This is a genomic window from Streptomyces composti, assembly GCF_012034205.1.
GTDB classification, from domain to species: Bacteria; Actinomycetota; Actinomycetes; order Streptomycetales; family Streptomycetaceae; genus Streptomyces; species Streptomyces composti.
On the sequence record NZ_JAATEM010000015.1, the window covers coordinates 1 to 173,921 of the forward strand.

The 173,921-nt window shown below is 71.0% G+C and carries 151 protein-coding genes, 3 tRNA genes and 3 pseudogenes; 70 read left to right on the forward strand and 87 right to left on the reverse strand.

Going from position 1 to position 173,921, the window contains the following annotated elements; all coding sequences use genetic code 11:
* Both HCJ93_RS29850 and HCJ93_RS13810 read right to left on the reverse strand, forming a co-directional pair.
* Positions 1 to 2,060: substrate-binding domain-containing protein (locus HCJ93_RS29850; RefSeq protein ID WP_206317396.1), on the reverse strand; the 2,060-nt coding region annotated here is incomplete at its 3' end.
* Positions 2,061 to 2,064: 4 nt separating this feature from the next.
* Entirely contained in the window at positions 2,065 to 2,427 is a 363-nt protein-coding gene (locus HCJ93_RS13810; RefSeq protein WP_167994847.1) for a hypothetical protein, read from the reverse strand.
* 220 nt (positions 2,428 to 2,647) lie between these two features.
* Here HCJ93_RS13810 and HCJ93_RS13815 point away from each other — a divergent pair.
* From HCJ93_RS13815 to HCJ93_RS13825, 3 genes and pseudogenes are all read left to right on the forward strand, one after another.
* Positions 2,648 to 3,082, forward strand: a pseudogene (locus HCJ93_RS13815) (hypothetical protein); the annotation flags it as partial.
* Positions 3,083 to 3,897: 815 nt separating this feature from the next.
* Positions 3,898 to 4,830 (forward strand): hypothetical protein, encoded by a 933-nt coding sequence (locus HCJ93_RS13820; protein ID WP_309141400.1) that lies wholly within the window; start codon positions 3,898 to 3,900, stop codon positions 4,828 to 4,830.
* A gap of 187 nt (positions 4,831 to 5,017) precedes the next feature.
* Positions 5,018 to 5,956 carry an endonuclease/exonuclease/phosphatase family protein gene (locus tag HCJ93_RS13825; protein WP_167994849.1) on the forward strand — a complete coding sequence of 313 codons (939 nt, stop codon included), beginning with the start codon at positions 5,018 to 5,020 and terminating at the stop codon, positions 5,954 to 5,956.
* Positions 5,957 to 6,094: 138 nt separating this feature from the next.
* On the opposite strand, the gene snpA is transcribed toward HCJ93_RS13825, so the two are convergent.
* Positions 6,095 to 6,769, reverse strand: coding sequence for a snapalysin (snpA, locus tag HCJ93_RS13830; RefSeq protein ID WP_167994851.1), 675 nt, complete (start codon positions 6,767 to 6,769; stop codon positions 6,095 to 6,097).
* A 212-nt stretch (positions 6,770 to 6,981) separates the two neighbouring features.
* On the opposite strand from snpA, the gene HCJ93_RS13835 reads away from it, so the two are divergent.
* The gene (locus HCJ93_RS13835) at positions 6,982 to 7,923 is read left to right on the forward strand and encodes a LysR family transcriptional regulator (protein ID WP_167994853.1); all 942 of its coding nucleotides are present in this window, start codon (positions 6,982 to 6,984) and stop codon (positions 7,921 to 7,923) included.
* 61 nt (positions 7,924 to 7,984) lie between these two features.
* Here HCJ93_RS13835 and HCJ93_RS13840 read toward each other — a convergent pair whose 3' ends face one another.
* The gene (locus HCJ93_RS13840; RefSeq protein WP_167994855.1) at positions 7,985 to 10,102 is read right to left on the reverse strand and encodes a PhoX family protein; all 2,118 of its coding nucleotides are present in this window, start codon (positions 10,100 to 10,102) and stop codon (positions 7,985 to 7,987) included.
* A 277-nt stretch (positions 10,103 to 10,379) separates the two neighbouring features.
* On the opposite strand from HCJ93_RS13840, the gene HCJ93_RS13845 reads away from it, so the two are divergent.
* The 4 genes from HCJ93_RS13845 (at position 10,380) to HCJ93_RS13860 (ending at position 15,217) form a co-directional block, all read left to right on the forward strand.
* Positions 10,380 to 11,945 carry a VWA domain-containing protein gene (locus HCJ93_RS13845; RefSeq protein ID WP_167994857.1) on the forward strand — a complete coding sequence of 522 codons (1,566 nt, stop codon included), beginning with the start codon at positions 10,380 to 10,382 and terminating at the stop codon, positions 11,943 to 11,945.
* A gap of 140 nt (positions 11,946 to 12,085) precedes the next feature.
* A complete protein-coding gene (metG, locus tag HCJ93_RS13850; RefSeq protein WP_167994859.1) occupies positions 12,086 to 13,798 on the forward strand; it encodes a methionine--tRNA ligase in 1,713 nt (570 codons plus the stop codon).
* A gap of 65 nt (positions 13,799 to 13,863) precedes the next feature.
* On the forward strand, positions 13,864 to 14,229 hold the full coding sequence (locus tag HCJ93_RS13855) for a PH domain-containing protein (RefSeq protein ID WP_167994861.1): 366 nt from the start codon (positions 13,864 to 13,866) through the stop codon (positions 14,227 to 14,229).
* Between the two features lie 112 nt (positions 14,230 to 14,341).
* Complete coding sequence (locus tag HCJ93_RS13860) at positions 14,342 to 15,217, forward strand: PhzF family phenazine biosynthesis protein (protein WP_167994863.1); 876 nt, start codon at positions 14,342 to 14,344, stop codon at positions 15,215 to 15,217.
* A gap of 134 nt (positions 15,218 to 15,351) precedes the next feature.
* On the opposite strand, the gene aspS is transcribed toward HCJ93_RS13860, so the two are convergent.
* Complete coding sequence (gene aspS, locus HCJ93_RS13865) at positions 15,352 to 17,115, reverse strand: aspartate--tRNA ligase (RefSeq protein ID WP_167994865.1); 1,764 nt, start codon at positions 17,113 to 17,115, stop codon at positions 15,352 to 15,354.
* A gap of 188 nt (positions 17,116 to 17,303) precedes the next feature.
* On the opposite strand from aspS, the gene HCJ93_RS13870 reads away from it, so the two are divergent.
* Positions 17,304 to 19,532 (forward strand): ATP-binding SpoIIE family protein phosphatase, encoded by a 2,229-nt coding sequence (locus HCJ93_RS13870; RefSeq protein ID WP_167994867.1) that lies wholly within the window; start codon positions 17,304 to 17,306, stop codon positions 19,530 to 19,532.
* Between the two features lie 335 nt (positions 19,533 to 19,867).
* On the opposite strand, the gene HCJ93_RS13875 is transcribed toward HCJ93_RS13870, so the two are convergent.
* Both HCJ93_RS13875 and HCJ93_RS13880 read right to left on the reverse strand, forming a co-directional pair.
* Positions 19,868 to 20,848 carry a pirin family protein gene (locus tag HCJ93_RS13875; RefSeq protein WP_167994876.1) on the reverse strand — a complete coding sequence of 327 codons (981 nt, stop codon included), beginning with the start codon at positions 20,846 to 20,848 and terminating at the stop codon, positions 19,868 to 19,870.
* 113 nt (positions 20,849 to 20,961) lie between these two features.
* Complete coding sequence (locus HCJ93_RS13880) at positions 20,962 to 21,426, reverse strand: SseB family protein (protein WP_167994878.1); 465 nt, start codon at positions 21,424 to 21,426, stop codon at positions 20,962 to 20,964.
* Between the two features lie 183 nt (positions 21,427 to 21,609).
* Between HCJ93_RS13880 and HCJ93_RS13885 the strand changes: the two genes are divergently transcribed.
* The 3 genes from HCJ93_RS13885 to HCJ93_RS13895 all read left to right on the forward strand — a co-directional run bounded on the left by HCJ93_RS13885 (position 21,610) and on the right by HCJ93_RS13895 (position 25,245).
* Positions 21,610 to 23,436 (forward strand): acyl-CoA dehydrogenase, encoded by a 1,827-nt coding sequence (locus HCJ93_RS13885; protein ID WP_167994880.1) that lies wholly within the window; start codon positions 21,610 to 21,612, stop codon positions 23,434 to 23,436.
* Between the two features lie 133 nt (positions 23,437 to 23,569).
* Entirely contained in the window at positions 23,570 to 24,865 is a 1,296-nt protein-coding gene (locus tag HCJ93_RS13890) for a M18 family aminopeptidase (protein ID WP_167994882.1), read from the forward strand.
* A 128-nt stretch (positions 24,866 to 24,993) separates the two neighbouring features.
* On the forward strand, positions 24,994 to 25,245 hold the full coding sequence (locus HCJ93_RS13895; protein WP_167994884.1) for a DUF6458 family protein: 252 nt from the start codon (positions 24,994 to 24,996) through the stop codon (positions 25,243 to 25,245).
* A 139-nt stretch (positions 25,246 to 25,384) separates the two neighbouring features.
* On the opposite strand, the gene HCJ93_RS13900 is transcribed toward HCJ93_RS13895, so the two are convergent.
* The gene (locus HCJ93_RS13900; protein WP_167994886.1) at positions 25,385 to 26,287 is read right to left on the reverse strand and encodes a D-alanyl-D-alanine carboxypeptidase family protein; all 903 of its coding nucleotides are present in this window, start codon (positions 26,285 to 26,287) and stop codon (positions 25,385 to 25,387) included.
* 253 nt (positions 26,288 to 26,540) lie between these two features.
* On the opposite strand from HCJ93_RS13900, the gene HCJ93_RS13905 reads away from it, so the two are divergent.
* On the forward strand, positions 26,541 to 27,194 hold the full coding sequence (locus HCJ93_RS13905) for a GntR family transcriptional regulator (RefSeq protein ID WP_167994888.1): 654 nt from the start codon (positions 26,541 to 26,543) through the stop codon (positions 27,192 to 27,194).
* On the forward strand, positions 27,191 to 28,495 hold the full coding sequence (locus tag HCJ93_RS13910; protein ID WP_167994890.1) for an MFS transporter: 1,305 nt from the start codon (positions 27,191 to 27,193) through the stop codon (positions 28,493 to 28,495). Before HCJ93_RS13905 ends, HCJ93_RS13910 begins: the two co-directional genes overlap by 4 nt.
* Positions 28,496 to 28,713: 218 nt before the next feature.
* Here the strand turns inward: HCJ93_RS13910 and HCJ93_RS13915 are convergent, their stop codons facing one another.
* The gene (locus HCJ93_RS13915) at positions 28,714 to 29,538 is read right to left on the reverse strand and encodes a maleylpyruvate isomerase family mycothiol-dependent enzyme (RefSeq protein ID WP_167994892.1); all 825 of its coding nucleotides are present in this window, start codon (positions 29,536 to 29,538) and stop codon (positions 28,714 to 28,716) included.
* Between the two features lie 183 nt (positions 29,539 to 29,721).
* Between HCJ93_RS13915 and HCJ93_RS13920 the strand changes: the two genes are divergently transcribed.
* Positions 29,722 to 30,519: a carbon-nitrogen family hydrolase gene (locus tag HCJ93_RS13920; protein WP_167994894.1), complete on the forward strand. Its 798-nt coding sequence runs from the start codon at positions 29,722 to 29,724 to the stop codon at positions 30,517 to 30,519.
* Positions 30,520 to 30,820: 301 nt separating this feature from the next.
* Here the strand turns inward: HCJ93_RS13920 and HCJ93_RS13925 are convergent, their stop codons facing one another.
* On the reverse strand, positions 30,821 to 31,309 hold the full coding sequence (locus tag HCJ93_RS13925; RefSeq protein WP_167994896.1) for an LURP-one-related/scramblase family protein: 489 nt from the start codon (positions 31,307 to 31,309) through the stop codon (positions 30,821 to 30,823).
* A gap of 193 nt (positions 31,310 to 31,502) precedes the next feature.
* On the opposite strand from HCJ93_RS13925, the gene HCJ93_RS13930 reads away from it, so the two are divergent.
* On the forward strand, positions 31,503 to 32,417 hold the full coding sequence (locus HCJ93_RS13930; RefSeq protein ID WP_167994897.1) for an RpnC/YadD family protein: 915 nt from the start codon (positions 31,503 to 31,505) through the stop codon (positions 32,415 to 32,417).
* Between the two features lie 81 nt (positions 32,418 to 32,498).
* Here HCJ93_RS13930 and HCJ93_RS13935 read toward each other — a convergent pair whose 3' ends face one another.
* From HCJ93_RS13935 to HCJ93_RS13950, 4 genes are all read right to left on the reverse strand, one after another.
* Positions 32,499 to 33,953: a dihydrolipoamide acetyltransferase family protein gene (locus HCJ93_RS13935; protein WP_167996115.1), complete on the reverse strand. Its 1,455-nt coding sequence runs from the start codon at positions 33,951 to 33,953 to the stop codon at positions 32,499 to 32,501.
* Positions 33,954 to 33,972: 19 nt separating this feature from the next.
* Positions 33,973 to 34,950, reverse strand: coding sequence for an alpha-ketoacid dehydrogenase subunit beta (locus HCJ93_RS13940; protein ID WP_167994899.1), 978 nt, complete (start codon positions 34,948 to 34,950; stop codon positions 33,973 to 33,975).
* A gap of 1 nt (position 34,951) precedes the next feature.
* Positions 34,952 to 36,139 (reverse strand): pyruvate dehydrogenase (acetyl-transferring) E1 component subunit alpha, encoded by a 1,188-nt coding sequence (pdhA, locus tag HCJ93_RS13945; RefSeq protein ID WP_167994901.1) that lies wholly within the window; start codon positions 36,137 to 36,139, stop codon positions 34,952 to 34,954.
* Between the two features lie 611 nt (positions 36,140 to 36,750).
* The gene (locus HCJ93_RS13950) at positions 36,751 to 38,367 is read right to left on the reverse strand and encodes a protein kinase domain-containing protein (RefSeq protein ID WP_167994903.1); all 1,617 of its coding nucleotides are present in this window, start codon (positions 38,365 to 38,367) and stop codon (positions 36,751 to 36,753) included.
* A 358-nt stretch (positions 38,368 to 38,725) separates the two neighbouring features.
* Between HCJ93_RS13950 and HCJ93_RS13955 the strand changes: the two genes are divergently transcribed.
* Entirely contained in the window at positions 38,726 to 40,372 is a 1,647-nt protein-coding gene (locus HCJ93_RS13955) for a protein kinase domain-containing protein (RefSeq protein ID WP_167994905.1), read from the forward strand.
* A gap of 155 nt (positions 40,373 to 40,527) precedes the next feature.
* On the opposite strand, the gene HCJ93_RS13960 is transcribed toward HCJ93_RS13955, so the two are convergent.
* Positions 40,528 to 41,073 carry a bacterial proteasome activator family protein gene (locus HCJ93_RS13960; RefSeq protein ID WP_167994907.1) on the reverse strand — a complete coding sequence of 182 codons (546 nt, stop codon included), beginning with the start codon at positions 41,071 to 41,073 and terminating at the stop codon, positions 40,528 to 40,530.
* A 267-nt stretch (positions 41,074 to 41,340) separates the two neighbouring features.
* Between HCJ93_RS13960 and HCJ93_RS13965 the strand changes: the two genes are divergently transcribed.
* On the forward strand, positions 41,341 to 42,165 hold the full coding sequence (locus tag HCJ93_RS13965) for a hypothetical protein (protein WP_167994845.1): 825 nt from the start codon (positions 41,341 to 41,343) through the stop codon (positions 42,163 to 42,165).
* 61 nt (positions 42,166 to 42,226) lie between these two features.
* Here the strand turns inward: HCJ93_RS13965 and HCJ93_RS13970 are convergent, their stop codons facing one another.
* Positions 42,227 to 43,207 (reverse strand): NAD(P)H-quinone oxidoreductase, encoded by a 981-nt coding sequence (locus HCJ93_RS13970; RefSeq protein ID WP_167994909.1) that lies wholly within the window; start codon positions 43,205 to 43,207, stop codon positions 42,227 to 42,229.
* Positions 43,208 to 43,527: 320 nt separating this feature from the next.
* On the opposite strand from HCJ93_RS13970, the gene HCJ93_RS13975 reads away from it, so the two are divergent.
* Both HCJ93_RS13975 and HCJ93_RS13980 read left to right on the forward strand, forming a co-directional pair.
* Positions 43,528 to 44,556 carry an ATP-binding cassette domain-containing protein gene (locus tag HCJ93_RS13975; RefSeq protein ID WP_167994918.1) on the forward strand — a complete coding sequence of 343 codons (1,029 nt, stop codon included), beginning with the start codon at positions 43,528 to 43,530 and terminating at the stop codon, positions 44,554 to 44,556.
* Positions 44,553 to 45,401, forward strand: coding sequence for an ABC transporter permease (locus HCJ93_RS13980; RefSeq protein WP_167994920.1), 849 nt, complete (start codon positions 44,553 to 44,555; stop codon positions 45,399 to 45,401). Before HCJ93_RS13975 ends, HCJ93_RS13980 begins: the two co-directional genes overlap by 4 nt.
* Positions 45,402 to 45,487: 86 nt before the next feature.
* On the opposite strand, the gene HCJ93_RS13985 is transcribed toward HCJ93_RS13980, so the two are convergent.
* The 6 genes from HCJ93_RS13985 to pdhA (HCJ93_RS14010) all read right to left on the reverse strand — a co-directional run bounded on the left by HCJ93_RS13985 (position 45,488) and on the right by pdhA (HCJ93_RS14010) (position 52,675).
* Positions 45,488 to 46,585 (reverse strand): potassium channel family protein, encoded by a 1,098-nt coding sequence (locus tag HCJ93_RS13985; protein WP_167994922.1) that lies wholly within the window; start codon positions 46,583 to 46,585, stop codon positions 45,488 to 45,490.
* On the reverse strand, positions 46,582 to 47,931 hold the full coding sequence (locus tag HCJ93_RS13990) for a molybdopterin molybdotransferase MoeA (RefSeq protein WP_167994924.1): 1,350 nt from the start codon (positions 47,929 to 47,931) through the stop codon (positions 46,582 to 46,584). The genes HCJ93_RS13985 and HCJ93_RS13990 overlap by 4 nt, the downstream gene beginning before the upstream one ends.
* Positions 47,928 to 48,887 carry an NTP transferase domain-containing protein gene (locus HCJ93_RS13995; RefSeq protein ID WP_167994926.1) on the reverse strand — a complete coding sequence of 320 codons (960 nt, stop codon included), beginning with the start codon at positions 48,885 to 48,887 and terminating at the stop codon, positions 47,928 to 47,930. The genes HCJ93_RS13990 and HCJ93_RS13995 overlap by 4 nt, the downstream gene beginning before the upstream one ends.
* A gap of 127 nt (positions 48,888 to 49,014) precedes the next feature.
* Positions 49,015 to 50,532, reverse strand: a complete 1,518-nt coding sequence (locus tag HCJ93_RS14000) for a dihydrolipoamide acetyltransferase family protein (protein ID WP_167994928.1) — start codon at positions 50,530 to 50,532, stop codon at positions 49,015 to 49,017.
* A complete protein-coding gene (locus HCJ93_RS14005; protein WP_167994930.1) occupies positions 50,532 to 51,536 on the reverse strand; it encodes an alpha-ketoacid dehydrogenase subunit beta in 1,005 nt (334 codons plus the stop codon). Before HCJ93_RS14005 ends, HCJ93_RS14000 begins: the two co-directional genes overlap by 1 nt.
* Positions 51,533 to 52,675 carry a pyruvate dehydrogenase (acetyl-transferring) E1 component subunit alpha gene (gene pdhA, locus HCJ93_RS14010; protein WP_167994932.1) on the reverse strand — a complete coding sequence of 381 codons (1,143 nt, stop codon included), beginning with the start codon at positions 52,673 to 52,675 and terminating at the stop codon, positions 51,533 to 51,535. Before pdhA (HCJ93_RS14010) ends, HCJ93_RS14005 begins: the two co-directional genes overlap by 4 nt.
* Before the next feature lie 190 nt (positions 52,676 to 52,865).
* Here pdhA (HCJ93_RS14010) and HCJ93_RS14015 point away from each other — a divergent pair, with 190 nt between their 5' ends.
* Positions 52,866 to 53,351: an Lrp/AsnC family transcriptional regulator gene (locus HCJ93_RS14015; RefSeq protein WP_167996116.1), complete on the forward strand. Its 486-nt coding sequence runs from the start codon at positions 52,866 to 52,868 to the stop codon at positions 53,349 to 53,351.
* A gap of 220 nt (positions 53,352 to 53,571) precedes the next feature.
* Here HCJ93_RS14015 and HCJ93_RS14020 read toward each other — a convergent pair whose 3' ends face one another.
* The 3 genes from HCJ93_RS14020 to HCJ93_RS14030 form a co-directional block, all read right to left on the reverse strand.
* Positions 53,572 to 54,042, reverse strand: coding sequence for a hypothetical protein (locus HCJ93_RS14020; protein ID WP_167994934.1), 471 nt, complete (start codon positions 54,040 to 54,042; stop codon positions 53,572 to 53,574).
* A 138-nt stretch (positions 54,043 to 54,180) separates the two neighbouring features.
* Entirely contained in the window at positions 54,181 to 54,825 is a 645-nt protein-coding gene (locus HCJ93_RS14025; protein WP_167994936.1) for a TetR/AcrR family transcriptional regulator, read from the reverse strand.
* A complete protein-coding gene (locus HCJ93_RS14030) occupies positions 54,822 to 56,342 on the reverse strand; it encodes a 3-hydroxyacyl-CoA dehydrogenase (RefSeq protein WP_167994938.1) in 1,521 nt (506 codons plus the stop codon). The genes HCJ93_RS14025 and HCJ93_RS14030 overlap by 4 nt, the downstream gene beginning before the upstream one ends.
* Positions 56,343 to 56,500: 158 nt before the next feature.
* Here HCJ93_RS14030 and paaN point away from each other — a divergent pair, with 158 nt between their 5' ends.
* A complete protein-coding gene (paaN, locus tag HCJ93_RS14035) occupies positions 56,501 to 58,192 on the forward strand; it encodes a phenylacetic acid degradation protein PaaN (protein WP_167994949.1) in 1,692 nt (563 codons plus the stop codon).
* 70 nt (positions 58,193 to 58,262) lie between these two features.
* Here the strand turns inward: paaN and HCJ93_RS14040 are convergent, their stop codons facing one another.
* Genes HCJ93_RS14040 through HCJ93_RS30030 form a run of 3 tightly spaced genes read right to left on the reverse strand, consistent with a single transcriptional unit; the run spans position 58,263 to position 61,343 of the window.
* Positions 58,263 to 59,081, reverse strand: coding sequence for a TrmH family RNA methyltransferase (locus HCJ93_RS14040; protein WP_167994951.1), 819 nt, complete (start codon positions 59,079 to 59,081; stop codon positions 58,263 to 58,265).
* A gap of 10 nt (positions 59,082 to 59,091) precedes the next feature.
* Positions 59,092 to 60,501 carry an HTTM domain-containing protein gene (locus tag HCJ93_RS14045; RefSeq protein WP_240967594.1) on the reverse strand — a complete coding sequence of 470 codons (1,410 nt, stop codon included), beginning with the start codon at positions 60,499 to 60,501 and terminating at the stop codon, positions 59,092 to 59,094.
* Positions 60,498 to 61,343, reverse strand: coding sequence for a DUF5819 family protein (locus tag HCJ93_RS30030; protein WP_309141404.1), 846 nt, complete (start codon positions 61,341 to 61,343; stop codon positions 60,498 to 60,500). Before HCJ93_RS30030 ends, HCJ93_RS14045 begins: the two co-directional genes overlap by 4 nt.
* Positions 61,344 to 62,327: 984 nt before the next feature.
* Here HCJ93_RS30030 and paaA point away from each other — a divergent pair.
* The 6 genes and pseudogenes from paaA (at position 62,328) to HCJ93_RS14080 (ending at position 66,832) form a co-directional block, all read left to right on the forward strand.
* The gene (gene paaA / locus HCJ93_RS14055; protein ID WP_240967595.1) at positions 62,328 to 63,425 is read left to right on the forward strand and encodes a 1,2-phenylacetyl-CoA epoxidase subunit PaaA; all 1,098 of its coding nucleotides are present in this window, start codon (positions 62,328 to 62,330) and stop codon (positions 63,423 to 63,425) included.
* A complete protein-coding gene (gene paaB, locus HCJ93_RS14060; RefSeq protein ID WP_167994953.1) occupies positions 63,422 to 63,709 on the forward strand; it encodes a 1,2-phenylacetyl-CoA epoxidase subunit PaaB in 288 nt (95 codons plus the stop codon). The genes paaA and paaB overlap by 4 nt, the downstream gene beginning before the upstream one ends.
* On the forward strand, positions 63,706 to 64,440 hold the full coding sequence (paaC, locus tag HCJ93_RS14065) for a 1,2-phenylacetyl-CoA epoxidase subunit PaaC (RefSeq protein WP_167994964.1): 735 nt from the start codon (positions 63,706 to 63,708) through the stop codon (positions 64,438 to 64,440). The genes paaB and paaC overlap by 4 nt, the downstream gene beginning before the upstream one ends.
* Positions 64,437 to 64,988 carry a 1,2-phenylacetyl-CoA epoxidase subunit PaaD gene (gene paaD / locus HCJ93_RS14070; RefSeq protein WP_167996118.1) on the forward strand — a complete coding sequence of 184 codons (552 nt, stop codon included), beginning with the start codon at positions 64,437 to 64,439 and terminating at the stop codon, positions 64,986 to 64,988. The genes paaC and paaD overlap by 4 nt, the downstream gene beginning before the upstream one ends.
* Positions 64,988 to 66,046 carry a 1,2-phenylacetyl-CoA epoxidase subunit PaaE gene (gene paaE, locus HCJ93_RS14075; protein WP_167994974.1) on the forward strand — a complete coding sequence of 353 codons (1,059 nt, stop codon included), beginning with the start codon at positions 64,988 to 64,990 and terminating at the stop codon, positions 66,044 to 66,046. The genes paaD and paaE overlap by 1 nt, the downstream gene beginning before the upstream one ends.
* A 241-nt stretch (positions 66,047 to 66,287) precedes the next feature.
* Positions 66,288 to 66,832 (forward strand): annotated as a pseudogene (locus HCJ93_RS14080) (acyl-CoA dehydrogenase family protein).
* A 45-nt stretch (positions 66,833 to 66,877) separates the two neighbouring features.
* On the opposite strand, the gene HCJ93_RS14085 reads toward HCJ93_RS14080, so the two are convergent.
* From HCJ93_RS14085 to HCJ93_RS14100, 4 genes are all read right to left on the reverse strand, one after another.
* Positions 66,878 to 67,207 carry a rhodanese-like domain-containing protein gene (locus HCJ93_RS14085; protein ID WP_167996119.1) on the reverse strand — a complete coding sequence of 110 codons (330 nt, stop codon included), beginning with the start codon at positions 67,205 to 67,207 and terminating at the stop codon, positions 66,878 to 66,880.
* A gap of 52 nt (positions 67,208 to 67,259) precedes the next feature.
* Entirely contained in the window at positions 67,260 to 68,096 is an 837-nt protein-coding gene (locus tag HCJ93_RS14090; RefSeq protein WP_206317410.1) for a hypothetical protein, read from the reverse strand.
* Positions 68,097 to 68,454: 358 nt separating this feature from the next.
* The gene (locus HCJ93_RS14095; protein WP_373563578.1) at positions 68,455 to 69,903 is read right to left on the reverse strand and encodes a DUF2252 domain-containing protein; all 1,449 of its coding nucleotides are present in this window, start codon (positions 69,901 to 69,903) and stop codon (positions 68,455 to 68,457) included.
* Between the two features lie 316 nt (positions 69,904 to 70,219).
* Positions 70,220 to 70,873, reverse strand: a complete 654-nt coding sequence (locus tag HCJ93_RS14100) for a ScbR family autoregulator-binding transcription factor (protein WP_167994976.1) — start codon at positions 70,871 to 70,873, stop codon at positions 70,220 to 70,222.
* A 320-nt stretch (positions 70,874 to 71,193) separates the two neighbouring features.
* Between HCJ93_RS14100 and HCJ93_RS29855 the strand changes: the two genes are divergently transcribed.
* Both HCJ93_RS29855 and HCJ93_RS14110 read left to right on the forward strand, forming a co-directional pair.
* The gene (locus HCJ93_RS29855; RefSeq protein ID WP_277350721.1) at positions 71,194 to 72,348 is read left to right on the forward strand and encodes a ScbA/BarX family gamma-butyrolactone biosynthesis protein; all 1,155 of its coding nucleotides are present in this window, start codon (positions 71,194 to 71,196) and stop codon (positions 72,346 to 72,348) included.
* Positions 72,345 to 73,298 (forward strand): NAD-dependent epimerase/dehydratase family protein, encoded by a 954-nt coding sequence (locus tag HCJ93_RS14110; protein ID WP_167994980.1) that lies wholly within the window; start codon positions 72,345 to 72,347, stop codon positions 73,296 to 73,298. Before HCJ93_RS29855 ends, HCJ93_RS14110 begins: the two co-directional genes overlap by 4 nt.
* Before the next feature lie 227 nt (positions 73,299 to 73,525).
* Here the strand turns inward: HCJ93_RS14110 and HCJ93_RS30165 are convergent, their stop codons facing one another.
* Entirely contained in the window at positions 73,526 to 73,876 is a 351-nt protein-coding gene (locus HCJ93_RS30165; protein WP_167994982.1) for a hypothetical protein, read from the reverse strand.
* Between the two features lie 355 nt (positions 73,877 to 74,231).
* On the opposite strand from HCJ93_RS30165, the gene HCJ93_RS14120 reads away from it, so the two are divergent.
* Together HCJ93_RS14120 and HCJ93_RS14125 are read left to right on the forward strand one after the other, a co-directional pair.
* On the forward strand, positions 74,232 to 74,441 hold the full coding sequence (locus HCJ93_RS14120; RefSeq protein WP_167994984.1) for a hypothetical protein: 210 nt from the start codon (positions 74,232 to 74,234) through the stop codon (positions 74,439 to 74,441).
* On the forward strand, positions 74,441 to 75,484 hold the full coding sequence (locus tag HCJ93_RS14125; protein ID WP_167994986.1) for a 3-oxoacyl-[acyl-carrier-protein] synthase III C-terminal domain-containing protein: 1,044 nt from the start codon (positions 74,441 to 74,443) through the stop codon (positions 75,482 to 75,484). The genes HCJ93_RS14120 and HCJ93_RS14125 overlap by 1 nt, the downstream gene beginning before the upstream one ends.
* Before the next feature lie 198 nt (positions 75,485 to 75,682).
* Here HCJ93_RS14125 and HCJ93_RS14130 read toward each other — a convergent pair whose 3' ends face one another.
* From HCJ93_RS14130 to HCJ93_RS14145, 4 genes are all read right to left on the reverse strand, one after another.
* On the reverse strand, positions 75,683 to 76,564 hold the full coding sequence (locus tag HCJ93_RS14130) for an AfsR/SARP family transcriptional regulator (protein ID WP_309141402.1): 882 nt from the start codon (positions 76,562 to 76,564) through the stop codon (positions 75,683 to 75,685).
* A gap of 310 nt (positions 76,565 to 76,874) precedes the next feature.
* Entirely contained in the window at positions 76,875 to 77,324 is a 450-nt protein-coding gene (locus HCJ93_RS14135; protein WP_167994988.1) for a MarR family winged helix-turn-helix transcriptional regulator, read from the reverse strand.
* A gap of 86 nt (positions 77,325 to 77,410) precedes the next feature.
* The gene (locus HCJ93_RS14140) at positions 77,411 to 77,842 is read right to left on the reverse strand and encodes a hotdog fold thioesterase (RefSeq protein WP_167994990.1); all 432 of its coding nucleotides are present in this window, start codon (positions 77,840 to 77,842) and stop codon (positions 77,411 to 77,413) included.
* Between the two features lie 11 nt (positions 77,843 to 77,853).
* Entirely contained in the window at positions 77,854 to 79,425 is a 1,572-nt protein-coding gene (locus HCJ93_RS14145; RefSeq protein WP_167994992.1) for an MFS transporter, read from the reverse strand.
* A 210-nt stretch (positions 79,426 to 79,635) separates the two neighbouring features.
* Between HCJ93_RS14145 and HCJ93_RS14150 the strand changes: the two genes are divergently transcribed.
* The gene (locus HCJ93_RS14150; protein WP_167994994.1) at positions 79,636 to 80,592 is read left to right on the forward strand and encodes an aldo/keto reductase; all 957 of its coding nucleotides are present in this window, start codon (positions 79,636 to 79,638) and stop codon (positions 80,590 to 80,592) included.
* 116 nt (positions 80,593 to 80,708) lie between these two features.
* Here HCJ93_RS14150 and HCJ93_RS14155 read toward each other — a convergent pair whose 3' ends face one another.
* The 10 genes from HCJ93_RS14155 to HCJ93_RS14200 form a co-directional block, all read right to left on the reverse strand.
* Positions 80,709 to 81,446, reverse strand: a complete 738-nt coding sequence (locus tag HCJ93_RS14155; RefSeq protein ID WP_167994996.1) for an HAD family hydrolase — start codon at positions 81,444 to 81,446, stop codon at positions 80,709 to 80,711.
* Positions 81,443 to 83,023, reverse strand: a complete 1,581-nt coding sequence (locus HCJ93_RS14160; protein ID WP_167994998.1) for an FAD-dependent monooxygenase — start codon at positions 83,021 to 83,023, stop codon at positions 81,443 to 81,445. Before HCJ93_RS14160 ends, HCJ93_RS14155 begins: the two co-directional genes overlap by 4 nt.
* Complete coding sequence (locus HCJ93_RS14165) at positions 83,020 to 83,778, reverse strand: SDR family NAD(P)-dependent oxidoreductase (RefSeq protein WP_167995000.1); 759 nt, start codon at positions 83,776 to 83,778, stop codon at positions 83,020 to 83,022. The genes HCJ93_RS14160 and HCJ93_RS14165 overlap by 4 nt, the downstream gene beginning before the upstream one ends.
* 50 nt (positions 83,779 to 83,828) lie before the next feature.
* Complete coding sequence (locus HCJ93_RS14170) at positions 83,829 to 84,815, reverse strand: 3-oxoacyl-ACP synthase III family protein (RefSeq protein ID WP_167995002.1); 987 nt, start codon at positions 84,813 to 84,815, stop codon at positions 83,829 to 83,831.
* Between the two features lie 53 nt (positions 84,816 to 84,868).
* Positions 84,869 to 85,627 carry a 3-oxoacyl-ACP reductase FabG gene (fabG, locus tag HCJ93_RS14175; RefSeq protein WP_167995004.1) on the reverse strand — a complete coding sequence of 253 codons (759 nt, stop codon included), beginning with the start codon at positions 85,625 to 85,627 and terminating at the stop codon, positions 84,869 to 84,871.
* A complete protein-coding gene (locus tag HCJ93_RS14180) occupies positions 85,624 to 86,877 on the reverse strand; it encodes a beta-ketoacyl-[acyl-carrier-protein] synthase family protein (RefSeq protein WP_167995006.1) in 1,254 nt (417 codons plus the stop codon). Before HCJ93_RS14180 ends, fabG begins: the two co-directional genes overlap by 4 nt.
* Positions 86,877 to 87,116, reverse strand: coding sequence for a phosphopantetheine-binding protein (locus HCJ93_RS14185; RefSeq protein ID WP_167995008.1), 240 nt, complete (start codon positions 87,114 to 87,116; stop codon positions 86,877 to 86,879). Before HCJ93_RS14185 ends, HCJ93_RS14180 begins: the two co-directional genes overlap by 1 nt.
* A gap of 126 nt (positions 87,117 to 87,242) precedes the next feature.
* On the reverse strand, positions 87,243 to 88,277 hold the full coding sequence (locus HCJ93_RS14190) for a ketoacyl-ACP synthase III family protein (RefSeq protein ID WP_206317400.1): 1,035 nt from the start codon (positions 88,275 to 88,277) through the stop codon (positions 87,243 to 87,245).
* Positions 88,278 to 88,282: 5 nt separating this feature from the next.
* Positions 88,283 to 89,293: a ScbA/BarX family gamma-butyrolactone biosynthesis protein gene (locus HCJ93_RS14195; RefSeq protein ID WP_167995010.1), complete on the reverse strand. Its 1,011-nt coding sequence runs from the start codon at positions 89,291 to 89,293 to the stop codon at positions 88,283 to 88,285.
* Positions 89,294 to 89,643: 350 nt separating this feature from the next.
* Entirely contained in the window at positions 89,644 to 90,570 is a 927-nt protein-coding gene (locus HCJ93_RS14200) for an NADP-dependent oxidoreductase (RefSeq protein ID WP_206317401.1), read from the reverse strand.
* 181 nt (positions 90,571 to 90,751) lie between these two features.
* Here HCJ93_RS14200 and HCJ93_RS14205 point away from each other — a divergent pair, with 181 nt between their 5' ends.
* Together HCJ93_RS14205 and HCJ93_RS14210 are read left to right on the forward strand one after the other, a co-directional pair.
* The gene (locus tag HCJ93_RS14205) at positions 90,752 to 91,402 is read left to right on the forward strand and encodes an MBL fold metallo-hydrolase (protein ID WP_167995012.1); all 651 of its coding nucleotides are present in this window, start codon (positions 90,752 to 90,754) and stop codon (positions 91,400 to 91,402) included.
* Positions 91,399 to 92,415: a quinone oxidoreductase family protein gene (locus HCJ93_RS14210; RefSeq protein ID WP_167995014.1), complete on the forward strand. Its 1,017-nt coding sequence runs from the start codon at positions 91,399 to 91,401 to the stop codon at positions 92,413 to 92,415. Before HCJ93_RS14205 ends, HCJ93_RS14210 begins: the two co-directional genes overlap by 4 nt.
* A gap of 122 nt (positions 92,416 to 92,537) precedes the next feature.
* Here the strand turns inward: HCJ93_RS14210 and HCJ93_RS14215 are convergent, their stop codons facing one another.
* Complete coding sequence (locus tag HCJ93_RS14215; RefSeq protein WP_167995016.1) at positions 92,538 to 93,095, reverse strand: TetR/AcrR family transcriptional regulator; 558 nt, start codon at positions 93,093 to 93,095, stop codon at positions 92,538 to 92,540.
* A gap of 84 nt (positions 93,096 to 93,179) precedes the next feature.
* On the opposite strand from HCJ93_RS14215, the gene HCJ93_RS14220 reads away from it, so the two are divergent.
* Entirely contained in the window at positions 93,180 to 94,358 is a 1,179-nt protein-coding gene (locus HCJ93_RS14220; protein ID WP_167995018.1) for an FAD-dependent monooxygenase, read from the forward strand.
* Here the strand turns inward: HCJ93_RS14220 and HCJ93_RS30170 are convergent.
* Together HCJ93_RS30170 and HCJ93_RS14230 are read right to left on the reverse strand one after the other, a co-directional pair.
* The gene (locus HCJ93_RS30170) at positions 94,346 to 94,723 is read right to left on the reverse strand and encodes a hypothetical protein (protein WP_373563579.1); all 378 of its coding nucleotides are present in this window, start codon (positions 94,721 to 94,723) and stop codon (positions 94,346 to 94,348) included. The two genes, HCJ93_RS14220 and HCJ93_RS30170, sit on opposite strands and share 13 nt — an antisense overlap.
* Positions 94,724 to 95,121: 398 nt before the next feature.
* A tRNA-Leu gene (locus tag HCJ93_RS14230) sits at positions 95,122 to 95,208 on the reverse strand.
* Between the two features lie 677 nt (positions 95,209 to 95,885).
* On the opposite strand from HCJ93_RS14230, the gene HCJ93_RS14235 reads away from it, so the two are divergent.
* The 6 genes from HCJ93_RS14235 to pknB all read left to right on the forward strand — a co-directional run bounded on the left by HCJ93_RS14235 (position 95,886) and on the right by pknB (position 104,043).
* Positions 95,886 to 96,737 (forward strand): FHA domain-containing protein, encoded by an 852-nt coding sequence (locus tag HCJ93_RS14235; RefSeq protein WP_167995020.1) that lies wholly within the window; start codon positions 95,886 to 95,888, stop codon positions 96,735 to 96,737.
* 10 nt (positions 96,738 to 96,747) lie between these two features.
* Positions 96,748 to 97,254, forward strand: a complete 507-nt coding sequence (locus HCJ93_RS14240) for an FHA domain-containing protein FhaB/FipA (RefSeq protein WP_167995022.1) — start codon at positions 96,748 to 96,750, stop codon at positions 97,252 to 97,254.
* A 132-nt stretch (positions 97,255 to 97,386) separates the two neighbouring features.
* Entirely contained in the window at positions 97,387 to 98,925 is a 1,539-nt protein-coding gene (locus tag HCJ93_RS14245; protein WP_167995024.1) for a Stp1/IreP family PP2C-type Ser/Thr phosphatase, read from the forward strand.
* Between the two features lie 27 nt (positions 98,926 to 98,952).
* Complete coding sequence (locus tag HCJ93_RS14250; RefSeq protein WP_167995026.1) at positions 98,953 to 100,389, forward strand: FtsW/RodA/SpoVE family cell cycle protein; 1,437 nt, start codon at positions 98,953 to 98,955, stop codon at positions 100,387 to 100,389.
* On the forward strand, positions 100,386 to 101,864 hold the full coding sequence (locus HCJ93_RS14255; RefSeq protein ID WP_167995028.1) for a peptidoglycan D,D-transpeptidase FtsI family protein: 1,479 nt from the start codon (positions 100,386 to 100,388) through the stop codon (positions 101,862 to 101,864). The genes HCJ93_RS14250 and HCJ93_RS14255 overlap by 4 nt, the downstream gene beginning before the upstream one ends.
* 169 nt (positions 101,865 to 102,033) lie before the next feature.
* The gene (gene pknB / locus HCJ93_RS14260; RefSeq protein WP_167995030.1) at positions 102,034 to 104,043 is read left to right on the forward strand and encodes a Stk1 family PASTA domain-containing Ser/Thr kinase; all 2,010 of its coding nucleotides are present in this window, start codon (positions 102,034 to 102,036) and stop codon (positions 104,041 to 104,043) included.
* Positions 104,044 to 104,198: 155 nt separating this feature from the next.
* Here the strand turns inward: pknB and HCJ93_RS14265 are convergent, their stop codons facing one another.
* Genes HCJ93_RS14265 through HCJ93_RS14290 form a run of 6 tightly spaced genes read right to left on the reverse strand, consistent with a single transcriptional unit; the run spans position 104,199 to position 108,567 of the window.
* Positions 104,199 to 104,954, reverse strand: coding sequence for a class E sortase (locus HCJ93_RS14265; protein ID WP_309141403.1), 756 nt, complete (start codon positions 104,952 to 104,954; stop codon positions 104,199 to 104,201).
* 13 nt (positions 104,955 to 104,967) lie between these two features.
* On the reverse strand, positions 104,968 to 106,239 hold the full coding sequence (locus HCJ93_RS14270) for a class E sortase (protein ID WP_167995033.1): 1,272 nt from the start codon (positions 106,237 to 106,239) through the stop codon (positions 104,968 to 104,970).
* Positions 106,236 to 106,874, reverse strand: coding sequence for an aminodeoxychorismate/anthranilate synthase component II (locus HCJ93_RS14275; RefSeq protein ID WP_167995035.1), 639 nt, complete (start codon positions 106,872 to 106,874; stop codon positions 106,236 to 106,238). The genes HCJ93_RS14270 and HCJ93_RS14275 overlap by 4 nt, the downstream gene beginning before the upstream one ends.
* Positions 106,871 to 107,032 (reverse strand): hypothetical protein, encoded by a 162-nt coding sequence (locus HCJ93_RS14280; protein ID WP_206317402.1) that lies wholly within the window; start codon positions 107,030 to 107,032, stop codon positions 106,871 to 106,873. The genes HCJ93_RS14275 and HCJ93_RS14280 overlap by 4 nt, the downstream gene beginning before the upstream one ends.
* A gap of 52 nt (positions 107,033 to 107,084) precedes the next feature.
* Positions 107,085 to 107,765, reverse strand: coding sequence for a class E sortase (locus HCJ93_RS14285; protein ID WP_167995039.1), 681 nt, complete (start codon positions 107,763 to 107,765; stop codon positions 107,085 to 107,087).
* A gap of 22 nt (positions 107,766 to 107,787) precedes the next feature.
* Positions 107,788 to 108,567 (reverse strand): DUF881 domain-containing protein, encoded by a 780-nt coding sequence (locus HCJ93_RS14290; protein ID WP_167995040.1) that lies wholly within the window; start codon positions 108,565 to 108,567, stop codon positions 107,788 to 107,790.
* A gap of 139 nt (positions 108,568 to 108,706) precedes the next feature.
* Here HCJ93_RS14290 and crgA point away from each other — a divergent pair, with 139 nt between their 5' ends.
* Positions 108,707 to 108,961: a cell division protein CrgA gene (gene crgA, locus HCJ93_RS14295; protein WP_167995042.1), complete on the forward strand. Its 255-nt coding sequence runs from the start codon at positions 108,707 to 108,709 to the stop codon at positions 108,959 to 108,961.
* Positions 108,962 to 109,204: 243 nt separating this feature from the next.
* On the opposite strand, the gene HCJ93_RS14300 is transcribed toward crgA, so the two are convergent.
* Both HCJ93_RS14300 and HCJ93_RS14305 read right to left on the reverse strand, forming a co-directional pair.
* A complete protein-coding gene (locus HCJ93_RS14300; RefSeq protein WP_167995049.1) occupies positions 109,205 to 110,092 on the reverse strand; it encodes a rhomboid family intramembrane serine protease in 888 nt (295 codons plus the stop codon).
* 104 nt (positions 110,093 to 110,196) lie between these two features.
* Positions 110,197 to 110,724, reverse strand: a complete 528-nt coding sequence (locus HCJ93_RS14305) for a peptidylprolyl isomerase (protein ID WP_167995051.1) — start codon at positions 110,722 to 110,724, stop codon at positions 110,197 to 110,199.
* 347 nt (positions 110,725 to 111,071) lie between these two features.
* Here HCJ93_RS14305 and HCJ93_RS14310 point away from each other — a divergent pair, with 347 nt between their 5' ends.
* The gene (locus HCJ93_RS14310) at positions 111,072 to 111,773 is read left to right on the forward strand and encodes a DUF5324 family protein (protein WP_167995053.1); all 702 of its coding nucleotides are present in this window, start codon (positions 111,072 to 111,074) and stop codon (positions 111,771 to 111,773) included.
* Positions 111,774 to 111,928: 155 nt separating this feature from the next.
* Here HCJ93_RS14310 and HCJ93_RS14315 read toward each other — a convergent pair.
* A tRNA-Ala gene (locus HCJ93_RS14315) sits at positions 111,929 to 112,001 on the reverse strand.
* Between the two features lie 181 nt (positions 112,002 to 112,182).
* Between HCJ93_RS14315 and HCJ93_RS14320 the strand changes: the two genes are divergently transcribed.
* Both HCJ93_RS14320 and HCJ93_RS30335 read left to right on the forward strand, forming a co-directional pair.
* A complete protein-coding gene (locus HCJ93_RS14320) occupies positions 112,183 to 112,731 on the forward strand; it encodes a helix-turn-helix domain-containing protein (RefSeq protein WP_167995055.1) in 549 nt (182 codons plus the stop codon).
* Between the two features lie 192 nt (positions 112,732 to 112,923).
* A pseudogene (locus tag HCJ93_RS30335) lies at positions 112,924 to 113,820 on the forward strand (serine/threonine-protein kinase); the annotation flags it as partial.
* A gap of 1,481 nt (positions 113,821 to 115,301) precedes the next feature.
* On the opposite strand, the gene HCJ93_RS14330 reads toward HCJ93_RS30335, so the two are convergent.
* The gene (locus HCJ93_RS14330; RefSeq protein ID WP_167995058.1) at positions 115,302 to 116,654 is read right to left on the reverse strand and encodes a hypothetical protein; all 1,353 of its coding nucleotides are present in this window, start codon (positions 116,652 to 116,654) and stop codon (positions 115,302 to 115,304) included.
* 251 nt (positions 116,655 to 116,905) lie between these two features.
* On the reverse strand, positions 116,906 to 117,034 hold the full coding sequence (locus HCJ93_RS29490) for a DLW-39 family protein (RefSeq protein ID WP_003999697.1): 129 nt from the start codon (positions 117,032 to 117,034) through the stop codon (positions 116,906 to 116,908).
* A 338-nt stretch (positions 117,035 to 117,372) separates the two neighbouring features.
* Here HCJ93_RS29490 and HCJ93_RS29495 point away from each other — a divergent pair, with 338 nt between their 5' ends.
* Both HCJ93_RS29495 and HCJ93_RS14345 read left to right on the forward strand, forming a co-directional pair.
* Entirely contained in the window at positions 117,373 to 117,774 is a 402-nt protein-coding gene (locus HCJ93_RS29495; protein WP_240967596.1) for a DUF6344 domain-containing protein, read from the forward strand.
* Positions 117,775 to 118,220: 446 nt separating this feature from the next.
* Positions 118,221 to 118,601 carry a DUF4352 domain-containing protein gene (locus tag HCJ93_RS14345; RefSeq protein WP_240967597.1) on the forward strand — a complete coding sequence of 127 codons (381 nt, stop codon included), beginning with the start codon at positions 118,221 to 118,223 and terminating at the stop codon, positions 118,599 to 118,601.
* A gap of 117 nt (positions 118,602 to 118,718) precedes the next feature.
* Here the strand turns inward: HCJ93_RS14345 and HCJ93_RS14350 are convergent.
* The 9 genes from HCJ93_RS14350 to dnaA form a co-directional block, all read right to left on the reverse strand.
* A tRNA-Ile gene (locus HCJ93_RS14350) sits at positions 118,719 to 118,795 on the reverse strand.
* 99 nt (positions 118,796 to 118,894) lie between these two features.
* Positions 118,895 to 119,620: a DUF3566 domain-containing protein gene (locus tag HCJ93_RS14355; protein ID WP_167995059.1), complete on the reverse strand. Its 726-nt coding sequence runs from the start codon at positions 119,618 to 119,620 to the stop codon at positions 118,895 to 118,897.
* An 18-nt stretch (positions 119,621 to 119,638) separates the two neighbouring features.
* On the reverse strand, positions 119,639 to 122,221 hold the full coding sequence (gyrA, locus tag HCJ93_RS14360; protein WP_167995060.1) for a DNA gyrase subunit A: 2,583 nt from the start codon (positions 122,219 to 122,221) through the stop codon (positions 119,639 to 119,641).
* Between the two features lie 42 nt (positions 122,222 to 122,263).
* Positions 122,264 to 124,345 (reverse strand): DNA topoisomerase (ATP-hydrolyzing) subunit B, encoded by a 2,082-nt coding sequence (gene gyrB, locus HCJ93_RS14365; protein ID WP_167995061.1) that lies wholly within the window; start codon positions 124,343 to 124,345, stop codon positions 122,264 to 122,266.
* Positions 124,346 to 124,781: 436 nt separating this feature from the next.
* Positions 124,782 to 125,354 carry a DciA family protein gene (locus tag HCJ93_RS14370; RefSeq protein WP_167995062.1) on the reverse strand — a complete coding sequence of 191 codons (573 nt, stop codon included), beginning with the start codon at positions 125,352 to 125,354 and terminating at the stop codon, positions 124,782 to 124,784.
* On the reverse strand, positions 125,351 to 126,472 hold the full coding sequence (gene recF / locus HCJ93_RS14375; RefSeq protein WP_167995063.1) for a DNA replication/repair protein RecF: 1,122 nt from the start codon (positions 126,470 to 126,472) through the stop codon (positions 125,351 to 125,353). Before recF ends, HCJ93_RS14370 begins: the two co-directional genes overlap by 4 nt.
* Positions 126,473 to 126,559: 87 nt before the next feature.
* A complete protein-coding gene (gene gnd / locus HCJ93_RS14380) occupies positions 126,560 to 127,435 on the reverse strand; it encodes a phosphogluconate dehydrogenase (NAD(+)-dependent, decarboxylating) (RefSeq protein ID WP_167995064.1) in 876 nt (291 codons plus the stop codon).
* A gap of 192 nt (positions 127,436 to 127,627) precedes the next feature.
* Positions 127,628 to 128,758 carry a DNA polymerase III subunit beta gene (gene dnaN / locus HCJ93_RS14385; RefSeq protein ID WP_167996127.1) on the reverse strand — a complete coding sequence of 377 codons (1,131 nt, stop codon included), beginning with the start codon at positions 128,756 to 128,758 and terminating at the stop codon, positions 127,628 to 127,630.
* 1,040 nt (positions 128,759 to 129,798) lie between these two features.
* Positions 129,799 to 131,775 (reverse strand): chromosomal replication initiator protein DnaA, encoded by a 1,977-nt coding sequence (dnaA, locus tag HCJ93_RS14390; protein ID WP_167995065.1) that lies wholly within the window; start codon positions 131,773 to 131,775, stop codon positions 129,799 to 129,801.
* A 398-nt stretch (positions 131,776 to 132,173) separates the two neighbouring features.
* Between dnaA and rpmH the strand changes: the two genes are divergently transcribed.
* The 9 genes from rpmH (at position 132,174) to HCJ93_RS14435 (ending at position 139,279) form a co-directional block, all read left to right on the forward strand.
* On the forward strand, positions 132,174 to 132,311 hold the full coding sequence (rpmH, locus tag HCJ93_RS14395; protein WP_003956500.1) for a 50S ribosomal protein L34: 138 nt from the start codon (positions 132,174 to 132,176) through the stop codon (positions 132,309 to 132,311).
* Positions 132,312 to 132,332: 21 nt separating this feature from the next.
* Positions 132,333 to 132,704 carry a ribonuclease P protein component gene (gene rnpA / locus HCJ93_RS14400; protein ID WP_167995066.1) on the forward strand — a complete coding sequence of 124 codons (372 nt, stop codon included), beginning with the start codon at positions 132,333 to 132,335 and terminating at the stop codon, positions 132,702 to 132,704.
* Positions 132,701 to 133,075 carry a membrane protein insertion efficiency factor YidD gene (gene yidD, locus HCJ93_RS14405; RefSeq protein ID WP_167995067.1) on the forward strand — a complete coding sequence of 125 codons (375 nt, stop codon included), beginning with the start codon at positions 132,701 to 132,703 and terminating at the stop codon, positions 133,073 to 133,075. Before rnpA ends, yidD begins: the two co-directional genes overlap by 4 nt.
* Positions 133,076 to 133,078: 3 nt before the next feature.
* Entirely contained in the window at positions 133,079 to 134,344 is a 1,266-nt protein-coding gene (gene yidC, locus HCJ93_RS14410; protein WP_167995068.1) for a membrane protein insertase YidC, read from the forward strand.
* 14 nt (positions 134,345 to 134,358) lie between these two features.
* Positions 134,359 to 134,871 carry a R3H domain-containing nucleic acid-binding protein gene (locus tag HCJ93_RS14415; protein WP_167995069.1) on the forward strand — a complete coding sequence of 171 codons (513 nt, stop codon included), beginning with the start codon at positions 134,359 to 134,361 and terminating at the stop codon, positions 134,869 to 134,871.
* A gap of 122 nt (positions 134,872 to 134,993) precedes the next feature.
* A complete protein-coding gene (gene rsmG, locus HCJ93_RS14420; protein WP_167995070.1) occupies positions 134,994 to 135,713 on the forward strand; it encodes a 16S rRNA (guanine(527)-N(7))-methyltransferase RsmG in 720 nt (239 codons plus the stop codon).
* A 472-nt stretch (positions 135,714 to 136,185) separates the two neighbouring features.
* The gene (locus HCJ93_RS14425; protein WP_167996128.1) at positions 136,186 to 137,265 is read left to right on the forward strand and encodes a ParA family protein; all 1,080 of its coding nucleotides are present in this window, start codon (positions 136,186 to 136,188) and stop codon (positions 137,263 to 137,265) included.
* Positions 137,262 to 138,350, forward strand: coding sequence for a ParB/RepB/Spo0J family partition protein (locus HCJ93_RS14430; protein ID WP_167995071.1), 1,089 nt, complete (start codon positions 137,262 to 137,264; stop codon positions 138,348 to 138,350). The genes HCJ93_RS14425 and HCJ93_RS14430 overlap by 4 nt, the downstream gene beginning before the upstream one ends.
* A gap of 311 nt (positions 138,351 to 138,661) precedes the next feature.
* A complete protein-coding gene (locus tag HCJ93_RS14435; RefSeq protein ID WP_167995072.1) occupies positions 138,662 to 139,279 on the forward strand; it encodes a GNAT family N-acetyltransferase in 618 nt (205 codons plus the stop codon).
* Positions 139,280 to 139,371: 92 nt separating this feature from the next.
* Here HCJ93_RS14435 and trxA read toward each other — a convergent pair whose 3' ends face one another.
* The 7 genes from trxA to HCJ93_RS14470 form a co-directional block, all read right to left on the reverse strand.
* Positions 139,372 to 139,704, reverse strand: a complete 333-nt coding sequence (trxA, locus tag HCJ93_RS14440) for a thioredoxin (RefSeq protein WP_167995073.1) — start codon at positions 139,702 to 139,704, stop codon at positions 139,372 to 139,374.
* A 40-nt stretch (positions 139,705 to 139,744) separates the two neighbouring features.
* The gene (gene trxB, locus HCJ93_RS14445; protein ID WP_167995074.1) at positions 139,745 to 140,713 is read right to left on the reverse strand and encodes a thioredoxin-disulfide reductase; all 969 of its coding nucleotides are present in this window, start codon (positions 140,711 to 140,713) and stop codon (positions 139,745 to 139,747) included.
* Between the two features lie 194 nt (positions 140,714 to 140,907).
* Positions 140,908 to 141,912, reverse strand: a complete 1,005-nt coding sequence (locus HCJ93_RS14450; protein ID WP_167995075.1) for an RsmA family anti-sigma factor — start codon at positions 141,910 to 141,912, stop codon at positions 140,908 to 140,910.
* Complete coding sequence (sigM, locus tag HCJ93_RS14455) at positions 141,909 to 142,634, reverse strand: RNA polymerase sigma factor SigM (protein WP_167995077.1); 726 nt, start codon at positions 142,632 to 142,634, stop codon at positions 141,909 to 141,911. Before sigM ends, HCJ93_RS14450 begins: the two co-directional genes overlap by 4 nt.
* 26 nt (positions 142,635 to 142,660) lie before the next feature.
* The gene (locus tag HCJ93_RS14460; protein ID WP_167995079.1) at positions 142,661 to 144,382 is read right to left on the reverse strand and encodes a protein kinase family protein; all 1,722 of its coding nucleotides are present in this window, start codon (positions 144,380 to 144,382) and stop codon (positions 142,661 to 142,663) included.
* Between the two features lie 140 nt (positions 144,383 to 144,522).
* Positions 144,523 to 146,811, reverse strand: a complete 2,289-nt coding sequence (gene murJ, locus HCJ93_RS14465) for a murein biosynthesis integral membrane protein MurJ (RefSeq protein WP_167995081.1) — start codon at positions 146,809 to 146,811, stop codon at positions 144,523 to 144,525.
* A 44-nt stretch (positions 146,812 to 146,855) separates the two neighbouring features.
* Entirely contained in the window at positions 146,856 to 149,243 is a 2,388-nt protein-coding gene (locus HCJ93_RS14470) for a DUF6049 family protein (protein ID WP_167995083.1), read from the reverse strand.
* A 203-nt stretch (positions 149,244 to 149,446) separates the two neighbouring features.
* Here HCJ93_RS14470 and HCJ93_RS14475 point away from each other — a divergent pair, with 203 nt between their 5' ends.
* Positions 149,447 to 150,907 (forward strand): CCA tRNA nucleotidyltransferase, encoded by a 1,461-nt coding sequence (locus tag HCJ93_RS14475; RefSeq protein WP_167995085.1) that lies wholly within the window; start codon positions 149,447 to 149,449, stop codon positions 150,905 to 150,907.
* 165 nt (positions 150,908 to 151,072) lie between these two features.
* Here the strand turns inward: HCJ93_RS14475 and HCJ93_RS14480 are convergent, their stop codons facing one another.
* From HCJ93_RS14480 to HCJ93_RS14495, 4 genes are all read right to left on the reverse strand, one after another.
* Positions 151,073 to 151,546 carry an LppU/SCO3897 family protein gene (locus tag HCJ93_RS14480; protein ID WP_167995087.1) on the reverse strand — a complete coding sequence of 158 codons (474 nt, stop codon included), beginning with the start codon at positions 151,544 to 151,546 and terminating at the stop codon, positions 151,073 to 151,075.
* Positions 151,547 to 151,668: 122 nt separating this feature from the next.
* Entirely contained in the window at positions 151,669 to 152,931 is a 1,263-nt protein-coding gene (locus tag HCJ93_RS14485) for an MFS transporter (protein WP_167995088.1), read from the reverse strand.
* A 77-nt stretch (positions 152,932 to 153,008) separates the two neighbouring features.
* Positions 153,009 to 154,091, reverse strand: coding sequence for an inositol-3-phosphate synthase (locus HCJ93_RS14490; protein ID WP_167995090.1), 1,083 nt, complete (start codon positions 154,089 to 154,091; stop codon positions 153,009 to 153,011).
* 44 nt (positions 154,092 to 154,135) lie between these two features.
* Positions 154,136 to 154,813, reverse strand: coding sequence for a PadR family transcriptional regulator (locus tag HCJ93_RS14495; protein ID WP_167995092.1), 678 nt, complete (start codon positions 154,811 to 154,813; stop codon positions 154,136 to 154,138).
* Between the two features lie 354 nt (positions 154,814 to 155,167).
* Here HCJ93_RS14495 and HCJ93_RS14500 point away from each other — a divergent pair, with 354 nt between their 5' ends.
* Positions 155,168 to 157,867 carry a transglycosylase domain-containing protein gene (locus tag HCJ93_RS14500; protein WP_167995094.1) on the forward strand — a complete coding sequence of 900 codons (2,700 nt, stop codon included), beginning with the start codon at positions 155,168 to 155,170 and terminating at the stop codon, positions 157,865 to 157,867.
* A 120-nt stretch (positions 157,868 to 157,987) separates the two neighbouring features.
* Positions 157,988 to 159,505 (forward strand): glycosyltransferase family 87 protein, encoded by a 1,518-nt coding sequence (locus HCJ93_RS14505; RefSeq protein WP_167995104.1) that lies wholly within the window; start codon positions 157,988 to 157,990, stop codon positions 159,503 to 159,505.
* 71 nt (positions 159,506 to 159,576) lie between these two features.
* On the opposite strand, the gene HCJ93_RS14510 is transcribed toward HCJ93_RS14505, so the two are convergent.
* The 3 genes from HCJ93_RS14510 to HCJ93_RS14520 all read right to left on the reverse strand — a co-directional run bounded on the left by HCJ93_RS14510 (position 159,577) and on the right by HCJ93_RS14520 (position 162,313).
* On the reverse strand, positions 159,577 to 160,608 hold the full coding sequence (locus tag HCJ93_RS14510) for an alanine racemase (protein ID WP_167995131.1): 1,032 nt from the start codon (positions 160,606 to 160,608) through the stop codon (positions 159,577 to 159,579).
* Between the two features lie 101 nt (positions 160,609 to 160,709).
* Complete coding sequence (femX, locus tag HCJ93_RS14515; RefSeq protein ID WP_167996101.1) at positions 160,710 to 161,831, reverse strand: peptidoglycan bridge formation glycyltransferase FemX; 1,122 nt, start codon at positions 161,829 to 161,831, stop codon at positions 160,710 to 160,712.
* A 164-nt stretch (positions 161,832 to 161,995) separates the two neighbouring features.
* Positions 161,996 to 162,313 carry a hypothetical protein gene (locus HCJ93_RS14520; protein WP_167996102.1) on the reverse strand — a complete coding sequence of 106 codons (318 nt, stop codon included), beginning with the start codon at positions 162,311 to 162,313 and terminating at the stop codon, positions 161,996 to 161,998.
* 342 nt (positions 162,314 to 162,655) lie between these two features.
* On the opposite strand from HCJ93_RS14520, the gene rpsF reads away from it, so the two are divergent.
* The 4 genes from rpsF (at position 162,656) to rplI (ending at position 164,337) form a co-directional block, all read left to right on the forward strand.
* A complete protein-coding gene (gene rpsF, locus HCJ93_RS14525; RefSeq protein WP_014673750.1) occupies positions 162,656 to 162,946 on the forward strand; it encodes a 30S ribosomal protein S6 in 291 nt (96 codons plus the stop codon).
* 74 nt (positions 162,947 to 163,020) lie between these two features.
* Complete coding sequence (locus HCJ93_RS14530; protein WP_167996103.1) at positions 163,021 to 163,590, forward strand: single-stranded DNA-binding protein; 570 nt, start codon at positions 163,021 to 163,023, stop codon at positions 163,588 to 163,590.
* 45 nt (positions 163,591 to 163,635) lie between these two features.
* Positions 163,636 to 163,872 carry a 30S ribosomal protein S18 gene (rpsR, locus tag HCJ93_RS14535; protein WP_003949403.1) on the forward strand — a complete coding sequence of 79 codons (237 nt, stop codon included), beginning with the start codon at positions 163,636 to 163,638 and terminating at the stop codon, positions 163,870 to 163,872.
* A gap of 18 nt (positions 163,873 to 163,890) precedes the next feature.
* Positions 163,891 to 164,337: a 50S ribosomal protein L9 gene (rplI, locus tag HCJ93_RS14540; RefSeq protein ID WP_167996104.1), complete on the forward strand. Its 447-nt coding sequence runs from the start codon at positions 163,891 to 163,893 to the stop codon at positions 164,335 to 164,337.
* 238 nt (positions 164,338 to 164,575) lie between these two features.
* Here rplI and HCJ93_RS14545 read toward each other — a convergent pair whose 3' ends face one another.
* A complete protein-coding gene (locus HCJ93_RS14545) occupies positions 164,576 to 165,913 on the reverse strand; it encodes an MATE family efflux transporter (protein WP_167996105.1) in 1,338 nt (445 codons plus the stop codon).
* 460 nt (positions 165,914 to 166,373) lie between these two features.
* Here HCJ93_RS14545 and dnaB point away from each other — a divergent pair, with 460 nt between their 5' ends.
* The 5 genes from dnaB to HCJ93_RS14570 all read left to right on the forward strand — a co-directional run bounded on the left by dnaB (position 166,374) and on the right by HCJ93_RS14570 (position 171,500).
* The gene (gene dnaB, locus HCJ93_RS14550; RefSeq protein ID WP_167996106.1) at positions 166,374 to 167,849 is read left to right on the forward strand and encodes a replicative DNA helicase; all 1,476 of its coding nucleotides are present in this window, start codon (positions 166,374 to 166,376) and stop codon (positions 167,847 to 167,849) included.
* Positions 167,850 to 167,966: 117 nt separating this feature from the next.
* Entirely contained in the window at positions 167,967 to 168,266 is a 300-nt protein-coding gene (locus HCJ93_RS14555; protein ID WP_240967599.1) for a LysR family transcriptional regulator, read from the forward strand.
* Between the two features lie 134 nt (positions 168,267 to 168,400).
* Complete coding sequence (locus tag HCJ93_RS14560; protein ID WP_167996129.1) at positions 168,401 to 168,979, forward strand: TetR/AcrR family transcriptional regulator; 579 nt, start codon at positions 168,401 to 168,403, stop codon at positions 168,977 to 168,979.
* A gap of 77 nt (positions 168,980 to 169,056) precedes the next feature.
* A complete protein-coding gene (locus HCJ93_RS14565; RefSeq protein ID WP_167996108.1) occupies positions 169,057 to 169,839 on the forward strand; it encodes an oxidoreductase in 783 nt (260 codons plus the stop codon).
* Positions 169,840 to 170,114: 275 nt separating this feature from the next.
* Entirely contained in the window at positions 170,115 to 171,500 is a 1,386-nt protein-coding gene (locus tag HCJ93_RS14570) for a serine hydrolase domain-containing protein (RefSeq protein ID WP_167996109.1), read from the forward strand.
* Between the two features lie 91 nt (positions 171,501 to 171,591).
* On the opposite strand, the gene HCJ93_RS14575 is transcribed toward HCJ93_RS14570, so the two are convergent.
* Positions 171,592 to 172,053: a GNAT family N-acetyltransferase gene (locus HCJ93_RS14575; RefSeq protein WP_167996110.1), complete on the reverse strand. Its 462-nt coding sequence runs from the start codon at positions 172,051 to 172,053 to the stop codon at positions 171,592 to 171,594.
* Positions 172,054 to 172,082: 29 nt separating this feature from the next.
* Entirely contained in the window at positions 172,083 to 172,547 is a 465-nt protein-coding gene (locus tag HCJ93_RS14580) for a MarR family winged helix-turn-helix transcriptional regulator (protein ID WP_167996111.1), read from the reverse strand.
* Positions 172,548 to 172,687: 140 nt separating this feature from the next.
* Here HCJ93_RS14580 and HCJ93_RS14585 point away from each other — a divergent pair, with 140 nt between their 5' ends.
* Complete coding sequence (locus tag HCJ93_RS14585) at positions 172,688 to 173,896, forward strand: MFS transporter (RefSeq protein ID WP_167996112.1); 1,209 nt, start codon at positions 172,688 to 172,690, stop codon at positions 173,894 to 173,896.
* The last annotated feature ends 25 nt before the right edge of the window (positions 173,897 to 173,921 follow it).

Here is a 173,921-nt window from a genome sequence, read left to right on the forward strand (position 1 = left end):
CCGCCCACCGTCCGGTAGGCGGTCAGCGCCTGCTCCATCGCCCGGCGCCCGGCCGACTCGTCCAGCGGGGCGGGCACCCGGAGCACCCCGTCGATGTCCGCGGTCTCGTCCAGCAGCTGCCCGCTCTGCGCCGAACGGAAGCCGTACCGGGCGAACACCGCGCGTCCCCCGTCGCCCGTCAGCCACTCGTGGAAGGCGGCGACCGCCCCGTCGCGGGCACCGCGGTCCTCGTCGCCGCCGTGCCAGCGCACCCGTACGAACAGCGGCTCCACACCCGGGACGTCCTCCGGGTACTGGGCCATCCGCGGGTTCCGGGTGGTGTGCTCGCAGTCGACGCCGCTGCGCATCAGGAACTCGGGGACCAGCGCCGCGGTGCGGTCGTCCACCGCGGGGGAGGCGGGCAGCGTGCACATCAGCTCGTCCGCGGTGGGCGCGGGCGGGCCCGGCTGCGCCACCAGACGCTCACCGCGGGCCGCGCCCCGGGCCCCCTCGCCGTACAGGCCGACCGTGGCGAGCAGCCCCACGGCGCTGTGCTCCGGGTCGGGGCGGCGCACCTCGGCGTTGTCGTGCCGCTCCTTCAGGTCCTCGATCATCTGGTTCAGCGGCAGGTCCATGCGCTCCTGGGCGGCCTCCGCGGCGAGCTGCTGCGGCACGGCCAGTACGACCGGGGAGTACGCCAGCGGCTCCTCGTCGGGGCTGAGCGCGGCCACCGCGTCCGAGTCCTGGCCCGCCTGCACCCGCCCCACGTCGGCGCGGGACGCGGGGATCCAGATGTCCGGCTGCGGGCCGATGTCCCGCTGCGGGTTGATCTCCTCGTTCCGCGGTTCCTGCCAGATGCCGCTCTGCGCGCGCAGCGCGGTCACCACGTCGGAGGCGCCCGCGCTGTAGACGGTGATGCCGCTGCGCCGGCAGCCGTCGTCGGTGGTGTTCGCCCCGGAGGTGAGATACGCGTCGGCGGCGGCCCGGATCGTCTCCTGCAGGTCCGGGTCGACCAGCACCCGCAGCTCCGTCGGCGGCGTGCAGTGCGTCTCGTCGCCGTGCAGCAGGTCGGTCAGGGCGCGCCCGCCGAAGCCGATCAGCGCCAGCGCGAGGACCAGCGGGAGGCCCCCGCGGGTCATCGCCCGGCGCCACGACCCCCGGCCACCGCCGTGCCGGGACCCCCGGCCGGCGCCTCCGCCGGCGCCACTGCCTGCGCCCCCGCCCGGTCCCCTGCCGGTGCCGGCCGGCAGCCGCTCGAGCCAAGCGCGCAGCCGGCGCAGCAGCCGCCGGTACCAGGGCTCGGGCGGCGGGGGCGGGGGCGGAGGAGGGGGCGGAGGCGGACCCACGCGGTCGGTCGCCGCGAGCAGCACGTCCTCGCCCGACTTCGCCCGGTCCTGCGGTTCCCACGGCTCCGGGCGCAGCGTCCAGCGCCCCCGCATCCGCTCCCGCAGCTGCTCGGGAAGCTGCGAGAACCACACCTCCCCGCCCTGCTCGAGCAGTTGCACCAGCTGCTCGGTGTAGGGCGTCGGCGTGTCCGCCGGGCCCGCGTCGATCCGGTTGTTGGCCTGCACGCTGGCCAGCAGCAGCACCCGGTCGTGGTCGGCGAACGCCTCCCACACCCGCCCCGCGTTGCCCGCGAAGCAGCAGTCCAGGATCACCACGATCCGCTGGGCGTCGCCCGATGCCAGCATCGTCAGCACGGAGCTGAGCTGGTCCGCGCCGAGGAACACCGCGGGGCCGCCCGCGACCACCCGGGCGTTGCGCCACTGCAGGAACAGCTCCTCGCCACCGCTGGGGATGGCGGCGTGCCCCGCGAAGTAGAACAGCAGCACCCCGTCGGCCTCGTCGACCGCGGAGAACAGCGCGGAGTGGAACTCGTCCTGCAGCGGCGAGTGGACGACCCGGATGTCCTTCTCGCCGAAGACCTTGCCCCCGGCGAGCGCCGCCTTCATCCGGAGCACGTTCTCGCTGACCGCCGGGAGGTCCCCGGGCACGCCCTGTGGCTGGTCGGCGTGCAGGTACCCGGACACACCGACCAGCACCGCCCGGTTCTGCAGCCCGCGCGGATCGAGGCGATTCACCGGCCTACCTGTCGTCGACGTCCACCGGTTCGACGGAGTCGCTCGGTGGGTCCCCGCTCTCGACGGTTCTCCGGTTCTCCTTCCAGGCCCTCACGGCCTTCTTCACCTGCACCACCAGCTCGGCCACGGCCACGCCTGCGGCCGCGTTGACGAGTGTGATGAGGATGTCCGTGCCCAGACCCATCGGGGCGCCGGACTCGTCGGTCCTCGGGCGCTCCTCGATCCGCAGCGCGCCCTTGCGCATCAGTTCCTCGAGCAGCCGCTCCCGCTCCAGCCAGCTGCGCAGCGCGGGAATGTCGCTCTCGCTCGCGGGTCCGTCCAGTCGTACGCAAATCCCCTGTTTGGCCACACCATCCCCCTCAGCCATAACACACCATCATGGCACCGCCGTTGCTCACGGGGGAGGGCCGGGACGTATCGAGATCAACCAACTCGGGGCCCGCTGTCCTGCGCGTTCCGCCCACGCATGCGCGTGCCCGCGGGTGAGGGCGTCCCGCAGTTCTCCGACTGGCCGACTTGCCCGCGGGGCCCGGCAGGTGTGACCTGGAAGGCGAGGCGGACCGGGGGGACGTGGAAGGAGCACCCTCATGGCTCACGCGGCACCGAGGCCCCGGACGGCCGGACGGCGGCCCACCGGCACACCGGACCTCTTCAGCGAACGCACCCATGCGATGGCACGCATCGGCGCGGCGGTCGTGCTCGGCCTGGTCTTCGGCTACTGGGCGGCGGCCAACGCGCGCTACGGCGGCCCCATCACCGGCTGGAACCTTCTGCTCGGCTTCGTCTCCGCGGCCGTCTTCATCGTGGTCTTCCTGGCCCTGCTGACCATCGGCCCGAGGCTGCCGCGGGAGCTGCACGCGGCGGCCTGGGGCGCCTTCACGGGCATCGCGGTCGGCTTCCTGGTCGCCCAGTCCCACGAGAGCGTCCTGCGCTCCGCCTGGCTCGGCCTGATCTCCGGCGCCGGCCTCGGACTGCTGCTCTTCTACCACTACTACTCCCGCGAGGACGCCCGGGGCGGCCGGGCCGGCCGCGAACTCACCGAGGGCTCCGGCAAGACCGCGCAGGCCTCCGGCGAGATCGGCCGGGGTGAGGTCGGCCGACGGTCCGGTGAGGTCGGCCCGGGGTCCGGCGAGAAGGCCCCTGGGCCCCACCCGAGCCGCGGCTGAATTCACCCGTTCGGGTGAGCCCTCTGGTCGGCCGGGTCCCGCGCGGGCGGACCAGGGCCGACAGGGTGGTCAAGAACCTGGGAACGCCCCGGACCGAGGGAGACTGACGGAGCCCGCCCGGGAGCGCCCCGACCCGGCCGGAGCACACGGGGGTCACCCGGCCGCGCCCACTCCCGCCCGGTCCTGCCCAGAGCCAGCCGGGACCGGCCCCGGCGGCCCCGGCGGCCCCGGACCGCCCAGGACCCACCAGGACGCCCAGGACCGCCGAGACCGTGCCTCGCCCGCCGCCGCCCAGCACCGGCTTCCCGGCCGGCACCTCCCGGCCGCGCGCCCTCCGCCCCCGGTCACGACCTGGTGCGGCCCGCACGGATCGACGTCCGGGCTCGGGCCGGACGGCAGCGTCTTCGCCCCGGACGGCCCCGGCCTGCCGGTGCCCGACGCCCACCGCAAGGGCCGCCGCCGCGCACCGCGGAGCAGATGGTGACGCACCCGGGTGCCGACGTCGGGCCGCCCCGAATCCGCCCCTGTCCGACCCGGACCGGCCCCGCAGCGCACCCCCGAGCGGGGCGCACGGGCCCCGAAACGCACCGAGCAGGGCCGTGCGGAGCCTCGACCACCCGTCCGTATGCGCACCGCTCGCGGGCGGGGCCCGGGGCGCCTTGCCTGGAAGGGTGCTCCGCTGCGACCGACGACCCGGACCCGAGCGCCCGCCGCTCGCGCGGCTGCGTGACGCGCTGGCGGCGGCGCTGGTCGCCCTGGCCTGCCTGCTGGCGCCCTGCGGCGCGCTCGCGGCCTGGGCCGCGTACGGGCTTGCCGACACCGGACGGTACGTCAGGACGGTGGCCCCGCTGGCCGCCGATCCTGCCGTGCGCGAGGCGGTCGCGGACGCCGTCGGCGACGGCGTCGTACGGGAGCTGGAACCCGGGCCGATGCGGCAGACCGTCGGGCCGTTCCTCCAGGACGCGGTCCGCTCGTTCACCCGCACCGAGGCGTTCGGCACGGCGTGGGAGGCGGGGAACCGGGTGGTGCACGGGGCGGTGCTGCACGCCCTGCGCGCCGAACGGCCCGCGCCGGGCCCGGTGACGGTCGACCTCGCGCCCGTCGTCGTCCGGGTGAAGCAGAAACTCGCCGACGATCACCTGCCGTTCGCACACCGCATCCCGGTGCGGCACACCCGGATCCCGGTGCTGCCCGCCGAGGACGTGGCCGGACTGCGGAAGGGATACCTCGTGCTGGACACCGCCGCCCGCTGGCTTCCGCTCGCGGCCGTGGCCCTCGCCGTCACCGGGATCGCCGTGGCCGCGCGCCGCCGCCGGGCCCTGACCGCCACCGGCCTCGGCACGGCCCTGGGCGGCGGACTGCTGGCCCTGGCCGTGGCCCTCGGCCGCCATCTGACGCTCACCGACCTGCCCGACCCCGCCTACCGCCCGGCTGCCGCCGCCATCTACGACGCTCTCACCGGGACACTCCGCACAACGTCCTGGCTCCTCCTCGCCCTCGGCCTCGTCGTGGCCCTGGCCTCCTGGCTCGCCGGTCGCCGCGGCACCCCGGCGCCCCCGAGGAGCCCTGCCCCTGAACCGGCACCCGAGCACACGCGGGTCTGACCGCACGCCCCCGTCGCCCGCACCCGCCGACGGCGAGCACCCCCACCGCGCACCCCCACGGGCCCCCGCCGCACCCGGCGACGTACGCCGCAGGCTGGGGCGGGAAACCCCGGAAACCCACCGCGCCGAAGCGGCAGCCGGCGCGTGTCACAGCAACCCCCCGCCCCCCACCCCCGTCTCATACGGCGTGCGCGCCAAAACCTCGTTCGCAACCCTCCTCCTCGCCCCCACCACCGCCCTCCTCGCCTGCCGGCTCGCCGACACCGACGCCCTCACCCCCGTCCCCCAGCTCCTCGCCTTCCTTCCCTGGCTGCTGGCCCCCGTCGCCGTCGCCCTCCTCCTCAGCGTCCTCGCCCGCTGGTGGCCCGGGACGGTCTGGGGCGTCGTCCTCCTCGGCCTGCTCGCCTGGTACATCGAGCCCTACGGCAAGTCCCCCGACCCCACCGGCCGCCCCCTCGTCTCGCTCCGCGTGCTGACCTCCAACGTGGAGTTCGGCCGGGCCACCCCCGCCCTCGTCGACGCCGTGCGCCGCCACACCCCGGACCTGGTCTTCGTCCAGGAATGCGACGACACCTGCGACGCCGCGCTCCAGAAGGAACTCGCCACCGCCTACCCGCACCGCGCGGCCGACATCGGCGGCGGCTCCGAGGGCTCCGTCATCCTCAGCCGCCACCCCCTGCGCCCCACCCCCGGCGTCGAGGCCACCATGGGCATGCCCGGCGCGATCGCGGACATCGACGGGCACGACGTACGGCTCCAGCTCGCCCACCCCATGCCGCCGGTCCCCGGCCAGACCGCCCTGTGGCAGCGCGAACTCGCCCGCCTGCGCGACCTGGCCGCCGCCGACCGCACCATCCCCACCGTCATGGCCGGCGACTTCAACGCCTCACAGGACCACGCCGCCTTCCGGGCCCTGCTCGACACCGGCCTCTACGACGCCGCCCGCCTCACCGGCCAGGACCGCACCCCGACCTGGCCCAGCCACACCACCCCCGCCTTCGGCGCCCAGATCGACCACGTCCTGGTCACCGACGACTTCACCGCGACCCGCACCCGCTTCCTCGACCTGCCCGACACCGACCACCGCGCCCTGCTCACCGACCTCACCCTGCACGCCACCCGGTGAACCACCCGGTACCCAGCCCCCTCCCACCCGCGCACACTCCCAGCCGCACACACGGGAACGGGCCGCCCCCACCAGGGAGACGGCCCGCGGCCGGAACCGCACACGCGCAGCTCACGCGCGCAGCTCACACACCCCCGCTCAGCGCGCGGAAGCCTTCTGCAGCGCCTTGTCCAGCGCCTTGGCGAACCCGTTCGCCCACAGCTGGTCCACCCGCGCCCGCTCCGCGGAGTCCGGGTAGGCGTTGGTGCAGGACGGACCGGGGCCGCCGCCCGACATCAGCTCGCTGCACGGACCCTCGTAGTGGTCCGGCAGACCCAGGACGTGCCCGGTCTCGTGCGCGGTCACGCGCGTCGAGTCGTAGACCTGGTTCTGCTGGTAGTCGAGGAAGATGTAGCCCCGGCCGTGGCCGTCGGTCGAGGCGTACGAGCCGCGCGGGTCGTTGCCCTCGTAGTACGAGAAGTCCGCGCCGGAGGTGCCGGCCTGGAGCTTCACGTTCGACACGGAGCTGTTCCAGATCTGCGCGCTGCGGGATATCTGCGACGCGAACGTCGGCGCTCCGGAGGCGTTGTAGACGACGGTCACGGCGGCCGTGCTCTTCGGGTTGGCCGCGCGCTTCTCGGCCACGGACTTCAGCACGGCCTCGAAGAAGGCCCGGTTGGCCGCGGCCTCTTCGCCCGAGCCGTTGTACGCGGCGTAGGACGCGGTGGCGCCGGCCGTGGGGGCCGCCGACGCCGGGGCCGCCGTGCCGAGCCCGAGCGCGGTGACGCTGAGGCCGGCGGCGGTGAGCACGGACAGGGGCATGCGCATGCGCATCGTTGACTCCTGAATGTGGGGGTGAGTCAGATGACATCGCCGAGTGTCCGCGCCCGTGCGGCGGCTGTGATGATGTCAACCGGTGATAGCGCGGGCCTATCGACGGTGACCCGCCATGGGAGAAATCGTGTCCGGAACCACCCGACTCCGCCCGCAGCAGAGGGTTTTGAGACTCTGGTGAAAGCTGAACTTCCGCTTTACTCTCCCGGGGCATGGAGCTTGAGGTCAGGCACCTCAGGGCGCTGTGCGCCATCGCCGACACCGGCAGCCTGCACCGAGCCGCTCGTCAACTGGGTGTGGCGCAGCCGTCGTTGAGCACGCAGCTGCGGCGCATCGAGCAGGAGCTGGGCGGCGCGCTGTTCGTGCGCGCCCGCACCGGCTGCCGGCCGACCCCGCTGGGCCGGCTGGTGCTCAGCCGCGCCCGCCCGCTGGTGGCGGAACTTCGCGCGCTGGTCACCGAGGCCCGTGCCGCCGCCGTGGGCGGGAAGGGCCTGCGCATCGGCTCCACCGCCAGCCGCGCCCTCGCCGGCTGGCTGCGCCGGCTGCGCCGCCACGCCCAGGAACCCACCCTGCACATGGACGTCTCCCCCAACGTCCTGCTGCGCATGGTCGCCGAGGGCCAGCTCGACGTGGCCTTCGTGCACGAGGTCGAGGGCTGCCCGCTGCGCATCCCGGAGAGCCTGCGCATCCGCGTCCTGGTGGAGCGCGAACCGCAGTTCGTCTCCCTGCCCGCCGACCATCCGGCCGCGGCCAAGGCCGTGGTCCATCTCTCCGACCTGGCCCATGACCGCTGGATGATCGACCCCTCGGTGGACGGCGAGTGGGACGCGGTGCGCCGGATCCTGCGCGACGCCGGCATCGACCCGCCGGTGCTGCACGGCGACTACCACACCGCGGCGAATCTGGTCGCCATCGGCGAGGTGGTCACCGTGGTCCAGCCGACCTCGCCCTCCCGCCCCGAGACCGCCGTGCGCCGGCTGTACGGCGACCCGCTCGGCGTGCGCCTGCTGCTGGCCGCCCGCACGGAGACGGAGCTGGAGGGTGTCTACCCGGCGCTGGCGGAGGCGTACGACGAGGTCGCCCGCCAGGCACCGGCGTACCGGGAGTGGCTGGAAAGCGCCGGTACGACCCCGCCGGTCCCGGCCCTCCCGTGACCGTCCCCCGCCTGCTGGACGTCCTGCTGGACCTCCGGCAGGACGTCAGAGCCCTTGTCCGTCACACACCGATGTCCCGCCCGTCCGCGCGCCACACGGCGACCACCGCGGGCCGGACGATGTGCCCGGGCCCGTCGGGCCAGGTGCTGGCCGGGTTCTCCACCGTCGCGCCGTCCACCTCACCCGGGTGCTGCACGGCCACCAGCACCCGCCGGTCCTGGACGACCGGCCCGCAGGTCTCCGCCCCCACCGGCACCGTCAGGAACTGCCTGAGCTCCCCGCGCCGCGGGCCGCTCGTCGCCACACCGAACAGCCCGTCGTGGGAGCCGAGGGCGCTGCCGTCGGTGGAGATCCACAGGTTGCCGTGGTCGTCGAAGGCGAGGTTGTCCGGGCAGGAGATCGGGCTGACCGCGTCCTTCGGGAAGCCGGCGAAGTACGTCGCCGGGTCCTCCGGGTCGCCCGCGACCAGGAACAGCGACCAGGCGAACCGGGTGCTCTCCGGCCGGTTCCAGCGCTCGGTCAGCTCCAGGACATGGCCGTGCTTGTTGGCGTTGCGCGGATTGGCCTCGTCCGCCTTCGGGTTGGCGCCGGTGCCGCGGCTGGAGTTGTTGGTGAGCGCGACATAGACCTTGCCGGTGGCCGGGTTGGGCTCGACGTCCTCGGGCCGGTCCATCTTGGTGGCGCCCACCTTGTCGCCGGCGAGCCTGGTGAAGACGAACACCTCCTCGGCGGTCATGCCCTCCACGTGCGAGACGGCCCCGCCGGCGGTGGCGGTGGCCAGCGGGATCCACTCCCCGCTGCCGTCGAACTCCCCGTCCGCGGGCAGCCGGCCCGAACCGTCGACCTCGATCGCGGGCGAGTCGCCGCTCAGCCGGGCCACGTACAGCGTCCCCTCGTCGAGCAGCGTGAGGTTGTGCTCGCGCACCCGGCGGCTGGTGCCGTGCCGCATCCGCTTGCTGCTGACGAACTTGTAGAAGTAGTCGAAGCGTTCGTCGTCCCCGGAGTACACGACCGGCCGCCCGTCGTGCGTCAGCCGCACGGTCGCCGCCTCGTGCTTGAACCGGCCGAGCGCGGTGTGCTTGCGCGGCGTGGAGGCGGGGTCGTACGGATCGAACTCGACGACGTATCCGAAGCGGTGCACCTCGTTCGGCTCCCGAGCCAGATCGAACCGCTGGTCGAAGCGCTCCCACTTCCGCTCGGTGGCGCCGCTGCCGATGCCGTACCGCTTGTCCGTGTCCCGGCTGCCGTTGGCGAAGTACTGGTTGAAGTTCTCCTCGCCGTGCAGGGTCGTGCCCCAGGGGGTGATGCCGCCGGAGCAGTTGTTGAGGGTGCCGAGCACCTTGGTGCCGCTCGGATCGGCGGAGGTCCTCACCAGCTCCGACCCGGCGACCGGGCCCGTGAGCTCGAACTCCGTCGTGGCCGTCACCCGCCGGTTGAGCGGATGCCGGGGGACCGGCGTCAGCTTCCCCGTCCGCCCCGTCTTCCCGGTCCTGCGGTCCTCCTCCACCACGACCGCCGACAGGCCGTGCGCGGCCCAGGCGATCTCCACCTGCTCGCGGGTCGGGCGGTCGGGGTCGTAGCCGCGGAACATCAGGATCTCGTCCGTGTACTCGTGACTGGCCACGAGCAGCTGGCGTCCGCGCTCGCCGGGCAGCGGCAGCAGGGCGAGGAAGTCGCAGTTGTACCCGAACTGCCCCGCCTGCGCCTCGGGGCTCTGCCTCTCCGGGTCGAAGGCGGGGGCACCACGCAGGATCGGCTCGCCCCACCGGATGACGACGTGGTGCCGGTAGCCCTCGGGCACGGTCACGGCATCGGCCGTGTTCGGCGGCACCGGGGCGAACCGCAGCCCCCGCGCGCCCTTCACTTTCCCTTTCGCACCCCCGGCGCCGTACGCAGGGGAACCGGATACTGCCGGGCCTCCCCCCGCAGCCCTCGCACCCGGCGCCCCGACCACGCCTGCGGCCGTCCCGGCCCCGGCCACGGTCACGACCGCCGCGGCCCGCATCACCGACCGCCGGCTCAGCGCCCCGGCGATCACATCACCGGCGTACTCGTTGGAACTGGTGTTGGGCACCTCGTGGAAGCAGGCGTCACCACACCGGTACCGACAAGTGAGGGCGGACCGGCCGCCGGGGTGCGAACCGGACAGCGTTCCGATCAACGGCAGCAGCTTGCGCACAGTTCTCTCTCCTTGGTGCCCGTCGTGTCAGCGCGACGCTAGGAGCACCCAGGTGCGACAGCCGGGCGGCCGGGTGAACGCCGGATGAATACGCGGCGGCGGAAGAGAAGTTGAGCAGGGCGGCGGCACAGGCCCGGGCGAGGCCGAATACGGCCCTTGACAGGGCTCGGCCGGGACACCCCGACCCTGCCCAAGATCGCCCACACGGGCCGCTAACCTTACGTGTCCGTCCTGGCCAGGGATCGACGGGCATCAACTCACGCGAAGGGGTGCGCACATGGGCATTCTCACCTACCTGCGGAACGCGTTCGGCCGGTCACGCAAAGCGAGGTCCACCGAAGCGGAGGCTGCGGCGCAGTCCGCCGCACCCCGGACGACCGGCTCCGAGACCGAGTCTCCCGCCGCCCCTCAGGTGCCCTCCCCTGCCACGGAGCCCACCCCGCCGACGGCCTCGGTCCCGGAGCCCCGCGAGGAGCACGAGCTGGTCGCCGCCGCCTTCGACAAGGCCACGGTCCCCTCCCAGCCCCGCACGCCCAGGTCCGAGCCGGCGGTCACTGAGGAAGCGGCGACCGAGCGCGAGCCGGAGGCCGAGGCCGCGGCCGCCGAGAAGGCCGGGTCCGAGCCGGCCCCGGAGGCGGGGCCGAAGTCCGTCGAGGAGGCCGAGCCCCAGGCCACCGCCACCGCATCCACGGAGACCGAGGCGACCACCGGTACCGCCGGCAAGGCCGAGCCCGAGCCCGAGGCGACCACCGGTACCGCCGCCAAGGCCGAGCCCGAGCCCGGGGCCGCCGCGCAGGCCGCACCCGAAGCCGCAGGCACCGCCGAATCCGCCACCACGGCCGAGCCCGGGGCCGCACCGAAGGCGGCGGCCGAAACCCCCAAGGCGACCAAGGGCGAGGCCACCCCGAAGCCGGACGCCGGGACCGCCGAGGAGGCCGACGCCGAGGCCGCCACCGGCGCCGACGGGAAGGCCGAGCGAGAGTCGGCCGCCGCTCCCGCACAGACACCGACCGACACCCCCGAGGCAGCCGAGCCGGAGGCGAAGGCTCAGCCGGAGCCCGAAGCCGAGCCGAAGGCGAAGGCCGCTCCGGAGGCGGAGCCGGTCGCCGCTGCCGCCGACGGGGAGCGGGCCGCAGCGGACAGCGCACCCCGCACGGGTGGTGCGGACGGGAAGACCCCCGGCATCCCCGCCGCCCTCACCACCGCCTACACCGCTGCCGCCCAGGCCCTCGCGGACGCGAACCTCACCGACGCCCGCGCCCGCGTCTACCTCGTACTCGACCGCTCCGCCTCCATGCGCCCGTACTACAAGGACGGCTCCGCACAGGCCCTCGCCGAGCAGACCCTCGCCCTCGCCGCCCACCTGAACCCGGACACCGCCCCCGGTGACGGCGACGGTCCCGTCGTCAAGGTCGTCTTCTTCTCCACCGAGCACGACGGCACGGGCGAGCTGACCCTCACCGACTTCGAGAACAAGATCGACACCCTGCACGCCGGCCTCGGCCGCATGGGCCGCACCAGCTACCACGCGGCCGTCCAGGAGGTCCTCGCCCTGCACGACAAGACCCGTGCCCCGAAGAAGACCCCCGCGCTGGTGATCTTCCAGACGGACGGCGCCCCGGACGCGAAGACCCCGGCCACGCAGGCTCTGACGGAGGCCGCGAAGACCCACCCCTCGGTCTTCTTCTCCTTCGTCGCCTTCGGCGACCCCGAGAACAAGGCGTTCGACTACCTCCGCAAGCTCAAGACCCCCAACACGGCCTGCTTCCTCGCCGGCGCGACCCCCCGGGAGCTGACCGACAAGGAGCTCTACGACGGCGTCCTCGCCTCCTGGCGCCCCTGAGCGGCAGCACCCACCGCTCACACCCCCCGAGGGCGGCCCGCTGCCCCTCCATCCCACCCCGTAAAACGGGCAGCGGGCGGCCCACCCCGGTCGGCTACGATTTCAAGGTTCCGTACAAACCGACCTGGGAGCAGCCTCCGATGGCTCGACACCTCATCACCAGCGCCCTTCCGTACATCAACGGGATCAAGCACCTGGGCAACATGGTGGGGTCCATGCTCCCGGCCGACGTGTACTCCCGGTACCTGCGCCAGCGCGGCCACGACGTGCTCTACATCTGCGCGACCGACGAGCACGGCACCCCCGCCGAGCTGGCCGCCAAGGAGCAGGGCATCCCGGTCGACGAGTTCTGTGCCCAGGCGCACGACGCCCAGAAGGCGATCTACGACGGCTTCAACCTGGCCTTCGACTACTTCGGCCGCAGCAGCAGCCCGCAGAACCGCGAGATCACCCAGGAGATCGCCCGCGAGCTGAAGGCGAACGGGTTCATCGAGGAGCGGGCGATCCGCCAGGTGTACTCGATCACCGACGGCCGCTTCCTGCCGGACCGCTACATCATCGGCACCTGCCCGCACTGCGGCTACGACAAGGCCCGCGGCGACCAGTGCGAGAACTGCACCCGGGTCCTGGACCCGACCGACCTGATCGACGCGCGCTCGGCGATCAGCGGCAGCAGCGACCTGGAGATCCGCGAGACCAAGCACCTGTTCCTGCTGCAGTCGGCGCTGGCCGGCGAGGTCGAGCAGTGGGTGGACCAGCAGGCCGACAAGTGGCCGGTGCTCGCCTCCTCGATCGCCCGCAAGTGGCTCACCGAGGGCCTGCACGACCGTGCGATCACCCGTGACCTGGACTGGGGCGTGCCGGTCCCGGCGGACACCTGGCCGGACCTGGCCGCCGAGGGCAAGGTCTTCTACGTCTGGTTCGACGCCCCGATCGAGTACATCGGCGCCACCAAGGAGTGGGCGGACCAGGACCCGGAGAACCGCGACTGGCGCTCCTGGTGGTGGGAGGCCGACGACGTCCACTACACGCAGTTCATGGGCAAGGACAACGTCCCCTTCCACAGCGTGATGTTCCCGGCGACCCTGCTGGGCACCCGTGCCCCGTGGAAGAAGGTCGACGTCATCAAGGCCTTCAACTGGCTGAACTACTACGGCGGCAAGTTCTCCACCTCGCAGCGGCGCGGCGTCTTCACCCACGACGCGCTGGAGATCCTGCCCGCCGACTACTGGCGCTACTTCATGATGGCCAACGCCCCGGAGTCGGACGACGCGTCCTTCACCTGGGAGCACTTCACCGCCACGGTCAACAAGGACCTCGCCGACACCCTCGGCAACTTCGTCAACCGCGTCCTGTCCTTCTCCCGCAAGCGCTTCGGCGACGAGGTGCCGGCGGGCGCCGCGCCCGGCGAGGCGGAGGCGAAGCTCGGCGAGGAGATCGCCCGGCTGCTCGCCGAGTACGAGGAGCACATGGAGGCGATCCAGTTCCGCAAGGCGGCGGCCGCGCTGCGCGCCCTGTGGTCGGCGGGCAACTCCTACCTGGAGGAGAAGGCCCCCTGGCTGGAGATCAAGACCGACAAGGAGGCGGCGGCGCTCACGCTCCGCACCGCGATGAACCTGATCCACCTCTACGCGGTGGTCTCCGAGCCGTTCATCCCGGCCTCCGCCAAGGCGATGCGCTCCGCCTTCGACCTGAAGGACGACACCGCGACCTGGGTGAGCCACGAGCAGGCCCGCACCCTGGACGCGGTCCCGGCCGGCACGCCCTTCACCGTCCCGCCGGTTCTCTTCGCCAAGCTCACCGACGAGGACCTGGAGCGCTACAAGGAACGCTTCGGCGGCTCCGAGGAGTAACCGCACCGCACGCGACACCGCACCCGGCGCCAGCCGGACCGAGCCGACCACTGGGGGAAGAGTTCATGGCACTGTTCGGCAACGCGCACAGCATCGACCCGGCCTCGGCCCAGCAGGAGTACGCCCGGCTGCTGGGCCACGGGGAGCAGGTGCACGCCGCCTACCTGCTCATCCGTGACACCATCCTGTTCACCGACCGCCGCCTGATCCTGATCGACAAGCAGGGCATCACCGGCAAGAAGACCGAGTACCACTCGGTCCCCTACCGCAGCATCACCCACTTCTCCGTCGAAACGGCCGGCCACTTCGACCTCGACGCCGAACTCAAGATCTGGATCTCCGGCACCCCGGCCCCCATCGAGAAGACCTTCACCAAGGGCGTCGACATCTACGAGGTCCAGGCCATCCTCACGCAGTACGTGGCGCGGTAGCCCTCGCTGGTCCCTGTCTGATCCGTGCGGTCGCCGGCCGAGCGCGTGGTCCGGCTGCGGAGCGGGCCGAGCCGCGGGGAATGACCAGCCCCGAAAGCGGGTTGGCCCCGGTATGACGGACGCTTCGCGGAGTACAGAGGTGTTGCGGTACACGGCGTTCTCGACGGACCCGGGTGGCGGGAATCCCGCCGGGGTCGTGCTGGACGCCCGTGGGTTGTCGGACGAGGACATGCTGGGGATCGCCGCCGAGGTGGGGTACAGCGAGACCGCTTTTCTGATGCCGTCCTCCTCGGCGGAACGCCGTTTCGATGTGCGCTACTTCAGTCCCCAGGCCGAGGTTCCGTTCTGCGGGCATGCGACCGTCGCGTCGGCGATCGCACTGGCGGAGCGGTCGGGGCCGGGGGAGCTGGAGTTCCGGACGCCTGCCGGGACGGTTCCCGTGACGGTGGCCGAGGGGAGTGACGGGAGTCTGCGGGCCACGCTCACGAGTGTGGAGCCGAGGGTGGAGGACGTGGCCGATGCCGACGTCCGGGAGGCGCTGGCGGCGCTCGGGTGGGCGGGGGACGAGCTGGACGCGGCGCTGCCGCCCCGGATCGCCTTCGCGGGCGCCCGCCATCTCGTGCTGGCCGCGGGGACCAGGGAGCGGCTCGCGGAGCTGGAGTACGACTTCGACCGGCTGGCGGCGTTCATGCGGCGGCTGGATCTGACGACGGTGCAGCTGGTGTGGCGGGCCTCGGAGACGGTGTTCCATGTGCGGGATCCGTTCCCGGTGGGCGGGGTGGTGGAGGATCCGGCGACGGGTGCCGCCGCGGCCGCGTTCGGGGCGTATGCGCGGGAGGTGGGGCTGGTGCCCCGGGAGGCCGTCCTCACGCTGCATCAGGGGGAGGACATGGGACGGCCAGGGGTGCTCACCGTCGAACTGCGCGGCAAGGACCCCCGGGTGCGGGTCAGCGGCGCCGGGGCTCGTATTCCGGGCACTGCGGAGTGAGCGGGCAGGAGAGCAGGGGAGCAGCAGGGCAACCGAGCAATGGCTGAGGGCCCGGTTCCGCCGGTGCGGCGGTTCCGGGCCCTCGCTACGGCGCCACGGCTGGGCCTGAGGAGTGTCCGCCCTGGAGGGGGGGACTACTTCGGCTGCGGCTTGCGGATCGAGAGGTGGAGTTCCTTCAGGCGCTCCTCGTCCAGCTCCGTCGGGGCGCCCATCATCAGGTCCATCGCGTTGCCGTTGAGCGGGAAGGCGATGGTCTCGCGGATGTTGGGCTCGTCGGCCAGCAGCATCACGATGCGGTCGACGCCCGGCGCGATGCCGCCGTGCGGCGGGGCGCCGAAGCGGAACGCGCGGAGCATGCCGGCGAACTTCTCCTCGACGGTCTCCCGGTCGTAGCCGGCGATCTCGAAGGCCTTGAGCATGATCTCCGGGTCGTGGTTCCGGATCGCGCCCGAGGACAGCTCCACGCCGTTGCAGACGATGTCGTACTGCCAGCCCAGGATCTCCAGCGGGTCCTGGGTCTCCAGGGCCTCCAGGCCGCCCTGCGGCATGGAGAACGGGTTGTGCGAGAAGTCGATCCTGCCGGTCTCCTCGTCCCGCTCGTACATCGGGAAGTCGACGATCCAGCAGAAGCGGAAGACGTCCTCCTCGAAGTGGCCGGCGCGCTTGGCGGCCTCCACGCGGACAGCGCCCATGATCTTGGAGACCTCGTCGAACTCGCCCGCGCCGAAGAACACCGCGTGGCCGGGGGCCAGCGAGAGGCGCTTGGTCAGCTCGGCGACGTTCTCCTCGGTGAGGAACTTGGCGATCGGGCCGGTCAGCGAGCCGTCCTCGCCGACGCGGACCCAGGCCAGGCCCTTGGCGCCCTGGGCGACCGCGAAGTCACCGAGCTGGTCGAAGAACTTGCGCGGCTGGCCGGAGACGTCCGGCACCGGCAGCGCGCGGACGTGCTTGCCGGCGAAGGCCTTGAACTCCGAGCCCTCGAAGATGTCGGTGATGTCGACGAGCTCCAGCTTGGCGCGCAGGTCCGGCTTGTCGGAGCCGTACTTCAGCATCGCCTCGCGGAACGGGATCCGCGGGAACGGCGAGGTGACGTGGCGGCCGTTGCCGAACTCCTCGAAGAGCTCGGTCATCACCTTCTCGATCGGCTGGAAGACGTCCTCCTGCTCGACGAAGCTCATCTCCACGTCGAGCTGGTAGAACTCGCCCGGTGAGCGGTCTGCGCGCGCGTCCTCGTCCCGGAAGCAGGGCGCGATCTGGAAGTAGCGGTCGAAGCCGGAGATCATCAGCAGCTGCTTGAACTGCTGCGGCGCCTGCGGCAGGGCGTAGAACTTGCCCGGGTGGAGCCGGGAGGGCACCACGAAGTCACGGGCGCCCTCGGGGGAGGTCGCGCTGAGGATCGGGGTGGCCAGCTCGTTGAAGCCCAGCGCCGTCATCTTCTGGCGGATCGCCGAGATCACCTTGGTGCGCAGCATGATGTTGCGGTGCATGCGCTCGCGGCGCAGGTCGAGGAAGCGGTACTCCAGGCGCCGCTCCTCGTTGACACCGTCCTCGGTGTTGATGGTGAAGGGCAGCGGGGCCGCCTCGCCGAGCACCTCGACCTCGGAGACCTCGATCTCGATCTCACCGGTCGGCAGGTCGGGGTTGACGTTCTCCGCGCCGCGGGAGACGACCTTGCCGTCCACGCGGACCACGGTCTCCTTGGACAGCTTGTCCAGCGCCTCGTACGCCTCGGTGCCCGGACGGGCCACGAGCTGCGTGATGCCGTAGTGGTCGCGCAGATCGATGAAGAGGATGCCGCCCAGGTCGCGCCGATTGTGCAGCCAGCCACTCAGCCGGACGTCGGTGCCGACGTCAGAGGAGCGGAGCTCGCCGCAGGTGTGGGACCTGTACCGATGCATCGTCGTTCATCCAGTCTTCGCGGATCGGGGTCGTCGTTTCACGTGAAACGTCCGGAAACGCAGCTCGTGAAACAGGAAACTCCCTCCAAGACTACCGGCCGCCCCAAGATCGACTCCCCGGCATTACGGCCCGGGTGTCCGCGTCACCACGGTGGCAGTGTTCGCTGCATTCTTCCTAAAGTGGGGCAATGCGCACAGGTGAGCCCCTGCCCTCGGTGGAGGACGTCCTCGGCCTTCTGGACACCGGCCGGTGGCACTGGGACACCGCAGCCGGAGAGGTCACGGTCGATGCCGTGGCTGCCCGGCTGCTCGGGCTGCCCGCCGAGGAGTGCGTCCTCACGGAGGCCCAGGTGCGGGCCCGGCTGCACCCCGTCGACTGGAACGAGATCACCGGCGTGGTCCAGCTCGCCGTCGCCGAGGGAACCCTCGCCGAGGTCCGTATACGGATCATGGACGACCAGGGGCGGGTCGTCCGGGTCGTCCGCAGCCGCTCCAAACCCACCTTCGACCACTCCCGCAGGGCCTATGTCCTGACCGGCACCCTGCAGGAGGTCACCGACCCGGCCCCGGGCACGGCCGCCGGGCGCAGCGCGGTCACCGGCGACTGGCGGCGCTCCAGGGAGGCCTTCCTGCTGGACGCAGGCCGGGCGCTGGCCGAGGCCCGCTCCACCGAGGAGGTGCTGCGGGTCGCGGCGAACCTGTCGATGCCGGGCTTCTCACCGGACGGTCTGGCCGTGTTCGGCGTCGAGGGCGACCGGCTGACGATCATCGGCCACCACGGGCACGAGCCCGGCGACGAGGGCCCCTTCACCTATATGCCGCTGGACACCGACTACCCGGCCGCCGAGGTGGTCCGCACCGGCCGTGCCGTGTATCTCTCCTCGCCCGAGCAGTACAAGGCCCGCTATCCGCTCACCTGGCCCATGGCGCAGCGCTTCGGCCGCCAGTCCTGGGCCTTCCTGCCGCTCACCGTGGCCGGCCGCCCCATGGGCGCCTGGATGGCGGCCTTCGCCTACCCCGTCGCCTTCACCCCCGACGAGCGCTCCGTGCTGACCACCGTGGCCCGGATGCTGGCGCAGGCACTGGCCCGGGCGGGCACCGCCGAGAGCGAGCGGGCACTGGCCGACGGACTGCAGCGCACGATGCTGCCCCGGCTGGGCCAGCAGCGCATCCCCGGCATGAGCGTCGCCGCCCGCTACATACCCACCGGCGGCGGTCTCCAGGTCGGCGGCGACTGGTACGACGTGATCCCGCTGCCCAGCGGACGGTTCGCCCTGGTCATCGGGGACGTGCAGGGCCATGACGTACGGGCGGCGGGGCTGATGGGCCAGCTGCGGATAGCCCTGCGCGCCTACGCCTCCGAGGGGCACCGCCCGGACGCCGTGCTCACCCGCGCCTCCCGCTTCCTGCACGGCATCGGCGAAGCCGACCCCGTCGAGACCCGCTTCGCGACCTGCCTGTATGTCGAGGTGGACCCCGTCACCGGCGTCCTGGAGGTCGCCCGTGCCGGGCACCCCGACCCGGTGATCCGCATGGCCGACGCCACCGTGCTGACCCGGCCCACGGCCGGCGGGCTGCCGCTCGGCATCGACCCGGACGCCGACTACCCCACCACCCGGCTGATCCTGGAACCCGCCGAGACCATGCTGATCTGCACCGACGGCCTGATCGAGACCGGCGGGCACGACCTGGACACCGGCTGGGCGCGGCTGCGCTCCCTCCTCGAGGAGCACAAGGGCAATCTGGAGGAGCTGGCCGACGCCCTGGTCCAAGCGGTGCACGGACCCTCCTCGCACCACACCACCGGCCCGCTGGCCGACCGCCGCGAGGACGACATCGCCCTGCTGCTGCTGTGCCGGCAGGGCGAGGGCTGCGGCTGCGGCGCCGAGACGGACACCGTGCGCCCGCCCGTCCGCCGCACCATGCTCACCGTTGCCCAGGCCGAGCCCGAGCGGGTCGCGGTCGCCCGCCATCAGCTGCGCGAGCTGCTGCACGACTGGTCCTCCGCGGACCAGGTGGACTCCGCGGTGCTGCTGCTCTCGGAACTGCTCACCAACGTCCTGGTCCACACCGACGCCGACGCGCTGCTGGTCGCGGAGGTCACCGGAGGGCGGGAGGGCCGCCGGATGCGCATAGAGGTCACCGACACCGGCGACGACCTGCCCCACCCCCGCAGACCCGGCGAGCTGGCCTCCTCCGGCCGCGGCCTCCTCCTGATCGAGCAGCTGGCCCACGCCTGGGGGGTCGACCCGCGCGGCGAGGGCAAGAGCATCTGGTTCGAGCTGTACGAGCCGCCGGAGGCCGACGCCGGGACCGACGGGGACGGCAGCGGCGGGCGCGGAAGCCACGGACACGGACGCCCGCAGCCGAACGGCACCCCGGGCACCCCGAGGCACCCGGGCGCCCGAAGCGTTTAGGCCGCCCTCCGGGCACCCGGGCGCCCGAAGCGTATAGGCCGCCCTCCGAGGCGCCCGAACCCCTCACAGAACCCCTCAGTGCTCTCTCAGGACGGCTCTCCCCGGACGACTCAGTCGCCCCGCCCGAGGCGGCCGTCCCGCCGAACGGGGAGGGCAGCTCGCGCGAGCCGGACGCCAGGTCGTGCCGAGCCGGACACCAGGTCGTGCAGGGAGGTCCCGGCAGCCAGGAGTCCTGCACACCGCCAGCCGGTCACGGCCGGCGGCGGGCTGTCCTGCCCTGGCGCCCCGGTGATCACGCGGGGGCTCGAGGCGATCGCCAGGGCAGGACGCCCGTGTCACACGTCCTGCGGGCCCTCGTCCGTCATGCCGTGCACGGCGGGGACGGTGCCCAGGCGGCCCTTCTGGTAGTCCTCGAAGGCCTGCACCAGCTCTTCCTTGGTGTTCATCACGAACGGCCCGTAGTGGACCATCGGCTCCCGGATGGGCCGCCCGCCGAGCAGCACGACCTCCAGGTCGGGGGTGTGGGAGTCCTGCTTGTCGTCGGCCCGGACGGTCAGCGAGGACCCGGAGCCGAAGACGGCCGCCTGACCGAGGTGGACCGGCCGCCGCTCGGCACCGACCGATCCGCGGCCCGCGAGGACGTAGGCGAGCCCGTTGAAGTCCTCCCGCCAGGGCAGGGTGACCTCGGCGCCCGGCGCGAGGGTCGCGTGGATCATGGTGATCGGGGTGTGGGTGATGCCGGGGCCCTTGTGGCCGTCCAGCTCACCGGCGATGACCCGCAGCAGCGCGCCGCCGTCGGGGCTGGTGAGCAGCTGGACGCTGCCGCCCCGGATGTCCTGGTAGCGGGGGGCCATCATCTTGTCCTTGGCCGGGAGGTTCACCCACAGCTGCAGCCCGTGGAAGAGGCCGCCGGACATGACCAGGTGCTCGGGCGGCGCCTCGATGTGCAGGATGCCTCCGCCGGCGGTCATCCACTGGGTGTCGCCGTTGGTGATGGTGCCGCCGCCACCGTTGGAGTCCTGGTGCTCGAAGATGCCGTCGATGATGTAGGTGACGGTCTCGAAGCCCCGGTGAGGGTGCCAGGGCGTCCCCTTGGGCTCACCGGGTGCGTAGTCCACCTCACCCATCTGGTCCATCATGATGAACGGGTCCAGGTAGCGGTAGTTGATCCCCGCGAACGCCCGGCGCACCGGGAAGCCCTCGCCCTCGAAACCGCTCGGAGCGGTGGTCACGGCCAGCACGGGACGCGGCACGGCGTCGGCCGGTGCGGCCACGCGGGGCAGCGTCAACGGGTTCTCGACGGTCACTGCAGGCATGTCGTACCTCCTCGGGTACACCCAGATTAGTTGAGCGTTGAACTTCCTGCCACCCCAAACAGCGAGGAGCCCGGAGGGCATTCCCTCCGGGCTCCGCACGAGCGTCGCGCGCCTCAGCCATACATCCGGCGCATCGCGAACTCCACCATCTGCTCCACCGCCTTGGCGTCGAACACCATCCGGTGCTCGCCCTCCATGTCCAGGACGAAGCCGTAGCCGGTGGGCAGCAGGTCGATCACCTCGGCGCCGGTGATCACGAAGTACTTGGACTCCTTGCCCGCGTACCTGCGCAGCTCCTTGAGCGAGGTGAACATCGGGATCACCGGCTGCTGGGTGTTGTGCAGGGCGAGGAAACCGGGGTTGTCGCCGCGCGGGCAGTACACCTTCGACGTGGCGAAGACCTGCTGGAAGTCCTCCGCGGTCATCTGCCCGGTGGTGAAGGCACGCACCGCGTCGGCGAGCGAGGGCGCGGACGGCTCCGGGTACAGCGGCGGCTGCTGCCCGTACCCGCCCGGCATGTGCTGCTGCGGCGGGACGTAGCCCTGCTGTGTCCCTACGTTCTGGTCGTAGCCGTACATGACGCACAGACTACTGACCCCCGGGCCGGCCGGAGGAGGGCCGAGGAGGGCTGAGTCACAGATGTCCGGTTCGGGGTTGCTTCTTATTACCGACGGGTAGCATCATCGTAGCTACTGATTGGTACGTGAACTAGTGCGAGGATTCAGTGCCTCGCCGATCTCTCTTCTAACGGAGCCGTCGCCATGGGGCACTACAAGTCGAATCTCCGCGACATCGAGTTCAACCTCTTCGAAGTTCTCGGGCGGGACAAGCTGTACGGCACCGGCCCGTTCGAGGAGATGGACGTCGACACCGCGAAGAGCATCCTCGAGGAGCTCTGCCGCCTCGCGGAGAACGAACTGGCCGAGTCCTTCGCCGACGCCGACCGCAACCCGCCGGTCTTCGACCCCGAGACCAACACCGCCCCGATCCCCGAGTCCTTCAAGAAGAGCTACCAGGCCTTCATGGACTCCGAGTACTGGCGTCTGGGCCTGCCCGAGGAGATCGGCGGCACCACCGCCCCGCGCTCCCTGATCTGGGCCTACGCCGAGCTCATCCTCGGCGCCAACCCGGCCGTGTGGATGTACTCCTCCGGCCCCGCGTTCGCCGGCATCCTCTACGAGGAGGGCAACGAGGTCCAGAAGCACATCGCGAAGATCGCCACCGAGAAGCAGTGGGGCTCCACCATGGTCCTCACCGAGCCGGACGCCGGCTCGGACGTCGGCGCGGGACGGACCAAGGCCGTGCAGCAGGAGGACGGCTCCTGGCACATCGAGGGTGTGAAGCGCTTCATCACCTCCGGTGAGCACGACATGTCGGAGAACATCCTCCACTACGTGCTCGCGCGCCCCGAGGGCGCCGGCCCCGGCACCAAGGGCCTGTCCCTCTTCCTCGTCCCGAAGTACCTCTTCGACTTCGAGACCGGCGAGCTGGGCGAGCGCAACGGCGTCTACGCCACCAACGTCGAGCACAAGATGGGCCTGAAGGTCTCCAACACCTGCGAGATGACCTTCGGCGACAAGCACCCCGCCAAGGGCTGGCTCATCGGCGACAAGCACGACGGCATCCGCCAGATGTTCCGCATCATCGAGTTCGCCCGCATGATGGTCGGCACGAAGGCGATCTCCACCCTCTCCACGGGCTACCTCAACGCCCTGGAGTACGCCAAGGAGCGCGTCCAGGGCCCCGACCTGGCGAACTTCATGGACAAGACCGCGCCGAAGGTCACCATCACCCACCACCCCGACGTGCGCCGCTCGCTGATGCTGCAGAAGGCCTACGCGGAGGGCATGCGCGCCCTGGTGATGTACACCGCCTCCATCCAGGACGCCATCCAGGTCAAGGAGGCCGCCGGCGAGGACGCCTCGACCGAGCACGCGCTGAACGACCTGCTCCTGCCGATCGTCAAGGGCTACGGCTCCGAGAAGGCCTACGAGCAGCTCGCCCAGTCGCTGCAGACCTTCGGCGGCTCCGGCTTCCTGCAGGAGTACCCGATCGAGCAGTACATCCGGGACTCCAAGATCGACACCCTCTACGAGGGCACCACGGCGATCCAGGGCCAGGACTACTTCTTCCGGAAGATCGTCCGCAACCAGGGCGCCGCCCTGAACAGCCTCGCCGAGGACATCAAGAAGTTCCTGGCCATCGGCACCGGCGGCGCGGAGCTGGCCGACGCCCGCGAGCACCTCGCCAAGGCCGCCGTCGAGCTGGAGGCCATCGTCGGCCTGATGCTCAACGACCTCGCGGCCACCGAGAAGGACGTCAAGAACATCTACAAGGTGGGCCTGAACACCACCCGCCTGCTGATGGCCTCCGGTGACGTGATCGTCGGCTACCTGCTGCTCAAGGGCGCCGCGGTGGCCCAGGAGAAGCTGGAGACCGCGACGGCCAAGGACAAGGCGTTCTACACCGGCAAGATCGCGGCGGCGAAGTTCTTCGCGTCCAACGTCCTGCCCGGCGTGACCGCCGCGCGCAAGGTCGCCGAGACCGTCGACCTGGACCTGATGGAGCTGGACGAGGCCGCGTTCTGATCGCGCCCCCGCCCCGCTGAAGCCCGGGCCCGCCTCTCTCTCGGGAGGCGGGCCTTCGCTTGCCCGGGATACCGGCCTCGCCGGATCCACGCTCCTCGTCAACCGGGCCTCGACCGTCGTTAAGGTGAACCCCATGAGCGCACCCTCCCGCTTCGACCGCGGCCACACCGACGACCTGATGACGTTCCTGGCGGCGAGCCCCACGCCGTACCACGCCGTGGCGAACGCCGCGGAGCGGCTGGAGAAGGCGGGCTTCAGGCAGGTCGCCGAGACGGACGCCTGGGACGGAACCGCCGGCGGCCGCTACGTGCTGCGCGGCGGCGCCATCGTCGCCTGGTACGTCCCCGAGGGCGCCGCCCCGCACACCCCCTTCCGCATCGTCGGCGCCCACACCGACTCCCCCAATCTGCGCGTCAAGCCGCTGCCCGACAGCGGGGCGCACGGCTGGCGCCAGGTCGCCGTGGAGATCTACGGCGGCCCGCTGCTCAACTCCTGGCTCGACCGCGACCTCGGCCTGGCAGGACGCCTCACCCTGCGCGACGGCACCAGCCGCCTGGTCAACGTCGACCGCCCGCTGCTGCGTGTCCCCCAGCTCGCCATCCACCTGGACCGCTCGGTCACCGCGGAGGGCCTCAAGCTCGACAAGCAGCGCCACATGCAGCCGGTGTGGGGCCTGGGCGACGACGTCCGCGACGGCGACCTGATCGCCTTCCTGGAGGAGACCGCCGGCATTCCGTCCGGCCAGGTCGCCGGCTGGGACCTGATGGTCCACTCCGTGGAGCCGCCCGCCTACCTGGGCCGGGACCGCGAGCTGGTGGCCGGCCCCCGCATGGACAACCTTCTCTCCGTGCACGCCGGCACCGCCGCCCTCGCCGCCGCGTCGGCCACGCCGGACCTGCCCCACATCCCGGTGCTCGCCGCCTTCGACCACGAGGAGAACGGCTCCCAGTCCGACACCGGCGCCGACGGCCCGCTGCTCGGCAACGTCCTGGAGCGCTCGGTGTTCGCGCGCGGCGGCACCCTGGAGGACCGCGCCCGCGCCTTCGCCGCCACCGTCTGCCTGTCCTCCGACACCGGCCACGCCGTCCACCCCAACTACGCGGAGCGGCACGACCCCACACACCACCCGCGCATCGACGGCGGCCCCATCCTCAAGGTCAACGTCAACAACCGCTACGCCACCGACGGTTCGGGCCGCGCGGTCTTCACGGCCGCGTGCGAGCGGGCCGGGGTGCCCTTCCAGTCCTTCGTCTCCAACAACGCGATGCCCTGCGGCACCACCATCGGCCCGATCACCGCGGCCCGGCACGGCATCCGCACGGTGGACATCGGCGTCGCCATCCTCTCCATGCACAGCGCCCGCGAACTCTGCGGCGCCCGTGACCCGTTCCTGCTGGCGAACGCGCTGGCCGCGTTCCTCCAGGGGTGACGCCCCCGCCGCGGTGAGGAGCGGGCCGTGCAGGCGGCCCGCAGGGTCAACACCGCACCGCCGCATGCTTTCTGACCCCGCGGGTACCCGGATGCGACCGGACCGACCGGACAAGGAAGGCGTGACTCATGGGCCTCGGCGGATGCATCATCCTCATCGCGGTGGGAGCCATTCTCACCTTCGCGACCGACTGGGACATGCAGGGAGTCAACCTGGACCTGGTCGGCGTGATCTTCATGATCGTCGGCCTGATCGGCGTGGCGACCTTCAGCAGCATCGCCCGCCGCAGGCGTGTGGTGGTCCCCCCGGCGACCCCGGTGGTCGACGACCCGGCCGCCCGCCCGCACCGGGACGGCTACTCCAACGGCTACGGGGCGTAGAGGTCCTGCGCGAACTCGTCCGGCGTGTCCTGCCAGAACCAGCCGCCGGGGAACAGGCGGCTCGAGGGACCGGCACACCCGGAGGGGCCCACCAGGCGGTCGGTGAGCCCCTCCGGGTGTGCAGCGGCGTGACCTGAAATCAGATCTTGCCGAAGCCGTGGCTCAGGAGCTTCTTGGCGTCCTTCTCGCGCTGGGCTGCCGAGGAGGAGGCCAGGACCGTGCCGACGACCGTCCTGCCGTTCCGGGTGGCGGCGAAGACCAGGCAGTACTTGGCCTCGGGGCCGGAGCCGGTCTTCACGCCGATCGTGCCGGAGTAGCTGCTCAGAAGGGTGTTGGTGTTGACCCACGGGGACATCGTGCGGGTGCTGCCCGTCTTGGTGACGGTCTTCGCGGTGTACTTCTTCGTCTTGACGATCGAGCGGAAGGTCGAGTTCTTCAGCGCGCTGCTCGCGAGCTTCGTCAGATCGCGCGGCGTGGAGTAGTTCTTGCCGTTGCCGATGCCGTCGAACGAGTCGAAGTGGGTGTTCTTCAGGCCCAGCTTCTTCGCCTCGGCGTTCATCTTGCCGATGAACGACTTCACCCGCGCCGAACGCGTCTTGCCCGAGCCGAACTTGTCGGCGAGCGCGTAGGCGGCGTCGCAGCCGGACGGCAGCATCAGGCCGTAGAGCAGCTGGCGCACGGTGACCTTGTCGCCCACGATCAGGCGGGCGGAGGAGGCGTTCTTGGAGACGATGTAGTCGCTGTAGGCCTTCTGGATCGTGACCTTGCTGTCGAGGTTCAGATTCTTCTGCGCCAGCACGACCTTCGCGGTCATGATCTTCGTTGTCGAACCGGTCGAGCGGCGCGTGTCGGCGGCCTTGGTGAACAGCGACTTGCCGTTGGCGTTGTTCATCACATAGCCGCCCTTGGCGACGATCGAGGGCGCCTTCGCGGCGGCCTGCGCCGGCGCCGCGTAGAGGGCTCCGGAGGCGAGCACGGCGCCGGTGGTCACGGCGACGCCGACGGCTCTGCTGAGGCGAATGCCCGAAATGCCGTTCTTCAAGTCAAATACCCCGATTACCGTGAATGGCCCTACTCTGCGACCCAGTTGAGGAGCAGCCGCATACCGGGGCCCCATGTATCCGACGCACGCCTCGGGCGGATGGTTGTACAGCCGCGGGTGCGGATATCACGGGGATCCGGGTGCGGATGTCGCGGAGAGCGAGGAGAGCGGCGAGAAGCACCCCGGGGAGGCTCGGCGTCCGCATGGTGAAACGGGTGCGGGGACGCGTACGTGTTGTATCTATCCTGTCGGCATGAGCCTGGCCGCCGTGAGACAACCGCCCGCCGCCGAACGCGTCTACACCCACGTCAAACAGGGTGTGCTGGAGCGCCGCTACGAGGGCGGCACCCTCCTCACCGAGGGCGAGCTCGCCGAGGCCGTGGGGGTGTCCCGCACCCCTGTGCGGGAGGCGCTGCTGCGGCTCGAGGCCGAGGGCCTGCTCCGGCTCTACCCGAAGAAGGGCGCCCTGGTGCTGCCCGTCTCCGCCCAGGAGATCGCCGACGTCGTCGAGACCCGGCTGCTGGTCGAGGAGCACGCCGCCCGCAAGGCCGTGCCGGCCCCGCCCGGCCTCGTCGAACGCCTCGAGGAACTGCTCGCCCGGCAGAAGGAGCAGGCCGCCGCCGGCGACTTCGCCGCCGCCTCCGTCACCGACCGCTGCTTCCACGCCGAGATCGTGCGCAGCGGCGGCAACGAGATCCTCTCCCGCCTCTACGACCAGCTCCGCGACCGCCAGCTGCGCATGGGCGTCGCCGTGATGCACTCCCACCCCGACCGGATCGCCAAGACCCTCACCGAGCACGAGCAGATCCTGCGCGCGCTGCGCGAGGGCGACGCGGAGGCGGCCGTCGCGGCCGTGCACCGGCATGTGGGCTGGTTCTCCCACCTGGCGCGGGGGGAGGTGCGATGAGCAGCGCCGGTACCACCGGGACGCTGCCCGGAGATCCCCCCGGCGGCAGGCGCGCCCTCGCGGTGTGGGGCATCGGCGTCGCCGTCTACTTCGTCGCCGTCATCTTCCGCACCTCGCTCGGCGTGGCCGGTCTCGACGCCGCCGACCGCTTCGAGGTCAACGCCTCCGCCCTGTCGACGTTCTCCATCCTGCAACTGCTGGTCTACGCCGGCATGCAGATACCCGTCGGCCTGCTGGTCGACCGGCTCGGCACCAAGAAGGTGCTGGCCATGGGGACGGTGCTGTTCACCGTCGGACAGCTCGGCTTCGCGCTCTCCCCCTCGTACGGCATGGCGCTCGCCGCGCGGGCGCTGCTCGGCTGCGGCGACGCCATGACGTTCATCAGCGTGCTGCGGCTCGGCAACCGCTGGTTCCCGGCCCGGCGCGGGCCGCTGGTGGCGCAGCTGGCCGGCCTGGTGGGCATGGCGGGGAACCTGGTCTCCACGCTGGTGCTCTCCCGGCTGCTGCACGACTTCGGCTGGACCACGGCCTTCGCGGGCAGCACGCTCGCCGGTGCGGTGGTGTTCGTACTGACTCTGCTGTTCCTCAAGGACCACCCGGAGGGCCACGAGCCGGAGCGCGTCCCGCACCAGGGCGCCGCCTACGTCCGCCGGCAGATCGCCGCCGCCTGGCGGGAACCGGGGACGCGGCTGGGGCTGTGGGTGCACTTCACCACCCAGTTCCCGGCGATGGTGTTCCTGCTGCTGTGGGGCATGCCCTTCCTGGTCGAGGCGCAGGGGCTGAGCCGGGCGACGGCCGGCGAGCTGCTGACGCTGGTGGTGCTGTCCAACATGGTCGTCGGACTCGTCTACGGGCAGGTCGTGGCCCGGCATCACGGGGCGCGGCTGCCGCTGGCGCTGGGCACGGTCGGGACGACCGCGCTGCTGTGGGCCGTTGTGCTGGTGTATCCCGGCGACGCGGCGCCGATGTGGCTGCTGGTGGTGCTGTGCACGGTGCTGGGGGCGTGCGGGCCGGCCTCGATGATCGGCTTCGACTTCGCCCGCCCGGCCAACCCGCCCGAGCGGCAGGGCACCGCCTCCGGCATCACCAACATGGGCGGCTTCCTGGCCTCCATGACGACACTGTTCGCCATCGGGGTGCTGCTGGACGCCACGGGGGACGACTACGTCGTCGCGTTCTCCTCCGTCTTCGTACTCCAGGCACTCGGGGTCGGCCAGATCCTGCGGCTGCGGCGGCGCGCCGCGCGGCGGGAGGAGCGGCTGGTGGCGAGCCGCGTGGAGACGGTGCACGTGCCCGCGTAGGCGAAGGCGCCGACGCCCTCGCCCTGCCCTCCCGCCGGCCTCATCACCCCCGCGGGGCCCCGCTCCCGGAAGCCGCGCCGGAGAGGACGGGGCCCGGGGCACGCCGGCCCCGGGCTCACGGGGGCTCGTGAAGTCGCCTCACGGACCGCCCCTGAGCCTTGTGGGGCGCCCGTGTGCCTTACGGGGCGCCCCTGAGCTTTGCGGGGTGACCCTGAGCTTTACGGGGTGACCCTGAAGTTGCTCAGGATCGACGCGGCGAGATCGGCGTCGCCCTCCGTCTTCACCCGGTCCTGGACCGATTCCGGCGTCACCCGGCCGCAGGCCAGACGCACATACGTCTCCCAGTCGAGGGTGAGGGTGACGGCGGGGCCGAGCGCGGGTGCGGTCTCCAGGGTGCCGCGGCCCTGGATGTCGGTGCGGACCGTGCGCAGGAACTCGACGGGACCGTGCACATCGATGACGACGGCGGAGCTGCGCGGCGCCTGGGCCTTCTCCGCCACCACGCGCGGCAGCTCCTCCAGCAGCACGTCACGGGCGACCAGCGCGCCGGGGGAGTCCAGGTTGCCCGGGCTGCCAAGCGCCGTGCGCAGGTCCTGCTCGTGCGCCCACACGTCGAAGGCGTGGCGGCGCATCGCCTGTTCCAGCGTCAGCTCCGTGCCCAGCGGGCCGCGCACCTTGGTGCCCGGGTCGCGCGACTCGTTCCGCAGCTGGCGGTTGCGGCGGATGATCGTGTACTCGAGCTCGGCGGTCATCTCCGGCGCCGTGTGGTGGCGGCGGACGTCGACCTGCATCTCCATGTACCGCTGGTGGTCGGTGGTGACGTGGAACAGGTCCCGCGGCAGCGTGTGAATGGGGCGGGGGTCGCCGAGCATCTCGCAGTCCAGGCCGATGACATGGGAGACGATGTCCCGCACCGACCACCCCGGGCACGGCGTCCTCCGGTTCCAGTCGGCCTCCGGGAGCGGCTGGACCAGCTCGGATATCGCTTCGACGGAATGGGTCCAGGCGTCGGCGTAGGGCTGGAGGGTGGGATGCAGACTCACGGAACTGGGACCCCTCGGCGGTTGGTACACGGGCAGGTGATGGCGGCGTTGCCTGTGGGCGGTGGCTGCACTCGGCGGGTGTCTCGGGAGGCTAAGTTACGCTGCGGAGAGGCACCCCGGCAGTGCTTTCGTGTGACGATCGTAGGCCCGTGGGTACGGGTCGAATGCCAGGACGGTGGTACTGTGCGCGCATCCTTGCTCCAAGTCGCCGTGAACGAGGACGAATCGGTCGAAGCACGCCGGCTTCGGGTCGCGGGGATGGTACGGGATCAGGCGGGAGCCGATCTCGTCGTACTGCCGGAATTGTGGACCACCGGCGCCTTCGCCTACGAGGCCTTCGAGAGCGAGGCGGAACCCCTCATGGGCCCGACCTACGAGGTCATGGCCAAGGCCGCGAGCGACGCGGGTGTGTGGCTGCACGCCGGGTCCATCCCCGAGCGCGCCCCGGACGGTCCGCTGTACAACACCTCTCTCGTCTTCTCTCCCTCCGGTGCGCTGGCCGCCGCCTACCGCAAGATCCACCGTTTCGGCTTCGACCAGGGCGAGGCCGTGCTGATGGGGGCGGGCAGCGAACTGGTGACGGTGCGCCTGCCGCAGACCACGCTGGGCGTGGCCACCTGTTACGACCTCCGTTTCCCCGAACTCTTCCGCGGCCTCGTGGACGCCGGTGCCGAGACCTTCGTGGTGCCGGCGGGCTGGCCGGAGCGCCGGCGGTCGCACTGGACGCTGCTAGCTCAGGCGCGGGCGGTGGAGAACCAGGCGTTCGTGCTCGCCTGTGGAACGGCCGGGACGCACGCGGGGGTTCCGCAGGCGGGTCACTCGATCGTGGTCGATCCGTGGGGCGAGGTGCTGGCGCAGGCCGGCCCCGGGGAGGAAGTCCTGAGCGTCGGCTTCGACCCCGCCACGGTGGCCGGCACCCGCGAACGCTTCCCGGCCCTGAAGGACCGCGTCCTGGGCCTGGAACCGCCGAAGCGCCACTGACCGCCGCCGAGCCGCCTGGGCATGTAGCCGGGCCGCCCGCCGCCGCAGCGATCCTGACCGCCGGGCCGCCGGGGCCTGTCACCCTCCGCCAGACCCAGAGCCGTGCGGTGTCGCCGGGGCGCGGCTCCTACCGGCCCAGGAAACGCCGCAGGTGCTCCCCGGTGTGCGAGCGCGGGGCGCGTGCGAGGTCGGCCGGGGTGCCGGTGAAGATGATCACGCCGCCGTTGTCGCCGCCCTCGGGGCCGAGGTCGATGACCCGGTCGGCGCGATCGACACGACCGCGGCCTCTGGTCGCCCTCCTTCAGTCGCCCTCCTTCTCGGCGAGGTGCACCACGCACACCGCCACGGCGATCAGCAGCGCGGGATCGACGTCCTCCCGCACGATGTCCACGCCATAGGTGTCCCGGATGGTCAGCCATCTGCGGGAGATCACCGCGAGCAGCTCACCGTCGTACTCGACGGCGAACTCGCGGTCCAGGATTTTGCCACTGACGTCGAGTTCCGTGCCGTCGACCAGATACACGCGGTAGTGGTTGCGCAGCAGGGAGAGCCGCTTGCGCCGGATGCGGGCCAGGGGTGCGCCGTCCCGCTCGATCACCATGGTGTCGCGCAGCGCGAGCATCTTCTGGTGAATGTCGATCAGCACGCGCCCCTGGGTGTCCTTCAGCTCGAAGGTGTCCCGCAGCCGCATGGCCTTGCCGTCGACGAGGTAGACCTTGTTGCCGCGGTCGTCCTCGATCCAGTAGTCCTCACCGATACCGAGGAGCCGGTCGCGCACCAGGAATCTCATGGCACCAGGGCTTCCCCGCCCCTCGCCCCGCATCGCGGACACTAGCCCGACAGGCCGAACCCGCGTCACCCGAGCCCGGCCCCGCCGCACTGGTCGGCACCGCGCCGATCGGAACGTTTCTCCCGCCCTCGAACGAGTGAATGCATCCGCATATGCCTCATGCACATGCCCTGCCCGCCCCAGGCTTGCGCACATGGTCACATCGACACATGAGGCCTCCCATCGGCTCTTCCAGGACCACCCGGAGGCCCTCGCACCCGCCTTCGAGGCACTGGGACTGCCCCCGCCCTCGAAGAAGGACTTCGGTGCTCTCTCCCCCGACGCCACCGAAGTCCGGCCCCTGGAACGCCGGGTGGACACCGTCCTCGCCTATGAGCCACCCATGGGGGAGCACTTCCTGGTCGCCGTCGAGGCACAGACGAAGAAGGACCCGCAGAAGGCGAAGAGCTGGGCGTACTACGTCGCCTACCTGCAGGCGAAGTACGACCTCCCTGTGCTCCTGGTGCCCGTCTGCCGGGACGCCGGCACGGCGGCCTGGGCGACAGGACCCTTCACCTGCACGGCCGGTCCCTGGATCACCCAGGTCACCAGGCCGTTCGTCCTGGGGCCGCAGACCGTCCCGGCCTTCACCGACGAGTCGGCGGTGGCTCAGCGCCCGGCCCTGGCGGCGCTCGCGGCCATCGTGCACAGCGAGGACCGGTGCGTCGAGGCCATACTGGAGACGGTGGCCCGTGGATTCATGTCGTTCACGCCGGACGTCACGGAGTACTGGCTCGAGGTGGTGGAGATCGGCCTCGAGAACACCCCCACGAAGGCGAAATGGAGGACGCTGGTGCGAAACGTCATCACCCACTTCCCGGGACACCGGACGCTGTTCGAGGACACCTACCTGGAAGGCAAGGCCGAAGGGAAGGCCGAAGGGAAGGCCGAAGGCGAGGCGCTCGGGGAGGCCAAGGGCGTTCTCCGGGTGCTCGAGGTACGCGGCATCCCCATTTCCGACCAGATCCGCGAACGGATCAGCACCTGCACCGACCTCCAGGCCGTGAACCACTGGCTCGACCGGGCCGGGACCGTGGAACGCGCCGAAGATCTCTTCACCGGCGACTGACGGTCGCCCGGGAAGGCCGGAGCCGGAGCAACGCTGCGCGCGTGGCTCCGGCTCCGGCTTGTCGGCCTTTCGGCTTGCTGCTCAGGCCCAGGTGATCAGCCGCTTGGGCTGCTCCAGGATGGCCGCCACATCGGCCAGGACCTTGGAGCCCAGTTCGCCGTCGACCAGGCGGTGGTCGAAGGAGAGGGCCAGAGTGGTGACCTGACGGGGCTTCACCTTGCCCTTGTGGACCCAGGGCTGCGGCTTGATCGCACCGACCGCCAGGATCGCGGACTCGCCGGGGTTGAGGATCGGCGTGCCCGTGTCGACGCCGAAGACACCGACGTTGGTGATGGTGATCGTGCCGCCCTGCATCGCCGCCGGGGACGTCTTGCCCTCGCGTGCGGTGGACACCAGTTCACCCAGAGCCTCGGCCAGCTGGGGCAGGGTCTTGGTGTGGGCGTCCTTGATGTTCGGCACGATCAGACCGCGCGGGGTGGCCGCCGCGATGCCCAGGTTGACGTAGTGCTTGACCACGATCTCCTGGGCCGCCTCGTCCCAGGAGGCGTTGATGTCGGGGTTCCGCTTGATCGCGACCAGCAGCGCCTTGGCGATCAGCAGCAGCGGGTTCACGCGCAGGCCCGCGAACTCCTTGTCCTGCTTCAGCTCCTCGACCAGCTTCATGGTGCGCGTCACGTCCACCGTCACGAACTCCGTGACATGCGGTGCCGTGAACGCCGAGCCGACCATCGCCGCCGCGGTCGCCTTGCGGACGCCCTTGACGGGGATGCGGGTCTCGCGGGAGGCGTCGTAGGAGGCCGGGGCCGCCTGTGCGGCCGCCCCGGCGGCCGGTGCCGCGGCGGGGGCCTGCCGCTCGGCCTCGGGGGCAGCGGTGGCCGCGCTCCTGGCGGCGACCGCCGCGTGGACGTCCTCGCGGGTGATGATGCCGCCGGGTCCGGTCGGGGTGACCGTGGTCAGGTCGACACCCAGGTCCTTGGCCAGCTTGCGCACGGGCGGCTTGGCCAGCGGGCGCTGCTCGCCGGGCACAGCGGCAGCCGGCGCGGCGGGGGCCGCGGGGGCGGCGGGACCGTGGCCGTTCAGCTCCGTCTGGACCGCGGCGGCGGCCGGCGACGGGGCGGCCGGCTGCTTGCGGGGGCGGCGGCGCGTGGAGGACGTGGCCACCCCGTAGCCGACCAGCACGGGCTGGCGGCCCGATCCCTCGGACTCGGGTTCAGGCTTCTCGGCGGCGGGCGCGGGCTCCGGCTGCGCGGCAGGCGCGGGCGCCTCCTCGGCCGGAGCGTCCCCGCCCGCGACCTCCACCGCGATGATGGACGTGCCCACGTCCACCGTGGTCCCCTCGGGGAAGTGCAGCTCGCGCACCACACCGTCGTAGGGGATGGGCAGTTCGACGGCCGCCTTGGCCGTCTCGACCTCGCAGACCACCTGCCCGTCGGTGACCGTGTCGCCGGGCTGGACGTACCACTTGAGGATCTCGGCCTCGGTGAGGCCCTCGCCCACGTCCGGCATCTTGAACTCGCGTACGGACGCGTTCGTCATCGTCGTCACGACCCTCTCCTCAGTACGCCAGCGAGCGGTCGACGGCATCCAGCACCCGGTCCAGGTCCGGGAGGTAGGTCTCCTCCAGGCGGGCCGGCGGGTACGGGGCGTGGTAGCCGCCCACCCGCAGCACCGGGGCCTCCAGGTGGTAGAAGCAGCGCTCGGTGATCCGGGCGGCGATCTCCGCGCCGGAGCCGAAGAACACCGGTGCCTCGTGGACGACGACCAGACGCCGTGTCTTCTCCACCGACGCCTGGATGGAGTCGAAGTCGATCGGGGAGACCGAGCGCAGGTCCAGCACCTCGAGGTTGCGGCCCTCCTCGGCCGCCGCGTCGGCGACCTCGCGGCAGAGCTTCACCATCGGGCCGTAGGCGGCCAGCGTCAGATCCGTGCCCTCGCGCACCACCCGCGCGGTGTGCAGCGGGCCGGGGATGGCCTCGGTGTTGACCTCGCCCTTGTCCCAGTAACGGCGCTTGGGCTCGAAGAAGATCACCGGGTCGTCGCTCTGGATGGCCTGCTGCATCATCCAGTACGCGTCGGACGCGTCCGAGGGGCTGACGATCTTCAGGCCGGCGACGTGCGCGAACAGCGCCTCGGGGGACTCGGAGTGGTGCTCCACCGCGCCGATGCCGCCGCCGTAGGGGATGCGCACGACGACCGGGAGCTTGACCTTGCCCAGCGAGCGCGCGTGCATCTTGGCGAGCTGGGTGACGATCTGGTCGTAGGCCGGGAAGACGAAGCCGTCGAACTGGATCTCCACCACCGGGCGGTAGCCGCGCAGGGCCAGGCCGATCGCGGTGCCGACGATGCCCGACTCGGCGAGCGGGGTGTCGATGACACGGCTCTCGCCGAAGTCCTTCTGCAGGCCGTCGGTCACCCGGAACACGCCGCCGAGCTTGCCGACGTCCTCGCCCATGACGACGACCTTCGGGTCGGACTCCAGCGCGCGGCGCAGCGACTCGTTGATCGCCTTGGCCAGGGCCATCTTCTCTGCCATGTCACTTACCCCCGTCCGCGTCCGCGAACGACGCCTGATAGGCGGCGAACTGCGCGCGTTCCTCGTCCACCAGCGCGTGTCCGTCCGCGTACACGTTCTCGAAGATGGCGAAGCTGTCCGGGTCCGGCATGGCACGGACGGCTTCGCGTACTCGTCTGCCCAACGCTTCGCTCTCGCTCTCGAGTTCCTCGAAGAACGTCTCGTCCGCGTACTTCTTGGACTCCAGGTAGCGGCGCAGGCGCAGGATCGGGTCCTTGGCCTCCCAGGCCTGGCGCTCCTCGTCGCCGCGGTAGCGGGTCGGGTCGTCGGAGGTGGTGTGGGCGCCCATGCGGTAGGTGAACGCCTCGATCAGCGTCGGGCCCTCACCGGCGCGGGCCCGCTCCAGGGCCCACTTGGTGACGGCCAGGCTCGCCAGGACGTCGTTGCCGTCCACGCGCACGCCCGGGAAGCCGTAGCCCTGGGCGCGCTGGTACAGCGGCACCCGGGACTGCTTCTCGGTCGGCTCGGAGATCGCCCACTGGTTGTTCTGGCAGAAGAACACCACGGGGGCGTTGTAGACCGCGGAGAAGGTGAAGGCCTCGGCCACGTCGCCCTGGCTGGAGGCGCCGTCGCCGAAGTAGGCGATGACCGCGCTGTCCACGCCGTCCTTGGCCACGCCCATGGCGTAGCCGGTGGCGTGCAGCGTCTGGGAGCCGATGACGATCGTGTAGAGGTGGAAGTTGTTGCTGTTGGGGTCCCACCCGCCGTTGTTCACACCGCGGAACATGCCGAGCAGGTTCGTCGGGTCCACCCCGCGGCACCAGGCGACGCCGTGCTCGCGGTAGGTGGGGAAGACGTAGTCGTCGTCGCGCAGCGCCCGGCCGGAGCCGATCTGGGCGGCCTCCTGGCCGAGCAGCGAGGCCCACAGGCCCAGCTCGCCCTGGCGCTGCAGGGAGGTGGCCTCGGCGTCGAAGCGGCGAGTGAGCACCATGTCGCGGTACAGACCGCGCAGCTCCTCCGCCGTGATGCCGGCGACGTACTGGTCGTACTCGGCGTTCTTGACGCGCTTGCCCTCGGGCGTCAGCAGCTGGACGAGAGCCGGCTCGGTGCTCTTCTTGGTGGTGCGGGTGGTGCGCTTGGTGCCGGTGGTGCCGGCCTTGCTTCCGGCGCTGCGTCGCGGTGTGCGCGCGGCAGTGCTCTCCACGGTCACTTGTGCTCCTCCGTCGGTCCGGCCCCCGGGGTTGCCGGCAGGCCAGTGCGGCTCACCTGCTGCTCGGCCACCGGGCACGGGGTGGGTGCCACTCGGCCGGGAACAGGCGTGACAGGTGCCCCGGCGAGCGCCCTGCTCTATGCACCGTACCCAGTGCGGCACATTTCTGTGAAACCCCCTCTGACCTGCGATTTTGCTTGGATTTCCAAGTAAATCGGGTAAGCGGGGAAGGCGCGCTGGTCACAGCCTTGCAGGAGGCCGGAGCAACGGCACGTTATCCCGAGAAACGGGGCACGGGAAGAGCCGACCGTCCGTCCGGGCGGCCACCTTCAGTGACACTGCGTACGCGAGTCGCACGTTCCGTGACGAGACGCAGGTCACGAGGGGTCCGGGATGTGGACACCGTCTTGCGGAATCCCAGCAAACAGTGCGGCGCCTCCGTCCCCCGCCCTCGACGGCGGGGGAGCCGGCACGAACCACCCGGCCGGACGCAGCCGGGCGGGGCGGTCAGCGGCCCCGGGCCGGCCGGCGGAGCGGGCACAGGGTGCCGCACGAAGGCCCGGCGGCGGGGGACGGGGCGGGACGGCGTGACAGGCGGGGACGGAGCCGGCTCAGGCGCCCGGCCCGCCGTCGACTCCGCCTGCGCCGTTCGCACCGGCGTTGGCACCGCCCTCGGTGGTGCCGGCGTTGTTGCCCTCGGTGGTCCCCGCGTCGCCGCCCTCGCTGGTGCCGCCCTCCGTCTCGCCCTCGGTGGTGCCCTGGTCGTCGCCCGTGCTGGGCGACTGGGTGGGCTCCGAGGAGGTAGGCGGGGTGCTCGGCTGGTCGGTCTGCGACTGGGTCGGCTGCTGGGTGGGCTGCGGATTCGGGACCCACTCGCCGTCGCCGGTGCCGGTGCCCGGGTCGGTGCCGGTGTCGGGCTCCTGCTCGGTCTCGTCGTCGCTCGGGGACTCGCTGGTCTTGTCGTCCTTGGAGGTCTGGGACGTGGCCGGCGGCTTGGTCGGGTCGTCGTCCCCGCCCCCGCCACCGCTGTTGTTCAGCGCCAGCGCGACGCCCGCGGCGACGGCGATCAGCGCCAGCACGGCGAGGATCCACAGCTTGCCGCGGCCGCCCCGGTTGCCGTTGCCGTTGTAGCCGCCGTCGTCGCCGTACCCGCCGGGCATGACGGGCTGCGGGATCGCCGTGGTGCCGGCGGAGTCCGGGTGGCCCAGGACGGCCGTGTTCGCGAAGCCGCCCGCGGGCGTGTGACGGCCCTCGTGCATGTCCACGGGGCCGGTGTTCCAGGTGCCGGTGTGGCCGCCCTTCTCGTACAGCATCTGCAGGGCGTACTGCACCATGCCGCGCATCTCCTCGGCCGTCTGGAACCGGTCGTCCGGCTCCTTGGCGAGCGAGCGCATCACCAGACCGTCCAGCTCCGGCGGGCAGGCGTCGGAGGCCTCCGAGGGCGGCGTCGGGATGTCCTGCACGTGCTGGTAGACCACCGACAGCGGCGTCTCCCCGGTGAACGGCGGGCGCAGCGCCAGCAGTTCGTACATCAGGCAGCCGGTGGCGTACAGGTCGGAGCGGTGGTCGACGGCCTTGCCGAGCGCCTGCTCGGGGGAGAGGTACTGCGGGGTGCCCATGACCATGCCGGTCTGCGTCATCGTCGTGGACGCGCCGTGCAGCGCGCGGGCGATGCCGAAGTCCATCACCTTGACGGCGCCGTTGTTGGTGATGATAACGTTGGCCGGCTTGATGTCCCGGTGCACGATGCCGTGCTGGTGCGAGTAGGCCAGCGCCTCCAGCACGCCCGAGACGATGATCAGCGCCTGCTCGGGGCCCGGCGCCTCGGCGTTCATCAGCAGATCGCGGATGGTGCGGCCCTCGACCAGCTCCATCACGATGTACGGCACGGACTGGCCGCCGATGACGTCCTCGCCGGAGTCGTACACGGCCACGATGGCATGGTGGTTGAGGCCGGCGACCGACTGCGCCTCACGCGTGAAGCGGGCCTTGGCCACCGAGTCCTCGGCGAGGTCGGACTTCAGCAGCTTGATGGCGACGGTGCGCCCGAGACGCACGTCCTCGGCCGCGTAGACCTCGGCCATGCCGCCCCGGCCGAGTCTGCGCGTCAGCCGGTACCGGCCGTCGCCGACCAGCCCGCCGTTGCCCCAGCTGTCCGGCGCGTCCGACATGCCGCCGCCAGTCGCCTCGGGGTCGGACGGGCCCTGAGCGCGCTGCTGCTGTGCCATCAGTCCTCGCCGTCGTTTCTGCCCGCGGTGCGCGCGGTGTTGTTACGGTCTCCGTCGGCCACGCTACAGCCTTTACGCAAGGCTCCGGTCCGAGACGGGTCACCGGGAGGGGCACGAGACGGACCGGCCATCAAACCCGGCCACCGTGCCGCAGTGCAAATTCTGTGTACCGGGCGTACGACGCCTGTAACGCTTCCGCGACGCTTCTTTCGCGTACGGTCACGGAACGGGCACCGCGCTTGACGTGTCGGAGCCCTGGGGCAGACTTGGCCGGGAATAGCGCTTTGGATCTACGACGGAATCTACGACGGAACGGCCACCGACGGCAGCGCCGGAGAGGCTACGGGGGAAGCGGAACATGAGCCAGGACGGCGCACAGAGCCAGAACACGGGGCGGGCGCTCGCCGGCGGACGCTACCAACTCCGCGACCTGCTCGGCCAGGGCGGCATGGCCTCCGTGCACCTCGCCTACGACAGCGTGCTGGACCGTCAGGTCGCCATCAAGACGCTGCACACGGAACTCGGCCGGGAACAGGCCTTCCGTGAGCGGTTCCGCCGCGAGGCGCAGTCGGTGGCGAAGCTCACGCACACCAACATCGTCTCGGTCTTCGACACCGGCGAGGACGAGCTCGACGGGATGACGACCCCGTACATCGTCATGGAGTACGTCGAGGGCCGTCCGCTGGGCTCCGTGCTCGACGAGGACATCCGGCAGCAGGGCGCGATGCCCGCCGACAAGGCGTTGAAGATCACCGCGGATGTGCTGGCGGCGCTGGAGATCAGCCACGAGATGGGGCTGGTCCACCGCGACATCAAGCCGGGCAACGTGATGATGACCAAGCGCGGCGTGGTCAAGGTGATGGACTTCGGCATCGCCCGCGCCATGCAGTCCGGTGTGACGTCGATGACACAGACCGGCATGGTCGTCGGCACCCCCCAGTACCTCTCCCCCGAGCAGGCGCTGGGCCGGGGCGTGGACGCGCGTTCCGACCTCTACTCGGTCGGCATCATGCTGTTCCAGCTGGTCACCGGGCGGCTGCCGTTCGACGCGGACTCGCCGCTGGCCATCGCCTACGCGCACGTGCAGGAGGAACCGCCGGTTCCGTCCTCCATCAACCGCTCGCTGCCGCCTGCGGTGGACGCGCTGATCGCCCGTGCCCTGAAGAAGAACCCGAACGAGCGGTTCCCGAGCGCCGAGGCCATGCGCACCGAGTGCCTGCGGGTGGCGCAGTCCTTCCACGCCGCCCCGCCGCAGATCGTGCCGGGCACGCAGACGCCGAGCGGAGCGGGCGTCGGCTCGGCGGTGTTCCCGCCGATCGACCAGTCCACCCCGGCGCCGTCCGGCAACGTCCAGACGCCCTACCAGCCGACCCCGCCGCCGAACCCGTACAACACCCCGGCCGGCACGGGCACGCCCGCGCCGTCGCCGTCGTACGGCTACCCGCAGCAGGGCGGCTACCAGACGCCCGCTCCGTCGGGCTACTCGCCGCAGCAGGGCCCGTCGACCCCGCCGCCGTACAACATCACGCCGCAGGCCCCGTCCGGCTCCTCCGGCGGCCGCAACAACAAGCCGGTCCTGATCGGCTCCGCCGTCGTCGCGGTCCTCGCCGCGGGCGGCCTGATCGCGGCGCTGCTGATGAACGGCGGCGACAAGGAACCGGAGGGCAGCGGCGGCTCCGCCACGGCGTCGGTGAGCAAGGCCCCGGGTTACCGGGGGCCGGACACCTCGAAGACGGTCGACAAGGAAATCTGCACGGATCCCGACGAGTCGTACAACGACCCCGACAAGATCCGTCTCCCGAACTTCAAGTTCAAGTACATCAAGTCGGTCAAGGAGTGCTTCCAGGCTGCCGGCTGGCCGGGCCCCAAGATCGTCAACGTGGACGAGAACACCTACGGCGAGGGATCGATCCGCGATCAGTTCCCGCCGCCCGGCACCGACGTCGACCCGGAGGACATGCCCGAGATCACCCTCAAGGTCTCGACCGGCAACCCGCCCTCCTGAGGCCGTCGCGAGTCGTCGGCCCTCGGCTGTGGCTGCCGAGGGCCCGTCGGCCCGGAACAGCGCTGCCGGCGCACACGCCACACCACGAGGGCCCCGCGGCGAAACCGCGGGGCCCTCGTGGTGTGTCGACGTGGGTGGCTTGCTGCCAGGTGCGGTCAGAGGTAAGGACCGCCGGAGCGACCGCCCTTGTGGTGGGGGTCGTCGTGGTGGTGCTCGCCAAGGCCGGACGGGAGGGCGCGGCGCATCTGCTCCAGCTGGGCGCGGGCCGCCATCTGCTGGGCGAACAGCGTGGTCTGGATGCCGTGGAAGAGGCCCTCCAGCCAGCCCACCAACTGAGCCTGTGCGATGCGCAGTTCCGCGTCGCTCGGCGTCGCCTCGTCCGTGAAGGGCAGGGAGAGCCGCTCCAGTTCCTCGACCAGCTCCGGCGCCAGACCGTCCTCCAGCTCCTTCACCGAGCTGGCGTGGATCTCCTTGAGACGGTTGCGGCTGGCCTCGTCGAGAGGAGCAGCGCGCACCTCCTCCAGCAGCTGCTTGATCATGCTGCCGATCCGCATGACCTTCGCAGGCTGCTCCACCTGCTCCGTCACCGGGGTCTCGCGGGAGTCCTCGTCTCCGTTGCCGCCGCTGAGCGCCATGCCGTCCTGGCCCACGACCAGGATCTGCGGATTCTCCGGCGACCGTTCGTTCCTCGGCATCTCCATACGGCCATTCTCTCGCACACGGGCGTGTCACTTCCGTGGTGCCCCTGCGGGGCCTGATCCACCCCTTTCCGGCGTGCGATGGCAGATGATGCCGGGTGATGGGGAGGGAAGCCAGGCGATCCCCGGACATGCCGGGCAGGACCCGCGTAGATCGATCGGACGCGCCCGGAATGCCGGGTCCGTTCCGAGGTGGGACGCTTGTGGGCGTCCATTCGGCATCTTGCCGGTGATGTGCACGAGCACCGTCCGGCGCGGGAGGTCACGGTCGTGACTCCATGGCTGCACAGAGCGGGGGCGACGGCGTCGGGGGTCGTCCGGCGGGCGGGGGCCGCCCTGGCTGCGGGGGTGGTGATCGCCGCTGCCGGTGCGGTCCCGCTGAGCGGGGTGGCGGTGGCCCAGGGGATGGTGCCGGGGGTCCTTGCCGCCGACGAGGGGCCGGGCGGCGGCGGGCGGGGCCCCGGCGGCGACGGCGGGGGGCAGGAGCAGCGGCACGGGGCCGCGCGGGCGGCGGAGCCGGCCGGGGAGCGGTCCGGGCGGGGTACCGGGGACGGCCCCGACGGGCGGGAGCAGGGTCCTTCTCAGTCCAGGGCCGATTCCGCGGCCCGGCCCGGTGTCGCGTCCCGGTCGCCCTCCCCCTCCGCCGGCCCCTCCCGGGCCGGAAGCCGGGCGGGTGAGGGCCGGGAGCGGCCCGGGAGGCAGGACGCGACGAAGGAGGAGACGCCGCGCGAGCGGGACCGGGCGGACGGTGACCGGCGCGAGGCGGAGAAGCCGGGCGCCGGCGTCGCCCCCAGGCAGCCGGGCCGCGAGGGCCGTCCCGACGCACCGGACAGCGAGGACACCGGGGACGTCAGGGACCGCGACGTCCCCGGGTATGCCGGGACGGTCTCCGGGGCGCCCGGCACGGGCGGGCCGGTGCCCGAGGAGGAGACGCCGGCCTCGGCCGAGGCCGCGGTGGCCTCACCCGATGCCGTCGCCGGTTCCGGGTCCGGCGTCGAGCCGGTGAAGCGGATCGTGCCGCTGGGCAGCGGGCTGGTGCTCATCGGTCTCGGCTTCGGCCTGGCATTCCTCGGGCTGCGGCTGCGACGCGGCTGACCGGCCGGGCCACGGCTGCGACGCGGCTGACCGGCCGAGGGCCGGTTCCCGGCCGTCCGTCCTACGGCACGACCAGCAGCACCTTGCCGACGTGGCCGCTCTCCTCGAGCACCCGGTGTGCCTCGGCCGCCTGCGGCATCGGGATCTCACGGTCGATCACGGGGCGGACGTGGCCGCCGCTGATCAGCGGCCAGACGTGCTCCCGTACGGCCGCCACGATCGCCGCCTTCTCCTGCAGCGGCCGGGCACGCAGCGAGGCCGCGGTGATCGCCGCGCGCTTGGCGAGCAGCGCGCCGATGTTCAGCTCGCCCTTGACGCCGCCCTGCATCCCGATGATCGCCAGCCGTCCGTTGACGGCGAGCGCCTTGACGTTGCGGTCGAGGTACTTGGCGCCCATGTTGTCGAGGATGACGTCCGCGCCGTTGCCGCCGGTCGCCTGCCGGATCTCCTCGACGAAGTCCTGCTCCCGGTAGTTGATCAGGATGTCGGCGCCCAGCTCGGCGCACCGCTCCAGCTTCTCCTTGGTGCCGGCGGTGACGGCGACCCTGGCGCCCACGGCCTTCGCCAGCTGGACGGCCATGGTGCCGATGCCGCTGGAGCCGCCGTGCACCAGCAGCGTCTCGCCGGGCCGCAGGTGGGCGATCATGAAGACGTTGGACCAGACCGTGCAGACCACCTCGGGCAGCGCGGCGGCCTGCTTGACGTCGAGACCCGCGGGGACGGGCAGCAGCTGCCCGGCGGGGACGGCGACCTTCTCGGCGTAGCCGCCGCCGGAGAGCAGGGCGCACACCTCGTCGCCGACGGCCCAGCCGCCCACGCCCGGGCCGAGCGCCGCGATCCGCCCGGAGCACTCCAGGCCGGGGTAGGGGGAGGCACCGGGCGGCGGGTCGTAGTGGCCCTGCCGCTGCAGGACGTCGGCGCGGTTGACGGCCCCGGCCACCACCTCGACCAGCACTTCGCCCTCACCGGGCACCGGATCGGGCACCTCGTCCCACACCAGCACCTCGGGCCCACCGGGTTCGGTAATCGTGATCGCATGCATGAGGGGGACGCTACTCCTGCCCCGCCGCTCCCCGGTGAGCCCTCCGCCCCCCCTCCATGCGTCCTGCCCCGGTGAGCCCCCCGCCCCCTCCATGCGTCCTGCTCCGATGAGCCCCCGCCCCCTCCATGCGTCCTGCTCCGATGAGCCCCCCGCCCCCTCCATGCGTCCTGCTCCTGCGGTCCATCTCCCGTCCTCTCCCCCGGCCCCATGCTGCTCCGTCGTTCGGGCCATTCCCCGGGAATCCGAATGCGTGAGCGATGAGTCTGCGCGACCGTGAGGGTCTGTCCATGCGTAGCCCAGCACGCGGAAGGACCCGAAGCATGAGCACGCAGACGTCCGGCCTGGCGATCGAGACCGCCGGCCTGGTGAAGACCTTCGGTGAGACCCGGGCCGTGGACGGCGTGGATCTCGCCGTACCGGCCGGCACGGTGTACGGCGTCCTCGGCCCGAACGGGGCCGGCAAGACCACCACCGTGAAGATGCTCGCCACACTGCTGCGCCCGGACGGCGGTGAGGCCCATGTCTTCGGGCACGACGTCGTGCGCGAGGCCGACGAGGTACGCGGCCGGGTGAGCCTCACCGGCCAGTACGCCTCGGTGGACGAGGACCTCACCGGCACCGAGAACCTGGTACTGCTGGCCCGGCTCCTCGGTCACGGCAGGCCCGCCGCCCGCACCCGCGCCGCCCAGCTGCTGGAGGCCTTCGGCCTCACCGAGGCGGCCGGCAAGCAGGTGAAGCACTACTCGGGCGGCATGCGGCGCCGCATCGACATCGCCGCGTCCATCCTCAACACCCCCGACCTGCTGTTCCTGGACGAGCCGACGACCGGTCTGGACCCGCGCAGCCGCAACCAGGTGTGGGACATCGTGCGCGCGGTGGTCGCCCAGGGCACCACGGTGCTGCTGACCACGCAGTACCTGGACGAGGCCGACCAGCTGGCGTCCCGGATCGCGGTCATCGACCACGGCAAGGTGATCGCCGAGGGCACCAAGGGCGAGCTGAAGGCGTCCGTCGGTGCCGGATCCGTCCATCTGCGGCTGCGCGATCCCGTCCAACGGGCGCAGGCGGCCGACCTGCTGCGCCGCACCCTGGACGCGCAGGTGCAGGCCGAGCCCGACCCGGTGGCGCTGACCGCCCGGCTCTCGGCGGCCGCCGGCCAGGACACCGCCGCCGAGCAGGCCGCCCGGGCGCTGAACGAACTGTCCGCCGCCGGCATCACCGTCGACAACTTCTCGCTGGGCCAGCCCAGCCTGGACGAGGTGTTCCTCGCCCTCACCGGACACGACACCCGCACGTCCGGCTCCGCAGCATCCGGCTCCCACGACGCGAAGGACGAGGTGGCGGCATGAGCACCGCGACGACCACCGAGAGCACCGAACTCGCCCCGGTCCGCACCGACTCCCTCACCGAACTGCTGGTCGCCAAGGAGCGCCCGCCCCGGCCCAGCGCCTGGCAGGCCTCGCTCACCTTCGGCTGGCGGGCGATGCTGAAGATCAAGCATGTGCCGGAGCAGCTCTTCGACGTCACCGCCTTCCCGATCATGCTGGTGCTGATGTACACGTACCTGTTCGGCGGGGCGCTGGCCGGATCGCCGCGGGAGTACATCCAGTTCCTGCTGCCGGGCATCCTGGTGATGTCGGTCGTGATGATCACGATGTACACCGGCGTCTCGGTCAACACGGACATCGAGAAGGGCGTGTTCGACCGCTTCCGCAGCCTGCCGATCTGGCGTCCCTCGACCATGGTCGGCTATCTGCTGGGCGACGCCCTGCGCTACACCCTGGCGTCCGTGGTGATGCTCACCGTCGGCCTGATCCTGGGCTTCCGCCCGGGCGGCGGGATCGCCGGCGTGGTCGCCGGGATCGCCCTGCTGGTGCTGTTCTCGTTCGCCTTCTCGTGGATCTGGACCATGTTCGGTCTGCTGCTGCGCACCGAGAAGTCGGTGATGGGCGTCAGCATGATGGTGATCTTCCCGCTGACGTTCCTGTCCAATGTCTTCGTGGAGCCGAGCACCATGCCGGGCTGGCTGCAGGCCTTCGTCAACAACAGCCCCGTCACCCACCTCGCCTCGGCCGTCCGCGGCCTGATGGCCGGCGACTGGCCGGCCGGCGAGATCGCCTGGTCCCTGGGCTGGTCGGCCCTGTTCGTCCTGATCTTCGGCCCGATCACCATGCGGCTGTACAACCGCAAGTAGGGCCGGGGGCGTTCGCCCTCGCTGTCAGGACCGCGCCGTTCGTCCTCGGTGACGCCACTGGGCCCATCGCCGGGGACGCACCGCTGCTACGGCCGGGGCAAGGGGCGGACGTCCGGGGTGACCTGGGTGACCGGGGTGGCGCGGACGATGGTGATGAGGCGGTCGGTGAGCTGGACCGTGCCGACGTCCGGGTCGTCGTAGCCGAGGACGCGGTGGCCGCGGACCACGCTCACCACCAGGTCGTCGAGTTCGCGGGGCGTCTTGCCCACCTCGGCCTTTATCGCCGGGCGTTCGACGATGTCGAGGCCGGTGCCCTGCTGGATGAGATCCTCCATCACCATGCCGGCGGCGGGACTGAGCACGGACAGGCCGAGCAGCCGGCCGGCCGCGCTGGCGCTGGTGATGACCGCGTCCGCGCCCGACTGCTTCAGCAGCGGCGCGTTCTCCTCCTCCCGCACCGCGGCCACGATCTTGGCATTGCGGTTGAGCTGGCGGGCCGTGAGCGCCACCAGCACCGCGGTGTCGTCGCGCTGGGTGGCGATGATGACCTGCTTGGCCCGGAACACCTCGGCCCGCTTGAGGACTTCGCTGCGGGTGGCGTCGCCGACGACGCCCGCGAAGCCGTCGGCCGTGGCGGCGTCGATCGCCTTGTTGCTGGGGTCGACGACCACGACCTGCTCCTTGCGGAGCCCCGTCGCGCAGACGGTCTTGATCGCCGACCTGCCCTTGGTGCCGTATCCGACGACGACGGTGTGATCGCGCAACGTGGACCTCCAGCGGTTCAGTCGCCACTCCTCACGGGTGCGCTCGGTGAGCGCCTCGAGGGTGGTGCCGACCAGGATGATCAGGAACAGCACGCGCAGCGGCGTGATGACGAGGATGTTGGTGAGCCGGGCCGCGTCGCTCACCGGGGTGATGTCGCCGTAGCCGGTGGTGGAGAGCGTGACGGTCGCGTAGTAGAAGCAGTCGAGCAGATCGAGGCTTCCGTCGGCGTTGTCGTCGTAGCCGCCCCGGTCGGCATAGACGACGAAGGCGGTCACCACCAGCACCAGCAGGGCCATCAGCAGGCGCTTGCCGACCTGACGGATGGGATGCTCCACCATCTTCCTGGGGAGCGTCACCCGGTGAGTCACCAGGTGTTCGTCCGCCTGGCGTGCGATGACGTCCTGACCCGGAAGTTTCACGTGAAACACACCCCGATTCCACCCGCCGCCCAGGGCAGGTCGAGCATGGCGGCCTCCTGGCCCGGCCGTGCACCGCCCGGCGGCACCACGGCGAGCGCGTCCGCCGCGGCGACACCCCGCAGCATGGCCGGCCCGTTGTACAGCAGAGGCATCGCGTGGTCGTCGCGCAGCGCCACGGGGATCAGCCGGGTGTGGTCCGGATGCCCCTGCACGCCGTCCCGCAGCGGCAGCGCATACGGCTCGGGAGCGGGCCGTGCCGCCAGGGTGCGCAGCAGCGGCTCGGCGAGGGTGAGCAGCCCGGAGACGGCGGCCAGCGGATTGCCGGGCAGCCCGACCAGGTGCTGGTTCTCCGTGATGCGGGCCAGCAGCATGGGGTGGCCGGGGCGCACCCGCACGCCGTCCACCAGCAGCTCGGCGCCGATGCGGCGCAGGGTGGGATGGACGTGGTCGACGGGGCCGGAGGCGGTGCCGCCGGTGGTGACGAGAACCTCGGCGCCGGAGGCGGTGATCGCCTCGTGCAGGGCGTCCTCGTCGTCGGGGACCCGGCGGATCGAGGTGACCTCGGCGCCCAGGGCACGCAGCCAGCCCGGCAGCATCGGTCCGAGCGCGTCCCGGATCAGCCCCTCGCGGGGGAGGCCCTCGGAGAGCAGTTCGTCGCCCAGCACGAGGACGTCGGCGCGGGGCCGGGGCACCGTGGCGAGGGTGTCGTAGCCGGCCGCCGCGGCGAGTCCGATCACGGCCGGGGTCACCACCGCCCCCGCGGGCAGCAGGTGGTCGCCGTCGCGGCACTCCTGGCCCCGGGGGCGGATGTCCTGGCCGTGCGAGATCGTGTTCTGCTCCTGGGGCACGGCGACGTGCAGCCGGCCCTTGTCGTCGAGGCGGCCGTGCTCGGTGCGCAGCACGGCGGTGGTGTCCGGCGGGATGCGGGCACCGGTGGCGATGCGCACGGCCTCGCCGTCGGTGAGCGGTGCGTGCGCGGTGTGCCCGGCGAGGACGCCCTGCTCCCGCACGTCCCAGGGTCCGGGGCCGGAGACCGCCCAGCCGTCCATCGCCGAGGTGTCGAAGGAGGGCAGGTCGGTGAGGGCGGTGAGGGGTGCGGCCAGGGTGAGGCCCAGCGCCTCGGCCAGGGGCACCTGGACGGGACCGCGGCGGCCCGTGCGGCGGCCCGCGAGCTCGGCGGCGGCCCGGGCGTCGGACCAGTCGGTGGCGTTCCGGTGCCGTTCGTCTCCGTGGCCCGTGCCCGGGGACCGGCCGGCCGTGCGGCGGTTGTCGTTCACGAGGGCGAGCGCCTCCTCGACGTCGAGGTCGTCGGCGTCCTCGCCGGCCCGGGCGGGGTGCGTGTTCATCTCGTGTCCGGGCGGGTGTCGGGGGTGGCGTCCGGGGCGACGTCCCCGGAGGGGGCGCCGGTCGCGGGTGCGGGCGGGGCGCCGTCCGCAGTGGTCTCGTCGGCCCAGCGGGCGGCGAGGGCGGCGGCCCTGCGGGCGGCGTCGGCGACGGCCTCGCGGTCACCGCCCGCCCTGGCCGCGGCGTACCCGACCAGGAAGGTGGTCAGCGGCGCCGCCGGCCGCGCGACACCGTGGGCGGCGTCCCGGGCGAGGTCCAGCAGCAGGCCGGTGTCGACGTCCAGGTCGATGCCCAGCTCGTCCTTGACTGCGGAGATCCATTCATCCAACACGTGCCCATGCTCCCTGATGCGTGCCCTGGCGGTGGCGATGTCGTCCCAGGTGTCGCAGTCGAAGGACGCCACCGGGCCGGAGAGTCGGGTGAGGTCGAGCCGGGCGGTCAGCCGGCGCAGCGGCAGCCCGGCCAGCGCGCCGTGCGCGGAGGCGAGCGCGCCCAGTTCGCGGCGCAGCGCGGAGGTCCGGTAGGCGGCGACCAGCGGCTGCTCGCGGCCGTCCGCGTCGGTGAGCTGGACGCCGTCGGCGCCGGTGCCGCGCAGCGCGGTGAGCAGCTCCCGCACGGTGCGGGCGTCCAGGAACGGCAGGTCGGCGGAGAGCAGCAGGGCGTGCTCCGCCGTGGTGTGCCCGAGGCCGGCGTCCAGCGCGGCGAGCGGTCCGCCACCCGGCGGTTCCTCGCGCGCCCAGACGACGGGCCTCACGGTGGGCCGGGGATCGGCGACGACCACGGTGGTGCGGGCGCCGGCGCAGGCGGTGAGCACCCGGTCGAGCAGCGTGCGGCCGCCGACCCGCACGGCGGGCTTGTCCGCCCCGCCGAGCCGGCGCGCGGCCCCGCCGGCGAGCACGACGGCGTCGTAGGCGGGTGCGCCGCCGCCCGGACCTCCGGGACGCTCGAGTTCGCTCACACCCCCGAGTATGCGCGGCCCCCGCGATCACAGGGAACGCGGGGGCCGGGCACGTCACAGACTGCGCGGCAGGACGGTCACGAGCCGTACAGCGCGATCGGGCACGGGGTGTGCACCACGACGGTGGTCACAGCGTGCGCAGCAGGACCGCCGGCTGCTCCACGCAGTCGGCCACGTACCGCAGGAAGCCGCCCGCGGTGCCGCCGTCGCACACCCGGTGGTCGAAGGTGAGCGAGAGCTGCACCACCTGACGCACGGCCAGTTCGCCCTCGTGCACCCACGGCTTGGGGACGATGCGGCCGACGCCGAGCATCGCGGCCTCGGGGTGGTTGATGATCGGGGTGGAGCCGTCGACGCCGAAGACGCCGTAGTTGTTCAGCGTGAACGTGCCGCCGGTGAGCTCCGCGGGGGTGAGCGTCCCGGCGCGGGCCGCCTCGGTGAGCCGGGCGAACTCCGCGGTGAGCGACTCCGCGTCCCTCCGGTGGGCGTCCCGGACCACGGGGACGACCAGTCCCCGGTCGGTCTGCGCGGCGAACCCGAGGTGCACCTCCGGGTAGCGGACGATCTCCCTGGTCTCGGTGTCGACCGAGGAGTTCAGCTCGGGGAAGCGGGCCAGGGCGGCGGTACAGATCCGGGCCAGCAGCGCCAGCACGGAGATCTTCGGGCCGCCGGCGGCGTTCATCGCGGCGCGGGTGCGCATCAGCTCGGTGGCGTCCGCGTCCACCCAGCAGGTGGCGTCCGGGATCTCGCTGCGGCTGCGGGAGAGCTTGTCGGCGACGGCGCCGCGGATGCCCTTCAGCGGGATGCGGGTGACGCCCGCCGAGACGCCCTGGGCCGTGCCCGCGGCGGCGGCCTGGGCGGTGGTCTGCGCCGCGGGAGCGGGCCGCTCCCGCACCGGGGCGCCCTGGGCCGCCTGGGCTGTCCGGACTCCCTGGGCGGAAGCGGCGCGCAGCGCTTTCTCCACGTCCGCGCGCATGATCAGCCCGTCCGGTCCCGAGCCGGTCATCGAGCGCAGGTCCAGGCCGTTCTGCCGGGCCAGTCTGCGCACCAGCGGCGAGATCACCGGGACGGGACCGTCCACGGGCTCCCGCCGGGCGGCGCTCCTGCCGGACGCCGGGCCGCTGCCCGCGGGCTGCGCCGGGGCGGCCGGGACGGGCCTGGCGGGCCGCACCCTGCGGCGGCGGGCCGGTGCCTCGGAGGTGCCGTAGCCGACGAGGACATTGCCCGAGCCCTCCGCCCGGGAGTCCTCCACCGAGGAGCCATCCGCACGCGCCCCGTCCGAACGGGAGCCCTCGGCACGCGGGCCTTCCGGGCGGGAGCCCTCGCCCTGCGCGCGGGTGCCCCCGGCCGCGGCGCCCGGCTCGCCCTGCCCGCCGCCGGCCGGGCCGCCCTCGGACGGCTCCCCCACCGCGACCGTCAGCAGCGGCGCGCCGACGGGCAGTTCGGTGCCCTCCTCGCCGAAGCGGGCGGTGACCACACCCCCGTAGGGGCAGGGCACCTCGACCATCGCCTTGGCCGTCTCGACCTCGACGACGGGCTGGTCCACGGTGACCACGTCACCGACCTCGACCAGCCAGCGCACGATCTCCGCCTCGGTGAGCCCTTCACCCAGGTCGGGGAGCTTGAACTCCAGCACCTGTGCCATCAGCCCTCGGCCTCCCATTGCAGACGCCCCACGGCGTCCAGGATCCGGTCCACTCCCGGCAGGTGATGGCGCTCCAGCATCGGCGGCGGGTACGGGATGTCGAACCCGGCCACGCGCAGCACCGGCGCCTCCAGGTAGTGGAAGCAGCGCTCGGTGACCCGTGCGGCGATCTCCCCGCCCGGGCCGCCGAAACCGCCCGACTCGTGGACCACGACCGCGCGCCCGGTGCGCCGCACCGAGGCGGCCACCGTCTCGTCGTCGAACGGCACCAGCGAGCGCAGGTCGACGACCTCGAGGTCCCAGCCCTCGGCCCGTGCCGCCTCGGCCGCCTCCAGGCAGACGGGCACGGACGGCCCGTAGGTGATCAGTGTGGCGCTGCGTCCCTGCCGCCGCACCACGGCACGGCCGATCGGCTCGACCGGCGCCGGCTCCTCCGGGTTCCAGGAGTCCTTCGACCAGTAGAGCCGCTTGGGCTCGAGGAAGACCACCGGATCGTCGGAGGCGATGGCGGCGCGCAGCAGTCCGTAGGCGTCGGCGACGGTGGCGGGGGTGACGACGTGCAGGCCGGGCGTCGCCATGTAGTACGCCTCGGAGGAGTCGCTGTGGTGCTCCACGCCGCCGATGCCGCCGCCGTAGGGGATGCGGATGGTGACGGGCAGCGGCATCTTGCCGCGGGTGCGGTTGCGCATCCGGGAGACATGGCTGACCAGCTGCTCGAACGCCGGGTAGGCGAAGGCGTCGAACTGCATCTCCACCACCGGCCGCAGCCCGTACATCGCCATGCCGACCGCGGTGCCGAGGATGCCCGCCTCGGCCAGCGGGGTGTCCGTGCAGCGGTCCTCGCCGAACTCCTTGGCGAGGCCGTCGGTGATCCGGAAGACGCCGCCGAGGGTGCCGACGTCCTCGCCCATGACGTGCACGGACGGGTCGTCGGCCATGGCGTCGCGCAGGGCGCGCGTGAGGGCCTGCGCCATGGTGGCCGGCTTGACGGCGACAGTCGTCATCGCTGGGTCCCTTCCGACTCGGCCTCCGCCTCCAGCTCGGCCCTGAGCTGGGCCTGCTGCTCCCGCAGCTGCGGAGTGGGCTCGGCGTAGACGTGGGCGAAGAGGTCCATGGGGTCGAGGGCGGGGTCCTGGTTCATCCGCTCGCGCAGCGAGGCCGCCATGGTCTCGGCGTCCTGGCGGGCGGCGGCGATGCCGTCCTCGTCGAGCAGGCCGCGCGCGGTCAGCTCGCGCTCGAGCAGCTGGATCGGGTCGTGCTGCTTCCAGGTCTCCACCTCGGCGTCGCCGCGGTAGCGGGTGGCGTCGTCGGCGTTGGTGTGCGCCTCCACCCGGTAGGTGATGGCCTCCACCAGGACCGGGCCGCCGCCGGAGCGGGCGTGCCGCACGGCGTCGGTGAGCACCTCGTGCACGGCGGCGGCGTCGTTGCCGTCGACCAGGCGGCCCGGCATGCCGTAGCCGACCGCCTTGTGCGCCAGGGACGGCGCGGCGGTCTGCTTGGCGAGCGGGACGGAGATGGCGAAGCCGTTGTTCTGGACGAGGAAGACCACCGGGGCCTGCCAGACGGCGGCGAAGTTCAGCGCCTCGTGGAAGTCGCCCTCGCTGGTGCCGCCGTCGCCGACCATGGCGAGCGCCACCACGTCGTCGCCCTTGAGCCGGGCGGCGTGCGCGAGGCCCACCGCGTGCGGCAGCTGGGTGGCGAGCGGGGTGCTCAGCGGGGCCACCCGGTGCTCGTAGGGGTCGTAGCCGGTGTGCCAGTCGCCGCGCAGCAGGGTGAGCGCCTCGACCGGGTCCACGCCGCGGGCGACCACGGCGAGCGTGTCGCGGTAGCTGGGGAAGAGCCAGTCACGTTCCTCGAGGACGAGCGCGGCGGCGACCTCGCAGGCCTCCTGGCCGGTGCTCGAGGGGTAGACCGCGAGACGGCCCTGCTTGGTGAGGGCGGTGGCCTGCGCGTTGTAGCGGCGTCCCTTCACCAGTTCGGCGTACAGCCGGCGCAGCAGCTCCGGGTCGGCCTTGGCCGCCGCCTCGGTGCCGAGCACCCGGTGGGGCTCCGCGTCGGGCAGCAGCGGCGCGGGGTCCGTGCGGGGCTGCCAGGCGGGCGGCGGGGTCGGCCGGTAGGCACCCCGCTGCTCCATGACCGTCATGACGGCACCTCCTCGTGGGAGCAACTCGGCCAGGCGCGTCGCCTGTGACGCGCCTCACCAACCGATTGTTCGGTCGCCGGCACATTTTGGCTACGGGTGGCACCAGGCTGTGGACAAACGGTTCCGCCGGGCCTGAGATGAATGCAGGACGTCCACAGGAGAGAGGCGGGGGCGGGTGACTTCTGAACAAATGGCCGGGGGGCCGGAGGGGGCGGGCCAGCTGCCGCCGCCGCGGCCGCTGGACGCGATCGATCAGGACATCCTCCGCATCCTGCAGGCGGACGGCCGCGCCTCCATACGGTCGGTCGCCGAACGGGTGCACGTCTCACGGGCCAACGCCTACGCACGGATCAACCGGCTCGTCGAGGACGGCGTGATCCGTGGCTTCGGCGCCCGCGTCGACCACGAGCGGGCCGGCCACGGCACCTCCGCCTACATCACCCTGAAGATCGTGCAGAACTCCTGGCGCACGGTGCGCGAGCAGCTGCGGCAGCTTCCCGGCGCCTCGCACATCGCTCTGGTGGGCGGGGACTTCGACGTCCTGCTGCTGGTGCACACCCCCGACAACCGGGCGCTGCGCGAGCTGGTCCTCACCCGCCTCCAGGCGATCCCCGAGGTGCTCAGCACCCGCACGCTGCTGGTGTTCGAGGAGGAGGACCTGGAACCGCAGGGGTGAGGCGGAGGGGCGGCACGTATGAGCGGCCCGCGCGAGCGGCCCCTGCCGGCCCGGCCGACCCGTCAGCGGTCACCACCCGGTGCCGCCGGTCCGCCAGCGGTCCACCACCCAGTGCCGCCGGCCCGCCAGCGGTCCACTCCCCAGCGCCGCCGGCCCGTCAGCGGTCACCACCCGGTGCCGCCGGTCCGCCAGCGGTCCACCACCCAGTGCCGCCGGCCCGTCAGCGGTCCACTCCCCAGCGCCAGAGCAGCTCGCCGCCCACCGGCACCGCGGCCCAGCGTTCGGCGGCGGCGTCCAGCCGCGGCCCGGTCCTGGCCAGCGCCGCCGCGTCGAGCGGCGCCTTCCCGACGCCGCGGCCCTCGACGGGCAGGCCGCTCCACACCCGGTAGGCCCAGGCCACGCGCAGCTCGGCGTCCATCACCGCGTCCCCGCCCCGGCGCAGCACCTTCATGCCGGACCGGCGGTGCCGCCCGGGCGTGACCAGCTCGAAGCCCAGGAAGGTGGCGCCGCGCGCCATCGCGCCCCAGAAGCCGTCGTCGATCCCGAGGGCGGTCTCCACCACCGCGTGGACCAGGTCGTGCGGCATCTTCGGTCCGTCGGGGTGGGCGGGCAGCCGGACGTCCGGCCCCTTCTCACGCCGAACCAGGATCTCGTGCTGGTTGTCCGGCAGCTTCCGGAAGGAGATGTCCATCGGGAGCGATGGTAAGCCGCGGGGCGGGCGCCGCCCACCGAATTTCCCCGGCGGGGAGGTGCACCGGCCGGTCCTCACGCGCATCCTCCCGGCGGGGAGGTGCACCGCTGTTCCTCACGTCCTCCGGGCCTGCGGAGCTCACCCGCGCCCGTCGGCCGCCCTGCGCAGTCCCCCGAACGCGAGCTGGGCCACCGCGTCGGCCACCTCGCGCTCGCTCATGCCGCGCACATCGGGCCGGTACCACTCGACGATCGAGTTGATCATGCCGAAGACCAGCCGGGTCACCAGACCCGCGTCGATGTCGCCGCGTACGTCCCCGTCGGCCGCCGCCTCCTTCACCATCTCGGCCACCCGGTGGTCGAACTCGCGCCGCCGGTCCAGCGCCCAGCGCTCGGTGCCGGTGTTGCCCCGCACCCTCAGCAGCAGCGTGACGTAAGGAAGTTCGGCGATGAGCACCTCGACCATGCGCCGCACCACGTACTCGAGCCGCTCGGCGGGGCGCCCCAGACGGGCCTGCTCCTCGTCGAGGATGCCGAACAGCTCGTCCAGCGCCCGGCTCACCGCCCGACGCAGCAGCTCCTCCTTGCCGGAGACGTGGTGGTATATCGACGACTTGGAGATCCCGGCCGCCTTGGACAGATGCTCCATGGAGGTGCCGTCGTAGCCGCGCTCGTTGAACACCTGCACGGCGACGGACAGCAGGGTCTCCGGGGTGTAGGTGTCCCGCCTGGTGCCGGCGTTGGTGCCGGTGCCGGTGTTGCTGTCGCGTTTGGCGGTGGTCATGGGGTGCCCTCCCGCTTCTCGGTGGCGTAGGCGTGCCGGTACAGCGCGAGCGACGGCGCGTACCGGCCGCAGGCGTCGCGCCGGTGCAGCTCGTCGAGGAGGGAGCAGGCCCATGTGCGGCCGAGCTTGCGGTCCCACTCGAAGGGCCCCAGAGGGTAGTTGACGCCGAGACGCATCGCGGTGTCGATGTCCTCCTCGGTGGCCACGCCCTTGGCGGCGGCGTCGTGCGCCAGGTCGATGATCCGCGCCACCGTCCGCGCGACGATCATGCCGGGGACGTCGCCGATGACGCTGACCTGCTTGCCGAGCGCCTGGAACAGCCCGGTGGCCTCGGCGACGGTCCGCTCGGGAGTGTTCCGGTGGTGCGCCAGGGCGATGCGTGTGGCCCTGCGGTAGTCGAGGGCGAGGTCGAAGTGGACGACGTCGCCGGACTCGGCCGTGGTCCGCCCGTCGGCGAGGGCGAGGCGTCCGCCGCCGGGCAGCACCAGGGCGGCGCGACCGCCGGCGGCGGGCTTCTCCTCGCGCACCTGGATGCCCGCCTCGCGGATCAGCGTGAGCAGTTCGGCGGCCGGGCCGAGGTCGCCCTCGGCGGTGACCTGCGCGGGCGCCGGGGTCCGCGGCGCGGTGTGCGGCTCGGGGCGTTCGGCGCCGTCGCGGTAGTCGTACCAGCCGTGGCCGCTCTTGCGGCCGAGCCTGCCGGACTCGACCAGGCGACGCTGGGCCAGCGAGGGGGTGAACCGCACATCCTGGAAGAACGACTGCCACACCGAGTGGGTGACGGACTCGTTGACGTCCTGCCCGATCAGGTCGGTGAGCTCGAAGGCGCCCATCCGGAAGCCCCCGGACTCGCGCAGCACCGCGTCGACGGTGGCCGGGTCGGCGCCCTGTGACTCGTACACGGCGAAGGCCTCGGCGTAGAAGGGCCGGGCGATGCGGTTGACGACGAAGCCGGGGGTGTCGGCGCAGGCGACCGGGGTCTTGCCCCAGGCGCGGGCGGTCTCACGGGCACGCTCGGCGCAGGCGGGGTCGGTGGCGAAGCCGGAGACCACCTCGACCAGCGGCATGAGCGGCGCCGGGTTGAAGAAGTGCAGGCCGACGAAGCGTCCCGGCACCCGCAGGGCGCCGCCGATGGCGGTGACGGACAGGGAGGAGGTGTTGGTGGCCAGGAGGCAGTCGTCGCCGACGACGTCCTCCAGCGCCCGGAACAGCTCCTGCTTGACGTCGAGGCGCTCCAGGACGGCCTCCGCCACCAGCGTGCAGCCGGCGAGCGAGGCGAGGTCGTCCACGGGCGTCAGCCGGGCCCGGGCGGCGTCCCGGTCGGCGGGGGTGAGCCGTTCTTTCTCGACGAGCCGGTCGAGGCGGGCGCCTATCGCTTCGGCCGCCTCCCTGGCCCGGCCGGGCGCGGCGTCGTAGAGCCGCACGGAGTGGCCCGCGACCAGCGCGACCTGGGCGATTCCCTGGCCCATGGTGCCGGTGCCGACGACGGCCACGGAGCTGCTGAGGTCGAGTGCTGTCATGAGCGCGATCCTCCCGCACGGGTTTTCCACAGATGCGGCGGACCCCCTTGTCCCGACCGATCGTTCGGTTACTCTAGCTCTGACCGCGCATTCCTGCCCACCTTTCTGCCAGGTCAGGAACTCGACGAAGAGTTCTGAAGACGAGGAGTTGGTCCCGTATGGCCGCCGAACTGACCGCGCACGAGCTGATCGCCCGGCACCGGCCCACCCTGGACCAGGCGCTCGAAGCGATCCGCACCCGCGCGTACTGGTCCCCCCACCCCGAGCACCCCAAGGCCTACGGGGAGAACGGCAGCCTGGACCTGGCCGCGGGCAAGGCGGCCTTCGACGCCCTGCTCGGCACCCGCATCGACCTCGGCCAGCCCGGCACCGACGGCTGGGTCGACGGCGAGACCTCCCCCTACGGCATCGAGCTGGGCACCAGCTACCCGCACGCCGACCTGGACGTGCTGCTGCCCGCCATGAAGGCGGGGATGCGCGCCTGGCGCGACGCCGGCGCGGAGGTGCGGGCGGTGGTCTGTCTGGAGATCCTCAAGCGGATCAGCAACCGGACGCACGAGTTCGCGCACGCGGTCATGCACACCTCCGGCCAGGCGTTCATGATGGCGTTCCAGGCGGGCGGCCCGCACGCCCAGGACCGCGGCCTGGAGGCGGTGGCCTACGCCTACGTGGAGCAGGTCCGCACCCCCGACACCGCCGAGTGGACCAAGCCCCAGGGCAAGCGCGACCCGCTCGCGCTGACCAAGCAGTTCGTCCCCGTCCCGCGCGGCATCGGCCTGGTCATCGGCTGCAACACCTTCCCGACGTGGAACGGCTACCCGGGCCTGTTCGCCTCCCTCGCCACCGGCAACGCCGTGCTGGTCAAGCCGCACCCGCGGGCGGTGCTGCCGCTCGCCCTGACCGTGCAGGTGGCGCGCGAGGTGCTCGCCGAGGCCGGCTTCGACCCCAACCTGGTCGCGCTCGCCGCCGAGCGTCCCGGCGAGGGCATCGCCAAGACCCTGGCCACCCGCCCCGAGATCCGGATCATCGACTACACCGGCTCCACCGAGTTCGGCGACTGGCTGGAGACCAACGCCCGCCAGGCACAGGTGTACACGGAGAAGGCCGGCGTCAACACGGTGCTCGTCGAGTCCACCGACAACTACAAGGGCATGCTCTCCAACCTGGCGTTCTCGCTGTCCCTGTACAGCGGCCAGATGTGCACCACCCCGCAGAACCTGCTGATCCCCCGCGAGGGCATCAGCACCGACCAGGGCCCCAAGTCCTACGACGAGGTCGTCGCCGACCTGGCCCAGGCGGTCGACGGTCTGCTCGGGGACGACGCCCGCGCCAACGCCCTGCTCGGCGCGATCGTCAACCCGGACGTCAAGGCCCGCCTGGAGGCCGCCGCCGGACTCGGCGAGGTCGCCCTCGCCTCCCGTGAGATCACCAACCCGGAGTTCCCGGGCGCGGTGGTGCGCACCCCGGTGATCGTGAAGCTGGACGGCTCCAAGCCCGACGCCGAGGCCGCCTACATGAGCGAGTGCTTCGGCCCGGTCTCCTTCGCGGTCGCGGTCGACTCCGCCGGCGACGCGCTGGAGCTGCTGCGGCGCACCATCCGGGAGAAGGGCGCCATGACCGTCGGCGCCTACACCACCTCCCCCGAGGTCGAGGACGGGGTGCGCGAGGTCTGCCTGGAGGAGGCCGCCCAGCTCTCCCTCAACCTCACCGGCGGGGTGTACGTCAACCAGACGGCCGCCTTCTCCGACTTCCACGGCTCCGGCGGCAACCCGGCCGCCAACGCGGCCCTGTGCGACGGAGCGTTCGTCGCCAACCGCTTCCGGGTGGTCGAGGTGCGCAGGGAGGCGTGAGCCTGCTGCGGGGAGCTGACACCTGACGGTCTGAGGCCGGGCCCGATCACCTGAAGGCCCGGCCCGGGTTTCAGGAGGGTGCGCCCCCGAAGGCACTCCAGTGGTACAGCGTCATCGCCACGCTGGTGGCGAGGTTGTAGCTGGAGACCTGGGGGCGCATCGGCAGCGCCACCAGATGGTCCGCCCGCGCCCGCAGAGCGGGCGTGAGCCCGGTGCGCTCGGAACCGAAGGCGAGCAACGCGTCGTCGGGCAGCTTCAGCGAGCGGATGTCCTCGCCCTCCGGGTCCAGCGCGAACAGCGGGCCCGAGGGCAGCTCGCCCACGGTCAGCCGCTCCACGGCGGTCGCGAAGTGCAGCCCCGCCCCGCCGCGCACCACGGTGGGATGCCAGGGGTCGAGCGTGCCGGTGGTGACGACCCCGGTCGCCCCGAAGCCGGCGGCCAGCCGGATCACGGCCCCGGCGTTGCCCAGGTTGCGCGGCTGGTCGAGGACCACGACCGGTGCGGTGCGCGGAGTCCGGGTCAGCCGCTCCAGGTTGCCGGCACGGGACGGCCGTACGGCCAGGGCGGCCATGGCGGTGGGGTGCGGGCGCGGGACCAGCGAGGCGTACGTCTCCTGCGGCACCTCGGTCAGCAGCCCGGCCAGCGTGTCCCGGACGTCCGGGGCCAGCTCACCGGCCAGGGCGAGCGCGGCGGCCTTGTCGGCGGCGACCGCGACGGGGACCTCGGCGCCGAAGCGCAGCGCGTGCTTGAGGGCGTGGAAGCCGTCGAGCAGGACGGCACCGCCGGCCGTACGGCGCCAGACCGCCACGGCGTCCGCCGCGGAGGTCGCCGGCTCGCCTCGGCCGGACGTGCCCTGGCCCTGGTGGGACGTGCCCCGGGAGTCGGTCATGCCCAGCAGCCTACGTGCGCGGACGCGGGCGCCCCTCGGGTGCGCGAGAGGAGGGCTCGGTCCCGGGGGCGGAGGCGTGCGGAGCGGGCTCGGGGGCGGAGCCCTGAGCGTTCCGGGTCTGCCGCGCGTCCCGGGCGGGGTCGTCCGGGAGGCGTTGCGGGGGGAGAGGAGGCGCCGGGTGCGAACCCTGCCGCGGGGTGCCCTGCTGCGGGGTGCCCTGCTCCGCGAGCCGTTGCTCCGGGAGCCGCTGCCGGGGGAGGGGCGGGCCGCCCGTGGGGCCGCGCCCGAGCAGCCGGGCCCGTGCGCGTGCCGCTCCGTCGCCCAGGCGGCGCAGGAAGGACGTCGGCAGGAAGACCATGTCCACCGCGATCATCGCCAGCGAGAAGAACGGCAGCCCCAGCACCACCGCGATCACCGCGTGCTCGGTGATCATCAGCGCCAGCAGGACGTTCTTCACCCGCCGGTTGAACAGCGTGAACGGGAAGGCGACCTGCACGATGACCGTGCCGTAGCTCATCAGCATCACCAGCGTGCCGCTGGAGGACAGCAGGTCGGCGAGGCCCGGCCAGGGGGAGAAGTACTTCAGTTGCAGCGGGTAGTAGACGGCCGTGCCGTCCTGCCAGCGGGAGCCCTGCACCTTGTACCAGCCGGCCGTGGCATAGATCAGACACGCCTCGGCCATGATCACCAGCAGGGCGCCGTTGTGCACGATGTTGGCGACGACGTCCAGCAGAATCCGCGGCTGCGGGTTCCGGCCGAGGCGCCCGGCCAGCCACCACAGGGCCTGCGCGGTCCAGACCGTCCAGAGCAGGACGGGGATCAGGCGTTCGCCGTCGTCCATCCGGCCCGCGAGCGTCATGGCGAGCAGCAGCACGCCGAACACCACCCACAGCGCCGGTCCCGCCCGGTCCCGCACCCGCTCGCCGCGCGCCAGGGCCGCCGCCTGACGGCGGGCGCGCCGGGCGTCCAGGGACCACACCTGACCGCACCGCGTGAACACCAGGTACACGGCCATCAGGTGCAGCACGTTGTCGCCGCCGTCGCCCATGAAGATGCTGCGGTTCTGCAGCGACAGCACGCCCACCATGAACAGCACGGACATGGTGCGGGTGCGCCAGCCGAGCAGCAGCAGCACGCTCCACAGCATCGCCAGCGCGTAGAGGAACTCGAACCAGCCCCGCCCGTCGAACCACAGCAGCGCGGTGAACGCGCCGTTCGAGCCGACCAGCTGCTCGGCCAGGTCCGAGCTCCAGGGGCCGTCGGGCCCGTACAGCTCGTGGCGGTGCGGGAACTCGCGCAGCAGGAACAGCAGCCAGGTCAGGCTGAAGCCGATGCGGAGCACGGCGGTCTGACAGGGGCCGGCAGCGGAGTCGGCCACGCGTGCGATCAGGGCGGAGACCGCCAGCGAGAGACGGTTCATCCGGCACCTCCGCGCGCCGTGTCCCCGGAGCCCTCGGAGCCTCCGGAGTCCTCGGAGCCTTCGGAGCCTCCGGAGTCCTCGGAGCCTTCGGAGTCCTTCGGCACGGACCACCAGGGCAGGGTGCGGTACACCGGCGTCGTGGAGATCTTCTCGTCGCTCCACTTCGGGGGCGGGACGTTCGTGGTGCGGGAGCGGATCTGCACCTGCTGGATCACACCGCCGTCGCCGGCCGCGCCCGCCCGGTCCAGGCGGAGCAGGGCGATCCGGCGCAGGTAGGTCTCGGAGAGCGCACCGCGCAGCCCGACCGGACGGTTCTTGTCGTCATGGGTCGCGACGAAGAAGTCCCACGCGCGGCGCAGCTCGTTCTGCTGCGTGTGGCTGGGCAGCGGATTGCCGTCGATGGCCCGGCCGTCCTCGGCGGACAGGTCGTACCAGCGGGTGGTGCGCACTCCCCCGTCCGGGGTGCCTATCTCGGCGCGGACCTGGACCGCGATGTTCTGCTGCAGCGGATTCGGCGCGAACAGCTTCCAGTTCTGCTCGAACTCGGGGTAGATCCACTCCTCGATCACGTCGCCGTGCTGCTTGCTGACCGTGTTGGGCGGAGCCACGTGCAGGAAGGTCATCCCGAGATGCGCACACACGGTGACGGCGACGGCGGCCAGCGCCACGGCGGCGGCGATCCGGTAGCGCAGCGACAGGGCGGCTATGCCGGTCGGAGGGTCGGCGGCTGGGACCGGGGGTGGTGGGGGTGACGGCTCGCGGGAGGGGGCGGAGACCGGGCGGGGGGTGACGAGGGTCCAGCCTGGGGTGGGGGAGGAGGGCTTGGGCGCGGGTGCGGCCACCCGCGCGGGCGGGGGCGGGACGGTGCCGGGGCCGTCGGCGTCGGCGTCGGCGCCGTGCGGTACGGCGGCATCGCCGTCGCCGCCGTGCGGTACGGCGGCATCGCCGTCGCCGCCGTGCGGTACGGCGGCATCGCCGTCGCCGCCGTGCGGTACGGCGGCATCGCCGTCGCCGCCGGCCCGCGTGGGTGCCGGTTCCCTGCCGTCCGCAGCGGCCGGAGTGGTCGACGTGGCCGGACCGTCGTCGCCGGCCGGCCCCTCGCCGGAGACCGGCTGTCCGGAAACCGACCGCTGGGCGGCCTGCCGTGGCGAGCCCGGCTGCTGCGGGGCCTGCTGCCCCGGCGGTATCCGGGACGCGGTGTGGCCGGAGTCGGAGGCGGTGTCCGGTGCGGGATCCGGCCGGCCGCGGCGCGCGTCGGGACCGTTCGGCTCACCCGGCCCGCGCCGGGCGTCCGAGCCCTCGTCGTACGCGTCCATTCCGCCCCGTCCCACGGTCTCGTTCCCTCGCCGCCACCGTCCGGCGGCCGATCAGCCGCGAGGCCCGGCGGCCGCGCCACCCGCTCGCTGATTTACTGCGGTCCTCAGCGCTCCCGCGGCCTCCCTCAGGAACCCGTGGCCTCCCTGGTTTCCCTCGGGATCCCGTGGGCTCCGTCGGGTTCCCGTGGGCTTCCTCGGGCTCCTACGAGTTCCCGGCCTCCTCCGGGCCCCTGTGGATCGCGCTCCTCCGCATCGCACGGAACGGTACTCAGCTCAGGCCGTCCGAGCCCAGTCCGTGCGGCCGGTCCGTGCCGTGGCCGTGACCACATCGCAGCGCGCCAGGCGCCGTGCTCCCGTCCGGGACCGCTCCCCACGTCCGTCCACAGGCAGCCCCCGCAGGTTATCCACAACGGTTGACACCGTGCGGCCCCCGACCCACCATGGAATCGCACGAACCGAACGATCGGTCGGGAGCGTGCTCCGAGAAGCACCCAGGTCGAGGGGGACCTCATGGCGACAGCAGCCGCCCACGAGACGGCCCGCAGCCAGCCGTCCGGCGCACCGGAGAGCGCCGACGACAGCACTGCGGAGTTCCAGCGCGCCTTCGACGCGGCGGTGGCCGCCGACGAGCGGATCGAGCCGCGCGACTGGATGCCCGACGGATACCGGGCCACGCTGATCCGGCAGATCGCCCAGCACGCGCACTCCGAGATCATCGGTATGCAGCCGGAGGCCAACTGGATCACCCGCGCGCCCTCCCTGCGCCGCAAGGCCATCCTGATGGCCAAGGTGCAGGACGAGGCCGGCCACGGCCTGTACCTGTACAGCGCCGCCGAAACCCTCGGCACCAGCCGCGACGAGCTCCTCGACAAGCTGCACTCCGGCCGCCAGAAGTACTCCTCGATCTTCAACTACCCGACGCTGACCTGGGCGGACGTCGGCGCGATCGGCTGGCTGGTGGACGGCGCCGCGATCACCAACCAGGTCCCCCTGTGCCGCTGCTCCTACGGCCCCTACGCGCGGGCGATGGTCCGCATCTGCAAGGAGGAGTCCTTCCACCAGCGCCAGGGCTACGAGCTGCTGCTCGCCCTCAGCAAGGGCACCCCCGAGCAGCACGAGATGGCCCAGGACGCGGTCAACCGCTGGTGGTGGCCCTCGCTGATGATGTTCGGCCCGCCCGACGACGAGTCGCAGCACTCCGCACAGTCGATGGCCTGGAAGATCAAGCGGCACTCCAACGACGAGCTGCGCCAGCGCTTCGTCGACATCTGCGTCCCCCAGGCCGAGTCCCTCGGCCTCACCCTCCCCGACCCGGACCTGAAATGGAACGAGGAGCGCGGGCACTACGACTTCGGCCCGATCGACTGGTCGGAGTTCTGGGAGGTCCTCAAGGGCAACGGCCCGTGCAACGAGCAGCGGCTCTCCCGGCGCCGGCGCGCCCATGAGGAGGGCGCCTGGGTCCGGGAGGCGGCAGCGGCCTACGCGGCCAAGCACACCACGGGCGGGCCCGGCCGCCAGTCCGATGTCGACGGCACCACCGGTGCGCACCACGCGGCGAACGCGAACGGCGAGAACGTGAACGGCGAGACAGGAGCGAAGCGAGCATGACCACCACCGACTGGCCCCTGTGGGAGGTCTTCGTGCGCTCGCGCCGGGGCCTGTCCCACACCCACGCCGGCAGCCTCCACGCGCCGGACGCGGAGCTCGCCCTGCGCAACGCACGCGACCTGTACACCCGGCGCGGCGAGGGCGTCTCCATCTGGGTCGTGCCGTCGTCCGCGATCACCGCCTCCTCGCCCGACGAGAAGGACCCGTTCTTCGAGCCGACCGCCGACAAGCCCTACCGGCACCCCACCTTCTACGAGATCCCCGAGGGGGTGCAGCACCTGTGACCACGCCCACCGTCAAGGACACCGCCCTCGCCCCGGCCGCGCTGGCCCTCGGCGACGACGCCCTGGTGCTCTCCCACCGCCTCGGCGAGTGGGCAGGCAACGCCCCCGTGCTGGAGGAGGAGGTCGCCCTCGCCAACATCGCGCTCGACCTGCTCGGCCAGGCGCGGATGCTCCTCTCGATGGTCGGCGACGAGGACGAGCTGGCCTTCCTCCGCGAGGAGCGCGCCTTCCGCAACCTCCAGCTGGTGGAGCAGCCCAACGGCGACTTCGCCCACACCATCGCCCGCCAGCTGTACTTCTCCGTCTACCAGCACCTGCTGCACACCCAGCTGGCCGACGGCGACGGCCCCTTCGCCGCGCTGGCCGCCAAGGCCGTCAAGGAGACCGCCTACCACCGCGACCACGCCGAGCAGTGGACCCTCCGCCTCGGCGACGGCACAGAGGTCAGCCACGACCGGATGCAGCAGGCCGCGAACGCGCTGTGGCGCTACACCGGCGAGATGTTCCAGCCCGTCGAAGGCCTGGACATCGACTGGACGGCCCTTCAGACCGCCTGGCTGGAGCAGATCGAGGACGTGCTGCGCCGGGCCACCCTCTCCGTGCCCGAAGGGCCCCGCACGGGAGCCTGGTCGGCCGGTGCGGGCCGGCAGGGTCTGCACACCGAGCCCTTCGGCCGCATGCTCGCCGAGATGCAGCATCTGCACCGCAGCCACCCGGGGGCGTCATGGTGACCACCACGACTCCGCTGGAGGAGGAACTGCTCGAGCTGGCCGGGTCGGTGCCCGACCCGGAGCTGCCCGTGCTCACCCTGCGCGAACTGGGCGTCGTCCGCGCGGTGCACGCCCGGGGGGCGGACAGCGTCGAGGTCGAGCTGACCCCGACCTACACCGGCTGCCCCGCCATCGAGGCGATGGCCCTCGACATAGAGCGCGTCCTGCACGAGCACGGCATACGCGAGGTCACCGTCCGCACGGTGCTGGCGCCCGCCTGGTCCACCGACGACATCACCGAGGAGGGCCGGCGCAAGCTGCGCGAGTTCGGCATCGCACCGCCACGCGTCCGCAACGCCTCCGGCCCGGTCCCCGTCGCCCTCGGCCCCACCCGCACCCGCGACGCCGACCCGTCCGCCGCCGGTGCCGACGAGCTTGAGGCCGTCCGCTGCCCGCACTGCGGATCCGCCGACACCGAACTGCTCAGCCGCTTCTCGTCCACCGCGTGCAAGGCGCTGCGCCGCTGCCTGACCTGCCGCGAACCGTTCGACCACTTCAAGGAGTTGTGATGGCCCGCTTCCACCGGCTCCGGGTGGCCGCGGTCGACCGGCTCACCGACGACTCCGTCGCCCTCACCTTCGCCGTTCCGCCCGAGCTGCGCGAGGAGTACCGGTACCTGCCCGGCCAGCACCTGGCGCTGCGCCGCACGGTCGACGGCCAGGAGATACGGCGCACCTACTCCATCTGCTCCCCCGCACCCGACGGCGAGGGGCCGAGCACCCTGCGCGTCGGCGTGCGCCTGGTCGAGGGCGGCGCCTTCTCCACCTACGCCCTGAAGGAGATCAACCTCGGCGACGAGCTGGAGGTCATGACCCCGGCCGGCCGCTTCACCCTCCAGCCGGCGCACGGCCAGTACGCGGCGATCGTCGGCGGCAGCGGCATCACCCCGGTGCTGTCCATCGTCTCCACCCTGCTCGCCCGCGAGCCCCGGGCGCGGTTCTGCCTGATCCGCAGCGACCGCACCGCAGCCTCCACGATGTTCCTCGAAGAGGTCGCCGACCTGAAGGACCGCTACCCCGACCGGTTCCAGCTGGTCACCGTGCTCTCCCGCGAGGAGCAGCAGGCCGGGCTGCCGTCCGGCCGGCTCGACCAGGAGCGGCTGACCGGACTGCTTCCGGCGCTGCTGCCCGTGGAGCAGGTCGACGGCTGGTTCCTGTGCGGCCCCTACGGACTGGTCGAGGGCGCCGAGCGGACCCTGCGCGCCCTGGGCGTGCCCCGCGCCCGCATCCACGAGGAGATCTTCCACGTGGACGCGAGCCCCGCCCCCGCCCGCACGGCCACGGCCCCCGCCCACAGCACGGTCACCGCCCGGCTCGACGGACGCGGCGGCACCTGGCCCGTCCAGGACGGCGAGTCCCTGCTCGACACGGTGCTGCGCAACCGCCCCGACGCCCCCTACGCCTGCAAGGGCGGCGTCTGCGGGACCTGCCGTGCCTTCCTGGTCTCCGGCGAGGTGCGGATGGACCGCAACTTCGCCCTGGAGGCGGAGGAGACCGAGGCGGGCTACGTCCTGGCCTGCCAGTCGCACCCGCTCACCGAGAAGGTGGAGCTGGACTTCGACCGGTAGCCCCGGACGGTGGCCCCGCAGAGGAGAGCCGGCACAGAAGGTCCGATGCGCCCACCCGGTGGCCGGGCCCCTGGAAGCTCGGCGGCCGGCCCCGGGCGCGCGTACGCCAGCCCGGGCCCGACCCCGGTGGCCAGGCCCGCACGCACCGGACCTTCTCTCCTCCTGAAGGCTGTTCTAGCTCGACGCCCCGTCAGGTTGGCGTCGGCCGGCGCACCCGTGCGCCGTGAGAGGACAGGGACCCGTGGACTTCACCTTCGCCGAGGAGCAGCAGGCAGCCGCCGAAGCAGCACGGGGCGTCTTCGCCTCCGTCGCCCCGGACACCGTGCCCAGCCCCGCCCTCACCCCGGCGCCGTTGCGCCGACGGCTGCGACCGCGCCCTGTGGTCCCGGCTCGCCGAGGCCGACCTGCTGAGCCTGCCGCTCGACCCGGAACACGGCGGATCCGGCCTCGACGCGATCGCCCTGTGCCTGGTGCTGCGCGAGTCGGCGAAAGTACTGGCCCGCGTACCGCTCCTGGAACATCGCCCGCGCCGCCGCGGCCATCCAGGCCCACGGCAGCCCGCTGCCCGCCACCGCGGACGTCACCGTCGCCAAGATCTGGGCGGCGGAACGAGTGTGCCGGGTCGTGCAGACCGCCCAGCACCTGCACGGAGGCTTCGGCGCCGACGTGGACTACCCCCTGCACCACTACCACGCCCGGGCCAAACACCTGGAACTCACCCTCGGCCCGGCAGCCGCCCACGAGGAGACCCTCGGGGACCCGCTGGCCGCCCATCCACCCACCTGACCGGACACGGACGAAGAGCCGCTCACGGCCTCCGGCCCCCGGAAACTACAGCACGTGCCCGGTCTGACCGTCGTCCGTGACGACCGGACGCCCGGCGGCCTCCCACTCCTGCATACCGCCGTCCACGTTCACGGCGTCGATTCCCTGCTGCACCAGATACATCGTGACCTGGGCGGAACGCCCGCCGGAACGGCAGATCACATGCACCCGGCCGTCCTGAGGCGCGGCCTCGGTCAGCTCGCCGTAGCGGGCCACGAACTCACTGACCGGGATGTGCAGCGCGCCGGCCGCGTGACCGGCCTTCCACTCGTCGTCCTCACGGACGTCCAGCAGAAAGTCGCCGTCCTTGACGTCCGCGACCCCGACCGTGGGCACAGCAGCTCCGAAACTCATGTCTGAGACGCTACCCGAAGAGACGGACCGAGGCTCACGCCAGCAGGGAGGCCAGCTCCGCCTCCCGCTCGGCCAGCTGGGCACGCAGCTGCTCGGCGATCTCGTCGAGCAGACCGTCGGGGTCGTCCGGAGCCAGCCTGAGCATGGAGCCGATCGCGCTCTCCTCCAGTTCCTTGGCGAGCACGGTGAGCATCTCCTTGCGCTGGGAGAGCCACTCGAGGCGGGCGTACAGCTCCTCCGCGGCGCTCCGGGCGCGCTTCAGCTGCGGCCCCGCGGCCCACTCCGCCGCCAGTTCCTCGAGCTCGTCCACGCTGCCACGGGCGTAGGCGGCGTTCACCCGGGTGATGAACTCCTCGCGGCGCTCGCGCTCGGACTCCTGCTGCGCCAGGTCCGGGTGGGCCTTGCGGACCAGCTCGCGGTACAGCTTGCGGGCCTCCTCGCTGGGCCGCACCCGCTGCGGGGGCTTCACCGGCTGGTCGGTGAGCATGGCGACGGCCTCGGGGTAGAGCCCCTTGTCGTCCATCCAGCCGTTCATCAGCTCTTCCACACCGGGTATGGGCGCCAGCCGGGCGCGCGCCTCCGCGGCACGGCGCAGATCCTCGGGGTCGCCGGTGCGGTCGGCGCGGGCCTGCAGGATCTGGGCGTCCAGCTCCTCGAGACGGGCGTACATCGGTCCGAGCTTCTGCTCGTGCAGCCGGGAGAAGTTCTCGACCTCGATACGAAAGGTCTCCACCGCGATCTCGAACTCGATCAGCGCCTTCTCCGCGGCCCGGACGGCCTGCTCAAGCCGCTCCTCGGCCCGCGCGGCCTTCTCACCACCGGGGGCCTGCTCCGCCCCGGCGGCACCACCCTGCACACCTTCCGACTCCATCACCCGCCCAGCGTAGGGCACGGGCGCGGGGGGCAGGGATTCTCGTCCCTCCGCGACCTCCGGGGGGCCTCCCCTCCCCCCACCCCGCCCCCTCATCGGTTCGAGCTTCAGCCCGCAGCGCTCACCCGCACCGGATCGCGCGTGCGCGCCGCACACCGCCCGCCGGGGCCGGCGCGTCCACGCGCCCGGACAAACCGCAGCCTGCCCCAGGAACGCACACCGCCCCCGGGCACATTCACCGCGCCACGGCCACGACCACAGCCACCGGCACCAGCACCAGCACCAGCACCAGCACCAGCGCATCCGCACCGGCACCGGCACCATTGCACCGGCACGGCCCGGCCGTGGCGCTCGCCCGTCAGACCCCCAGCTCCGCCGCGATCCGTCCCGAGCGCACCGCGCTCAGCAGGTCGGCGTGGTCGGCCTCGGTGCGGTCGGCGTAGGCGACGGCGAACGCGGCTATCGCCGTGTCCAGCTCGTCGTTCTTGCCGCAGTAGCCGGCGATCAGGCGCGGGTCGGCGCTGTGCGAGTGGGCGCGGGCCAGCAGGGCTCCTGTCATGCGCGCGTAGTCGTCGATCTGGTCGGCGGCCAGCGCCGCCGGGTCCACACTGCCCTTGCGGTTGCGGAACTGCCGCACCTGATAGGGCCGCCCCTCGACCGTCGTCCAGCCCAGCAGGCTGTCACTGACCACCTGCATCCGCTTCTGGCCGAGCACCACCCGCTTGCCCTCGTGCTCGGTGCCGGGCACCTCGAAGCCGGCCGTCTCCAGATGCGGCAGCAGCGCCGACGGGCGGGCCTCCTTCACCTGCAGCACCAGCGGCTTGCCCCGGTGGTCCAGGAGCAGGACGACGTAGGAGCGCGTGCCCACGCTGCCCGTGCCGACGACGCGGAACGCCACGTCGTGCACCGCGTGCCGGGCCAGCAGCGGAAGGCGGTCCTCCGGCAGCGTGGTGAGGTACTGCTCCAGGGAGGCGGCCACGGCCCTGGCCTCCTCGTCCGGGACCCGGCGCAGCACCGGCGGTGCGTCGACGAACCGGCGCCCGCCGTCCTCCGTCGCCTCGGTGGACTTGGCGGCGAAGCGGCCGCTGGTGTTGGCGCGGGCCTTCTCCGCGACCCGCTCCAGGGTGCCGAGCAGATCGTGGGCGTCGGTGTGGGAGACCAGCTCCTCGTCGGCGATGGCGTTCCACGCGTCCAGCGCGGGCAGTTTCGACAGCAGGCGCATGGTGCGGCGGTAGGCGCCGACCGCGTCGTAGGCGGCCTCCTGGCACACGGCCTCGTCCGCGCCGGCCTCCCGGCCGGCGAGCACCAGCGAGGCGGCGAGCCGCTTCAGGTCCCACTCCCAGGGGCCGTACACGGTCTCGTCGAAGTCGTTGAGGTCGATGACCAGGCGGCCGCGTGCGTCGCCGTAGAGGCCGAAGTTGGCTGCGTGGGCGTCGCCGCATATCTGGGCGCGGATCCTGGTCATGGGGGTGCGGGCCAGGTCGTAGGCCATCAGGCCGGCCGAGCCGCGCAGGAAGGCGAAGGGCGTCGCCGCCATCCGGCCCACCCGTATCGGGGTGAGTTCGGGCAGCCGGCCGCGTCCGGACTCCTCGACCGCCGTCACCGCATCGGGGCGGGAGCCGTCCAGCTCGAGCCTGGCGTGAGCGCTGCGCGGCACCACCCGGCGCAGAGCCTTGCCCTCCGCCTTGGGGGACCCCTGGGCCGGCCACTCGGCGAAGCCCGGCACGCGCGGCAGCCGCCGCCCGGCACCGGAATCCGGGCCGGCCCCCTGGGCGGACGTGTCCGCCGGTCCGCCCTGGCGTCCCACCGTGCGCGTGCTCTCCACCCCGGCGACGACCTCGGTCACAGCAACCGCCTCCCCCGTACGCAGGTCAGGTCCGTCCGCGCTTCACGGCGAAGCGCTGGAATTCTCGATCGATGGAGACCGTAACAACCGGCGACGGAACGGCGTCAGACCCTGTGGACAACTCATGAGTTGTGGAAAACCCAGCGATCCTGGCGAGGCGCAGGAGCAGGCGCAACCGGGAACACCGCCTACAGCCCCCTTCCGTCCCCCTTCCGTCTGCTTCCGTCCCCTTCGGTCTCCGCGCCCACAGCCCCATCCCTCTCCGCACCCCGGCCCGCTAGCCGGCCTCCGCAATGGGCTCCATCCGTCCCTGGGCCACCAGTCCCGCCGCGCGGTTCTCCGCGATGTCCAGCCGGGCCAGCACAGCGGGCACGGCGATCCCCGGCAGCAGGTGATGGAAGAGAATCACCACCCGGCGTTCCAGATCCTCCCGCTGGCAGCGCAGCTGGGACAGCAGCTGCACCCCCGAGAAGCTGGCCACCAGCAACTCGGCCGTCTCCGCCGGGTCGACGTGCGGCAGCAGCTCGCCGCCGGCCTTCGCCTCGTTCAGCAGGCGCTCGGTCTGGTCGATCCACATGCCGAAGGCCGGGGTGCGGTCCAGACCCAGCGCGCCCTGGTCCAGGGCGAGTCCGACGCTGGCCCGCACCAGCGGCTCGGTCCGCAGCCGCAGCGCCAGCACCAGACCGGAGTCCACCAGTTCCTGCAGCTTGCTGGGCTGCGGCGGCAGCGAGACCGCCAGCTGCTCCTCGAAGATGCCGAGCGCCAGCTCCTCCTTCGACCCGAAGTGGAAGTACAGCGCACCCTTGGTCACACCGGCCCGTTCCAGAATCTCCCCGATGGTCGCCGAGGTGTAGCCGCGTTCGTCGAAGACGGCCGCCGCCGCCTCCAGGATGGTCCGCCGTGTGCGGATCGCGCGCTCCTGTCGCGCCATCGGGTGCCTCCTGATCTCCGTGGATCTCTGCTCTCGCGCCGTCGATCGCATGGACCGCCGCGAGGTCGTGCTGCCTCATCGTGGCGCCAACGCGGTGCGGTGAAGCCCGTACTGCGTTCCGCTGGCGCCCTGCGGGCGCGGCGTGGGTGCGCTCGTCCGTCGCTCGTCCCGGCGAAGTGGATCACCCTTGGAAAAAAACCGTCCCGTCCGTATCTTAGTTCGACGTCCACCGGTGCCAGTTCATAGATCCCGGGGGTTCCCGCATGCCGAAGAATCGTGCCTCGAGCGCGCCCACGGAGGATCAGACCGGACAGCAGGGCATGGCCGCAAACGCAGCAGGCGGCGGCGGTGGAACCAGCACCCCCAGCTCCGGCACACTCGGCACATCCAACGCGCCCAGCGCGCCCAGCACCCCCGTCACGACCCCTATCACGCCCGGGCTCGCCCACCGGACCCGCGCATCGGACGTCTTCCCCGCGGACTGGACCCGGCTCTCCGACACCCGCTTCCGGGTGACCGCCCACTGGCCCGACGACCACCCGTTCTTCGGCCCCGTCGACGACCGGCACCAGGACCCGATGATCGTCGGCGAGACGATACGCCAGACCTCCATGGCCCTGGCGCACGCGGCGTTCGACGTTCCGGCGGACACGCATTTCGTCATGTGGGACCTGGAGGTCACCACGGACCCGCGGGCCCTGCGCCGCGCGGACGCGGCCGAGCCGGTCACGGTGGACGTCGTCTGCTCCGAGATACGCCGCCGGGGCCGCGGCCTGAGCAGCATGCGCACCACGATGGAGTTCCGTCGCGCGGGACGCCTCGTCGCGCGCGGCACCGGCAGCACCGGCTGCACCTCACCGGCCGCCTACCGCCGCCTGCGCGGCGAGCAGTTGGCGGCACGGGAGAAACCCGTACCGCTCCTTGCCGCGATCTCCCCCGGCGAGGCCGGCCGCACCCACGATCAGGACGTCGTCCTCTCCCCGCTCGACACACCGCTCGACGCACGGCTCGACACACCGCGCGGCGCACCGCTCGATGAACGGCAGCCGCATCCCGCCGCGGCCTCCCACGGCGGCCGCCCCACCACCTGGCTGCTGCGTGTCAATACCGCGCACCCGGTCCTCTTCCCGCGCCCCAACGACCACGTCCCCGGCATGGTCCTGTTCGAGGCGGCCCGTCAGGCGGCCACCGCGGCCACCGGCAAGCGCCCCTTCCTCCCCAGCGACATGTCGGCCTCCTTCAACCGCTACGCCGAACTGCACAGCCCCTGCCTGATCGAGGCGGAAGTCCTCGACAAGGGCGAGGACGAGACCACGGTCCGCGTCCACGGCCACCAGGACAACCAGACCGTCTTCACCGCGGTCCTCACCTCCGGAACCTCCCGACTCACCGACCCCAGCCCAGGCCCCGACCCCAGCCCAGGCCCCGGCCCCGGCCCGGGCGCAGACCCCGGAGCGCGGCGACAGCACCCATGACCACGCATCTCCTCATCACCGGCGCGACCGGCTTCATCGGCAGCCGGGTCGCCGCCGCGGCCCATCGCCGCCCGGGCGTCCGCGTCAGCCTCCTGACCCGCCACGCCGCACCCGCCACCACCACGGCACGAACCGCGCCCCCGGCCACGGCCGTCCCGGCCACCATTCCCGGCGATCTCGCCGACCCCCGCTCCCTGCACGGCAGTTGCACCGGTGTCGACGTCCTCGTCCACTGCGGCTCCCTCATCACCGGCACCCCGGAGGACGTGGCGGCGGTCAACGACCAGGGAACCAAGGCCCTGATGGACGAGGCGACCCGCGCGGGTGTCCGCCGCATCGTCTACCTGAGCACGGCCGCCGTCCACGGCCGAGGCCCCTTCCGCGGGGTACGCCCCGGCGAGGCACCGATCGCCCCGGCCTCCACCACCAGCGCCACCCGGGCCGCAGCCGAACGGCACGTTCTCGAAGCGGGCGGCCTCGTCCTGCGCCCCCACCTGGTCTACGGCACGGGCGACCGCTGGGTCGTCCCCGGACTCGTGGGTCTGCTGCGGGAGTTGTCGGCCACCCTCACCGACTGCCCGACGCTGCACTCGATGATCGATGTCGACACCCTGGGCCGCGCGGTCGTCGCCGCGGCCCTCTCCCCGTCCCTCGCCCCCGGCGCCCACTACGTCAACCACCCGGACCCGGTCAGCGCGACGGACCTGCTCGCCGCCGTCGCCGCCCAGGTGGAGCGCCCGCCGACCGGTGCCGCCGTCGACATCCCCACCGCCCGCACCCGCGCCGCCGGCTCGCCCATGGCCCGGCACCACCTCGGCATGCTCACCGTGGACCACTGGTTCACCGACGACGCCTTCTGGAAGTCGGTGGACTGCCCCCCGGGCGACGGCTTCCCCCGCACCTTCCCCCAGGCAGCCCCCTGGTACCGCTCCTACCTGTCCGGCCGCTGACCGAGCACCGCACACCACCGCACACCACCGCCGACGCACACCACCCCCGACGCACACCACCGCCAACGCAGGTCAGGACCAACGCAGGTCAGGGCCCACGAGAGTGGCAAACCGTCCAGACGGTTCGAGCGTCACCCTGCGCAGTGTGGCGCCCCTGGCCGACGAGGAAGGGCCGCCCACATGGACGGTCCGCCGACTGCTCCGGTGAGCCCCACGCCTGATCCCGCTCAGCCCCGGTCCCCTCCCGCGCCCGGTCCGCATCGCAGGAGTCCTGGTGCCGGTACGGGTACGGCAGCGGCGGTGCGCTCACCCCGTCCCGTGCCGTCCGCTCCTCGGGCGTCTGGGGTCGGCGGCGCGTCCGAAGAGCAGCAGGCCGCGCCGGAGGGCAGGGCGAACGCGGTGTCGACCCACCGCAGGCCGCTCAGGGCGAAGCCGGGGTCCTCACCGAGGACGGACAGGGCGGCGATGAGAAGGGAGAAGTCCAGTGCGAGCGTGAACTGGGCCCCGCACAGCAGGGCGATGACGGACCACTGGCGCGCCGTCCGCGAGGGCGTCACCAACCGGTTGATGCTGCACACGGCGCGGACCGGAACGGACCCGCGAGAAGGTGATGGAGCTGCTCGAGCAGGACGAGCGCAAGGGCCGCATCTCGCTGGCCGAAGCAGGCTGAGGCCGCCTTCTGCGAGCCAGGAAGCCAGGTCGCTGGATCCGAGGCGGCGGCCGGTCACGGGCGGGTTCCCCGGCCCCGTCGCTCAAGACCCGCTGAAGACCCGCTGAAGACGCACCGGGGGCCCGCCCAGGAGACAGCCCTCACCTGGATAACAGTGCTCCACTCACGGACAGTGCTCTGCTACACAGGACCGGGGTGCGCAGGGACGGGCCGGAGCGCCGTGTCCCGGCCCTCTCTCTTCCCGTGAGCCAAGGAGCGCGTCCGTGATCCCCAAGAGCAAGGCCGCAGCAGCGGGTGCCGTCGTCGTGGTGGCCCAGGGCATGGGCCCGGCCACCCGGTCCACCGCCGTCGCCGACGAGTCGCAGGTGAGTCCGGCCGCCCAGGAGCCGCCCGCCGGCTCCGTGACGCCGAGCGAGGGCCTCACCTCGGCGGGCTGCGAGGTGCCGGGCACGGCCGGGCGCGGGACGCGGTGATGCGCCTGCCCCGCCCGCTGGGCATCTCCGCACCCGCGACCTATCTGCCTGAGCGGCGGCAGAGCGCGCGGGAAGCCGTCGAGCAGGGGCTGCTCGACGCCGACACCGCTGCGGAACTGGGGTACGACCGGCTGCCGGTGGCCGATCTGGCCCCACCCGAGATGGCGGTCGAGGCGAGTCGGCGCACGCTCGCCGAGGCGGGTGTCCCGGCCGGGGACCTCGGTCTCGTCCTGCATGCCTGGATCCACTACCAGGGTCACGACCTGTGGTCCCCGGCACACTTCATCGCCGACCGGCTGGGGGCCGGGTCGGCGACACCGGTCGGTGTGCAGCAGGTGTGCAACGGCGGTGCCGCGGCCGTGGAACTTGCCGCGGCGCGGCTCTTCCTGGAACCGGGCCTCGGCCCGGCACTGATCACCACGGCCGACGCGTTCCTGGATCCGGGCTTCGACCGGTGGACCGGTGACTACGGCATCGGTTACGGCGACGGGGCCACCGCGCTGCTGCTGCACCGCCTGGAGGACGCCGAGGGCGGACGGCCCGCGCCCCTGCTGCTGCACGCGCTCTCCACCGTGGCCGCACCGCAGCTGGAGCGTATGCACCGTGGCGACGACCCGTTCAGCCCCGCCGCCCGCTCGCTCGGACCCAGGGTCGACATCCGGCGCACCAAGAAGGCGTTCCTCGAAGCCGAGGGCCTCGAGGCGTTCACCGAGGCCAGCGCCCGGGCGCTGCAGTCGGCGGTGACTCAGTGCCTTGCGGACGCGGGTTGGGAGACCACCGGTGATGTGCCGCTGCGCTACGTGGTGGCGCCGCGGCTGGGCCGCAAGACCGTCGACCTGGCCTACGCCCCTCTGCTGAGCAAGCTGACGGGTGCTCACCTCCTGCACCCCGGTGCGGACACCGGTCATCTCGGTGCCGGCGACACCGCGGCGAGCCTCGCGGAGCTGCACGCCGCCCGGATGCTGGAACCCGGCGACCATGCCCTCCTGGTGAGCGCCGGAGCCGGCTTCACCTGGTCCTGCCTCCTGGTCAGTGCCGCCTGACACGCTCCGGCCCTGACACGCTCCGGCCGCAGGCACCGGCAGCGCCGCACCGGACTGCGCAGCGGACGGCGCGGCGGACGGCGCGGCAGCCGATGGGCGAGCGGCAGTTCGCAACGAGGCAGGAGGCAACGACAGTGCGGCGGGCCGCCGTGGCTGGTGAACACCACGGCGGCCCGCCGCACGAGTTGCCGGGCCGGCTCAGCCGGTCGCCTGCATCGCCGTCGGCCTCGCGGAACGGAACCGGCCGGCGGGGCGGGCGGCCGGCCAGGCGGCCTCCTGGCGGCAGGGCGTCAGGGCCTGCGGCCGGTCCAGCGACGGCTCTCCGCGCAGTATGTCCTGCTCCATCTGAACCAGGAACGGCGAGGGCTCGAGCCCCAGTTCCTCCACCAGCCTGGTGCGCAGCCGCCGCATCACGGCCAGCGCCTCCGCCTTGCGCCCGCACCGGTACAGGGCGAGCATCAGGTGCCGGTGGAAGTTCTCGTGCAGCGGGTACCGGGCGGTGAGTTCGGACAGTTCGGGCACCAGCGTGCGGTGCGCCCCTCGCTGAAGGTCCGCGTAGATGCGGTGCTCCGCCGCGCACAGAAGAGATTCCTCCAGGTGGACCACGCGGGCACTGAGCAATTCCCCGGCCTCCACGTTGACGAGGGCCGGCCCCCGCCACAGGGACAATGCCCGGCGCAGCACATCGGCACCGCGGGTGAATTCACTGCGTTCGACCGCGGCGGTTCCTTCCTCGGCCAGCAGTTCGTACTCGGTGACATCGAGCGCGACCCTCGCCGTGGACAGCACATAACTGCTGCCCTCAGTGACCAGGATTTCTCTGGCGATTTCTGCGACGCTGACGTCGAGCGCGTCGGCGAGCGTACGGCGCACCTGGCCTATGTAGGTCTGAATCGTGGCCGTGGCGGTACGCGGCGGCTCACTTCCCCACAGTTCCTGCACAAGTGCATTGACGGACACCGCGCGATCCGCGTTCACGGAGAGTAAGGCGAGTATCCGGCGTGGCTTCGGAGCCAGGACAACCGGCTCCGAGCGTTCGTCGAAGACGACCATCGGGCCGAGGACATGAATCTGCACCATTCCCCCTTATTGGCACACGTCACCCCGCCGCGGGCGGAATAACGGATTCCTCTGCCCCTCAGATTTTCCGAGCCTTTCGGTAACTCTGAGTGACGAATTTCAGTATATCAGCAACCGGCCGGAATCCACCCCCTCCTTTTGACCGCATCCCACAATTTAAACATCCGGTAACCGGGAGTGTTACCCATCTCACACGGCGAGAGTGCAACCAAAAAGATGGTGGTGGTCGTGCATACGCATGACCACCACCATCTCGCGAGGCAGGCGAATCGACCGGCCGCCCGGAATTCAGTCAATTCCGTGGAAAAATTCACTCCAATGAATTGAGTACCGAGATCGCCCGTTCCAGATACTCCTCGAACCGGGCCCGTTCCTCCGGCGTGAATTCCTCGTTGAGCGATCCCTCCACGCGCAGAGCCGCCCTGTCGGCCTTCCGCGCCACGGCGCGGCCGGCCCGGGTCGCCCGGTTCACCACGACCTTCTGATGCAGCTCGGACGGCTCGCGCACCACCAGGCCGGCCTTCTCCAGGTTGGTCAGCACCGTGGCCATGGTCTGCGGGGTGACCATGCACTCCCGCGCGAGCTGAGCCGCGGACATGCCGTCGGAGACCGACAGCAGCAGCAGGACCGAATACTGCGGCACCGTCAGGTCGAACTCCCGCAGCGCCGCCGTCTTGCGTGCGATGAGGGCCTGCTCCGCCCTCTTGATCGTGTGCCCGAGCCGGCCTGCGGCGACCGTCTCCGCCGTCGTGTTCGCCATGCCAACAGTCTCGCATACGACAGAGGACGAACGAATGGCCGCGAGGCGGCCCGCGCCGGACGGGCCGGCTCGCCGGTGGGCGCCCCTCACCGTCCCCTCCGGCGCCGGTCCGAAGGGATGGCACAGGTCAGCCGGGCGGTGCAGGTGCGGCGGTCATGCTGGTCGGTGATGACGATCTCGTAGGTCGCGCTGGTCCTGCCCACGTGCAGCGGTCGGCAGACACCCGTCACCCTGCCGTTGCGGACACCGGCATGGTGGGTGCAGGACAGCTCCTGCCCGACGATGATCCGGTCGGCGCCGGCGTGCACCCATGCCGCCAGCGATCCGAGGGTCTCGGCGAGGACCGCGTTGGCACCTCCGTGCAGCAGCCCGATGGGCTGGCGGTTGCCGTCCACCGGCATGGTGCCCACGACCAGGTCCGGTTCGCAGACGGTGATGTCGATGCCGAGACGCTCCACGAGCTGCTGGTCGGCGTACGACGGCAGGACCCCGACGGGTCCGAGGGCGGTCTGGGCCATCTCCTGCCTCCTCAGCGGGTGGACGCGGGCTCAGGAGACGCAGCAGCCGGGTCGGCGGACTCGGCCGGCGTCCCGTCCCCTGCCCCGTCCTGCCGCTTGTCCGACAGCAGCATGCCGACGAGGACCGCGCTGACCGCGCATGCCGCCGCCACCAGCCACATGGTGGTGTGCAGACCGCTCGCGTAGGCGTCGGACATCGCGCCCGCCACCCGGTCCCGCACGGCGCCCGCGGGCAGGCTCTCGACCGCCTCGGTCAACCCGCCCTGGAGCGCCCGGGAGGTCAGTGCGTCGGCGCCGCCGGGGTACGGGGCGACCGCCCCCTTGTCGAGGGCGGACTTGGTGATCGCCGTGACCAGGGTGCCCAGACCCGCCATGGAGACCGCGTCCGAGGTGAGACGGACGGTGTTGAACATGCCTGCCGCCATGCCCATCCGCTCCGGCTCCACGGCCGAGACCGCCGCCCCGTCCAGGATGCCGAGCGAGATGCCGTAGCCGATGCCGAGCAGCAGCAGCGGACCGGCCAGCGCGAGCGCCGAGGGGCCCGGGTCCACGAACGTCAGCCAGGCGGCGCCGGCCGCGGAGCAGGCCAGCAGCACCACGAACAGAGTCCGCTGCGAGACCTTCTGCACGACCAGGCCGGTGAGCGCGGGCATCACCAGCGAGGGGCCGGTGAGCAGCAGCAGCACCAGGCCGATACGCAGAGCCGACATGCCGCTGGTGGAGGTGAGGTACGGCGGGAGCACGATGACCAGGGCGACGAAGGAGAAGGCCAGCACCAGCGGCACCAGGCAGACCGCGAGGAACTGCGGCCGGGCGAACAGACCCAGGTCGAACATCGGGTTCTCGGTGCGGCGCTCCACCCGGACGAAGGCCGCCATCAGCACCAGGAAGGCGCCGGCCGCGGCGAGCACCAGCGGGTCCGTCCAGCCGCGGCCCGGTCCCTCGACCAGAGCGAGCACGAACAGGGCGACGCCCAGGGCGAAGAGCAGACTGCCGGTCCAGTCGAACCGGGAGCCCTTGACGGGCTCGGAGCGGGGGAGCAGCGGGGTGCTCAGCAGTACGAGCGCGGAGACCGCGGCCAGCACGAGGAAGACCGAACGCCATCCCCAGAGGTTGACCAGCGCGCCGCCGAAGGCCGGACCGAAGGCGAGGCCTGCTCCCAGGAAGGTGCCGAAGAGGCCGAACGCCTTGGCGCGGGCGGGGCCGTCGAAGGCCTGGGCGAGGATCGCGGTGATGGACGCGAGCGCGGCACCACTGCCGAAACCGGCGACGGCGCGGGCCAGGTCGAGCACCAGGATGCTGTTGGCCAGGCCGGAGACGGTCATCCAGAAGGCGAAGAAGGCCATGCCCCAGGTGAACATGCGGCGGTGGCCGACCCGGTCGGCCAGCGATCCCATGGCGGCGAGGCTGCTGGAGGCGGTGAGCATGTAGCCGTCGACCACCCACTGCGCGGCGGAGAGGGAACTGCCCAGATCGGCGCCGATGTCGGGGATGGCCACGGACGGGCCGGTCACCACCAGGGTCATCAGCGGGCCGACCACGCATGCCGCAGCGAGTGTGGCCCGCGGGTTGCCGGTGGACACGGAAGGATCACCTCTGTCTGTTGTCTGTGAGAAGTCAGCTCTGAATCAGAGCTCTGTCATAGAGTAGGGTGCTAGGTAAATCCAATGTCAACGCTGTAAGCCAGAGTTCTGTATAAAGACGTTGTTCTGCTACTCGGAGCAGACGGTACGGAGCGGCACGTGCCGACGGGCACGCGCACATCGACACGGGGAAAGGCGGTGCGCACGACGATGCGCAGGATCCGACTGGGCGCCACGGACAGGACGTTCGCTGCCGTGGGCCTCGGCTGCATGGGCATGTCCTGGGGGTACGACGAACTGGGCCGCGACGACGACGAGTCCGTTGCCGTCATCCGCCGGGCCGTGGAGCTCGGCGTCGACCTGATCGACACGGCGGACCAGTACGGCCCCTTCACCAACGAGCTGCTGGTGGGCAGGGCCCTCGAGGGCATCCGCGACAAGGTGCTGCTCGCCACGAAGGGCGGCCTGGTCGTCGACGACCCGGCGACCTACCGCAGCCACCGCGACGGCCGGCCGGAGTATCTGCGCGGCGCCGTCGAGGCGAGTCTGAAGCGCCTCGGCACGGATCACGTGGACCTCTACCAGCTGCACCGCATCGACCCCGAGGTGCCCGTCGAGGAGAGCTGGGGCGCACTCGCGGAGCTGGTGAAGGAGGGCAAGATCGGTGCGCTCGGGCTGTCCGAGGCGTCCGTCGAGGAGATCGCCCGCGCCCACGCGGTCCACCCCGTCGCCTCCGTGCAGAGCGAGCTGTCCCTCTGGAGCCGCGAGGCCCTCACCGGCGGCGTCGTGGAGCACTGCGGGCGCGAGGGCATCGCCTTCATCGCCTTCGCCCCGCTGGGCAGGGGCTTCCTGTCCGGGTCGATCTCCGGCCCGCAGGACCTGCCGAAGGCCGACGGACGGCACCGGCTGCCGCGGTTCCAGCCCGACGCCATCGCCGCCAACCGGGCCATCGTCGACCAGGTGCGGACGGTCGCCGAGCAGCTCGGTGCGACCGTGGCCCAGGTGGCGATCGCCTGGGTGCTGGCACAGGGCGAGCACGTCGGGGTCATCCCCGGCACCAAGACGCGCCGCTACCTCGAGGACAACGTGGCGGCGGGCTCCCTCACCCTGCCGCCGGACGCGCTGACGCGGCTGGACGCGCTCCCGGAGCCGGTCGGCAGCCGCTGAGAACCGCGCACACCGCCGCCGCACGGCGGGCAGGCTCCCCGGACGGGAACCGGCCCGCCGTGCGGCGCTCACACCTGCCGGCGGTGGGTGCCCGCGGCCAGCACGGCCGGGAGCACTCACACCTGCTGGCGGTGGGTGCCCGCGGCCAGCACGGCCGGGAGCGCGGGCCAGCCGCGCTCGGCGGCATGCCCGGTCATACGCGGATGTGAGCCGACCACCGTCGGGTGCCCCACCATGCCCAGCATGGTCAGATCACCCGGGTCGTCCCCGTACGCGTAACAGTCCGCCGGATCGGCGCCGAACCTCGCCAGCGCCTCCCGCACCGCATCGGCCTTGGCGGGGCCGAACATGGCATGCCGGATCGCACCGGTCAGCCGCCCCTGCGCGTCCAGGTCCGGCTCGGTGCACAGCACCAGGTCGATGCCCAGGTCGTCGGTGACGGGGTGGAGCGTGGCCGCCCAGGAACCGGAGATCACCACCGTGTGGTGCCCCGCCTGCTGATGCCGGCGCAGACGGGCGACCACCGGCTCGATGAACGGAGCCCCCTGCCGGCGCAGTTCGGCATACCAGGTGCGGCCCTCGGCCACCAGATCGTCCCAGAGCATGCCCGCGTGCAGCTCGTAGAACCTGGACACCACCTCCACCGGGGCGACACCCGTCGACGCCAGCCGCCGCAGCGGCTCCACGAGTTGCTCGTACCTCGCGCCGGTGATGTCCCCCTGCCGCCGCAACCGCCATTTGAGCAGCGAGAACGGCGTCTTCATCGCGATCAGCGTCTCGTCGGCGTCGAAGAACGCCACCACCGGCCGGCCGTGTCCGGCGCCCCGGGCGGGGGCCTCGGCGGAAATCGTCACGACTGACTCCTCGTGTGAGCGGTGTCCTCGAGCAGGCGTGCTCGCTCGAGCAGGCGCGTGGTCTGCTGGGGCCGCAGCGGGTCCAGCCGGGCCAGGAGATGGCCGTCGGGCCGGACCACCGCCACGGCCGGCCCCGGGCCCAGCGCGCGGGCCAGGCCGGCGGGGACCGCACGGGTGAGATCGAGCACGGGGGTGTCGTCCGGCAGCGCCGTCCGCACTCGGTCGCGGACGGCCGGCCAGTCGGGCGGCGGGGTGCGTCTGCCGGGCCACAGCAGCACGGTGTGCCGGTCCCGGTCGATCACCGGCCAGCCCTCCGGGGCGAGTTCCGGGCCCGTCCCCTCCCCGGCCGCCGGGCCCGCGACCTTCACCGGCAGCCGGGGATGCCGGTCGCCGCCGTAGGCGACGGCGGTCTGCCCGAGCTGCGGGGCGATCCGGCGCTGGAACACCCCGGTGCGGTCCGCCGCCATGAACGCCGCGTCCCGCAGCGCCACTTTGACGGGCGTACGCACCAGGCCCGCCTTCGTCAGCCACTCGGTGGAGCGGGCCACATGGTGGGAGACGGAGCGCCGCTCGCTGTCGTAGGAGTCGAGAATGCCCTCGCCGAACTCGCCGCGGAGCACTCCGGACAGCTTCCAGGAGAGGTTGAACGCGTCCTGCATGCCCGTGTTCATGCCCTGCCCGCCGGCCGGGCTGATCACATGGGCGGCGTCGCCCGCCAGGAAGCATCGGCCGCTGCGGAAGGCGGACGCGATGCGCACCCGCACCCGGAAGGAGCCGCTCCACAGCAGTTCCTCCACCCGGGTGCGGCCGGCCGCCCGGTCGTCGACGACCTGCTGGAACAGTTCGCGCGGTGGCGGGTTGTGCTCGTCGTAGGCGTCGTGCGGCACGTTCAGGGCGATGCGGTGCACGCCGTCGCCCATGGGTCCGAGCACGATGGCGCCGCTGGGCGCATAGCAGTAGTGGGACAGGTCCTCCGAGAGGCTGGTGGTCAGCCGGGCGTCGGTGATGGCGAAGGACACGTCGACGGGCGGGCCCTCGTAGGCGATGCCCAGCTCCTTGCGCACGGTGCTGTGGGCGCCGTCCGCACCGACCAGCCAGCCGGGCTCGGTCTCCTCGACCCGGCCGCCGTCGTGCTCCAGCTTCACCGACGGCACCCCGCCGGAGTGGTCCACGGCGGTGACCCGAACCCCGTCCTCGACCGTGCCGCCCAGCTCGGCGACCCGCCGGCGCAGCACGCCCTCGGTGTCGTTCTGCGAGAGGGTGAGCGCGAACGGGTAGGGAGAGTCCGCGAGTCTGCTCATCCAGGCGGTGGCCAGGCGCCGACCGCGCGAGTAGAACGCCGTGCCGGCGAGGCGGTGGCCGATGTCCAGCAGCTCGCCGGTCACCCCGATCCGGTCGAGGAGCTCGAGGTTGCGAGGCCAGATGACATTGGCGCGGGAGTGCCGCGGGTCGCCGCGCCGGCCGGCGTCCACCACGCGTACGCCGATCCCCTGCTGCAGCAGCTCGCAGGCGACGATCAGACCGACCGGCCCGGCCCCCGCCACCAGCACCGGCGTCCCGCTCCGTGCAACCGTCATGCCGCCCAATTGAGGCCTCCGTTGACCTCGACCACGCTGCCGTTGACGTACGAGCCGTCGTCGGAGGCGAGGAACACGGCGGCGGCGCCGACCTCCTCCGGCCGGCCGAGCCGCCCCGCCAGCAGCCGGCCCCGGTAGGCCTCCCAGGCGCGCTCGTTGGCGGCCAGCTCCTTGCCCATGCCCTCGTCGATGTAGCCGGGCGAGAGGCAGTTGACCCGGATGCCCCTGGGTGCCAGCTCCACCGCCGAGGTGCGGGTGAACATCTCCACCGCGGCCTTGCTGGCGCTGTACGCGGCGGCCCCGGCCGCGGCCCGGCCGGCCACGCAGGACGAGACGTTGATGATGTGGCCGCTCTGCCCCTCCGCCCGGTCCCGCGCGGTCATCGGGCCGATCGCCGCGCGGGTGCACAGGAAGACCCCGGTGAGATTGGTGGCCAGCGTGGTGTTCCAGTCGGCCACCGACAGCCGGGCGATCTTGCCGTCCCGGCTGACTCCGGCGTTGTTGACCAGGATGTCGATGCCGCCGTACGCCGCCACGGCGGCGTCCATCAGCTCCTGCACCGATCGCTCGTGGGTGACGTCGACCGGCTGGTACAGCAGCCGGTCGCCGTACTCGTCGGCGAGTTCCTTGATGTCGTAGGGGTTGCGTGCGGCGGCCACCACCGAGGCGCCCTCCGCCAGGTACGCCTCAGTGATCGCCCGGCCCAGTCCCCGCGTGCCGCCGGTGACGACCGCGATCCGCCCGTCGAGCCTCATGGGCCTCCTCCTTCGCTGCGTGATGTGTGTGTACGGTCCGGTGGCGGGCGTCAGTACCAGACCAGCAGTGCCGCGCCCGCGGTCATGCCGCCGCCCACCGATGCCAGCAGCACCCGGTCCCCTCGGCGCAGCGGCCGTTCCCGATGGGTGGCGTGCAGGGTGAGGGGAACGGACGCGGCGACGGTGTTGCCCAGGCGCGGCGCGGTGTAGGCGACGCGGGCCGGGTCGATGCCCGCGTCCGAGACGAAGGTCTCCAGCAGCCGGGTGTTGGCCTGATGGAAGACGAACCGGTCTATGTCCTCCAGGGCGAGTCCGGTGTCGTCCAGCGTCTGGGCGGTCAGCTTGTCCATGACGGCCAGGGCGTAGTCGCGTACCGCCCGGCCGTCCATGCGGAAGTACTGCTTGCCGGCCGCGCGGGCTTCCGCGTCCAGCGGGGTCCGCGTGCCGCCGGCCTCCACGCCGACGTAGTGGTGGAACTCCCCGTCCGTGACCAGGTTCAGCGACTGCAGCCCGTAGCCCTCGGGCACCTTGCCGAGAACGACGGCTCCCGCTCCGTCACCGAAAAGGCTGACCGTGCGCCGGTCCGAACGGTCCATGATCGTGGAGAACATGTCCGCCCCGACGAGCAGAACGTGCTCGCCGTGCCGTCCCGCGCTCAGCAGCCCTTCGGCCACCGCCAGGCCGTAGAGGAATCCGCTGCACACCGCGTTGATGTCGAAGGCGGGCAGGGTGGACAGCCCCAGTTTGTGCTGGAGGATCGCGGCCGTCGACGGCTGCGGCACATCCGGGGTGCTGGTGGCCACGATGAGCGCCCCGAGCCGCCCGCGCACCTCGGGTCCGAGCGCGTCGAGTGCCTCGCCGGCAGCGGGCACCGCGAGGTCGGAGGTGGTGGTGCCCGGCGTGGCGTAGCGCCGCTGGAGGACCCCGGTGCGTTCGGTCACCCAGGACTCGGGCATACCCGTCCAGGCACTGATCTGCTGGTTGTCGATCACCGTGTCCGGAGTGTGGCAACCGATCGACAGGACACCGACTGGCATGGCTTACCTTTCCTGTGCTCGCGCGTGGTGGTGGCTGGCTGCGGTACGGGGCGTCAGTGACCCATGCCGAGTCCACCGCTGACCGGCAGCACGGCGCCGGTGATGAATGCGGCCTGTTCGCTGGTGAGGAAGCGCACCGCCTCGGCCACCTCGTCGGGGGTGCCGGCACGGCGCAGCGGCGTCATCGCCAGGTACTGCTCCATACGGGCCGGGCGCACCTGCCGCAGCATGTCCGTCTCCACCAGGCCGGGGGCGACGACGTTGACGGTGATCCCCCGGCCGCCCAGCTCCCAGGCCAGGGAGCGGGCCAGGCCGACCAGGCCCGCCTTGGCCGCGGTATAGGCGGTCTGGCCGGGGGAGCCGGTGAGCGCGACGGCCGAGGAGATCAGCACCATCCGCCCCCAGCGCCGGCCGATCATGGCTCGTGAGGCGTGCCGGGCGACCCGCAGCACCGCCCGGAGGTTGGTGTCGAGCACCTCGTCGACCGCGTCGTCGCCGAGGGCCGGCAGCAGCCCGTCCCGGGTGATCCCGGCGTTGGCGACCAGCACCTCCACCTCGCCGTGGGCCGCCGCGGCCTCCTTGAAGGCGCGCTCCACCTGCACCTCGTCCCGCACGTCGCAGCGCACACCGAACAGCCCGGCCGGGGGCTCACCGGTGCGGTGGGTCACCGCCACCCGGTCGCCACGGGCGGCGAGCGACCTGGCGACGGCGAGCCCGATGCCGCGGTTGCCGCCGGTGACCAGGACGGAACGGCCGGGCGGGGCAGCAGCGGACGATGCCGCAGTGCTGGCGGATCGTGTGCTGTCCGTCATGCCGGGGTCACCACGATCACCGCGTTCTGGCCACCGAAGCCGAAGGAGTTGTTCACTGCGGCGTTGATCTGCATCGGGCGGGCCTCCTTGGCCACCACGTCGACCTCGATACCCGGGTCCAGGCCGTCCAGGTTGGCGGTCGGCGGAACGAGTTGCTGCTCGACGGCGAGCACGGTGTACACCGCCTCGGCCGCGCCGGCCGCGCCCAGCAGATGACCGACCACGCCCTTGGTGGAGGTCACGGCGGGCCGCTCCCCGAGGACCCGGCGGATGACACCGGACTCGGTGATGTCGTTGAGCGGTGTGGAGGTGCCGTGCGCGTTGACGTGGTCGATCTCGCCGGGGGCGACCAGGGCGTCGGCGAGCGCGGCCCGGACGGCCCGCTCGGCGCCGCCGCCCGTCGGGTCGGGAGCCGAGGCATGATGGCCGTCGGCCGACGCACCGAACCCGGAGACCCGGGCCCGCACGCGGGCGCCGCGCGCCCGTGCGTCTTCCATCCGCTCCAGTACCAGCATGGCCGCGCCCTCGCCCGCCACGAACCCGTCCCGGTCGGCGTCGAACGGGCGGGACGCGGCCGCCGGGTCGTCGCTGCGCGTGGAGAGCGCACCGGCCTTGGCCAGGCTGGCCATCGCGGTGGGCGACATGGCCGCCTCCGCGCCGCCGGCCAGCACGATGTCGCAGGCCCCGGACTCCAGCAGGGCACGCGCGTACCCGATCGCGGTGTTCCCGGAGGCGCAGGCGGTGGAGACCACCTGGTTGGGGCCGAGGGCCTTGAGATCCATGGCGATGTACCCGGCCGTCATGTTGACCGGACCCATCACCATCAGCAGCGGAGAGACGAACTTCGCCCCGTCGGCGAGGTGTTTGCCGTGCTCCCGCTCCACCGTGGACCAGCCGCCCAGCGAGGTGCCGACGACCACGCCGACCCGGGCCCCGTCCCAGGACGCCGGGTCGAGCCCGGCGTCCTCGACGGCCTGCCGGGCCGCCACCACACCGAAGTGGCTGACCGGATCCATGCGCACCGCCGTGCGCCGCCCGAGCAGCGCTCCGGCGTCGAAGTCCGGCACCCGGCAGGCGAAGTCGACGGGCAGACCCTGAAGGTCCGGGTCGGCGGCCGCGGTCGGCTCACCCGCCCAGACCCGCTCCACATTGGCCCGCACACCCACGCCGGCCGGGGTGACCAGGCCCACTCCGCTGACGGCGACGTCGAAGCGTTCGGTGCGCCGGCGTCCGGTCGCGGTGCTCCCCATCAGGCCACCTTGGCCTTGGCGTCGATCCGGGCGAGCACGTCGCCCAGGGTGTTGTCGGGGGACAGCGCGGTCTCGTCGAGCTGGACGCCGAACTCCTTCTCCACGATGACGCTGAGCTCGATCAGCAGCAGCGAGTCGAGATCGAGGGCGTCGAACGTGGCGGTGGGGGTCAGCTGTTCCGGGTCCACCCCGAGCTTGTCGGCGACGAGGGAGAAGAGACGGTCCTGCTGAGCGGACATGTGTGAACTCCTAGCAATCGATCGGTTGAAACTGGGTGACAACATCTGACAGAAGGGCAGAACGGGGCGCCGTGCGTACCCATGGGTGCTCGGTGGGAGAAGCGCGGCGGCCGGCGGCGCTGCCGCTCAGGGTCTGGCGACCGCCACCGCCGTGAAGGTGAACCCGCCGCCCCCGTTCAGCACCAGCGCGTACTGGCCGGGCTCCAGCAGGTCGGTACGGGCCAGGTCGGCGAGCGAGGCGTTGAGGTCGCCGGCACCCACATGCCCGGTGGCACGGCCGAGGTCCAGCACCTCGGCGCCGGTGACCTCCGTCAGCGGCGGCAGATACGCCTCCGCCATGGCCTTGCTGCCCAGGCGCGGGATGACCGCGTACCGCAGCCGCCGGTCGTCCGCGGCGAGCCCGGCGCCGGCCAGGCACTCCTCCACCACGGCACGGATGCGGTCGGCGGCGGTCTTCAGGAAGAAGTCCACGCCGTAGGTCCTGATGAAGGCGCGCTTGGTGCGCCGCACGTCGATCATCGGGCTGTGCCCCATGGGGGTCGCGTTCAGCTCGTCGTCGCCCCGGTGCATCACCTCCAGCTCCGGCGCGGACCTGGTCGCCAGCGCGTGCAGCAGCAGATCCGGCCCTCCTGCCTCCTCGGCGAGGCGGTGCACGAGGACGGCCGTGGCCGCGTCGCCGGCCGCCATGCCGTAGTCGCTGAGCCAGCGGTGCCAGCTCGGCATCAGGAACCTGTCGGCGGTGGTCACCAGCACCGGTCCAGCTGCCGGATCGCCCTGCAGCCGGCTCACCGCCAGCTCGATGCCGACGGCACCGCCGTTGCACTGCTGCAGCAGACCGACCGGCACCGCCCGGTGGGCGCCCAGCCTCCGCGCGACGTAGTGCGGGGCGGACCAGGCGTCGTGCCCCTGGTGGTGGACGCTGGCGTGCAGCAGCATCGACAGGTCGGCAGGCTGGGCACCGGACAGCTCCAGCACCCGGCTCGCGGCCTCGACCGCCATGTCCGGCGGCGCCGTGTCCTCGCTCACCGGCAGGGACGTGTAGCCGAGCTCCCGGGCGGTGCGGGCGTCGATGTCACCGGCGGCCAGCGCCTCCTCCACCGTCTGCCGTTGCTTCGGGTACCAGGCGGCGGCGACCAGCCCGAGCGGCGACTGGAGCAGCATCTGCGTCACCCCCCGTCCGGGGCGTGGGCGGGCGGCGCCGGAAGCCGGGTCACCCCGACCTCGGCCGTGCAGACGGAAGCGCCGTCCTGCTCGAAGTCGACCGTGCAGCGCTCGCCGCCGGCGGGTGAGACGGTGACGGTGACCGGACTGTCCAGCTCCACGAACCGGGTGAAGGTGGCGCCGAACGCATACGCGTACCGTTCCTCGGCCGGTTCCCCCGCGGCCAGCACCGCGGCCTGCCGGGCGGCCTCCATCAGCGCCATCGCGGGCACATGGTCCAGTGGGTGGTCGTACATCGCCGGGTGCCGTACCGGCACGTCCAGGACGGCGCGCAGCGCAACCGGCCCGCCCGGACGCTCCACGTCCACCAGCACCACGTTCTCCGTTCTCTCCCGGCCCACGAGGGCGGGCGGCACGGGGGTGCCGGCCCGGCCGGCCGGCCGCTCGGAGGACAACGGCGGCTCGCTGCCCCGGGTCTTGGCCCGGTGGGCGCCGTAACCGTCCCGGCTGAGATACCCCGCGACGATCACACTGGTGCCGGCCCGCTGCCCGCCGACGACGAACGCGCAGTCCAGGGTGGCGGCCAGCAGCCGGCTGCCGCGCCGCTTCAGGTCCCGGGTGCCGATCTCGACCACCAGCTCGTCCGGCGCGTCGCCGCGGGTGCGCAGCGCCGGGACATGGGTGAACTCGGTGGTCCAGTCGCTGATCAGGAAGGACGTGTCGTAGGAGACGCCCAGCCACTGGTGCGCGACGACGGTGACCGCCTGCCGGGCCGCCTCCAGAAGGAACAGCGGATCGATCAGTGACGGACGCTGTGTGTGGTCGTTGTAGTAGCTGTGCGCGCGGGGCGCCTGGACGGCCACGACGAACCTGTCCTCGCCCAGCCGCGCGGCGTCCGTGACGAAGACCTCCATGACGGCGCGGCGGTGCACCAGCACACGGTCCATCGAACGCTGGTAGGCGAGTTCGGGGGCGTCGGCGGTGCCGACCGGCCGCTCCTGCTCAGCAAGGGTCATGCCCAGTCCATTCGTGCGTGGGGTCGGTTTCGGCGGCCCTGCGTGGGGCATGCATTGAGCCTCGCAGCCGCCTCTGAGAGCCCGCCTGAGAGCGCCCGCTGGTTCGCCGGGGGACCGCCCGAGACCACCACCCGGTTCGCCGGAGAAACTCCCGAGCCCGTCCGAGGGATGCGCCGCGGACGGCTGGACGACGGCCCGCGGGCGGCTCAACGGCCGCTCAAGACTCACTGAAGAACGGTGCGGCGAGGACCGCGCACCTGCGGCGCGACGGCACGACGGCATGACAAAGGCCCGCCGCCTTCCGGCGACGGGCCGCGTACGCGAGCGCGTCTCGAGGACTTCGTCGTTGTCTACGGCGCGACCGCCAGCACGACCTTGCCGCGCACATGCCCGGTCGCCACCAGCTCGTGCGCCCGAGCCGCGTCCGCGAGCGGGAACTCGGCGCTGACGTGCACCCGCAGCCGGCCCTGGTCGGCGAGATCCACCAGAGCGGCCAGGTCGACCGGATCGGGGCGTACGAAGACGTACCGCCCGCCCAGTTCGACGACGTCACCGGAGATGGAGGCGAGCCGGCCGCCGGGCCGCAGCAGTGCGGGCGAGCCGGCCAGGGTGTCACCGCCCATCAGGTCGAACACCGCGTCCACGCCCTGCGGGGCCAGGGCCCGGACCCGGTCGGCCAGCCCCGGACCGTAGGTCACAGGCTCCGCGCCCAGCGAGCGCAGGAAGTCGTGGTTGCGCTCGCTCGCCGTGCCGATGACCCGGGCGCCGAGAGCCCGGCCGATCTGCACCGCGAGCGAGCCGACCCCGCCCGCCGCCGCGTGCACCAGCAGCACATCGCCAGAGCCCACGCGCAGATGCCGGCGCAGCGCCTGGTAGGCGGTGAGCCCGGCGGCCGGCAGGCCGGCGGACTGGCGCCAGTCGAGCGCCCGCGGCTTGCGCGCCAGGGTGCGCACCGGGGCGGCCACCAGCTCGCCGTAGGTGCCGCGCTGCATGTGGTCGGCACGGACGTACCCGACCACCTCGTCCCCCGGTGCGAACTCGGTCACGCCGAGTCCGGTCCGCTCGACCACCCCGGACAGGTCGCAGCCCATGACCATGGGGAAGTGCGCCGGGAACCAGTCGTCGATGTAGCCCTCGCGGATCTTCCAGTCGGCCGGGTTGACCCCGGCGTACCGCACCCTCACCAGCACCACGTCCGGCCCGAGCCGTGGCTCCGGCAGATCCATCAGCTCCAGGACCTCCGGTCCTCCGTAGCCACGGATGGCAACGGCCTTCATCCACGCTCCCCCTGACGACTCGACCTGTCCGGCGACTCACCGGGCACAACACCGAAGTGCCGCCCGGCTCCGTGCCGCTCACCCTCGTACTCGTACACGTACTATAGGTCAGCGATGAAGCAGTGTTCTGTCACATCAACGCTGATTGACATAACACCGAAGGCTACGTCAGAGTCGCGGCATGCTCGTACTGACCGCAGCCACCGGCAAGTTCGGCACGAACGTGCACATCGTCGCCCCAGGACGCGGTTCCCCGTGCCTGATCATCGACCCCGGACACGACGCCGTCGATGCCGTCACCGAGGCCGTACGGACCTACCGGCTCGAACCCGAGGCCCTCCTGATCACGCACGGCCACATGGACCACACCTGGGACGCCGTGCCGCTGGCCCGGCGCTACGGCGTGCCCGCGTGGATCCACCCCGCCGACCGGTACCAGTTCGGCGCCCCCGCCAAGGGCCTGCCGGACACCTTCCCGCGCGAGCTGCTCGTCGGCCATCCGGACCAGGAGCCGGAGCAGGTCACCGAACTCCCGCCGGACGGCGGCGAACTGGTCTTCGCGGCCATGCCGGTGACCGTGCTGCACACGCCCGGCCACACCGGCGGGTCCGTCATGTTCCGCTTCGGGGACGACGACGCCCCGCTGCTGGCCACCGGCGACACCCTGCTCGCGAGCGGCAGGGGCCGGGCCGACGCGCCCGGAGCCAGCCCCTCGGGTCTGGACTCCTCGCTGCGCAGGATCGCCACGGCCTTCCCGGACACCACGCGGCTGCTCACCGGGCACGGGCCCGGAAGCACCCTCGGCCGGACCGGCATCTCAGACATCCGATGACCCACACCCAGCAGACCCTCAGGGGGAACCTCATGCGCGCCGTGCAGTTCGAGTCCTTCGGCGGCCCGTCCGTCCTCACCGTCGCCGACGTCCCGGCGCCCGAGCCGGGCCCCGGGCAGATCACGCTCGACGTCACCCACGCCGGCGTCAACTTCGCCGAAGTGATGTTCCGGCGCGGCCAGTTCCCCGTCGAACTGCCGCACTTCCCCGGCCTGGAGGCGGTCGGCACCGTCCGTGCGACCGGCGACGGCGTCACCGGCTTCCGCACCGGCGACCGCGTGGCCGCGCTCACCCTGGGCGGCGGCGGTAACGCCGAGGTGGTCGCCGCGAGCGCGGAGCACGCCGTCCGCCTGGACGGCCCGCTCGCCGCCCTGGACAGCGCCCTCGCGGCCGGCGCCCTGTGCAACGTCACCACCGCGATCGGGGTGCTCACCTCCGCCGGCCGGCTCGCCGAGGGCGAGAGCGTGGTCGTCCTCGCGGCTGCGGGCGGCGTCGGCACGGCAGCCGCTCAGCTGGCGCGGACCCTGGGCGCGGCCACCGTCATCGGCGTCACCAGCAGCCCCGCCAAGGCCGAGTACGCCCGCGGCTTCGGCTACGACAGCGTGGTCACCTACGAGGACCTCGAGCGCGAGGTGGCCGAGCGGACCGGCGGCGCCGGCGTCGACCTCGTCCTGGACTCGGTCGGCGGCGCCTTCCGCTCCTCCGTGACCGCCCTGCTGGCCCCCTTCGGCCGGCACGTCATCTTCGGCAACGCAGCCGCCGAGGACGTCACCTTCGAGGGCAACCACCCCTGGTACACCAGCACGTCACTGGCCGGCTACAACCTCGGCGGCGTCGCCGGTCGCGCCCCGCACCTCCTCCGAGCCCATCTGGAACAGGCACTGTCGAAGGTCGCCGACGGCACGGTCCGGGTGGACGTCCGGCGCCTGCCGCTCAAGGACGTCGCCCACGCCCACGAACTCCTGGAGACCCGCGCCTCCACCGGCAAGTACGTACTCGACGTCCGCGCCTGACCCCGCCGAAGGGCCCCGCCCGTCAGACAGACGATGCGGCAGGGCCCGCGGTGTGGCGCGTGACCGAGCTGCCTGACGCCGCATGGCGATCATGGACACGCGCTTCGGGCCCCTGCGGTGCCTCAGCGCAGCGCGGTCGCCACCAGTTGCCGTATCTCCGCGTCGGACACGCTTCCGCCGTTCACCAGGCGGTCGAAGACCAGCCCGTCGATGCACGTGAGCAGGGTGACGGTACGGGTCCCGGCATCCGCGAGGCCCCGCGCGGCCAGGAAGTCGTGCACGATCCGCCGACCGGCGTTCTCCCGTGGGGCGAGGATCTCCCGCAGTTCGGGGTGACGGACGCTCTCGACGGCGCACGTGTAGCGCGCGAGTGAGCGCTGTCGTCCCTCTCCCGTGAGCCGCAGTTCCACGAAGGCGGCGATCCCGGCCACCAGTTCGTCGGCGTCCCGCGGTACCTGTGTCCGGCGCCCGATCTCCTCGAGTTCCGCCTGATCGAGGGCGACCAGGCGCCGGACCAGTGCGGTGAGAAGTGCCTGGCGGGTGCGGTAGTAGGCGGAGGTGGTGCCGGGCGGCAGGCCCGCAGCTCTGTCCACCGCGCGGTGGGTCAGTCCTCGCATTCCGGTCTCGGCGAGCACGGCGATGGCCGTGTCGGCAAGGACGGTACGTCGGTCGTCGGGCACCCCTCATTTCTACACCTGTAGAGGCCGGGGATATCTTTCTTCTACATCTGTAGAAGAGGCGGCCGACGACGAGAGGGGCCGGGCATGGGCGGCAGCGCGGTGGTGGTCGGGGGTGGCATCGGGGGCCTGGCTGCGGCGATCGGCCTGCGCCGCATCGGCTGGGACGTGACGGTCGTCGAGCGTGCCCGGGTCCTGGCCGACGTGGGCGCGGGCATCTCGCTGCACGCCAACGGCATCCGCGCGCTGGACGTCCTCGGCGTCGGCGACGCGGTGCGCGCGGCTGCCCGTCCCCAGTACACCGGGGGCACCCGCACCCCCGGTGGCGGCTGGCTGGCCCGGATGGACGGGACCGTGCTGGAGCGCGAGCTGGGCACCCCGATCACCGGCATCCCCCGGGCTGTTCTGCACCGCCTGCTGCGTGCGGCACTGCCTCCCGAGTGCCTGGTCGTCGGGACCGAGGTGCTGTCCGTCGACTGCTCGGACCCGGGCCGGGTGCGGGTGCCTCTCACGGACACCGTCCTGGACGCGGATCTGGTCGTGGCCGCCGACGGCGTGGACAGCCGGCTGCGCGGCCAGGTGTTCCCCGGCCACCCCGGTCCCGTCCACAGCGGATCGACGGTCCTGCGCGCCATCACCGAGCACCCCGTGCCGTTGCACACCGACTTCGAACTGACCTGGGGCCAAGGTGCCGAGTTCGGTCACATCGCCTTCACCGACGGCCGGGCCGAATGGCACGCGGTGCTCAACTCGCCGCCCGGCATACGGCATCCGGACGCCCTCGCCGCGATGCGGCGCCGCTTCGGCGACTGGCACGACCCGATCCCCGCGTTGCTGGACGCGACCCGGCCGGACGCCGTCCTGCACCACGACATCCGGGAACTGGCGACGCCCCTGCCCGCCTTCACCGCGGGCCGGATCGCACTGCTCGGTGACGCGGCGCACGCCATGACCCCGCATCTCGGCCAGGGCGCCTGCCAGGCCCTGGAGGACGCGGCCACGCTGGCCGCCGCGCTCGCCACCGAGCCCACGGTCGCGTCAGCGCTGACCCGCTACGACCGCGAACGCCGCCCACGCAGCCAGTCCGTGGCCCGGGCAGCGCGCCGGGCCGGCCGGATGGGGCAGCGACCGACCCACCCGCTGGCGGTGGCTCTGCGCAACACCGTCCTGCGGCTGGCCCCGGCCGGCGTGACCGTCCGGGCCGTCCTGCGGCACGCCGCCTGGATCCCGCCGAGCCTGGAGAACAGGCCACCTCACCCGCAGTGAGAGAACGGTGACGGCTGCCAGAACCGGACAGATCCACAGCGAGCCGCCCCTGTCGTCACGACGTGGCGCGCCGTGCCGCGCCCGGCAGGAAGACCGCGGCGGGCACCAAGACCACACGCACGGTCAGGAACATGGAGGGGGGGACATACCGGCCGGCGTACCGTCGTCGGCCCGGATCGCGCCCATGAAGTCGACCGGCGCGATGCCGCTGGCGTACCACAGCGGCGGACAGGCGAACTGTGTCCGCCGACGTACGCGAGCCCGGACTGACGACCCGTCGCTTCCAGGACGACCAGCCGGCCGCCGGGCACGCCGGCGATGGACGGCCACAGGCAGTGCCGGCCCCCGCCGTTGACCGGGACCAGGAAGGTGCCGTCCGGGTCGTCGAACGGGTGGGTGCTACCGGAGCCCGCCGGCGCAGTCTCGGGTGCGGACTGCCGAGCAGCCGCTCCGCGCCGAGTCGATCATGATGCGTCCGCTCGTGTCCCGGCCGACGGACCACCGCCGCCGCAGGACCAGGCCCCAGGCCACGTGCCCCCAGGGCCATCACCCAGCACTGAGACGTTCCTCACAGAGAGCACACCCCCGAGAGCCACTCGAGCAAGATCCACGCACCGAAGCGGACCGTCGCCGGCCCTCAGCCACCGACGGTCCGCTTCACCGTGCCCAGAGACAGACATCACAGAAACAGCAATGGGCGGCATCGCCATCGCGATGCCGCCCATTCCATCGGTGCAGCTGGAGCACTTTCGTCGGTGCTCCCTGGTGCGCGAGGGGGGAGTTGAACCCCCACGCCCTTGCGGGCACTGGAACCTGAATCCAGCGCGTCTGCCTATTCCGCCACCCGCGCATCTGGGTGTGTGCCTTCGGGCTCCGTCCTGTGCGGTCGGCGCCTTCCGACACCCAGAACATTAGCACGCTGGCCGGGGTGGATTCACATCCCTTTCCTCCGGCCCCCGCGTCCCCCGCCTCTGAGCAGCGTCGCCGCCCACGGGCCCGGGCCCTTCCCCCGGGTGCACCCCGGCCCGCCGCCCGCCGCCGCGCCGCGCCCCCTGCCCGCCGCTGTGCACCCCGGCCCACCGCCGTCACGATCACCGGGGCACCAGGAGCCGCCGGAAGCCCCCACGGGCCGCCCCTCGGCCTTGGCCACCCCAGCCGCCCCGCCCTCATGTCCCGGCATGAGCCGTTTCACGTATCAACCTCGTACCGGTACCGCGGGTCTCCCCAGGAGCGGGCCAAGTCCTCCGCCGGGTGCGGGACACTGGTTTGCGTCCACCTCTACGATCCATGGCAGGACGACGCCCGCGAAGCACGGCCCGCAGGAGTTCGAAGGAGAGCCCGGCAGGGAACTTCGTCAGGCATCTCCACCGGTCGGCCCGGGCGGACAGGGGGAACCAGCCGATCGGCCGACGCGTGGATACGATCAGTAAGCAGTACCAAGCAGTACCGGGTGAGCGGTGCACAAAGCGGTGCACGGCGCGCACACGGGGGCAGTAGACAGGACGGCAGCGACGGAGGAGGTGCCCCATGGGAGTCCTGAAGAAGTTCGAGCAGCGTCTCGAAGGTCTGGTCAACGGCACCTTCGCCAAGGTGTTCAAGTCCGAGGTTCAGCCCGTGGAGATCGCAGGAGCGCTTCAGCGCGAGTGCGACAACAACGCGACCATCTGGAACCGCGACCGCACCGTCGTCCCCAATGACTTCATCGTCGAGCTGAGCACCCCCGACTACGAGCGGCTCAGCCCCTACTCGGGCCAGCTGGGCGACGAGCTCGCCGGCATGGTCCGGGACTACGCCAAGCAGCAGCGCTACACCTTCATGGGCCCCATCAAGGTGCACCTGGAGAAGGCGGACGACCTCGACACCGGCCTGTACCGGGTGCGCAGCCGCACGCTCGCCGCCTCCACCAGCCAGACCGCCCCGGGCGCCGGCGCCCCCGGCGGCTACGGCTACCCGCCCGCCGCAGGAGCTGCCGCCCCCGGCGCCCCCCTGGGAGCTCCGCCCATGCCGCCCTCGCCGCCCCCCGGCGCCCGGCCCGGCGGCTACGGCTACCCGCAGCCCGCGGCCCCCGGACGGCCCCCCGCCGCGCCGCCCACCGGGCGCACCCGCTACTGGATCGAGATCAACGGCACCCGCCACCAGATCTCCCGCGCGTCCCTCGTGCTGGGCCGCAGCACCGACGCCGACGTGCGGATCGACGACCCCGGCGTGAGCCGCCGGCACTGCGAGATCCGTACCGGTATGCCCTCGACGATCACGGATCTCGGCTCCACCAACGGGATCGTGGTGGACGGACAGCACACCACCCGCGCTACGCTCCGCGACGGCTCGCGGATCGTCGTGGGCAGCACCACCGTTATCTATAGGCAAGCCGAAGGGTGAAGCGGGGGCAATGTCAGAGCTGACCCTCACGGTCATGCGGCTGGGATTCCTGGCCGTACTGTGGCTGTTCGTGATCGTGGCCGTGCAGGTCATCCGGAGCGACCTGTTCGGTACGCGGGTCACCCAGCGCGGCGCGCGCCGGGACGGCCGTGCCCAGCAGGCGGCGCGGCAGGCGCCGCCGCAGCAGCGCCAGCAGTCCGGCGGCGGCCGCCGCGGCCGGAACGCCCCCACCAAGCTGGTCGTGACCGAGGGCACCCTGACCGGCACCACCGTGGCGCTCCAGGGCCAGACCATCACCCTGGGCCGCGCCCACGACAGCACCATCGTGCTGGACGACGACTACGCCTCCAGCCGCCATGCCAGGATCTACCCGGACCGCGACGGCCAGTGGATCGTCGAGGACCTGGGCTCCACGAACGGCACCTATCTGGACCGGACCCGGCTGACGACCCCCACACCGATTCCGCTGGGCGCGCCGATCCGCATCGGCAAGACCGTCATCGAGCTGCGGAAGTAGTACGAGAATGAGCGAGCGGAGCGAGCACGCAGTGGCGGGCCCCACCCCGGGCCCCGGCGCGCTCCCGACCGGAGGGTGGGCAGTGTGGCTCGACACGACCGGGTGTACCCGGAGCCGACAGGCGAGGTGCGCATGAGTCTCTCCCTGCGTTTCGCCGCCGGATCACACAAGGGCATGATCCGGGAGGGCAACGAGGACTCCGGTTACGCCGGTCCCCGGCTGCTCGCGATCGCCGACGGCATGGGTGGCGCGGCGGCCGGTGAGGTCGCCTCCTCGGAGGCCATCTCCACCATCGTCTCCCTCGACGACGACGTCCCCGGCTCCGACCTGCTCACCTCGCTGGGCACCGCCGTCCAGCGGGCCAACGACCAGCTGCGCATGATGGTCGAGGAGGACCCGCAGCTGGAGGGCATGGGCACCACGCTCACCGCCCTGCTGTGGACCGGGCAGCGGCTCGGCATGGTGCACGTCGGCGACTCCCGCGCCTATCTGCTGCGCGACGGCGTCCTGACCCAGATCACCCAGGACCACACCTGGGTGCAGCGGCTGGTCGACGAGGGCCGCATCACCGAGGAGGAGGCGACCACGCACCCGCAGCGGTCGCTGCTCATGCGGGCCCTCGGCAGCGGCGAGCACGTCGAGCCCGACCTGTCCATCCGCGAGGTCAGGGCCGGCGACCGGTACCTGATCTGCTCCGACGGCCTGTCCAGCGTGGTCTCCCACCAGACCCTGGAAGACACCCTGGCCAGCTACCAGGGCCCGCAGGAGACCGTGCAGAACCTGATCGAGCTGGCGTTGCGCGGCGGCGGGCCCGACAACATCACGGTGATCGTCGCCGACGTCCTCGACCTGGACACCGGGGACACACTGGCCGGGCAGCTGTCCGACACCCCGGTCGTGGTGGGCGCCGTCGCCGAGAACCAGCACCAGCTGCACGCCGACGGGATCATGCAGACCCCGGCCGGCCGCGCCGCCGGCCTCGGCCGCCACCGCGGCCAGGGTGGCGGGGGCGAGTTCGGCCCGCCCGGCAGCGGCGACGTCACGGGCTTCGTCCCCGCCGACGGCTTCGGCTACACCGACGAGGACTTCGTCAAGCCCAGGAAGCGCAGGTGGCTCAAACGGTCCCTGTACGGGCTGCTGGCGCTCGCCGTCCTCGGCGGCGGGGCCTACGGCGGCTGGCGGTGGACGCAGACGCAGTACTACGTCGGCGTCAACGGCGAGCACGTCGCCCTGTACCGGGGCATCAGCCAGGATCTGGCCTGGGTGTCGCTGTCCGAGGTGGTCAAGGACCACCCGGAGATCGAACTCAAGTACCTGCCGCCCTACCAGCAGAAACTGGTGGAGGCGACGATCGCCGAGGGCGACCTGAAGGGCGCCCAGGCGAAGATCGAGGAACTGTCCGTGCAGGCCTCCGCGTGCAAGAAGCAGGCCGAACGGCGCGCCGCCGAGAGCGAGAACAACGCGAAGACCGGTGAGGGCGAGGCCGGAGGGACCACGGGAACCACTCCCGCCTCCTTCGCGTCCAAAGCCTCGCCGACGCCGGACCCCTCCGGTTCGGCGAAGGCTCCGCAGAAGTCCACGCCCCCGTCCACGACCGCACCCACTCCCAGCCCCGGCCCCAACCTCTCGGAGGAAGAGCAGAAGGTCGTCTCGCTGTGCGGTAAGCAGTAGGCAAGCCGTGAGAGGCCCTGTCACACGATGAGCAGTACTTCCAACCCGTCGACCCAGCACACGTCCACGATCGGCGCGATCGGCGCCCCGAGCCGCCGCAACACCGAGCTGGCCCTGCTGGTCTTCGCCGTCGTCATCCCGGTCTTCGCCTACGCCAACGTCGGACTGGCCATTGACGGCTCCGTTCCGTCCGGCCTGCTGGCCTACGGACTGGGGCTGGGCCTGCTGTCCGGCGTGGGGCATGTGGTGCTCCGGAGGTTCGCGGCGTACGCCGACCCGCTGCTGCTGCCGCTCGCCACGTTGCTCAACGGGCTGGGACTCGTGGTGATCTGGCGGCTCGACCAGTCGGAGCGACTGCAGCAGCTCGCCAAGATCCGGTACGGGACCTTCACCCCGTCAGCGCCGAATCAGCTGATGTACTCCGCCGTGGGCCTGGCCCTGTTCGTGGCCGTGCTCGTCTTCCTCAAGGACCACCGCATCCTCCAGCGCTACACCTACATCTCCATGGTCGGCGCGCTGGTTCTGCTGCTGCTGCCGCTCGTGCCGGGCATCGGCGCGGATGTGTTCGGCGCGAAGATCTGGATCAACATCGCCGGCTTCTCCATCCAGCCCGGCGAGTTCGCCAAGATCATCATCGCGATCTTCTTCTCCGGCTACCTGATGGTGAAGCGGGACGCGCTGGCGCTGGCCAGCCGCCGGTTCATGGGGCTGTACCTGCCCCGCGGGCGCGACCTCGGCCCCATCATCACCATCTGGGCGGTCAGTCTGCTCATCCTCATCTTCGAGAACGACCTCGGTACGTCCCTGCTGTTCTTCGGCATGTTCGTGATCATGCTGTACGTCGCCACGGAGCGGACGAGCTGGATCGTCATCGGTCTGCTGATGTCCGCCGCGGGCGCGGTGGGCGTGGCCTCGTTCGCCAGTCACGTGCAGGCCCGAGTGAACGCCTGGCTGGACCCGTTCGGCTGCTACGACACCTCGGGTGCCTGTGAGCAGATCGGTCAGTCGATCATGTCCTTCGGTTCCGGTGGCGTCGTGGGCACCGGCCTCGGCCAGGGCAACTCCGACCTCATCGGCTTCGCAGCCAACTCGGACTTCATCTTCTCCACGTTCGGCGAGGAGCTCGGTCTGGCCGGCGTCATGGCCATCCTGCTGATCTACGCGCTGATCATCGAACGAGGGGTCCGCACCGCGCTGGCTGCACGGGACCCGTTCGGCAAGCTGTTCGCCGTCGGCCTGTCCGGCGCCTTCGCCCTGCAGGTCTTCGTGGTCGCAGGAGGTGTGATGGGCCTCATTCCGCTGACCGGTATGACGATGCCGTTCCTCGCCGCCGGTGGCTCCTCCGTGATCGCCAACTGGGCACTGATCGGCATCCTGCTCCGGATCAGTGACACCGCCCGCCGCCCGGCGCCCGCCCCCGCTTCCAACCCCGACGCCGAGATGACCCAGGTGGTCCGCCCGTGAACAAGCCCCTGCGACGCATCGCGATCTTCTGCGGTCTCCTCGTCCTGGCCCTGCTCATCCGCGACAACTGGCTGCAGTACGTGCAGGCGGACGCGCTGCGGGAGAACCCGAAGAACCGGCGTGTGGCCATCGAGCGTTACGCGCAGCCGCGCGGCAACATCATCGTCGACGGCAAGCCGATCACTGGTTCCAAGCAGACGTCGGGCAGCGATTTCGAGTACAAGCGCACCTACAAGGACGGCCCCATGTGGGCCCCCGTCACGGGCTACGCGTCCCAGGCCTTCGGCGCCACACAGCTGGAGAGCATCGAGGACGGCATCCTCACCGGCAACGACGACCGGCTGTTCTTCCGGAACACGCTCGACATGCTCACCGGCAAGAAGAAGGAGGGCGGCAACGTCGTCACGACCCTCAGCTCCGCCGCGCAGAAGGCCGCGTACAACGGGCTGAAGAAGCAGGGGGGCAAGGGCTCGGTCGTGGCGATCGAACCGTCCACCGGGAAGATCCTCGCGCTCGCCTCGTACCCCTCCTACGACCCTTCGTCGTTCGCCGGGAATTCGACCTCGACGGACACCAAGGCCTGGGAGAAGCTGCAGAAGAAGAACAACCCGGACGACCCGATGCTGAACCGGGCGCTGCGCGAGGTCTACCCGCCCGGCTCCACGTTCAAGGTCGTCACCGCCGCCGCGGCGCTGGAGAACGGCCTCTACACCGACCCGGAGGAGCCGACCGACACGCCGCTGCCGTGGGTCATGCCGGGCACCACGACCGAGCTGAAGAACGAGGGCAACATCCCCTGCAAGAACGCCTCGCTGCGCGACGCGCTCAAGGTGTCCTGCAACACGGTCTTCGGCAAGATCGGTGCCGATCTCGGCAACGACAAGATGCTCGAGATGGCCAAGAAGTTCGGCTTCACCGAGGAGCAGTTCACCCCGGTCCGCGCCACCGCCTCGGTGTTCTCGGACGACATGAACAAGTCGCAGACCGCGCTGTCCTCCATCGGCCAGTTCAACACCGCCGCGACCCCGCTGCAGATGGCCATGGTCGCCTCCGCGGTCGCCAACGACGGCGTGCTGATGAAGCCGTACATGGTCGACGAACTGCAGGCTCCGGACCTCGACCCGGTTGAGAAGACCGACCCCGAGGAGTACAGCCGTCCGCTGTCCGCGGACAACGCGCAGAAGCTCCAGTCGATGATGGAGACGGTCGTCAAGGACGGCACCGGCCGCAACGCGCAGATCCCCGGCTTCACCGTCGGCGGCAAGACCGGTACCGCCCAGCACGGTGAGAACAACAGCAAGAACCCGTACGCCTGGTTCATCTCCTACGCCAAGACCTCGGACGGCGAGTCCCCCGTGGCGGTCGCCGTCGTGATCGAGGACGAGGACGCCGTGCGTGACGACATCTCCGGTGGCGGCCTGGCCGCGCCGATCGCCAGGGACGTGATGGAGGCGGTCATCAAGGGCAAGCAGTGACTCCGGTCACGTCCGCTTCACATCGATGCACGTTGCGGTACCGGTCCTGTATCGGGTGACGCACTTGGCCAGGTCACACAAAGCGAGCCGGGTACGGTAGGCCCGGACGGCAGCCTCCGGTGGCACGGGTGTGCCACCAGGGACCGACGGAGAGGGCTGGTAGGTAGCTATGGAAGAGCCGCGTCGCCTCGGCGGCCGGTACGAACTGGGCCAGGTGCTCGGTCGCGGCGGCATGGCGGAGGTCTACCTCGCGCATGACACCCGCCTCGGCCGCACCGTGGCGGTGAAGACGCTGCGCGCGGACCTCGCACGCGACCCGTCCTTCCAGGCCCGGTTCCGCCGGGAGGCCCAGTCGGCCGCCTCGCTCAACCATCCCGCGATCGTCGCGGTCTACGACACGGGCGAGGACTACATCGACGGGGTGTCCATCCCGTACATCGTCATGGAGTACGTGGACGGCTCGACCCTGCGTGAGCTTCTGCACAGCGGCCGCAAGCTGCTGCCCGAGCGGGCCATGGAGATGACCATCGGCATCCTCCAGGGCCTGGAGTACGCCCACCGCAACGGCATCGTCCACCGCGACATCAAGCCGGCCAACGTCATGCTGACGCGCAACGGCCAGGTCAAGGTGATGGACTTCGGCATCGCCCGCGCCATGGGCGACTCCGGCATGACCATGACCCAGACCGCCGCCGTGATCGGCACCGCCCAGTACCTCTCCCCGGAGCAGGCCAAGGGCGAGCAGGTCGACGCGCGCAGCGACCTGTACTCCACGGGCTGCCTGCTGTACGAGCTGCTCACCGTCCGGCCGCCGTTCGTCGGCGACTCCCCGGTCGCGGTGGCCTACCAGCACGTGCGTGAGGAGCCGCAGGCACCCAGCGTCTTCGACCCCGAGATCACGCCCGAGATGGACGCGATCGTGCTGAAGGCGCTGGTCAAGGACCCCGACTACCGCTACCAGTCGGCCGACGAGATGCGCGCCGACATCGAGGCCTGCCTCGACGGCCAGCCGGTCGCGGCCACCGCCGCGCTGGGCGCCGTCGGCTACGGCGGCTACAACAGCGACCAGCCGACCACGGCGCTGCGCTCGGACTCCGGCACCGGGGCGCCGACGTCGATGCTGCCGCCCATGAACCCGGACGACGGCGGCTACGGCTACGACGAGCGGCCCGACCGTCGGCGCCAGAACCAGAAGAAGTCCAACACCTCGACGATATTGCTGGTCGCGGCCGGCGTCCTGGTCCTCATCGGGGCGATCCTGCTCGGCCGTTCGCTGTTCAGCGGCGGCGGGGTGAACAACGACACGGTCAGTGTGCCGAACTTCGTCGGGGAGACGAAGTCGACCGCCGAGCGGCTGGCGGAGAACGGCAATCTGAAGCTGGAGTTCACCTCCAAGCCGTGTGAGCAGCAGAGCAAGGGCAAGATCTGCGACCAGGACCCGAAGGCCGGGTCCAAGGTCAAGAAGGACTCCGTCGTCAACCTCACCGTGTCGACGGGCGCGCCGAAGGTGACCGTGCCCAGCGTGGTCGGCCTGGACATCGACGAGGCGACGGAGAAGCTGGAGGCCGACAAGTACGCCTTCGAGGTCAAGACGGAGACCCGGGAGTCTCCGGAGAAGGCCGGCACCGTCCTGGAGCAGGACCCGACCACGGGCACCGAGGTCGAGAAGGGCTCCACGATCACGCTGACCATCGCCAAGGCCGAGGCGAAGTCCACGGTCCCGGACGTCATCGGCAAGACCTGTGACGAGGCGAAGGCCCAGATCTCGGACAACGACCTCGTGGGCAACTGCGTCGAAGAGGAGACCGACGACCCGAACCAGGTCGGCAAGGTGATCCGCACCACGCCGGAGGCCGGTTCCTCGGTCGACAAGAACTCCGCGGTGCAGATCGTCGTGGGCAAGGCCAAGCAGCAGAACGAACAGGTCGCCGTCCCGAACGTCAACGGGCAGACCCTCAAGGACGCCCAGAAGATGCTGCAGGACGCGGGTCTGGCCGTCGGCAACGTCGCCGGCTCGCAGGACCCCAACTCCCGCGTCTTCGGCTCCAACCCGCCCCAGGGAACCCAGGTCCAGAAGGGCACGGCGGTGAGCCTGTTCACCACCGACCAGGGCGGCAACGGCGGCCCCGGCGGTCCGGGCGGCATCTTCGGCGGGGCCACCGGCGACGAGCAGGACTGACCCCGGCGGCCAGGCCCACCGCGGCAGCGTACGGCGAGTGGCCCCGGTCCCCTCCTCGAGGAGGGGACCGGGGCCACTCGCCTTTGCCGTTCCTGCTGCGTGTTCCTCGGCCGCGGTGCGTTCGGCCGCAGCCCGTCCCAGAGCGTCGCAGCGGCCTACTGCAGTTCCTCCGGCGGTGTCCGCTTGTCGTCCACCTTCTCGGTGCGGACGAGTTCGCCCCAGACCACGTAGCGGTACTTGCTGGTGTAGACGGGGGTGCAGGTGGTCAGCGTGATGTAGTGGCCGGCCTTGGTCTTGCCGGAGCCCTTGGGGACCTTGGCGAGGACGTCGACGTTGAACTTCGAGGTCTCCGGGAGGATGTTGAAGACCTTGTAGACGTACCACGTGTCCTTCGTCTCGAAGACGATCGGGTCGCCGTTCCGGATCTTGTGGATGTTGTGGAACTTGGCCCCGTGACCGTCCCGGTGCGCGGCCAGCGAGAAGTTGCCCTTCTTGCCGGAGGTGGGCAGCGTCGCCTTCACCGGGTCCGTGTAGTAGCCGGCCACACCGTCGTTGAGGACCTTCATCGTGGTCCCCTTCTCGACGAGGATCTCCTCCCCGCTCATGGTGGGCACGTGCAGGAAGCCGATGCCGTCCTTGCTGTCGTAGGACACCGGGCCGCCGCTGTCGGACTGCTGGGCCCACTGGTCGCGGACCTTGTCGGCCTGCTTGCCCGCCTCCCGGTCGGCCAGCACGTTCGTCCACCACAGCGAGTAGACGACGAACAGGCCGAGCAGCACGCCCGCGGTGATCAGCAGCTCCCCGAAGAAGCTGATCGCCGTCGCGACCGGCCCCATACGGCGGGGTGCCCTGCGCGGGGCGTGTCCGCGCGTGCCGATGTGCTCTTCGGTGTCGTCGGTGGTCGCTGCCACGTTCCCTCTGCCCTTAGTTGACGAGCGCATCCGGCTTGCCCTTGCTGCGCGGCCGTTCCTCGACCATCTTGCCCCAGACGATCAACCGGTACTTGCTGGTGAACTCCGGTGTGCAGGTGGTCAGTGTGATGTAGCGGCCGGGCTTGGTGAAACCCGACCCCTTCGGAATGGGGTCGAGGACGCTCACATTGCTCGGCGAGGTCACCGGCAGCATCGACGCCATCTTGTAGACGTAGAAGGTGTCCTGCGTCTCCACGACGATCGGGTCACCCGGCTCCAGCCGGTTGATGTACCGGAACGGCTCGCCGTGCGTGTTGCGGTGGCCGGCCAGACCGAAGTTGCCGGTCTTGGCGTCCGGCATCGCCGTCTTCAGCGCGCCCTCGGCGTAGTGGCCGACCATGCCCCGGTCCAGCACCCGCTTGCTGCTGATGCCCTCCGCGATCGGCACGACCACGTCCAGCCGCGGTATGTGCAGCAGCGCGAAGCCCTGGCCGGGCTCGAACGCCCCCGGGTTGCGCTTGCCGCTCGCCCACTCGTTCTGCAGGTTGCTGGCCTCCTTGCCGGCCTGCGCCTGCGCCCGCACATTGGTCCACCACAGCTGGTAGGTGACGAACAGCAGCATCAGCACACCGGTGGTGATGAACACCTCGCCGATGGCGCGGCTGAGCATCACCGCCGGGCTGGGCTTGCGCGCCTTGGCCCGCCGGCGTGCCTCCGTCCGGGACAACGGAGCCTCGGGCTCCGTCGAAGCCGCGGCGGCCTCACCACCCTTGTGCGAGCCGCCGCGGCGCCCGCGACGGCGCTTGGCGGCCTTCCTGCGGGCCGCGCGCCCCTCGTGCTCGGACGACGGGGAGGACGAGCCGTCCGTCCGCCTCGGCCCGGTCGGCGGCTCGGGCACCCGCAGCGCGACCGTCTCGTCGTCCAGCAGCGGCTCGTAGGCGTCCTGCTGCGACTGGTGGACGTCCGGGTGCGAGCCGTATCCGGCCTGCCCTGATCCGTAGCCCGCCTGCGCCGACTCGTAGCCCGCCTGCGCCGACTCGTAGCCGGCCTGCGCCGACTCGTAGTCGGACCGGCCCGGTGGGTACGCGGGCTGGCCGGGCCCTCCGGCGGAGGCTTGGGTGCCCCAGGACTCCCCGTCCTGCTGCGGTGCGTATGGCTCCTGGCCGTACCACTCCCCGACCGCGCCCGGGCCCTGGTACGGCCATCCGCCGTACGCGCTGCCCTGGCCGCCGGCACCGCCATACGCGTCGGCGCCGGACTCGCGCTCGGGGCGCAGCGCCGTCACGCCGTGGCCCTGCCCACCACCGGGGCGAGCCCCGCAGATCTCGCCACCGCGTCCTTGTCCCCGCACTCCACCAGCCAGTTGGCCAGCATCCGGTGCCCGTGCTCGGTCAGCACCGACTCGGGGTGGAACTGCACCCCTTCCACCGGCAGTTCACGGTGCCTCAGCCCCATCACGATGCCGTCCGGGGTACGGGCCGTCACCTCCAGTTCGGCCGGCACCGTGGCCGGTTCGGCGGCCAGCGAGTGGTAGCGGGTCGCCGTGAACGGCGACGGCAGGCCCGCGAAGACGCCCTTGCCCTCGTGCTCCACGGGTGACGTCTTGCCGTGCAGCAGCTCCGGCGCGCGGTCCACCACGCCGCCGTAGGCCACCTGCATGGACTGCATCCCCAGACACACGCCGAAGACGGGTACGCCCGTGGACGCGCAGTGCCGGACCATCTCCACGCACACACCGGCCTCCTCGGGGGTGCCGGGCCCCGGGGAGAGCAGCACACCGTCGAAGCCGTCCTGGGCATGCGCGGTGGACACCTCGTCGTTGCGCAGCACCTCGCACTCGGCGCCCAGCTGATAGAGGTACTGGACCAGGTTGAAGACGAAGCTGTCGTAGTTGTCGACGACGAGAATCCGCGCGCTCACTGGTTGTCCACCGTCACATCGTTGAAGGGCAGCAGTGGCTCGGCCCAGGGGAAGACGTACTGGAACAGGATGTAGACCACGGCGATGATCAGCACGAGCGAAATGAGGGCCTTGACCCATCCATTGCCCGGCAGATGCCGCCAGATCCAGCTGTACATGCCGTCCCTTCCGTCGTGCCACGGCACCTGACCCACGCCGTACGCCAACAGACTAACGGCGCAACGCCTCCGGTTTCCCGGTCTCCACGGGCTGTGTGGAGTCCAGATGTGCCCAGACGATCAGACGGTGGCTGTGCCCCCACTCCGGTTCACAGGTCGTCAGCGTCAGATAGCGGCCCGGACGCGTATACCCGGAAGTACGTGGCACAGGGTCGATCACCTCGATGTCGGTGGGCACAGTTTTGTACGGGCCCTTGTCGATGCGGTACGTGAACCAGGTCGCCCCGTCGGTCACCACCACCGCGTCGCCGCATCTGAGCCGGGGGAAGTCCTTGAAGGGGTCGCCGTGGGTGCGGCGGTGGCCCGCCACGGCGACGTTGCCTCGCTCGCCGAGGCGCGCGGTGTGCGGGTAGTGGCCGAGGCCCTTCCTGAGGGTGTCGGGGTCCGTCCCCTCCAGCACGGGCTTGTTCCACGTGAAACCGAAGCGCGGGATGTACATGATCGCGAAAGGCCGGCCGGCGGCATAGGGCCTCTGCTTGCGGGGGCCGAGGGGCGATCCGGGCAGGGGCTGGGCACGCTCCCGCTGCCACTGCGCGCGCAGGCGTTCGATCTGCTCGTCCATGACGCTGTCGGCGCGCACCCCGGTCCAGAACAGCACGTAGACCACGAAGAGCACGATCACGGTGCCGACGGTGATGCACAGCTCGCTGACGGTCCTGACGATCACGCGCACCGGCGGCTCCCCGCCTCGCTGGCTACTCCACAGGCTTGGCGTAGTGCAGATCCACTGTGCCCGAGTAGCCGGGCAGAGTCACCGTCCCGTTGTCCTCGACTTTCCAGCCGAGCCCGTACACGTTGACGTAGACCATGTAGTTCTGGATCGCCGGGGACGCCGCCAGGGCCTTCTTCAGCCGCTCCGGGTCACCGACCGCCGTGATCTTGTAGGGCGGGGAGTAGACCCGGCCCTGGAGGATCAGCGTGTTGCCGACGCAGCGCACCGCGCTGGTGGAGATCAGCCGCTGGTCCATGACCTTGATGCCCTGGGCGCCGCCCTGCCACAGCGCGTTCACCACGGCCTGCAGGTCCTGCTGGTGGATCACCAGGTAGTCGGGCTGCGGCTCGGGATAGCCGGGCAGCTTGGCGGTGGCGTCCGGCGGGGCGTCGTTGAGCGTGACGGTGATCGCCTCGCCGGTCAGCTTCCGGGTGCCGGCACGCTTCTCCAGCTCGGCGAGCCTCTTCTGCTCCTGTTCGGTGCTGCCGTCGTCCCGCTCGGCCAGTGCCTCTATCTCCCGGCGCAGCGCTCCGTTGGACTCGTCCAGCCTGCCGTTCTCCCGGCTCCGCTCATGGATGAGGTCGGAGAGCTTCAGCAGGGAGGCGTCGGTGCGGATGTCCGTGCCCTTGGCCGTGTTGAAGCTGGTGAAGAAGATGAGCCCGGCGAGGGCGAAGACGCCCACGGTGAGGATGCGCACGGGCCGGAAACGGCGCCTGCGGGCAGGGCTGGATTCCGTCCCCGGGGAGTCGGCAGAATTGCTCAACGTACCCTTATCTCCTTCGGCGCCACGGAAGCACTACGCTAACGGACGCCTGGGGGAGCGCTTAAGTCCCCTTGTACGCTGCCCCGAGCCCGATCAGAACCCTGCGCGGCCACGCAGCGCATCGACAGGAGAGACCCTCGTGCCGAAGTCACGTATCCGCAAGAAGGCCGACTACACGCCGCCCCCGGCGAAGCAGACGACTTCGATCAACCTGACCAACAGCGCCTGGGTCGCGCCGGTGATGCTCGCCCTGTTCCTCATCGGCCTGGCCTGGATCGTCGTCTTCTACGTCACCGACGGCTCGCTGCCCATCGATGCTCTGGGCAACTGGAACATCGTGGTGGGCTTCGGTTTCATCGCCGCCGGATTCGCCGTCTCCACGCAGTGGAAGTAGGCCCGGGCCCAGCTCTGCCCAGGGCTGTTCACTGAGTTATCCACAGGCTTTGTCCACATGGGGAAAAGAAAGACGATCTGTGGATAACTCGCGGGAGGTTGACGCCGGTATGACCGGCCGCCGGGTATCCGAAGACCTGTTCGCCCCCTGTCTGACCTGCGAAAACACGGGTCGGTGACAGGGGGCACAGATGTTCCCGCACCCTGTGCACAAGATCCGCCACGCGCTGTGGACAAAGGCCGCTCAGGTGAGCTGGGCCGTCCTCAGGAGTACCAGGACAGCGATCGCGGCGAGCACCAGGGCACAGGTGCCGTACTGGACCAGCGAGCGCTTCTCACGCGGGGCGTGCACCATCGCGTAGCCCACCACCAGGCCGGCCACCAGACCCCCGATGTGGGCCTGCCAGGAGATGTTGGACCAGGTGAAGGTGAGGATCAGGTTGATCACCAGCAGGGCGATGATCGGCCGCATGTCCTGGTTGAGCCGCCGCATCAGGACCGCGGTGGCGCCGAACAGGCCGAAGACCGCCCCGGACGCGCCGAGCGTCGCCGTGGTGGGCGCGCCCAGCAGATAGGCGAGGGTGCTGCCGGCGAGACCGGAGATGAGGAAGAGCGCCAGATAGCGGGCCCGGCCCAGCATGGCCTCCAGCGGACCGCCGAGCCACCACAGGCTGAGCATGTTGAAGCCCACGTGCCAGATCTGCTCATGGGTGAACACCGAGGTCAGCAGGCGGTACCACTCGCCGTCCGCGACCCCCTCCATGGGGAGGAACGGCTCCGGGGGCCAGCGGCCGATCAGCACCAGATCGTTCAGCAGCGGAGTGCTGATCTGGACCGCGATGAACACGGCCAGGTTGATGCCGATCAAGATCTTGGTGATCAGGTGGGGGTCGGCCGCGATCGTGCCCCCGGCCAGGTTGCGGGGCATCGAGGCGGAGGGAGCGTGCCCGGTGCCGGACCCGGTGCGGACGCAGTCCGGGCACTGGAAGCCCACCGAGGCGTCGACCATGCACTCCGGGCAGATCGGCCGCTCACAGCGAGTGCAGCGGACACCGGTCTCGCGGTCCGGGTGCCGATAGCAGTGAGGGACGCTGTGGGCGTCCTGCTGGCTGCCGGCAGCCTGGTCGTCCATGACATCCCCTCGGTGGTGTGGAAAAGCCCCGCCCCGCCCATCCTTACGGATGAGCGGGGCGATTGGTTCCCTCCGGGAGGCTTTCACCCCCGGAACGCCGGATCTCAGCCCTCGGTGATCTCGATCGTCTCGATCACGACGTCGTCGAGCGGACGGTCGGTGCGCGGGTTGGTCCGGGTGGAGGCGATGCTGTCGACGACCTTCTGGCCTGCGGCGTCGGTGACCTCGCCGAAGATGGTGTGCTTGCGGTTCAGCCAGGCCGTGGGGGCCACGGTGATGAAGAACTGCGAGCCGTTGGTGCCCGGACCGGCGTTGGCCATGGCCAGCAGGTAGGGCTTGTCGAAGCTCAGGTCCGGGTGGAACTCGTCCTCGAACTGGTAACCGGGGCCACCGGTGCCGTTGCCGAGCGGGTCACCGCCCTGGATCATGAAGCCGCTGATCACCCGGTGGAAGACCGTACCGTCGTAGAGCTTGTCCGTGGTCCTGGCACCGGTCTTCGGGTCGGTCCACTCCCGCTCGCCCCTGGCGAGCTCGACGAAGTTCTTGACCGTCTTGGGCGCGTGGTCCGGGAAGAGCCGGACCTTGATGTCGCCGTGGTTGGTCTTGAGGGTGGCGTAGAGCTGCTCAGCCACGATGTGCCTTCCGTTGTCTTTCCGTGACACCCCGATCCTCGCACGGACGGGACGCCTCGTCGCCCGACGTCCCGGGAGAGCGGGCAACCGGGCCGAACGGGTTGCGGAAATCCGCACCAGTCGCTCCGTAGCAGGAGCGCACGGCGGCGATCCGTGGCATTGTCGGCGACAAGCTCCTGTTGCCCCATTCACTCCCTATCGCACTCCATATCGCGCCTGATCGCACTTGATCACGTTCGACCGGCACCCGTATGCCCGTCCGCGCATGCCCCGCGGCCGTCCCGCAGGCATGATCCGTAAAAGGGTGGAAAGTCGAAATACCGTACGCCACCGAGGAGGAGGAACCCGTGACCCGCATCGACAGCGTGCGCGCCGCGACCGGTTCGGCGAAGGACAGCGTGCTGCACGCCGCGGAAGTGGTGGCGCCCTACGCCGACACGGCCAAGGTCAGGGCCGCGCACTACGCACACGAGGCACGCGTACGGCTCGCGCCCAAGGTGACGCAGGCCGCAGGGCAGGCCCGCGCACAGTACGGAGCACATGTCCAGCCGTATCTGGAGCAGGCCCGGACACATGTGCCGCCCAAGGTCGACCTGGCAGCCCAGGAAGCCGCCCTGAGGACGCGCAAGGCCGCGCGTCAGGCGGCGGAGCTCTCCAAGCCCAAGATCGAACAGGCGAGGGCCGCCGCAGGACCGGCCAAGGACGAGGCTGCGGCGCGCAGTGCTGCGGTGCTGGCCGCTCTCCGCGGCCAGGTCTCGGCCAAGCAGATCAACAAGCTCGTCCGCAAGCAGCAGCGGCGCGCCAAGGCCGGTAAGGCCGCCAGGGTGCTGCTGGTGCTGGGCGCCGTGGCGGGCGGAGCTTTCGCCGCCTGGAAGTGGTGGGACAAGCAGGCCAACCCCGACTGGCTGGTGGAGCCGCCGGCTCCGACGGACGTCCCGGAGGGCAGCACGCTCACCGCGGTGGACGGCAGCGGCCAGTCCACCCTTGACCCCGAGGTCCAGGCCAAGGAGGCCGAGGAGGAGGCCGCCAAGCGCGACGACCAGCCGTGACGAAGAAGCACGGACTGGCCAACGGCTCGGCGGGCAGGAAGAGTTGACGCTCTTGCTGCCCGCCGAGCCGTTTCACGTGAAACATCCCCAGCGGCCACCGCGCCGACGACAAAACCCCTCTCACTACGTTTCCGCAGGTGGGAGGGGTTTGTTTGTGGAGCCTAGGGGAGTCGAACCCCTGACATCTGCCATGCAAAGACAGCGCTCTACCAACTGAGCTAAGGCCCCGGAAGCAAAGCGTCCACCTGTGGGAATCCCTTCCCGGTGGGCGCCGGAGACCAGAGTACCGGGTCACCCCCGGGATCCCGCAAAAAGATTGGGGTCCCCGTGACCAACCACTCTCCGTAAGATGCTCGGCGTGGTTCGCTACAGCGAACCGCAGTTCTAGGGGAAGCGATGGGGAGACGCCATGGACGCTGCACAGCAGGAAGCCACCGCAAGAGCGCGGGAACTGCAGCGGAGCTGGTACGGGGAGCCGCTGGGGACGCTCTTCCGCCGGCTGATAGACGATCTCGGGCTCAACCAGGCTCGTCTCGCGGGGGTTCTGGGACTGTCGGCGCCGATGCTGTCGCAGCTGATGAGCGGCCAGCGGGCGAAGATCGGTAATCCGGCCGTGGTCCAGCGGGTGCAGCTGCTGCAGGACCTGGCCCGTCAGGTCGTGGACGGCAGCGTCAGCGCCGCCGAGGCGACCGAGCGCATGGAGGAGATCAAGAAGTCTCAGGGGGGTTCGGTCCTCACCAACACCACGCAGACGACGAACAGTTCGGGGGCGCCGACGGTCAAGCGGGTGGTCCGCGAGATCCAGTCCCTGCTGCGTTCGGTGGCCGCCGCCAGCGAGATCCTCGAGGCCGCGGACGCCCTCGCCCCCACGCATCCCGAGCTGGCGGAGTTCCTCCGCGTCTACGGGGCGGGCCGCACCTCCGACGCGGTGGCGCACTACCAGTCCCACCAGAGCTGACCGTCCGCCCGGCCGCCGCAGCGGGTACGGCAGCCGCCGGGCACCGGGGACCCACGAGCCGGGGACCCGCGAACTGGGGGGCCGAGCACATGCGCGGATCGAGCGAGGGGCGGGGGAGTCGTACCGCCCGCCGAGGGGCAGGCAGAGGGGGAGTCACGGGGGCCATCGCTGGGGGAGGAGCGACGTTCAGCCATGGGTGAGGTGTTCGCCGGCCGGTACGAGCTGGTCGACCCGATCGGCCGCGGAGGCGTCGGTGCCGTCTGGCGCGCCTGGGACCACCGCCGGCGGCGCTATGTGGCCGCCAAGGTCCTTCTCCAGAGCGACGCGCACTCGCTGCTCCGGTTCGTGCGCGAACAGGCCCTGCGCATCGACCATCCCCATGTCCTCGCGCCGACCAGCTGGGCCGCCGACGACGACAAGGTGCTCTTCACCATGGACCTCGTCGCCGGCGGCTCGCTGGTCCACCTGGTGAACGACTACGGGCCGCTGCCGCCCGCCTATGTCTGCACGCTGCTCGACCAGCTGCTGTCCGGGCTGGCCGCGGTGCACGCGGAGGGCGTGGTGCACCGTGACATCAAGCCCGCCAATGTGCTCATGGAGGCGACGGGCACGGCCCGGCCACGGCTGCGCCTGTCCGACTTCGGCATCGCCATGCGGCTGGGCGAGCCCCGGCTGACCGAGACCAACCTGGTCGTCGGCACGCCCGGCTACATCGCCCCCGAGCAGATGATGGGCTCGGAGCCGGACTTCCCCGCCGACCTGTTCGCCGTGGGCCTGGTCGCGCTGTATCTGCTGGAGGGCGCCAAGCCGGACGCCAAGGCGCTGGTCCAGTACTTCACCGAGCACGGGACGCCCGGGGCGCCCCAGGGCGTCCCGGAACCGCTGTGGCAGGTGGTGTCGACCCTGCTGCAGCCGGATCCGGCGGCGCGCTTCCGTACCGCCACCGGGGCGCGCAAGGCACTCGCCGCGGCCGCGGAACTCCTCCCGGAGCCCGGCCCCGACGACGAGCAGATCGAGATCTTCGACCAACTCGGGCCGCTGCCACCGGGGTTCGCGGAGAACGGCCCGGTGAGGCGGGCCTCCGGCGTGACGAGTCCGGATGCCGTCCGTCCCCCGGCCGGCAGGGAGGACGCGGGCGCCCCCGGGACTCCGCCGTCCCGGTCCGCGGAGGCCTGGCGGTACGCAGCGGGGGGTGCGGCCGGAGGCACTGATTCTGCGGGGGCCGCAAGGGAGAACACCGGTGATGTGCCGGGCGACGGGGTGCCTGGCCACCTGGCGGAGGCCGCAGCACCCGGCCGTCTGCCGGAGCCGGCAGAGGAAGGAAGGGGCCACGCAGGAGGCGGGAGCGGGGCCGGCCCGGCCGGAATGTCCGGGGACGGCAGCAACCCCGTTGGCGGGGGCGAGGTCTCCGGCAGCGGGGCCGCATCCGCCGGCCCCACCGAAGGCGGGCCCGGGCTCACGGACGAAACCGGTTCCACGAGCCGGCGCTCCTCCACGGACGGCGCCGCAGACGACCCCGGCCGCACCGGCGGACCCGGGTCCACCGGCGGACCCGGGTCCACCGGCGGACCCGGTCCGGCGGATGGGCCCGACTCCGCGGCCAGGCCTGGTGACCCAGACGGTCCCGGTCATGGAGGCAGGCCCGGTGACGCAGACGGGTCCAGCCGGACAAGCAGCCCCGGCTCCACAGGCGGCCCCGCTGCTGCGGGCGGGCGGCCGGTCCCGTCCGGCAGCGGTGCCGCCACAGGTCACATCACGGGCACGAGTGCCGGAACCGGGCCAGGGGCAGACCATCCCGCTACCGGCTCCTCCGCACCCGCCGCCGACCCGCGGCAGCACACCGCTCCTCCCGCCGCCGCACGGCCCGGACTCACGCCCCCGGCCGGCAGCCCACGCCATGCGCCGGCACCCGAGCAGCCGCCCGGCGCCGCTCGGTCCTCCGCCCCGGAGCAACCGGCCGGCATGTCGGACACCGGCAGCTTCCACCTGCCTCCGCCACCGGTTACGGGCAGCTCCCCCGCCACACCGCACGCGCCGGCCGCCCCCGGTACGCCCCCGCCGGACCAGGCCCTTCACCACCGCGCACACCACCCGCAAGCCCCTGCCGCGCCCGTCTCCCCCAACGACCCCACTCAACCGCTGCGCTCCCCCCAGTCGCATCCACCGGCGTATCCCGCCCCGGCCTGGCACCAGCCCGCCGAGCCCTTCACTGCTGAATACACCGCCCAGGTCGCGCAGGTTCCCACTCCGCACGCGGCGATGTCACAGCCCGGCCCGACCACCGCCCGGCGCCGCCGCCCGGGCCCTCCGGCCAAGGTGGCCGTGCCCCTCCTGCTGCTCGCCCTTGCCTGCTACGCCGTGGGTTTCTGGGCCCTCACCCAGATCTGACCGCGTCGGATCCGACCGCACCCAGCGCTGATCAGTCCCGGGACTGATCAGTCCCTCGGCCCCGATCAGTCCCGGACCCGACCGCACCCAGAACCGCCCCCCTCAGACGCGGCGGCGATCCCCGACCCGACCACACCCGCATCCGACCGCCCGCCCGGGGCGTCTCCCGCAGCGCCCGCCCGCTACGGAGTCGCCCGCCTGCGGGCCAGCACCGTCCACACCCCGAGCCCCAGCAGGAGCGCGCTTCCCGTGCCGATCCCGCCCACGGCCAGTGCCCGCATCGCGGTGCCCCCGCCGCCCGTGGCGCTTCCGGTCGCCTCCCGGTCCCCGTCCGTGACGGTGAAGATGCCCGCCGGTGCGGACTCCCCCTGATAGCCGGGCCCGTCCTGTGCCGGACCGTCCACCCGTACCCGCAGCACCACCGGCACGGGCTTGTCGCCGAACTTCTCCGCCACCTCCGCCGAGAGGTGGGCGACGAGATAGTAGGAACCGGCGAAGCGTACGGCCGACACCCTGCTGTTGGGCGCCTGCCGGTTGGTGTGGGCCACGGGGGGCAGGGGATTCAGGCTCTCGGACTTCCGGGTGCCGTCGTAGCCGATGCCCAGGTCGGCGACGTGACCGCGGACGGGGTTGTAGAGGTCCAGGTCCAGCGCGGAGGGCACGAAACCGGAGCGGCCGGAGCCCGAGCCGCCCAGCTCGGCGGTGACGTGCAGTTGCTGCCCCCAGTCGACAGGGACCCGGTAGAACACCGTCCGGCCGGGCCTGAGGTCGTTCCGCCAGACCCCCTCGCCGATCAGGGCCGCCTCGGCGAACCCCGCCCCGCCACGGCGCCGCCGTGCCTCTCCCGCAAGAGGATCGGGAGTCGCGGAGTTCCATGCCTCGGGCTCGCCCGTCGCCCCCTCCTCCCGCAGTGGCGGCTCGGAGACCACGGCGAGCTCCAGCTCCCAGGGCTCGGGGGAGGCTCCCCTGCCGTCCGGATCGGCGCGCTCGACCGACACGTAGTACATCCCGGCCTCCTTGCACAGGGACCTTCTCGGCGAGATCTCCCGGACTGCCCACGCCGTCACCGGGCGGGGACTGCGGCCGGCCCCGAAGGTCGCGGTGTCGAGATCGCACGAGCGGCGCCCACTGTCCCGCAGGGACACCTTCAGCCCGTCGGAGACCGCGGCGGTGCCGCCCGCCGGCGGAACGGCGGTGACGGAGACGTACGCGTTCGAGGTCCCGTCGAGCTGGACGCCGTAGTGCACCGGACCCGACGGCGGCAGAGTGCTGCGATAGCTCCGGCCCGCCGCCAGCGTGGCGGGCCGCGCCGTGCCCGCGGCACCCTTGACGCGCTGAGCGTCATCCGCGAAGGCGTAGCCCCCCGGAGCTTCCGACGCCGCCTCGAGCGTCTTCGCAGCACCACTCGCGGCGGCGCCGTGCCCCCCGGAGAATTCCGCGCCGCCGGTGGCAGCGTGCGCCACCTGCCCCGGGCCCGCGACCGCGCCCGAGGCCAGCAGCAGCGCGGTGGTGAGCAGCGCCACGCCCGTGTGCACGCGAGTTGCCGGGCGCCCTTGTACGAGCCGTGCGCGCTGCCCCCACGCCCTGCACCGCCGTCCCCTCACGCGCCACTCCTCGCTTCCTGCCGGGGCGTCCCTCTGTCTCGGCACCGGCCCCTACGTGATCACTCGTACGCCGCGCCGTCGCCCATCCTGCCCCGCGACGGCGGCTCGTGAGCAAGGTTCACCGCACACAAAACCCCGACCGCAAGCACGGCCGGGGTCTGTTCAGAGTCGGTTGTATGTGCTCACGAACCCGTGGGCACGGAGTCAGTCGCCTCCGTCCACAGATCCTGCTCGGCGCGATCCGCCTGGATCTGGCGGTACACGAGGAGCCCGCCGATGGCGGCCAGTGCGACCAGGAGAAGCTTCTTCACCGCGCGACCTCGTCTTTCCTTGACGTAGGGGACCTCTGGCGCCCGACTATACACACCGACCGATACCGATCGGTGACCTATGCCGGCCGTCAACTCCCGCCCGCCGCAGCGGTTTAGCCGCTGATCGCCTCGATCCGATCGGAGGGTGATCACACCCTCACGGACCGTTGATTTGGCCGATTTGCTCCGTGGTTCGCCATTTCTCGGCCGCCTTGCGCCCATCCGGGTGGTGTTCATCTGAACATCCACGCGCCACGGGCGTCGGTCCACCACTTCGCGGCCCTCATACACATCATGAGGAAAGTACGCAAATCGCCCAACCCGAAAGTGAGGGGACCATGGCCAAGAACAAGGTCATGAAGCTGTGGACCGTCATCGTCACCGCCTTCCTCGCGCTCTGCACGGCGCTCGGCCTGGCCACCACCACCGCCTCGGCGGCCGTACCGCAGACCGAGACCGCGCGCAACACGGAGCGCGCCACCGACACCGCGGCGGCCCCGGCGCTGGTCCTGCGGTCCAAGTCCCGGCCCAGCGCACTTCCCCCCACGATGAAGCAGCGCATCCACGCCGAGGCCCACGGCAAGTCCCCCCGCTGCCGACAGGTCCGAGCCATGAACGGCACCGCCGACGTGCTGATGTGCGCCCCGGACAGCACGTCGCAGCCGGGCACCACGTCGCAGGCCGGCACACCGTCCGCATCGGGCCCCTCCAGCACCGTCAGCACACCGCTCCAGCGCTGACCCCCGGCCGCCCCTCCGGCCACCCCAGCAGACCCAGCCATTCCGTGCCGTCCGGCCGTTGAAAGTCCTGGCGAACTTGCGTACAGCCCCACGGCACACGCAGGCCCGGCAACTCCTCCCCGGAGCAGCCGGGCCTTTTCCATGCCCGCGCCGCCCCCGGCAGCGGCAGCCACCCTTTCGGGTCACAGAAGCCTCACATCAGCTCCACATCCTTCACATTCGACGCATGATGCTCCCTCACCACACACGCAGAACGCCCATGAGGGAATGATGAAGACGCCACCACCGCCATCTCCGCCGTCGCCGCCGCGCTGCTCGCACTGGCCGCCTGCGGTCCCCAGGAGACCGTCAGCACCACCCCCAAGGCCGACCGGTCGCAGTCCGCCGGCACCGAGGCCGAGCCGAAGAAGGACGCAACCGTCGGTGACACCCTCACGCTGAAGGGCATGGAGGACGGGGAGCAGCTCGATGTCACCCTCAAGAAGTGGCTGCCGACCGCTGAGGGGGCCGACGAGTTCAATGTTCCCGAGGACGGCAAGAGGTGGGCAGCCGCCCAGTTCGAGCTGGTCAACACCGGCACCAAGGTGTACTCCGACAGTCCCTCGAACGGCGCGCAGGCGGCAGACAGCCAGGGCCAGCGCTTCGACGCGTATTTCGGGGAGATCGCAGCGGGGCCGGCGATGTCCTCGGACGTGAGCCTGCCCAAGGGCGAGAAGGCTCTGGGCTGGATCGTTTTCGAGGTGCCGGAGAACTCGAAGATCACGAAGGTTCAGTTCGCGATGAACTCCGGCTTCTCCGACCAGACAGCCCAGTGGTCCGTGAAGTGATCCGTACTCGTCCCGGCCCGGCCGCCCTCACCAGCGGGGCTGCCGGGCCTTCCCCTGCCGCAGACCTCCCGTGCATGCCGAAGACCCCCGGCCCGTTCGGGCCGGGGGTCTTCGTGCTGGTGGGGCTAACAGGATTTGAACCTGTGGCCTCATCCTTATCAGGGATGCGCTCTAACCAACTGAGCTATAGCCCCGCCGCGCTCTGCGGTGTGTGTCCCGCGCGCTGACCCCTGAAGATTAGCGCACGAGAGGGGGAGTCCCAAAATCGGTTACCCGGGGCCCGCCGGAGCGGGCTACTCGTCCTCCGCCAGGGTCAGCTCGACGCCGCCCACGAAGCCCGCGGAGAGGTTGTAGATGAAGGCGCCCAGCGTCGCCAGGGCCGTGGCCAGGACGACGTCGATGACCGCGATGATCGTGGTGAACAGCAGCACGTTCGGCAGCGACAGGAAGGCCTGCAGGTCGAAGCCGTTCGACTCGTTGGAGCCCGTCGCCTCGGAGATGGTGCCGCCGACGGTCGAGAAGACGCCCATGGCGTCCATCACCATCCACAGCACGGCGGAGGCCACGATCGTGCAGATGCCCAGCGCGATGGAGAGCAGGAAGCTGACCTTCATGACCGACCAGGGATCGGCCTTGGCCACGCGCAGCCGGGCCTTGCGCACGCGCGGGGTGGTGGTCGCACCGGTACGCGGGCGCCGTACGGCGCCGGCCGGTCCGGGCTGCGCCGGGTAGGCCTGCGGCGGGTGGTAGGGCCCCGCCGGCTGCTGCGGCCGCTCCCCGGGCAGTGGTGAGGCCGCCTGAGCGGCGGCGCCCTGGTTCGGCGCGGCCTGCGGGCCTCGGCTGTCCGTCACCGTTCCCCCCTGGGATGGCTGTGGATTCGGCGAGGAGTCGTTCGCGGGCACCTTCACCGGCTTCAGATTGGTCGTGTGCGGGTCGGGTGCCTGCGCGGCGGAGCCACGGCCACCGCCGTCCGTTCCCCTGCTGGTACCGGTCGGACCGGTGCCCGTGGCTCCGCTCACGCTGACTCACTCCTCGTGCTACTCGGACGCGGGCTCCCCGCCCTGGTCCGTGCCGGCCGGCGCCTCGGCGGTGTCGCCGGCCTCGCCGTCGACTTCCTCCGCCTCGCGTCCCGCCTCGGCGTTCCGGGCGATGCCGACCACGGCATCGCGCTTGCCCAAGTTGATCAGTTGGACGCCCATGGTGTCACGGCCGGTTTCCCTGATCTCGTTGACTCGCGTGCGAATCACACCGCCGGACAGCGTGATGGCGAGGATCTCGTCGTTCTCCTCGACCACCAGCGCGCCGACGAGCGACCCCCGGTCCTCCACGATCTTGGCGGCCTTGATGCCGAGGCCGCCGCGACCCTGGACGCGGTACTCGTCGACGGCGGTCCGCTTCGCGTACCCGCCGTCCGTGGCGGTGAACACGAACGTACCGGGTCGGACGACATTCATCGAGAGCAGTTCGTCTCCCTCGCGGAAGCTCATGCCCTTGACGCCCGAGGTCGCACGGCCCATGGGACGCAGCGTCTCGTCCGAGGCGGTGAACCTGATCGACTGCGCCTTCTTGCTGATCAGCAGCAGATCGTCCTCCGCCGAGACCAGTTCGGCACCGATCAGTTCGTCGTCGGTTCCGTCCTCGCGCTCGCGCAGATTGATCGCGATGACACCGCCGGAGCGCGGGGAGTCGTAGTCCTTCAGCGGGGTCTTCTTGACCAGACCGCCCTTGGTGGCCAGGACCAGGTAGGGCGCGGCGTCGTAGTCGCGGATCGCGAAGATCTCGGCGATCGTCTCGTCCGGCTGGAAGGCCAGCAGGTTGGCCACGTGCTGCCCGCGCGCGTCCCGGCCGGCGTCCGGCAGCTCGTAGCCCTTGATCCGGTAGACGCGGCCCTTGTTGGTGAAGAACAGCAGCCAGTGGTGGGTGGTCGAGACGAAGAAGTGGTCGACGATGTCGTCTTCCTTGAGCTTCGCCCCGCGCACGCCCTTGCCGCCGCGCTTCTGGGCACGGTAGTCGTCGGTCCTGGTGCGCTTGATGTAGCCGCCGCGGGTGACCGTGACGACGATGTCCTCCTCGGCGATCAGGTCCTCGATGGACATGTCGCCCTCGTAGGGGATCAGCTGGGTCTTGCGGTCGTCGCCGTACTTCTCGACCAGCGCCGCCAGCTCCTGGCTGACGATGCCGCGCTGCCGGACCGGCGAGGCGAGGATCTCGTTGTACTCGTTGATCTTCGCCTGCAGGTCGTCGTGCTCCTGGACGATCTTCTGCCGCTCCAGGGCCGCCAGGCGGCGGAGCTGCATCTCCAGGATCGCGTTGGCCTGGATCTCGTCGATCTCCAGCAGCTCCATCAGGCCGCCGCGCGCGATCTCGACGGTCTGGCTGCCCCGGATCAGCGCGATGACCTCGTCGATGGCGTCCAGGGCCTTGAGCAGACCGCGCAGGATGTGGGCGCGCTCCTCGGCCTTGCGCAGCCGGAAGCGGGTGCGGCGGACGATGACCTCGATCTGGTGGTTCACCCAGTGGCGGATGAACGCGTCCAGCGACAGCGTGCGCGGCACGCCGTCCACCAGGGCCAGCATGTTGGCGCCGAAGTTGGTCTGCAGATCGGTGTGCTTGTACAGGTTGTTCAGCACGACCTTGGCGACCGCGTCCCGCTTGAGGACGATCACCAGGCGCTGGCCGGTGCGCGAGGAGGTCTCGTCGCGGACGTCCGCGATGCCGCCGATCTTGCCGTCCTTCACCAGGTCGGCGATCTTCTGCGCGAGGTTGTCCGGGTTGACCTGGTAGGGCAGCTCGGTGACGACCAGGCACTGGCGGTTCTGGATCTCCTCGACCTCGACCACCGCGCGCATGGTGATCGAGCCGCGGCCGGTGCGGTAGGCCTCCTCGATGCCCTTGCGGCCCACCACCAGGGCGCCGGTCGGGAAGTCCGGGCCCTTGATGCGCTCGATCAGCGCGTCGAGCAGCTCCTCGTGCGAGGCCTCCGGGTTCTCCAGGTACCACTGGGCGCCGGCGGCGACCTCGCGCAGGTTGTGCGGCGGGATGTTGGTCGCCATGCCGACCGCGATACCGGCCGAGCCGTTGATCAGCAGGTTCGGGAAGCGAGCCGGCAGAACGGTCGGCTCCTGGGAGCGGCCGTCGTAGTTGTCCGTGAAGTCGACGGTCTCCTCGTCGATGTCGCGGACCATCTCCATCGACAGCGGCGCCATCTTGCACTCGGTGTAGCGCATCGCCGCCGCCGGGTCGTTGCCCGGGGAGCCGAAGTTGCCGTTGGAGTCCACCAGCGGCATCCGCATCGCCCACGGCTGCGCCAGGCGGACCAGCGCGTCGTAGATCGAGGAGTCGCCGTGCGGGTGGTAGTTGCCCATGACGTCGCCGACGACACGGGCGCACTTGTAGAAGCCGCGCTCGGGGCGGTAGCCGCCGTCGTACATCGCGTACAGCACGCGGCGGTGGACGGGCTTGAGGCCGTCCCGGACGTCCGGCAGCGCACGGGAGACGATGACGGACATCGCGTAGTCGAGGTACGAGCGCTGCATCTCCGTCTCGAGCCCGACGGGCTCGACACGCAGGGCCAGGGGCTCGCCCTCGGGCGTCGTGACAGGGGTGTTCTCGTCGGTCATTGCTGGTGAAGGTCCTTCCGGGTGCGGTCAGCTGAGACCGACTCAGATGTCGAGGAAACGGACGTCCTTGGCGTTGCGCTGGATGAACGCGCGGCGGGCCTCGACGTCCTCGCCCATCAGCACCGAGAACAGGTCGTCGGCCTGGGCGGCGTCGTCGAGCGTGACCTGGCCGAGGACGCGGTGCTCCTGGTCCATCGTGGTGATGCGCAGCTCCTCGGCGTTCATCTCGCCGAGACCCTTGAAGCGCTGCACCGAGTCCTCACGGATGCGCTTGCCGGCCTGGCGGCCCATCTCGATCAGCGCGTCCCGCTCGCGGTCGGAGTACGCGTACTCGAAGTCGTCCTTGCCCCACTTGATCTTGTAGAGCGGCGGACGGGAGAGGTACACGTGCCCGGCCTCGACCAGCGGGCGCATGAAGCGGAACAGGAAGGTCAGCAGCAGGGTGTTGATGTGCTGGCCGTCGACGTCGGCGTCCGCCATCAGGATGATCTTGTGATAGCGGAGCTTGCTGATGTCGAAGTCCTCGTGCACGCCGGTGCCGAACGCGGAGATCATCGCCTGGATCTCCTGGTTCTGCAGGATGCGGTCGATGCGCGCCTTCTCGACGTTGAGGATCTTGCCGCGGATCGGGAGGATCGCCTGGTACTCCGGGTTCCGGCCGGACTTGGCCGAGCCGCCGGCGGAGTCGCCCTCCACGATGAAGATCTCGCACTTGGTGGGGTCGTTCGACTGGCAGTCGGAGAGCTTGCCCGGCAGGGAGGCGGTCTCCAGCAGGCCCTTGCGGCGGGTCAGGTCGCGCGCCTTGCGGGCCGCCACGCGCGCGGTGGCCGCGGCGATGCCCTTGCGGACGATGTCGGCCGCCTCGTTCGGGTTGCGGTCCAGCCAGTCGGCGAGGTGCTCGTAGACCGCCTTCTGGACGAAGGTCTTGGCCTCGGTGTTGCCCAGCTTGGTCTTGGTCTGACCCTCGAACTGCGGCTCGCTGAGCTTGACCGAGATGATCGCGGTCAGGCCCTCGCGGATGTCGTCGCCGGTGAGGTTGTCGTCCTTCTCGCGCAGCAGCTTGCGGTCGCGCGCGTACTTGTTGATCAGCGAGGTGAGCGCCGCGCGGAAGCCCTCCTCGTGGGTGCCGCCCTCGTGGGTGTGGATGATGTTGGCGAACGAGTAGACGCCCTCGCTGTAGCCGCTGTTCCACTGCATGGCCACCTCGAGGGACAGGCTCTTGTCCTTGTCCTCCGCCTCGAGGGAGATCACGCTGGGGTGCACCACGTCTCCCTTGCGGGAGTTGAGGTACTTCACGAAGTCGACGATGCCGCCCTCGTAGTGGTACGTGACGGTCTTGGCCTTCTGCTCCTCGGCCAGCTCGTCCGCGCCGGCCTCGTCCGCGCCGGCGGTGGCCTTGGCCGACTCCCGCTCGTCGGTGAGCCGGATGGTCAGGCCCTTGTTGAGGAACGCCATCTCCTGGAAACGCCGCGAGAGCGTCTCGAAGGAGTAGTCGGTGGTCTCGAAGATGTCCGGGTCGGCCCAGAAGGTGACGGAGGTGCCGGTCTCGTCCGTCGGCTCGTGCTGCTGGAGCGGAGCGGTGGGCACGCCCATCTTGTAGTCCTGCGTCCAGCGGTACCCGTCGGTCTTGACCTCGACGGACACCCGGCTGGAGAGGGCGTTGACGACGGAGACGCCGACGCCGTGCAGACCACCGGAGACCGCGTAGCCACCGCCGCCGAACTTGCCGCCCGCGTGCAGCACGGTCAGCACGACCTCGACGGCCGGCTTGCCCTCGGAGGGCACGATGCCCACCGGGATGCCGCGGCCGTTGTCGACGACGCGTACACCGCCGTCGGCGAGGATCGTCACATCGATGGTGTCCGCGTGCCCGGCCAGCGCCTCGTCGACGGAGTTGTCGACCACCTCGTACACGAGGTGGTGCAGGCCACGCTCACCGGTCGAGCCGATGTACATGCCGGGTCGCTTGCGGACCGCGTCCAGACCCTCGAGGACGGTGATGGCACTGGCGTCGTACGACACGGCGTCTGAGCCCTCGGCGACTCCGGCCGGGGCCTCGGTGGACGGGATGTTCTCGTTGGGGTTGCCGGAATCGGCCACGAAGCGCCCTTTCTGGCACAGCACGAGCCGGGCTCGTCGGCGGTCGCCGTGAGCGGCTGCGGCATGTTGCGTTGGTAAGCCTTGATCAGCGTTGCTCAGCTTCTCCCGGACGGTCCCCACGTTTGGGGCGGGATCGTCTTCCAGTCTACCGGTAGCGCCGACATCGATGGGGCTTTGCGGGTCCCTGAGCCCTCATATGCCGCCCTGAACCGCCCTCGGCCGACTCCCGATATGCGGATGGGGGCTCCGAGGGGCTCACAAGGGCACTCAGCGCTTCCGCCCGTCAACCTTCCGCGACGGCTCACCGCCGGGGTGCGCGAAGTGGACGCCAAGGCCCGGAACGAGTGGTTCCGAAACGGGTCGAAAGGGGGTCCGCAGAACGCGTCTTCGCAGTTCTGCCGACGTTACTGACGGTATGCGCACACCCGGGCGAGCGCCCAGGTGCCGTGGTCCGGGATCTCTAGCCGTAGGTGTCGCCGGGGCCGGTGCTGCCCGGGGCGCGGAGGGGGCCGTAGCGGCGGGTGGGGGCGCTGGGGCCGTTGACCCTGATCAGGCGGACCGTGCCGTGGCCCAGGTCCTCGTTGAGCCGGGCGACCAGGGTGGGGGCGAGCAGCCGGAGATTGGTCGCCCAGGCCGTGGAGTCGCACCGGACGAACAGCACTCGCTCGTCCTCGTCGTACCGCTCGGGCTCGCAGTGCTTGGCCACGTCCTCGCCGACGATCTCTGGCCAGCGGCCCATCACTCCGCCCACCGCGGCCGGGGCCTCCCAGCCGCGCTCCGCGATCAGCCGGTTGATCGCCGGGCCCAGCGCCATCGGGTCGCGCCGGTCGGTGCGCGCGCCGGAGCGCAGGCCGCCGCCGCGGCGCGCCTGCTGCTTCTGCTGCGCCGCCTCGCCCCGGGCGCGCGCCGCCTCCCTGGCCGCGCGCAGCGCCACCCGCGCCAGATCGACACCGGAGGGCTCGGGTGTGCTGCCGGGTTTCTTCGTGCCGTCCGGGCGGTCCGTGCCGCTCCGGGGCGTCTCGGGCCCGGTCATACGCGCTCCACCGTCCCCTCGGCCACGGCGAAGCGCGCCCCGGACAGCACATGGGGGACGTCGTCGTCGACGGCCGCGGTCACCAGGACCTGCTCACCGGGCGCCACCAGCTCGGCCAGGCGCTCACGGCGGCGGGTGTCCAGCTCGGCGAAGACGTCGTCGAGCACCAGCACCGGCTCGTTGCCCTCGGCGCGCAGCAGGTCGTAGGAGGCCAGGCGCAGCGCCAGGGCGTAGGACCAGGACTCGCCGTGGGAGGCGTAGCCCTTGGCGGGCATCTGGCCCAGCTTGAGCAGCAGGTCGTCGCGGTGCGGGCCGACCAGCGTGACGCCCCGCTCGATCTCCTGCTTGCGGGACTCGGCGAGCGCGGCCAGCAGCTGTTCGAAGAGGTCCTCGCGGGTGTGCGCCTCGCCGGGTGCGGACGCCTTGTACTCGAGCGCCACCGGTCCGCCGCCGGGCGCCAGCTGCTCGTACGCCTTGTCGGTCAGCGGCTGCACCGCGGCGATCAAATCCAGGCGCTGGGCGAGCAGCTCGGCGCCGGCCCGGGCGAGGTGCTGGTCCCAGACGTCGAGGGTGGACAGGTCCATGGTCCGGCCGCCGTGCCGGCGGGCCAGCGCGGCCGACTTCAGCAGGGTGTTGCGCTGCTTGAGCACCCGGTCGTAGTCGGAGCGCACCCCGGCCATGCGCGGGGAGCGAGCGGTGATCAGCTCGTCCAGGAACCGGCGCCGCTCGCCGGGATCCCCCTTCACCAGGGCGAGGTCCTCCGGCGCGAACAGCACGGTGCGCACGATGCCGAGCACGTCCCGCGGCCTGACCTGCGCGGACCGGTTGATGCGGGCGCGGTTGGCCCGGCCCGGGTTCAGCTCCAGCTCCACCAGCTGCTGCCGTTCGCCCTGGCGCACCTGGGCCCGGATGATCGCGCGGTCGGCGCCCATCCGCACCAGGGGGGCGTCGGAGGAGACCCGGTGGCTGCCGAGGGTGGCGAGATAGCCGACCGCCTCGACCAGGTTCGTCTTGCCCTGCCCGTTCGGGCCGACGAACGCCGTCACCCCCGGGTCGAGCGGGACCTCGACCCGGGGATAGGAGCGGAAGTCGGCCAGCGACAGATGCGTGACGTGCATGGTCGTTCGCCGGCCTCCCGGTATCTCTGGGCGGTTGTGTGCTCCGTCACCTCGGCGGTGACGGACCGCTTCCTGCCTGCCGTGTTGCTACTTCTTCTCGACCGCGTGGCCGCCGAACTGGTTGCGCAGCGCCGCGATCATCTTCATCTGGGGCGAGTCCTCCTGACGCGAGGCGAACCGCGCGAACAGCGAGGCGGTGATCGCCGGCAGCGGGACCGCGTTGTCGATCGCGGCCTCCACGGTCCAGCGTCCCTCACCGGAGTCCTGTGCATAACCCCGGAGCCCGTCCAGGTGCTCGTCCTCGTCCAGCGCCTTCACCGCGAGGTCGAGCAGCCAGGAGCGGATGACCGTGCCCTCCTGCCAGGAGCGGAAGACCTCCCGGACGTCCGTCACGGAGTCCACACTCTCCAGCAGCTCCCAGCCCTCGGCGTAGGCCTGCATCATCGCGTACTCGATGCCGTTGTGGACCATCTTCGCGAAGTGGCCGGCGCCGACCTTGCCCGCGTGCACCGAGCCGAAGTCGCCCTCCGGCTTGAGCGCGTCGAAGACCGGCTGCACCTTGGCGACGTTCTCCTTGTCGCCGCCGTACATCAGCGCGTAGCCGTTCTCCAGGCCCCAGACGCCGCCGGAGACACCGCAGTCGACGAAACCTATGCCCTTGGCGGCCAGCTCCTCGGCGTGCCTCTCGTCGTCCGTCCAGCGGGAGTTGCCGCCGTCCACCACGACGTCGCCGGGCTCCAGCAGCTCGCCCAGCCGGTCGATGGTCGACTGGGTGGGCTCGCCGGCCGGGACCATCACCCACACCACTCGCGGGGCGGCGAGCTTGCCCACAAGCTCCTCGAGGCTGTGGACATCGGCGAGTTCCGGGTTGCGGTCGTATCCGTAGACGGTGTGGCCGGCGCGGCGGATCCGCTCCCGCATGTTGCCGCCCATCTTGCCGAGGCCGACGAGACCGAGCTCCATCAGATGAGTTCCTTAGGTTGCGACGTGACGTGACGGCACGGGTGTGCCGCGGCACTGACGTACCGCCCCGAGCCTAAACCCGGACGCTCACGCACATCTGTGGGCATAGGCGCTCATCCGCACACGCCCTCACCTGCGGTTTCTCTCCACATCTGTGGACAGCCGGACGCCGTCCGCGACCGGGGACGGGTCTCAGCCGCTCAGGCGCACCGGCATGATCAGGTACTTGTAGGCCTCGTCGGCCTCCGCGTCCACCGCCGGGCGGCCGCTGAGCAGCGCCGGCTTGGTCGACGTGGTGAACGACAGCTGGGCCACCGGCGCGTCGATGGCGCTCAGGCCGTCCAGCAGGAACGTCGGGTTGAAGGCGATCGAGATGTCGTCGCCCTCCAGCTGGGCGTCGACCCTTTCCACAGCCTGTGCGTCGTCGCTGGAGCCGGCCTCCAGGATGAGCACACCCTGCTCGAAGCTCAGCCGCACCGGGGTGTTGCGCTCGGCGACCAGCGACACGCGCTTGACGGCCTCCACGAAGGGGGCGGTCTCGATCACGGCGACGCTGTTGAACTCCGTCGGGAAGAGCGTGCGGTACTTGGGCAGGTCGCCCTCGAGCAGCCGCGTGGTGGTGCGGCGGCCGGCGCCCTCGAAACCGATCAGGCCCTCGCCCGCGCCCGAGCCGGACAGCGCCAGGGTGACCTGGTCACCGCTGGTCAGCGACTTGGCGGTGTCGAGCAGCGTCTTGGCGGGCACCAGGGCGACCGCGGAGGCGTCCGGGTTCTCCGGCTTCCACAGGAACTCGCGGACCGCGAAGCGGTAGCGGTCGGTGGACGCCAGCGTCACCGTGTCGCCCTCGATCTCGATGCGCACACCCGTGAGCACCGGAAGCGTGTCGTCCCGGCCGGCGGCGATGGCGACCTGCTGGACCGCGGAGGCGAAGACCTCGCCGGGGACCGTGCCCGTCGCGTTCGGCATCTGCGGCAGGGCCGGGTACTCCTCCACAGGCAGCGTGTGGAGGGTGAACCGGGAGGAGCCGCAGACCACCGTCGCCCGTACACCGTCTGTGGAAATCTCCACCGGGCGGTTGGGGAGGGCGCGCGAGATGTCGGCGAGCAGGCGGCCGGAGACCAGGACCGTGCCCTCCTCCTCGACCTCGGCCTCGACGGACACCCGCGCGGAGACCTCGTAGTCGAAGCTGGACAGGCTCAGCTGGCCGTCCTCCGCCTTCAGCAGGAGGCCGGCGAGGACAGGCGCCGGCGGACGGGCCGGAAGGCTGCGCGCCGCCCAGGCCACTGCCTCCGCGAGTACGTCGCGTTCCACCCGGATCTTCACTGTTGCCGCCTCCTGCTGTTGCCGGCGCTTGTCGCCCTGCTTCGGCTTCGTCGTCTGACTCGGTGTCGTGAGCCCCGGGGTGGGGAAGGACACCGGGGACCAGTCTGACGCACCGCACTGACAGTAGGTGCCCCTCGGGGTCAAGTCGTGACGAGGGACGGTCGGGGCCGAGAGAGCGAGTTGTGCACAGGTCCCGCTTCGAAACGAATTCCCCGCTCTCTCTGGTTGGGGGTAGTAGTAGGGCCTGTGGATACCGTGGATAACCTCGTTTACGCAGGTCAGCGGCGGGTTTTTGTCCACGGGACCTGTGGGCGGGGTCCGTGGACAACTCGGGCCCTCTGTGGAGAACGGAAAGTTCTGCACAGTCCGTGCACAGGCAGGGGCGAGTTCTCCCCAGAGTCGTCCCCAGTTTCGGCGCCCTTTCCCACAGCCCCTCTCGGCAGCCTGATGTGACGGCTTTCACTCGACACGGTGAGAGGGCGCGTCAGGTTGCCGAACAGTGGACAGTGATGTGGAGAACCCGGTGAACTCTGGGGACAACGGCCCGCAGCCTGTGGGTTGTCCGTGGACAACTCGGTGCACAGGGTGTGGATCAACTCCTCGTCCACAGGCTGTGGAGATCCGTTGTCCACGGATCCACAACCGGCTGATCTGGGCAGACGGGTCCGGGGCCGGGGCTGCTGTGGACAAGATCGGGACAACTTCTCGGTCCCCAGGATGTGGACGGGAAAAAGTCGCCGAATCTGTGGAGAGAGGCCGTAACCGGGCCGTTAATCGAACAGCGGGAGACCGGCGGAGAAGGGCACGGAGAACGCCGCGGAGCCTCGGGGACGAGGAGCCGAGCCTCGGGGAAGAGAAAAGGGCGCCCCCGGAGCTTTCCCGGGAGCGCCCTGCGCGAGGTGTCTCGTGGCCGTGCAAGGCGTGGGCGTGAGACGGGGAGCCGAGGCCGTGGCGTGGGCGTGGGCCGTACGCCGGGACCCGAGGCCGTGGGCGTGGCCGGGAGCCGAGGCGTGGGCGCCGCAGCAGCAGCCTGCCCGTCGTCAGCCGGCCTTGATGCGGTTGGTGAGCTCGGTGACCTGGTTGTAGATGGAGCGCCGCTCGGCCATCAGGTTGCGGATCTTCCGGTCGGCGTGCATCACCGTGGTGTGGTCACGGCCGCCGAACAGCGCACCGATCTTCGGCAGCGACAGATCCGTCAGCTCCCGGCACAGATACATGGCGATCTGGCGGGCGGTGACCAGCTGGCGGCCGCGCGAGCTGCCGCACAGGTCCTCGACCGTGAGCCCGAAGTAGTCGGCGGTCGCGCTCATGATCGCCGTCGAGGTGATCTCGGGCGTGGCGTCGTCGCCGCCCGGGATCAGGTCCTTCAGGACGATCTCGGTCAGCCCCAGGTCCACCGGCTGCCGGTTGAGCGAGGCGAACGCCGTCACCCGGATCAGCGCGCCCTCCAGCTCCCGGATGTTCCGCGAGATGCGGGAGGCGATGAACTCCAGCACCTCCGGCGGGGCGTTGAGCTGCTCCTGCACCGCCTTCTTGCGCAGGATCGCGATGCGGGTCTCCAGCTCGGGCGGCTGGACGTCGGTGATCAGACCCCACTCGAAACGGTTCCGCAGCCGGTCCTCCAGCGTCACCAGCTGCTTGGGGGGCCGGTCGCTGGAGAGCACGATCTGCTTGTTGGCGTTGTGCAGCGTGTTGAAGGTGTGGAAGAACTCCTCCTGCGTCGACTCCTTGTCCGCCAGGAACTGGATGTCGTCGACCAGCAGGATGTCCATCTCGCGGTAGCGCTTGCGGAAGCTGTCGCCCTTGCCGTCCCGGATGGAGTTGATGAACTCGTTGGTGAACTCCTCCGAGCTGACGTACCGCACCCGCGTGCCCGGGTAGAGGCTGCGCGCGTAGTGCCCGATCGCGTGCAGCAGATGGGTCTTGCCGAGCCCCGACTCCCCGTAGATGAACAGGGGGTTGTACGCCTTCGCCGGCGCCTCGGCGACGGCCACCGCGGCGGCGTGCGCGAAGCGGTTGGACGCGCCGATGACGAAGGTGTCGAAGAGGTACTTCGGGTTCAGGCGGGCGGTGGGCTCACCGGGACCGGGCGCGGGTGCGGGCTGCGCCGCCAGCGGGCCGGGTGCTCCGGTGGTCGGCAGGTTCGGGCCGACGGGGCCGCCGCGGTGGACGTGCCCGGAACCGGGCGGGGGCTCGGGCAGCTCGCGGCGCGCGGCATCCCGCTGCTCGTAGTCGCCGCGGTCACCACGGTCGTAGTCGCCGCGGTCGTAGTCGGCCCGCTCGTACTCACCCCGTGTGCCGTCGTAGTCGGAGCGCTGCGGATCGTAGCCGGGGCGCTCCGGCGGCTGCGGGCGGTAGTCCTGCCCGTAGTCCTGGGAGGAGGGTCCGCCGGAGTAGCTCTCCTGGCCCGGCGAGGCGTACGGGTCGCGGTCGGGGAAGCCGAGCCGCTGCTGCTGCCAGCTGTACTCGTCCTGGGCCGGCCGCGGCCAGGAGCCGGGCTCCGGGCGCTGGTACTCCGAGGGGTAGGCGGGACGCGCGGTGGGCAGGTCGTCGCCGGAAGGGTGCTGCTCGGCACGGCGGCGGCCGTAGGGGTCGTAGCCGCCGTAGCCGCTGTCGTACTGATCGCGCTGATCGCGCTCCGGACGGTCGCCACGGTCCTGCTGCTCCGGGCGCGCGGCCGGGAGCTCGGGCTCCTCGTAACGCGGCTGGGGCCGGGGCGCCGGGGGTGCCGGGGGTTCGCCCGCGGAGTCGTCGACGGTGATCGCGATCCGGATGGGGCGCCCGCACTCGCGGCTCAGGCTCTCGCTGACCACCGGGGCGAGCCGCCCCTCGAGCACGTTCTTGGCGAACTCGTTCGGTACCGCGAGCAGTGCCGTGTCGGCGACGAGGGCCAGGGGCTGGCAGCGCCGGATCCAGTGCTCGTCCTTCGCCTCGACTCCTTGGCCGCGACCCTCGCCGAGGAGCTGCTCCAGTACACGTGGCCACACTGCGGCAAGATCGGCAGGTACGTCAGCCACAGGGCACGCTCTCTCACAGGTCCCTCGAACGTGTGATTCGGGGACGGGTCGGGATGTAAAGGGGATGGTCGAGTGACAAGGGAACGAATGGGAGTTCAGTCACGGTAGTCAGGGCGGCCCGTGCGGTTCAAGTTGTTGTCCCCAGCCTGTGGACAAGTGTCTCCCGCCGGGCGCTGGTTTGACCGAATGGCGCAGCCGCGCGTACCGTAACCAGGTCGAGTTGTCGATGGCTGCTGCCGCCTGCCTCCGATGGGCAAAGATCACGTCCCCGCCACTGCGGGGGTGAACCACGGTGATCGGTCAGCGGTGCACTGGGGCGTAACGCGAGCTACTCGTGGGCGCACGGTGACAGCCAAGGCGGCACCCCGCAATTACCGATTCTTTTCTGGAGCCCCCGAGTGAGCAAGCGCACCTTCCAGCCGAACAACCGTCGCCGCGCCAAGACCCACGGCTTCCGGCTGCGGATGCGCACCCGTGCCGGCCGCGCGATTCTCGCGTCCCGCCGCAGCAAGGGTCGCGCCCGTCTGTCCGCCTGATACCGGTCAGGTCATGACGTCGTGCTGCCCTCCGAGAACCGGCTGAGGCGGCGCGAGGACTTCGCGACTGCGGTACGACGAGGCCGCCGGGCCGGACGCCAGCACCTCGTCGTGCACCTTCGTAGCGGTGCCAAGGACCCGCATGCGCCTGGGGAGAGCGCTCCCCCGGTGCGTGCGGGTTTCGTCGTGAGCAAGGCCGTGGGCGGAGCCGTCGTCCGCAACAAGGTGAAGCGCAGGCTTCGCCATCTGATGCGGGACCGGATCGCCCAGTTGCCCCCCGGTAGCCTGGTAGTCGTACGCGCGCTGCCCGGAGCGGGTGGCGCCGACCAAGCCCAGCTGGCCCGAGACCTGGACGCCGCCCTTCAGCGGCTCCTGGGAGGGGGCACGAGATGAAGTACCCGCTGCTGGCCCTGATCAAGCTCTACCAGTGGACGATCAGTCCGCTGCTGGGGCCGGTCTGCAAGTACTACCCGTCGTGCTCCCACTACGGCTACACGGCCATCGACCGGCACGGTGCCGTCAAGGGCACAGCACTCACGGCCTGGCGCATCCTGCGGTGCAACCCGTGGTCGCTGGGCGGTGTGGACCATGTCCCGCCGCGCAAGCGTCCGCGGTGGCACGAAATGCTGCGTAACGCCTGGCGTGCACGCAAGGGCGGGCCCTCCGCCGCCGAACCGGCCACCGAAGGACAGACCGCCCCCGCAAGTCCGACGAGTCCTTCGAGCCCGGCCGCAGAGACCTCGTCCCATGCCCAAGGAGCATGATTAGTGGACACGATTGCCAGCCTCTTCAGTTTCATCACGACACCCGTCTCCTGGGTCATCGTCCAGTTCCACAGCGTGTACGGCGCCGTCTTCGGCCCGGACACGGGCTGGGCCTGGGGCCTGTCCATCGTGTCCCTGGTGATCTTGATCCGTATCTGCCTGATCCCGCTCTTCGTGAAGCAGATCAAGGCGACGCGGGCCATGCAGACGCTCCAGCCGGAGATGAAGAAGATCCAGGAGCGTTACAAGAACGACCGGCAGCGCCAGTCCGAAGAGATGATGAAGCTCTACAAGGAGACGGGCACCAACCCGCTCTCCTCGTGCCTTCCCATCCTGGCGCAGTCGCCGTTCTTCTTCGCCCTGTACCACGTCCTGAACAGCATCGCCTCGAACAAGGAGATCGGCTTCATCGACGGGCCGCTCCTGCAGAGCGCCCAGAAGGCCCACATCTTCGGCGCCCCGCTGGCCGCGAAGTTCATGGACAGCCCGGCCAAGCTGGCCGAGCTCAACGCGTCGCTGACCGACGTGCGGGTCGTGACCGCTGTCATGATCATCCTGATGTCGCTGTCGCAGTTCTACACGCAGCGGCAGCTGATGACGAAGAATGTCGACACCACGGTGAAGACGCCGTTCATGCAGCAGCAGAAGATGCTGATGTACGTCTTCCCCATCATCTTCGCCGTCTTCGGCATCAACTTCCCGGTCGGTGTCCTCGTCTACTGGCTGACCACCAACGTGTGGACCATGGGCCAGCAGATGTACATCATCCACAACAACCCGACCCCGGGTTCCAAGGCTCAGGCCGCCTACCTGGAGCGCCTCTCCAAGAGCGTCACCAAGCACGGCAGGACCCGCGGCCGCCGCGAGCGGGCCATCGTCAAGGCGATCGTCGCCAAGGGCCGGGACCGCAACGAGTTCGAGCGCAAGTTCATCAACGGTCTGAACAAGGCCGGCCTGGCGGCCCAGGCCGACGGGTCAGTGATCAAGAGCGAGGCCACGGCCGCCGCCCAGGCCGAGGACGGTGCGCCCGTCACCACCGCCGCCCCCAAGCGCCAGCAGCCCAAGCGGCAGACCAAGGCACAGCGCCAGGCCGCGAAGGCGGCCGGTGAGCCGACGTCGCTGACCAAGACCGGTCAGCCCAAGGGTGACGCCAAGGCTGCGAGCGGGACCAAGAAGAACCCGCCGAAGCCCGGCAACGGCACCCGCAGCAAGGCCCAGTCCGGACAGCGCAAGGGCCCGCAGCGGCCCAAGTCCCCGTCGAAGAAGTAGAAGGAGTCCATCCCGTGACGGAAGGCACCACCTCCGCCGCTGCCGAGGGTGCAGACACCCTGACCCGCCTCGAGCAGGAGGGCGACATCGCGGCGGACTACCTGGAGGGTCTGCTCGACATCGCCGACCTCGACGGCGACATCGACATGGACGTCGAAGGCGACCGAGCCTCCGTCTCGATCATCAGCGACACGGGCAGCCGTGACCTGCAGAAGCTGGTCGGTCGTGACGGCGAGGTGCTGGAAGCACTCCAGGAGCTCACGCGCCTGGCCGTGCACCGGGAGACCGGCGACCGCAGCCGGCTGATGCTCGACATCGCCGGGTACCGGGCCAAGAAGCGGGCCGAGCTGTCGGAGCTGGGCGCCAAGGCGGCCGCCGAGGCCAAGAGCAGCGGCGAGGCTGTGCGGCTCAAGCCGATGACGCCCTTCGAGCGCAAGGTCGTCCACGACGCGGTCAAGGCCGCGGGCCTGCGCAGCGAGTCCGAGGGCGAGGAGCCGCAGCGCTTCGTCGTCGTGCTGCCCGCCTGATCGGCACTACGTTCCACCGGCCCCGTCTGTTGCGCAGGCGGGGCCGAACTTTGTCAGCCTGATAGTTCTGTGGTTCTGGTGCCGGCGCCCGTGCCGGCACGTATGCGGAAGGACGGTCCCCCGTGACGGAGGCAGCGGAGCTTCCCCCCGCGCCGGAGCAGGCACGCGAGGTCTTCGGAGATCGTTTCGCGGACGCGGTGCGGTACGCGGAGCTGCTCGCGGAGGCGGGCGTGCAGCGCGGTCTGATCGGGCCGCGAGAGGTGCCGCGCCTGTGGGAACGGCATCTTCTGAACTGCGCGGTGCTCTCGGAGGTCGTGCCGGAGGGCGTGACCGTGTGCGACGTCGGCTCGGGAGCCGGCCTGCCGGGTATTCCTCTGGCGCTGGTCCGGGACGACCTCAAGATCACTCTGCTGGAGCCGCTGCTGCGGCGGACGAACTTCCTCACCGAGGTCGTGGAGCTGCTGGGCCTGGACCATGTGACAGTGGTGCGTGGCCGGGCCGAGGAGGTCATGGGGAAGATGGCCCCGGTCCATGTGGTGACCGCCCGCGCCGTGGCACCGCTCGACCGCCTCGCCACCTGGGGTATCCCCCTGTTGCGGCCCTACGGCGAGATGCTCGCCCTCAAGGGCGACACCGCCGAGGAGGAGCTGAAGAACGCGGCCACGGCCCTGAGCAAGCTGGGCGCCGTGGCGACCTCGATCGTGCAGGTGGGGCAGGGGATCGTTGACCCGATGTCCACCGTGGTGCGGGTCGAGGTGGGCGAGAGCCCCGGCGGGGTGCGCTTCGCGGCGAAGCGGGCCAAGGCCGCTCGCACGGGCCGGGCGCGCCGGCGCCGCGGGTAGCGCGACACGGCCTGCTTCACGCAGGCCCGTCGCCAGGGCGGGCGTACTCCACACAAGCTGCCAAAGCCGGCCGTGCCGGAGTGTCGCGACAGAGCAGCCTCGGCTGCTGTGCATCGTGTTTCACGTGAAACGTCGCTCACTCCTGCACGGCATCATCAGTCGAGGCCGCGCTGCGGCCGAACCCCGAGACCGGAAGCCTCTCGGATCACTCGGAGAGAGGCCTGCTCCCGGCGCAGCACCATCGAAACCCGCCGCGGAAGGCGTCTCCCCCGCATCCGCGGAGGGGTCCTCCCACTCGGCGCAGCCATCACAACCATCCCAGACGTCACAGTCGCCACAGTCGTCTCGGGATGATGCTTTCCCGGTGTCCGCGGCGAGCGGCCCCTCGTCACTCGCTGCGGGCTCGGAGTTGTCCACAGAGGTGGATTTCTCCACAGAACGCCAGGCCTCACTGGTTCATCACCCCGAAGACATGGGAGGCTCTGTTCATTGCGAGCCTGAAGTCGAGGAGAGTGAATCCTTGCGGTCCGACGCCAACATCGCGGGACCGATGACCGATCCGGTCCCCGGTCCCCGTACCGAGTCGATGGGGGCGGATGTTTCACGTGAAACGCCGCCTCCGATGGACGACACTCCCATCGGTCGTGCTGCCCAGCTGGCGGTGGAGGCTCTGGGCCGCGCCGGTGAGGGTCTGCCACGGCCCGAGCAGACGCGTGTCATCGTGGTCGCCAACCAGAAGGGCGGCGTGGGCAAGACGACGACCACGGTCAACCTTGCCGCTTCGCTCGCTCTGCACGGCGGTCGTGTTCTCGTGGTCGACCTCGACCCCCAGGGCAATGCGTCCACCGCCCTGGGCATCGACCATCACGCCGAAGTCCCCTCCATCTATGACGTGCTGGTCGAGAGCAAGCCGCTCTCGGACGTCGTCCAGCCCGTCCCGGATGTCGAGGGTCTCTTCTGTGCCCCCGCCACCATCGATCTCGCCGGTGCGGAGATCGAGCTGGTGTCGCTGGTGGCACGGGAGAGCCGTTTGCAGCGGGCCATCCAGGCCTACGAGCAGCCGCTGGACTACATCCTGATCGACTGCCCGCCCTCCCTGGGGCTGCTGACGGTGAACGCGCTGGTGGCGGGCCGGGAGGTGCTGATCCCGATTCAGTGCGAGTACTACGCACTCGAAGGGCTCGGGCAGCTCCTGCGCAACGTCGACCTGGTGCGAGGGCACCTCAATCCCTCGTTGCACGTCTCGACGATCCTGCTCACCATGTACGACGGCCGGACCCGTCTGGCGTCCCAGGTCGCCGAGGAGGTGCGCAACCACTTCGGCGACGAGGTGCTGCGGACGAGCATCCCCCGCTCGGTCCGTATCTCGGAGGCGCCGAGCTACGGGCAGACGGTACTGACCTACGATCCTGGATCGAGCGGTGCCCTCTCCTATCTTGAGGCGGCACGTGAGATCGCGCTGAAGGGCGTCGGCGTCAGCTATGACGCCGCACAGGCGCACATCGGCGCACAGCAGCAGAACGATCCGAGCATGGTGGAGGGCATCCAGTGAGCGAGCGACGGAGGGGGTTGGGTCGTGGTCTCGGCGCGCTGATCCCTGCCGCCCCGACCGAGAAGACGGTGCCGCCGGCCGCGATGGGGGGCAGCGCCTCCGCATCGCCCGCAGCGGTTCCGGTCCTGCCCAACGAACGCGGTGTGGCCGCGGCGAAGGTGGCCACGCTGCCCTCTGTTTCACGTGAAACAGAGGAGCAGTCCTCGCAGGTACCCCCTCCGCCGGTCGGTGCGCACTTCGCCGAGATCCCACTCGACGCCATCACGCCGAACCCGCGGCAGCCCCGTGAGGTCTTCGACGAGGACGCGCTGGCCGAGCTGATCACGTCCATCAAGGAAGTGGGTCTGCTCCAGCCCGTCGTGGTCCGGCCGACCGGGCCCGGGCGCTACGAGCTCATCATGGGCGAGCGCCGCTGGCGGGCCTGCCGCGAGGCCGGCCTGGAGGCCATCCCGGCGATCGTGCGGGCCACGGAGGACGAGAAGCTCCTCCTGGACGCTCTGCTGGAGAACCTGCACCGTGCTCAGCTGAACCCGCTGGAGGAGGCCGCCGCCTACGATCAGCTGCTGAAGGACTTCAACTGCACGCACGACCAGCTCGCGGACCGCATCGGGCGGTCCCGTCCGCAGGTCTCCAACACGCTGCGTCTGCTGAAGCTCTCCCCGGCGGTCCAGCGGCGGGTGGCCGCCGGAGTGCTGTCTGCCGGTCATGCCCGTGCGCTGCTATCCGTCGAGGATTCGGAGGAGCAGGACCGGCTGGCCCACCGCATCGTGGCCGAGGGGCTCTCGGTGCGGGCAGTCGAGGAGATCGTGACCCTGATGGGGTCGCGTCCGCAGAAGGCTCAGCGTTCCAAGGGGCCGCGCGCCGGTGCCCGGGTCTCCCCGGCCCTGACCGAGCTGGCGACGCGTCTCTCGGATCGCTTCGAGACGCGGGTCAAGGTCGACCTCGGGCAGAAGAAGGGCAAGATCACCGTCGAGTTCGCCTCCATGGAGGATCTTGAGCGCATCCTCAGCACCCTGGCCCCCGGCGAGGGCCCGGTCCTGCAGAAGAGTCTCGCGGAGCATGACAGCGAGGAAGCCGACGACTGATCCCACGGCCGTCGGCCCAGCCTGGAGGGTGGACTGCATCCGGTGCGTTCCGGAACCAGTCCACCCTTTGCTTTGTGCCGGTATCGAGGGAATCGCTTCATGGATACGATGCGTTCGGATATGGCGCAACCTCCGGGCAGTACTTCGAAGAGCAGGGCAGGGGCCATGCGATTGACGAGCCGCAGCGGACTGGTGGGCGCAGGGCTGGGGGTGGCTGCCGTCGGCGGGTTCATCGGCAGTCTGCTCAAGGAACGAAGTGCTCTCACAGCCGCCCGCGAGGCAGCGGGCGCAGGAAGCGAGGAACAGCCTTCATGGGCCGTCGGCTCGTACCGCTCACGCTGGACAACCTTCAGGACCTCCCCCAGCGCTGCCGCTCGTGCGTCTTCTGGGAGCTCGACCCCGTCAGCGGTGAGGCAGCGGTAGAGGCGGGCACCTCCAGCCTGGAGAAGGAGTCCTGGATCTCGGCCGTCCTGCTGGACTGGGGCTCCTGTGGAAGGGTCGTCTATGTCGACGACGTCCCGGTGGGCTTTGTGCTGTACGCGCCCCCGGCGTACGTCCCGCGGTCCACGGCGTTCCCGACGAGCCCGGTGTCGCCCGACGCGGTGCAGCTGATGACGGGCTTCATCGTGCCCGGCTATCAGGGGCAGGGACTGGGCCGGGTGATGGTCCAGACGGTGGCGAAGGATCTGCTGCGCCGGGGCTTCAAGGCGATCGAGGCCTTCGGTGACGCCCGCTGGAAGGAGCCCGCCTGTGTGTTGCCGGCCGATCATCTCCTGGCTGTGGGCTTCAAGACGGTCCGCCAGCATCCGGCCTACCCGCGGCTGCGGCTGGAGCTGAGGACGACCCTGTCCTGGAAGGAAGACGTGGAGATGGCGCTGGACCGGCTGCTGGGCGCGGTGCAGAAGGAGCCCGCGCTGCGGCCGCTCTGAGCGGCGACATCAACACGAATGGGCCGACCCGCACGGGTCGGCCCATTCGTGTTTCACGTGAAACAGACGCCACCAGGTTGGCGGGTCCGTCGTCAGTCCGCGATGAACTCCTCGAGGTCGCGCACGATCGCGGCCTTCGGCTTGGCACCGACGATGGTCTTGGCGACCTCGCCGCCCTGGTAGACGTTCAGGGTCGGGATCGACATGACTCCGTACTTGGCGGCCGTGCCCGGGTTCTCGTCGATGTTCAGCTTGACGACCTCGATCTTGTCCCCGTACTCGGCGGCGATGGCCTCGAGGGACGGAGCGATCTGGCGGCACGGACCGCACCAGGCCGCCCAGAAGTCCACCAGGACGGGCTTGTCGCTCTTGAGGACGTCCTGCTCGAAGGAGTCGTCGGTCACGTTCTTCAGGGTGCCTGCCACGGCGGGCTCCTTAACTATTGGTGCGTGGGGCGGGTGGGGATCAGACGGTGGTCTTCTCGGGCTCGGCCTGGTCCTCGTCCGCGAGGGCGGCGAGGAAGCGCTCGGCGTCGAGAGCGGCGGCACAACCGGTGCCGGCCGCGGTGATGGCCTGGCGGTAGGTGTGGTCGACCACGTCACCGGCGCCGAAGACGCCCGGGATGTTGGTGCGGGTGGAGGGCGAGTCGACCTTGAGGTAGCCCTCCTCGTCCAGCTCCAGCTGACCCTTGAAGAGCTCGGTGCGCGGGTCGTGGCCGATCGCGATGAACAGACCGGTGACCGCCAGGTCCGAGAGTTCGCCGGTCTTGACATTGCGCAGCTTCAGACCGGAGAGCTTCTGGTCGCCCAGAATCTCGGCGACCTCGCTGTCCCAGATGAACGAGATCTTCGGGTCGGCGAAGGCGCGTTCCTGCATCGCCTTGGAGGCGCGCAGGGTGTCCCGGCGGTGGACGACCGTGACCGACTTGGCGAACCGTGAGAGGAAGGTGGCCTCCTCCATCGCGGTGTCACCGCCGCCGATCACGGCGATGTCCTGGTCCTTGAAGAAGAAGCCGTCACAGGTGGCGCACCAGGACACACCCCGGCCGGAGAGGGCGTCCTCGTTCGGCAGGCCGAGCTTGCGGTGCTGCGAGCCGGTGGCGACGATGACGGCCTTCGCGCGGTGCACGGTGCCGGCGGTGTCCGTGACGGTCTTGATCTCACCGGTCAGGTCGACGGCGACCACGTCGTCCGGGACCAGCTCGGCCCCGAAGCGCTCGGCCTGAGCGCGCATGTTGTCCATGAGCTCCGGGCCCATGATGCCGTCCTGGAAGCCGGGGAAGTTCTCGACCTCGGTGGTGTTCATCAGCGCACCACCGGCGGTGACGGCGCCCTCGAACACCAGAGGCTTCAGCGACGCACGGGCGGTGTAGAGCGCCGCCGTGTAGCCGGCCGGCCCCGATCCGATGATGATCACGTTACGGACGTCGCTCACGGCTGATTTCCTCGTCTCTGGTCTGCGTCAGGTCGACCGGGGGAGCTTCTGATTTCGACTCTCACCCCACCCAACGGATCCTAAGGGGCTGGCATTCCCGCTGTGTCCGGGCACACGGAGAGGGCCCTGTGACGCGCACGAAGGGGGCACACACCGTACGCATTGCCGCGTCGGAGGCTGTCACTCCCTCTCGGTCAGGACCGGGTGTAGGAGTGCTTCAGCAAGACCTCGGCCTCGGCTCCCGAGGAGGGGTCGTCCACGCAGCTCGTCTCGACCACATAGGCGGTCACGCGGGTGTCGTCCGCTGCGTCGGGGAGCACCACGAGCAGCGCCTCCCTGCCCTGGTACGTGCCGCGCTCCGTACCCAGTGGGGCATCCTCCCGGCCGATGCCCTCACGGATGCACTCCGGGACCGTCGGCTCCTTCAGAACTCGGGGGCTCGCCCCGGTGCCTTCCGATTCCACACCGAACGGGGTGCGGGATCCGCCGCCCTTGCCCTGGCCGCTCGCCAGGAGCTGATCGACCCGGTCCTCCAGAGGGTCCCCGGAGAAGGTGTCCGCGGCGGTGGTCTCCTGCCCCTTCTCGGGAGCCCCGCTGTCGTTCAGGGACGCCAACAGCAGCGAGCCGAAGCCCAGGGCGGCGACGGTGAACACGGTCCCGAGGACGGCGATCCGGCGGCGGCCCCGCAGGCGGCCCTTGCGGCCCGGACCGGTGGTGGCGGAGCGGGGACGCCCGGCGGGCCGGTCCGCGGGTACCGACGTTTCACGTGAAACGCGCGCGGTTTCCCGCGAGGCGGTTTCACGTGAAACATGCGCACGACCGCCCTCGGAGCGTGCCGCACGGGAGGTGTCCACGGCTTCCGGAACCCCTTCGGCCGGCGCCTGCGCCTCCGAAGTCCTTGCGGCCTCGGAGGCCTCCTCCGCCGGTGTCTGCGACGCCCTGGCGTCCAGCAGGGCTTCCGCGGCCAGAGCGGCATCGATACGGCCGGCGACATCGTCGGGCATGCGGAACGGGCCCGGCGTCGCGCCGAGCAGGTTCCGGATCTCCTCCAGCGAGGCATGCACATCAGCGCAGAGCTCGCACTCGCCCAGATGACGGCGTACCGCGCCGGTCCGGTCCGGCGGCAGGAGTCCTTCGGTGAGGTCGGAGATCTCCGTGACGTCAGGGTGCTCCGCCCTGTCCTCCGTCGTCGACGTCACGCTCGCCCACCTCCGCCCTTCATAGCCGCTGGGTCACTCGGTCCTGCCTCCGGCGGATCCGCTGCACGCGGTCCCGCTGCGGGTGGGACGGGTCTGCCCGCCGTCCGGTTCCGTGTCTCGTCCTGTTTCCCGTCCTCGCCGTCGGCGTCCGGCCGCAAATGGGTCAGGAGGGGCAGGAGCCTGGCCCGGCCACGGGCACAGCGGCTCTTCACCGTGCCGGTGGGTACATCGAGGATCCGGGCGGCCTCGGCGACGGGGTAGCCCTGCATGTCCACCAGCACCAGTGCGGCCCGCTGATCGGCCGGAAGGGTGCCCATGGCCTCGATCAGCTGGCGGTGCAGATCATTGCGCTCGGCGGGCGCCGCTGCGGACTCGTGCGGCTCCAGCAGTTGCTCCAGGCGCTCGGTGTCGTCCACCGGTGCGGTCTTCCGGGAGGCGGCCTTGCGGGCCCGGTCCAGGCAGGCGTTCACGGTGATCCGGTGCAGCCAGGTCGTGACGGCCGATCGTCCGCGGAAGGTGTGGGCGGCCCGGTAGGCGGAGACGAGGGCGTCCTGGACCGCGTCGGCGGCCTCCTCCCGGTCTCCCAGCGTGCGCAGGGCCACGGCCCACAGCCGGTCCCGGTGGCGGCGCACCAGCTCGCCGAAGGCGTCGGGATCGCCGTCCACATGGCGGGTCAGGAGGTCCTGATCACTCGCGTCGCGGTACGCGGTGCCGTCCGCCATCGGACCCCCTCCCCCTTTGTCGGGCGTCAGCCGGTGAACTTCAGGTCGGTGATGGCCTGCTTGTATCCGGCGCCACTGTATGCGTCACCGGGCGCGGACGGCATGGCGGTGATCCAGACGAGCACGTACCGGGTCTTCACCGGCTTGGAGACCTTCACCGTCGCGCTGTCCCCGGTGGTGGTCACCGTACCGAGTTTCCGCATGGCACTGATCGGGGTCGATGAACTGGTGGAGCCCGTCGCGTACAGCGTGACCGTGGTGTGGTCGCCGCTGTAGCGCAGCCCCATCGTCGACCCCTTCACCGTCTGCTCGGACCCGAGGTCGTAGACGATGCCCACACCCGGCTTGAAGGCCGGGTTCATGTCCGGGCCGTCCACGAAGCTCCGGGTGCGCCAGTAGGTCGAGGGATCGCCGTCGTAGGTGTTGGCGACGTCCTCCGGAGCCTGGGCCGACCCCTTGGCGACGTACTCCTGGGCGCCATGGATGGCCAGCGGCTTGGGCGGGCGGGCCTTGTCGCCGCCCTTGTCGCCTCCGTCGTTGGTCTGCGTCGTGTTGGTGTCGTCGGCCTTGCCGCCCTGGTCCATCAGGGCGTCCGCGAGCTGCCAGCTGCCCAGCCCGAGGGCCGCGATCAGCAGGGCGGACACCGCCCACTTCAGCGCCTTGCCCGTGCGGCTCTGCAGCGGGGGCGGCGGAGCCGGCACCGCCTGAGGGCTGCCCGGACGGGGGGCCGTGCGGCCGTAGGTGCCCTGCTGGTAGGTGGTGCGCTGGTAGTCGGGGGGCGAGGTGAACGCGGGCTCCGGCGGTCGGATGCGGGGCATCTCGCTGATCGCCTTCACCAGCTCCTCCGGCGTGGTGCAGGGCGACTCGTGCCGGGAGGCGGTGGCGCCGTCGTTGGCGAGCGCGCGCATGGCGAGCTCGGACAGGCCCCGGTGGACCCCGGCGCGCACCTGGTCCGGCGGGATCAGGCCGATGTCCTTCGGCAGGCCGGACAGGCCGTAGGCGTCGTTCTCGTACGGCCAGCGCTGGGTGAGCGCCGCGTACAGCAGGGCACCGATGGACTCGGTGTCGGTGCGCTGCGGGGTGTCGGAGCTGATGCCGCGCAGCGCCGCGTTCACGGCGAGGCCGCGGATGCGCCACTGACCAGTGGAGGTGCGCAGCACCGCGTTGGGGTTCAGCCGCAGATGCGCGAGGCCCTCGCGGTGCGCCGCGGCCATGGCGGCGGACACCTGGCTGACCATCTGGTAGGCGTCGTAGACCTCCAGCGGGCCTGAGGCCAGCAGCGTGGTCAGCTCGACGGCGTCGGGGAGCCATTCGTGGACCACGTAGACGAGGTCGTTCTCCTCGACCGCGTCGAGGACTTGCACGAAGCGCGGATCGCCCAACAGGGCGGAGGAGCGGGCAGCGGCCAGCACTGAACGGGCCCGCGCGTGGTCGGCGGGCAGGATGTGCACGCCGACGGCGCGGCGCAGCTTCTCGTCGACGGCACGCCAGCTGCTGAAACCGTCCAGACGGGTGACGCACTCCTCGAGCCGGTAGCGTCTGGCGAGCTTGTGGCCACTGTGCAGTTCAGGCGGCGAGGTCTTGCCGGAACCCTCGGTCCCGGTCTTCTCCTGTGCCTCGTCGCTGTCCGTGTCCTGCTCCTGGTTCTTGGCCACCCCGTCGGCCGTGGTCTGGTCCGCCTCCGCGGTCAGCGACTCGTCGCCGCTGTTGTCTGCCACGTCGACGGCAGCTGTGCTCCGTTCCGCCACCGTCGTTCCCTGCCTCCCCATCCGTTGCGCATCGGCCGGCGCCGTTGCGCGCCGCCCGACGCCGACATCAATTGTGCCCACAGTCCGCCGCTATGCACGACACACGGTGGCTGACGATGGTTGTGCGTCTACCCCCTGCCTCAGCGTCCCAGGCGTCCTCGGACCATGCCGACCAGTGAGTTGAGCTCCTCGATGTGCATGCGGCGTGCGGCGACGAAGAAGACACCGAGCAGGACGGCCCCGCCGGCCAGCAGCGCCGCGAAGGAACCGCCGACGCCCTGGCCCAGGGTCTGGCTGATGCCGTAGCAGGCGGCGCCGCTGAGCAGCGCGGCCGGCACCGAGGCGATGCCCAGCCGGGCGTAGGTGCGCAGCACCCGGGCGCCGTCCAGGTCGCCGCCCAGCCGCTTGCGCAGCCGGCGCCAGGCGACGCCGACGCCGATCGCGTAGGCCAGCCCGTAGGAGGCGGCCATGCCGACCACGGCCCAGCGGGCCGGGAGCACCAGGAAGCAGAGCCCGGAGGCGAGTGCGTTGGCCGCCGCCACGATGACCGTGTTGTAGAAGGGGGTTCGGGTGTCCTCGTAGGCGTAGAAGGCGCGCAGGACGACGTACTGCACCGAGTAGGGGATCAGGCCGAGGCCGAAGGCCATCAGCATGTAGCCCATGTTGGTGGCCTCGCCGGTGCCCGAGGAGCCGAAGATCAGGGTGCACATCGGGATGCCGAGCGCGACGAAGCCGAAGGCGATCGGCACGATGGCGACGGCCGTGTTGCGCAGGCCCTGGGAGATGTCGTCCCGGACCGCGCCGGAGTCGTCGTCGGCCGCCGAGCGGGAGATGCGGGGCAGCAGGGCGGCCATCAGGGAGACGGTGATGATGGCCTGCGGCAGCCCCCAGATGAGCTGCGCGTTGGCGTAGGCGGCGAAGCCGGTGCCCTCGACGCCGGAGTCCCGTCCCGCCGCGGTGGACAGCTGGGTCACGACCAGGGCGCCCGCCTGGTTGGCCAGGACGAACAGGATGGTCCACTTGGCCAGCATGGCGGCCTTGCCGAGACCGTGGCCCTTCCAGTCGAAGCGCGGGCGGATCCGGAAGCCGGTCTCGCGCAGGTAGGGGATCATCGCCAGCGCCTGGACGACGAGGCCGAGGAGCACGCCCACGCCGAGCAGCCGCTCTCCCTCGGGGGGGATGGTCTCGACGGTCATGCCGGAGTCGGCGGCGGTGCCGTACACCCAGATGAAGGTGCCGAGGGTGACGATGATGACGATGTTGTTCAGGACCGGGGTCCACATCATCGCGCCGAAGCGGCCGCGGGCGTTGAGGATCTGACCCATCACCACATGAATGCCCATGAAGAAGATCGAGGGCAGGAAGTAGCGGGTGAAGGTGACGGCGACGTCGTTGGCCTCGGGGTCGCTGGCGACCGGGTTGGACAGGGCGCGCACCAGGAGCGGCGCGGCGAACCAGGCGAGGGCGGTGAGCGCGGCCAGGGCGACCATGACGAGGGTCAGCAGCCGGTTGGCGTAGGCGTCGCCGCCGTCCTCGTCCTCCTTCATGGCGCGGACCAGCTGTGGCACGAACACCGAGTTGAGACCGCCGCCGACGGTGAGGATGTAGATCATGGTCGGCAGCTGGTAGGCGACCTGGAACGAGTCGCCGAGCATGCCGAGGCCCAGTGCGGAGACGATCAGCGCGGAGCGGATGAACCCCGTCAGCCGGGACACCATCGTGCCCGCCGCCATCACGGCGCTGGACTTCAGCAGGCCTCCGGCCCGGCTCGCCTTCCTGGGCGCCGGAGCCGGTTCGGGGGCGGGGGCTTCCGCCGGGGGCGGCGGGGTGGGGCCCGCGTAGTGGCCCGGGGTCGGGGTGGCGGGTCCGGGTACCGGAGCGGGACCCTCGGGCTGCCCGGTGCCCTCCTGCCCGGCCGAGTGCTGCGCGGGGTGCCGGTCGCCGGACGGCGGGTCCGGGAACACACCGCTCTGCTGCTGGTCGCGGAAGAGGTGTGCGAAGGCGTCCTGCTCCCGGCGGCCGCCGCCGACGAGCTCGTCCACGCCCACGTACTGCGTGGTGCGCGGGTCGTCCCCGTATGGCAGGTGCTGTGTAGGACCGTCCGGCTCGGGCGCCGGGGTCTGCGCCCACACCCGCGGGTCGGGAGCGTGGGGCGGCTGGGGAGGCCGGCCGTACAGCGGCTGCTGCGGCTGGTCGTCCTGCGCCGGGGGGTGCGCGGCGCGGTCGTAGCGCGCCTCGTCGACCGGGTCCTGGGCGGAGATGTCCTGCGCCCGGTAGGGGTCCTGGTCGTAGGTGTCCTGGAGGTACGGGTCCGCGGACGGCGGAGGCACCTGGCCGTGCTCGGGCGGCGGACCCTCGGGGTGGTCCGACTCGGGGTGGCCCGAGCTGCCCGCGGCATGGCCGCGGTCACCGTCGTACGGCGCGTTCATGGTTACCCCACCTCATCGTCCCGGGCCGACCGGCCACGACATCGTCAACGGTCCACTCTCTCACCCGTGCCGGACGGGTCTGCGCTTTCCGGTGCGGTGTCCGCCGCCGGGTCACTCGGCTGCTGGGGGCCGCCCTCCCGGGAGCCGGACTCCGGCTCCTCGGTGGGACGCTCCCCGGTGGCTTCCGGGTTTCGCGCGTCGTCGTTCTCCTCGCCCGTCCCGGACTCCTCCTGCGCCGCTTCACGCGCAGCGGCCCGCTTGCGCTGGGTGTACATGCGCAGTCCCGCGAGGACCAGCAGCAGCACTCCGCCGCCGATGACCAGCATGACCGTGGCGGTGATCTCGGTGACCTTGACGTCGAAGGTGACGGGCTCGCCGTACTTCCGGCCGTCCGGTGTGTACAGCTGGGCCACCACGGTCGCCCGGCCGTTGGCGTTGGCGGAGGTGGTGAACTTCACCGACTGGCTGTGACCGCCGGAGACGGTGATCGGCTGCTCCTGATAGGCGCTGCCGTTGATCTTGAGCCGGGTCGGGTTGGTGGAGGTCAGCCGCAGCACCAGGTGATCGACGCCCTGGACCAGGTTGTTCTGCACCGTCACGGGGATCGTGGCGCTGCGGCCGGAGAGCTTGGTCTCGGACTTCTCGATCAGTTTCACCGAGTCGATGAGACCGTCCAGGTAGGTCTCCACTCCGCTGCGGTAGATGGCCGCGTCGGCGGGGCGGCCCCGCCACGAGGCGGACATGGCCCGGTTCAGGGCGCGACCGAACGGGGTCACCACCCGGTCCGCCTCGGAGAGGATCACCTTGAACTTGTCGAGCTTGTCCTGCGTCCTCGCGATCTGCTCGAACACCGGCCGGCGCAGCTCCTGCTTGCGCAGCGAGGCCGGGTAGGCGCCCGCGGAGGGGACGGTGGTCCGGGCCGCCGGATCGGGCTTGGCCTTGGCAGCCGCGACCAGGTCCTGGGAGTCGGCCCAGGAGGCGTTCTGCAGCGCCTTGACCGCCTCGGCCATCGTCTGAGCCTGGCTCGCGGACGGGGTGCGCTGGGGGGCGACGACGATGCTCCGCTGCTTGTTGGTCTGCAGGCCGAGCATCAGGCTCTGGGCGAGGAACCGCTGGGTGGCCAGCGTGGACCGGGAGGCCTTGGCCATCTCGCCCTGGAAGGCCGTGGACAGCCGTGCGTCGGCGACCACCGCCGTGGTGCCGCCCCCGATGGGGCGCGGCGCCGAGGGCGTGTACGACAGCCCGCCGTTCTCCTGGAAGGAGTCGCTGCGGGCGATCACCTTGTCGGCGCCCGCGGAGGTGGCGACCTTGATGACGGACGGGTCGACCGCGCCGCTCACGGGCCAGGCGAAGTCCGTGGCGGGGGTCATGTGCAGGATGGTCCGCACCGTCTGGTCGGCGGCGTCGGTCGCTTCCTTGAGGTGGTTGAGCGAGCCGGCGACCGAGGTGCCGTGGTGGGCCAGGGAGGCGAGATCCGGGTCGCCGAACGGCAGGGCGACCACCTCCTTGTCCTCCACCGCCTGCTGCAGCTGGGCCAGCCACCGCTTGGCGAGCTGCTGATTGCGCCCGGCAACGTTCTCGTCACCGTCGCCGCGGACCTGGTAACTCTCGGTCATGGCGTCGACCGAGGCCAGCAGGTCGGGGTCGATCACCCAGGTGACGTCGAGCTCCTTGCCCAGCGACACCATCCGGTCGAGCCGGCCGCCGGGAGCGATCTCCTTGGCGAGGTCCTCGTCGCGGAAGACGGGGGTCTGCTGCTCGTTCGAGCCGGTCTCCGCCGTGACGTGCACATCGGAGATCAGCGGCCACAGAACGGTCGTCTTCGTCCTGGTCTCGGCCCCGTCGGGCTGCCAGGGGAGGAAGGTCCGCTGGACACCGAGGGTCTGGTCCCACTGCTGGGCCGCGGTCTGCCCGGTCAGCTGCACGGACAGCTGGTAGACCCCGTCCTGCCCCAGGTCCAGCTGGTCCACCGGCACGGAGATGCTGAAGGGGCGCGAGACACCGGGGGTGAGCTTGTCGAACTTCTCGGTGTACTTGCCGCCGATCTCCTGGCCGACGGGAGTGCGGACGTCGCCGCTGTTCCTGGCGACCGTGTCGATGGCGGAGCGGGTCGTCAGCCGGGGCCCCACGCTCAGGCCGACGTGGGCGTCCGTGACGGCCTGCTTGCCCTTGTTGGTGATCGTGCCGGAGACGGTGACCGTGTCCCCCTCACCGGGGATGCTGGGGGTCAGCCTGTCCACCGAGACGGAGACCGAGCCCGTCGCGGCCGCGGCGCGGGGGGCGGTGCGGACGGGGTCGGCCGCTGCGGGCTGGGCGGGCAGATGGAGGAGCCCGGCCAGCAGCGGCACCCCGGCGAGCAGGGCTCCGGTGCGCCGCAGCCAGCGGCGGGCAGGTGAGGGACTGGTCCCCGGGTTTGCTGCCGCCTCGGCCACGCGCTCGTCCGTCCCTTGTCGTCAGTGGTCGTCGGAAAGTGGTCCCCGCATGGTAACGATGCGAGCTGAGAGGTAGTGCCACGGACCGCTGCCCAAGATCGGGAAGTGGATCGGCCTGTCGCCCCGGGCGTCATCCGGGGTGACGCTCTGCGTAGGGAAAGGGGGAGGCCCGGGGCTGCCGGGGCCACGTACCCTCTTCTGTTGTGCCGAACGCCAAGGAAGAAACCAGTACCCCTCTCAGCCAGGTGCAGGAACGCGGAGTGAGCGAACTGCTCCGGGTCGCGCCTGTTGCCGACGATCTCGCCCGCCGTTTCCAGGAGGCGGGATTCTCACTCGCTCTCGTCGGCGGCTCGGTACGGGACGCACTGCTCGGCCGGCTGGGCAACGACCTGGACTTCACCACGGACGCCCGACCCCAGGACGTGCTGCGCATCGTGCGGCCCTGGGCGGACGCCGTGTGGGACGTCGGCATCGCCTTCGGGACGGTCGGCGCGCAGAAGGACGGTTTCCAGATCGAGGTGACCACCTACCGGTCGGAGGCCTACGACCGCACCTCCCGCAAGCCGGAGGTGTCCTACGGCGACTCGATCGAGGAGGACCTCGTCCGCCGGGACTTCACGGTGAACGCGATGGCCGTCTCCCTGCCGGAGAAGGTCTTCGTCGACCCGCACGGAGGCCTGGACGACCTTGCGGCCCGGGTGCTGCGCACGCCGGGCACCCCCGAGGAGTCCTTCTCGGACGACCCGCTGCGGATGATGCGGGCCGCGCGGTTCGCCGCCCAGTTGGACTTCGACGTGGCGCCCGAGGTCGTCGCGGCGATGACGGACATGGCGGGACGTATCGAGATCGTCTCCGCGGAACGGGTGCGGGACGAGCTGAACAAGCTGATCCTCTCCGCGAACCCGCGCAAGGGCCTGACGCTGCTCGTCGACACCGGGCTGGCGGACCGTGTGCTGCCCGAGTTGCCGGCGCTGCGTCTGGAGAGTGACGAGCACCACCGGCACAAGGACGTCTACGAGCACACGCTGATCGTCCTGGAGCAGGCGATGGCGCTGGAGGACGAGGGCCCGGATCTCACCCTGCGCCTGGCCGCCCTGCTGCACGACATCGGCAAGCCGCGCACCCGCCGCTTCGAGAAGGACGGCAGGGTCTCCTTCCACCACCACGAGGTGGTCGGGGCGAAGATGGCCAAGAAGCGGCTGACGGCGCTGAAGTACTCCAACGAGCTGGTGCGGGACGTCTCCCGCCTGGTGGAGCTGCACCTCCGCTTCCACGGCTATGGCACGGGGGAATGGACGGACTCCGCCGTGCGCCGCTACGTCCGCGACGCGGGCCCGCTGCTGAGCCGCCTGCACAAGCTGACCCGCTCCGACTGCACCACCCGCAACCGGCGCAAGGCGGCCGCGCTCTCCCGGGCGTACGACGGTCTGGAGGAGCGCATCGCCAAGCTCCAGGAGCAGGAGGAGCTGGACGCCATCCGCCCGGACCTCGACGGCAACCAGATCATGGAGATCCTGGGCATCAAGCCGGGCCCGGATGTGGGCAGGGCCTACAAGCACATGCTGGAGCTCCGCCTGGAGAACGGCCCGATGCCCCACGACGCGGCGGTCGCGGCGCTCAAGCAGTGGTGGAGCGAACAGCAGGGCAGCGAACGGCAGAGCTGAGCCTGAGATACGTCCCGGGGCGCGTTTCACGTGAAACATGCCCCGGAGGCTCTCTCGTCACGGGATGCGAAAGGCGGGTCATGTTTCACGTGAAACATGACCCGCCTTTCGCGTTGGTGCGACCGCGGCAAGCCTCGACGGTCAGCTACAGGTGCTCAGGTCCGGTCAGACATCGCCGAAGCAGAGCAGGAACTCCTCGCCGTCGCCGGTCTCGGCGTAGTAGCCGGTGGCTCCCTCGACCTTGCGGCACTCGGTCTCGGCGGTGAGGGAGGTGAAGTGGCCCTTGACCTTCTTGAGGACCTTGCCCTCGGCCTCCGAGGAGGAGCAGTCGACGATTTCCATGCGGTCCGAGGAAGAGGAAGCCGACTTCAGGCAGTCACCCACAGCGGCCTGGTCGGCGTCATCGCGGCTGGCGATGTAGCCGCCGATCGCCACGCTGACCACGATCACCACCAGCACGATGTTCTTGATCAGCTTGAAGCTGACCTTTCGCTGCGGCTGGGCCGGCGGCACCGGCGCTCCGGGAGGCGGGAAGCCGGGCTGGCCCGCCTGCTGGGGGAAACCGCCCTGGGGCGGCTGGCCGTGGGGCTGCTGCTGGCCCTGGGCGAACGGGTTGCCCTGGGGCGGCGGAGTGGTCACTGGGGGTCCCCCTCAATACATGGGTGTTGACGCGAAAAGCTCGCTCGTAAGACCCACGTAAGCTATCGGCCGCCATGGACAGCTCAGTAGTCAACTGGGGCTCTGTGGCACTGATGTGACACTTACTGGCGTCCAAAACGGGCCATAACCACAGCTACTCCTCCGTAGATCACGGCGACCGTTACGACCAGCGGAACCGAACGCCCGTCCGGAGGCAGCATCAGGGCCGCCACCGCGGCGGCGCTGACGAAGGCCACATTGAACAGAACGTCGTAGACGGAGAAGATCCGGCCACGGAAGTCGTCCTCGACCAGGGTCTGGACGATGGTGTCGGTCGCGATCTTGGAGCCCTGGGTGGTCAGTCCCAGGACGAACGCCCCCGCCAGCAGCGGGACGGTGGCGAAGAACAGCCCGAGGGCCGGCTCCAGCAGTGCCGCAGCCCCGGCGCAGAGCACGATCCAGAGACCCGGCCCCAGCCGCCCCGCGGCCCACGGCGTCAGGGCGGCGGCCGCGAAGAACCCGGCGCCGGAGAAGCCGAGCGCAAGGCCGAGCAGCGCCAGTCCGCCGTCCGTGCTCGACGTCAGCGCGTAGCGGCTCAGCATCAGCACCATGACGAGCACGGCGCCGTAGCAGAACCGCATCAGGGACATCGCGGTCAGCGCCCAGGCGGCCTCCCGGCGCTCCGGCGCGGCGACATGCCGTACCCCGGCCACCAGGTCGCGCGCGGTGCCGGACAGCGCGGTGGCCAGCCGGGGGCTGACCAGGGCGCGGTCCGGTCCGAGGAGCTCCTTGGCGATGCGCAGGGAGGCGAGGGCCGCGCACAGATACAGGCCGGCGCCCAGGACCACCACGGCCGCGTCTGAGTCCGCGATCAGCAGCCGCACCAGGAAGGCGAGCCCGCCGCCGGCGGTGGCGGCCAGCGTCCCCGCGGTCGGCGAGAGCGAGTTGGCGATGACCAGTCGCCCGGTGTCCACCACCCGGGGCAGCGCGGCGGACAGCCCGGCCAGCACGAAGCGGTTGACGGCGGTGACGCACAGGGCGGAGATGTAGAGCAGCCAGTCGGGGACGCCGCCCAGGATCAGCACGGCGGTGACCGCGGCCATCAGGGCGCGCAGCAGATTGCCGTAGAGGAACACCTGGCGGCGGCGCCAGCGGTCCAGGAAAACCCCGGCGAAGGGACCGAGGAGCGAGTAGGGGAGCAGCAGCACCGCCATCGCGGAGGCGATGGCCGCGGCCGAGGTCTGCCGCTCGGGGGAGAACACCACGTAGGAGGCGAGCGCGACCTGGAAGACCCCGTCCGCCCCCTGGGACAGCAGCCGTACGGCGAGCAGGCGTCTGAACCCCTGGAAGCGCAGCAGGACGCGCAGGTCACGGACGACGGCCATGGCGCACAGCCTCACATACGAAGAGGGTCTCCGGGTCGTGCGACCCGGAGACCCTCAACTGCCCGCAGCGGCAGGGTTCAGCGCTCGACCTCGCCCTGGATGAACTTCTCGACGTTCTCGCGGGCCTCGTCGTCGAAGTACTGCACCGGCGGCGACTTCATGAAGTACGAGGAGGCCGACAGGATCGGGCCGCCGATGCCCCGGTCTTTGGCGATCTTCGCGGCGCGCAGGGCGTCGATGATGACACCGGCGCTGTTCGGGGAGTCCCAGACCTCGAGCTTGTACTCCAGGTTCAGCGGGACGTCACCGAAGGCGCGGCCCTCGAGGCGGACGTAGGCCCACTTGCGGTCGTCCAGCCAGGCCACGTAGTCGGACGGGCCGATGTGGACGTTCTTCTCGCCCAGCTCCCGGTCGGGGATCTGCGAGGTGACGGCCTGCGTCTTGGAGATCTTCTTGGACTCCAGGCGCTCGCGCTCGAGCATGTTCTTGAAGTCCATGTTGCCGCCGACGTTCAGCTGCATGGTGCGGTCCAGGATGACGCCGCGGTCCTCGAACAGCTTCGCCATCACGCGGTGCGTGATGGTCGCGCCGACCTGGGACTTGATGTCGTCACCGACGATCGGCACACCGGCCTCGGTGAACTTGTCCGCCCACTCCTTGGTGCCGGCGATGAAGACCGGAAGGGCGTTGACGAAGGCGACCTTGGCGTCGATGGCGCACTGGGCGTAGAACTTGGCCGCTTCCTCGGAGCCGACGGGCAGGTAGCAGACCAGGACGTCGACCTGCTTGTCCTTGAGGACCTGGACGACGTCGACGGGCTCCTCGGCGGACTCCTCGATGGTGGCCCGGTAGTACTTGCCGAGACCGTCGAGGGTGTGGCCGCGCTGCACCGTCACGCCGGTACGCGGGACGTCGCAGATCTTGATGGTGTTGTTCTCGGAGGCGCCGATGGCGTCCGCGAGGTCGAGGCCGACCTTCTTGGCGTCCACGTCGAAGGCGGCGACGAACTCGACGTCGCCGACGTGGTAGTCGCCGAACTGGACGTGCATCAGGCCCGGCACCTTGCTCGCCGGGTCGGCGTCCTTGTAGTACTCGACTCCCTGAACCAGCGATGCCGCGCAGTTGCCCACGCCGACGATGGCTACGCGAACCGAACCCATTCCGGTTGCTCCCTGTGTGTACGAGTGAGGCCCTGAGGTGGGTCTCACGTGGCGGTGTCGTCGGGCGTATCCGGCCGGGGATCGTCCCCGGACCGGGGCAGGCCGCCCGTCGCTCCAGATGTCCTGTCCTGCTGAGCGGCTCCCCCAGGGGCGGAACCTCGCAGGTCCCGCCCGGCCCGCTCACTCTCGATGAGCTCGTTCAGCCAGCGCACTTCGCGCTCCACGGACTCCATTCCGTGGCGCTGGAGCTCAAGCGTGTAGTCGTCGAGACGCTCCCGAGTGCGCGCCAGTGAGGCGCGCATCTTCTCGAGACGCTCCTCCAGGCGGCTGCGGCGGCCCTCCAGCACGCGCATGCGTACGTCGCGCGAGGTCTGCCCGAAGAAGGCGAACCGCGCGGCGAAGGTCTCGTCCTCGTACGCGTCGGGGCCGGTCTGCGAGAGGAGCTGCTCGAAGTGCTCCTTACCTTCGGCCGTCAACCGGTAGACGATCTTGGCGCGTCGTCCGGTGAGGGTCGCGGTGGCCTCGCTGGTGCTCCCCGGTTCCTCGATCAACCAGCCGTTGGCGACCAGCGTCTTGAGGCAGGGATACAGCGTCCCGTAGCTGAACGCCCGGAAGACGCCCAGCGATGTGTTGAGCCGCTTGCGCAGCTCATAGCCGTGCATCGGAGATTCGCGGAGCAGGCCGAGTACGGCGAACTCGAGGATCCCGGAACGCCGGCTCATCGTCGCCTCCTCTCGTCCCGTATGCCGCTCTGATGTATCGACTCGATACATCACGACGATAGAACGGCGCCCCGGATGCGACAAGAGGGAGTGTGGTGAACGGGATCACATCCCCGATTCATACCGAGCAAGTTGCCTGATTTGAGGTGAACTTCTGGGCTCGGCAGGTTTTGGCGGTGCGTAGTCTGTGCGCCATGCACACCACCGGGAACCGAGTGACGTCTGGGGACGTCCCTGTCCCCGGTGCAGTACGGGCTGAATGCGGCCAGCGCCGTATCCGTACTTCGGGGGGACCGGAAACCAGCCGCCGTTCCAGGCGCGCAAGGGTGCGCCTGCCCGAGGAGTAGTCGTTCGATGAGCGAGCACCGTCGCAAACCGCCGCAGGGAGGCGGACGTGCTGCGGCCCGACGCGGCCAGTCCGGCTCGTCCTCCGGCCGCCGCGCGGCACCGCGAGGCGCCACCGGGTCGCCGTCCGATTCCTACGGGGGATCCCGCGGGGGCGAAGGGCCCATGTACGGCGGCCGCGCCGAGGCGCGGCGCGCAGCACAGAGAGGCGGCAGGCGCCGGGCGTCGGACACCGGACCCGGCAGCCGGCGTGCCGGCGCGGCCGGTCCCGGCCGCGGCCGGGGGCGCGCGGCACCGCCGAGCAGGAAGCGGTTCATCGACTATCCGCGGCACGACAAGTACGGCTGGCGCCGCTGGGTGCCCTCCTGGAGGCTCGTCTCCGGTCTGTTCATCGCGTTCTTCGGCGGCCTGATCGCCGTCGCGGGTATCGGGTACGCGATGGTGGGCACGCCCGAGGTCGCCAAGACGGCCACGGCCCAGAACAACGTCTACTACTGGGCCGACGGCGAGCAGATGGTCGCCACCGGCGGTGAGCGCAACCGGCAGATCGTCAGCCTCGCGCAGATCCCGGAGGAGATGCAGAAGGCCGTCATCTCCCAGGAGAACAAGACCTTCTACAGCGACAGCGGCATCGACCCCAAGGGCATCGCCCGCGCCGTGTTCAACATGGCCCGCGGCGGCGAGACCCAGGGCGGTTCGACGATCACCCAGCAGTACGTGAAGAACGCGATGCTGGAGGACCAGTCCCAGACGCTCACCCGGAAGTTCAAGGAGATCCTGGTCTCCATCAAGGTGGGCGCCACGATGGACAAGGACACGATCCTCGAGGGCTACCTGAACTCCGCGTACTACGGCCGCGGCGCCTACGGGATCGAGGCCGCCTCCCGCGCCTACTTCAACAAGCGGGCCGTCGATCTGAACCCGGGCCAGTGCGCCTTCCTGGCGGCAGTGCTCAAGGGCGCCACCTACTACGACCCGGCGGGCGCGACCTCCATCGACCCGAACGGCGCCACACCCGAGAAGAACAGGAAGCGTGCCCTGCTGCAGATGCAGGACACGCTGGACAAGATGGTCGAGTACGGGCATCTGGATCCCGAGGTGCGGGCCAAGTACACCAAGCTGCCCAAGGTGCAGAGCCCGCGGTCCAACACCGCGCTGAGCGGCCAGATCGGCTATCTGGTGGACCTCGCCAAGAGCTACATCGTCACGCACAGCGAGGAGACCGGCATCACCGCCGAGGACCTGCAGCGGGGCGGTTACTCGATCTACACCACCTTCGACAAGAAGAAGGTGAAGGCGCTCGAGGACTCGGTCAAGAAGGTCTACAAGGAGAACATCGACGAGAAGAAGCGCCCCGAGACCGACACCCACGTCCAGTTCGGCGGCGCCTCGGTGAACCCCGAGAGCGGCGCGATCGAGGCCATCTACGGCGGTGTGGACGCGACCAAGCACTTCACCAACAACGCCGATGTGACCGGCGCGCAGGTCGGTTCGACCTTCAAGCCGTTCGTGCTGGCGGCGGCCATGAAGTGGGGCGTCAGGGACCCGGACCTCGACCCGGATCAGGCACAGGACGAGCGCACCGTCGTCTCGCCCAAGAGCCTGTACCCGGGCAAGAACAAGCTCAAGATCAAGAACTACGACGGGTCGATCTGGCGGAACGAGAAGGGTGAGGAGTGGCTGCAGGTCAATGACGGCGACGTCTCCTACGGCCGTCCGCCCGAGTACAAGATCGATCTGCGGAACGCGATGCGGGAGTCGGTGAACTCCTCCTTCGTGCAGCTCGGCATGGACGTCGGCCTGGACAAGGTGAAGGAGGCCGCGGTGGACGCCGGCGTGCTGGAGAGCAGCCTCGCCGGTACGGACTACCCGTCCTTCTCCATCGGTACGTCCAGCCCCAGCGCCATCCGCATGGCCGGCGCCTACGCCACCTTCGCGGCCTCCGGTGAGCAGCGCGAGCCGTTCTCGGTGAAGAAGATCACCAGCAAGGACGGCACGCTCTTCACCCACAAGACTGTGACCAAGCAGGCCTTCGAGGAGAATGTGGCCAACAACGTCACGGACGTCCTGAAGACCGTGGTCGAGAAGGGCACCGGTACCAACGCCCGGCTGCCCGGCCGCGAGGTGGCCGGCAAGACCGGTACCACGGACGGCAACAAGTCCGCCTGGTTCGTCGGGTACACCCCGCAGCTGTCCACCGCGATCAGCATGTTCCGCTACCCCGACGACGAGAGCATCAAGAACCGCACCTTCCTCGAGATGTTCGGCACGGGTGGGCAGAAGAAGATCCACGGTGCCTCGTTCCCGTCCGAGATCTGGGCGGACTACATGGGCGACGCGCTGAAGAACGAGCCGGTGGAGCGGTTCCCGACCCCCGAGCCCATCGGTGAGGTGATCAACGACGAGCCCTCCCCGTCTCCCACGCCGACGCAGTCGGAGAGCGAGGAGCCGACCCCGACCGCGCCTGCGTCGCCGACGCAGAGCATCCCGGAGCCGACTCCCACGCAGACCGAGACCTGCCGGCCGTTCGACTTCCGCTGCAATGAAGAAGAGATCGGCGGCAACGACCAGGGAGGCGCGGACAACGGTGGAACGGACGGCGGTGCGAGCGCTTCACCTGATCCCACCGACACGTTCCCCGGAGGCAACAACAGAGGCAATGGCAACGGCGGCGGAGGCGGGCTCTTCGGAGGCCGGACCGACGACTAGACGCCCTTTGCCCGGCTTGAGCGTTTCACGTGAAACGCCCCGCCGTTTCACGTGAAACGTGGGCCGTCGTACCGCTCGGGTACGACGGCCCACGTCGTTTCCCCGGACTCGTACGGCAGGATGTGCGGCATGCCCAGTGGAGTATCGAAGCAAGCGAGCGCCCACGAGCGGGACCTGGTACGCCCCACGGCCGAGGACGAGGTGGCCGCGGCCGGCAGTGAACTCGTCGGCGGCCCGCTCGGGCGGCACGCGCTGCTCGGGACCTCCTGGTGGACCCCGGTCCGGGTGATCGCCCTGGTGGCGATCGGCATGTTCACCCTCGGCCTGGTGCAGAAGGCGCCCTGCTACAACGGCGCCTGGTTCTTCGGAGCCAGCTCCCAGTACACCCACGCCTGCTATTCGGACATCCCGCACCTGTACCAGGGGCGTGGCTTCGCCGACGGACTGCTGCCGTACTTCGACCGGCTGCCCGGCGACATGCAGTTCCTGGAGTACCCGGTGCTGACGGGCTTGTTCATGCAGGTCGCCGCCTGGCTCTCACCGGGTGGCGGCAGCATCCAGGAGCAGGAGCAGGCGTACTGGCTGGTCAACGCCGGGATGCTGATGGTGTGCGCGGCGGTCATCGCCGTCTGCGTCACCCGCACCCATGCCCGGCGGCCCTGGGACGGCCTGCTGGTGGCCCTGGCCCCCGCCTTCGCACTGACCGCGACGATCAACTGGGACCTGCTGGCGGTGGCGCTGACGGCCGCGGCGATGCTGATGTGGTCGCGGGGCCGCCCCGTGGCCTTCGGAGTCCTGCTGGGCCTCGCCACGGCCGCCAAGCTCTATCCCGTGCTGCTCCTCGGGCCCCTGCTGGTGCTCTGCTGGCGGGCGGGACGGTGGCGGGAGTACCTGACGGCCCTCGGCAGCGCGATCCTCGCCTGGACCGTGGTGAACGGGCCGGTGATGCTCCTCGCCTTCGACGGCTGGTCGAAGTTCTACACCTTCAGCCAGGAACGCGGCGTCGACTTCGGCTCCTTCTGGCTGATCCTGGCTCAGAACTCGTCCGATCCGCTGAGCACCGAGGCCGTCAACACGCTCGCCACCCTGCTGATGCTGCTCTGCTGCGCCGGCGTGGCCGCGCTCGCCCTGATGGCCCCCCGACGGCCGCGGTTCGCGCAGCTCGCCTTCCTGATCGTCGCCGCGTTCATCCTCACCAACAAGGTCTACTCACCGCAGTACGTCCTGTGGCTGGTGCCGCTCGCCGCCCTCGCGCGGCCCAGGTGGCGGGACTTCCTGATCTGGCAGGCCTGCGAGGTCATGTACTTCCTGGGCATCTGGATGTACCTCGCGTACACCACCAGCGGCGACGCCCACAAAGGGCTGCCGACCGACGGCTACCACTGGGCGATCGGCGTACATCTGCTGGGCACGGCCTATCTGTGTGCCGTGGTCGTGCGCGACATCCTCATGCCGGAACGCGATCCGGTGCGCCGGACCGGGGACGACGACCCCTCCGGCGGAGTGCTGGACGGCGCCGGGGACGTGTTCGTGCTCGGTCCCGCCGCCCATCAGGCGCGTCACGCCGCCCGTCCCGAGGGGGCGCGCGTCGAATGGGGCGGGCCGGGAGGCACGGGAGGCACGGCCGGTTCGCTCTGAGCGAACCGCATATGGCGGAAAAAGGGGCCTCGCCGTCCGGCGGGGCCCCTTTCCGTGGTTCCGGGATGTGCTCAGCGGTCGACCAGGCGGTCGAACTGCGTGGTGGTGTGCCGGAGATGAGCCACCAGCTCGTCACCCACCTTGGGCTCGGGCGCGTCCGCCGGCACGAACAGGATCGACACCTGCATGTGCGGCGGCTCGGCGAACCAGCGCTGCTTGCCGGCCCAGACGAACGGCGAAAGGTTCCGGTTGACCGTGGCCAGCCCGGCGCGGGCGACGCCCTTGGCGCGCGGCATGACGCCGTGCAGCGCCTTGGGAGCCTCCAGCCCCACCCCGTGCGAGGTTCCGCCCGCCACGACCACCAGGAAGCCGTCGGAGGTGGCCTTCTGCTGCCGGTAGCCGAACCGGTCCCCCTTGGTGACGCGGGTGACGTCCAGGACCGCCCCGCGGTACTCGGTGGCCTCGTGGTCCCCCAGCCACAGCCGGGTGCCGATCCGGGCCCGGAACCGCGTCTGCGGGAACTGCTGCTGCAACCGGGCGAGTTCCTCCGCCTTGAGGTGGCTGACGAACATCGTGTGCAGCGGGAGCCGGGCCGCGCGCAGCCGGTCCATCCAGCCGATGACCTCCTCGACGGCGTCCGAGCCGTCGGTGCGGTCCAGCGGCAGGTGGATGGCGAACCCCTCCAGACGCACGTTCTCTATGGCCGCGTGCAGCTGGGGCAGATCCTGCTCGGTGACGCCGTGCCGCTTCATCGACGACATCACCTCGATGACCACCCGGGCGCCGACCAGGCCGTAGACGCCGTCGACCGACGACACCGAGCGGATGACGCGGTCGGGCAGCGGCACGGGCTCCTCGCCCCGCCGGTAGGGAGTCAGGACCAGCAGGTCACCGCCGAACCAGTCCTTCATCCGGGCGGCCTCGTACGTCGTGCCGACGGCCAGCAGGTCCGCGCCCAGCCGTGTGACCTCCTCTGCCAGCCGCTCGTGGCCGAAGCCGTAGCCGTTGCCCTTGCAGACCGGGACCAGCCCGGGGAACTGCTCCTGCACGTGCTTGTGGTGCGCCCGCCAGCGCGCGGTGTCGACGTAGAGCGTGAGCGCCATGGCCGGACCTGGAACCTTTCTCGTGGCTGCGGTGTATCAGGGATATGGGAACTGTCGAAGCGGTGGACGTGGCGAAAGCGGTCTCAGCGGCGAGGCCGGGGTCAGCGGCGCGACATGTAGATGTCGAGCGCCTTGTGGAGCAGCTTGTTGAGCGGGAAGTCCCACTCACCGAGGTACTCGGCGGCCTGGCCGCCCGTGCCCACCTTGAACTGGATCAGACCGAAGAGGTGGTCGGTCTCGTCCAGCGAGTCGGAGATGCCGCGCAGGTCGTAGACGGTGGCGCCGAGCGCGTAGGCGTCGCGCAGCATCCGCCACTGCATCGCGTTCGAGGGCCGGACCTCGCGCCCGATGTTGTCGGAGGCCCCGTAGGAGTACCAGACGTGCCCGCCCACGATCAGCATGGTCGCCGCGGAGAGGTTGACCCCGTTGTGCCGGGCGAAGTACAGCCGCATGCGGTTGGGGTCCTCGGTATTGAGGGCCGTCCACATGCGCTGGAAGTACGACAGCGGGCGGGGACGGAAGTGGTCGCGCACCGCGGTGATCTCGTACAGGCGCTGCCACTCCGGCAGGTCCTCGTAGCCGCCCTGGACGACCTCGACGCCGGCCTTCTCCGCCTTCTTGATGTTGCGGCGCCACAGCTGGTTGAAGTTCTTGTGGACCTCTTCCAGGGAGCGGTTGGCCAGCGGCACCTGAAAGACGTACCGGGGCTGGACGTCACCGAAGCCGGCGCCGCCGTCCTCCCCCTGCTGCCAGCCCATGCGGCGCAGCTTGTCGGCCACCTCGAAGGCACGGGGCTCGATGAAGTCGGCCTCCAGATCGCGCAGACGCTTCACGTCCGGGTTCTGGATGCCCTTCTTGATGGTCGCCGCCTCCCAGCGGCGGATGATCACCGGCGGGCCCATCTTCACGGAGAAGGCGCCCTGCTGCTTCAGGTGCGCCAGCATCGGCTCGATCCACTCCTGAAGATTGGGAGCGAACCAGTTGATGACCGGCCCCTCGGGCAGATAGGCGAGATATCGCTTGATCTTGGGCAGCTGCCGGTACAGCACCAGTCCGACGCCGACCAGCTCGCCGGTACGGTCGTCGAACCAGCCGAGATTCTCGGACCGCCACTCCGCCTTCACGTCCGCCCAGGCCGGGACCTGCATGTGACTCGCCGACGGCAGGCTCTGGATGTACGCCAGATGCTGCTCGCGACTGATGGTCCTCAGGGTCAGGCTCATTCGGGGCGCTCCTCGGGCTGGTGTGTCCCCATGGGTTCAGGGGCTCCGGCTCTCGCGCGAAGCCTACTGCGCCCGGGAGCGGCCCGGCGGGGCGCAGGGCCCCTTCGCCCCGGCCCGTGCGGACCGGGGCGTGCACCGGTATTCCGGAGCGGGAGTGCCTGGCGTCAGTCGAAGAGCCCGCCGAAGAGGCCGCCGTGCGCCATGCCCAGGAAGAAGCCGACCGCGGATGCGCCGAGGCCCACGATCAGACCGAAGCGCTCACGCGTGGTCTCCGAGATCCACTGTCCGTACGCGCCGGTGAGAATGCCCACCAGGCCGGTCCAGGAGCTGAGCAGGTGCAGATCGTCGAACATCGCCGAGATGAAGGACGTCAGTCCCAGCACCAGGGTCACCGCGAGCAGGGTGTCCTGAACCGGATGGGGCTTGCCGTCCGTGGCGAAGAGTCCGTTGCCGCCGGCGTTGGGTCGCATTGCCTGTGCCATAGGGCACCTCCTGCGAAAAGCGGCGCATCGTAGCGCCATACACACCCGATGTGTACAGATTGACGGCCTGCCCGGACGGATTTCAACCGGAAGGCACTGTGCGGGTACTCTGTAGCGTCTGCACCGGTGTCTGTCCGGACACAGCCAGGGAAGCGACCCGCCTCCGTGCCGGGGCGAGGGACTCGTGAGTCCACGGTCCGTCCCGCCTACCTGGGAAAACCGCCGCCCGACGTCGATTGTCAGTGGCGGCTGTTTTACTGACGGGCATCGTTGCGCAACGCATCACGACCCTCCTGCCACGGAACGCCCGTGGCCGCTGAGTCCAAAGGAGGTGGGTTCCACATGCGTCACTACGAGGTGATGGTCATCCTCGACCCCGATCTCGAGGAGCGCGCTGTCTCCCCGCTGATCGAGAACTTCCTTTCCGTCGTCCGTGACGGTGGCGGAAAGGTCGAGAAGGTCGACACCTGGGGCCGTCGTCGTCTCGCGTACGAGATCAAGAAGAAGCCCGAGGGCATCTACTCGGTCATCGACCTGCAGGCCGAGCCTGCGGTCGTCAAGGAGCTCGACCGCCAGATGAACCTGAACGAGTCGGTCCTCCGGACCAAGGTCCTCCGCCCCGAGACCCACTGAGCATCCCGCTCAGCTGATCTCGGGACACGAGTAGCAGCAAGCAGCCAGCAGCAAACCCGCCGAGAGGTTCACCCATGGCAGGCGAGACCGTCATCACGGTCATCGGCAATCTTGTCGACGACCCCGAGCTGCGCTTCACCCCGTCCGGTGCGGCCGTCGCGAAGTTCCGTGTCGCGTCGACTCCCCGCACCTTCGACCGTCAGACGAACGAGTGGAAGGACGGCGAGAGCCTGTTCCTGACCTGCTCGGTCTGGCGTCAGGCGGCGGAGAACGTCGCCGAGTCCCTTCAGCGAGGCATGCGCGTGATCGTGCAGGGCCGGCTGAAGCAGCGGTCCTACGAGGACCGTGAGGGCATCAAGCGCACGGTCTACGAGCTGGACGTCGACGAGGTCGGCCCCAGCCTGCGCAACGCCACGGCCAAGGTCACCAAGACCACGGGCCGCGGTGGCCAGGGTGGCTACGGCGGTGGCGGCCAGCAGGGCGGCGGCTGGGGCGGTGGCCCCGCCGGCGGCCAGCAGGGCGGCGGCGCTCCTGCCGACGACCCGTGGGCGACCGGCGCTCCCGCCGGCGGCCAGCAGGGTGGCGGCGGCTGGGGCGGCGGCTCCGGCGGCGGTGGCGGCTACTCGGACGAGCCCCCCTTCTAGGGCGGGCCGTTACCCCACACTTCTTGATCACACAGGAGAAACACCATGGCGAAGCCGCCTGTGCGCAAGCCGAAGAAGAAGGTCTGCGCGTTCTGCAAGGACAAGGTCACGTACGTGGACTACAAGGACACGAACATGCTGCGGAAGTTCATTTCCGACCGCGGCAAGATCCGTGCCCGCCGCGTGACCGGCAACTGCACGCAGCACCAGCGTGACGTCGCCACGGCCGTGAAGAACAGCCGTGAGATGGCGCTGCTGCCCTACACCTCCACCGCGCGATAAGGGAAGGGTGACCGACTCATGAAGATCATCCTTACCCACGAGGTCTCCGGCCTCGGTGCCGCGGGCGACGTCGTCGACGTCAAGGACGGTTACGCTCGCAACTACCTGATCCCGCGGAAGCTCGCTATCCGCTGGACCAAGGGTGGCGAGAAGGACGTCGAGCAGATCCGCCGTGCTCGCAAGATCCACGAGATCCACACCATCGAGCAGGCCAACCAGGTGAAGGCCCAGCTCGAGGGCGTCAAGGTCCGCCTCGCGGTCCGTTCCGGCGAGGCCGGTCGCCTCTTCGGTTCCGTCACCCCGGCCGACATCGCTTCGGCGATCAAGGAAGCGGGTGGCCCCGAGGTCGACAAGCGCCGCATCGAGCTCGGTGCGCCCATCAAGACCCTGGGCTCGCACGAGACGTCCGTGCGTCTGCACCCCGAGGTTGCCGCCAAGGTCAACATCGAGGTCGTCGCGGCCTGATCGCCGCGCTCACTGACGCAGTGAGCAAGGGGGCCGCACCCATTCCGGGTGCGGCCCCCTTGTCGTGAGTATGAGGCGCCAGGAGTCCGTCTCTTCCGTCCCCGTGCCGGCACCGGTCGGCCTCGGCGCTCGCGTCGAGCGCAGCGTCATGTGAGGCCGAGCGCGGTGTTTCACGTGAAACGGCGCCGTCGTGGAATGGTGGCCGGTGGCCGGAATGTCAGCGGGTGGCCGCGGTCGTTCAGCGGGTGGCCCCGGTGACGAGCCAGCGGCCGGAGCGGCTGCGGAGCCACAGCGTGAGCATCCGGACGGTCATCATCAGGGTCATGGCGACCCACAGGGCGGTGAGCCCTCCGCCCAGCACCGGCACCAGCAGGGCGACCGGGGTGAAGACCGCCAGGGTGAGCAACATGGCCCAGGCCAGGTACGGTCCGTCGCCGGCACCCATCAGGACGCCGTCCAGGACGAAGACGATGCCGGAGATCGGCTGGGTGAGCGCCACGATGACCAGGGCGGGCAGCGCGGCGTCCTTCACGGCGGAGTCGCTGGTGAACAGCGGCAGGAACACGGGCCGGGTCAGCACCACCAGCACGCCCAGGACCACCCCGACCGCGATGCCCCACTCCACCATGCGGCGGCAGACGGCGCGGGCGCCCTGGGCGTCCCCGGCCCCCAGGTAGCGCCCGATGATGGCCTGCCCGGCGATCGCGATGGCGTCCAGCGCGAAGGCGAGCAGGCTCCACAGGGAGAGGATGATCTGATGCGCCGCGATGTCGGTGTCGCCGAGCCGCGCGGCCACGGCGGTGGCGATCATCAGAATGGCCCTGAGGGAGAGGGTGCGGACCAGCAGCGGCGCACCCGCCTGGGCGGAGGCCCTGATCCCGGCCGCCTCCGGACGCAGCGAGGCGCCGTGCCTGCGGGCGCCGCGCACCACCACGACGAGGTAGACCACGGCCATGGCGCTCTGTGCGATGACCGTGCCCCAGGCGGATCCGGCGATGCCCAGTCCGGCACCGTAGACCAGCACGGCATTGAGAATGCCGTTGGCGACGAAGCCGCCGACCGCGACATAGAGAGGAGTCCTGGTGTCCTGCAGGCCGCGCAGCACGCCGGTCGCGGCCAGGACGACCAGCATGGCGGGTATGCCGAGTGCGGAGATCCGCAGATAGGTGGTCGCGTAAGGGGCCGCCGTTTCCGAGGCGCCGAAGAGTTCCACCAGGGCGGGGGACGTGGGGAGCACGACGGCGACGACGACGGCGCCGAGCAGCAGCGCCAGCCAGATGCCGTCCATGCCCTGGCGGATGGCCGCCGGAAGGTCGCCGGCTCCCACGCGCCGGGCGACGGCGGCGGTCGTGGCGTAGGCCAGGAAGACGAAGACGCTCACGGCGGTCATGAGGAGGGCCGAGGCAACCCCGAGGCCGGCCAGCTGTGCCGTGCCGAGGTGGCCGATGATCGCGCTGTCGGCCATCACGAACAGGGGCTCGGCGACGAGGGCGCCGAAGGCGGGAACCGCCAGCGTGACGATCTCACGGTCGTGCTGTCGCCGGGCGGCGCGGGGGCGCGCGGGGGCCTGTGTCATGCGCACCAATCTAATCGTCCACAGGTAAGAGATGCAAAGCATGAGCGACCCTTACCGGTGTGCACAGGGTGTGTGGCCGGGCGTGTCGTCCCAGGTGATCTTGAGCCGACCGGGGAAGTTTTTCTTCTGCACAGCCGGTGGATGGCAAAACTGCAGGTCAGAGGCGCTTTCGTGGTAACCGGTCGAGCTTGTTCACAGGGCTGTCCACCGGGTCGTGCACAGGTTTCGAGGAGTTGTCCACAGCATTGGGGCCGTCGTCCACATGGCCTGTGGATAACCAGATTGGCTGACGGTGCCGACGGGCCTACGGTGGTCCGGCGCCTGCTCCGTCCGCCGGTTCCCAAAGCACCGCAAAACCGGCGCGCCGTAACCGGAGTTGGGCGTCTTATTTGTCAGTGCCGTGCCGTAGAAATGAGGGGCACGGCGAGGTCCGCTCGCCGGACGGGAGGAGGTGGCTCGGGTGAGCATTTCCGAGCCCTTGGACGACCCGTGGGCCGAGAGCCCCAGCGATCGTCTGCCCGCCTCCCGCCGCCGTGACGACTCGGGCCGCGGCCGGGACGAGCAGCACGAGCGCGGCCGGGACGGCGGGATGTGGGGCGGCGGGGGCGCCGCCTTCGAGCGGGTCCCGCCGCAGGATCTCGAGGCGGAGCAGTCCGTGCTGGGCGGCATGCTGCTGTCCAAGGACGCCATCGCCGACGTCGTGGAGATCCTCAAGGGCCACGACTTCTACAAGCCGGCCCACGAGACGATCTTCACGGCCGTGCTCGACGTGTATGCGCGCGGGGAGCCTGCCGACCCCATCACCATCGCCGCGGAGCTGACCAAGCGCGGCGAGATCAACAAGGTCGGCGGGGCCTCCTATCTGCACACCCTGGTGCAGATGGTGCCCACGGCGGCCAACGCCGCGTATTACGCGGAGATCGTGCACGAGCGGGCGGTGCTGCGCCGCCTGGTGGAGGCGGGCACGCGCATCACCCAGATGGGATACGCGGCCGACGACGACGTCGACGAGATCGTCAACCGGGCGCAGGCCGAGATCTACGCGGTCACCGAGCAGCGCACCAGCGAGGACTATCTGCCGCTGGGCGACATCATGGAGGGTGCGCTCGACGAGATCGAGGCGATCGGCTCGCGCAGTGGCGAGATGACCGGTGTGCCCACGGGTTTCACCGATTTCGACTCGCTCACCAACGGCCTCCACCCGGGGCAGATGATCGTCATCGCCGCACGTCCGGCGATGGGCAAGTCGACGCTGGCGCTGGACTTCGCGCGGGCGGCGGCCATCAAGCACAACCTGCCGAGCGTCATCTTCTCGCTGGAGATGGGCCGCAACGAGATCGCCATGCGCCTGCTGTCGGCGGAGGCGCGGGTGGCCCTGCACCACATGCGGTCCGGCACGATGACCGACGAGGACTGGACGCGGCTGGCCCGCCGGATGCCCGATGTGTCGGCGGCGCCGCTCTACATCGACGACTCCCCCAATCTGTCGATGATGGAGATCCGCGCCAAGTGCCGCCGGCTGAAGCAGCGCAACGACCTCAGGCTCGTCGTGATCGACTACCTCCAGCTGATGCAGTCCGGCGGCTCCAAGCGGGCCGAGAGCCGGCAGCAGGAGGTCTCGGACATGTCCCGCAACCTCAAGCTGCTGGCCAAGGAGCTGGAGATCCCGGTCATCGCACTCTCCCAGCTGAACCGCGGCCCCGAGCAGCGCACCGACAAGAAGCCGATGGTCTCCGACCTGCGTGAGTCCGGCTCCATCGAGCAGGATGCCGACATGGTGATCCTGCTGCACCGCGAGGACGCCTACGAGAAGGAGTCACCTCGCGCGGGTGAGGCCGACCTGATCGTCGCCAAGCACCGCAACGGCCCCACCGCCACCATCACGGTCGCCTTCCAGGGCCACTACTCCCGCTTCGTGGACATGGCCCAGACCTGACGGCCCGAGGCGCAGGGTCTCAGGATGGTGGCCAAGTCTCACGAGCGATGGCCAGGCGATGGCAGCTGTGACACGAATCTGAGACTGGCAGGTCAAGTCGCTCACTCGCATGGGTGGTTGGGCTCTGATGCCAGCACCCCGGCCCGCACTCCAGAGATCCTGCGCGACGCTTTCCCCGGCCCCTGTGCCTGGCAGCGACTCGAGCGCTTTGTGGCAGCGTCGCGCCATCCCACGATGCGTGCGGCAGCCGAGGTCCTCGGTATCAAACAGCCGACCCTGGTCACCCAGATCAACCGCCTGGAGCGGGACCTCGGGCAAGCACTGCTCGAACGCGCCCAGCGCGGTCGGGCTATGAAGCCGGCCCCCTTCGGCGAGACGGTCTTGGCAGCAGCCAGGACGGTCATCATTGACCGATGACCACATGGATGCGCCTCGCCGGGTGACAGCGGGCCTACGACGCGCGCCGCACGGACGCACGAGTTGTCATGGGCGTGTCGCGCTGCGGAACAATTCTTGACTTCAAGGTCAAGAACGGTGCTAGTGTTCTGACCATGGGGAGGCCCAAGCAGTTCGATCCGGACGTTGCCGTTGAACACGCCATGGACGTGTTCTGGCGAAAGGGCTACGCCGCGACCACGCCGCAGGACCTCGTCGACGCGATCGGCATTGGCAAGGGCAGTCTCTACAACACCTTCGGCAGCAAGCACGCCTTGTTCGAGCGGGCACTTCGCCGCTATCGCGACAGCCAGACGGTTGCCCTCATCGAGATGCTCGAGCAGCCCGGTCCGGTCAAGGAGCGTCTGCGCAAGACGCTGGAATTCCTCGCCGAGATGGATCTTGCCGACCCGGACCGCCGGGGCTGCATGGCTGTGAACACGGCGGCAGAGCTCGCCGGCGCAGATGGAGTGGCAACCGAACTCGTTCAGCGAATGTTCGCCCGCACCGAAGATGCCTTTCGCGCGCTGATCGAAGAAGGGCAGCGTTCGGGAGAGATCGCACCAGAACGTGATCCTGCGGCCTGGGGGAGCCTGCTGCTGAACACGGTCGTGGGCCTGCGACTCCTGGCGCGGGTTGCTGAAAGCCCTGATCGGCTTGTCCGGGTGATCGACGCGACGGTCGACTCTCTCTGACTCGAATTGCAGTGCTCGCTCCACCTGGAGTGAGCACTGCCCACATTTTGTACTTCAAGTTCAAGAATTGGAGTGCCGTGCACCTCAACCTCACCGACAAGACAGCCGTCGTCACCGGTGCCAGCCGGGGCATCGGGCTCGCCACCGTCCGGACTCTGGCAGCCGAAGGCGTCCGCATCGTCGGAGCCGCCCGCACCATTACGCCCGAGCTGAAGGAAAGCGGTGCCTACACGGTGTCGGCCGACCTGAGCACAGCCGAAGGCGTCGCGACGCTCATGGACAGGGCCCACGCCGAGCTGGGCGGCATCGACCTGCTGGTGAACAACGTCGGAGCCGGTGACGATGTGGAGCCCGTTGGCTTCCTCGACACCGACGACTCTCAGTGGACCCGCGTCCTCGACCTCAACCTGCTCAGTGCCGTCCGGGCCGCCCGCGCGGCCCTGCCCAGCCTGATCGAGCGCCGCGGTTCGATCGTCAACGTCTCGTCCATCAACTCCCGGCTGCCCGCCGCTGGCCCGGTCGCCTACAGCGCGGCCAAGGCGGCCCTGGCCGCACTTGGCAAGTCCCTGGCTGAGGAGTTCGGGCCCCAGGGGGTGCGCGTCAACACCGTCTCTCCCGGAGTGGTTCGCACTGCGATATGGGAGGACCCCGAGGGCTTCGGAGGCAAGGTGGCGGCCGGGGCTGGGGTCGAGCATGCCGCATTCCTCCAGCAGATCCCGGACGCCTTCAACATCACCACCGGCCGCATCACTGAACCCGAGGAAGTGGCGGCCTTGATCGCGTTCCTTCTCTCCGATGTCGCCGGCAACATCACCGGAGCCGACCACATCATCGACGGCGGCACCGTCAAGACGCTCTGAACCACGACGTCCTACAAGGGCGGGGCTGATTCGCACGGCTGCGGGACGAGTGGCAAGCCCGTCCCGCAGCCATGAGACCTGACACGACTGTGAGACGGAGTCCTCCGGCCAAGCCGTGAGACGGACAGAAGCTCCTCAGGTCACAGGGCTGCTCCATGTCACGGACCGCGAGATTTTGCCCGAGGTCGCGGTCCCGTCTCGACGTGGTGGCGCCTCACTGCGCCGGGCTCCGCTCCAGTGCCGCAGCAGCGTGCCGTTGCTGATGAACTGAGGGCATGACGACACCTCAGGAAGAACTTCTGCCCGGTACGCGGCGGGCGTTGCTGCATCGGATTGCCGTCGCTCAGGCAGAGGGGCGGGTACCGTCGCTGGTCGCGACGGTGGTGCGTGGCGGTGCGGCCGTGTGGTCGGGGGCTCGCACGGCGGTCGACGGGGCGGCCGCGGACGAGCATGTGCAGTACCGGATCGGGTCCATCACCAAGACCTTCACTGCCGTGCTGGTGCTGCGGCTGCGGGACGAGGGGGTGCTGGATCTCGGCGACCCCCTGGAGAAGCACCTCCCGGGGACCGGGGTGGGGGAGGCGACCATCGCCCAACTCCTCGCGCACGCCGGTGGGCTGGCCGCCGAGACGCCGGGACCGTGGTGGGAGCGCACCCCGGGATCCCTCCGCCCCGAGCTGGCCGATGTGCTGGGCGAGCGGCCGCTGGTGCATCCGGTGGGGCGCCGGTTCCACTACTCGAACCCCGGCTACGCACTGCTGGGTGCGTTGATCGAGAAGGTGCGGGGTGCCTCCTGGGAGGACGTGCTTCGGCGGGAAGTGCTCGAACCCCTGGGCCTGAGTCGTACGAGCGTGCGCCCGGTGGCGCCGCATGCGGACGGCTGGGCCGTGCACCCCTGGGCGGATGTGCTGCTGCCGGAACCGGCCGAGGACCTCGGACGGATGGCGCCCGCCGGACAGCTGTGGTCCACCACCACGGATTTGGCGCGCTTCGCCGCCTTCCTGATGGACGGTGACGAGCGGGTGCTGAGCGCGGAGTCCGTGCGGGAGATGAGGACGCCCGCGGCCGCGGGCGAGGCGGCCGATGTGGCCGGCGGGTATGCGTACTGCCTGGGCATGGAGATCCGGCACCAGGAGGGGCGGACGCTCGTCGGGCACTCCGGATCCCTGCCGGGCTTCCTCGCCGGTCTTGCGATCAGCGTGGAGGACGACGTGGCCGCGGTCGTCCTGGCCAACTGCACCTCCGGGCCCGCCGTGTCCGGGGTCACTGCGGATCTCGTCCGGATCGTGGCCGAGGCGGAACCGCGCATCCCCGCGGCCTGGAAGCCTCTGCGGGAGGCCGATCCGGCGGTGCTGGAGCTGGTGGGGCAGTGGTACTGGGGCACGCATCCGTTCGCCCTGCGGCTCACCGGTGACGGCTTGCTCTCGCTGGGACCGCTGAGCGGCAGCGGTCGTCGCTCCCGGTTCCGTTCCAACGGGGACGGCACCTGGACCGGGCTCGAGGGCTACTACGCCGGTGAGCTCCTCGAGCCCGTGCGCAGGCCGGACGGTTCCGTGAGCCATCTCGATCTGGGGTCGTTCGTGTTCACACGGCTGCCGTATGACGAGACCGCGCCGGTGCCGGGAGGGGTCGATCCCGAGGGGTGGCGGGGGATCGGTTAGCCGGCGGTCGGAAGGCGGAGCGGCAGGAAAGCGGGAGGAGCGGGCCGGGGGGTGTTTCACGTGAAACACCCCCCAGCCCATCTCGTCTCGCTCAGCTCTCCTGGAGCGCGAGCTTGAAGCCGACGTGTGAGGCGACGAAGCCGAGACGCTCGTAGAAGCGGTGCGCGTCGGTGCGGGTGTTGTCGGAGGTCAGCTGGACGAGCCGGCAGTCCTGTCGACGGGACTCCTCGATGGCCCACTCGATGAGCTGTGACCCCAGGCCGCTGCCCCGCTCATCGGCCTGGACGCGGACGCCTTCGATGACCGACCGCGTGGAGCCGCGGCGGGACAGGCCGGGGATGATCGTGAGCTGCAGGGTGCCGACGACCCGGCCCTCCCGCACGGCGACGACCAGGTGCTGGTTGGGGTCGCTGCGAAGCCGCTCGAACGCGGTGCGGTAGGGGCGAAGGTCGTCCGGCGACTCGCGTCGGGCACCCAGGGGGTCGTCGGCCAGCAAGCCGACGATGGCGGGGATGTCGTCGGCGGTCGCGGCGCGTATCTCAAGGTCTCCCATGCCGCGCAGCGTACGTCCCCGGCAGGGACTCAGGCGGGTACCGGTGCCTTCAGGTTCTCCACGGCGCGGACCAGAGGGGCCAGCTCGGGATTCTTCGCGGCCTCGTCCAGAGCCTCGCGCAGGGCGGTGTCATTGGTCGGCCGGGCCTCCTCCAGCAGCTTCAGACCGGCCTCGGTGACGTTGGTGTAGATGCCGCGCCGGTCCGTGGGGCAGAGATGGCGCTCCAGCAGACCCCGGTCCTCGAGACGGGTCACCAGGCGGGTGGCGGCGCTCTGGCTGAGGACCACCGCGTCGGCGACCTGCTTCATCTGCAGATGGCCGCCCGGGCCGTCGTGCTGCCGGCTCAGTACGTCGAGCAGGGAGTACTCGCGCACGCTCAGCCCGTGCCGGGACTGCAGTGCGCGCTCGGTGTGCGCCTCGATCCTCCCGTGGAGCAGGGAGAGGGCACACCAGCCCTGGGCGAGGGCGGTGAGTGCGGGGTCCGTGGCGGTCATGGGCGTTTCCTCCGTCCAAGGGCGGCTGCATCCCAGGATAGAGCAGGCCCGCAATAGCCCGCGCTTGCAAGTAAGTGTGTCTGCAACTATTGTTGACGCGCGTAAGGAGCTTCTGCAATTTCTTGGAAGGTCTCGTCCTCATGCCTCTAGCGCTGCTGGCCCTCGCCATCGGGGCCTTCGGGATCGGCACCACCGAGTTCGTGATCATGGGCCTGCTGCCCGAGGTCGCTCAGGAATTCGGGGTCTCCATCCCCACCGCCGGATACGCGGTGACCGGCTACGCCCTCGGCGTCGTGCTCGGTGCGCCGCTGATGACCGCCCTGGGCACCAGGGTCTCCCGCAAGCGGATGCTGATGCTGCTGATGGGCCTGTTCATCGCCGGCAATCTGCTCTCGGCGCTGGCGCCCGTCTTCGGCGTCATGCTGATGGGACGCGTGGTGGCCTCACTGGCTCACGGCGCCTTCTTCGGCATCGGCTCGGTCGTCGCGGCGGACCTGGTCGCCCCGGACAAGAAGGCCGGAGCCATCGCCATGATGTTCACCGGCCTCACCGTCGCCAATGTCGTCGGTGTCCCGCTCGGCACCTTCGTCGGCCAGTCGGCCGGCTGGCGCGTCACCTTCGGCATCGTCGCCGCGCTCGGCGTCGTCGGACTGCTCGGTGTCGCCCGCCTCGTCCCCGAGATGCCCAAGCCGGAAGGCGTCCGCCTGCGCCACGAACTCGCCGCCTTCAAGAACGTCCAGGTCCTGCTCGCCATGGCGATGACCGTCCTGGGGTTCGGCGGTGTCTTCGCGGCCATCACCTACATCGCGCCCATGATGATCCATGTCGCCGGTTTCGCCGACGGCTCGGTGACCTGGCTGCTGGTCCTCTTCGGACTCGGCATGGTGGGCGGCAACCTGATCGGCGGCAAGTACGCCGACCGCGCCCTGATGCCCATGCTGTATGTGTCCCTCGGGGCGCTCGCCGTGGTCCTCGCGCTGTTCACGCTGACCGCACACGACAAGATCCTCGCGGCCGTGACCATCTTCCTGATCGGTGCCCTGGGCTTCGCCGCCGTCCCGCCGCTGCAGAAGCGGGTGCTGGACCAGGCGCACGGCGCGCCCACGCTGGCCTCCGCCGTGAACATCGGCGCCTTCAACCTGGGCAACGCCCTCTCCGCCTGGCTCGGCGGACTGGTGATCGCGGCCGGCCTCGGCTACACCGCCCCCAACTGGGTCGGCGCCGCCCTCGCCGCGGCCGCCCTGGTGCTCGCCTTCCTCTCGGCCGCGCTCGACCGCCGCGCCGCGCGCTCCGGCGCCGTGGTCGCCGGATCCGTCCCCACCGACCGGCCCGAGACCGTCATCCCCTGACCTCTCGCCGCCGCCGTGCGGCCCG

Coding starts and splice junctions, on each gene's coding strand:
- HCJ93_RS13810 (WP_167994847.1), bottom strand. CDS start 2,427: ATGGCTGAGGGGGATGGTGTGGCCAAACAGGGGATTTGCGTACGACTG.
- snpA (WP_167994851.1), bottom strand. CDS start 6,769: ATGCGCATGCGCATGCCCCTGTCCGTGCTCACCGCCGCCGGCCTCAGC.
- HCJ93_RS13835 (WP_167994853.1), top strand. CDS start 6,982: ATGGAGCTTGAGGTCAGGCACCTCAGGGCGCTGTGCGCCATCGCCGAC.
- HCJ93_RS13845 (WP_167994857.1), top strand. CDS start 10,380: ATGGGCATTCTCACCTACCTGCGGAACGCGTTCGGCCGGTCACGCAAA.
- metG (WP_167994859.1), top strand. CDS start 12,086: ATGGCTCGACACCTCATCACCAGCGCCCTTCCGTACATCAACGGGATC.
- HCJ93_RS13855 (WP_167994861.1), top strand. CDS start 13,864: ATGGCACTGTTCGGCAACGCGCACAGCATCGACCCGGCCTCGGCCCAG.
- HCJ93_RS13860 (WP_167994863.1), top strand. CDS start 14,342: ATGACGGACGCTTCGCGGAGTACAGAGGTGTTGCGGTACACGGCGTTC.
- aspS (WP_167994865.1), bottom strand. CDS start 17,115: ATGCATCGGTACAGGTCCCACACCTGCGGCGAGCTCCGCTCCTCTGAC.
- HCJ93_RS13870 (WP_167994867.1), top strand. CDS start 17,304: ATGCGCACAGGTGAGCCCCTGCCCTCGGTGGAGGACGTCCTCGGCCTT.
- HCJ93_RS13875 (WP_167994876.1), bottom strand. CDS start 20,848: ATGCCTGCAGTGACCGTCGAGAACCCGTTGACGCTGCCCCGCGTGGCC.
- HCJ93_RS13880 (WP_167994878.1), bottom strand. CDS start 21,426: ATGTACGGCTACGACCAGAACGTAGGGACACAGCAGGGCTACGTCCCG.
- HCJ93_RS13885 (WP_167994880.1), top strand. CDS start 21,610: ATGGGGCACTACAAGTCGAATCTCCGCGACATCGAGTTCAACCTCTTC.
- HCJ93_RS13890 (WP_167994882.1), top strand. CDS start 23,570: ATGAGCGCACCCTCCCGCTTCGACCGCGGCCACACCGACGACCTGATG.
- HCJ93_RS13895 (WP_167994884.1), top strand. CDS start 24,994: ATGGGCCTCGGCGGATGCATCATCCTCATCGCGGTGGGAGCCATTCTC.
- HCJ93_RS13905 (WP_167994888.1), top strand. CDS start 26,541: ATGAGCCTGGCCGCCGTGAGACAACCGCCCGCCGCCGAACGCGTCTAC.
- HCJ93_RS13910 (WP_167994890.1), top strand. CDS start 27,191: ATGAGCAGCGCCGGTACCACCGGGACGCTGCCCGGAGATCCCCCCGGC.
- HCJ93_RS13925 (WP_167994896.1), bottom strand. CDS start 31,309: ATGAGATTCCTGGTGCGCGACCGGCTCCTCGGTATCGGTGAGGACTAC.
- HCJ93_RS13930 (WP_167994897.1), top strand. CDS start 31,503: ATGGTCACATCGACACATGAGGCCTCCCATCGGCTCTTCCAGGACCAC.
- HCJ93_RS13935 (WP_167996115.1), bottom strand. CDS start 33,953: ATGACGAACGCGTCCGTACGCGAGTTCAAGATGCCGGACGTGGGCGAG.
- HCJ93_RS13940 (WP_167994899.1), bottom strand. CDS start 34,950: ATGGCAGAGAAGATGGCCCTGGCCAAGGCGATCAACGAGTCGCTGCGC.
- HCJ93_RS13950 (WP_167994903.1), bottom strand. CDS start 38,367: ATGGCACAGCAGCAGCGCGCTCAGGGCCCGTCCGACCCCGAGGCGACT.
- HCJ93_RS13955 (WP_167994905.1), top strand. CDS start 38,726: ATGAGCCAGGACGGCGCACAGAGCCAGAACACGGGGCGGGCGCTCGCC.
- HCJ93_RS13960 (WP_167994907.1), bottom strand. CDS start 41,073: ATGGAGATGCCGAGGAACGAACGGTCGCCGGAGAATCCGCAGATCCTG.
- HCJ93_RS13970 (WP_167994909.1), bottom strand. CDS start 43,207: ATGCATGCGATCACGATTACCGAACCCGGTGGGCCCGAGGTGCTGGTG.
- HCJ93_RS13975 (WP_167994918.1), top strand. CDS start 43,528: ATGAGCACGCAGACGTCCGGCCTGGCGATCGAGACCGCCGGCCTGGTG.
- HCJ93_RS13980 (WP_167994920.1), top strand. CDS start 44,553: ATGAGCACCGCGACGACCACCGAGAGCACCGAACTCGCCCCGGTCCGC.
- HCJ93_RS13990 (WP_167994924.1), bottom strand. CDS start 47,931: ATGAACACGCACCCCGCCCGGGCCGGCGAGGACGCCGACGACCTCGAC.
- HCJ93_RS14000 (WP_167994928.1), bottom strand. CDS start 50,532: ATGGCACAGGTGCTGGAGTTCAAGCTCCCCGACCTGGGTGAAGGGCTC.
- HCJ93_RS14005 (WP_167994930.1), bottom strand. CDS start 51,536: ATGACGACTGTCGCCGTCAAGCCGGCCACCATGGCGCAGGCCCTCACG.
- pdhA (WP_167994932.1), bottom strand. CDS start 52,675: ATGACGGTCATGGAGCAGCGGGGTGCCTACCGGCCGACCCCGCCGCCC.
- HCJ93_RS14015 (WP_167996116.1), top strand. CDS start 52,866: ATGGCCGGGGGGCCGGAGGGGGCGGGCCAGCTGCCGCCGCCGCGGCCG.
- HCJ93_RS14020 (WP_167994934.1), bottom strand. CDS start 54,042: ATGGACATCTCCTTCCGGAAGCTGCCGGACAACCAGCACGAGATCCTG.
- HCJ93_RS14025 (WP_167994936.1), bottom strand. CDS start 54,825: ATGACCACCGCCAAACGCGACAGCAACACCGGCACCGGCACCAACGCC.
- HCJ93_RS14030 (WP_167994938.1), bottom strand. CDS start 56,342: ATGACAGCACTCGACCTCAGCAGCTCCGTGGCCGTCGTCGGCACCGGC.
- paaN (WP_167994949.1), top strand. CDS start 56,501: ATGGCCGCCGAACTGACCGCGCACGAGCTGATCGCCCGGCACCGGCCC.
- HCJ93_RS14040 (WP_167994951.1), bottom strand. CDS start 59,081: ATGACCGACTCCCGGGGCACGTCCCACCAGGGCCAGGGCACGTCCGGC.
- HCJ93_RS14045 (WP_240967594.1), bottom strand. CDS start 60,501: ATGAACCGTCTCTCGCTGGCGGTCTCCGCCCTGATCGCACGCGTGGCC.
- paaA (WP_240967595.1), top strand. CDS start 62,328: ATGGCGACAGCAGCCGCCCACGAGACGGCCCGCAGCCAGCCGTCCGGC.
- paaB (WP_167994953.1), top strand. CDS start 63,422: ATGACCACCACCGACTGGCCCCTGTGGGAGGTCTTCGTGCGCTCGCGC.
- paaE (WP_167994974.1), top strand. CDS start 64,988: ATGGCCCGCTTCCACCGGCTCCGGGTGGCCGCGGTCGACCGGCTCACC.
- HCJ93_RS14090 (WP_206317410.1), bottom strand. CDS start 68,096: ATGGAGTCGGAAGGTGTGCAGGGTGGTGCCGCCGGGGCGGAGCAGGCC.
- HCJ93_RS14100 (WP_167994976.1), bottom strand. CDS start 70,873: ATGGCGCGACAGGAGCGCGCGATCCGCACACGGCGGACCATCCTGGAG.
- HCJ93_RS29855 (WP_277350721.1), top strand. CDS start 71,194: ATGGCCGCAAACGCAGCAGGCGGCGGCGGTGGAACCAGCACCCCCAGC.
- HCJ93_RS14110 (WP_167994980.1), top strand. CDS start 72,345: ATGACCACGCATCTCCTCATCACCGGCGCGACCGGCTTCATCGGCAGC.
- HCJ93_RS14125 (WP_167994986.1), top strand. CDS start 74,441: ATGCGCCTGCCCCGCCCGCTGGGCATCTCCGCACCCGCGACCTATCTG.
- HCJ93_RS14130 (WP_309141402.1), bottom strand. CDS start 76,564: ATGGTGCAGATTCATGTCCTCGGCCCGATGGTCGTCTTCGACGAACGC.
- HCJ93_RS14135 (WP_167994988.1), bottom strand. CDS start 77,324: ATGGCGAACACGACGGCGGAGACGGTCGCCGCAGGCCGGCTCGGGCAC.
- HCJ93_RS14140 (WP_167994990.1), bottom strand. CDS start 77,842: ATGGCCCAGACCGCCCTCGGACCCGTCGGGGTCCTGCCGTCGTACGCC.
- HCJ93_RS14150 (WP_167994994.1), top strand. CDS start 79,636: ATGCGCAGGATCCGACTGGGCGCCACGGACAGGACGTTCGCTGCCGTG.
- HCJ93_RS14160 (WP_167994998.1), bottom strand. CDS start 83,023: ATGACGGTTGCACGGAGCGGGACGCCGGTGCTGGTGGCGGGGGCCGGG.
- HCJ93_RS14165 (WP_167995000.1), bottom strand. CDS start 83,778: ATGAGGCTCGACGGGCGGATCGCGGTCGTCACCGGCGGCACGCGGGGA.
- HCJ93_RS14170 (WP_167995002.1), bottom strand. CDS start 84,815: ATGCCAGTCGGTGTCCTGTCGATCGGTTGCCACACTCCGGACACGGTG.
- fabG (WP_167995004.1), bottom strand. CDS start 85,627: ATGACGGACAGCACACGATCCGCCAGCACTGCGGCATCGTCCGCTGCT.
- HCJ93_RS14180 (WP_167995006.1), bottom strand. CDS start 86,877: ATGGGGAGCACCGCGACCGGACGCCGGCGCACCGAACGCTTCGACGTC.
- HCJ93_RS14185 (WP_167995008.1), bottom strand. CDS start 87,116: ATGTCCGCTCAGCAGGACCGTCTCTTCTCCCTCGTCGCCGACAAGCTC.
- HCJ93_RS14190 (WP_206317400.1), bottom strand. CDS start 88,277: ATGCTGCTCCAGTCGCCGCTCGGGCTGGTCGCCGCCGCCTGGTACCCG.
- HCJ93_RS14195 (WP_167995010.1), bottom strand. CDS start 89,293: ATGACCCTTGCTGAGCAGGAGCGGCCGGTCGGCACCGCCGACGCCCCC.
- HCJ93_RS14200 (WP_206317401.1), bottom strand. CDS start 90,570: ATGAAGGCCGTTGCCATCCGTGGCTACGGAGGACCGGAGGTCCTGGAG.
- HCJ93_RS14205 (WP_167995012.1), top strand. CDS start 90,752: ATGCTCGTACTGACCGCAGCCACCGGCAAGTTCGGCACGAACGTGCAC.
- HCJ93_RS14210 (WP_167995014.1), top strand. CDS start 91,399: ATGACCCACACCCAGCAGACCCTCAGGGGGAACCTCATGCGCGCCGTG.
- HCJ93_RS14220 (WP_167995018.1), top strand. CDS start 93,180: ATGGGCGGCAGCGCGGTGGTGGTCGGGGGTGGCATCGGGGGCCTGGCT.
- HCJ93_RS14235 (WP_167995020.1), top strand. CDS start 95,886: ATGGGAGTCCTGAAGAAGTTCGAGCAGCGTCTCGAAGGTCTGGTCAAC.
- HCJ93_RS14240 (WP_167995022.1), top strand. CDS start 96,748: ATGTCAGAGCTGACCCTCACGGTCATGCGGCTGGGATTCCTGGCCGTA.
- HCJ93_RS14245 (WP_167995024.1), top strand. CDS start 97,387: ATGAGTCTCTCCCTGCGTTTCGCCGCCGGATCACACAAGGGCATGATC.
- HCJ93_RS14250 (WP_167995026.1), top strand. CDS start 98,953: ATGAGCAGTACTTCCAACCCGTCGACCCAGCACACGTCCACGATCGGC.
- pknB (WP_167995030.1), top strand. CDS start 102,034: ATGGAAGAGCCGCGTCGCCTCGGCGGCCGGTACGAACTGGGCCAGGTG.
- HCJ93_RS14280 (WP_206317402.1), bottom strand. CDS start 107,032: ATGTACAGCTGGATCTGGCGGCATCTGCCGGGCAATGGATGGGTCAAG.
- HCJ93_RS14300 (WP_167995049.1), bottom strand. CDS start 110,092: ATGGACGACCAGGCTGCCGGCAGCCAGCAGGACGCCCACAGCGTCCCT.
- HCJ93_RS14320 (WP_167995055.1), top strand. CDS start 112,183: ATGGACGCTGCACAGCAGGAAGCCACCGCAAGAGCGCGGGAACTGCAG.
- HCJ93_RS29495 (WP_240967596.1), top strand. CDS start 117,373: ATGGCCAAGAACAAGGTCATGAAGCTGTGGACCGTCATCGTCACCGCC.
- HCJ93_RS14345 (WP_240967597.1), top strand. CDS start 118,221: ATGGAGGACGGGGAGCAGCTCGATGTCACCCTCAAGAAGTGGCTGCCG.
- gyrA (WP_167995060.1), bottom strand. CDS start 122,221: ATGACCGACGAGAACACCCCTGTCACGACGCCCGAGGGCGAGCCCCTG.
- HCJ93_RS14370 (WP_167995062.1), bottom strand. CDS start 125,354: ATGACCGGGCCCGAGACGCCCCGGAGCGGCACGGACCGCCCGGACGGC.
- recF (WP_167995063.1), bottom strand. CDS start 126,472: ATGCACGTCACGCATCTGTCGCTGGCCGACTTCCGCTCCTATCCCCGG.
- gnd (WP_167995064.1), bottom strand. CDS start 127,435: ATGGAGCTCGGTCTCGTCGGCCTCGGCAAGATGGGCGGCAACATGCGG.
- yidD (WP_167995067.1), top strand. CDS start 132,701: ATGAAGTACCCGCTGCTGGCCCTGATCAAGCTCTACCAGTGGACGATC.
- HCJ93_RS14425 (WP_167996128.1), top strand. CDS start 136,186: ATGGGAGGCTCTGTTCATTGCGAGCCTGAAGTCGAGGAGAGTGAATCC.
- HCJ93_RS14435 (WP_167995072.1), top strand. CDS start 138,662: ATGGGCCGTCGGCTCGTACCGCTCACGCTGGACAACCTTCAGGACCTC.
- sigM (WP_167995077.1), bottom strand. CDS start 142,634: ATGGCGGACGGCACCGCGTACCGCGACGCGAGTGATCAGGACCTCCTG.
- murJ (WP_167995081.1), bottom strand. CDS start 146,811: ATGAACGCGCCGTACGACGGTGACCGCGGCCATGCCGCGGGCAGCTCG.
- HCJ93_RS14485 (WP_167995088.1), bottom strand. CDS start 152,931: ATGGCCGTCGTCCGTGACCTGCGCGTCCTGCTGCGCTTCCAGGGGTTC.
- HCJ93_RS14490 (WP_167995090.1), bottom strand. CDS start 154,091: ATGGGTTCGGTTCGCGTAGCCATCGTCGGCGTGGGCAACTGCGCGGCA.
- HCJ93_RS14495 (WP_167995092.1), bottom strand. CDS start 154,813: ATGAGCCGGCGTTCCGGGATCCTCGAGTTCGCCGTACTCGGCCTGCTC.
- HCJ93_RS14500 (WP_167995094.1), top strand. CDS start 155,168: ATGAGCGAGCACCGTCGCAAACCGCCGCAGGGAGGCGGACGTGCTGCG.
- HCJ93_RS14505 (WP_167995104.1), top strand. CDS start 157,988: ATGTGCGGCATGCCCAGTGGAGTATCGAAGCAAGCGAGCGCCCACGAG.
- HCJ93_RS14510 (WP_167995131.1), bottom strand. CDS start 160,608: ATGGCGCTCACGCTCTACGTCGACACCGCGCGCTGGCGGGCGCACCAC.
- femX (WP_167996101.1), bottom strand. CDS start 161,831: ATGAGCCTGACCCTGAGGACCATCAGTCGCGAGCAGCATCTGGCGTAC.
- HCJ93_RS14520 (WP_167996102.1), bottom strand. CDS start 162,313: ATGGCACAGGCAATGCGACCCAACGCCGGCGGCAACGGACTCTTCGCC.
- rpsF (WP_014673750.1), top strand. CDS start 162,656: ATGCGTCACTACGAGGTGATGGTCATCCTCGACCCCGATCTCGAGGAG.
- HCJ93_RS14530 (WP_167996103.1), top strand. CDS start 163,021: ATGGCAGGCGAGACCGTCATCACGGTCATCGGCAATCTTGTCGACGAC.
- rpsR (WP_003949403.1), top strand. CDS start 163,636: ATGGCGAAGCCGCCTGTGCGCAAGCCGAAGAAGAAGGTCTGCGCGTTC.
- rplI (WP_167996104.1), top strand. CDS start 163,891: ATGAAGATCATCCTTACCCACGAGGTCTCCGGCCTCGGTGCCGCGGGC.
- HCJ93_RS14545 (WP_167996105.1), bottom strand. CDS start 165,913: ATGACACAGGCCCCCGCGCGCCCCCGCGCCGCCCGGCGACAGCACGAC.
- HCJ93_RS14560 (WP_167996129.1), top strand. CDS start 168,401: ATGGGGAGGCCCAAGCAGTTCGATCCGGACGTTGCCGTTGAACACGCC.
- HCJ93_RS14570 (WP_167996109.1), top strand. CDS start 170,115: ATGACGACACCTCAGGAAGAACTTCTGCCCGGTACGCGGCGGGCGTTG.
- HCJ93_RS14575 (WP_167996110.1), bottom strand. CDS start 172,053: ATGGGAGACCTTGAGATACGCGCCGCGACCGCCGACGACATCCCCGCC.
- HCJ93_RS14580 (WP_167996111.1), bottom strand. CDS start 172,547: ATGACCGCCACGGACCCCGCACTCACCGCCCTCGCCCAGGGCTGGTGT.
- HCJ93_RS14585 (WP_167996112.1), top strand. CDS start 172,688: ATGCCTCTAGCGCTGCTGGCCCTCGCCATCGGGGCCTTCGGGATCGGC.